Here is a 230,686-nt window from a genome sequence, read left to right as displayed (position 1 = left end):
AACTTACTTTTAAAAAGTTTCGGGAAATAGTAAATGAATCTGTCAATATTACTGCGATGATTTACCTTATTATCGCTGCGGCTGTAGTTTTCGGGATGTTTTTGACGATTGCACAGGTACCACAAGACTTAGCTACATGGATGAATGCCAATGTTGCTAACAAATGGATTTTCCTAATTGGTATCAACTTACTAATCTTTATTATGGGTATGTTTTTAGAATCCGCGGCAATTATTCTTATTACAGTTCCAATCTTCTTGCCAATGCTGGTGTTGTTTGGAATTAGCCCTATTCACTTTGCGATTATATTGACTATTAACCTTGAACTGGCAATGATTACACCACCTGTTGGATTGAATTTATTTGTAGTCAGTGGGATTTCACGGGAAAAAGTCGGCGAAGTGGTAAGAGGTGTTGTCCCATTCTTCTTTTTAATGGTTGCTGTTCTAGCTTTTATTGTGGTATTTCCAGAACTGTCATTATTTTTTCTGGACTGATTTATATTTGAAGCAAGTTTAATAAGATAACTAAAGGGAGTAATGATTTATGAGTGTTTGTCGATCGTACTTGTTCGTACCTGCAAAGGAATTATCAATAATAAATAAGGCTATTAACTCCGAGGCAGATAGTGTGATTATCGATTTAGAGGATGCTGTTGCCTATTCAGAAAAAAATAATGCAAGAGAATTAGTTAAGGAATCCTTGCAGAAATTGAATAATCAAAAACCGGTTTATGTAAGAATCAATGATATTGGCACACCATTTTGGGAAGAAGACTTGGCTTATTCCGTTCAATACGGTGCACATGGTGTTATTGTTCCCAAAAGTGAGAACCCGGAAGATATTTCTTATATCTGCAAGAGGATAAGGGAAATGACACAAAACAAAAATGGAACTGTTTTAAGGGAAACTAATGATAGTAATTCTTTTGAAGTGATTCCTCTGCTTGAAACAGCTAAGGGTATACAATTCGCGTACGAAATTGCTAAATCTGATTCTCTCGTTTCGAAGCTGGCTTTTGGGTCGATTGATTATTCTCTGGATATTGGATGTCAATTATCCTCGAGTGGTGATGAACTATTATATGCACGTTCCAGGATAGTAGTAGGTTCCCGGGCTGCCGATAGGGAGGGGCCTATTGACGCAGTATTTCCGTCATTAAATAATCCGGGAGGTTTGGAATATGAAGCAACTCAGGCCAAAAAGTTAGGTTTTAAGGGCAAGCTGACAATTCATCCAAAACAGGTTGATATTGTAAATAACCTATTTATGCCGGGGGATGAAGAACTGAGGGAAGCCCGAGAAATTGTTGAGCAATTTGAAAAGGCAGAACAAGAAGGTTTAGCGTCAATTTCCGTTAATGGCAATCTAGTTGATTACCCGGTTTATAAAAAGGCAAAAGAAGTTTTAAATTTTGTCATTGCCTAGCGCTCTGACAAAGCAGATATTAGGTTCAATTGTATAAAGGAATTTCTAAAAGGAGATAAAGTTTATGAAAAATAGAATTGAACACGATACCTTAGGGGAAATAAGTGTACCTGCTGATAAACTTTGGGGAGCACAAACGCAGCGAAGTAGTGAAAATTTTAAAATCGGCACGGAGAAAATGCCGGATAGTATTATAAGAGGATTTGCTATTTTAAAGAAAAGTGCTGCACTTGCTAACCAGGATATGGGTCATTTAAGTGAAGAAAAAGCCCAAGCGATTGCACAGGCTGCTGATGAAATTATTGAAGGGATATTGAATGAACATTTTCCATTACTGGTTTGGCAAACAGGGAGCGGTACACAATCGCATATGAATATAAATGAGGTTCTTGCTAATAAAGGTAATCAGATCTTGGAGGAAAAAGGTAGAGAGATACGAATTCATCCCAACGATGATGTAAATTTGTCGCAAAGCTCAAATTGTAATATGCCTACAGCAATTCACATTGCCGCAGTAACAGCAATAGAAGATGAAGTGTTACCTGCTCTGGTCAAATTAAAAAATACTTTCTATGAAAAGTCTCAGGAGTTTAATCATGTTATCAAAGTCGGTCGAACGCACTTGCAAGACGCAGTCCCTTTAACGATGGGACAGGAAATTAGTGGCTGGCATCGTATGTTGGAAAAAACCGAGATGATGATTCGTGAAAGTTACCAAAAAATGCAAGAGTTGGCCTTTGCGGGGACTGCTGTGGGGACAGGGCTCAATACTTATGCAGGATTTGCTGAGAATGCAGTTGAAAAAATCAGTTCTTTTACAGGTAAAACTTTTATCCCTGCCCGAAATAAATTCCATGCACTAACAAGTTATGACGGAATCGTTTATACCCATGGTGCTTTAAAAGCCTTGTCTGCTGATTTAATGAAAATTGCTAATGATGTTCGCTGGCTTGCAAGTGGTCCCAGAAGTGGAATTGGCGAGATCATCATTCCATCCAATGAACCAGGTAGTTCCATGATGCCAGGGAAAGTTAACCCAACTCAGTGTGAAGCTTTAACGATGGTGACAACACAGGTTATGGGGAACGATTTAACAATTGGTCTAGCTGCTAGTCAAGGTAACTTTCAGGTGAACGTATTTAAACCGGTAATTGCATATAATTTTATACAATCAGCAAGATTATTAGCAGATGGTATGACTTCTTTTAATGATAATTGTGCTGTTGGGATAAAGCCGAATCATGAAGTGATTGAAAAGAATTTGGAAAATTCATTAATGTTAGTGACGGCGCTTAATCCTCACATTGGGTATGAGAATGCAGCCAAGATCGCAAAAAAGGCACACGAAGAAGACTTGACATTAAAAAGATCCGCCTTGGAGATGGGTCTATTAACAGAGGAGGAATTTAACGAAATCGTTAATCCAGCGAAAATGACACAACCAAAAACAAACTGAAAAAGTCACTTATATTTATAAAAATAGAATGAACACCACTAAGATGGACACTACGGTATTTTTAGGCAGTTAAGAAAGTATAAATACTTTCTTACTGCATAAGTGCAACTATGATATTCGCCATAAAGTCTTGGCGAATGCCAAGTTTTCTAATGTATGGAGACGGCTTATATGAATAATATTTCACCGGAAAATAACGAAAAGATAGATGAGGGGAATAATAGAAAAAGCGGAAGACGTGTAATTAATGAGCGACGATTGATAGGTATAACCCTGGCAACGATTTTGTTTATTTCGATATACGCGGGGTTGCCATCTTCCTTCGATGATCCATCAAGAAAAATGATTGCTATCGTAACCATGGGTGTTGTGCTTTGGGTGTTTGAGGCACTTCCTTTAGGATTAACCGCTGCTTTGATTATCTCCTTAATGCTGTTTCTTAAACCAGTTCCGATTGAAGTAATATACAGTGGTTTTTCTTCCCCTGCGGTTTTCTTGATCATTGGGGGGATGATGCTGGCTCGAGCAGTGAATGAAACAAGACTGGCCAAAAGAATTACCTACCATATTTTAGCTAGGTGGGGAGGAAGTTCAAGGGGATTGCTCGCAAGTATTCTGGTTATCCCCCAAGTTCAGTCTTTTTTTATCCCGGCTTCAGCAGTACGAACTGCTTTGTTGTTACCTGTTGCACTAAATGTATTAGACACAATTGGTGCCCGAAGCAATAGTGGTTTACGAAGAATGATTTTGCTGGCTGTTGCCTTTGGATCAACAATAAGTGGTACTGCAGTAATGACAGCGGCAATTGGAAATATTTTAACCGTGGCTATGTTGAAGCAGTTCGTTGGTATTAACATCACATATTTTGAATGGTTTCTTTATGCATTGCCTTTATGGTTAATTTTAATCCCGGGTGCATGGTTTGTGTTATTAAAATGTTTTCCTTTGAAAAGAGAAGAGCAGTTTTTCCCACAGGTTAAACAAGAAATGCAAGAACAGTTAGAAGAATTTGGCCCCTTAAATATACGGGAAAAGAAGTGTTTAGTAATTTTAACGTTGACTGTTTTCCTTTGGATGACAGAACCATTGCATGGATTAGACCCAAGTATTCCCGCCATAATGGGAGTTGTATTAATGACACTTCCTGGAATTGGCTGTGCAAAGTGGGTAAATGTAGTAAAAATTAATTTTGATACGATTTTTTTACTTGGAGCTACACTTTCAATGGGCTATGCCCTCACTGATTCGGGTGCAGCGGACAAAATTGGAGGTGTGCTGGCTACTGATTGGATTTTGTCTTTACTTCAGGATCCAATATCCGCTGTTATTTTTATTTTGTTGGCAACTCAAATTTTTCATTTGTTGATGTCTAATGTGTCAACTGCGGTAGTAACGCTTATTCCTATATATATCGGAATTTCTGCACAAGCAGGAGTAAGCCCAGTATTTATTTGCTTTACGGCTGCGGTGACATGCTTACATGGTTATATTCTTGTTGTTGAAACGATGCCTAATGTCATTGTTTACAGCTCCGGGCAAATATCGCAACGCGAATATTTAAAACCAGGCTTATACATGACGCTGCTTATGATAGTATTAACCACTATTGTTGCGCTTACTTGGTGGAAATGGCTCGGGCTGTTACCATAAAAATTCTTTATAAAGTGGGGAGAACATGGGAAAAGTACTTGAAAACTCTAGTAAACAATTACTTCGACAAAATGGTGTAAAGACCCCTTATAACTGGGTTGTTAGAACGGGAAGTGAAGCTGAGCAAATTGCCGTAGAAAAAGATGTTGTTTTAAAAGCACTGGTTCCGGTGGGTAAAAGGGGAAAAGCAGGAGCTATCAAATTTCCGGCTACACCACTGGAAGCCAACAAGCAAACAGAAGAACTTTTAAACATGACAGTACGACATTTCCCGGTTAATGAGGTTTTGGTTGAGGAAAAAGTTGAAATTCAAGAAGAATGGTATGTGTCGATAGCTTTCGATACGCAGAAACAATTACCGGTAATCATTGCAACAACAGAAGGTGGGATCGAAGTTGAGTCATTGATTAAAAATCACCCTGAAAAGGTTGTTTTATATTATGTCAATCCATTCGGGAAGATTGAACCGTATCAGGCAAAACAAATATGGAGTTCGCTTGGTGTTACTGGAAAGCCGCTTGTTCAGGCGACTTCTGTGCTTTGTAAACTATACGATTCTTTTGTTAAATACGACTGCTATATATTGGAAATTAACCCGCTTGTTTTAACGAAGGAAAATAACGTAGTGGCTGCGGATTCTGTAATGGGAGTCGACGATTCTGCAATGTTTCGTCATCCAGAATTAACTGACATTGTGGAAGAGGGGAGTGAAAGAACATGGCGGCCTTTAACCGAGCTGGAGAAAGAAATGGTAAAAGTAAATAGTGCCGACTACCGGGGCACAGCTCGTTATACCGAAATGGAAGGCGGAGATATAGGGTTTATGTGTGGAGGTGGAGGAGGAAGTCTTGTTAGTTTCGATGCGATCACCCGATTCGGAGGGAGACCAGCAAATTATACAGAGACAGGTGGCAACCCACCAGTGGAAAAAGTCTACAAGTTAACAAAAGGTATTTTGTCAAAAAACGGTGTGAAGGGACTTTTTGTTTCTCAAAATATCACTAATAATACACAGATTGATGTCATGGCAGAGGGAATTGTCAAGGCATTGAATGATATGCAAATAGATGTTCGGACATTTCCTGTTGTTGTAAGGCAGGCAGGAGTAAACGATAAACTTGGGAAAAAAATCTTTGAAGAGGCAGGAATCACTTATTATGGAGAGGATATAACAATAGAGCAGGCCGCAAAAGAAATGGTGTGCAGTATGAAGGAGGTTTAGTAGTGGCAATTCTAATCGGAAAAGAATCGAAAATAGTTGTTCAGGGTATCACTGGCAGGGAAGCAAGGATGATTGTGGATCACTCCGTTAATTATGGTACAAAAATACTTGCTGGTGTCACTCCGGGAAAAAAAGGAGAACGTGTCTCGGAGGTTCCTGTCTACGATACTGTGAAAGAGGCCATTGAACACCATGGAGTTGATACGAGTTTAATAGTTGTTCCGCCTGCATTTACATTAGATGCAGCCCTTGAAGCTATTGATAATGGAATTAAAAAAATTGTAGTTACAACAGAAAATGTACCGCAAATGGATACGGTGAAAATAATAGCTGCCGCTCGGGAACGTGGAGTTTATATCATCGGCCCCAACACTGCTGGAATGGTAAATCCCGGGGAACGAATTAAGCTCGGATCAATTGGTGGTGATCATCCGGAACGGTGCTTTGTTCCCGGGAATGTTGGTGTCATTTCCAGAAGTGGGGGCATGGCTGCTGAAACTTCCTGGATGATCAAAAGAGCGGGTTATGGGGTATCGACAACAATTGGAATTGGTGGTGATGGCCTAATAGGGACAAATATTAAGGAATTGTTGGGTTTGTTTGAACAGGACCCAGATACAAAAGCTGTTGTTACTTTTTCAGAACCAGGTACTTCATTTGAGGAAGAAGCGGCCAAATTTATTAAGAAGGGTGGATTCACAAAACCGCTGATTTCACATGTTGCCGGTCGTTTTACGGAATCCATGCCGGAGGGAACGGTGTTTGGGCACGCGGGGGCAATGATTTCTGGCCATGTTGGACGACCTTCTATAAAAGCAAAAAAGTTAAATGAAGCCGGGGCAATTGTTCTGGAGAACTTCGATGATTTAATAGAAACGCTTCAAAATGTACTTGGAAAAGATAAGTCAAAGGATAATCCAAGCCCTACATCTATATAACTTATCAAAGGGGTTTTTGCTATGAAAATAATAGATATTAAAGAAACAGCTGTACCAATTAAATCCAGTATAAGCAACGCTTACATTAATTTCAGCAACATGAATGTATCAGTTGTTGCAATTGTCACTGATGTTATTCGAAATGGGAAAAGAGTAGTCGGATACGGTTTTAATTCAAATGGACGCTATGCCCCATCGGGTTTATTACGGGAGAGATTTATTCCGAGACTTCTCGAATTTTCGGATTCAAGTAAGATTTTGAATGAAAGTGAATCGAATTTGGATCCTCATCGTATCTGGGAAATATTAATGACAGGTGAAAAACCCGGGGGACACGGCGAACGTTCAGTAGCAGTCGGCACACTCGATATGGCGGTTTGGGATGCTGTTGCTAAAATTGAAGAAATGCCTTTATACCAATTGCTTGCGGATCGTTATGGAGAAGGGAAACCGGATGAGTCGGTTTTCGTTTATGCAGCAGGTGGGTATTATCAGCCCGGTAAGGGAATTGCCGAACTTCAGGATGAAATGCGGGGGTATCTCAATCTCGGCTATTCAGTCGTGAAAATGAAAATTGGCGGTACTTCTTTGGAAGACGACCTTCGTCGGATTGAAGCTGTATTGGAAATTGTCCCTTCCGGACGGTCGCTTGCAGTTGATGTAAATGGACGTTTCAACCTTGAAACAGCAATCAAATATGCGGAAAAACTGGAACCATATGATTTGTTTTGGTATGAGGAAGTTGGTGATCCGCTGGACTATGAACTTCAGGCAGAACTGTCGAAATATTATCAAAAACCTATGGCTACTGGTGAAAACTTATTCTCAGTACAGGATGCTCGCAATTTAATTCGTTATGGAGGGATGAGATCTGATCGAGATTTTCTACAATTCGATTGTGCGTTAAGTTATGGTCTTGTGGAATATATGCGAATTTTGGATATGTTGAAAGAGTACGGATGGTCATCAAGACGATGCATTCCCCACGGCGGTCATCAAATGTCACTTAACATTGCTGCCGGATTGGGATTGGGTGGAAATGAGTCATATCCCGGAGTCTTTGAGCCATTCGGTGGTTTTGCGGATGATATACCGATTGAAGACGGTTATGTTCGCTTGCCGAATGCTCCAGGAATTGGTTTTGAGACAAAAAAGGAATTGCGCAAGTTACTACATTCAATAGCTGTATAAAAAACTGTGATCATTAAATAAAAAATTAATATTGGAGGAGAGCTATTATGAGTAATAGTAGGTTTGAGGAAGGTTTAGAGATTCGTCGTGATGTTCTTGGGGCAAATTATGTTGATAAATCCATTGAAAATGCCAATGAATTCAATCGGCCTATGCAGGAATTGGTAACTGAATATTGCTGGGGTGAAGTTTGGTCTAGAGAAGGGCTTCCAAAAAAAACCAGGAGTATGATTAACCTTGCTATGTTAACGGCATTAAACCGACCGCATGAGATTAAACTTCACCTAAGGGGAGCTTTAAATAATGGAGTAACCAAAGAAGAAATTCAGGAAGTTTTACTTCAATCTGCTATATATTGCGGGGTCCCAGCTGCTATTGATAGTTTTAAGCTTGCAAAAGAAGTTTTTGAAGAGGAAGAATAAATTTGGACACTTTATAACATTTGCCCCAGAAGAGACTTAGAAAGAAGAGATTGGGGCATAAGTATTTTTCTAAAAACTCCGTCGCTAGCGTAAAGAGACTCAACAGTCGCCAAGGATGAAGTATTTGTTTGATCCCAGCATCTTGGGCAATTTTAAACGACGGTTAATTGGAAGGATGTCAACTATGAAAATAGGTTTGATTGGCTTAGGGAATATGGGGGGACGCATTGCAAAGCATTTAATGAAACAAGGGAATGAACTCCATTTATATGATGTAAATACAGAGTTATTGGAACATTTTGAGTCAATTGGTGCAAAAATAGCAAATTCACCAAAAGCATTAGCATCTGAAAATAAGTATGTGATAACAGTGCTGCCAAATGCTGAAATTGTGAAACAAGTTGTCAGTGGAGAAGAAGGGCTTATTACTGGGTTTAAACCCGGCAGCATATTAATAGATATGACAAGTTCTATTCCAGAAGTGACTAAAAATATCAGTAAAGAACTGGAGGAACAGTCTGTAAGGATGCTGGATGCACCGGTAAGTGGGGGAGTCAAAAGAGCTGAAAAAGGCACCTTAACTATTATGGTCGGGGGAAATGAAGAAGCTTTTTCTGAGGCGTTTCCTATATTTGATATGATTGGATCTAACACTATGCATGTGGGTGATAGTGGGGCTGGTCATACTATTAAGGCTTTAAATAATATGATTTCTGCAACTACATTGTCTGTTACATTGGAAGCTCTTGCAGCAGGCATTAAATTAGGTCTCGATCCTTACAAAATGCTCAAGGTTATCAATAGCAGTACAGGTAAAAGTAATTCCAGTGAAAATAAAGTCGCGCAACAGGTATTATCGGGCAAGTATGAAGGTGGATTTACTTTAGATCTCATGTATAAGGATTTGACAACAGCCATGGAAATCACGGATCATGCAAAAGTACCTGCTGCTGTTTCCAATTCTGTATACCAGTTGTGGGAATATGCTTCATCACAAGAACATGGAAATAAAGTTGATCATACTGTTATTGCAAAGATTATCGAAAAAATTGCCGATGTGAAATTTTGATTCTGATATCGATTTTCTTTTGCGAAAATATAGCACTTTTCTATAAAATTGAAGGGGATGGTTTTCATGAACTTAAGCGAAAAACTGGCAAATTATATTATAGATACGAATTACGAACAGTTGCCTGAGGAAGTAGTACGCTTTACAAAGTTATGCATACTGGATTACTTCGGATCAGCTATTGCAGGGTCCACTATGGATCCAATACGCAAAATAGATGAGTTTATTAAGGAAATGGGTGGAGACCCGCAGGCAAATCTGATAACAGGTGGACATTCATCTGTCACTCAGGCTGCATTACTTAATGGGGCATCAGGTCATATTGTTGAACAGGATGATATTCATAAAGGGTCAATTATACATGCAGCGACAGTTGTGATTCCTGCAGCATTAGCCATTGCAGACTGGAAACAACTTTCGGGGGAAAAGTTGATTAATGCAATTGCTGTCGGTTATGAAGTTTGTTATCGAATTGGTGAAGCGGTATCACCGTCACATTATTATTATTGGCATAATACGGCAACTTGCGGTACGTTTGGGGCTGCTGCAGCTGTCGCGAAATTATTGCACTTAAATAATGAACAAACTGTTTATGCTTTAGGGAGTGCCGGGACACAGGCTGCAGGTTTGTGGGAGTTTATTGAAGACGGTGCGATGTCAAAACAACTTCATCCTGGAAAAGCTGCGATGAACGGAGTCATTAGTGCTCTATTAGCCGAGAAGGATTTTACTGCAGCACAAAAAATATTGGAAGGAAAACGTGGATTTTTTGAAGCAATGAGCAATGAATACGACATCTTCAAAATCACCAAGAATTTGGGTGAAGAATATAAAATCTTGGAGAACTCTTTTAAAGTTCATGCTTCCTGCAGACATACGCATCATGCTATGGACTTGATGATTGAATTGTCGGAAGAAAAGAAAATCAGTTTAGATCAAATTGATCGAATTAACGTAAAAACATATCAGTCAGCACTTGATATTACGGATAATAAAGCACCAACCACCCAATATGCGTCGAAATTTAGCATGCAATTTTGTACAGCATTAGCTTTATTGAAGGGACAAGGGAGTTTGGAAGATTTTAATGAAAAAAGTTTATGGGATGACGACGTCCGCAATTTAATGGATTATGTAAATGTAATCGTTGACCCGGAGATTAATAATCAGTATCCGGAAAAGTGGGGAGCAATTGTTGAAATACAAATGAAATCTGGAGAGGTTATTAGTAAAAAAACAGATTTTCCAAAAGGGGATCCGGATAATCCTGTCTCGGAATATAAGCTGCTTGAGAAATTTATGGGGCTTGCTAAAATGTGGGACGAGAAGGATAGGAAGATTTTATCTAAAATGATTCTTAATCTGGAACAGGTGGATGATACAAGAAGTCTTTTGAGTTTTAAAAAGGGGAGTATGGTGTAAAATGAGAGGTATAACAATGGAGAGAGGTAAAAGATTATCTTCATTGTCTGAAAATGCTTAAGCATATACAATATCAAGTTAATGAAATGGAGATTTTATTATGTCCGAGAAAGTTGATTTACGAATTGGTGATCGGGAAATGCTGCATAATCAGGTTTGTAGTGTATTGAGAAGAGCAATCTTGAAAGGTGATTTTAAACCTGGGGAAAGGTTGGTACAATCAGAACTTGCCGAGCAAATAGGTGTTAGTCGAATGCCTATTCGGGAGGCTCTAAGAACACTTGAAACCGATGGACTGGTTACACTGGAACCGCATAAAGGGGCGGTTGTTCGTTCACTAAAGAAGGAAGATATTAAGGAAATTTATGAACTCCGATCAGTATTGGAGCCATTAGCCTTAAAGAAGGGCATGGGATATTTTAGTAATTGGGATTTGAAAACATTGCAATCCCATCATGAAGCTATGAAACAAGCAAAAAGCGGGGAGGAATATGTAGAATGGAATGTAAGTTTTCATCAATTACTTTTCAGCCGCTGTCAGAGCCCGAGACTTCTCAGTTTTATTGAATCTATTTCACGTGGATTTGCCCAGGACACACCACAGCTGATTCCCGGACAAATCCAGAAATCCAATAAAGAGCATGAGTCTATACTAAAAGCTATATTGGATGATGAAACGGAAAAAGCCGGGGAATACCTGAAGCAACACATTAAAAGAACCGGAGAAGAATTACTTGAATCCCTTGAAAAAAGAAATTTTATATAATTATACAAAGTTGGAGCTAAAGGGATTTTTAATTAGAGAGTTATCAGTAAATTATATTCAAACTGGAAATTAAATCACGATCAAATGTCGGAAAAATGTTAAAATTGGGTTTACAATAAATAAGGTATACATTAAACTTAAATTGTATCCAATCTACAATATCCAATTTTAATAATTTATCTATGAATATACTTTCTGCTGATTTCTTTTTCAGAGGGTGTAAACATACCAAACATACATAAGGAGGAATTGAATGCTACCTTTAGAAGGTGTTACTGTAATTGCTCTGGAACAGGCGATAGCTGTTCCGTTTGCTACGCGCCAATTAGCTGATTTGGGTGCAAGAGTTATCAAAGTAGAAAGACCTGGTTCAGGTGATTTTGCAAGAAACTACGATACGACGGTTAATGGTATGTCGAGTCATTTTGTCTGGTGTAACCGCTCTAAAGAGTCTATAACACTTGATTTGAAGTCGGATGGAGGTAAAGAAGCACTGAGTCGTTTGCTTGAAGATGCTGATGTTCTGATTCAAAATCTTGCTCCAGGTGCATTGGAACGAATGGGTTTTGACCCGCAGGAACTTACAAACAAATATAAGAAATTAATTGTATGCAGCTTGTCAGGTTATGGAAAGGGTGGACCTTACGAGCATAAAAAGGCTTACGATTTGCTGGTACAATGTGAAGCGGGACTTGTTTCCATCACAGGAAGTCAAGATTCACCTTCAAAAGCAGGTATTTCCATTGCAGATATTGCTGCAGGTATGTATGCGTATACAGGAATTTTAACAGCATTACTGAACCGTTTTAGAACAGGCAAGGGAACTGTTATGGAAGTATCGATGCTGGAAGCACTTGGGGAATGGATGGGATATCCAGCCTACTATGCAGCGTATGGTGGAACTGAACCGAAAAGAAGCGGGGCTAGCCACTCCACAATCTATCCATATGGCCCGTTCCAATGTGGAGACAATAAGACGGTGTTTATAGGTCTTCAAAATGAACGTGAATGGAAAAGCTTTTGTGAGCTTGTGCTGGGCGATGTAAGTTTTGAAAAAGATGAAAGGTTTAACAGCAATTCCAAAAGATCTGCTAACCGGGAAGAGTTAAAGTCATTAATTGAAGATAGTTTTAAAGACTTAACCTCTGATGAAGTTATTGAAAGGGTGGAAGCGGCCAAGATTGCCAATGCCCGTCTGAATAATATGAAGGACTTTTTTGAACATCCACAACTGGCTGCACGTAACCGTTGGGAGTCGGTACAAACACCTGTAGGAGAGATCGGAGCTTTAAAATCACCGGTTACGTCGAATGGAATTGATTCTGTTATGAAACCTGTACCTGCACTTGGTGAACATACAGATTTAATTTTGGAAGAAATTGGGATGCACAAAGATATGGCAAGGAAATAATGGAAAAAGGAGTGAAAAAGGAAATGAGTATTCAAGAAGGTTGGAAGGGACGCTTTTATGAAGATTTTAAAATAGGAGATATTTACGCGCATCCGTTAGGAAGAACAGTTACTAAAACAGATAATATATATATGACTTTACTTACTCAAAATACAAATCCTATTCACTTTGATGATCATTATTCTGAACAGACTGAATTTGGAAAACCGTTGGTGGATTCAACATTCACAGTAGCTTTGGTAACGGGCCAGTCCGTTACAGATCTTTCACAGAACGCCATGGCAAACCTGGGATGGGACGAAATCCGTTTGCCAAGCCCGGTTTTTGAGGATGATACCATTTATTCTTTTTCGGAAGTGCTTGAGAAGCGGGAATCTAAATCACGGCCTAATGTGGGGATTGTAAACGTAAAAACCAGTGGCTATAACCAAAGGGGCGAAATTGTCATTACGTTTAAACGAACGTTTATGATCTATAAAAAAGACTATGCACCAAAAAAGGAAAATAAATTATTGGCGGAAGTTCTTGAGAAAGCAAGCCCGAAGACTGAATAATACAGGAGGATGGTTTTAGTGAAAGAGATTCATTACAGCGATATTGTTCAGAATGTGGCACGATTATGTGAAGAGGCGAATTATGATCTCGGTGAAGATGTTGTCACAGCATTCCAACAGGCTGTTCAAACGGAAACTTCCGGCGCCGGTAAAGAAGTGCTGAATCAGCTGATTGAAAATGCTAATATCGCAACAAATAATCGTGTTCCTATGTGTCAGGATACAGGGGTTTCTGTTTTTATTGTAAAACTCGGCCAGGAGTGTCATATAACTGGCGGCAATTTATATGAAGCAATAAATGAAGGGGTTCGTACAGGATACGAAGAAGGATATTTACGTTATTCTATTGTAGATAATCCAATCAATCGCAGGAATACAGGCGATAATACTCCCTCTGTTATCCATACGGAAATTGTACCAGGTAACAATTTGGAAATTTACATGACCGCCAAGGGCGGGGGAGCAGAAAATATGAGCGCTCTAAAGATGCTTACACCAAGCGATGGGCTTGAAGGAATTAAAAAATTTATATTGGACACAGTCCGTGAAGCAGGGCCCAATGCATGCCCACCCCTTGTAGTTGGCGTTGGAATAGGTGGTAATTTTGAGTCGTGTGCTTATCTAGCCAAAAAGTCTCTCTTTAAGCCAGTCGGAGAGAGGAATTCCAATCAGGATACTGCTGAACTAGAAGAAGAATTAATACGAGATATTAATAGCTTAGGGATTGGACCACAAGGGATGGGGGGAAAGACTACCGCGCTTGATATAAAGATAGAAACAGCACCGTGTCACATAGCTGCTCTCCCTGTCGCTGTTAATTTAAACTGCCATGCTAGCCGGCATAAACATGTCGTTCTTTGATCAGATGTTTGGAGGGATTAGATGACACAAGTAAGGATACAGGTTCCGTTTGATAGTGAGGAGGTTGTTAAATCATTAAAAGCGGGAGATCAGGTTTTAATGACAGGCACTCTTTATACAGCTAGAGATGCAGCGCATAAAAGAATGGTGGAGCAAATTGAAAATGGTGAAGAACTTCCTTTTGAATTAAAAAATCAGGTTATATATTATGTAGGACCAACTCCTCCCAAACCCGGGGAGGTTATAGGTTCTGCGGGTCCAACGACTAGCATTAGAATGGATAAATACTCACCCATTTTACTTGAACAAGGCTTAAAAGGAATGATTGGTAAGGGTTACAGAGGTAGTGAAGTTATTAATTCAGTTGCCAAGAATAATGCTGTATATTTTGCAGCGATAGGTGGATCAGGTGCACTTTTGGCAAAAAGAATTAAATCGGTTGAATTGGTGGCCTATGAGGATTTAGGGACAGAAGCAATACGGAAAATTTATGTTGAAGATTTCCCGTGTATGGTAATTAATGATATTTATGGAAGGGATTGGTACAAAGAATCGCAAGAGAAATATAAACAACGGTGATAAGAAAGATGTATGACATATTTAAGAATGAGGAGGGTGATAATATGGTCAAAATAACTGAAACAAACGCACCAGTTAAATTAAGTGATCAAGAAAGAGCAGAACTTCGTAAAGAGGTTCGAGATTTATGTCATTCATTCGGAAATGAATATTGGAGAAAGTTGGATGTGCCGAGAGAATACCCTCATGAATTTGTAGATGCGCTGACTGAAGCAGGTTTACTGTCTGTCTTAATTCCACAGGAGTATGGCGGCAGAGGTTATGGACTGACAGAAGCAACTATCATTCTTGAGGAAATTCATCGTGCAGGTGGTCATGCCGCTGCATGTCATGCTCAAATGTATACGATGGGATCTGTGCTGCGCCATGGTACTGAAGAACAAAAAAATAAATACTTACCTGAAATTGCTAAGGGTAAACTCCGGCTTCAGGCTTTTTCCATTACGGAACCTGAAGCAGGCTCGAACACCACTTCAATCGAAACATTTGCTGAAAAAGTGGAAGATGGCTATGTTATAAACGGTCATAAAAACTGGACAAGTCGTATTTTGCAATCTGATTTACTTTTGTTATTAGCAAGAACCAAGCCGTTGCAAGAAGTGGAAAAGAAATCAGACGGAATCAGTTTGTTTTTAGTAGATTTAAGGGAAATTCGGAAAAACCAACCCGATACATTGGAAGTTGAACCAGTTCGTACCATGTTTAACTATGCAACGAATAAAGTGTGGTACAAGGATATGAAAATACCACTTGATAGTGTGATTGGAAAAGAGAATAAAGGATTCAAGTATGTCCTAGATGGCATGAATGCGGAAAGGATTCTGCTCGCATCTGAAACAATTGGGGATGGCTACTTTTTCATTGATAAGGCAACAGAATATGCAAGTGAGCGAGAGGTTTTTAACCGTAAAATCGGGCAAAATCAAGGTGTCCAGTTTCCGATTGCTCATGCCTATGCATCGATTAAAGCTGCAGATTTGATGCGTTCTGAAGCTGCGGAAAAATTTGATGCCAATGAAAAATGCGGTGAAGAAGCAAATACGGCAAAACTTTTATCCAGCGAGGCTAGTTGGGAAGCCGGGAATGTTTGTATAAACACTTATGGGGGCAATGGATTTGTGGATGAATACGATGTCGAGCGTAAATTCAGGGAAACGCGGATGTATCAGGTGGCTCCAGTGAATAATAATATGATTTTAGCGTACATTGGGCAACATGTTTTAGGGATGCCTAGATCCTATTAATAGTTTTAAATGAGGATTGTGGCAGGTAAGTGCAGAGGATAGTTAGATAAATTTGCATACTTAATTGACGGAACTTTCAAAGTTTGGTATATTATTCTCCATAATAAAATATCAGAACGGCTGCTAAATCCAGTTGACTCTTCTGGGCAAGGGGAGCATTCCTAGGGTGTAAACCAGTTGTATGAAGGCAGGAATGAAATGTGTTTCATTCCGTTCATAGTGCTGGTTTATTTTTATTTCAGGAAAGGGGTGAAATTTTTTGTAAGGGATTACATAAAAGGTGTACATGTTCAGTTTGGTACTAATTAGCAGTGACACACAATACATCAGAGAGGATGAGAAAATGTTTACTGATCAGGAGCGAATGATACTTGGGGTTATTGTAGTGATTTATTTTATATTATTAATTGGTTTTTCGTATTATATTAACAACCGAAAAATAAAGAACTATGAAGATTACAATGTTGCCGGACGGTCTGTCTCCATTTTCCCCTTGGTATTAACATTTGTTGGAACAGCAGTTGGCGGGTCGATTTTACTGGGGTTTATGGAAAGTGCTTATCGTTTTGGGATGGGACAGCACTGGCTGAATATCAGTATCTTAATTACTGGTATTATTACAGCGTCCTTTCTGGTTAAGCGGATTCGTCTTATTGGTGAAAAATATAATATGGTTACTCTGGGGGATTTTACTGCACTCAGATATGGCGAAGGTGCCAGGCTTCCAACGGTAATCAGTGTGCTTCTTGCTTATTGTGCGGTTACCGGAATGCAGTTCGTTGCGATTGCGACTATATTAAACTTGACGATCGGCCTCAGCATGACTGCCGGAATTATCATCAGCTGGATCCTACTGACGGTAAAAACATTTTTTGGCGGACTGAAGTCGGTTGTCTGGCAGGATGCAATTCATGGTTCGGTACAGACGATTGGTGTCTTTCTATTATTTGTGGCTGTGCTCTGGGCTGGCAGTGACTGGGGAGAAATGAAGGCATTCGCCGATTCAATTGGTGATTCCGGGGCATTAAGTATTACCAGCATTTCCACGAGTGAAGTGCTTGTCTACTTCTTTACGATTGGCGGATACCAGTTTGTCAGACAGGATTTATGGCAGCGTTTTTGGGCTGCGAAAGATTATAAAACTGCTTTATCAGGTTATTGGATAGCTATCGTTCTTGCTTTTTTGATAGGCGTTGCGATTATTTCGACAGGAGCTTTTCTGAAATACGGCATGCAGATGACGGAAATTGATCCCAACCTGGTCTACTATGAGGCAATCGGAGCTGTGTTTAATTTTCCAATCGTAGTCATTATGGTGATTGCGCTTATGGCAACGGTCATTTCATGTGCGGATTCCTTTTTTATGGCGGGTTCGTCTTCCATTATTAACGATATTATAAAGCCAAGAATGAAACATGCAACTGAAAAAAAGATGCTTCGTTACAGCAGATATTCGGTTATTGCTGTTTCGGTAATTTCGGTTCTGCTTGCATTGTACATGCCTGAATTGGTTGTATTATGGGTGATTGGCACAGCAATGCTCGTTTCGGGACTTTTAGCACCATCTATTTTCGGACTCTTCTGGAAGGGAGCTACCAAAGCAGGCGGTATCTCAGCGATGTGGCTTGGATTGTCGGTTGCGGTAATTTGGCAATTGGCAGGACATCCATTTGGGATTCACCCTGTATTTATCGGGCTGCCGCTCTCCACGTTGACATTAATTATTGTTTCGCTGGCAACGAAAAAAGAACAAACGGATGCGGAAGATATCTGGTTACAAGTGAACTAATAAATGGAGATGTTAGAATGAAACCACTTACGATAAACTTTGCACGAATGAAAGAAACGATTGAATACAGTGCCAAAGTCGGAGAGATTCCCAATAATGGACTCTGCCGTCTCGCTTTATCAAAAGAAGATAAGGCAATGCGGGAACAGTTTCAAGAATGGATGATTGAGGCAGGTCTGGAAGTAAGAGTTGATGATTTTGGCAACATGTATGGCAGACGAAAAGGACAGACAAATCTTGATCCGCTGGTAGTGGGCTCGCATTTGGATACACAGCCAAATGGCGGAAGATTTGATGGTGTGTTGGGAGTGTTGAGTGCTTTGGAAGCGATTCGTACCCTGAATGATTATGAGATCGAAACGTATCGGTCCATTGAAATTGTAAATTTTGCAAATGAGGAAGGGGCGCGGTTTGAACCGCCGTTACTGGGTTCAGGTGGTCTGGCAGGTGTATTCTCAAAAGAATATGTGTATAACAGGCAGGACCGGGACAGGAAAGTTTTCAAAAATGAATTGGCGGAAATTGGTTTTAAAAGTGATGAAAAAAATCGCCTGCAGCGAGCGCACGCATTCTTGGAATTGCATATTGAACAAGGGCCGATATTGGAAAATGAAAGGATAACGATTGGTGCAGTAGAAGGGATTAAAGGAATGTCCTGGCTGGAGGTTAAAGTGACAGGTGAAGGCGGTCATGCCGGACCAACCCCGATGCCGCTTCGAAAAGATGCAATGATGGCGGCAACAAGCATGATTGCACATATTGAACGAAAATGTGCTGATGCTGACGGGGATTTAACCGTAACTGTCGGACGGCTCGATGTAAAGCCAGGTGCAGTAAATTGTATTCCGGAAAAGGTTGTGTTTTCCGTGGATGTTCGGCATTTGGATGATGAAATCCGTGAAAAATTTATTGCTGAAGAAAAGGCGGTTCTGCATGAAATGGCTGCCGATAGAAAAGTGGACTTGGAAACGGAAATGCTATGGGAAGTGGACACATCAACATTTCATGAGGACATCATTTTTCAAGTTTCCAAAAGTGCCGAGCGCCTTGGTTATTCGAACAGACGATTGTACAGTGGTGCAGGACATGATGCAAAATATATGAATGATTTTACTGCAACCGGGATGATTTTTTTGTCGAGTGTGGATGGTAAAAGTCATGTCGAGTCGGAGTTAACCTTGGATGATGATATTTATAAAGGTGCAAATGTTTTACTGGACGCAATGATTCATTTGGCAGACAACAAGGAATAGCGATGCAAGCAGAGGAGGAATTTCCATGGAAAAGAGCACAGGAGTCATTTGGGATGAAAGCTATTTCTGGCATCAAACCGGAAACGGCGCATTAAACATTGATTCCGGTGGATGGATACAGGCAGACACCCATGCCGAAAATCCGGAAACCAAACGCCGGGTTAAAAACTTGCTGGATCGGTCCAAATTTATGAAAGAACTGCAGCAAATCGAGCCGAGGGAAGCATTGCCAGAGGAAGTGGAAATGAATCATGGCCGGGATTATATTAAAAAAATAAAAAGACTTAGTGACAGTGGTGGCGGCGATGCAGGTGAGCATGCGATTGTTGGACCGGACTCGTATGAAATAGCACTCTTGTCAGCAGGCGGAGCGATTACAGCGATTGATGCTGTCATGCAGGAAAAGGTTAACAATGCATATGCATTGACCCGGCCGCCAGGTCATCATGCTGAGCAGGACGAGGGGATGGGTTTTTGCTTATTTAATAATATTGCAATTGCCGCCAAATATGCGAAGGAAAAATATGGACTGAAACGGATTGTGATTATCGACTGGGATGTGCATCACGGCAATGGAACCGAAAGCGCGTTTCGAAATGATCCGGATGTGCTGTTTATCTCGGTGCATCAGGAAAATATTTTTCCGAAAAGGCGCGGACAGATGTCTTATACCGGGGAGGGTGATGGGGAAGGATTTAACGTAAATATCGAATTGCCTGCAGGAACCGGTAATGAAGGGTATTTCTATACCTTTGATCAGGTAATCGAGCCAATCATAGATCAGTTTGAACCGGAGCTAATTATGGTTTCCGCGGGACAGGATCCAAGCAGGTTTGATCCGCTGGGACGAATGTTGATGACTTCGGATGGTTTTTACCAGCTGGCTATGAAGGTAAAGGCGCTGGCGGAAAAACATTGTGAAGGCCGGCTTGTTGCCTGTCATGAAGGTGGTTACAGCACAGCTTATGTACCATTTTGCACGATTCGGATTTTGGAAGCGTTAAGTGGAAAACAAAGTGGTGTTGATGATCCATTCGATCAAGGATATCATGAGGGACCGTTGTATCAGAATCAGATTGATGCGGTTGAGAAGGTTAAGGAGATTCAAGGTAAGTATTGGAGGTTGTAGGGTTTGTTACCATTACGGTTAAAAAATATAATTCAGGGAAAAGGTTGCCAGTCTTAGGGTTGGCAACTTTTTGATTGATATTTGTACGACAATGCATCTTGCTGAAATACATATATGTTTTTTGAATTTTTATATTTTTAGTATCTGTTACCATTCCTGTTATTTAAAATATGAAAAATATTATAAATATCTAAAAAAATTTGACTCCCCTCTTGTAAAACGCTTTCATATATATTAAACTTATACAAAACCGATTTAGTAAACCGTTTTAGTAATTTTGTGGGGAGATTAAAATGACAAAAAAGGTCACGATTACAGATGTAGCCAAGCAAGCTAATGTCTCAAAAAGTACTGTTTCTCAATATCTGAGTGGTCGCTTTGAATATATGGGGATTGAAACAAAAACCAGAATAAAAAATGCAATTTCGAATTTGGAATACCAGCCAAATATTGTAGCAAGAAGTCTTAAAAAGAAAAAAACATCCACTATAGGGGTAATAGTTGCAAATATATTACATTCATATTCAACACAAGTGCTTAGGTCAATAGAAAATGTGTGTAATAAAAATGGATATTCGACCATTATTTGTAATGCAGACGACAATTCAATTAAAGAGAAAAAGTACATTGAAACTTTATTGGCAAAACAAGTTGATGGATTGATTGTGCTACCGACCAGTGGGAACATGGAAATTTATGAAAAGTTACTTATGCAAAATTTTCCAATTGTATTTCTAGATCGTCTTGTTAATGGACTAAATGTTGATACAGTTTTATTGGATAATGAGAAGGCTTCAAAACTTGCAGTTGAACATTTGTTAGATAATGAATACAAAAATATTGCCATGGTCACAACTTCCTTGATTGATAATGTGACTCCCCGGGTTGAGCGAATAAATGGATATGTAAACAGCCTCGAAGAACATGGAATTCCTATTAACGATGAATATATAAAAGGTCTAGATTTGAATTCTTTACAAGGTGGGTTAGAAGAGCTTTTCTCTTTAGAAAAACCACCATCAGCAGTAATTTCAGGTAATGACTTTACGCTAATGGAAATATTAAAATATGCATTTTACCATGATATCAAAATAGGAGAGGACATTGGTTTGATAACAATAGACGAAGTTAGTTTCGGATCGATTCATTCACCCACCTTAACAACAATTGCGCAACCAACCTTTGAGATGGGTACAGAAGTAGCGAAAATATTATTGGATAAAATAAATAACAAAAAAACCAATAGTAAACCTAGAGTTCATAGACATGAACCATCTTTAATAATACGCAATTCATCTAAGAAAGTTGGTGTTGTAAATGAATGATGTAATTACAATTGGCGATGCTATGATAACATTCGATCCTTCTGCAACCGGACCTATGCGCTTTGTTAATTCCTTTTATAGAAAGGTAGGTGGTGCTGAGTTCAATTTAGCAATTGGTTGTGCCCGCCTTGGAATGAAGACAGGATGGATAAGTAGGTTAGGAAATGATGAATTTGGAAGGTACATTTATAATTTTGCCCGTGGAGAAGGAATTGATGTTTCTGAAGTAAAGAAAATTAGTGGTTATCCAACATCTTTAAATTTTAAGGAAATAAATGGAGACGGATCTTCCAAAACATTTTATTATCGTCATCAGTCACCGACTCTAACATTGAATCCTGATTCATTAAATAAAGCATTTTTTGAACAAGCTAAATTGTTGCACATAACCGGTGTGTTTCCAGCTGTAAATGATCAAAATATTGCAATAATAGATAAAGCAATTCATATAGCAAAGGAGCATGGTTTGAAAATTTCAATGGATCCCAATATCCGTTTGAAGCTTTGGTGTGAGGAAAAGGCGCGTGAAACACTATTAAATTGGATGGTAGATGTTGATTATTTAATGGCTGGTACAGATGAACTAAATTTATTATTTGAAACTGATAACAGCAAAAAATGGATAGATAAGGTTAAGGAATACTCTGTTTCACATTTATTTATAAAAAAAGGCGCAGACGGATCAATGCTTTGGACTGATAATAACATCTTTGAACAACCAGTCGAAAAAAATATAAATGTTATAGATACTGTTGGAGCAGGTGATGGTTTTGATGCAGGGGCTCTATATGGACTTTTAAATAATTGGGAGCCAAAAGAAACTTTAAAACTGGCTAATGTTATTGGATCAATGGTTGTAGAGGTTTTTGGTGATAATGAAGGACTTCCTTATTTTGAAGATGCGTTAAATAAACTACATAACAAAAAAATTGTTGAAAGGTAGTGTGGCTGTGATTCAACCAGCGCTTGTAGCAGGTGAAGGTCAATTGGGTCCGAAAATCATTCGTAATGTTAAAAAACACACAAATCTCGATTAAGGAGGCTGAGGGATGAGCGACACAATTCTAGAACCAATGAAATTAAAAACCTTAGTTATGGATAAACTTACTGAAGCAAGTGTACTTAAAGAACATGCAGAAATAGTAGCTGATGTATTAGTGCATGCTGATTTGCGGGGCGTAAGTTCCCATGGAGCTTTGAGAACTGAACATTATGTAAAAAGATTAAATAAAGGGGGGGTGAATCCCACCCCAAAAATTGAAATAAAAGAACGGGGTAAAAGTGCTGCTTTAGTCGATGGGGATAATGGTTTTGGACACGTCATTATGAAGGAGGCCATGGATAAAGCAATTCAACTTACAAAAGAAAATGGAATTGGAATGGTTGCAGTCACCAATAGTAGTCATTGTGGAGCACTTTCTTATTTTGCCGAACAAGCTGCAAAGAAAGAAGTTGTCAGCATGGTAATGACACAAACGGACAGTGCAGTTGTTCCTTTTGGGGGAGCAGAACCGTATTTTGGAACCAATCCCGTAGCTTATGGTTTTCCTGCAAGAAAGCATAAGCCCATTATACTTGATATGGCTACCAGTAATGTTGCACTAGGAAAGATACTTCATGCGAAAGAATCGGGGGAGTCAATTCCTGATTCATGGGGAGTGGATTCAAACGGTCAACCAGTAACAGATCCTAAATTAGTGAAATATCTTTTGCCTGTAGGTGGGCCAAAGGGATATGGATTAGCTTTAACAGTTGATGTACTTTCCGGTATTCTTACCGGATCTGAATTCGGAACAAGCATTTCGTCGATGTATGGTGATTACAAAAATTATCGAAGGTTGGGTCACGTCATACTTACAATTAATCCTGGGTTATTCATTAGTAAGGATGATTTTCTAAAAAATATTGACCTAATGATTGACGAGATTCACAAAGTTCAGCCTGCTGAAGGTCATAATCTTGTAATGGTACCCGGTGAACCCGAGCAAATAAAGGAAGAGGAGCTAATGAAGAAAGGGGTACCTGTAACAGAAAGTGTTTATAATTATTTAACTTCCTAAATCATATTAAGGGGGAATGCCGATGATATTTCTTTAGGATTTATAGGGTTCCACATAATTTTTATAAAAAATGGGGAGGTAAAAAAATCATGAAAAAAGTACTTGGGATGTTTTTGGGGTTAACAATTATTCTTCTGTTGGCAGCTTGTGGTGGAAGTGATTCTGCACAAGGTGAAGGTGATGGCGAAACAATAACATGGAAATTGGGTCATTTGGCAAACGAAGAGCATCAATGGCATAAAACTGCGGAAAAGTTTGCAGAATTGGTAAAAGAAAAGACAGATGGAAAATTGCAAATTGAAATTTATCCTAATGAGCAGTTAGGATCCGAAATCGAGGTATTAAATAGTATTGAAGCGGGTACCGTTGATATGACTATTTCGGGAGAGTCCATGCAGAACTGGGCTCCAGAAGCAGCTTTAATGGCTGTCCCTTATGCATTTAAAAATGAAGAGCACTTGAAGAAGGTTATTGAAGGGGAAATTGGTAAGGAGATTGAAAGTGCAATCAAAGAAAAAGTAGGTGTTACGCCACTTTATTATCATTTACGTGCACCTCGTAATTTAACATCCAAGAAACCAATAAAATCACCAGAAGATTTGGAAGGTTTTAAAATGAGGGTTCCAAATGTTCCGTTATTTATGGACGCTTGGGAAGCGGCAGGTGCAAGTCCCCAGGTTATGGCATTTAGTGAAGTGTTTACAGCAATTCAACAGGGAGTTATTGATGGTCAGGAGAATCCAGTCGACCTGATTCACAGTGCAAGTTTTTATGAAGTACAAAATTATGTTAATAAAACGCAACATGTGCGTAGCTGGATTTATGTAGTAGTGGGTAATGAACAATTAAATTCATTAAGTGAAGATATGCAGGCTGCTGTTAAAGAGGCAGCAAAAGAAGCTCAGGAATACGGCATGAAGCTTTATAAAGAAGAAACTGATAAATATATAAAAATGCTTAAAGATGAAGGTATGGAATTTGTTGAGGTTGATCAAGATGCTTTTGCAGAGGCTATGAAACCTGCAGTTGAAAAGAGCCTAAATGAAGAACAACTGAAGTTATATGAAAAAATTTTGAAGGCTGCAAAGTAAAACTTATGGGAACATCTTAAGCGATGTTCCCTGTTTTTAAGGGAGTGTTATCATGAAAGCGATTAGCGCATTAACGAGAATTCTAGAAACACTTACTGTAATTTTCTTTACGTTAATGATTTTTGTTGTATTATTACAGATTCTGGGTAGATATACGCCAATAAGTTATATCTGGACTGAAGAATTAACGAGGTATTTGTTTATTTATGCCATTGCATTTGGAGCACCTGTTGCTATGGAACGAAGAGCCTATATTACTGTTGATCTGTTAGTTGACTTTTTGCCTCAAAGGGTTAAAAAGGTTTACTCATCAATTATTTATTTAGTTTTGGGTCTGTTTTCCAGCATGTTAGTCTTTTACTCATATGACTTTGCTATGTTAGGACAAGGTCAAACATCTCCTACTCTCAGAATTGAAATGATATACATTTATTTTAGCATGATTATTGCATTTGTTTTTTTAGCATTGTACAGCTTTTTAAACATCTATTATATCTTTGCTGAAAATAATGAACAAATGGAAGAAGGTGTTGAAGAATGATGACAACGATTTTGTTTATATCATTTTTAGTTATGATATTCCTTGGAGTTCCGATTGCGTTTAGTCTAGGGCTATCGTCTTTCATATATCTTTTAACATCGGATATATCATTATCTGTAATACCTCAGAAAATGTTTGGAGGTATAAACTCATTTACATTATTGTGTATTCCCGGTTTTATTTTAGCAGGTAACCTAATGAATGCTGCTGGAATAACGAAGAGAATAATTGATTTTACTAATAATGTAATTGGGCATATTCGGGGTGGACTAGGACTGGCGAATGTTGGTGCATCTATGGGGTTTGCCGGTATTTCAGGTACCGCGCTTGCAGATACGGCGAGTCTTGGGTCTGTTCTAATACCAGCTATGAAGAAAGAAGGATACAGTGCGCCATTTTCTGTAGCGGTTACATCATCCTCTTCCACGATAGGACCAATCATTCCTCCGTCGTTACCAATGATCATTTTAGGTACTTTAGCTACCATTTCTATTGGTGATTTGTTTATTGCTGGTGTTATTCCCGGGGTTTTACTTGGTGTTGGATTAATGATTGTAACATATATTATATCAGTTAAAAGGCAATATCCTCGTGGAGAAAGGCAAAGTTTCGGTGTCATATTTAAATCCTTTTGGGGAGCGATTTGGGCCCTAGTTATGATTGTAGTTATTTTATACGGAATACTAGGGGGGCTATTTACTCCAACAGAGGCATCTATTGTTGCAGTTGTATATGCGATGATTGTGGGTTTGTTTATTTACAGAGATTTAAAATTTGGTCACATTCCAAAAATAATTTTAGATTCCGTTATTGAGGCTGCTCACATTATGATTTTGGTCGGATTTGCAAATTTATTCGCCTGGATTTTAATCAGTGAGCAAATTCCTCAATTAATTGCTGATTTGATTCTAACAATATCTGAAAATCCTATTATTGTCATCCTCTTAATAAACCTACTTTTGCTTTTTGTAGGTATGTTTATGGAAACAATTGCTGCTATTGTTATATTATTTCCGGTACTTTTACCCGTTGCAATGCAAATTGGAATGGAACCTATTCATTTTGGGGTTATGATGGTACTAAATTTGATGATTGGTTTGTCAACGCCTCCTTTGGGAGTCTGTTTATTTGTAGCATCGAGTATTGGAAAAGTTTCTATCGGACGTGCTTCAGTAGCTTTATTACCATTCATTGGGGTGATGTTACTCGTTTTACTTTTAGTAGCATTTATTCCTCAAATAACATTATTCTTACCAAATCTATTTGGTTAAAGGAAGTGATAATATGAAAGCAATACAAGTTTGGGAACCACATAATTTGAAAGTAGTTGATGTAGAAGAGCCTACAATAACAAAACATGATGAGGTTAAAGTTCGAATGAAAACAATGGGAATATGTGGTTCTGACATGCATATTTTGCATGGAAAAAATCCTTTTGCTTCCTATCCTAGGATTATTGGTCATGAAGTTGCAGGTGAGGTAATTGAGATTGGTGATTCTGTTTCAAATGTTAATCCTGGAGATAAAGTAGTTGTTGAACCAATGACTTCATGCGGAAAATGCTATGCATGTCAACAAAATAGACCGAACGTATGTGATTCGGTCGAAGTGTATGGAGTTCATTGTGAAGGTGGAGGTCGTGAGGTAATGGTAATGCCGGAAAAACTGGTACATGCCGTGAATCCCTCACTAGACTGGTCAGAAATTGCACTAATAGAACCTTTTACTATTGGTGCGCAAGCGGTATATCGTGGCGATGTTAAAAGAGATGACATGGTGTATATTATTGGAGCTGGTCCAATAGGTTTATGCTGCTTAAAAATGGCTCTTAATAAAGGGGCAAAGGTAGCGATTTCTGATTTCAATAAAGAAAGACTGGACTTTGCGCGTACATGGGGGGCAGACATTACCATTAATCCTCGGGAAGAAGAACCAGCTAAAAGAATAAATCACTGGACTAGTGGTATGGGTGCCAATGTCGTGATTGATGCCGTTGGTACTCCAAAAACCTTTGAGCAATCCGTGGAAGTTACCTCAACTGCAGCAAGAGTTGTTCTGCTTGGATTTCACTCGGAACCTTCAGAACTTTCACAAGTAAATATTACCAAAAAGGAATTAACAATATGTGGGTCAAGGTTGCAGACATACCGTTTTCCTAAAGTAGTTGATCTATTCAACACAATGGATTTTAATGTGAAAGAATTAGTTAGTCATGAATTTACAATTGATGAGGTTGAAAAAGGGTTTAAATTAATGGAAGATATGCCATCTGGAGTTCGAAAGGTTATCATCAAGATATAGAAGGTTAGAAAAATTCTTAATCAGGAGGCTTAATTAATGAACGAAATGTTTAATCTGGACGGTAAGTTGGCAGTGATTATGGGTGGGACGAGTACATTAGGATCCTCAATGGCCATTGGTTTAGCTAAGAGTGGTGCTGATATTATTCTTGTTGGTAGAAATGAAGAAAAGGCTGAGTCAATCCTAAATGATATAAGGGAACATAACGTAAAAAGTCATTTTGTTAAAGTTGATGTTAAAAAGATAGAATCAATCAGACATGCAGCAGAGGTAATAGATAAGGAACATGGAGGATGGGATATTTTAATTAATTCCGCCGGTGTAAATAGTTCCACCCCATTTTATGAAATTCAGGAAAATGAATGGAACGACATTATGGATGTGAATTTGAAAGCAACCATGTTTACTTGCCAGGAATTTGCAAATAATAACAGAAAAAGAAATCGTGGAGGAAGCATTATCAATATTTCTTCGGTGTCTTCCATAACACCGCTGACAAAAGTTGTAACTTATTCGGCATCCAAAGCAGCCATTAATAATATTACAGAATTTATGGCACAGGAATTGGCTAAAGATTCAATTAGAGTTAATGCTGTAATACCCGGCTTTTTTCCTGCTGAACAAAATCGAAAAATACTTACCGATGATCGTGTGAAATCTATTATGAATCATACACCTATGAAACGTTTTGGCACTCCCGAAGAATTGCAGGGTGCAGTTATTTGGCTTGCTTCTGAGAAGGCTTCCGGTTTTGTTACAGGGTCATTCGTTACAGTTGATGGAGGGTTCGGGGCAACGAAGATATAAAAAGGGGGATCGAATAAATGGTTAACACCTTAAAACAATTAATAGATTCAAAAATAGTAGCTGTAATTCGGGCTGATTCAAACAAAGAAGCATTAGATTACTCAAATGCATGCATAAGGGGAGGAATAAAAAGTATAGAATTAACTTATACCATTCCTAAGGCTGGAGCAACGATAGAAAAATTATCGAATCAATTTCCCGATTTACTTATTGGCGCAGGAACAGTTCTGGATGTTACAACGGCCAGGTCTGCAATCTTAGCAGGAGCTAAATTTATTGTTAGTCCTGGATTTGATAAAGATACTTCAGAGCTTTGTAATCTTTATCAAGTTCCTTATTTACCCGGGTGTATGACGGTAACTGAAATGATGACTGCGTTGTCTTCTGGTTGCTCAATGGTGAAGTTATTTCCAGGTAGCATGTTTGGTCCCACAGCAATACAACAATTTCTAGCACCTTTGCCACAGTTATCAATTATGCCAACAGGTGGTGTTAATTTATACAACCTAAATGAATGGTTTAACAACGGTGCGGAAGTCGTTGGTATTGGCAGTTCATTGTTAAAAGGAAGCCTTAAAGAGGTTGAAAGTCGTTCTAAGGAATTTGTTTCTAAGGCTTCGGAATTTGAGAGCTAATTAGTATACTAAAATGAGGTGGTCTTTTAACATGCGGATGATAATGAGATGGTTCGGAGAGGACAACGATACGGTTACATTAGAACAAATTAAGCAGATTCCCGGGGTAGAGGGAGTAGCCTGGTCTCTTCATAAGGTACCAGCGGGTGAAGAATGGATGGAAGAAGAGATATTCAATACTAAAAGGAAAGTTGAGAAGTTTGGTTTGAATATTGATGTCGTTGAAAGCGTGAATGTTCACGAGGATATTAAGCTAGGGTTGTCATCCCGTGAAAAATATATTGTTAATTTTATTAAAACGATTGAGAAGCTGGCTAAGGCTGGAGTAAAAGTAATATGTTATAATTTTATGCCGGTTTTTGATTGGACTAGAACTGAATTGTTTAAGAAGCAGGAAGATGGTTCAACAGCATTATTCTTTGAGAATAGTAAAATAAAAGATATAGAACCAATGAAACTTGTTGAGATGATTTCAAAGGAATCTTCTTATACTATGCCCGGATGGGAACCGGAAAGACTTGACCATTTATCACGATTGTTTGAACAGTATAAATTAGTTACTGAAGAAGATTTATGGGACAATCTGCAGTACTTTCTTGAAAGGATTATTCCTGTAGCTAAAGAGAATGATGTTAAAATGGCAATACATCCGGACGATCCACCATGGTCAGTATTTGGATTACCACGAATAATTACTAATAGTAATAATTTACGAAGATTTTTAAGCCTAGTTGATGATCCTTATAATGGAATAACCTTATGTAGTGGATCTTTAGGATCCAATCCAAACAATAATGTAGAAAAAATGGTGAGGGAATTTTCAGGTCGTATTCATTTTGCGCACGTAAGAAATGTAAAGACTTATGAAAATGGTAACTTTATTGAAACATCACATCGTACTAAGGACGGGTCTGTTGATATTACGAATATTGTTAAGGCCTACCATGAAACAGGTTATTCGGGATATGTAAGACCGGACCATGGAAGACATATTTGGGATGAAACAAGTAGACCAGGATACGGATTATATGATCGTGCACTTGGTATAATGTATTTGTGGGGGCTTTGGGATTCGTTGGAAAGTCGTGTATAATATGTTTATCAGCATAGTTAAAAGGAGAGGTGACTGCCTCCCCTTTTGTTTTTCTACATCCACATATATAATGAATTTAAATAAAAATTGGTTAAATTATCAAATGTTCCATCAGTTTAGTTCCAGTATTAATCAGTACCTCACATAAACGTACCAAACCAATACCCCAGACCTGTTCCAATATAGTTTCCAACAATATAGCCAAGGGTTCCTACAAGCAGAATCGGCACTATAAGTTTATTCCATCCTTTTGCTATTGCCATTGCAGCGGCAGTAGTTGGACCGCCAAGATTTGCGTTACTGGCGAGCAGGACCTCCTCCAGATTGAATTTGAATAATTTACCCAGAACAAGTGAAAATAACAGATTCATTAGTACAATGATCAAAACAAATACAAGTAGTAAAGGCGATGTTGTAACCACCAGTGCAATGGATGCTGGTACACCAATCACAACGAAGAACAAATAAATCAGAAATGTTCCGATTTCCTGTGTACCCCTGATATTTTCAAAGTAATTTGGCATTAGGATCACGGCAAGAACTGTTAGTGTTGTCAGCATGAGGTAGCGATCACCAATGATTCCACTTAAAATTTGATAGAATATGTTTACATTTTCACCATCAGGAATAATTCCGGCAAAGAAATCGGCAAGATGAAATGATATGGTGACCAGTGCGAATGCAGACGCAACACTAAGTGCGATGTCTTTCAAGGAAATTTCATTTCGCTTCCAGAATGATGCTGCCTGTGTTTCATCTTCATCATCGGATGCTCCAGACTCGACTTCATCAATGTGTGGTGTCCTAAATTTGCTTCGAAAAAAGCTAAATGTCGGGATAGCCATTAACACAAAAAAGAACGTTGCCATCATCATATTGTCTGCAACTACCGTGGCGGATACCAGTTCACCCGGTGTTTTAAATTTGGCGGCCATTGCGGCAAAATTAACCCCGCCACCTGTATAGGATGCTGACATCATGGCGCCGATTTTATCCAGGTGTGGTATAAAATCCTTTAATAACATGAATGATAGAATCGTTCCAGCGACTGTTCCGGCAGCACTTAAAAAGAAAATTGTCAGCATCCGGCCGCTTTCCTGCCAGATTTTCTTAATGTTTGCCTGAAATAACAAAAGCGGGATCGCTAGCGGAACTACATAACTCCACACCGCGTCATAAACACTCGAATCAAGCGGTATCACATTTAAGTTGGCCAGAACCATTGCACCTATCAACGCAATAATGGCTCCTGAAATTTTGGATGCCCATGTAAATTTCTGTTCCAAATAAATACTCACTGCTGCCCATCCTGTCAGGAAAGTCCAGAGTGCCCATGTGTTGTCGGGAGAAATTAATGATGTTTCCATGATATTCACTCCTGTTTAGTTTTTTTCAATTCTACCAGAGACTTTTAACTTTTATAACCATTTAAAATAGTCTGTTATTCCCATTTAATTGAAAGCGATTTCATATTATAATACAACAAATTGGACCATCCACTTGTCCAATTTGTATGAAAGGATTGCACACTATGAAACTACTACCGGTAAAGAAAAAAAGGGTATACCACGTGATTGTGGAGCAGATTAAGTCAGCAATTGAAAGGGAGGAAATTGTTCATGGTGAAAAGATGCCTTCTGAAAGATACTTAGCGCATGAATTATCTGTTTCCAGAACATCGGTAAAAGAGGCATTCAGTGTTTTGGAATCTGCAGGTGTGGTTGAGATTAAGCATGGAAGTGGGGTATATCTCAGGAAAAATACGAAAGAGGACCTTATTTCCAAAATGAACGCGATTATCCGTGGTGTTACGGTGGATATCGTGGAGTTAATGGAACTGAGGCTGGCAATCGAACGGGATGCTGCCTACTATGCGGCGGTTCGTGGTTCAGAGATGGATATTCAAGCTATATATGTTGCATTACGTGAGTTGAAAAATGCTGTTTTGCAGGGACATGTTGCAGCTGAAGAGGACTTAAGTTTTCATATGGCTGTTGCCAAGGCGGCCGGTAACTCGGTTATTGAGAAAGTGATGTATATGCTGTCGGATCAAGTTTTGGAAGGATTAAAAGAAAGCCGCTCCAATACGCTGATCCATCCGAAAAACAGTCAAGTGATACTGGAGGAGCACCGGAAAATTTATGAAGCGATCGAGGCAGGTGATGCGCTGGAAGCACAGGAATCCATGAGTAACCATCTGCATAATGTCAAGGAGCGGTATTTGTAACCATACCAAAAAGGGAGGCGTACGTTTATGAGTTCAGAACAAGGGGTTCGTTATCAACAAACAACTACTCCGGAGGCACCAACGCCACCGGAAACATTTAAGGCAAAGTTAAAAGCAGTTGGGCCGGGTTTTGTCACTGCTGCTACCGGTGTCGGGACCGGTGATTTAATAGCTGCACTTGTAGCTGGGGCAGGTTTGGGTATGACACTTATGTGGGCTATTATAGTTGGAGCTATTTTTAAGTATTTTTTCACGGAAGGTATGGGGAGATGGCAGCTGGCAACAGGAAGGACGATTCTGGAAGGTTGGCACTCACTTGGTAAGTGGGCGACAGGATATTTTGGTGTTTATTCTATATTGTGGGGATTCAGTTATGGTGCGGCAGCCATGTCGACGAGTGCAATTATGATGGTGACGATGTTCCCAATCATGCCATTATGGGCCTGGGCAATTATTCATGGTCTTGCAGGTATGACGCTTGTTTTGACAGGGAAGTATAAACTGTTTGAAAATGTCATGACGGTAATGATTGGCATCATGTTTGTAACGATTGTGGGATCAGCACTCATTATCATGCCGGAAATTGGAAATGTTTTAAGCGGTTTGGTACCCCGTACCGGCGACGGTTCACTGCTATTAGTGATGGGCTTGCTTGGCGGAGTCGGCGGGACGATTACGATGGCTTCCTATGGTTACTGGGTTCGTGAAAAAAAATGGGAAGGCAAGCAGTGGATCCCGATGATGAAATTGGACACCGCGACAGGTTATATCATTACAGCAATTTTTACAGTATCTTTATTAATTGTTGGTGCGGAATTTCTGTATGGAACCGGAATTGAAATAAATGGCGAAGAAGGATTAGTAACACTGTCAAATTTGTTTGAAGCGGAATTCGGAACGGTTGCACGCTGGATGTTCCTTATTGGTGCTTGGTCTGCAGCATTTTCATCCTTATTGGGGGTCTGGAATGGTGTTCCGTATTTGTTTGCAGACTTCGTTCGGATTTTGAAGGCGAAAGGGAAGCGTCCTGATAAACCGGTATCGGAAAAAGATCCGGCTTATCGTGCGTATTTGCTGTGGTTGACGTTCCCGCCAATGCTGATTTTGTTCTTTGGCAAACCGGTGTTTATCGTTATTTTGTATGGTGCGCTTGGGGCATTGTTCATGCCGTTTTTGGCAATTTCACTGATGTGGCTGCTGAATTCAAACGCAGTGGATAAGGATTTCAAAAACGGTTGGCTGGCTAATACCGTATTGACTGCCTGTGTGCTTTTATTTGGGTATCTGGGAATTATTGAACTGATTAATATGTTTTAATTAGGAGTGAGCAAGCTTTGACGTATGATTATGCAATTATTGGCGGGGGGATTATCGGGCTGTCTGTAGGTATGGAACTAACAAAAAAACACCCGGAGGCGTCCGTTGTTATTTTGGAAAAAGAATCCGCAATATCCCTTCACCAGACCGGGAGAAACAGTGGTGTTATTCATTCAGGAATATACTATAAACCTGGCAGTTTAAAGGCGGAACTGGCACGAAAGGGAAATAAACAATTGGTAGACTTTTGCAAAGAACATCAAATAGACTATAAGGTGTCGGGAAAAGTCATTGTTGCGACGAGTGAAGAAGAAGTGCCTTTATTGGAGGATTTGTATCAGCGTGGGCTGGAAAACCAGCTCGCCGTTGAGAAAATATCAACAGAAGAATTGCGACGAGCTGAACCACATGTCAATGGAATCACCGCCATTAAAGTTCCAAGTACAGGGATTGTCGATTACAGGCAAGTTTCGAAACAATTCAGTGCTGCCATTACGGAAAATGGCGGTGATATTTCATTGGATACTGAGGTTAAGGATATTACATTTGAACAGGGAAATGTTGAACTTTCAACAAATAAGGGTACTGTTGAAAGTCGCTTTCTCATTAATTGTGCCGGGTTATTCAGTGACCGGATTGCTCAAATGGCAAATGTTATGCCGGATCTGAAAATTGTCCCTTTCCGCGGCGAGTATTATGAATTGAAACCTGAGAAGCAGCACCTTGTAAAAAATTTGATTTATCCGGTTCCGAATCCTGATTTTCCGTTTCTCGGTGTGCATTTCACCAGAATGATAGATGGTAGGATACTTGTTGGCCCGAATGCGGTTTTCAGCTTTAAACGCGAAGGCTATAAAAAATCTGACTTTCAATTAAAAGATTTTTTTGAAGGGCTCACATATCCGGGATTTCTTAAATTGGCGGGCGGAAATCTGTCTGAAGGCTTGAAGGAAATGGTCCGGTCATACAACAAGAAAGCTTTCATTAAAGAGGTGCAGCGATTTATTCCGGAGATAGGCATTGACGACTTGATTCCTGCAAAAGCCGGTGTGCGTGCACAGGCTCTGGATCAGGAAGGGAATTTATTGGACGATTTCGCGATTATTCATGACAGACGTGCGTTACATGTTTGCAATGCCCCATCCCCGGCGGCAACTGCCAGTATAAAAATAGGGGAGAAGGTTGTTCAAATGATGGATCAGGAAAAATAACACAAACAGGGGGAGTTGCTAATATGACTTTTACAAATCAGGCTCATCCCGCATCATCTTGCACAAAGCCTTGCGGATATGGGGCATGACGTTCAGATTCAAATCGAGCCAAACAGCTTTGGGCGCGGACAGATTATTTTAAGGGACTCGAAAACTGGTGTGCTGATTGGTGGTACTGAGTCAAGAACGGATGGGGCGATTGCAAGCTGGTAAGACAGGTGGTGAACGTATGAAAACACAATGGAATCTATTTATCGCCTTTTTTCGGGTGGGCATGCTCGGATACGGCGGTGGACCGGGATCGATTCCGCTGATTCATGTTGAAACAGTGAAAAAATATAAATGGGTAACGGATGAAGAATTTGGTGATATTTTGGCCCTGTGCAATACGTTGCCGGGCCCGATTATTACGAAGATGGCTGGTTATATCGGACATCGGAATTCAGGGATTTTGGGGATGCTGAATGCAGTGTTCGCATCCATTCTGCCGACGATTTTTTTGATGATATTATTGTTGACCACTTTGTCCTCATTTAAAGACTTTGATTGGGTGAAAGGTATGACAGCTGCTGTCATACCTGTTGTCGGTGTGATGCTGGCAGTTCTTACCTGGCAGTTTCTGAGTAAAGCGGGCAAGGGACTTGGCTGGTTGAAAACAATTGTTATGTCCGTCATTATTCTGATAACCCTGCAGTTAGGGGTACACCCGGGAATTGTCATTGGTGCACTTTTAATCCTGGCTTTAGTGCAGAAAGATAAAAGCCGTAATGATGATAAAACAAGGAAAGGGGCAGAGTCATGATAGTGTACTGGCATATTTTTTTAGCCTTTTTCATTCCGGGAATTCTTGGCTATGGCGGCGGTCCTGCCTCGATTCCATTGGTGGAAAATGAAGTGGTGGACCGGTATGAATGGATGTCCATTCAGGAATTCAGTGAAGTGCTTGCGTTGGGTAATGCACTGCCCGGTCCGATTTCAACTAAAATGGCGGGATACATAGGGTATGAAGTTGGTGGCATTCCTGGTGCGATTATCGGTGTGTTCGCAACAGTTGCCCCATCACTGATTCTGATGATTGCACTATTAGGTGTACTATATAAATACAAAGATTCGCCCAAAGTACAACGATTGACGATGTATGTACGCCCGGTTATCGCTCTCCTGCTCGGTCTTATGGCATGGGATTTTTTTGTGGAATCATATGATGGAATCGGTATCTGGCAAACAGCTCTGTTGATTGCAGGAAGTTACATTCTGCTTGAACAGGTCAAACTCCATCCGGCATTTGTCATTGCTGGTGCGCTTGTGTATGGGGGATTCTTTTTGTAAGGTTGTTCAACAAGTGTTTGTACCATCCCAATTCTATCGAATAATCTGCAAGTTTCTGATAATTTACAACTGTGATAGAATAATAGCAACTATCTGATAATACTTTGGGGGAGAATTGTGTGGGAACAGCGGTAAAGTTTTTTAGGGAAGAGGTTGTCAAAAGCTTTTTTGAAAGTGTTTATGATGGGGTCGTTGTGGTTGATTGCGATGGTTTTATTCAATATATGAGCAGTAAATATTGTGAGTTTCTTCATGTAAAAAAGAAAGATGTTGTAGGTACACATGTGGAAATGGTTATTGAAAACACTAGAATGCACATTGTGGCCAAGACCGGGAAAGAAGAAATTAATGATCTGCAGTATCTGCAGGGGGACTATGTAGTAGCCAACCGGATTCCGATTCACGACAATGGGAATTTAATTGGCGCTATCGGAACCGTAATTTTCGACGACCTTGAAAAATGGCAGCAAATGAATGTACACATTAAGAAATTGCTGGCTGAACTGGATTTTTACCGAAAAGAATGGCATGAAACAAATGGTGCCAATTATTCACTACAGGATTTGGTCGGAATTTCAACGGAAATCGGCCGGCTTAAAGAACAGGTTGTGAAGCTTGCCAGTGGTGACATTTCAGTATTGATCCTCGGAGAAAGCGGTACCGGCAAAGAATTAATATCGCATAGCATCCATCAGTTAAGCGAGCGCAGCCGTAAGCAATTTGTTAAAGTTAATTGCAGCTCAATACCTGAGCATTTGCTGGAATCGGAGCTGTTTGGTTATGTGGAAGGGGCGTTTACCGGAGCTAAAAAAGGCGGGAAGATGGGAAAATTTAAATATGCTGATGGCGGAACGATTTTTCTTGATGAAATCGGTGATATGCCCGAATATATGCAGGTTAAGCTGCTCCGGGTGCTTCAAGAGAAAGAATATGAACCTGTGGGGGCGCTCTATTCTGAAAAGGTTGATGTACGGGTAATTACCGCAACAAATCGCCCTATAGAAAAAATGATTGATTGTGGTGATTTTCGGGAGGACTTGTTTTACCGGATAAATGCTGCCCAGTTATTTTTGCCCCCTTTACGCGAACGAAGCGAAGACCTGAGCATACTTGCCCGCCATTTTTTGAAAAAGGTCACGGCAAGGATGAATAAGCGGGTTAAAGCTATTGACGAAGATGCCATGACATTAATCAAGAGCTACCATTGGCCGGGAAATATCCGTGAACTGGAAAATGCTATTGAAGTGGCGATTCACTTGTGTGAAGGAGAATCGATTGATGTACAGTCGCTGCCAGCTTATCTTAAAAAAGATGAAGCACATACCGAAAAAAGAACCCTGAAACAGCAGCTGGAAGACAGGGAGAAACAGATTATTGAAGAGACGCTGAAAAAGCATCAGTATGACAAAATAAGGTGTGCCGAAATACTTGGAATTGGTAAGTCCAGTTTGTATGAAAAGATTAATCGGTATAATATTGGTTATTAGTCTGCAGTTTATTCCGGATTTCTGGAAAGCCTTCCAGGATTCCGGAATTATTTTTGTGTGGAGCTTTGAGAGTCTGTTTTGTACATGTTTACACTGTGCAAGTCCGAAATACTGGAAAAGGTCAGGACTACATCAGTTGTTGAATGGCTCTGTATTAGTTGGCATATTTTTTGCTTATATAAATAATGAGAACTTATAAGAAGTTCTAAAAATGTATGCGCTTACTTACGAAGGAGGTCATTATTTTGGATATCGGTTATATGACAAGAGGCATCATGAAGCATGGCAGTCAGCTGCAGCGGCAAAAAGATGCTATTCAGCTGGAAAACGGCCAGAAATGGACTTACGAAGAACTGGATCGGATTTCAAATCGGTATGCAAACAAACTGAAAGAACTTGGGGTGGAAAAAGGGAATCGGGTTGGTATATTGCTTTTTAATTGTTTGGAGTATTTTGGTCTTTATTTTGCTGCCGCCAAGTTGGGTGCAATTGCTGTCAGGTTGAATTTTCGACTGACTAGTCATGAATTTGAATATGCGTTAAACGATTCCGGAGTGAAAATTTTATGCTTTCACTCCGAACTTGCGGATACTCTGGGTGAAATCAAAGATAAAGTGAATGTTGAAGAATATGTTTGTCTTTCAAACGTTAATCAGCATCCACCGGAATGGTCCTTAGGCTGGGAAACTTTGAGAAATGGATCAGTTGCGGAAGTTGAATCAAAAACAATTCAGATGGATGATCCGGTCATGCTGATGTATACCTCCGGCACAACAGGCAGGCCAAAAGGTGCGGTGTGGACCCATGCTAATACATACTGGTTTTCGGTGATGCAGATTATGAAATGGAATTTTACCGGCAATGAAATTGGTATGACAACCGGTCCGTTATATCATGTAGGCGCAATGGAAGATACTGCCTTGCCGGTTTTAATGGCTGGAGGGACTGTAGTTATAACGAGGAGTGGAGGGTTTGATATAAATCGAGTGATGCAGGTTATGGAAGAACAGCATGTTACCGATTGCTTTATGTACCCGTTTATGATTTATGAAATGCTTCATGCGGAAAACGAATCGATAAAACTTAAGAATCTCAAACATATCTATACGGGAGGTGATTCGCTTATTCCTTGGGCAGTCGAACAGATGGATGAGCAGTTTCCGCATATTGGAATCAGCCAAGTATACGGCCTCACGGAAGGAACACCAATTGCAGCTTCTCTGGATGCCGGGGATATTTTTAAAAAAGGTCATACAGTTGGAAAGCCGCTTCCGATGACTGATATTAAAATTGTTGATAACGATAAAAACGTTCTTGGGGTTGGAGAGATTGGTGAAATTGCTGTGAAGAGCCCGGTTGTATCCAATATTTACTGGCGAAAACCGGAAGCAACAGCCGAAACATTCATTGATGGCTGGTGTTTTACCGGGGATTTGGGAAGTTTTGATGAGGATGGGTATCTTTCCATTGCAGGAAGGAAAAAAGATATGATTCGCAGTGGCGGTGAAAATATTTATGCTGCTGAAATTGAAGACGTCCTGATGCGGCATGACAAAATAGTTGATGCATCCATTATCGGCGTTCCTGATCCTAAGTTCATTGAGACGGTTTGCGCCGTTATTGTAAAAAAGGAAGGCGAAAAAATAACGGAGCAGGAAGTGGTTGATCATTGTAAACATTATGTCGCCAGTTACAAAAAGCCGCGTAAAGTAATTTTTGTTGAACAATTGCCCCGGACACCATCCGGAAAAGTTCAGAAATTTATTTTGCGGAATCAGTATGGAGATGGGGCAGGAGTTAACTCGTAATGTGTTCAATGGATTGCTGAGATTTTTAAACAAAGGGGAGGTTCTTTCATGTTTGGTTTATCACCATTAATGACATTTATGCTGTTCATCTTCTGGCCGGCATCGGTTGTGGCAGCAGGATTATGGGGGATACTGGCATTCAGGGATGAGAAGGAGGAGGAGAACTGATGGACGGGGATATAATAATTTTACTGATTGGTGTCGCATACCTGTTATTAGTCCTGGTTATTGGATTGTACTCCATGAAACATCAGAAAGATATGGATACATATTATACCGGTGGGAAACGGTTTGGTCCTTGGCTTGTAGCACTTGGTGTTTCATCAACCACTATGTCCGGGTACGGATTTATCGGCTTGACTGGCCTTGTTTATCAAAATGGTTATCCGATATTCATGATTGGAATATTTGCGACAGCAGGGATTTTTGTCAGTTTTTTAATTTTAGCAAAACCGATGCGAAAGATTGCGGAAAAATTCGGTTCGATGACCATTCCGGATATTCTGGAGGCCCGGTATAACAGTAAGGCAGTACGGGCAATTACTGCTTTGGCAATACTGGGAGGTGCAATTGGTTACCAGATGGCGCAATATAAAGCACTGGGTAATATGCTGCAAACAGTTTTGGGTGTTGATTACCAGATTGCGTTATTTATTGGGGTAGCAATTCTTACTATTTATGTTGTAGCCGGGGGGATGATCAGCGCTCTTTGGACAGACTTTATGCAGATGATTGTGATGGTTGTCGGTTCACTGATTGTCTTCATTGGCGGGATGAATCTGGTTGGTGGTATGACACAGTTAAATAATGAAATTTCATCGATCAATCCAGATATGGTCAATGCATTCCATACCGCGGGTCCAATCGGAATATTTGCGTTTATTTCCTACTTTTTTATATACGTAATCGGTCACCAGGGACAGCCGCATGTTGTTTCAAAGTTTTATATGATCCGCAAGGTTTCCATGCTGAAGTGGGCTTGTGTCATTGCCGCCTCCACGTATGCAATTACTGCTCTGTTATGGTTTGTTGGATTGTATACAAAAGTTATGGTACAGCGTGGTGAAATGGCGGCACCGCCTTCACCCGATCTTGTGGCACCACTGTTTATCGAGAATTTCTTTCATCCGGCAATTGCAGGAATCATTTTTGCGGCGGTAATGGCTGCAATTATGTCAACCAGTGAAGCGTTCCTGCTGGTCGCAAGTTCTTCAATTGTCCGGGATATCTATCAGCAGATTATAAAGAAGGGCGAAAAGTTACCTCAAAAGAAAGAACTTGCCCTATCAAGATGGATTACATTAGCCGTTATTGCATTGACATTCCTGTTGTCACTAAATCCGCCGGATCTAGTCGGCTGGCTCGGTAACGCTTCCTGGGGAATTTTTGTCGCGTCGCTGGTACCCGTGTTAAGTATTGGTCTGTATTGGAAGCGGGCTACAAAAACTGCTGCAATCTGGTCATCATCCTTGGGCCTGGTATTCAGTATCGGACTTTATATTTTGAAAGTAAAAGAAATCTATGTTCCAGCTTTGGATACCGGTGCTATAGCCTTTATTATCTCAACAGCAGCATTCATTGGTATCTCGCTTGTTACGAAGCAAGAGTCCAGTGAAGTGTTTGAGCAAATTTCGAAAAAGAATGTGTCCTAGTTGGATAGATAAAAAGTTGACGAAGCTTGTCGACTTTTGGTTCTCGCAGAATTTATTAAGCTTTGAGTCTCCTGTTAAACAACTGGAGGCTCTTTTTATGTAATGATATGTATACTTTTACAAGTTTAGTCAGCAACACAAGCAGGATTGTTTATCGCTATGTCGAATTAAGCAGTATTGGATTATATATTACTAAAAGGAGAGATAATTTCAATGAAACTAGTAACCATACGAAAAGACGAAGGGAATTACCCTGCGGTAAAAACCGAAAGCGGGATATTGGACTTATCCACATACATGCCCGATGCATCCAGTGTACCGGAGCTTATTGAAAAATATTCGACTCAAGACATACGTAAAGTGGTTCAACAAGCAAAGGATTTTATAAAGGAAGATTCACTTAGCATAGGCCCTTCTATTGACGATCCCGAAAAAATCATCTGCATCGGTAAAAATTATGGCAAGCATGCAGCGGAAACGGGCTCGGATATTCCTGAATTTCCGATCTTGTTTAATAAATTTAAAAATGCACTGTCAGGAGATGGCGATACAATCAAACTGTCGGATGTTGCAAAAAAAATAGATTATGAGGCTGAATTGGCTATTGTTATTGGCAAGGAAGCAAAAGATGTGTCAGAACAGGATGCACTTGATTATGTCTTTGGTTACACGGCCGCAAATGATTTGAGCGCGAGGGATTTGCAGTTCAGGACGAACCAATGGCTTCTGGGAAAAAGTCTGGATGGATTTTGTCCAATTGGACCTCACTTGGTAACGGCAGATGAAATTGAGGATCCAAATGCTTTGGAAATCAGCTGTACCGTTAACGGGGAAGTACGACAAAAATCTAACACTGGGGATATGATATTTTCGTGCAAAAAACTGATCAGTTACATTTCACAGTACATGACATTGAAACCGGGTGATGTCATTTTGACCGGGACCCCTGAAGGCGTTATTTTGGGATACGATGAGTCTGAACAAGTTTGGTTGCGGGATGGCGATCAAGTAGCAGTTGAAATAGAAGGGATTGGCGAACTTCGTAATACGATGAAGGGTTAAGCGCCGAGCCAGGCACCTGTCCAACAGGTGCCTATCAATACCGGATCAATCGGCGGTATCTTGCTGGGACAGAGGAGCCTGTCCCTCTGTCCCTGACATCTCAATAAATTGACGAACTGCAAACGGCTGGTATTTATTCTTTTTCCAGATCATGCCTAATTCCAGGTTAACGACAGGCTTGTTAAATGGAATGGCAATGATTTGTTCATTGTTAATGCGTTCATAAATTTTACTAGGCAATAAGGCAATGCCCAGTTTTGCTTCAACCATTTCGACCATAAAGTCTTTCTGTGAGCTTTCACAAACGACATTCGGATAGAAGCCTTGTTTATCGCATGCCTGGATAATCTTATCATGAAGGGAGAAATCATTTCGATATAAAATAAACGGCTCATTTTCAATATCAGAGAACTCGATTGTCTTATTACGAGCCAACGGATTATCTTTGTGCACAATAAGCATTAACGGGTCTTTTAATAGTTGAATGGTTTCAAAATTTTCTTTTTGAACAGGTAAATTACATATTAAACCAATATCCAGTTCTCCTTCGCTAACACCGGTTTTTATTTTGTTCGTACCTACTTCCGTTAATAGAATATTAATGGAAGGATAGGCTTCTTTGTATCTGCTGATCAGTTTAGAAAAAAACACAGCACCTATAATCGGCGGAATTCCAATTTTAATTTCCCCTCTTTTTAAATCAATGACATCATTTAACTCCGTTGTTAAATTCTCAAAAGCATCCAAAACATTTTTCGCATTGACTAAAAAAGCTTGTCCGGCATCCGTTAGCTCCAATCGCTTAATTCCTCTGTAAAAAAGGGTAACACCGAGCTCATCCTCCAGGTTTTTCATCGTTTTGCTTAATGAGGGCTGGGAAATATGGAGAATTGAGGCTGCTCGTGTGAAATTTAATTGTCTTGCAACCTCAGCAAAATATTGAATCTGCCTTATGTCCATTACAAGCACCCTTTCCAAACCGTAATATGTACTTGTTCTTCATTATACTAAAAGGTATAGCTAAAAGTAATAGGGTTTATGCAAAACATATATTTCTGTTACTGACTTGAGTCGAGTAAAATAATAAGTAGATGATGGAAGGGGAGGAATAGGAATGTCAGATTACGTTAAGGCAGGCAATCTACAAGTTGCAAAAGAGCTTTATGATTTTGTTAATTCGGAAGCGCTCCCGGGAACAGGTCTTGACAATGAAAAGTTTTGGATGGATTTTGGAAAACTTGTTGCTGATTTGGCTCCGAAAAATAAAGTATTGTTAGAAAAACGTGCTGATCTTCAAAAGCAAATTGATACATGGCATGAAGAAAATAATGTGTTTGATTTTGATGCGTATAAGTCATTTCTGGAACAAATCGGTTATTTAGAGTCTGAAGTGAAAGATTTTAATATAACGACAGAAAATGTCGACGATGTTATTACACGTCAAGCGGGGCCGCAGCTTGTTGTGCCGATCGACAATTCACGATATGCTCTCAACGCTGCCAACGCACGCTGGGGTTCACTTTATGATGCATTATATGGAACGGATGTTATCAGTGAAGAAGGTGGTGCGGAGAAAAAAGGTTCCTACAATCCTGTGCGTGGTGAAAAAGTTATTGCTTACGCTAAAAAATTCCTTGATGAACATATACCACTTCGAACATCTTCACATACACAAGCAACAAAATATGCAATCGTGAACGGTGAATTGGCAATAACCTTGAAAAATGGTGAAACAACAGGATTGAAGGATGCAGCAAAACTTGCCGGCTACCAAGGGAATACAGAGGAACCAAGCGCTGTCCTGCTGAAAAATAATGGGTTGCACATTGAAATTCAAATCGACCGTAATCATTCGATTGGAAAAACGGATGAAGCAGGTGTGAAAGATGTTTACCTGGAGTCCGCAACCTCAAGTATCATGGACTGTGAAGATTCAGTTGCAGCTGTGGATGCTGAGGACAAAACACTCGTTTACCGTAATTGGCTTGGTCTGAACAAGGGCGACTTAATATCGGTATTCACGAAGGGCGGCAAAGAAGTTACGCGTACGTTAAATCCTGATCGCAAATACACAGGACCAAACGGTGAAGAAGTCGCACTATCCGGCCGTGTGCTCATGTTTGTCCGAAATGTTGGTCACTTAATGACAAACAATGCCATTTTGGATACAAAAGGGCAGGAAATTCCTGAGGGGATTATGGATGCTGTGATGACAAGTTTGATGGCTAAACACGGTCTTTTAGGCAATGGCCCATACCAAAATTCTCAAAAAGGTTCGGTCTATATTGTTAAGCCGAAAATGCATGGCTCAGTAGAAGCTGCATTTACAAATGAATTGTTTGATCGTGTAGAAGATATGCTTGATATGAAGCGTAATACACTTAAAGTCGGGTTAATGGATGAAGAGCGCCGCACAAGTCTGAACCTGAAAAATTGTATTTATGAAGTAAAGGAGCGAATTGTTTTTATTAATACCGGCTTTTTGGATCGAACAGGCGATGAGATTCACACATCAATGGAAGCGGGTCCGATGATCCGTAAAGGTGAAATGAAAGCATCCACCTGGTTGGATGGTTATGAAAAAAATAATGTACGTGTTGGTCTGGATGCCGGTTTGAAAGGAAAAGCCCAGATCGGTAAAGGTATGTGGGCAATGCCGGATTTGATGGCGGATATGCTGGACAAAAAAGCAGGTCACTTAAAAGCGGGCGGGAACACGGCCTGGGTTCCTTCGCCAACAGCCGCAACGCTGCATGCACTTCACTACCATCAAGTTGATGTCAGAAAGGTACAAACGGAACTCGCTAAAGAGCAAAAGACTTACCGGGAATATATTTTACAAATACCAATTGCGGAAGATACGGACCGGACCGCTGATGAAATTCAGGAGGAGCTTGATAACAGTGCACAAACCTTGCTTGGTTATGTGGTTCGCTGGGTAGAGCAAGGTGTCGGCTGTTCAAAAGTTCCTGATATCAACGATGTAGCACTTATGGAAGACAGGGCAACACTTCGTATTTCTAGTCAAATGCTGACAAACTGGCTGTACCATGGAATTTGTACAGAAGAACAAATGATGGATACACTGAAACGCATGGCAAAAATAGTTGATGGGCAAAATGCTGGAGATGACTTATACCGTCCAATGGCGCCTGACTTCGATGACTCCGTTGCATTTCAGGCAGCTTGTGATCTTGTATTCAAAGGAAAAGAGCAGCCAAGCGGTTACACGGAACCAATCCTTCACCGACGCCGTTTGGAAGCGAAAGAAAAATATGGCGCAGTGAAACCAGGTTAACGGGACAGGGAGGAGAGATTCCTTGTCCCTCCTCTCTCATTTTTTCAACTTCTACTCTTATTTTCATTTTTACGGTTTTATTAATCTTACCGGGACAAATCGAATAAAGTATTATGTAATAAATTTTCGCATTATTGGAAATGTTGTATTGACTTTATCATAGCGCAGTGCTTAAATGTAGACAAAGTTATCGATTGACTAATGGAAGAATAGAACCATTTTGGTGCAGGTGCAAGAAAAATTATTAAGTATAATGATAGCGTTTTCATATTTTTTAAAAGGCGTAAAAAAGCTGTAAAAATCATTTGAACAAAATCAAGGGGGAAGATGTCATGAATTCCCAGGATTTATCGGAAGTTTTACCTGCAGAACAGGATATGGAAGGACATCCGCTCGGAAACGGCGGGGTTGAATTCATTGAAGCCCATTCTGAGGAAGATATTTCGAATGTTCTTGCCCGTGCATATAAAGACGATAAAACTGTCAATGTTATTTCAGGCGGAACAAAGCGCGGGTTTGGCGGTGCAATTGAACAGGCGGATATTTTATTATCACTTGCCAAGTACAAAGGCATTATCGAGCATTCGGTTGGAGATCTGACCATGACGGTAAGACCGGGTACGACGTTAAAGGAAATCACTGATAAATTAGCTGACAAAGGGCAGCGTGTTTCGCTGGATACCCCTTGGCCGGAGATGGCAACAATTGGCGGTATTGTCTCAAGCAATGACAGTGGACCGAAACGACTTTCTTACGGATTTGCAAGAGATTTGGTTATTGGTACCAGAATTGTTTATGCGGATGGCAGGGTTATCCGTACAGGAGGTAAAGTTGTTAAAAATGTTGCGGGTTATGATATGAACAAACTTTTTATCGGTGCAATGGGTACGCTTGGTGTCATTAGTGAAATCACGATTAAGCTGCAACCACTGCCAAAATATGAGGGACTGTTACTGCTGCATTTTCCTGAAGGCAGTGAACAGGTTATTCGTGACTTTTCAGTGTCCATTCTTGATTCCATGATGGAACCTGTCTCACTTGAAATTTTAAATCCTTCTATCTCAGAAAAAATGACCGGCAAAAGGCAATACACACTAGCGATTGCATTTGAAGACAGGGAAAATGCTGTTTTTGATCAGGAAAAACGGGTGTACGAACACTTGCCGAATGGTGTGACGTATACTGTCCTGCATGAAGAAGAGGCAAGACAGTGGTGGGAAAAATTCCGGCATTTTGGGCCTAATGGCTCCAATGACAGCGGGAACGATGCACTAACACAAGCAGCACTGAAAATCGGCAGCAATAATCTGGATGTGCTTGCAAACTTGGCTGCTGCTGACAGCCTTGCCGAGGAGCATCATGTTGCGATCGAAGCGCACGGGGGCATTGGCCATGGTATTTCAAGAGTATATATAGAAGGTTACCCGGAAGATATCGTTCCCTATATGAAAGCGTTGAGAACAAAGGTGGAAGAAAGAAAGGGGTATGCCGTTTGTACACATTTGCCGTTGATGCTTAGAGAGACGGTCAGTGTTTGGGGTGATAAGCCGGGATACTTTGCTTTGTTAGAAGGCATTAAGCGGACGAATGACCCCAAGGAAATTTTAAACCGCGGACGCTTTGTAGGAGGGATATAAATGAATGGGTCTGAAAACAGGCTGGCAACAATGCTCACGGAAGGTCAAGCTGACGTGCCCTGTCAATCGAAAACACTAGGAAATTATTTGTGGGATGATCTTCCTGATGAAAATAAATGGGCGGACTGTGTTCATTGTGGTATGTGTCTTGAAGCTTGTCCGACTTATCAGGAAACCGGTGAAGAACACAATTCGCCTAGAGGCCGTGTATATTTAATTAAAGCTGTTGCGGAAGGCAAAATCGATATTAATGAAGCTTTTTCGAAACCAGTATTTGATTGTCTCGATTGCCGTGCCTGTGAAACAGCATGTCCAGCTGATGTCCAGGTAGGTGGTCTGATTGAGGAAGCGCGCGGACAAATTCGCCAGGCGATGCCGTTAACTGGTATTTCCGGTGCATTCAGCCGTACGGTTTTGAAAGGTCTTTTTCCATATCAGAATCGGCTTAATGCGGTTGGCAGCTTAATGCGTTTTTACCAAAAAAGCGGCATTCAATCTGCAGTGCGGAAAATTGGCCTGCTGAATGTTATGCCAAACCACCTGAAAGATATGGAATCCATCCTCCGAAAGGTTGAAAAACCTGTACTTGGCAGATATCCGGAGGTCGTTCTGGCTGAAGGTGATACAAAACAGAGGGTAGGCATGTTAACCGGCTGCATAATGGACGTTATGTTCAATGATGTGAATGAATCGACCATTCGAGTACTCACACATAATGGGTTTGAAGTTGGACTGCCGGAAAGTCAGAGTTGCTGTGGTGCGCTTCATATTCACGCCGGCGAACGAGAGGCAGGGAAAAAGCTGGCGAAACAGAATATCGAGGCGTTTAAGGACTATGATAAGGTGCTTGTTAATGCTGCCGGCTGCGGGTGTGCACTCCAGGAGTATGATGAACTGTTCCGCAATGACCCTGAAATGCTCCCTTTAGCCGAGGAATTTTCCGCAAAAGTTGAGGATGTCTCTAAGTTTTTGTATGACAATGACTTTGAACGGCCCAAATCGGAAATCAATACAAAAATAACCTATCACGATGCGTGCCATCTGGCGCATGGTCAAGGTGTCCGTTTTGAACCGCGGCAGCTTTTAAACGAAATACCTGGCGTGGAAATGGTCGATTTACCTAATGCGGACAGGTGCTGCGGAAGTGCTGGAATATACAATCTTACACATCCTGATATGGCGGGTGCTCTTCTTGATCGCAAAATGGATGATGTTCCGGATAACGTGGAAATGATTTCGATGGGTAATCCCGGCTGCATGCTGCAAATTGCGATGGGTGTTAAAAAGTATGGCAGGAAAGAAAAAGTTGTTCATACCGTTCAACTGCTTGATTTGGCTTATGAAAAAGATAAAAAAGCAGCCAACAAATTGGTAGAATCCTAGAGGAAGGTGAATGCTTTGTTTAGGAAAAAGCGTGTGAAGCAGAAACCGGATGCAGTTGTTCAGCAATTAATCCATATTGTCGGTGAAAATGAAGTGCTTTATTTAAAAGAAGATCTCATTTCCTACGAATGTGACGGCTATACAATGTCAAAAGGAATACCGAAAGCGGTAGTTTTTGTTCGAAATACCAAACAGGTTTCGGATATTGTGAAATGCTTAAACAAAGAAAACGTTCCATATATTGCACGTGGGGCAGGAACAGGTTTAAGCGGAGGGGCAACGCCGTTTGGTGGTGAAGTAATCATCAGCCTGGTTCGGATGAAAAAGTTGCTCCATCTGGATTTGGAAAACAGAAAAGCAGTTGTCGAGCCTGGCTATATTAACCTGAAGCTGACCCAATCCGTTTCAGATAAAGGCTATTATTACGCACCAGACCCATCCAGTCAATATGCATGTACGATTGGCGGCAACGTTGCTGAAAATTCGGGTGGGGCCCACTGTTTGAAATACGGCGTAACAACGAATCATATTTTAGGGCTTGAAATTGTTCTTCCCAATGGTGAAATCGTTGAGATTGGTGAAGATGGCGTTCCTGACCGCCCTGGTTACGATTTGCTCGGTCTTTTGACTGGTTCTGAGGGTACCCTTGGGATTGTGACCAAAATAACGGTAAAGGTATTAAAAAATCCTGAAGGGAAGAAAACCGTTCTTGCTTATTATGATGATATAAATGACGCCAGCCAGGCCGTTTCCGATATTATAGCAGCCGGCATCATTCCGGCAGCACTGGAAATGATGGATTCGATCGCAATTGAAGGGGTGGAATCAGCCGCATATCCAGTTGGGCACCCAAGTGATATTGCTGCGTTTTTGTTGATTGAAGTTGATGGCATTGCAGCCGGAATAGAAGATCAGATCGATGAAATTCTTACCGTATGTAAAAATAACAACGTGCGAGAGGTCAAAGTGGCAAAAGATGAAGCAGAGCGCGGACTTTGGTGGGCAAACCGGAAAATGGGTTTTGGTGCAATGGGGGCGATATCTCCTGACTACCTTGTTCAGGATGGCGTTATTCCAAGAACTCGCCTGCCTGAAGTGCTTTCCAGAATTGCAGAAATCAGTGCGAAATATGAGCTTCGTATTGCGAACATTTTCCATGCGGGCGATGGAAATCTCCATCCGCTTATATTGTTCGACGCCAGTTTACCTGGCGAAAGTGAGCGGGCATCAAAAGCAGGGTCCGAGTGCTTGAAGGTTTGTGCTGATGTTGGCGGATCCATTACAGGTGAACATGGTGTGGGGATTGAAAAGTCAGCGGAAATGCGCTTCGTTTTCAGTGAAGAGGAAATGGCCGCCCAGACCGACATCCGAGCAGTGTTTAATCCGGAAGATCTGTTAAATCCGGGAAAACTCTTTCCGCAACCGGGCCGATGTGTTGAGGTCAAGGGAACTGGATAAGCAGTTTCCATGTACCAGGAAAGAAATATAAAACGGTACGTTAGACCTGTCTGAGAGAAAGTATCAACCGTACGCGAGGAACATCAACCGTACGGGGAAAACATCAACCGTACGGAGAGAACATCAACCGTACGAGGGAAACATCAACCGTACGGAGAGAACATCAACCGTACGAGGGAAACATCAACCGTACGGAGAGAACATCAACCGTACGTGTGAAACATCAACCATACGCGAGGAACATCAACCGTTTTAACAAATTTCGGGGGCCGATTTATCGATGTTACTGCAATAGGAGCGTTTTGCTCCTAAATGATTAACCTACGATAAGCATATTTTATCAACAGGCTGGACCTGTCCCCTGTTCCATAGTACAAGGCTAACGACTTAAATGTTCAACAAGAGGAAGAATGGGCTGATTATTTTTGTCTAATTGTTATTCGACAATATCAATTATGGAGGAGTTGATATTGTTGATTAATATAATAAAACCTTTATAAGGAGGATTTTAAAATGGGCACTGGAATATTAGCTATTCTGGCTTTACTTCCGATTATAGTTGTTGCTGTATTTTTAGTCGGGCTTAAATGGCCAGCAAGTAAGGCAATGCCACTTTCTTACGTCGCTGCTGTATTACTGGCACTTTTCGTCTGGGATATATCATTCCCAAAGGTTGCTGCTGCATCTGTTCATGGTCTCATCGTTGCTATTACACTTTTATTTATTATCTTTGGTGCGATATTACTGTTGAACACTTTACAGGAAAGCGGGGGGCTGCACACGATTCGTCGCGGGTTTACAGATATTACACCGGACCGCCGCATTCAGGTGATTATCATTGCGTGGCTTTTCGGATCATTTATTGAAGGTTCAGCTGGATTTGGAACACCTGCAGCTATTGCAGTACCATTACTGGTTGGACTGGGCTTCCCTCCGATGGCGGCTGTCGTCTCCGGAATGATTATTCAAAGTACACCTGTATCATTTGGGGCAGTCGGAACGCCAATGATTGTGGGGGTTGGTACAGGTGTTGAGCCACTTTCCCAGGTTACGGATGTTTCAAGTTTCGTATTTGGTGTTGCCGGTAAAGTAGCTTTACTCCATGCAATCGCTGGATTATTGATCCCGTTATTTTTGGTTGCCATGATGACCCGGTTTTTTGGAAAGAACAAATCATTCAGCGAAGGAATGAAGATCTGGAAATTTGCGATATTTGCCTCCTTGGCAATGACAGTACCATATGTGCTTGTTGCAAATTTTTTAGGACCGGAATTTCCTTCTTTGCTTGGCGGTTTAATAGGGTTGGCAATTGTCATACCTGCAGCTAAAAAAGGCTTTCTCATGCCAAAAGAAGATGAAATTTGGGATTTTGAATCAAAGGACCGCTGGGATCCAACTTGGACTGGCCGTGTAGAACTTAAGCAAAGCGATATTTATGCAGGCAAAATCAGCATGTGGCGTGCATGGGCCCCGTATGTATTAATCGCTGTTCTATTACTCATTTCACGGTTAACTGTTCTTCAGGAATGGCTGCAATCGGTCAAAATCTCGGTTCCAAATATATTCGGTACGGAAATATCATCTGGTTGGGAAATTCTTTATTCACCAGGATTTATTTTCGTTGTTGTTTCTGTAATCACTTACTTTATGCACAGTATGAAAGCATCTGAATATGCCCGTGCATGGAAGGATTCCGGTAAAACAATGATTGCAGCCGGTTCTGCTTTGGTTTTTACAGTTCCAATGGTTCAGGTGTTCCTTAATTCAGGCGGCGGGGCTGCCGGTTATGAAAAAATGCCTCTGGTTTTGGCAGAAGGCGTTGCCAATCTGACAGGTTCAATCTATCCGATTTTAGCAACGTTCATTGGTGGTCTTGGAGCGTTTGTTGCCGGCAGTAATACCGTAAGTAATATGATGTTTTCCCTTTTCCAATATGGCGTTGGTGAAAATATTGGAGCGAGTCCGACTTGGATGGTTGCGCTTCAAGCCGTTGGCGGTGCCGCCGGGAACATGATTTGTGTGCATAATGTTGTTGCTGCCACGGCTGTTGTTGGTCTGGTAGGAAAAGAAGGGCATGTTATTCGTAAAACCCTGCTTCCATTCTTCTATTATGCGTTGTTGTTGGGTGCGATCGGGTATTCGATTATGTGGACGGCGGAAAAAGGTATATTTAATATTGGATCGGTTATTGCGGTAATTATTTGGCTGACTGTCATTTACTTTATAGCGACTAACAATAAGCGATTAAATGACATTCAACGTAATATCGCTTCATAATAACTATAAGATAAATGAAACTCCTTCACTCTGAGGGAGTTTTTTTATGTGTTGTTACCAATGGTGGTACCACCCGAGTTTTGTCGAATACGAATCGGGCATGTTTTATTTTAAAAAACCGTCAGTTTGGTGTCAGCATTGGCAAATAAAGGTGTTGATAAATTTTTAATATAAGAAGGACATACTGCCTCTCTTGTCGAATATAATATAGTGAATATTGTTTTAATTATGACTTTAGAATTACATAGTCATAAAATAGGAGAGGGGTGTTTTGGATGGAGTTTGGTATTCTATCACTGTTACCGCCGCTGCTAGCAATTGTACTGGCAATTGTAACCCGCAATGTTATTCCTGCATTATTTGCGGGTGTATGGCTTGGGGCAACCATGATGCATGGCTGGAACCCGCTCATGGGGATTTATGCGAGTTTTAATGAATTCATTATTCCGAGTCTTGGAGACCCATGGGCGATGACGGTATTGGCATACTGTGGAATTTTTGGCGTGTTGATTATGGCGCTGCAAAAAACAGGTGGTGCGCATGCCATTGCCCATGCCATTTCCAAAAAGGTTAAAACCGACAGAGGTGCGCAGGGGTCAACAATGCTGTTTGGTATTATCATTTTTTTCGAGGATTATTTTAATGCGCTGACAGTTGGAAGTGTCATGCGCTCGGTTACGGATAAAATGCGTGTGTCGCGTGAGAAACTGGCGTATGTTGTTGATTCAACCTCCGCACCGATGTGTCTGTTAGGTCCTGTATCGACTTGGGTCGTTTTTGTAATGGGACTGATTGGGGTGGAATTTTCCAAGCTGGGAATCTCAGAGTCGGAGTATGTTACCTATTTGACGACGATACCATTTAATTATTATGCGATTTTGGCCATTCTGATGGTTGGTATCATAGCATTTAAAAAATGGGATTTCGGACCTATGGCTGAAGCCGAATATCGGGCCAGGACGACCGGGAAGGTTATTCGGGATGGTGCACAACCACCATCTGATGATGCACTGGAAGATGCAAAAATTGCGGAAGGTTATACACCAAAAATGCGGAATATGGTTGTACCGCTGGTGGTGCTTGTAGGGATGATTCCGCCGTTATTCTTATGGACCGGCGGCTATCCGGAAAATGACTTTATGACGGCAATCAGCGAATCCAAAGGTGGCATGTCCATTCTAATTGCTGCGTTTACAGCTACTATTGTTGCACTGGCAAGGGGGATGCAGCAAAAATTGTTCAGTTTCAAAGAATCGATGGATATGATTGTGAAAGGGTTCAAGAGCATGACGATTGTATATATTATTTTGGCTTTGGCCTGGTCAATCGGAAGTATCACCGACAAGATTGGTACCGCTTCCTTTGTTGTCGAAGGATTGACGAATGCGAATGTTTCACCGGTTTTTATTCCTGTTTTTATCTTTTTGATTGGTGCGTTAATTGCATTTACGACTGGGACTTCTTACGGTACATTCGCAATTTTGATGCCAATCGCGATTCCACTCGCTGCATCGATGGATATTTCGATGGCGATGATAATTGCGGCAGTATTCAGCGGCGGAATCTTTGGGGATCACTGTTCACCGATTTCGGATACGACCATTCTGTCCTCAGCCGGTTCAGCCAGTGACCATATAGACCATGTCAATACACAAATACCGTTTGCTATCACAGCAGGTATAAGCGGGCTACTCTCATTCATTGTAGCAGGTATAACAGGGTCATGGTGGGCAGGCCTGATAGCAGGTGTAGTAATCCTTGTATCACTCGCATTTCTTGGCAATAAGCTCTGGGGAAAACCGATACCGGATGAGGCAACAGATCCTCACAGCACACCAAGCAACTTCTAAGAGGTTTTCCTTTCTACCATATAAATCGTATCTGAAAAGGGAAAAGTGGCATCTTCCGCATATTTTTTTGCTGGAGGTGCCACTTTTTTGTGCGTAGCTTCGATTGTAGTATAAAGAAGTCTTTGTTTTAAAAAAACAGTGACGTTTTCAACCTATTATATGATATCCTCATCTAGAGGGGATAAAATGCGCGAAGTTTTCAAAGTTTCACTACAAACGAAAATACTGGTATTAATTATAACGTTAATCTCTTTTCTGATTATATTGCTGACGGGCATTTTTGCGTTTATTGAAGCAAATTCAACGGAAAACCAAATGAAACGGATGGCATTACAAACTGCAAAGACTGTTTCATTTATGCCTGCTGTAAGGAATGCTATGACTTCCGGCAAACCGGGGGAACAGCTGCAGCTGATTGCTGAACAGGTTCGTGAGCAATCGGATGCGGCGTCAGTGATTATTACCAATAAAAAAGGTGTTATATATTCACATCCTGAGCCTGCAATAGTGGGGGAGAATAAGCTGGGGAATGACAGTTACATGGCTGTTGTGTTCGGCGGATACTATAATTCAGAAGCGGATGGGCGTATTGGTGAGGTGATACGGGGGACGGCCCCGATCTATAAGGATTTTGGAGATTACAGTAAGATAGTGGGAATTGTAACAGTAGGGTACCTGAAAAGTAAGATCCATTCGACTGTACAAGCCAATGTCGTAAAAACAAGTTTTTTTGCACTGGTTGTTATGACAATCGGGATCGGTGGAGGCGTTTTGTTGGCTAAAAATATAAAAAAAGAAACGCTGGGACTGGAACCTTCTGAGATTGCCTCTTTGTACCGGGAACGAAATGCTACATTGCAATCAATCCGCGAGGGCGTGCTGGCTATTGATGGGAAAGGAAACATAACAACGTTGAATAGAACGGCAAAAGAACTGCTGCATTTAACAGATGAAGCAATTCATCAGCCGGTCGATAAGTTTCTGCCAAACACTGGAATGCTGCAGGTGTTAAAAACGGGTAAAGCTGATATTGATCAGGAAATGACCACAGCTGACAGGGTTCTGATTGTTAACCGGATTCCTGCGTTTAATAAGAATAAAATTGTTGGCGTCGTATCCAGCTTTCGGGATAAAACCGAGCTTCAGGGAATGATCAATACGCTTTCGGAGGTAAGAAAATATTCAGAGGAACTCCGCGCGCAGACTCATGAATTCAGTAACAAACTTTATGTCATATCCGGTATGCTTCAACTTGGTAAATATAATGAAGCGATTGATATGATTCAGGCTGAATCCGAAGTGAATACTGTTCAAAATAAGATTGTATTTGAGCAGATACGTGATACAAAAATACAGGCAATTTTGCTGGGGAAAATCAGTAAAGCTTCCGAAAAGAAAATTGATTTTACCGTTGAGCCTGACAGCAGTCTTCAAATGCTGCCGGAACATATTAAGATTTCGCAGCTGGTTATTATTGTTGGAAATATTATTGACAATGCTTTTGAGGCTGTGGAAGCGAAACAGCGGACTGAAGGGATGCACGTATCGTTTTTTGCACTCGATATGGGTAATGATATAATTTTTGAAATAAGTGATAACGGCATTGGGATTCCCGAAAATCAACTTGGCAAAGTCTTTGATACCGGATATTCCAAGAAGAAAGGAAATAAACGGGGGTTTGGCCTTGCAAATGTTAAGCGTACTGCACAATCAATTAATGCCACTATAGAAATTAATCAGCGGGAAGGTGGCGGAACAATATTTACGGTATACATTCCGAAAGTAAGGGAGGGTGATCAATGATAAACGCAGCAATTGCTGAAGATGATTTCCGCGTTGCTACCGTACACGAGGGTTTTCTTACAAAAATAGATGGAGTGAAGCTAGTCGGAAAAGCCCTGAATGCAGAGGAGACAATTGAATTACTGCAAAATAAACCAGTTGATTTACTGTTGCTTGATGTGTACATGCCTGATGAACTTGGGACCGATCTTCTGCCTGAAATTCGGAAAAAATTCCCCTATGTTGATGTCATTATGATAACGGCGGCAACGGAAATGACTTTACTTGAGCAGTCAATCCGAAACGGAATTTATAATTACCTGATCAAACCGGTAACCCTGGATAAGTTCACCGAAGTAATCGAACATTATAAGCAACATAGAGAAATGCTTGAAAGCTACAGTGAAGTTGACCAGTCGGTGGTTGATGATCTGCTTGGCAAAAAAACGGCAATAAAGCAAAGTCAGGAATCTTTCTTACCAAAAGGAATTGACAAGCTTACATTGGATAAGGTCAAAGAAATGCTGAAAACTTTTACTGAGGGAACAACTGCTGAAGAAATCGGCAAAAAAATGGGGGCATCCCGAACGACTGCACGACGCTATTTGGAGTATTTAATCTCAGTTGGCAAGGCAAGAGCGGAACTTAATTACGGTGTCGTGGGCAGACCGGAAAGAAAATACTATTCAGAAGAGTAACCATCCTCATTCAGGGGATGGTTTTTCAAATAAGAAGGTAGTTGCCAATTCGTGAACAAAATGAACAAAACATCTTTTATGCAGTTAATTTTTATTATTTTGAAAACGGTTACAGGTTTGAAAAAATGTTTTAGAATACAAACAGAATTATACAATTAATAAAAATATTCAGGAGGGGAAAATTTTGAAGAAATTTGTTTTTATTTTGACAGTATTAATGCTTATGTTTGTTACAGCCTGTTCCTCTGGTTCCGGAGCGGAAGGTGGAAAAGAATTTCCAACGAAAAACATGGAAATGGTTGCTCCTGCAACACCAGGTGGTGGCTGGGATACAACAGCCAGATCAATGAAAAAGGTCTTGTCGGAAAAGGAGCTTATTAAGAAGCCAATCAGTGTTGTTAACAAGCCCGGTGGAAATGGGGAAGTTGGCTGGAAATATCTGAAAACTAAAGACGGCCATACAACTTCCATTAATTCAAGTCTGGTTATTACGAACAATTTGTTAGGCCACAGTGAATTGACATATAAGGAATTCACCCCGCTTGCAATTCTGACAACAGAGTGGATTGCTCTAGCTGTTCCGGCAGATTCCAAATTTGACAGCGCAAAAGAGTTATTTAATCAGCTGAAGAAGAAACCTAAATCTGCAAAAGTTGCAGTCGCACCTGGTTTAGGAAACGATGCCCATTTATCATTTGTTCAGGCGTCTCTCGAATCCGGGGTGGATGTTTCCAAAATTGAATTCATGATTTATGGAAGTGGCGGTGATCAGATTTCCGCACTTGTAGGCGGTCATGTGGATGCAGCAGTTATGTCAGTATCTGAGGTTGCACAGCAGCATAAAGCCGGAAAGGCCAAAATTCTTGCTGTAACTTCTGAAAAACGTCTGGATAGTCTCAAAGATGTTCCGACCTATAAGGAACAGGGCATTGACATGGTGTTCCCGCACTGGAGAGGAATTATGGGGCCACCTGATATGTCTGAGGAAGCAATTGCGTACTGGGATAAAAAGCTCAGTAAGATGGTCAAAACAGACGAGTGGAAAAAAGTACTCGAAAATAATCAATGGGAGTCGTTTTATAAAAACAGTGAGGAAACAAAGAAATATTTGAAAGAAGAAGTTAAAAAGTACTCTGAATTGCTTAAGAGTGCCGGTTTGACTGAATAATTGGAAATGAAGCATATAAATGGGTCGGCAGCGATCCATTTATATGTTTCAAAGGAAGGAGCATTATCAGATGGTATTTGCAAAGTATATAATGCCACTGTTTTTTATAGCAGTAGGAGTCGTTTATTTTGTATTGTCGATTAATCTTCCGGAAGCAAAGCTTGGGAACCCGAATGCCCCATCTTATTTTCCGATTATGATCAGTGTTTTGATTACTGTATCGAGCGTTATCTATTTGTTTAACGTGTGGCGGAAAGGAGAAACGGAAACCTCCGACATTCCCGCACTGTTTGAGAGGCGAACACTGATAATTATCGCAGCTACATTGGTTTTATCCATTTTTTATACACTGCTATTTAATGTCATCGGATTTTTATATTCCACATTATTATTTTTGGGTGCATTGTTGTTTGTTATCAACGGTATCAAAAAATGGAAATCTAACATCATCGTTACGGTTATTTTCACATATGCAGCATGGTATGTGTTCAGTGAATTATTAAACGTAAGTTTGCCGTAGTCTGGAGGGAAGAACATGGATATCGATCAAATATTACAAGGATTTGCAACCGCGCTTCAGCCTGAGAATATAATGTATGTCGTTTTTGGCGGATTTCTAGGAACAATCGTCGGGATGCTCCCCGGGCTGGGTCCAGCTACTGCAATCGCTGTCTTAATCCCGCTTACATTCGGGATGGATCCAACCAGTGCCATTATTTTGATGGCAACCATTTATTATGGGGCGATGTATGGAGGCTCCTTAAGCTCCATTCTTCTTAATACGCCAGGGGATGGATCAGCCATTGCGGCAACGTTCGACGGAAATGTCATGGCTAAAAACGGGAAGGCAGGACAGGCGATTGCTATCTGTGCAATCGGATCTTTGATTGCAGGTATTATTGCAGTAATAGGATTTATGCTTTTAGCAGAACCGCTGGCCAATTTTGCATTGAAATTCGGACCCGCGGAGTACTTCCTCTTATACCTGATGACACTTTCCATGGTTGTGTCATTGTCGATGGGTAATATGACAAAGGGGTTTATCTCGATGGGACTTGGATTAATGCTTAGTACCATCGGAGTTGATTTACAGACCGGAGTGTACCGGTTTACGTTTGATATTCCGCAGCTAAGCGGAGGGATAGATTTTCTGGTTATCATCATCGGTGTTTATGCAGTTGGGGAAGTTCTGTATAATATGATTGGAATCTATAAACCAAAGGATAAAAAGAATAAGTATGATAAGATTTGGATTTCAAAAGAGGAATGGAAGCGGTCAAGAGGGCCGATTTTCCGCAGTGCGCCGCTTGGTTTTCTGGTTGGGATACTGCCGGGATCAGGTGGAACGCTGGCATCGATGCTTGGTTATTCAACCGAAAAACAGCTTTCCAAAAATCCTGAAAAATTTGGAAAAGGGGCAATTGAAGGTGTTGCGGCACCGGAAGCGGCAAACAACTCGGCATCTATTGGGGCTATGGTTCCGCTTTTGACCATGGGGATTCCCGGGTCCGGTACAACAGCTGTGATGCTTGGTGTCATCATTATGCTCGGTGTTCAGCCAGGTCCGCTATTGTTTCAAAACGATCCTGAGCTGGTCTGGGGTTTGATTGATAGTATGTTTTTGGGAAATATCTTTTTATTTATCATCAATATTATGATGGTCGGTATGTTTGTGAAGATATTGGATATTCCGCCAAAAGTATTGTATCCCGTTATTTTGGTACTGGCTTTCATTGGTACGTATACGTTAAGTTACAATATTATTGACTTTTATATCTTACTGATTTTCGGTGTAATTGGATTGTTTATGAAAATACTTGATTTTCCAATGGCACCACTGATTTTAGCATTAATTGTCGGGGCCGGCATGGAGCAGAATTTTCGGAAAAGCCTAGTCGCATCTGACGGAGGCATCGGGATATTCTTCGGATCGCCTATCGCCATAACACTGGTCATCTTAACAGTGTTATCACTGGCATATCCATTAATTATGAATCTAATTAAAAAGAAGAAACAGGCACAATCTTAATCAAGGCGGAGATCGTTTATGTCCAAATCAAATATTCTTGTTATTCTGGCAGTGGCAATTTATGTCATCGTTGTTTCTCCGCTGCTGTTCGAGTGGAATGTTATCGTGCAGACATTTGGAGTGCTGGTTATCGCGCAAATACTGTGGATTGGGGGAGCACTCCCTTCCCCGGTTACAGCACTTATCTTAATGCTGATGATATCACTCCACTTTTTTTCATTTGAGGAAACGCTTTCGTTCCTGGGATCTGATGTTGTCTGGCTACTGTTCTCAACCTTTCTGATTGCCGGCGCTTTTCTGGAATCCGGGCTTGCCTATCGGATGTCATTGTATGTGCTGCGGTTTTCGAGGGGGAGCGGGAGGCTGCTCCTGTTATTATTGATGTTTCTGATTCTGATGCTGTCTGTCCTTGTCCCAACAAATATCGGAAGAGGCAATCTGATTGTATCTGTTATTGATAAAATCTCAGGCAGCTTGAAGGAATTTGGCAAAGCAGATAATATTGCAAAAACGCTGTTTATTGGCGGCTGTTTTGTTGTCACCCTTAGTGGTGCAGCTGTTATTACTGGTGCAAATTCCACGTTGTACGCATTCAGTATGTTTAATCGGAATGGCAGTATAGAATTGAATTATCTTACGTGGATGCTGCTGTTTATACCGCCAATCATGCTATTCATCGTTATTTTATGGATTACGCTTCTTAAATTGTATCCACCGGAGAAGATCCGGAAAAATGATGTGATTCGTTTCATTCATATGGAGATTGTCAGGCTGGGTAAAATGCAAGCCTCCGAGATTAAAATGATCATTATAATCAGTGTGACAGTTGTGTTGTGGATTATCCAGCCGGTGCACGGTTATTCGATTTCAATGGTCGGGATGTTCGGCGCCGTTCTAACATTGCTCCCGGTGATTGGTATCTGGGATTGGAGTAAAGCGCAGAAGGAAATTGACTGGGGCATGTTTCTGTTTTTCGGATCGACACTTATTCTTTCTCATCTATTGATAGAAACAGGTTCATTAAACATTATTGCAAACGGATTTGTCGAGATTATTCCATCCAACGCGACCATTGTTATTTTAGGGCTGGTTATTGTTGGTACAATGCTGTTGCGTACGCTTTTTGTAAGTGTGCTCGGTTTCATGACAATAATGATTCCGCTTGGTCTTGAAATCGGCAAACAGTTGGGCACCATCTCACCGGTACTGATTGCCATGGTTGTTTTTCTTGCCGGCGTACCTGGATTTTTCCTGGTTACACAGTCACCGGTTAATATGATTTACTATACATATGGTGCGTTTAACAAAAAGGATATCCTGCGGGTTGGTGGAGTTGCAGGTGTTTTATGGATTGCTATTGTTCTGATTTCGGCTGAGTTTTATTGGCAATTAATTATGTAAGAGCAATGTTCTCAAACTATATGGCACTTTTTTCGGCCGTATGGAAACCCATACGGCCGTCTCTGTTCCCGTTATTCCCATTTTGTTTGATCGTTTGGCTCTTCGTTAAATCTTGATTTATCATCAGCTTTTTCAACCGTATTGTGTTCCTCTTCAAGCCGTTCCAAGGTGCGGTTTCTCGAATCTTCCATTTCGCCGTTTGGTTTTAACAGCTTGCTGGTGTGACTGTCAGAGCTAGCCACGGCCTGGTTACTGTGTTTTTGGTGCGTTTCTTCGGCCTCAACGGTACGTTTTGTATAGGGTACTGCTTTTAGACGTTCAAATGGAATTTCCTTTCCTGTGTCTAAACATATTCCGTATGTTCCTTCATCGATTCGTTGAAGTGCTTCATTCACCTCAGTCAGGCGTTCTTCCTGTAAATTATTTTCAGCCATCTGCTGTTGACGATCAACAAACTCGCTTGCGGAATCAGCGAGGTGGTTATCAGCTACATTCAACTCATCTGGATCATTGTCGATTGACCGTTCTGCAGTTTCCTGTGCTTCAAGGTTTCTTTTCATATTTAAAAGATCTGCTTTCAACTCATTTAACTGCTTATCAGTCAGTGTCACAGAATCAACTCCTTCAGTTTGCTTTTCCTTAAATTGAAGGAGTTTAAACTTGAGTGATTTATCTTTAAAAGTGGTGCCGGGTCCAATTAAAAAAGTTTATTTAAGTAGCACTTATATAATCTATGTTTTTTAACGTGGTCCCCTGTAATGTATCTTTTACCGGACAAACCTTTTCCACGTGTTCAATTAATGCCTTTACATTTTCATTCGGGGAAGGGGAATCAATGCTAATTTGATAGCGTATTTCCTGATAGCCGGGCCGCACGTTGGGATTTTTCCCTTGAAAACCATCAGGATCCAAGTCACCCTCAATGTGTACATTAACGTCCTTTACATCAACGGAGAATTGCTCCGCAAATGTTGTGACGAGTACATTAATGCACCCTCCAAGTGCTCCAAGCAAATATTCCACCGGGTTCGGTGCTGCGTCATTTCCTCCCAATGCAACTGGTTCATCAATATCAAATTTCTTTCCCTGTACATCTGCAGTAGAAAGTACCCCGCTACCGCTCCATGCTACTTCTGATTTAAACGTTACGTTAGCCATTAAAAATTCCTCCTTGGATTTTGTTTTGGGTAAACTAATCGTTATACCCGGGTTTAATTAAATACTCCTGCGACCGTAACTTCTCAATATTTGAAATTAAAAAAACACCTCCTTCTATAAGAATAAGAAGAGGTGCGAAAGTTTATATGGATTCCTCTTCTTATCTTTAAGACAAATCTGTCTTTTGGATTTGGCACAGTATCCCGATGGATCCGCTGCCGAGGCTTCGAAGGGCCAATTCCCTCCACCTCTCTTGATAAGAATTTCATGAATCTTTATGAAATTGTTATATATATTACGTTACTTTTTCCGGGAAGTCAAGAGTGGATTTTGAAAATGATTACTTCGGTTTTTGTCGAATCTTGTAAAATAGGCGGTTCTTTTTGCTTAAATTTTTCCAAAATGGGTCAAAGTACGTTATTGCTCTGCTTTTAAATTGCTTCTGATTAACTATGGGAATTTTTTGATATATTTGATATTTTTAAGACAGGCATGGCAGAAACTGACAAGAAGGTGCTCAATTTCCGAGTTTATATGGCTAGATGATTCAATATGATACACATTTTACAGCATGATTTAACATGGTGATAACTAGAGACTTTTGTTCCAATCACCATATTTTTTTGGCTTCATAAAGAATAATATTACGTGGACAGTTTCTAATGGTTGATAGTGAAGTAAAAAATTTTGAGGGAGGAGAAAGATGAAGAGAATAAGTTACTGGAAAAGCGTGTTGTTTACCTCTTTCGCTCTACTGTTATGTGCATTTCTTGTCAATGGTATGAATCAGGTTTCAGCGGCGGAGAAAGGGGATTTGAAAATTAATCCAAAGCCGCAGGAAGTTAAGGTAATTGGTGAAGGTTTTCCATTAACGCCTGTTGTCGGAATTGTAGTTGGTGATGACACCGACAGCCATGCAGTCAATGAAGTCGTTGATACACTGCAGGCGGCGGATGTGAAGCGGATTGTCCGTATGCAACCTGGTGATGAAGTAGATACTCCGGTGACTATTTGGATTGGTGGCCCCGGAGAAAATCCGTCATCTGCATCTGTATTAAATCAGCTTGGTGTCGAAGGACCTGAATCATTGAAAGAAGAGGGCTATGTACTTGCTTCAAAAAATGTGGATAACAAGACAATCGTTCTTGCAGGTAAAGACAAAACGGGTACTTATTACGCAGCAAAGACGTTTAAGCAAATCATCAAGGATCGAAAAGGCAGGGACTGGATTCCAGAAGTGGAAATTCGCGATTGGCCGAAAATGCCGATTCGCGGGTCTATCGAAGGATTTTATGGACCACCATGGACACATGAAGACAGACTAAGCCAAATTGAATTTTATGGTGAGAATAAGCTCAATACGTACATTTATGCACCAAAAGATGATCCGTATCATCGGGAAAAATGGCGCGAACCATACCCTAAGGACGAATTAAAAAAATTGGAGGAGTTGATTAATAAAGCCAGAAATAATCATGTTCAGTTCACTTTCTCACTTTCACCGGGGAATACGGTTTGCTATTCAGGGGACGAGGATTTCAATTCGTTAAAGAACAAGATGCAGGCGATGTGGGATCTTGGTGTTCGTTCCTACGCAATCTTTCTGGATGACATAAGTAAAAGCTTGCATTGCGAGCAGGATATAAACAAATTTGGGGATGATCCCACCCCGGTTGCTGCAGCACATGCGTATCTTTTAAATCGGTTCAGTGAAGAATTTTTACAGCAACACGATGGTGCGGAGCGACTGATTACTGTTCCGACAGATTACGCTGGTAATGGTACTACCGCTTATCGCGAAAGGTTTGCAGAGTTGCTGAATGACGACATTATCGTAATGTGGACAGGCCCTAAAGTAGTTTCTGAGAAAATAACATCGGAAGGCACAGAAACGGTTTCGAACATTTTTAAGCATGATTTACTATTATGGGATAACTATCCAGTGAATGATTATAATCGTAATCGTTTATTCCTGGGTCCGCTGGTAAATAGGGATCCCGATCTGACTGAGCATGGCATGATTGGATTAACCGCCAACCCGATGAATGAGGCAGAGGCATCAAAAATTCCGTTGTTCACGATTGCTGATTATAGTTGGAATCCAGGTGACTACGATCCAAGAGATTCGTGGGAACGCAGCATTCAATCATTTGGCGGGGATGCAGCGGAGTTATTGAAAACGTTCGCTGAGAATTCGTATTCCTCTCCAATCAACGATAGAGAATCTTTGACAATAGAGCCATTAATTAAGCAGTTTTGGGAAGCTTATCAATCAAACAATGCTGAGCATGCTAAGAAAGAATTGCTAGCAGAATTTGAAAAACTGCAGCAGTTGCCTGATGATTTACGGAGAAAAATGGGAAATGAAAGTTTCTTAGAGGAAATCCATCCATATTTAAAGAAGCTTAGTCTTTATGGCGAGGCTGGGGAATACGCCGTTCAATATCTGATGGCAGAAAAAGCCGGGAATGATGATAAAGCTAGTGAATATAAACAAAAACTGCTTGATGCTTTTAGTCGCGCGGAAGAAATCCCTCAACAAATTGGCGTAGGGGTGTTGCGACCATTTCTCGTGGAAAGTGTGTTAAAACTGGCTCCTTTGGAATTCACGCTAAAACCATCGATTGAAGAATTTTGGAAAGCCTATCAGTCGAATAATGCAGATCAGGCTGCAGAAAAATTAATTGCTGAATTTGAAGCAATGAATCAGATTCCTGAAAATTTGCGGAAACAATTGGAAAACGATGATTTCCTGAAGGCCATTGAGCCGTACTTACAGAATCTCAATGTATATGGTGAGGCTGGTGAAGTTGCTGTTCAATATTTAATGGCAAAAGCAGAAGATAATAGGGAAAGGGCTGAGGAATATCATGATCAACTGCGGGATTTAATGATACAGGCTAATGAGATGCCACAGAAGATAGGTCAGCCAATCATGAAACCGTTTCTAATGAAAAGTATGTGGGAATTAAGTGTTGTTAATTACAGGGAATTGAATGGCGTAAATACCTTCCGTGGCGCAGGTGAGTTAATAAAATATACGCCTGAACAAGGTGAGCGCACCGGGACTAATCAGTGGGGATATGAAGTCACCATTGTCGATGGGAGTGTCGTAAAAAGAGGTGGAAATAATTCCGTAATCCCTGATAATGGATATGTGCTAAGTATACACGCCAACGATTGGCTCAGAGACAATGCACAAATTGGCACCCGGATCCAAATTAAAGATGGCATCGTTTTGATAGTGGAGTAGATCGAATTTCTATTATCATTTGGTATTGTCGAATATGTTTTAAATAGTTGCCAGCTTAATAGGCTGGCAACTATTTAAGTTATGACAGATCTTATAAAAAACTTCGGCATTCGCTATAAGCTGTCGCGAATACCATAGTTTTTATACTCAGATTTGGTTTGATTGATTTGGTGTATACAGGCCCTCTTTTGCAGGGGGTCTATTAATCTTTGGCTCTAAAATATTCTTTCAGGCCACTATAAATACCTCTCGCGACTTTTTCCCGGTATTCGTCTGTTTTGATTGCTTTAATTTCATTTGGATTTGTGATGAATCCAAGTTCGACTAAAACTGCGGCATTGCTGTTTTCCCGAAGGACGAAGTAATCTGCTTGTTTTGCCCCGCGGTTATTCAGATTAATCGTGTTCATTAACGATCCTTGAATGGACTTGGCCAGATCACTGCTGTTTTCACCTGCTTTGTAATATGTGCTGACTCCTCCCACTGCAGATTTTTGAAATGCATTGTAATGAATGCTTATAAATGCATCAGCTTCATGGGAGGCACTGATTTGCACCCGTTTTTTTAATGATAGATACGTGTCGTTTTTTCTCGTTATGGTTATGGTTGCACCTTTATCCTTAAGTTTATCTGCCACTGTCTTCGCTGTTGCCAGTGTAAGCTGTTTCTCCTTGGAATGGCTTATGCCGATTGCACCCGGATCTTTTCCGCCGTGCCCGGGATCAATGACAATGTGGTGTCCACTTAATGGACCGTGAGCATTGATTGACAGGGCGGTTGTCAGCACCTGTTCAGGTGTGAATTGTTTGGTTTCTTCCTTTATAGTGGTTGATTTATCCTGTTCGGATTTTGAGTAAGCAGATGAGTCCTGCTTCTTGGAATCTTTTATCATTGGAATCAGATACTGTGATGCTACCCACGCCTCCTTACCATTATAATAGGTTTGCACCCAGCCGTATTTTTCCTGGAAAATTGTCACTTGGTCACCTCTGACAAGGTGTCCGATCACTTCTGCTCCTTGAGCTGGGGCATTTTTTACCTCGAGCACTTCTGTTTGAACTGAGTATGTTTCTCCATTGTCAGCATGTGTGACAGGGATGAAAATAAACAGAGTCACTATACTTCCTATTATTATCGTTAATAATTGTTTTCCTAACATAAAACTCACTCCTGTAATAGATTGCTATTTTACAAGAGTGTCCAGAAAAGAAAGAGTTTATACAGTTATCCCTTCGACAAGTCCTGTCACTGCGCGGATTTTGTCGGAAAAAGTTATGGGATAATTCGACTATATTTCTATGATTTCTATACTTGCTTGTTATGGAAATTTGTGTTTCAATGAATAGATAATTTGATAATTTGAAGAAGGTTTGATTGTAATGATGAATAAAATGATGAATCAGAATAAATCAATATCAAAATGGGGATTCTTCTTTATTGCAGTAGGTCTGCTTTGGATAAAATCCTATTTGACATACATTTATGAATTTAATCTTGATATCCAAAATGCTATGCAGCAATTTCTGTTGTTCTTTAATCCACTCAGTTCAGCACTAATCTTTCTTGGTATCGCGTTATTTGCAAAGGGGAAACGTGCGGGGATCTGGATTATTATCATCGATTTCCTGATGAGTTTCTTGTTATATGCCAATGTCGTGTATTACCGGTCGGCAACAGATTATATAACATTGCCAACCCTTACCCAGACGGATAACTTTGGCAGTCTGGGCGGAAGTATTGTTAATCTGGTTGCCTGGCATGACCTGTTTTATGCAGTGGATATCATTGTGTTAATTACCCTATATGTACGAAACAGAAAAAACTGGTCAGACAGCCGTATGAAATTGCGGAAACCTGTACTTGTTCTTGCCGCAGGTGTTATGGCATTCGCTGTCAATCTCGGTTTGGCTGAAACGGATCGTCCGGAATTGTTAACCAGAACGTTCGACCGCAACTATATTGTAAAGTATTTGGGCTCGTACAATTTTGCAATCTATGATACTATTCAAACGATAAAATCGTCCAGACAGCGTGTGCTGGCCGACAGCAATGATATTACGGTGGTTGAAAATTATACTGCAAATAAATACGCAGCTCCTAATAAAGAACTTTTTGGGGCGGTAAAGGGAAAAAATATTATTAAAATTCACCTTGAGTCGTTTCAGTCATTTTTAATAGACTACAAGCTTCATGGTAAAGAAGTAACACCATTTTTAAACTCACTTGTGCACGATGAAAATAAGAATTTCACGTATTTTGATAACTTCTTTCATCAGGTGGCACAGGGGAAAACTGCGGATGCGGAATTAACCATGGATACGTCGCTATATCCTTTGCCACAGGGAGCGGCATTTGTGACAAAAGGAAATAACACGTATCAGGCACTGCCGGCAATTCTGGGGCAAAGGCAGGATTATACGTCAGCTATTTTTCACGGCGACAACAAGAGTTTCTGGAACCGAGATGAGGTTTATAAACAATTTGGGATAGATAAGTATTTTCATGCAAAGTATTATGACATGAACCAGAAAAATACTGTTAACTACGGCTTAAAGGATAAACCATTCTTTAAACAATCCATACCAATGCTCAAGTCGCTGAAGGAACCGTTTTATGCTCACCTGATGACGTTAACGCACCACCATCCGTATAAGATAAGTGATGAGGAAGCATCCATCAAGCCGGCGAATACTGGAGATCCATCAGTGGACCGTTATTTTCAGACAGCAAGATATCTGGATGAGGCATTGAAGCAGTTTTTCAAGGATCTGAAGGAAGCAGGATTGTATAAGGATTCGGTTATTATGATTTACGGTGACCATTACGGTATTTCGGAAAATCATAAAGAAGCCATGAAACAGATTACCGGAGAAAAGATTACCGACTTCAAGCATACGCAATTGCAGCGTGTTCCGTTTATGATTAAAATTCCTGGTGTTGATGGAAAAGGAACTGTTCATGAATATACCAGTCAGATTGATGTAATGCCGACAATGCTGCATTTGATGGGAATAAAGGCCAACAAGTACATTATGTTTGGCACGGATATGTTTTCTAAACAGCATAAAGAATATGTGGTGTTCCGTGACGGTGATTTTGTCACTCCGGAGTATACCATGGCTGACGGTAAGTTTTATGACAATGATACAGGTAAGCCTATTCAAGAACCGACAAAGGAAATGAAGGAAATGGCTGAAAAAGTTCGTCATGAACTGGAACTGTCTGATAATGTTCTCTACGGTGATCTCTTACGATTTTATGAACCGAGTAAATCGTGGGAGCCAGTAGATGCATCTGAGTATTCGTATATTAAGCAGGAAAACAAACAGAAATAGGTTATAGAGAAAAAGCAGACTCTTTTGGGTCTGCTTTTCAACTTTTCGGTGAGGCACCACCCGAACTTTTCTATTAGTCTTCAGTATCGAATGTAAAGGTTGTTCTGGATCGATACTCTTTTTCGGGTGTGAGCAGAATGGGCGGGAAGTTGCTGTGTGATAATGTGGCGGGGTGTCTTTGTGTTTCGAGACACAGTCCCATATAGTTTCTGGATGTGCCGCTCTTCAGTTTCAAATTTTCGTCGAGGTTATTGGATGTGTACATAACCATTCCGGGTTCATCTGTTGTTACTGTCAGGGTACGACCGCTTTCCGGTTCACAGACCTTTACATCCGGTTTAACCCTATTGACAAAAAGAAAATAATGATCATACCCGCTGCCGACGATTTTATTTTGTGGATGATCCGATTCGATGCTACCTTTTATATGTCGTCCGTTTGTAAAATCAAACGGGGTGCCCGCCGCATCGAGGATGTTGCCTGTCGGTATGAAGTTGCTGTCCAATTCCGCAAAACGTTTGCTTGGCATGGTAATGCTGTGGTTTTCAACGGTATGCTTTCCGTTCCCGCTCAAATTGAAATAAGAATGGTTGGTGAGTGCGAGCGGGGTCGTTTTATCTGTTTTAGCATGATAGGTTATGGTAAAGCGGTTCTGGTTGTCTAATTCATAGGTTACATCAACATCCAGAGTGCCAGGATACCCTCCGTCATTATCAGGACTTCGATGTGTAAGTGTGACTCCCACACTATGATCAGTTCTGAAGGATTCCGCTTCCCACAGCACGCTATGAAAACCATTCGGGCCGCCATGCAGATGGTTAATCCCTTCGTTTGCCGACAGCTGATACGTCTGATTGTTTATCGGTAATGAAGCATTTGGGATTCTGCCGGCAACACGGCCGATAATGGCGCCGAAAAAGGCCGGATTTGCCGTATAATCTCTATAGTCTTCAAACCCGAGAACGATATTTTCCACATTTCCATCCTGATCAGGGGTTTTAATTTCAGTGATGATTCCGCCATAATTAAGAAAACTCACTTCGGTTTGATTATCATTTACTAACGTAAATTCCTGCCACGTTGGTTCAATCTCTGTTAAGTGTTGCTCGATTATTTTCATTCAGCTTCATTCCTTCTTATTCAGTTTATCAATGAAATCCTTAAATGCTGTTTCTCCGGTTGGTGTTCGTTTGAAAACACCTGCATATTCCAATATCTGCACAAATTTTTTGCCCAGTTCCGTTTCAATAATTCTATCAGCTTCACGCTCATCAGTCTGGACGCCATACTCCGTTCGCATTTGTTCTGCCCATGACCTATGGGAGTCGGTTATACCGTTTTTCTCATCAAGCAGAAATTGTTTAACGTCATCGAGTTCATTTTTTAATCTGGCCGGCAAAACCGCCAGTCCCATTACTTCAATCAGTCCGATATTCTCTTTCTTAATATGATGAACGTCAGCATGCGGGTGGAAGATTCCCAGTGGATACTCATCCGTTGTCCGATTGTTTCTCAAGACAAGGTCAAGTTCATATAACCCGTCACGTATGCGGGCAATTGGTGTAATCGTATTATGCGGTATATTGCCGGTGAGTGCTTCAATGTCCGCAGCCGGGTCTGAGTATCCCTTCCAGGTGTTTAAAATGTGAGTTGCAGCATCAAGCAGCTCTCCTTTGTCGCTGCACTTCAAGCGAATAACGGAAAGCGGCCATTTGAGGACAGACGCAGAAACTTTATTCCAGCGATCAAGCTGAAAAAAGAATTCCTCCTGTGCATCTGTCATCGCAAAACGATCCCGTCCGCCCTGATAGTGATCGTGTGCCAGGATGGACCCGCCTACAACCGGTAAATCTGCATTGGATCCCATAAAATAATGCGGGAATTTGTCGGTGAATTCCAGCAACTGCTCAAATGCTTGCCGGTCAATCCGCATGTCACGGTGTTCCTCTGCAAACAGGATGCTGTGCTCATTGTAATAAACGTATGGGGAGTATTGCAGACACCAATTCTCTTCGGACAAGGGAACCCTTATAACACGGTGATTGGCTCTTGGCGGATGCCCGGTCCTTCCTGCATACCCTTCATTTTCAATGCAAAGAACACATTTCGGGTAGTTGACACTTTGTTTGTTTGCCCGTTCCCGTCGAAGTTGTTCCGGGTCTTTTTCCGGTTTTGACAAATTAATCGTAATGTCCATTTCGCCGTACTCGGTTTTCGTTTTGAAATGAATATTTTTTTCGATTCGTTTCGTCTGAATGTAGTTGCTGTTCTTGCTCAGCTGATAAAAATAATCCGTTGCAGCCTGTGGTGACATATCGTATTTTTGCCAAAAGGCGTCATTGACGGCTGATGGCAGTGGCATCAGACAGTTCATTATGTCGGCGTTGAGTTGTTCTTTTTCATCCAAAACATCGTCGATAACCTGATTCTTGACAGCGTAGTCAACTATCTTATCCAGCAGGTCCGGAATCGTTTCATTAGGATAAGGCACGGTGTTTTCCGGAAAAGAATCGAGCCGAAGTTTGTGCATGATTTGGTTCCGTACATATATACGATCTATTTTTTTAATTAAACCGATCCTGATTGCGCGATGTATCAACCCTTCAATATGCTCATAAATCATATGATTACTCCTCCGTCATTTTTGCACCGTCACTGATAGAGGCGGTGTAGAACGTCGCTTCATATCCCACCGTCTGTTGATAGGCTTTATTGACATTTCTTTTAAACGTATCTATTTTATCGTTTTCCACAATTGCGATGGCACATCCGCCGAACCCGGCACCGGTCATCCGTGCGCCGATAACCCCTTTCTGACGCCAGGCAGATTCCGCAATCGTGTCCAGTTCCAGTCCGGTCACTTCATAATCATCCCTTAAGGATTGGTGGGAAGCATTCATTAATTCGCCAAAGCTGTACAAATTCCCTTTGCGTAATTCACGCATGGCTTCAAGGGTGCGGGCATTTTCCGTGACAGCATGCTTTGCACGTCTGCGGTGAACCGGGTTTTTAATTATATTTTGATACGCCTCAAACTTTTCCACCGATAATTCTCCGAAACTACTGATAGGGAGTTCGGTCTGTAAATCAGCAAGTGCCTGCTCACATTCTTGCCTTCGCTCGTTGTATTTTGAGCCAGCAAGCGTGCGCTGTTTATTTGTATTAATGATAATAATGGAGTAATCCTCCAGTTTAATCGGTGCGTAACTATAGTCAAGTGATTGACAGTTTAACAGAATGGCATTGTCTTTTTTGCCCATTCCGATAGCAAACTGGTCCATTATTCCACTGTTTACTCCGAGGTAATCATTTTCCACCTTTTGACCGATTTTTACCATGTTAACCCGGTCAATCCGCAGCTCAAATATTTTTTCCAAAAAAACCCCGGTAACCATTTCAATCGAAGCCGATGAAGAGAGGCCGGCGCTGTTTGGGATATCCCCATAGAAGAGAATGTCGGCTCCATAAGGGATTGAAAACCCAGCTTCCCGAATATATTGAATCATACCTTTTGGATAATTAGCCCAACTGTGCTGGTCGTTATACCTAAGGTCGTTAAGGTCACATTCAATGATACCTGTTTCCGGAAAGTTCATGGAGTAAAAACGAAATAATGTGTCATTCCGCTTTTTTCCGACTGCATACGTACCAAATGAAATCGCTGCGGGAAAAACGTGACCGCCATTATAGTCAGTATGTTCGCCGATCAGATTAATTCTGCCGGGGGCGAAAAACGTATGTACGTTATCATGGGGCTCAAATACTTTTTGGAATTCGTTGGTAAGATTTTTCATGGGGCGATCCTCCTCACTAGTTTAACCGCTTACATCTACGAATTAGTTTACTATAAGAGCAAGTAAAATACAATAAAATATTGTAGTTATTTTAGTAAAAAATATAAATTTTTTACTGTGATACCTGTGGTACCTTTTTAAAGTTATGTTTGTTCTTTACATATACATTGTGAAAGCGTATACTAATTCATGAATTTATACATTGGAGGTTATGGCATGTTGGGTAGTAAAAACATAGGTAAAAAAATGATATTTTTTCTTGGCGCTCTGGGAGGACTCTTGTACGGATATGATATGGGAGTTATTTCGGGTGCACTATTGTTTATAAAAGATGACATACCGTTGACAAGTTTTACGGAAGGGTTGGTCGTCAGCTCCATGCTGGTCGGGGCGATATTCGGCTCCGGCTTCAGTGGACCGTTATCGGATAAGTTCGGACGACGCAAGCTTGTGTTTATGATATCTATCGTATTTATTATAGGTGCGCTGACATTGGCACTCGCACCGACGATGGTTATGCTGGTAGTGGGGCGATTGATTATCGGACTTGCTGTTGGTGGTTCAACTGCAATTGTACCGGTTTATTTATCCGAAATGGCACCGACGGAATCGCGTGGTTCGTTAAGTTCATTGAACCAGCTGATGATCACAATCGGTATTCTGTCTTCGTATCTGGTAAACTATGCCTTCGCCGACATGGAAGCGTGGCGCTGGATGGTGGGACTTGCCGTAGTACCGTCACTTATTTTAATGATTGGTGTTCTGTTTATGCCGGAAAGTCCAAGATGGCTGCTTGAACATCATAGTGAAAAAGCCGCACGAAGCGTGATGAAGTTGACACGCAAGCCGGATGAAATTGACAAAGAAATTGAGGAAATGAATGAAATTAATCGCATTTCGGAAAGTACCTGGAATGTGCTGAAATCTTCCTGGCTCCGTCCGACACTGATCATTGGGTGTGCATTTGCGTTATTCCAGCAAATTATTGGGATCAATGCGATAATCTATTATGCACCAACCATTTTCAGTGAAGCCGGACTTGGTGATGTGACATCCATTCTTGGTACAGTCGGGATTGGTACAGTTAACGTGATTATGACCATTGTAGCAATCATGATTATTGATAAGATTGATCGGAAAAAGCTGCTTGTGTCCGGTAATGCTGGGATGGTTGCTTCGCTATTGATTATGGCAGGTTTGATTTGGACGATAGGGCTTGATTCAACTGCCGGAGCTTGGATCATTGTTGCATGTCTAACCTTGTTCATTATTTTCTTCGCGATTACCTGGGGACCGGTTTTATGGGTTATGCTGCCGGAATTGTTCCCAATGCGTGCCCGCGGTGCTGCAACAGGTATTTCTGCACTGGCACTGTCAATCGGAAGCCTGCTCGTTGCGCAATTTTTCCCGTTGCTGACAGAGGTAATGGGCATTGAACAGGTATTCCTGATTTTTGCTGCAATTGGAATTGGGGCGATGATTTTCGTTATCAAATATTTGCCTGAAACACGTGGCCGCAGTCTTGAGGAAATTGAAGCAGACCTAAGAAAACGGACTTCGGGTGCTGATTCAGGTAATATGTAAGGTGATGATCCTGCATTTTCAGGAACGGAGTGGAAGAAATGGCTACCATAAAAGATATTGCTCAAAAAGCGAATGTATCAATAGCTACTGTTTCCCGTGTTCTCAACAGTGACCCAAGTCTGTCCGTGGGAGCCGATACGAAACAACAGATTATGGATGCTGCCCGACAGCTTGGGTACACAAAACATCTTGATAAGAAAAATAAGCATCTACGGATTGCAATTGTTCATTGGTATACGGAAAAAGAAGAGCTGAACGACATGTACTATTATTCCATCAGACTTGGCGTGGAGAAAAAACTGGATCGGGCAGGTTATGCGTACATTCGTTTATTTCAAAATACCGAGAAAAAGCCCGACGTCGACGGCATCATTGCAATCGGGAAATTTTCCGTCCGGCAGAAGAAACAGCTGGAAAAATGGAGTACTGCCATTTGTTTTGTGGATGATATCCATGCCGGAAAATCAGCTGACTCGGTGGTTGTGGATTTTCATCAAGCAACAGCGGATATTCTAAACCGATTTTTGGATCACGGACATTCTAAAATCGGTATGCTGGCTGGCGAAGAAAAGTTTTTCGGATCAACAGAAGTACTGGATGATCCGCGATTCACAAGCTACTGTAGTATTTTGCAGGAAAAAGGCTGTTTTAATAAGGCGTACAGCTTTAAAGGAACTTTTACGGTTGAATCCGGATATCAAATGATGGAAAAAGCAGTCCATACATTGGGGGATGACCTTCCCGGTGCATTCTTCTGTGCAAATGACTCAATCGCTATCGGTGCAATGCGCGCTTTAAACGATCTTGATGTAAAAATACCCGAGCGTGTAAGCATCGTTGGATTTAACGACTCCAGTGTTGCAAAGTACGTTTCACCATCGTTGAGCACTGTCAAAGTATATACCGAATTGATGGGTGAGACGGCGGTCTCCCTGCTGGAAGAGCGTATTTTGAATGGACGCACCGTGGCGAAGAAGGTAGTCCTTGCTACAGAGTTGATTGAGCGGGAGAGTTGAAGTGGACGGCTTAATGGTGAACCGGTTTGTTATTGACACTGTTGTTATTCCACCGTATACTAAAGCGAGTATATCAGATGTCATTTATCCATTAAATAATGGAAGAGGTTCTTAGCTTAAACCCTCTTAAAAAAACTAAGGACAGATGAAATGTTTTTCAAAAACCATGTGCCTTGGGCAGTGGTTTTTTCTTTTGATAGGAGGTTTTGATAATGACAGGGAGACAGGATGATGAATTAACCGATTTGTCTTTACTGGGAAACCAGGGGACGACCTATGCTTTTGACTACACACCGGAAGTGCTGGAAACATTTGATAATAAGCACATTGGGCGGGATTATTTTGTAAAATTTAATTGTCCCGAGTTTACGACACTGTGTCCGATGACGGGACAACCCGATTTTGGAACGGTCTATATTAGTTATATTCCTGATGTGAAAATGGTGGAGAGCAAATCATTAAAGCTGTATCTGTTCAGTTTTCGCAATCATGGCGATTTTCATGAGGATTGCATGAACATCATCATGAATGATCTGATTGAATTGATGGATCCACGGTATATTGAAGTGTGGGGAAAGTTCACACCGCGTGGAGGAATTTCCATTGATCCATATTGCAACTATGGGAAATCCGGAACTAAATTTGAGAAAATGGCCGACCACCGTTTGATGAATCATGACATGTATACGGAAAAAATTGATAACCGGTAGCGTATGCGTTAGTTCTGCTGTTTTTCGTATGAGAGTGAAAAGCTGGGTATGCATTGTTTGCAGTGTATTTAAAGATACGCAGCCGAATAAAAAAGGTCACTTCCGATGGGGAAGTGTCATTTTTTAATTAGATTGAGGCTTGAGAAGGGTGAAAGCTGTTGAAGTGGGAGTGAACGGTCCCCAAACGGGAGAGACAGTCTCCAAATGGGAGAATGCAGTCTCCAAACGGGAGAGAACAGTCTCCAAATGGGGGAAACACAGCTCCCAAGTGGAACAATAAGCACCTTGCCCCGATCCCTCAAAAGTTAATTTATCGAGTAAGTATTAGCCGTTCCCCGTAATCGTCACCAAACTCAACTGACTCTGATTTAAAAAACGCACCGGAATTCTGCTGGTGCCAAGCCCGCTGTCGATATAAAGATACTGGTCAGGACCGATCTCAAAAACACCTTTGTCCAGCTTAGGAAGAAGTCCCTGATCAGGTGCAACCAATGCCCCGATAAACGGAGCCCGTATCTGGCCGCCATGTGTATGTCCGCTTAGAATAAGGTCAGCTTTGAGCAAAGGATATGTTTTAATAATATCCGGTGCATGCGATAACAGTACGGTATAATTATTAAAGTCAATGTCTTTAAATGCTTCTACTATGTTTTCATGTTTTTTAGAAGGATCATCGACACCAACCAGGTTGAGTGTTTTTTCACCGATTATAATCTGCGTGTTTCGATTGTTCAGGATGGTTACATTCCGGTCGTGTAAACCGTTCAGCAATTCAGCTTTGCGGCCGTTTGCCCAATCGTGGTTTCCCGAGACGAAATAAACATGATTATGATTGGCTGTTAATCGCTCGACAAGGGAAAAAACACTGCCAAGCGCCTTCGTATCATCATCCAGTAAATCACCGGTCAGAACAATGATGTTGGGGTTGGCTTTTTTTGCAATGTCAACCAACTGTTCATTATTAAAGCCAAATACTTTATTATGCAAGTCAGTCATCTGCAAAATGCTAAAGCTTGTTTCAGCCGGTATCTTATCCGTTTTAGATGCAACTTTTTTCAACTTGAAATTATCAGTTTCAAAATGAACTCGACGTATAAGCGAATAAACAGATGCAAGCAATGTGAAAACAATGAACAGTCTTTTCATGTGGCACCCCAATTAAAAGGAATTTTGTGGATATAAGTTTAGCATAGCGTGAATTGTATGTCATTATATACAATATTTTTAGTTTGTAAAAAAACTGTTAAGGCAGGGGTAAGGCCATGAGAGAAGGGAAATTCGAATGATGAAAGCGTAGAATCCAGAAAATTATATTGTAAATTTGACAATGATTCAAGCTGTTGTCTGGTTTTCATGAAAAGCTGGAGCGGATTGAGAAGGTCAATCAAATAAAAATCACGCGACACCGGAAGCAAAGTGCCGCGCGATTGCCATTAACTACTCATCTTTATTTTTCCGGTCAGTATCCGTTATTTCTTCGCTGAATTCAGTCTGCAGCTTACCTTGTTGTACATCTCTGTCCTCATCTGTTACAAAGTGGTCACGATCGTCGAGCACTTCACGTGCCATATATTTATGGAAGAAATATTCACCAACTGCAATGATGATGGCCGTAATGATCGCTGCAGTGCCAACTTGAAGATTTTCCTCAAACAGGAGCGGCCCAAGAAACCAAATTCCTACGAATGTAATCCCCAAATCCGCCAATGTTGCACCCCAGTTTTCGAAGCGGGGGAGGAGAAAAAGATCTCCAACGATATACGAAATTGCTGTTAGCAGTACACTGAGCATGAGAATATTTCCAAATTCAACCCCGTAAAAAGCGCCGAGTATCAACCACAAAACGGCCGTGCACATAATGAACTTAATAATTAATGCCTTTACATGATCCATTTTTTACTACCACCTTTCTGATTTTGCATTTAGCATGCCCTAAAGGTCAATTTTTTATCAGGAAAGATTAGTGGTAGAAGAGCCGGTGCGCAACAATAAAAGTAGTTAGTAAAAAGCAGGAAGTGATTTTTTAATACGAACACTTGTTTTAATCCAGGATTATGGTAATATAAAATCACCCCCTGTAAGAAAGGGGGGATGATATGGAGATGGTACTTGTTTTGGTAACGTCGTTCATTAATTTAACGGTTGCGATTATAAATTTCGTAATTGTTATGTTAAAAAGACGTGAAAAACAAAAAGACCCTCGCTCGGGAAAGCGAAAGTCTTAAACCTAATGCGGGAAAAGAGGAATATTTCTCTTTTCCCCACTCCATATTCTATTCATAGTATATAACAAATATACTAACTAAACAAGAGAAGAGGCTGATTTTAATGATCTGGATTGCTTTCATTATATCGCTTATCGCCCTAATTATATCTATTTACACATTAAGAATTACACTGAAAAAATAAGACCGCTGTTTAAATTATCTGTGCCTAATTAAATCATATACCCTTCATAATAGAAGGAATCAGATTTTTAATGATCCTAAATACTTAATTACAGCAAAGCAAAAAGTGAGGCCATCATAAAATGACGGCCTTACCCTATAATTCCACTTACTTCACCTTCAGCACAATCTTACCTTTCGCATGATGTGTCTCGCTCAATTCATGTGCTTTTTTAATATCTTTCAAATCCATAACAGTTCCAACGACTGGACGGATTGTTTCATTTTCCAGTTTCTCACCAATTTTAGCAAGCTGTTCGCCGTCGGGTTCAAGAAACACGTATCCTGCTTTAATATTATACTCCTCAGCAACGTCCTGATCCGGCGGCATTGCAATCGAGACGAGGCAGCCTTTTTCTTTTAAAACGTTATAGCTTTGCTGCTGAATGTCGCCGCCAAGTGTGTCAAAGACAATGTCCATATCCTGGAGAGTCTCGCTAAAGTTTTCACTGCGATAGTCAATAACTTTATCCGCTCCCAGTGATTGAACGAATTCAACATTGTCCGTACTGCATGTTGTGGCAACCCATGCACCGAATGACTTTGCGAGCTGGATGGCGAAGCTTCCAACACCGCCGGAGCCTGCATGCACCAGAACTTTGTCGCCTTCTTTGATTCCAGCAAAATCAACCAGGCATTGCCATGCCGTCAATCCGACCAGTGGAATAGACGCGGCCTCTTCCATCGAAAGGTTGTCCGGTTTTTTGACAACGAGACCTTCATCGACTGCAACATATTCAGCGTATGTCCCGTTACGTGTTATGTCTGGGCGGGTAAAAACTTTATCCCCGACCTGAAACTTTTGCACCTTTTTTCCGGTTTCTTTGATTGTTCCAGCTGCGTCCAGACCAAGGGTCACAGGGAAATCATATGGGATTTTTTCCTTCAGGTAGCCTTCACGAATTTTCCAGTCGACTGGATTCACGGAAGTTGCCTCAATTTCAATTAATACATCATTATCCTTCAAAACAGGCATGTTCCTGTCAGTGTACTGTAATTGCTCTTTTCCGCCATAACCTTCAATAATTACTGCTTTCATCGTAACTGCTCCTTTCCTAAAGCTTTATTCTTCCGGTACTTTAACCAATTGTTTTCCAATATTGTCACCTGTAAATAAACCGAGAAATGCATTGGGAACATTTTCAAATCCTTCTATAATGTTCTCCCTGTAGTTGAGTTTTCCCTTTGCCAGCCATGTTGAAAGATCACGCAATCCTTCATCAAAACGCTCGCTGTAATCGCCGACGATAAATCCTTTGATCATGGAGCGGGATTTAATCAGTTTTGGCTGGATTCGTGTTCCGAGGTCATCATCTGTCCGGTTATAGGATGAAATGGCACCACATAGTGGAATACGCGCAAAATCGTTAAGATGGTTCATAACTGCATCTGACACGGGTCCGCCGACATTGTCAAAGTAAATATCAACACCTTCCGGGCATGATGCGGCAATTGCTTTGGATATGTCGTCTGTTGTCTTATAGTTAATCGCTTCATCAAACCTAAGTTCATTTTTCAAAAAGTCTGTTTTAGCATCAGTCCCGGCAATACCGACAACGCGCGTTCCTTTAAGTTTTGCGATTTGACCAGCAATCATACCGACCGCACCGGCAGCACCTGAAACGACAACTGTTTCGCCTGCTTTTGGCTGGCCAATGTCGAGCAATCCGAAATAGGCTGTGAGTCCGTTAATTCCAAGCACACTTAAGTAGGCTGGCAGCGGTGCACCGGTTTCTTCAATTTTACGTACACTATCAGCATCTACGGTATTGTATTTTTGCCAGTCCAGCATACCGACAACTTTATCGCCGGCACGCAGTTGATTCGATTCTGATTGCAGCACTTTCCCCACAATCCGACCGTTAATCGGCTCGTTCAGTTTTAACGGTGCCACATATGATTTTCCTTTATTCATTCTCCCCCGCATATACGGGTCGACCGAGATATAAAGGGATTGAATCTGAATTTGTCCATCTTCAGGTTGCAATAGTGGTGCGTCCTGAATTGAAAAATGTTCCGTTGTTGGCATGCCGGCTGGGCGTTCAGCAAGGGTAATCCGCTGGTTTTGCAAGTCGTCTGTCATAATAACCACCTTTCTTACAATGTATTTACCACCATTTTATTCGCAGTGAAACATGACAGTCAAAAGCAGCAATTTTAAAAAACTTGAAGTCGGATTCCCAAAAGCTGTTCCAATAACGTATACCCCCGAATAATGATAGAATTTGACGAAAAACAATGGTATACTGTAAAAGTATGAAAACAGATTTTGGAGGTAATACAATGGCTAATGAACCACATGGCGGTACTTTGATTAACCGCGAATTGGAAGGACAAGCAAAAGAAGAAGCAATAAAAAAAGCAGAATCACTCCCATCATTGACGGTGAATCCGTGGGTCGTTTCCGATATTGAACTGATTGGTATTGGAGGGTTCAGCCCGCTGAAAGGATTCATGGGTCAGGCTGACTATGAAAGTGTTGTTAATAATTACCGTTTGTCGGATGGAACGGTTTGGACAATTCCGATTACATTGCCGGTAACAAAAGAACAGGCAGAAGCATTAAATATTGGTGATGAAGTAGCGCTTAAAGGTGAAGACGGAATTATTTACGGAACGATTGAAGTAGAAGAAAAGTTTACATATGACAGTAAACTTGAAGCACAGAATGTATATGGAACTACGGAGGATAAGCACCCTGGCGTTAAAAAGCTATATGAGCGCGGTGCTGTTTATCTGGGCGGACCTATTACGCTGCTGCAGCGTCCGGATCACGGTGAATTTAATGAATTTTATATGGATCCGACAGAAACACGCAAAATGTTTGATGATCTAGGATGGAAAACAATTGTCGGCTTCCAGACACGCAATCCGGTACACCGTGCCCATGAGTACATTCAAAAGTGTGCCCTGGAAGCAGTTGATGGTCTCTTGTTGAATCCGCTAGTTGGTGAAACGAAAGCAGATGATATTCCTGCTGATGTCCGGATGGAAAGTTATCAGACAATCTTGAAGCATTATTATCCGGAAGATCGCACCCGTCTGGCAATTTATCCTGCTGCAATGCGCTATGCCGGACCTAAAGAATCCGTTCTGCATGCAATCGTACGGAAAAATTTCGGCTGCACACACTTCATTGTTGGCCGCGACCATGCCGGTGTGGGTGATTATTACGGCACTTATGAAGCACAGGAATTTATTTCTCAGTTTGAAGAAGAACTGGGCATTCAAGTTTTCAAATTTGAACATGCATTTTTCTGCACGGTTTGCGGAAACATGGCCACTGCAAAAACATGCCCGCATGATAAAGAAAACCATGTGCATTTGAGCGGTACAAAAGTTCGTGGACTACTTCGTGATGGAGAGCGTCCTCCAAAAGAATTTTCACGTCCGGAAGTTGCCGACATTCTGATTAAAGGAATGAAGCAAAACTAAAAGGGGAAAACTCCCATGACTTTTCAAATGATTTTTGTTTTGATTTTAATAATAGGTATGCTGGGCGCGCTGCTATTGGATGTAGCGCGTCCTGATATGATCGTGTTTTCAGTACTGGTTATTTTGCTTGTTTCGGGAATTTTGAGTCCGGAACAAGCGTTGAGTGGTTTCTCCAATGAGGGGATGCTGACGATTGCACTGCTGTTTATTGTCGCAGGTGCGGTTCAAAAGAGCGGACTCATTGATCAGATGATGACAAAATGGCTAAAGAACAGTAAAACACAAGCAGGTTCGATGGTACGTTTTTTTGTACCTGTATCTGCTTTTTCCGCTTTTTTAAACAATACTCCAATCGTTGTCACGTTCACACCTGTTATTAAAAAATGGTGTGAAGACCGGGGGATTGCGCCTTCCAAGTTCCTGATTCCACTATCGTATGTAACGATTTTGGGTGGCACGATTACACTGATTGGTACGTCCACCAACCTGGTTGTGCATGGTATGCTGACCGGTTCGTATGATATGGAAGGCTTCTCTCTGTTTACGCTGTCGGTTGTAGGTATTCCGATTGCAATAGTCGGGATGATTTACCTGTTTACAATTGGTCACAGGCTTCTCCCGGATCATAAAGGGTTCAGTCAGCGCGTAAAAGAGGACTCCAAGGAATATATTGCGGAAATGCATGTATCCAATTCATTTCAGCAAATCGGTAAATCAGTTAAAGACGCAGGACTCCGTGATTTGAAAGGGTTGTACCTGGTGGAAATCATTCGCGGGGTAGATCATATTTCTCCGGTTAAATCAACGACGGTTATTGAAGAAGGAGATCGGCTGATTTTTACCGGATTGATTTCTACGATTGCCGATTTGGAGGAAATAAAGGGACTTGAGCTTGAGACGGGTACCAACATTGGATTAAACGACTTGAAAAATGGAACATCAAATCTGGTGGAAGTGGTTGTTTCGCATGACTCGGCACTGACAACGAAGACGATTAAACAGTCCCGTTTCCGGTCAAAGTTTGATGCCGGGGTTATTGCTGTCCATCGTAATAATGAACGTATCAAGAGCAAAGTCGGTGACATTGTGCTCAGGCCAGGTGATACGCTGTTGTTACTTGCGGGAACCGACTTTCTTGAAAAAAATCAGCAATCGAATGATTTTTATGTGGTATCGTCATTGGATACGCCGGAAAAACTGAAAAAAAATCCGGTCAAAGGCTGGTTTTCCATCGGATTGCTGCTTGTAATGATTGCTCTTGTTACGGCTGGAGTTTTCAGTATGTTCAAGGCGATGGCATTGGCGGTGCTCATTTTATTAATTACAAAAATTGTCACACCGCAGGAAGCAAAACGGTATATCCAATTCGATGTGCTGCTTTTAATTGCCAGTGCACTTGGTATTGGTGTTGCGATGCGGGAGACTGGACTTGCTGAATGGATTGCAACAGGATTGGTCAGTTTCGGAAAACCATTCGGAATTCTGGCGATTATTTTTATGATTTATTTTTTAACCAATTTGTTTACCGAACTCATTACAAATACAGCAGCGGCTGTGCTGATGGTGCCGATTGGGATGTCACTTGCGGAGCAGCTTACAGTGGATCCGATGGGCTTCGCGGTGACAATTGCCATTGCTGCATCTGCAAGCTTCATTACACCGATTGGCTATCAGACGAACCTGATCGTTTATGGTCCGGGTGGCTATACGTTCAAGGATTATATTAAAGTGGGGACACCCTTAAGTATTCTGGTTATGATTACATCGGTTTCAATCATTTATAATGTGTGGTTTTAGGAGGAAAAAAGATGGCAAAATCTGATAATATCGTATGGCACGATTCAAAAGTTACAAAAAAAGACAGACAGAAATTGAACAACCATAAAAGTGCGGTTATCTGGTTTACTGGTTTATCCGGTTCCGGAAAATCGACCGTATCTGTAGAACTGGAAAAAGAACTGCATGCACAGGGTGTACGCACTTATCGCCTGGATGGCGACAATGTCCGTCATGGTTTAAACAAGAATCTCGGCTTCAGTCCGGAAGACCGTAAAGAAAATATTCGCCGCATCGGGGAAGTATCCAAGCTGATGGTGGATGCGGGCTTGTTCACCCTGACTGCGTTTATTTCACCATATCGTGAGGACCGTGATGATGTGCGTGAACTAATGAAAGATGGCGAGTTCATTGAAGTATTTGTAAATGCAAGTGTGGAAACGTGTGAATCCCGTGATCCAAAAGGCTTGTACAAAAAAGCACGCGCAGGTGAGATTAAAGGCTTCACCGGAATCGATGCCCCATATGAAGCGCCGAAAAATCCGGAAGTGACCGTTGATACGGATAAGCAGAGCCTGGAAGAGTCCGTTCAGCAAATTGTTGCTTATCTGAAAGAGAAAGGATATGTAAAATAATGGCTGAGGTAAGTCTGAAAAAGCTGTTGGACATTTCCTTGCAGGCAGGACACGAGATTCTTGATGTTTACAAAAAAGACATCGAGGTTGAGGTTAAAGAAGATGATTCACCATTGACCCAGGCTGACCAGCGTTCACACAAGGCAATTATGAACGGACTCCAGGATGCATACGCCGGAATCCCTGTTCTAAGTGAGGAAGGCCGTGATATTTCGTATGAAGAGCGAAAAGACTGGAAGCAGTTCTTTTTGGTGGACCCCCTCGACGGCACAAAAGAGTTCATCAAGAAAAATGGCGAGTTTACTGTGAATATTGCCTTAATTGACGAAAAATACCCGGCTATGGGCGTTATCTACGCACCGGTTCTTGATACGTTTTATTTTGGACGTGAAGGTTTGGGTGCATTCAAACTGGAAGGCGCATCAAAAGCGGATGTTGCTGATGAAGATGATTTGGTTGAGAAAAGTGTTCAACTGCCTGAAGTAACAGAAGGCAGTGTTGTCAATGTGGTGGCCAGCCGCTCCCACATGTCAGCTGAAACCGAAGAATTTATTGACGGTTTGCGTGCAAATAAGGAAGTCGATGTCGTTTCTGCCGGGAGTTCACTGAAGTTTTGTCTTGTTGCAGAAGGAAAAGCTGACTTCTATCCGCGCTATGCCCCAACAATGGAATGGGACACCGGGGCCGGACAAGCAATTGTAGAAGCTGCCGGCGGACAGGTGTTGCGTCATGAGGATGAGGAGCGATTTTATTATAATCGTGAGAATTTGAAAAATGGATGGTTTTTGGTTAAAGGGAAAGCATAATTAAAATAATGATTGCATCTCGTCTCCGGAATTTTTTATACATGTTAATCCTCGGCGTTACTATGGAAAACATCAACCGCACGCGGGGAACATCAACCGCATGAGGAAAACATCGATCGTACGGGAAGAACATCAACCGTATGAGGAAAACATCGACCCTACGCGGGGAACATCAACCGTACGGGAGGAATATCAACCGCACGAGGAGAACATCGACCGTACGAGAAGAACATCAACCTTATGAGTTGAAATATTAACTGATGCGAGCTCAATTATCCGGTTTCGATAAATGTAACAAGCTCAATTGGAAGGTATAGAAAAACCTGCACATTCCTAATAGTTGTGCAGGTTTTTTTCATATTAAAAGTCTTGTCGGAAGATACTCATCAAAACCGCATCATGATAGCTGCCATCGACAAAAAAGTGCTCTTTTAAGTCTCCTTCAATTTGAAAGCCAGCTTTTTCATAAATGTGGACGGCTTTTTCATTTTTTTTAGCGACGTATAAAATGATTTTGTTCAGATTCAACTGGTTAAACCCGTATTCCAGTGCGAGATTTGTTGATTTTCCAGCATATCCGTTTCCCTGATAAGATGGATCAATCATGATGCCAAACTCGGCATGTCGATGTCTACTCTCAATTCCAAACAGTCCCACATAGCCGATTTTTTCGTTATCCAAAGCTAGGATAAACTGCCGATGCTGTGTGCTGTTCTGACTTTTTTCATACGCTTCTTTCAGTTTTTCCATTGACATGTATGGTTCTTCAAACCAGAATTTCATCACATCGGGGTCATTATTAAGTTTGTGCAAAAATTCCAGATCGGTCTTTTCAATTGTTCGCAGACGTAAATTCGGTTCCATTTTTCTCGCTCCCTGTTCGTATTCCTTATTAAGTTTATCGTATCAGAAGACAGGAAGCGAGTCATAAATTATTATCTGGGCGGGCGGTTTTGATGTGCCTTATTGTCCTCGCGCATTGCATTCAGTTCCTTTTTGCTCTTGTTCTTTTTCTTCTTTCCTTTATCCTGGCTCATATGAAATACCTCCTTTTTCATTAGCATGAGCAAATTGCGCCAAATAATTATGCCGAAACGTGGCAAAATAAATTAGAAAACCTTGTTATCACCAAACTTTTAGGTGACAGCTATAGCTGCACTTATGCAGTAAGAAAGAATTTTCTTCTTTCTTAACAGCTAAAAAAGGAGGCTATTCCAAATGTCAGAGCAAAATAAAAATCGCAATAAGGATAAGGGAAAACAACGTAACGTCATTAAATATGATACAAGTCCCAAGCAGCATAAAGAGGAATTTGCTGAGGATAAGGAATTTTTGAACCTGGATAATAAGCGGAATAAACGAAAGCGGTAATGTTAAAAGCTGCACATTGAAAGACATGTGCAGCTTTTTCTCAATCCACTTTTAAAATAATCTTCCCAATGTTTTTGTTGCCTTCCATATGTTCATGTGCCTGCTGGATTTCTTCGAATGGAAATACCTGATCCACGATAGGACGGATTTTTTCGTTCTTGCAGAGTGGCAGTGCTGTTGACACAAATTCTGCAGTGAGGTCAGCTTTATACTGGTTATCTCTTGGGGTAAGAAGTGTGCCGGTCAACTGAATCCGTTTGGACATTAACTCCCACAGGTTAACTTTTTCCAGTTGTGCACCGCCGAGCAGGCCAATCAAGACCCAACGGCCATCCACTGCAATGCTGTTCATGTTTTTCCGCCAGTACGATGCTCCGATAAAATCGAGAATTACATCTGTACCACGGTCTTCGGTTGCCTGTGAAATTTTTTCGTCAAACTCCAGCTTTTTATAATTTATGCACACGTCTGCTCCCAATGATTCGGCAAAATCAAGTTTTTCCTGTGAGCCGGCTGTTGTCAGGACCTGTGCATTGCTGATTTGTTTTGCCAATTGAATGGCTGCTGTGCCAACGCCACTTCCCCCGGCATGAACCAAAACTTTTTCACCTTCAGCCAGTCTGCCGTGCCAGAACAACGTTTGATAGGCCGTCAAAAATACTTCTGGAATGGCTGCTGCCTGCTCAAATGACAGGTTTTCCGGAATCTCCATCGCACGGTTTGCCGGCATCACAGCATATTCCGCATATCCTCCGCCATTAACAAGCCCCATAACCCTTGTGCCCGGTTGAATGTTGGTATCGGGCCCAGCCTGTTCGACTGTTCCGGCAACTTCAACACCCAGAATAGGGATATCCAGGTAGCCGGATTCGCTTTGTCGATTGATAATGTCTGTCCGGTTAATTGCTGCTGCTTCTACCTTGATCAGCAGTTCATACTCATTTGGCTCAGGTTTCGGCTTCTCCGTGACGGTTAATTGTTCCGTGCCGCCAGGTTTTTTTGCAATAATTGCTTTCATGTTTTGCCTCCTTATTATTTTTGCGATTGAATTGCCTTTCGTGCCAGTTTGTCTGCTTGACCATTCTGCTTTTCCGGAATCCATTTTATAAAAAAGTAAGGGAAATCGTCTGATGCTGCACGTATTTTCTCCAAAAGAGGAAGAAAGCGCTCGTTTTTTGTGAAATCTTTTTCAATTGTATCGACCGCAAGTTTGGAGTCGGACCGGAATGACAAAATTTCATCCGGGAACTGTATCAGGCAGATTTCCAAAGCGTTTACTATTGCAAGAAATTCCGCCTCATGATTGGACATCTTGCCCAAAGGAATTGAATATTCATATGTCTGTCCGGCAGCTTTTATATAAATACCCGCTCCACTGATTCCGGGATCACCGCTTGAAGCACCATCTGTATATACTTCAATCAATACGTGATTCATCCTTTCCATCCAGATGCTCATAACGTTGGTATACATCAATTGTAATAAAAATCATTGTTGAATACGAGAATCTGTTCTCAACGGTAAAGCGAAATTGTTGCAACCCTATTTTATCAATAGTTTAAAGAGATGGAAAAATTTTTAATTAATCCCGTAAAAGGTATTTTTGCCGGATAAAATTAAGTTATTATTAAATTTTTTCCAATGACAAGCCTGTTTTAGAGCGGTATAAAGAAATAAAATGAATTTTTATCTATTAGCCTTGAAAGACGTTTCGGGGTATAATGAAGTTAGTAAAAAGAACGGACGACATGAATATAATTGATGTGAATGGACTGCAAGGTGTTAAACAAGCGGGTTTTCAGGGTGGAAAGACAAATTGAAGTTCTAAATAAAAAGTAGGGATATTAAAGGTCGGGCAGGCTGGGGAGGTGCTTGTTTTATGGACAACAAAGAGGTTTTGGAAACAATACTGCAACAGCAAAAAGATTTCCAGCAAGAGTTCAGAACTGCAATGAAAAACCAGGACAACCGTTTCGAGAAACTGACAGGTGAGATGAACGGGCGTTTTGAAGCCCAAGATGATCGTATAGATAAACTAACATTAGAAATGAATGAGCGATTTGAGGCGCAGGATAACCGTTTTGACAAACTGACAAGCGAGATGAACTGTCGTTTTGAAGCGCAGGATGATCGTTTCAACAGGTTTGCTGAAGATGTGGATAAGCGATTTGAAAAACAAGAGAAAAGGTCAGACGAATTGGATAAGAAGATTGAATTGCTGACAACACAGACAGCACACGCCTTTGCTGACATTACAGATAAATTAATTGATATGGACAAAAAAGCTTGATGATACGATTGTCGCAAGGTATGAGATCAATTTTGTGAATGACAAAGTTAATCACCTGGAAAAAGAAATATTCCGGCTGAAAAATAATCAGTAAAATCTTTTAAATAATCCTTCATTGAACAAAATAAGGTAAAGAATGGAGGTTATATAATGGAAAATGAAAATCAACGTGCAAGGAAACAAGAAATTTTGGATCAAAGCAGACGCTCCGGAATGTCATATAATGAGGCAAAAGAATTTATAGCTCGAACAACCGGTGGACATGGTACGGAAATATACAGTGATACCGATGTTGAACAAGTCAAAAGGAAAAATCGGGAGTCCATGAACAATCGAAATTCGTAAACAAAGGAGCCTTTCTGAGGAAGGGCTCTTTTGTTTGGCAGTTGAGAAAGTATAAAATTCTTTCTTACTGCATAAGTACAACTATGGCTGTCACCCAAAGGCTTGGTGACAACCAAGTTTTCTAATGAATATGATTCGGCTCCGTCATTATACCCGAAACAAAATCCTCTTAATCATCAGTACAGATGACGCCAACCCAATAAAGCGGACAATACATAATTTTTGATAAAAGCTTTTGATCAAGCAAGCGCTTTTGTACTAACTAGAATGTACGCTATACTGAAGGGAATAGTTAGAAAAATTGGTAAAGGTGGGAGACAACGTGGTAACAAAAAGTTCAACGATAGGGATGATCGGTACAGGTGTGATGGGGAAAAGCATGGCGCGGAATCTGCAGCAGGCGGGATATTCAATCAATGTGTATACCCGAACAAAGCAGAAAGCCGAGGAACTGCTGGATGCTGGTGCCGGCTGGAAGGAATCAGTGACTGATTTAGCGGCTGAATCTGATATTATCATTACCATGTTAGGCTATCCGGCAGACGTGGAACGAGTTTATTTTGGTTCTGACGGATTGATTGAAAATGCCAAATCAGGTGCATATGTAATTGATATGACCACATCAAAACCTGCGCTGGCTCAGGAAATTTACCGGAAAGCAAAGAAGCGTGGCATTTATGCAATCGATGCACCTGTATCCGGTGGGGATGTTGGTGCAAGAAACGGGGCGCTGGCCATTATGGCCGGTGGTGATCAAAAAGTATTTGATGACATATATCCTATTTTTGATGTGCTTGGTGAAAATATCATTTTACAGGGGGAAGCAGGTGCCGGGCAGCACACTAAACTGGCAAACCAGATCGCAATCGCCACTAACATGATTGGGGTTTGTGAAGCGATTGTTTATGCGAAAAAAGCGGGGCTGAGTCCATCTCGGGTTCTTGACAGTATATCAACCGGAGCGGCAGGAAGTTTTTCATTATCCAAACTTGCACCGCGAATGTTGGAAGGAGACTATGCACCGGGATTTTATGTAAAACACTTTATTAAAGATATGACAATCGCATTAGAATCCGCGCAGAATATGGGCTTTTCAACACCAGGACTTGAGCTCTCCCTTGAACTGTATAAAAAACTTGCGGAAAAAGGTGAGGAAGACAGTGGAACACAGGCATTAATTAAATTGTTTGAAGCATAAATGATCAGTGGGATTGTCTGTAAAAAAACAGTCAATCCCACTGATGGTAAATTAATTATAACGCTTCCTCCGTTTTATCGCCGGAAAGTTTTTGTTCTTTGTCAGGCATCAGCAGGCTGAAAATAATCCCGAAAAATGCAGCGATGAAAAATGTCGTGAATTTGGAAGTGATGATACTTTCAAGCGGCGTGCTGATCCAAACGACAGTGGAAATCAGTCCTGCCAAAATGGTTGCGATTACACCGGCACCGGAGTATCGTTTCCAGAAAAACGCCATTAGAATTGCCGGGGAAAGAGTACAGCCGACACCTGCCCATGCCCAGCTTACTACCAGGTAGAGCAGTGATTCCGATACAAGCGCGATCGTCATCCCAATCAGTCCGAAAAAAATGACGGAAATCCGGGAAACCCAAATCAATTGTTTTTCAGTTAAATCAATTCCCATCGATTTGTTAATGATGTCTTCGCTCACCGAGCTTGTCACAACCATCAGCTGTGAATCGGCAGTAGTGATAATAGCGGCAAGGACCCCTGCCAGCAATATACCGGCTATCCAAGGCGGCATCAGCTCCAGAATCATCGTAGGAAGTATAATTTCAACATCTGCAAAAGAACCTTGACTGTACATTGTTATTGCACAAATACCAATCATGAATGCACCGCTATAGGCAAGGACTGTCCAAATTATTGCGACTATACTGCCCTGCTTCGCTTCTTTGTCATTTTTAAGTGCCATGAATCGGGCACTCAACTGTGGTTGTCCACCCAAAAATCCGAAAAACCATGAAAAATTGTTAAAGAATAAAACACCAATTGCGAAACCGGTTAATCCGCCAAACCAGGAATTAAACGAACTGCCCGCATCAGCAAGGGATTGACTAATCGACAAATCATTCGTGTTAATGTAGATTAGTGCAACAATCGGTAATACCACCAGTGTTATCAGCATCATGACACTTTGAATCATGTCTGTCCAGACGACTGAAATGAATCCTCCTGCAAAGGCAATTGCAATGATGACGATGGTTGAAAGGACTACACCAGTTACAGGCGGCATATCAAAGGTAGTAAAAAGCATCTTACCGGCACCTGCCATTTGGGCACCGACATAAAACATTAAAAATCCGGCAATTAGAAGTGTTGACAACCATCTGATCGTGTTGGCCTTCTCACTGAAACGGGCTGCCAAGTAATCAGGAAGAGTCAGGACACCGTATTTGTCAGTTTCACGCATGAACTTTTTTGCGAGAAACAGCCAAGCAAATATAATTCCTGTGGCAATCCCTGCTGCTACCCAAATCCCGGACAATCCCGACATAAATACAAAACCGGTATATCCCAATAACAGCCAAGCGGATTCACCTGTTGCACGTTCGGAAAATGCGAGAGCCCAGCCGGGAAGTTTCTTCCCGCCCAACAGGAAATCTGAGTGTGTTTCGCTTTTCCTGCTGAAAAAATAACCAATTCCCATAATTGCCACACAGTACACTACGAACTCAATAATGATAATACTCATTGTTTTCCTCCTAAAAAATGGATGTATTATGCTAATATTGTCCCTATACGTTTTTCAATGGCCCGCTTGTAAATAAGGTTGGCGGTTACCGTGTCGAATAAGGCCATACCTGTTGACTTGAAGATAATTGTTGAGTCGTGTTGAGAGACTGTCGATTCATTGGAGGTTATTAAATGTGCCATCGTTTTAATAGATGACCGGGAAATCCAATTCTCAGCAAGCGGTGTTGCGATGTCACCGGATTCCGTGATGGCATCTTCTGTGTCGATAAAAATATCGTCAGTTAGCTGGTAGAGTGAACGGGGAAATTCGCGCATTCCGGGCTGAAAAGACCCGATGCCAATAATTAATTTTCCTTTAAATAAACTCTGATCATCCGGAAGGACAGGTGTTTTGGCAGTAGTGGCGGTAATAATAATCTCGGCATTTTCAGCGGCCGCAGCTGCAGAATCCATTGCATGTATCTGTATGGCATTGTCAATCCATTGCTGCAATAATTCTTTATAGGAAGGAATTTTTGCAGCTGTCCGGTTAAATACATAAATGTCAGTTACCTGTCGTTCGGTGCAGGCTGCGACTGCCTGGTATAAACCCTGCACCCCAGTTCCGATAACAGCTATGGATGAGACATCCTGTTTAGCCAGGTGTCGGATTGCGGATCCGCCAATTGCACCGGTTCTGAATCCTGTTATAAATGAACCGTCCATCAACGCTTTTATTTCTCCGTTTTCCTGGTTGTTTAAAATGACAAGACCATGCAGAACCGGGCTTGTGGTATTGTTCGGAAATGATGATACTAACTTGGTTCCGATTGCATCATCTATGATACATGGCATAAGCAGCAGTGTGTTATCACCATCCGGAACCTGTATCCGTGTTGGCATCGTAAATTTCTTAGCTTGACAGATTTCATATGAATCATCGATGGCGTCAATCATGTCCTTCATGGAAACAGCGTCCCGGATATCATGTTCATTTAAAAATAACATCATATCTTCCTTTCTGTATAAATTGATCGATTAAACAATCGCACCTTCAATAAGCAGGTCTTTTTCAATAAATCGTTCAAACCGGAGCGGAGACAAATCAAGTGTCTGATATGTTCCGGTCATGATAAGTTCAGCCAATCCTTTGCCGACGGCCGGTGCCTGCTGCATGCCATGTCCACTGAAGCCGCATGCCATGTAATATCCGGCTAAATCCGGATGCTCCCCGATAATCGCATTTTGATCTTCGGTGTTATGGCTGTACATGCCAGCCCAGCCGCTGACAATTTTTGCCCGCATAAAATTGTCAATTCTGTTCCCGAGTATCGGCCAAAGCTCTTTCATGAAAAAATCACGCGACCATCTGAAATCTATGCCTGGTTTTACGTTTTCCGAGAAACCGGTAATCAGACTCTTTCCTTCATGACGAAAATAGACACCGGTAGGGTCAACGGTTAACGGCAAATCGTGTGTTAGCGGGTCGCCAATATCGAATTGAATAATTTGCCGCTTGAGCGGAATAATCGGTACCGGACAATTGATTTTTTCACTTAATGCTGGTGCCCATGGGCCTGCACAGTTAATAACAATTGGTGCATGGTATGTTTCTCCATTTGGCAGCTGTACCCCTGAGATCCCATTCCTATCGTATAAGATGGTCTCGACATTTTCGGAATGGTACACTGCGCCAAGTTTTTTTGCTTTTTTGGCATAGCCCTGCATGACGGAATATGGATCAAGATAGCCATCTTCCGGACTGTATAACCCTCCCTGAAGATCATGTATGTTCAGTTCCGGGGTGATTGTCAGTAATTCCTCGGGGGAGAGGAGGTTGGAATCAACGCCATATTGCCGCTGTAATTCAGACTGGTTTTCCAATTGAGTCATATTCTCATTTTTTGCTAAAAACAAATATCCCCGTTGTCTGAAGTCAATTTCTGCTTTTTCACCATCAATCGCCATATCATCCGGGAAGGTTTTATACTTCTGCAGGCTGTATCTGCTGATCTGTATGTTGATTGCTGTCGTGAAAAGCTGTCTTATTCCGCCAGCACTTCTTGGCGTTGAGGAAAATTCATAAATGGGGTCTTTTTCAAAAACGGTAACTTCACCGGTATATCCATCATTTAAAAGATTGTAGGCAATACTTGAGCCAATAACGCTTCCACCTACGATTATGATATCAGCAGACTTTTTCATGTAATCACCTCATCCAACAGTTTATCGATAATTCCTAAGATTTTATTTATTTATAACGCAAATTTATTAGCTGCGTCTATGGGCAGCTTATACAAAAATAATGTCTGGAAAGCGTATTATCGAAACTAAGTTTCTTATGTTACTATTAATCTAGCTGCAAAAGATGGGAGGGCACGCCGTGTGGAGGGATTTGTTCAATTTGCACAAAAGACTGTGAAAGCGGTTTCAGAAATTATTCCATTTTCCATAAGTGTAAGTAATGATGAGGGGTATATTATCGGGGACACAGATTCTTCACGAATCGGAACCATGCACAGTCCGTCTGTGGAGGTTATCGAAGAGAATAAAGTTATCCGGTTTACAGAAGAAAAAGCTGCATCGATGGAAAATGTATTACCCGGTGTTGCAGTTCCGCTAAACTTTGATAATAAGCCAGTGGGGGTATTGGGAATTATCGGAGACCCGGATGAAGTGGAATCATATGCAAACCTGGTTAAACGTTACGTGGAAATGATGTGGCAGGAGACTTTTCATGTTCAACTGGAGAATTTGAATGCGATGACACTTGAATCATTCGTTCAGTATGTACTGTTAAATGAATCAGTCAACCAGGAGCAGGTGGATCATTATTGCAGACTGCTCCGTATTGAACAAGATTGTATGCGGTTATGTATTGTAACGGATATTGGGAATCATTTATTGAAGCAAATGGATACGAGTCAAAAAATTCCATCTTCTGAAAGTCTGAAACAAACATTATTAAAATGTGTGGTTCGGGCGTATGACGGGAGCAGGGATAGTGTCTGTGCATTTTTAAATGCACAGCAAATTGTTTATTTGAAGCCACTTAAAAATGAGGGTACCTACCGTCATTTTATGGGGGAATTTCGTAACCGGGGTCACCGTCTTCAGGAAATGCTTCAGGTATACGGTATTGATGATGTAACGATTGCCGCCGGAAATTGTTGCACATCTCTTGAATGTGTTTTTCAATCTTACCGGGAAGCAGCGCTCTTGATGCAATATGGACGGAAGCAATCCATTACACCCGGGATTTACAATTATTATGATTGGGATGTGCTAATGGACATGCTGCCACATCACATTGATGCAAATTTGAAAAAAATTTTATTAAAGCGCTTAAAGCCCTTGATCAATGATGAATCATTCCCGCAGCTGAAACATGATTTTTTAACGTACTGCAGCTGTAACATGAATGTCAGCAGAACCGCAGAAGCATTGTTTGTTCATCGGAATACATTAATCTATCGTTTGAAAAAAATCAATGCTGCCACAGGCCTTGATACAGGCAGTTTTGAGCATTGTACACTTTTATATTTTGTTTTAAAAGAGTAGATGTACAGATTTGGAGGGAAGTTCCATGACATATCCAATCATAGCGGAAGAATACAGAGGCGGGATACTTGAAAATGCGCATCAGGGTATCATTTGTGCAGTTAATGGTGATAAAGATGTACTCTTTGAAAAGGGAGATGTCAGCCAGCAGGTATATTATCGGTCGTCGATGAAACCAATTCAGGCGATACCAGTATTTACAACTGATATCATGGAAAAATTTCAGCTTACCAATGAGGAGGCTGCTTTGTTTACGGCTTCACAACGCGGTGAGCGGTATCAGGAGGAGACACTGGAGCGTCTGATGGGAAAGCTTAACCTGTCAGAGGACATGCTGATCTGTAATCAAAGTTATCCGCTGAATGAAACGCCTAAGGAATCCTATATTCGGAATCAAAAGCCACGACGGAGATTATTACATAATTGTGCCGGCAAACATTTAGGATTTTTGGCATATGCACGGGAGAAAGGCTATGATTTGGATGGATATGGTGAGTTGGAGCATCCAATCCAGCAGAAGATTCTTCAGTATATAACTGAACTGTCGGAAACACCACTTGATGAAATTCATTCAGCGATTGATGGCTGTGGTGTCCCGGTACATGCTGTTTCACTGAAAAACATGGCGATTTCGTACTTGAAGATTGGTAATCCTATGCTGATTGAAAATTTTGAGGTGAGACGTTCGATTGAGAAGGTTGATAAGGTTATGCATGAAGCACCGGAAATAGTGGCGTCCCACCAATTTATCTGTACGGAACTTTTGACGGATTCAAATATTGTCGCAAAAGGCGGGGCACAAGGTGTTTATTGTTTGGCACTGAAAAAAGAAAAAATTGGTATTGCCTTAAAAGTGTTAAGCGGATCAGAACTTATCTGGCCGGTACTTGTTGCTGAACTGCTAAAGAAATTAGATTATAGTAACAAAGCGACAATTGATCGGTTGTTGAAGCTGCGGTCACATGAAATCGTTAATGATAATGGAAAAGCTGTTGGTCAAACAAAGATTATATTGTAGGGAGTGAGATAATCGTGCTGGAAGTTATCGTTCAGAACAGACAGGAAGCGATTGAAGCAGAAAAATTGGGAGCCGACAGGGTTGAACTGGTGTCAGCCATTCAGGAAGGAGGGTTGACCCCTAGTTTTGGCACGTTAAAACAGGTGCTTGGAAGTGTTAGTATACCGGTTCAAGTGATGATTCGCCCGCATAGTTATGGCTTTCATTATTCGGCGGAAGATATGGAGGTTATTAGGGGAGATGTCCAGGCGATATTGGACCTGGGTGGCAATGGAATTGTGTTTGGGGGATTAAATAGTGATAATACGATAAATGAACAGGCGCTTTCTGAAATTATAAAGATGGCACCGCGATTGGATATTACCTTTCACCGGGCGTTTGATGAAGTGGAATCACAGGAAACGGCGTATCGGTTACTTGCAAAATACAGGTCACATGTTAAACGTATTTTGACTTCCGGCGGCGCGAAAGATTGTGAACGCGGTAAAGAACAACTTAGCAGACTTGTTCGTTTGTCCAAGCAATTGGTTGGCCCTGTTATCATGGCGGGATCGGGCTTGTCGTCCGGAAATATTCTGGATGTTCATGAATCTGTTGGAGCTTGTGACTATCATTTTGGAAAGGCTGTTCGGATTGACAGGTCTTTTCGAAATGGCTTTGATTTTACAGTTTTTAATCAAATCAAAGGTTTAATCGATGGCTGAAATATTTTTCCCTGAAACAAATCTGCACCCAGAGTTTGGGCTAAGTTACTTGTTAACTAAACGATGAATTATCGTAGTGATTTTTTCAACTTGTTTAAATTGGTATATTTAGGGAACAGTTAAATAGACTAATTAATAGTGAGTTTCGTTGTAAAAGGAGTTGAAGAAATATGTCTGCAGAAACGATAAAATTACTTAAGAAAGAAGAGGTTGCAAACGATACAATGGCCTTTCATTGGGAAATGCCTGATGGTTTTGAATTCAGGGCCGGACAGTTTGGTGAATTTACCCTGATTAATCCAAGTGAAACAGATGAGGATGGAAACACAAGGCCATTTTCGTTTGTATATGCACCGTCGGAAAATGAGCTTGTTACGGCTACACGTATACGGGATTCTGCGTATAAGCGTGTGCTCAAGGATATGACAGAAGGAACTGAGGTGAAATTTGACGGACCGCACGGAAATTTCACTTTGCATAAAACGGAATCGACACCGGCAGTTTTTCTAATCGGCGGGATTGGTATCACTCCAATCAGGAGCATGATTGCTGAGGCAACAAAAAATAAGACATCACATGAGATGACACTGCTTTATTCCAACCATACTCCTGATGATGCGCCGTTTATGTCTGATTTGGAAAAGTTTGAGAAGCAAAATTCGAATTTTGAGTTTGTTCCGGTTATGACGCAGACTGATTCGGATGAATGGAACGGTGAAAACGGCCATATTGATGAGGAGATGTTGAAGCGCTACGTATCAGACGTGAGCAAACCGATATATTATCTTGCCGGTCCGCCGGATATGGTGAAAGCCATGTATAAGCTGCTTGTTGATGCCGGTGCAAACGAAGATAATATTCGTGCTGAAGAGTTTTCCGGATATTAAAATTAAACTGAATATGGAACAATCGAAATGTCATGGCGATTGCTGCCATGATATTTTTTTATTTCGAGAGGAGAGGACCGTCGAATTGCCGTGCCTCCCTCAATCGGGAAAAGTATTTGATACCGGTAAAATGACGATATGTTGTATAATGGATAGATTAGAAAGGAGGCAGTGAATATGAATCGAAAAGCATTTATTATGGCTTTTATTACCATCATTATCTGGGGCTCGACGTTCGCTGCCATCCGTGCTAGTCTGCACGGGGGATATAGCTCCGGTCATCTAGTACTGACGAGGTTTTTGATTGCTTCGGCAGTTTTTATTTTGTATGCTGTTTGGCCGGGAACGAAATTCCGGCTGCCTGCAAAGAAGGATCTGCTGAAAATTTTGCTGCTTGGCTGGATTGGTATCAGCGTCTATCATAGCGGGATTACTTTCGGTGAACAGACAGTGCCTGCCGGAACGACAGCAATGTTTGTCGCTTCAGCACCGATTTTTACGGCAATCATCGCCGCGATAGTTTTGAAAGAACGCCCGAGTCTTTATGGATGGACTGGGCTTGGCGTAGGTTTTTTCGGGATCTTTTTGATTACACTTGGTACACCTGGTTCGTCGTTCGGTGTTTCAGCAGGTGCGCTATTGATTATTATTGCGTCCATTGCTACATCAATCTTTTTTGTGTTTCAGAAACCTTTGCTTACGAAATATAGACCGGTTGAATTGACAGCGTATTTTACGTGGGCAGGAACTTTTCCTTTTTTTGTTTTCTCCCCGGGTTTGTTTGAAAGCATTCAGGGAGCCACATTGGAGGCAAATCTGTCGGCAATCTACGTCGGGATTTTCCCGGCGGCAATAGCTTATGTTACGTGGGCGATTGCCCTGTCCGCTGGTGAAGCAGGAGCCGTTACAAGTATGATGTATATCGAACCGGCATTTGCGATCTTAGTCGCCTGGGTTTGGCTGCATGAACTGCCGAGTCTTCTCTCTGTTGCCGGAGGGATAATCGCCATTGCAAGTGTCATTCTGGTCAATGCGTTTGAACGAAGGCGGCGTTTGAAAGAAAAGAAACTTTCGCATTGATACGTCTATATTATTTCGACGTGCATAGAGTAGTAAATGTGTATTTTATCAGAATGAGGAGGGTGGTTTATGGCGCATGGCAAGCATAATCTGGCAGTGGATGTGCCGATTCGGAATGTCTGGACGTTTGTATCGGATATGAATAACCTGGCGCCGTTAATTCCCGGATATGTTGAGCATGAAATTCACAGCAGTTCGCGATCTGTCTGGATTGCAAAAGGTGAAATCGGGCTTATTGAGAAATCTGTGCGTATGCAGCTTGATATTACTGATGTTAAGGAACCGGGGCTGATTGCATTTACGTTGAAAGGGTTAAATGAGAATTTTTCCGGTGATGGATATTTCAGCGCGGAAAAAATACATGATCAAAAGACGGTTATCACGGGTTGTCTGCGGATAAAAGCAAATGGATTAGCTGCACCAATGATGAATTCTGTGCTCAAAAAAATTGTACCTAAGGCGGCAAAGCGTTTCACAAGAACGGTAGCAAAAGGTATTGTCGAACGGGAACCGGCTATAATATCATAACATGTTTAACGGAAAGGAATTTGTGATAAATCCTTAATTAGGTATGCATTTAAGTTTTTCTGCCTAATAAAAGGAGGGTTTCACGTGGTAGTGTCTTATAAACACGAACCATTTACAAATTTTGCAGAGCAGGAAAATCGTCAGGAATATGAAGATGCACTGAGCAGAATGCGCCGGATGGATTTGGGAAAAGAATATCCGCTTGTTATTGGCGGACAGCGAATTTTTACCGATGATAAGCTGGAGTCATACAATCCATCCAATACATCCCAGCTGATCGGGTCTGTTTCCAAAGCGAAAAAAGCCCACATCGATCAGGCGATGGATGCTGCATATGAAGCATTTCAGGAATGGCGTGAATTTTCAGCTGAGGAACGTGCGGATGTCATGTTTAAAGCGGCTGCGATTGCACGCCGGCGTAAGCATGAAATTTCTTCCATGATGTCGTATGAAGCTGGTAAACCATGGGGGCAGGCTGACGCAGATACAGCGGAAGCGATTGACTTCATGGAATATTACGGGAGACAGATGATTGAGCTTGGTAAAGGAAAAGAGATCAATGATCGGCCGTTTGAGAATAATTCTTATTTTTATCAGCCGATAGGACCTGGCGTGGCAATTCCGCCATGGAACTTTGCGTTTGCCATCGTTTGCGGTACAACCGTTGGACCGATTGTTGCGGGAAATCCGGTACTGTTGAAGCCATCCGAAAACACACCGGTAATTGCGTATAAACTTATTGAAGTGCTGGAAGAAGCCGGATTGCCTGCCGGCGTTGTTAACTTCCTGCCAGGCGACCCGGAAGAACTCGGGGATTATATGGTCGATCATCCTAGAACACACTTTATTAATTTCACCGGTTCGAGGCAGACTGGTACCCGAATTATGAAACGCGCTGCTGAAGTGCAGGAAGGCCAAAACTTCCTGAAGCGTGTGGTCGCTGAAATGGGCGGTAAAGATACCATTATCGTGGACAATGAAGCAGATCTCGATCTGGCAGCTGAAGCGATTGCCCAGTCAGCGTTTGGGTTCCAGGGACAGAAGTGTTCCGCGTGTTCACGAGCTGTCATTCATGAAGATGTCTATGATGAAGTTCTGGAAAAAACCATCGAATACACAAAGGATATTTCGGTAGGAGACCCCGGTGCAGACAATCCGTATATGGGCGGAGTTATTAACCGGAAACAGTTTGATAAAATCAAAAATTATATCGAAATCGGCAAAAATGAAGCCAGTCTTGTATATGGCGGTGAGTCAGATGATTCCAAAGGGTATTACATTTATCCGACGATTTTCGCCGATGCAGCACCGAATGCAACCATCATGCAGGAAGAAATTTTCGGACCGGTTGTTGCGTTCGCAAAGGCAAAAGATTTTGATGAATTACTCGAAATTGCCAACAATACCGATTACGGCTTGACGGGTGCAGTTATTTCCAACAACCGCAAACATCTGAACCGTGCGCGGTATGATTTCCATGTCGGAAATTTATATTTCAATCGTGGCTGTACAGCATCGATTGTCGGTTATCATCCGTTCGGCGGGTTCAAAATGTCCGGAACAGACGCCAAGGCAGGTGGTCCGGATTATCTGCTGAACTTCCTTGAAGCAAAAACGGTTTCAGAAACACTATAAAGCTAAGTAAGGGGTCATTTCATTTGGCCCTTTTTTCATGAAAACTTTTTTTCTGGTAACCCTAACATTACATATCAATTCGTTTACATGAAGCATAGAATACTTTATAATCAATTAGGCATTAATCCGATAAATTTACTGGGGGTAATCAAATGAAAAAAGTTTTATATATCGTTTTGCTGGCGGGACTTATGCTTGTTCTTGCTGCATGCGGCGGATCCAATGAGGGAAACAAGCAGTCTGACAGTGCGAACAATTCTTCTGGAAGTCTGTTAGATCATGTAAAAGAAACCGGTGTGCTGACAGTTGGAACGGAAGGAACTTATGCACCATTCACATTCCACAATTCACAGGACAAATTGACCGGCTATGATGTGGAAGTCATCCGGGAAGTTGCCGATCGAATGGGTGTTGAAGTAGAGTTTATGGAAACGAAATGGGATGCCATGTTTGCTGGACTAAATTCGAAGCGATTTGATGTCATCGCAAACCAGGTGGGAATCAATAAGGAACGAAAAGCAAACTATGACTTCTCCATTCCGTATACGTATACATCCGCAGTGGTTGTCACTCCCAAAGAAAACAATAATGTCGACTCATTTGATGACATAAAAGGGAAGAAGTCTGCACAGTCGCTTACAAGTAATTTTGAAAAGATTGCTGAAGAACATGGAGCGGAAATTGTTAATGTGAAAGGTTTGGCTCAATCGATTGAATTGATCAAACAGGGCAGAGTGGATTTAACGGTAAATGATAGACTCGCTGTCCTTGACTATATTCAGAAACAGGGTGGAGAGCAAATTAAAATTGCTGCCAAACAAGATGACGCAACTAAAACGGCATTTACCTTTAACAAAGGAAACGAAAAACTGGTGAAAGCAGTCAATAAACAACTGAAAGCGATGAAAGAAGACGGCACATTGGCGAAAATAGGAAAAGAATGGTTTGGTGAAGATGTTTCTACCAAATAGTACGTTATTGACAATTGATGCAACGATGGGGGGCTGGGAGTTATTTAAAAACTCATTGCTGCCGATGATCATGGGCGGGATTCAATATACTATTCCGCTCACCTTAATAGCGTTCACGATTGGTCTTGCACTGGCATTGTTACTTGCAATCATGCGTCTTTCCAAGACACCGATTGTGCGTGCACCGTCCGTGGCGATTGTATCGGCTGTGCGCGGGACACCATTGCTTGTGCAGCTGTTTATTGTGTTTTACGGGCTGCCGAGTCTTGGTCTAACGATTGATCCATTTCCGAGCGCTGTCATTGCGTTTTCCATCAATGTTGGTGCCTATGCATCCGAAATTATTCGTGCATCGATTTTATCCATTTCAAAAGGGCAGTGGGAAGCGGCATACACCATCGGAATGACTCAGAACACAGCATTGCGGCGGATTATTATTCCACAGGCGGCAAGGGTTTCTGTGCCGCCATTGTCCAATACATTTATCAGTCTGGTGAAAGATACGTCGCTGGCATCACTGATTCTCGTAACGGAACTTTTCCGGAAAGCGCAGGAAATTGCTGCGGTTACGTATGATTTTATGCTGATTTATATTGAAGCGGCTCTTCTTTACTGGGTGGTTTGTTTTCTGTTGTCCCTTGTACAGCAGGCGATTGAGTCACGTCTCGAACGTCATATCTCGGCCTAGGAGGTGAGAAACCAGTGTATTTAAATGTTGAAGGTCTATCCAAGTCATTTGGCGACCTGGAAGTGTTGAAAAATATTGATTTAAACATCGAAAAAGGGAAAGTTCTGTCTATTATCGGCCCATCCGGTTCCGGGAAAACAACTTTACTGCGCTGCTTAAATGCCCTTGAACTGCCAAACAGGGGAAAGTTTACGTTTCATGATAATTTTAAGCTCGATTTTTCTGGGAAAATTTCTAAAAAAGAAGTTTTGAAGCTGCGCCGAAAATCCGGTATGGTGTTCCAATCATATAATCTGTTTCCGCACAAAACAGCGCTGGAAAATGTGACAGAGGGCCCGGTAATAGTACAAAAACGCAACAAAGAAAAGGAAAAGAAGTATGCGCTCGAACTCCTGACAAAAGTAGGCTTGCAGGATAAGGCAAATTTGTATCCGCATCAACTCTCCGGTGGTCAGCAGCAGCGGGTTGGCATTGCGCGGGCACTGGCGATTGAACCGGAACTGATGCTGTTTGATGAACCAACCTCTGCGCTTGATCCTGAACTGATCGGTGAAGTTTTAGCGGTTATGAAAGATCTGGCGAGAGAAAATTGGACTATGGCGGTCGTAACCCATGAATTGCAATTTGCTGAACAGGTTTCTGATGAGGTGATTTTCATGGACGGTGGTTATATTGTCGAGCAAGGTTTGCCTGAAAAGGTTTTGAAGGCACCAAAAGAAGAACGAACCCAGCAATTTTTGCAGCGGATTCTAAATCCGTCCTAATGCAAAAAACACCTTTCCTGCTTTGGCTGATGGAAAGGTGTTTTTTGATAATAAAAACGCTGACCCTTCGCAGGACAAGCGTTGTGAGTATGGAGCATATCGGGCTCGAACCGATGACCTCATCGCTGCCAGCGATGCGCTCTCCCAGCTGAGCTAATGCCCCGTTAAGTCCGATATTAATTATATGCTTTTTGAGCAGATTTTTCAAGGACTTTTTTAAAAAATAGGATAGCACTAACATAAAGGTTGATCGTTGATAGTCGATTGAGTCAAACATCAACCGTACGGGGCAAACATCAACCGCAAGCCGGAAACATCGACCATACGAGTACAAAGCGGAGAACATCGACCGTACGGTACAAACATCAACCGTAAGCGGAGAACATCGACCGTACGGTACAAACATCAACCGTAAGCCGGAAACATCAACGATACGAGTACAAACATCAACCGTAAGCCGGAAACATCAACCATACGGGTCAAACATCAACCGCAAGCCGGAAACATCAACCGTAAACAAGGAAACGTCACCGAAACATCTGTTTATCGAAAAATAAATTTCCCGGTAATACTGTAATCGGTAACGCTTCCAATAAAAATAATAAAAAAATGGTTGACCTTATGCTGAAAACAGTATATGATAGTCCGCAATATAATTTTTTTGTAACGTCATTAAATATAATTATATAAAAAAATCCCAGCACTTACTTTTAACGTGGTGAATGCTGGATTTTTAAGGAAATCGATGAAGAGAACGAGAGGCAACGTTTATATTCACAGAGATTCGGGGAGGCTGGAATCCCGAAAGTATATGTTGCTTCAACACCATCTCTGAGTGCCGGACCGAACGGCGGGGATCCCCCTACCAAGGAGTCCTCCAGTAAGTCCGGCCGGGTGCAGGACATGTGCACCTGTTATCAAAAACCTGACTGTAATTCATTGCAGTCATACGAGGTAGCATTTGCGAGAATGCTATAAAACCGGGTGGAACCGCGAAAAGTGGACCCTTTTCGTCCCGATAATTCTGATTTGAGCAGAATTATGGGGCGTAAAGGGTCTTTTTATATTCTATAAATGGGGTGAAAAACATGGATAAAGAAATTTCTGTCGGACTAATGGGTTTTGGAACAGTTGGCATTGGGGTTTATCGGTTAATCGAAAATCATAAAGAAAAGTTACAGCATCAGCTTGGCTGCCATATTTCAGTTAAACGGATTTTGGTTGTGGATCCGGATAAAGACCGGGATATTCGTGTGGCTCCCGATTTAATGACGGTCCATGCTGCAGATATATTGGAGGACCCTGAAATTGATATTGTAATTGAAGTGATGGGTGGTATTGAAAGGACGCGGGAACTACTGAACAGGGCATTTCAGAATAAAAAGCACGTTGTCACTGCCAACAAGGATTTGATGGCATTGCATGGAAACGAACTTGAGGATGCTGCCTCCCGCAACAACTGCGATTTATTTTATGAAGCAAGTGTTGCTGGCGGGATTCCGATTATCCGTGCGGTGAAGGATGGCCTTGTGGCTGATGAAATTAATAAAATTATGGGAATTGTCAACGGTACTACCAACTATATTTTAACACGGATGGATGATGAAGGTCTGTCCTATGAAGATGCACTGCACGAAGCGAAGGAACTTGGGTTTGCTGAAGCAGATCCATCAGGTGATGTGGAAGGACTCGATGCAGCCAGAAAAATGGCTATTCTTGCCAGACTTGCCTTCTCAGTGCCTGTGGAGTTATCCGATGTGGAAGTAAAAGGGATCAGGGACTTTCCGGTTGATGACTTGAAATTCGGCAAGCAGCTCGGTCTGACAATGAAGTTGATCGGGTTTACACATGTCCGTGATCATGAAGTTGAAGTGAGTGTGGAACCGGCATTTTTACCGGAAAATCATCCGCTCGCTGCCGTGAAAAATGAGAACAATGCTGTATTTGTAAACAGTGCAGCGGTTGGAGAAACGATGTATTACGGACCTGGTGCCGGTAGTCTGCCGACTGCAGCAGCTGTTATGTCGGACGTTGCTGCGGTGGTAAATAATATTTTATCCGGTATTCCTGGCCAAAGTTATTTGGAACCTTGTTATGAAAAGAAAATTCTCGCCTCCAATCAGCGCTTTGGCAGTTATTATGTGAGGTTGCACGTGAAGGATGTTTGCGGCACATTCACGGTCATTTCGTCGATTTTTAATGAACTTGATGTAAGCTTTGAACGAATTTTGCAGGTGCCAAAGAAGAAGGATAATGGTACTGCAGAAGTAATTATCGTAACACATGAAACAACAAAGGATAATATGGGGCAAGCACTCAGCAATCTGCAAAAATCAGATGTTGTGGAAGAAGTAAAAAGTTCCTATCGAATTGAAGGAGGAGTAGAACGATGAACTGGCGTGGCATCATTGATCACTATCAAGAATTTTTACCTGTATCAGAAGCAACTCCTGGATTGACGCTTCATGAAGGAAATACACCGCTTATTTATTTTGAAAATTTATCAGCGGATCTGGGTATCACACTGTATGGAAAAGTGGAAGGTGCCAATCCGACAGGTTCGTTTAAAGACCGTGGCATGGTGCTTGCGGTTGCCAAGGCAGCAGAGGAAGGCAGCAAATCGGTGATCTGTGCATCGACCGGCAATACGTCTGCGTCAGCCGCAGCATATGCCGCAAGGGCTGGCATGCACGCACTGATTATTATCCCTAAAGGAAAAATTGCGCTCGGAAAACTGGCTCAGGCAAAAATGTACGGAGCGGAGATAATTGAGATTGAAGGTAATTTTGATGATGCGCTAAGGATGGTCCGGAAAATAACCGAGCAGACTCCGGTTACTTTAGTCAATTCGGTTAATCCATATCGGCTGGAAGGACAGAAGACAGCGGCATTTGAAGTGTGTGATTATCTTGGAGCAGCACCGGATATTTTAGCGATCCCGGTCGGAAATGCCGGAAACATCAGTGCCTACTGGAGAGGGTTTAAAGAATACAACAAAGCGAAAGGAGTGGGACTGCCACGAATGTTCGGGTTTGAAGCAGAGGGTGCCGCAGCCATTGTGAATAATCAGGTGATTGACGATCCGGAAACAGTGGCAACCGCTATCCGCATCGGTAATCCGGCGAGCTGGGAACTGGCCGTTGCAGCACAGGATGAATCAGGCGGTAAAATTGACGCCGTAACGGATGCAGAAATTTTGGAGGCATTCCAGTTGTTGACGCGAAAAGAGGGGATTTTTGCTGAGCCTGGATCATGTGCATCCATTGCCGGTCTTATAAAACAATGCCGGGCAGGAGCCATTGAACCAGGAAGTACGGCTACAGCGGTATTGACAGGGAACGGATTAAAGGACCCGCAAACTGCAATGGATCAGGTGCATGTTGACCCGGTTTCACTGCCAAACGATGAAGAAGCCGTCGTCGATTATGTGCTTGGGAAGGTGCGGTCATGAAAAAATTCAGCATTTCCATTCCGGCCTCCTCCGGTAACCTGGGGCCCGGATTTGACTCCGCCGGTATGGCGTTGAACCTTTATTTAACACTGCATGTGGAGGAGCGGGGGCAATGGGAAATTTTGCATGAGTCTCCATATTTGCCATCAGTCACTGATTATACAGAGCATCTTATTTATCAGACTGCGGAAAAAGTTGCAATACGTTATCAGAAGCAGCTTCCGGGTTGTAAAGTGACGATCGAAAGTGATATCCCGCTGGCACGTGGGCTTGGAAGCAGCGCGTCAGCTGTTCTGGCGGGCATTGAGCTGGCTAATCAGCTTTGTGACTTGAATCTGACCAGCGAGCAAAAATTGCAGTACGGCACAGAAATTGAAGGGCATCCAGATAATGTTGCACCAGCATTATACGGTGGGATTGTTTTCAGCGCAGAGACTGCTGATGGAATTATTGAACACTTGAAAACCGGGCCTGGTGGACTTGAGCTTGTTATTTATATCCCGGATACCGAGTTGAAAACAGAGAAGGCCCGCCGCTTGGTTCCTGACACGTTTTCCAGAAATCATGCTTCGTCTGCCAGCGCGATAAGCAATGTGATGGTCGCAGCAATGCTGTCAGGAGATTATGCGCTTGCTGGCAGAATGATGGAGCGGGATATGTTTCATGAACCATACCGCGCAGAGGTCATTCCGAATTATGAACTGATCCGCCGCAATGCTAAAAAGAAAGGTGCCTTTGGAACGGTTATCAGCGGTGCGGGACCGTCAATGATTTCGTTTGTGCCGGATGGTGAAGGAAAGCGAGTTTGCAGGGATATGAAGGAAGTACTTTCTGATTATGACGTAGCGGTGTTAAAAATTGATGAAATGGGATTAAAGGTTGAAAAATAGTCTGGGCTGAAGATGGCGCCCAGGCTATTTTTTTGCCAGAAAAGAAATATCAAACTTTCTAATCTGCAAAAGTGCAACTAAGGCATTCCATAAAACTTGGATGTTGTTGATTGCTGCTTTTTATACATTTGGCACCAGCCTCTTATAAACAGGGTAATTTTCCCAAAAATCGCTGCTTCCAAATCATCACCATTGACAAAATATGAAAATTCATTATATACTTTATTCAACAATGTTGAATAAAAAGAAACTAAAATAGAATATATTTGTCGAATGTTGAACAAAAATATGTAAGCGTATTCAAATGGAGGGATTGATGTGACGTCACGTTTGTCGGGATTCTATAAAATGACGCCCAAACAGCGGCTGGATAAAGTAGCTGAACATCTTGACGGCGGGCTTACCGAAGACGAGAAAAAGGTTTTGAGCGGCAAGCGTGGATTCACCACTGAAGATGCAGATCATATGGTGGAAAATGTGATTGGCTATTTACCGATCCCACTTGGTGTCGCGGTGAACTTTAAAGTGAATGGTGAGGATGTAATCGTTCCTATGGCGACAGAAGAGCCGTCAGTGATTGCTGCTGCGAGTCATGCCGCTAAATTCTCGTATGATGCAGGTGGTTTTACGACGTCATACTCCGGGTCGATTATGCGTGGTCAGGTTCAGGTAACGAAGCTGAAAAATCCTTACACGAAGATGGCCAAAATTTATGAAAACAAAGAGAAGATTATTAGGTTATGCAATGAACAGGACCGGACACTGGTATCGTTTGGCGGTGGAGCGAAGGATCTTGATGTCCGTATCATTCCGGCAAATGGTGAAGAAGTGCTTGTTATCCACCTGCTGATTGATACGAAAGATGCCATGGGTGCTAATGCGGTAAATACGATGGCTGAAGCTGTAACACCTTTAGTCGAAAAAATAACCGGCGGTGAGGTTGTCCTGCGCATTTTGTCCAACCTAGCTGATAAGCGCGTTGTTCGGGCACGTGCAACGTTCCAAAATCCATTTGACGGAGATGAAGCGAAAATGGATAAATTTTTAAGTGCCCACCAACTCGCGGTTGCTGATCCGTACCGTGCTGCGACACATAACAAGGGGATTATGAATGGCATCTCTGCAGTTGTGCTGGCAACCGGTAATGATACAAGAGCAATTGAGGCAGGTGCGCATGCCTATGCAGCCGTATCCGGAAGGTATCAATCACTGACACAATTTGAGCGGAACGGCGACTCGATAACAGGAATGATTGAGATTCCATTGGCTGTGGGTTTGGTTGGCGGTGCTACACAATCGCATCAAGTCGCAAAACTTGCAGCAAAAATTTTGCAGGCAACAACTGCCGAACGACTGGCGGGTATCATTGCATCAGTCGGGCTGGCACAGAACTTTGCCGCGCTGAAAGCATTGGCTGGAGACGGTATTCAAAAGGGACACATGAAACTGCACGTGCGTAATATGGCAATGACGGCAGGTGCAAATGATAACCAGCTTGATGAAGTTGTTCGCATTGCATCAGAGCAAGGGAAATTTGGTTTTGATGAGATAAACGGAATTATTCAGTCACTTAACCAAAATGAGGAGGAATAAGTATGTTACAATGGCCAAAATATGTTCAGCTGAAAGAAGTTGGTCCGCGTGACGGACTGCAGAATGAAAAAATTTGGGTGCCAACAGAGGATAAGATTGCTTGGATTAACAAGTTGTCTGAGTCAGGCGTAAGGGAAATTGAGTTTTCATCGTTTGTTAACCCGAAATGGATTCCAGCGTTAGCTGATGCGCGTGAGGTTGGCATGCGGATTAAAAGAAATCCGGATACATCCTATTCCGCACTTGTTCCCAACATGAAAGGTCTAGAATATGCTCTGGAAGCAGAAGTTGATGGTGCATCCGTATTTATGTCGGCAAGTGAAACGCATAACCGGAAGAATATCAACAAATCAATTGACGACACATATCCGGTGCTGGGTGAAGTTATACAAGAGGCGAAAAACGCCGGAAAACAGGTAACCGGTTATGTGTCAACTGTATTTGACTGTCCGTATGAAGGGAAAATAAATCCGGATCAGGTATTGCGCGTGTGTGATAAGCTGTTTGAAAGTGGTGCAGACAATCTTTCACTGGGCGATACAATAGGTTCGGCGGTTCCTTCACAGGTGGAAGCGTTGCTGGAGGCAGTATTGGCCCGTTTTCCGGAAGATAAAATTATCATGCATTTTCATAACACACGAGGTATGGCTATTGCAAACATCATGACATCGCTCCGCTATGGTATCACCCGGTTTGACAGTGCTGTCGGAGGACTTGGCGGCTGTCCATATGCGCCAGGTGCAGCAGGAAATGTGGCAACAAATGATGTGTTATATTTATTACACGGACTTGGAATTGAAACTGGCATCGATGACAGTAAAATAGAGGAGGCAGCATTTTTTATCCAGGATAAATTGGAAAAAAAACTTCCAAGTAAATCACTTGCATATGCTGCAAGCGCCAAATGAAAGTCCCGTAATAATTCAAGCGAAGGTCTGCCACATTCTAAATCAGTTTTTTCGAATGAAGGGATTTTGCAAATGGGGGAAGAGAATAAAAACTACGTGGATATATGGGGGGACAATGTCAAAATTAAAGATCTCGGTATCTCCATGTTCCTTTGTATTGCTTTTGCGCTTGGCGGCTATCTTTTGGCACCAAATGAGCCGCCACAGCCGCTTATTTATGGTCTTATCGGCGGAGCGGCAGGGTTTATCATCAGCAGCATTATCATAAAACCGAAGCGCAGGATCACCACAATGGAAGGGGAAGAGGAATAACGATGGATATGATGCTGATTTTGCAGATGGTGTTGGCAAGTATCGGCGGGGCTGCTTTGTACACAATCATCGGGATAGCGCCGGGAACTGATGAAACGGCTGTTCTGGCTCCGGTTACGATTGCACTGGCACTGCTGGAAGTATCCCCTTATATAATACTTGCATTTTTCATTTCCGCAATTGTTGCAAAAAAATTAACCGACTCCATACCTGTGGCGGTAGCAGGGATTCCAGGCGGAGTTATGGCTGCACCAATGGTCGAGCATGCGATGGTGCTGAAAAGGCATGGTCTGCCGGAAGTCAGTATCAAAAAAATGGCATCGGGCTCGGTTGTTGGGACATTTGTTTCCATTCCGGTCAGTTTTTTAATTGCCAGCCTGATTATTCCATATGCGGATGAAATCAGTAAGTATGCCGGGCTTATCTTTTTCCTTGGAGCAGTGTTTCTGGCACTGATGACCCGCAATAAATTATTATCGTTAGCAATCATTGTTCCGTTTGCCCTGATGATTCAGGGGTTGCGCCATCTGTACTGGGGATTGGACATTGTTCCTGAAGACACCACCGTCTTTGTGTCGTTTTTTCTCGGGATTACGATTGGTCCGATTGCTTTTACCTTATTTGAGCTGTTAAGCAAGAAGAAACGTAAAAAATTATCCGGACTTGGCGACAAAGAGATTGCCTTAAAAAAATCGGTGAAGGAAAAGGGGATTCCGAACCCGTTTAAAATTTTGACAGGCAGGGAAACCGGCTCAGCAGCGTTCGGGAGTTTTATTGGGTCCGTAACGTTTTTTCTTTCGCCTGTAGGAATGACCGTATTTCTTGGGGAAGTACTTTCCAGACATATTAAGGATCCTGTTAAACGTGCGTCCAGAGCGATTTCGACGATGGATGGCCTGACGAACGCATCGTATATTTCTGGGACACTCATTCCGCTGATTGCGATTGGATTGCCGTTGTCACCGATGGCAATTGGCCCTGCAGCAGGTTTGTTCAATGCACCACCTGTTTTTACCCCTGAACATAATATTCATCACATCCTTTCGAAGGGTGAAATCATGACAGCAACGATTATTGGAGCAGTATGCGCGCTTGTCATCACGTATTTTGTTACAATAAAATATGCAAGCCAGATTTGTGCATTCGTATTCAGGTTCGTTCCACACGAAGCGTTGATTGGACTGTTCGCTGGTCTAGTTGTTATGCTTGCATTCATGGACGCTGGCGTGCTGAATATCTTCGGGACGATTTTAATCGCGCTCGTTGCCGGTTTGCTGCACAGAAAAGGGGTCAACTATGGTGTGATGTTTATGATTTTATATGCAGCACCATGGATGCTTGGCTTGTTCAGCTGAGGAAATGAACTGCAGGTACATAATTGAGCGGAATAGGAGAGGATTGCAATCAAGCTGGATTATATCGGAAAAAAAATTAAACAATTACGGTTAAAGCAAAAAAAGACGCAGCAGCAGGTAGCAGATGAATGTGCTATATCCAAAAGCTTATTGTCAAAAATCGAAAATGGACAAACCTCTTCTGCCATTGCAACACTATCCAAAATCAGTGACTCATTAAATGTTCCGCTCACCTGGATTCTTGACAATCAGGAAGAGCAGGACCTTGTGCTGCTTCATAAACAGGAACGGGAAGCAAGGGTGGGCGATGAAAATATGGGTTACTCCTATGAACTGCTGGCAAACCGTTCGCAGTTTACAGGGATTGAACCGACGATTGTTTATGTCACTCCAAAGGATTCGAATGTGCGGCATGAAGCGTATACCCATACACAGGATGAATTTATTTTTATATTGGAAGGATCGATATATCTTTTCTATGATGGGACCAGACACTTTATGGAAAAAGGTGACAGCGCCCATTTCAAGGGTGAAAAACAGCACCTGTTCATTCCTGTTGATAACAAGCCGGCCAAAGTGCTGACTGTTTTTATCGACTGACTATGAGTACTTGTGATTCAACAATTGACAGCAGGCATAATCCTAGTTTTGTCGAAAAATATTAGCGTGGAAGGGGATTTGGATGAAATACAGTATTTGTCAGATGGAAGTGATTCCGGGAAACCCTGATGCGAACAGGGAAAAAGTAGCTGCTTGGCTGGAGAAAACAGTTGCTCATGAAAATCCGGATATTGCTGTGCTGCCGGAAATGTGGACAACAGGGTATACCCTGCCTGATTTGCCGCAATATGCTGATTCGGATGGAGAACCGACGAGTACCTTTTTGTGCGATTTGGCAAAAAAACATGATGTGAACATCATTGGCGGCTCATTTGCGAATAAAAAGAACGAAAAGATTTATAATTCCAGTATTGCAATCGATCGAAGCGGAACGGTTGTGTATCGTTATGACAAAATTCATCTCGTCCCGATGCTTGATGAACCAACATACTTGGCTGGTGGAGAAAACCATGCGGAAGTTTTTGAACTGGCCGGTGTGAAGATGGGGCTTATTATTTGTTACGATCTTCGCTTTCCGGAATTGATGCGAAAACTCGCACTTGGTGGAGCACAAGTTGTTCATGTTGTGGCAGAATGGCCGGCAGCACGTAAAGAGCACTGGCGGATATTGCAACAGGCACGAGCAATTGAAAATCAGATGTTCGTCGTATCAAGTAACAGTATTGGTTCATATAACGATGTCGAATACGCCGGAAATTCGATGGTGATTGATCCGTGGGGAACGGTTCAGGCTGAAGGAGATGGCGTTAGTGAACAAACCATTAATTCCACCATTTCACTGGACATTGCCAAAAAAGTCAGGAAGGAAGTGCCTGTCTTTTCGAGCAGAGTTCCGGAATTTTATTAAAAATAATGTAAGTTCTGTTGTGAATGCAGATGCAGTCGGTTTACCCGGCTCATCTGTATATTTTTTTGAAAAAAATAGCTTTTCAAGTTTACATGAAAGTGGTAGAATTTTATATTAAATTATTCGAATATTGGTAGTTTAATATACTTACAAGGGAGGCGACATCATGAAAACGCTTGAGAAAGTTAGTACATTTGCTGGAAATACGTTTGCTTTTTGGGTGATTCTGTTTGGGGTACTCAGTTTCATTTTCCCGGGAGGATTTACCTGGATTGCGCCATATATCGCATTGCTGCTTGGCGTGATTATGTTTGGAATGGGGCTTACGTTGTCCCTTGATGACTTCAAACGTGTATTTAAAGCACCGAAAGTCGTTATTGCGGGGGTTGCAATGCAATATACCGTAATGCCGCTGCTGGCATATGGGCTTGCAACTGTCTTTCAACTACCGCCGCAAGTGGCTGTCGGGGTAATCCTTGTCGGATGCTGTCCGGGTGGCACGGCTTCAAATGTGATGACATTCTTAGCGAAAGGAAATACTGCGTTATCTGTATCGGTTACGGCTGTGTCCACTGTGTTGGCACCGATACTAACGCCGGCACTAATGCTTCTGTTTGCAAGTCAGTGGCTGCCGGTATCTGCTGGGGATATGTTCCTGTCGATTGTAAAAATAGTGCTGGTACCAATTGTGCTCGGCATCGTGGTTCGACTTTTATTCCGGAAACAGGTGGAGAAAAGTGTTAAGGCACTTCCGCTTGTATCGGTTGTCGGGATTGTTGCTGTGGCATCCGCTGTCGTTGCACTCAACACGGAAAATATTGCAACCTCGGGGATATTCATTTTCACGGTTGTTGTGCTGCATAATCTATTTGGATTACTTATCGGGTTTCTGGGAGCAAGGCTGCTTAAACTTGATTTTTCCGACCAAAAGGCATTGTCGATTGAGGTCGGCATGCAGAATTCCGGACTTGGTTCCACCTTGGCTGTGATGTATTTTGCCCCGATTGCTGCAGTGCCAAGTGCATTGTTCAGTGTCTGGCATAATATTTCCGGACCGATTTTGGCTACTTGGTGGGGAAAAAGAAGTGTTGATGTTTCAGAAAAAGCGGAAGACAAGAATAAAAAAGTTGTTTGATAAAAACAGAAGGGTGTGGTCAACGATGACAAAAGATTTGCGGATTAAAAGCAGTGTATTCAGTGAGAGTTCTTTAAGAGCGCCAAACCGGGCTATGTTGCGTGCGGTTGGTGTGACGGATGAAGATTTTCAAAAGCCGATGATTGGTGTAGCCAGCACATGGAGTGAGGTGACCCCGTGCAACATCCACCTGAATGATTTGGCGGCAAGTTCCAAAAAGGGTGCTAAGGATGCTGGCGGCGTACCGTTTATGTTCAATACGATTACTGTTTCCGATGGTATTTCGATGGGAACGCAGGGGATGCGCTATTCTTTACCAAGCCGGGATTTGATTGGTGATTCCATCGAAACGGTCGTTGGTGCGGAAAGCCTCGATAGTCTTGTTGCAATCGGTGCCTGTGATAAAAACATTCCCGGCTGTATGATTGCCATCGCTAACAGCGAAGTGCCGGCTATATTTGTTTATGGCGGGACCATCTCCCCCGGTTCATATCGCGGAAAAGACATAGATCTTGTGTCGGTGTTTGAAGGTGTCGGCAAGCATAACAATGGTGATATTGATGACCAGGAATTAAAAGGGATTGAGTGTAATGCATGTCCGGGTGCAGGTGCATGTGGTGGTATGTATACCGCGAACACAATGGCGTCCGCAATGGAAGCAATGGGGATGAGCCTGCCCGGGAGCTCCTCCAATCCGGCCGAGTCAAAAGCCAAGGCCGCGGATTGTGAAGCAGCTGGTGAGGCTGTATACCACTTGCTTGAGCGTGGTATCTATCCGAAAGATATTATGACGAAAGAGGCGTTTGAAAATGCGATTACCGTCGTGATGGCACTTGGCGGGTCAACAAACGCTATTCTTCATCTGCTGGCGATTGCCCATGCAGCTGATGTGGACTTGACGATTGACGACTTTAACCGGCTGCAGCCAAAAGTTCCGCACTTGGCTGACATGAAGCCAAGCGGCCGGTACGTCATGCAGGATCTGCACAATGCAGGCGGTGTACAGGCTGTCATGAAGCTGCTCTATGAGGAAGGCTATCTTCATGGTGATTGTCTGACGGTAACCGGTAAAACGGTAGCTGAAAATTTGGCGGAGGCACCTGCACTGCACGAAGATCAAAAAGTTATTATGCCATTCAGTGATCCGAAACGTGCAGATGGTCCACTGATAGTGTTGAAAGGGAATCTTGCTCCGCGTGGTGCAGTGGCAAAGGTTTCTGGTGTGAAAGTCAGCCGACATACCGGTCCGGCACGCGTGTTCGATACGGAAAATGAAGCGGCTAAGGCTGTTGGTGAGAACAAAATCAACGAAGGCGATGTGCTGGTAATCCGTTATGTCGGACCGAAAGGCGGTCCGGGAATGCCGGAGATGCTGTCGATTTCCAGCCTGCTTGTTGGGAAAGGGCTTGGTGAAAAAGTCGCGCTGCTAACAGATGGACGCTTTTCAGGAGGTACCCATGGATTGGTCGTTGGTCATATGGCACCGGAGGCACAGGACGGAGGTCCGGTCGCCTATCTGCAGGAAGGGGATATTGTCACCATCGATTCAGACAAAAAAGAAATTTCGATGGAAGTGTCAGTTGACGAACTGGAACGCAGAAAATCTGACTGGACAGCACCGGCATTGTACAAAAAAGGTGTACTGGGAAAATATGCACATATGGTTTCCTGTTCATCTAAAGGCGCAGTAACAGATTTTAAATAAATTTATCGAATGAGCCCCGGTATCTCTTGCCGGGGCTCATTTGTTTTTCGGTATCAGCTGTATGTTGTTTACGAACTTCATCATTTATATATTGTTCAAAAATAATTTTGAGTTAATTAGGCTGCAGACCGGACAGTCGGCCGTCTTTGTAACAGAAATGTAATATGAACATATATTTATTCACACAACAACATTGTAAACGCATTCAATATTTTCCACTTATCAAAAGTATCAAAAAACTTTTCAAAAACTGTTGACTCTTTAGCCAAAACATTATAACATTGTCGGCAATATTAAATTTTCAGACTCTTGATTATCAATTATAAAAGTTTAACTCGATGACGGGAATAAAGGAGCATATCACATGCATTCACAGAGAGCCGGGGTTGCTGGAAGCCCGGAAGTGCATGATGTTCCGACATCTTCCCTGAGTGCCGGATTGAACGGGGATTGTCCCTACTAGGTCCGGCCGGGTGTTCACTGGAATACCTGTTATCAAATGGGCTGGCTGACAGCCTGGCGAGGCAGTGTTCGCGAGGATGCTGTAAATGTGGGTGGTACCGTGAAAAGAGACTCTTTTCTCCCCTGACATTCTGCCTTATAGGCGGATGTGTGTGGAGAGAAGGGTCTTTTTTTCGTAGGAAGCATAATAGGATCAAAGCAATGTGCTGCATGCTGACCAGCCGGCAATGATTCTGTAATTTAGCATAAGGAGGCATGTTGAAGTGAAAGTGGAGGCGAAACCTGAAATGGAATTTGTAACTGAACAGAAGACAGGGGCAGATGTATTGATTGATGCCCTCGTGGAAGCGGGTGCCGATACTATTTTCGGTTATCCGGGCGGAGCGGTTCTGCCAATCTATGATGCTTTGTACCGCAGCAATGCATCGTTTGAACATGTTCTGTGCAGGCATGAACAGGGCATGATTCATGCGGCAGAAGGATATGCACGGGTCACAGGAAAGCCCGGCGTTGTGCTGGCAACATCCGGACCGGGGGCGACAAATTTAGTCACCGGAATCACCGACGCGATGATGGACTCATTGCCACTCGTCATTTTTACCGGTCAGGTGGCAACCGGCGTGATTGGAACCGATGCATTTCAGGAATCGGATGTGCTTGGAATCACAACACCGATCACCAAGTATAATTACCAGGTTAAGGAGCTGGCATCGCTCCCCCGGATAGTTAACGAGGCATTTCATATCGCGTCTACAGGACGTCCGGGACCAGTAGTTGTCGATATTCCAAAAGATATTTCCGCCAACGTATCAACAAAAGAATTATCCAGTGAATTCCATTTACCGGGATATAAACCGACAAAGCGTCCAAATCCGCTCCAGGTCGAAAAACTGTCAGATGCGTTGAAACGTGCGGAAAAACCGGTAGTAATCGCCGGAGCAGGTGTTCAGTTTTCCGGTGCATCAGCTGAATTAAGAGAGTTTGCCGAAAAATGGCAGCTGCCGGTAGCAACAACATTGCTCGGCCTTGGAACGTTTCCCGGAACAGCACCCCTTTCACTTGGAATGGCGGGCATGCACGGGTCATACGCTGCCAATACGGCAATCTACGAGAGTGACTTACTGATTAACATCGGGGCCAGATTTGATGACCGGCTAACCGGAAATTTGAAGCATTTTGCACCGGAGGCGAAAGTTGCTCATATCGATATCGATCCCGCTGAAATAGGCAAAAATGTTGCAACGGAAATTCCGGTAGTTGCCGATGCGATCGAAGCGTTGAAGGTTTTGCTGGGGAAACAGGTTACCAAGACCAATCGTGAAAGCTGGCTTGAGCGGATTGAAAAAAATAAAAAGGAGTTTCCGCTTTGGTATGATCGTTCGAATAAAGCAATTTCTCCGCAGTGGCTGACGGAGCAGATTTACCAGCAGACGGACGGGAAGGCCATCGTAACAACCGACGTTGGGCAGCATCAGATGTGGGCAGCACAGTACTACACGATGGAAAAACCGAATCGCTGGGTAACGTCAGGCGGACTTGGAACAATGGGATTTGGATTTCCTGCAGCAGTCGGGGCACAACTCGGAGCACCGGATGATCTGGTTGTAGCAATCGTCGGTGATGGCGGGTTTCAAATGACAAGTCAGGAATTGGCTGTTGTTAGCGAACGGAATTTACCGGTAAAAGTCATCATTGTCAACAACCAGGCGCTAGGCATGGTGAAACAGTGGCAGGACAGCTTTTATAACAAACGCTATTCGGAATCGATTTTCCCGTCGAATCCTGATTTTGTTAAATTGGCTGAATGCTACGGTATCCATGGAGTAAGGGCTGAAACGGAATCAGAAGCGCCGGAAGTGTTGCAGGAAGTTTTTTCACATGACGGACCTGTAGTTGCCGACTTTCGGGTTCTCCCGGATGAACTGGTTTATCCGATGATTGCACCAGGCAAAGGAATTCATGAAATGATAGGGGTGACAAGATGAGACGGATTATAAGTGCTACTGTTCAAAATCGCGGAGGAGTATTAAACCGGATTACCGGGATGCTCCACAAGCGGCAGTTTAACATCGAGAGTATCTCGGTTGGCACTTCGGAAACAGAAGGTGTATCAAAAATGACTTTCGTCGTGGATGTCGGTGATCATCAAAAACTGGAACAGCTGACGAAACAGCTTCACAAACAAATTGATGTACTGAAGGTTTCGGATATTACTGATAAAGCAATTGTTGCCAGGGAATTGGCGCTCATTAAAGTGAAAGGAAGCGGACAGTTGCGGTCAGAAGTTCAGGGCATCATTAATCCGTTTCGCGCTTCCATCATTGATGTATCCAAAGACAGCCTGACCATTCAGGTAACCGGGAAACCGGATAAGGTGGAGGCGCTCATTGCACTGCTTCGGCCGTACGGGATTAAAGAGTTATCACGAACCGGCGTTACCGCATTTTTACGCGGACAGCAGCCACAGCAGATTGCGGAAATGAACAGTTTTCCAGTTTAGAATTAATGAGTTGCCGATAGAAGTGGGATTTTCGCCGATAGAGCAGCCGAATTCGCTGATAGAATACAAGAATTCGCCGATAGAACAACGAAACTGCTGATAGAAGCTCAAAACCTGAGTGATCAACACACAGGAGAGGCTACCAAATAAAAATTTCAAACCAAAATTAGGAGGATGATTCAAATGGCAAAAGTACTTTATGATCAGGATATTAACAAAGAGGTATTGCAGGGTAAGAAAGTCGCAGTGGTCGGATATGGGTCACAGGGGCATGCACATGCACAGAACCTAAGGGACAGCGGCAATGATGTTGTTGTTGGACTGAGACCTGGTAAATCACAGCAAAAAGCGGAAAATGATGGATTTGACGTAAAATCCGTGGCAGATGCGGTCAAAGAGGCAGAGGTAGTCATGGTGCTGCTTCCGGATGAGCATCAGCCGACGGTTTACGAAGAAAGTATCAAACCGAACCTTAAATCAGGAAGTGCAATGGCATTCGCCCACGGGTTTAACGTTCATTTCAACCAGGTTGTACCACCGTCTGATGTTGACGTGTTTCTGGTAGCACCAAAAGGACCGGGACATCTGGTGCGACGCACATATGCAGAGGGTGCCGGGGTACCCGCATTGTATGGTGTATTCCAGGACGTTACGGGAAATGCGAAGGAATTGTCACTGGCTTATGCACAGGGAATTGGTGCAGCACGGGCCGGCGTACTGGAAACTACTTTTCAGGAAGAGACGGAAACTGATTTGTTCGGTGAGCAGACAATACTTTGCGGCGGACTTACCAATCTGATCAAATCAGGTTTTGAAACATTGACCGAAGCAGGATATCAGCCGGAAGTTGCCTATTTTGAATGTATGCATGAAGTGAAACTGATTGTTGATCTGCTATATGAAGGCGGGCTTGAAAACATGCGGTATTCCGTTTCCGACACAGCACAGTGGGGTGATTTCGTTTCCGGCCCGCGTGTAGTAAATGACGAAACGAGAGCAAGAATGAAAGAAGTCCTTTCCGAAATTCAATCAGGTGAATTTGCCAAAGGATGGATTTTGGAAAACCAGGCAAATCGCCCGCAATTTAACGCAACCAATGCAAAAGAAAACGCGCATCCGATCGAAAAAGTTGGAAAGGAGCTCCGTGCCTTAATGCCTTTTGTCAAACAGCCACTGCAAGCTAACGAAGAAAAACAAAAGGATGTGAAAGTTCATGCCTCAAATTAAGATTTTTGACACAACGTTGAGAGACGGGGAACAGTCGCCTGGAGTCAACCTGAATAAATTGGAGAAACTGGAAATTGCCAAACAGCTGGAACGTTTGGGGGTTGACCGGTTGGAAGCTGGGTTTCCAGCTTCCTCCAATGGTGACTTTGAAGCAGTGAAGGCAATTGCGGATACGGTAAAAGGAACTTCTGTAACAGGATTGGCGAGAGCAGTGAAATCAGATGTTGATACAGCGTGGGAAGCATTGAAAAATTCCGAAGAACCGTGCATTCATATTTTCCTTGCTACATCACCGATTCATATGACCCACAAGCTCAAACAGACACCGGAGCAGGTTATTGAAACGGCAACCGGGATTGTCCGGTATGCCCGCCAAAGATTTCCGCAGGTGGAATGGTCAGCAGAGGATGCATCCCGTTCCGATTGGGACTTTTTGGCACAAATCATTGAACAAGTGATTGATGCCGGTGCTACCGTCATTAACCTGCCGGATACAGTTGGCTATACGACACCAAAAGAATACGGTGAATTGTTCAAATTTATCAAGGACACCGTGCCGAACATTGATCAGGTGGACCTGTCCTGTCATTGCCACGATGACTTGGGAATGGCGGTTGCGAACTCGATTGCCGCCGTGGAAAATGGAGCCACACAAGTGGAAGGGGCAATCAACGGGATTGGCGAACGGGCCGGTAATGCGTCATTGGAAGAGGTTGCCGTCGCATTGAAAATTCGTTCTGATTTCTATCCGTACACCACTGGACTCAAGCTGAATGAGATCAAACGGACGAGTGATTTGATTGCAAAATTAACTGGCATGTATGTGCAGGCGAACAAAGCGGTTGTCGGACGTAACGCGTTCTCACACGAAGCAGGTATTCACCAGGATGGTGTTTTGAAAAACAAAGAAACGTACGAAATTATTACACCGGAAATGGTCGGTGTTCAGCCAGATACTTTGTTCCTTGGCAAACATTCCGGCCGTCATGCATTTCAGGATAAAGTGAAGACCTTAGGGTTTGAACTTACGGAAGAAAATCTGAAAAAGGCATTTAAACAGTTCAAATTGCTTACGGATCGGAAGAAAGAAGTGACCGATGATGATATTTTTACGATTCTGATGGAAATCAGGACCGATCAGTCTGGAGTTGCAAAATATCGTCTTGACATGTTCCAGGTCCAGTACGGAACAACAAACATTCCAACAGCAACCGTTGCGCTGACGACACCAGCCGGCAACCAGATGCAGGAAGCGCGTACCGGTCAGGGCAGTGTGGAAGCTTTGTACAATACACTTGATAGTTTGATAGAAGAGGAATTGAAATTGACCAATTACCAGCTGAACTCCGTTGGAAGTGGCAAGGATGCACTTGCTGAGTCACATGTTCAGCTTAATGTAAACGGCGAATCGATGAATGGCCGGGGTACAGCACAGGATGTTGTCGAGGCATCGGCAAATGCATTCTTAAATGCGGTAAACCGCTACATGATTCAGTTTCATCAATCAAAGCCGAAAGAAACGGCTGCTAAAGGAGGATTTTAAATGAATAAACAGGTTGTTCTGCTGCCAGGGGATGGAGTCGGCAAGGAAGTGATGGAGTCAGCTAAATTTGTATTAAATACAATCGCCACTGAATTTGGACATTGTTTCGCGTTTCATGAACACGCAATCGGAGGCGACGCGCTTGACCGTTATGATACACCGCTTCCGGAAGAAACGCTGAATGCCTGTCAGCAGGCCGAAGCAGTGTTGCTGGGCGCAGTTGGCGGCAAAAAGTGGGATAATCTTCCGGCATCCAAGCGTCCTGAGAAAGGATTGCTGGGGATTCGCAAGCAGCTGGGGTTGTTTGCGAATCTGCGGCCAATCAAAAGTTTTCCGGCACTGGCACACGTTTCCCCGCTAAAAGAAGAAGTAATTAGTGGCAGCGATATTTTGATTATGCGGGAATTGACCGGTGGACTTTATTTTGGCAAGCCGAGCGAACGACGCAAAAATGGTGACGCCGCCGTTGACACATTGTCCTATGAGCGATGGGAAATTGAACGAATCGCTGATAAAGCGTTTCAAAGTGCCCTGAACCGCAAAGGTAAAGTGACCTCCGTTGATAAGGCCAATGTGCTTGAGTCAAGCAGACTGTGGCGTGAAGTAATTGAGTCGAAAAAGGAACAATATCCTGATGTAACGGTTGAACACATGCTTGTCGATGCAGCAGCAATGAAACTGGTGACAAACCCGGATCATTTCGATGTCATTGTAACTGGAAATCTGTTCGGTGATATTTTAAGTGATGAAGCATCGGTTTTGACTGGGTCACTTGGTATGCTGCCATCAGCAAGTCTCCGCTCGGACGGTGTCGGATTGTATGAACCTGTCCACGGATCAGCACCGGATATTGCCGGAAAAGGCATGGCTAATCCGGTCGGCATGATTTTGTCAGCAGCCTTAATGCTTCGTCACACGTTCGGTATGGAAGAAGAGGCTGCGGAAATCGAAGCAGCAGTCAACCGGACACTGAACGATGGCTATCATACAGCCGATTTGAACCAGGCAGGCGGAAAGCTGGTCGGAACGAAGGAAATGACGGAACTGGTTGTTGATAATCTGACGACGAAGAGTGTTTCTGACAGTATTTGCAGTTCATATTTCTAAAACAGAAAGGAGGAGATTAATGTGAGCCAACCGAAAACAATTGTTGAGAAAATATGGAATAAGCACATGGTGCATCAGGAAAAGGGCAAACCGGATCTTATGTATATTGATTTGCATTTGATTCATGAAGTCACCTCACCACAGGCGTTCGAAGGGTTGCGCCTAAATGGAAGGGATGTGCGCCGGCCGGATCTGACATACGCGACGATGGATCATAATGTACCGACGAGAAACCGGGAATCCATCAAAGATGAAATATCGGTCAAACAAATGGAAACCTTGAAAAGGAATTGTAAGGATTTTGGTATCACACTTGCCGATATGTATCATCCGGAGCAGGGTATCGTGCATGTTATCGGACCGGAACTCGGCTTGACACAACCGGGCAAAACAATTGTTTGTGGTGACAGTCACACATCGACACACGGAGCCTTTGGTGCACTGGCGTTCGGGATTGGCACAAGTGAGGTTGAACATGTGCTGGCAACGCAATCGCTGTGGCAGGAAAAACCGAAAACATTGAATGTCCATGTTGATGGCGATCTTGGTCCAGGGGTAACTGCCAAGGATCTGATTCTGGCAATTATTTCGAAGTTCGGCGTGAGGTTCGGTACAGGGTATGTAATCGAGTATACCGGGGAAGCGGTTCGTAACCTGTCAATGGAAGGACGGATGACGGTCTGTAATATGTCAATCGAAGCCGGCGCACGTGCCGGACTGATCAGTCCGGATAAAAAAACGGTTGAATTTCTGCGCGGCCGGGCGAATGTGCCTGAGGGTAAACAGTTTGATGTGCTTGCCGATGAGTGGCTTGATCTTCGGACAGATGAAGGGGCTGTTTACGATCACACGGTTACCATAAAAGGTTCTGAAGTAGAGCCGCAGGTATCTTGGGGAACCAACCCTGGAATGTGTGTACCTGTAAGCGGTTCGACGCCGTCACTTGCGGAAGTGGATCATAAGGAAGATGTAGAGCGGGCACTTGATTACATGGGACTGGAAGAAAATCAGCCGATCACATCGATTGAAATTGATCATGTGTTTATCGGGTCATGCACCAATTCGCGGCTTGGTGACTTACAAAAGGCCGCTGAAGTTGTGCGCGGTAAAAAAGTAAATTCGAATGTGCGCGCCATCGTTGTACCTGGATCATTTCTGGTCAAATTGAATGCAGAAGAAGAAGGACTGGATCAAATTTTCAAAGAAGCAGGATTTGAATGGCGGGAAGCCGGCTGCAGCATGTGCCTGGCAATGAATGATGACGTTGTTCCACCAGGCGGCAGATGTGCATCAACATCGAACCGTAATTTTGAAGGACGCCAGGGAAATGGTGCCCGAACGCATCTGGTTAGTCCGGAAATGGCTGCTGCAGCGGCAGTTGAAGGACATTTTGTCGATGTTCGCAAATATACTGGAGTTCTGCAATAGGAGGTGGCTAGTCATGGAAGCAATTCAGGAGCATACAGGAAGTGTGTTGCCGTTAAACCGGTCCAACATTGATACAGATCAAATTATTCCGAAACAGTTTTTGAAACGGGTGGAACGTACCGGGTTTGGACAGTTTCTGTTTTATAACTGGCGGTATGATGAGGACGGTAACGAGCGGGAGGATTTTAATTTGAACAAAGCGCAATTTGCCGGTTCCTCCATTCTGTTGGCAGGCGAAAATTTTGGCTGCGGCTCGTCACGCGAGCATGCACCATGGTCGCTGCTGGATTATGGTTTCAAAGTCATCATTGCGCCAAGTTTTGCCGATATTTTTTACAACAATGCATTAAAAAATGGGATCATTCCAGTGAAAATGGATGAAGCACAGGTCAATGAGTGGCTGGAACGGGCTGAAACATCCGGTCTGACATTGGATGTCAATCTGGCCACGGAACAGATTATGGATGAAGGGCAGGTTATTCCTTTTTCCATCGATCCTTATCATAAGGAAAAGCTGATGAATGGCTGGGATGATATTGCCCTGACATTGAAATTGGAAGAAAAAATAAGTCAATTTGAAACAAAAGGAGTGTAAAATCTTGGGAATTGCTTAACAGGAGAGACGGTGCATATGGCATGGAAAAAATTGGAGCCATTTGTGCACCGTACTCCATTACTTTCATCAACGACAACAAATAATCGGGTAGGAAAAAAAGTACATTTTAAAATGGAAAACCAGCAAAAAACGGGTGCTTTTAAGTTCCGGGGTGCAACGTACAAATTGATGCAGCTTCCAAAGGAACAATTGGTGAACGGCGTGATCACCGCATCAGCCGGCAATCATGCACAGGGGGTTGCCTATGCGGCCGCCAAACTGGGCACCCAGGCAACCATTTTTATGGCGGAAGCAACACCAACCACTAAAGTCAATGCAACAAAGTCCTATGGAGCAGAAGTCGTGCTTGTAGGTGAGTCGTTCCAGGAAGCGTATGAGGCATCACTTGAACGGCAGAAAGAAACCGGTGCAGCGTATATTCATCCATTTGATGATGAGGATATTATGGCCGGGCAGGGAACGATTGCCATGGAAATGCTGCGGCAGGAAGACCGCCTGGATACAATAATTGTACCGATTGGCGGTGGCGGACTGATCAGCGGGATTGCAACTGCGGCCAAACATGTCAATCGTTCCATCAGGGTGATTGGCGTACAGGCCGCCGGTGCAGCTGCCATGTATTCCAGCTATCTACGGGATACGGTGGAAAAACTGAACACGGTAAGTACAATCGCTGAAGGCATTGCGGTCAAACAGCCGGGCAGCCACACACTGCCGATTATCCGTAATGTAGTGGATGATATTGTGACAGTGAGCGACGAGGAAATAGCTGCGGCGATTGTTTATATGCTGGAACGAAATAAGACACTGCTGGAAGGTGCTGGTGCAGCATCTTTGGCGGCATTGTTCAAATACCATGATACTATTTCCTCCCGTCATTGCGGTGTGGTGGTAAGCGGTGGAAATCTGGATATCAGCACGCTTCCAAAAATTCAGAAGCTGGCTGCAGCCAAAAGTGTGTTAGCTTCCTGAAATCCTTTACAATGGGGCAAATCATCGATATGATAACACCAACCAGGGGGGAGCAGCATGCGAAACTTTGAACAATCCGAAATGCTGAAACGATTGCCGGAACAATTTTTTGCCAAATTGGTAAAAAAAACACAGGAAAAAATAAGCCAGGGATATGATGTTATTAATCTTGGACAAGGGAATCCTGATTTGCCGACACCTGATAATATTGTCAGGGCCGCGCAGGATGCCGCAGCCAAACCGAAGAATCATAAATACACTCCATTTCGCGGGTTTCCATACCTGAAAAAAGCGATTGCCGACTTTTATAAACGGGAGTATGATGTATGGATTGACCCGGAAACTGAAGTGGCTGTTTTATTTGGAGCAAAAGCCGGCTTGGTGGAAGTTAGTCAATGTTTGTTGAACCCGGGTGACCTGGCACTGTTGCCGGACCCGGGCTATCCGGATTATCTGTCAGGAACGTCAATGGCGGATGCTGAAACAGCGTTTATGCCATTGCTTTCAGAAAACGATTTTCTGCCTGATTATGACGCATTGTCAGCAGAGGATCTGGAGCGGGCTAAGCTGATGATGCTGAACTATCCGAATAATCCGACTGCGGCCACAGCGAGCCGGGAATTTTTTGATGAAACTGTTTCCGTTGCCAAAAAACATGATATCTGCGCTGTCCATGATTTTGCCTATGCGACCATTGGATTTGACGGACAAAAGCCGGTAAGTTTTTTGCAGTCGGAAGGAGCGAAAGATATTGGTATTGAAGTTTATACCTTATCAAAGGCATACAGTATGGCGGGATGGCGAGTTGCATTCGCAGTTGGTAACCAGTCTGTGATTGAAAGTATTAATCTCATTCAGGATCACATGTACTGCAGCCTGTTTGGCGGTGTTCAGGAAGCATCAGCTGAGGCCTTGCTTGGGGATCAATCCGGTGCCATGGAGTTAGTGGATACATATGCAATGAGACGACAACGTTTTGTTAAGGCACTGGAGCGGATCGGCTGGGAAGCAGAAGCCCCAAAAGGCACCTTTTTTGCTTGGCTTCCGGTTCCAAATGGATATACATCCGAGGAATTTGCTGATCTGCTGCTCGAAGAAACACATGTAGTCGTTGCTCCCGGCAATGGTTTCGGTTCAAGAGGAGAAGGCTACGTCCGTGTCGGACTGCTTGATAATGAGGAGCGTCTGGAAGAGGCAGTTGAACGGATTGGGAAGTTGGGAATGTTTAATAAAGAAAGCAGCCAGGCATGATTGCCGGCTGTTTTCTTTATCAGTGGAATTATTTACTTCAAATTCACAGTTGAACTTGTGTGAAAATCCGAAATTATCCTCATACGATTGAAAGAATCCTATTTCCACGTATCACGCAATACACGCACCCAATTTTGATGGGTGATTTTGTGAAGTTCCTCATCATTAAAACCATGTGCCTTCATCCGTTCAATCAATTTTGGCAGACCGGCTGCATTCTGTAACTCGTCCGGGACATGTGTGCCGTCAAAGTCTGATCCAAGTGCAACATGGTCAACGCCGAATTTTTCAGCAATGTATGCAACATGCCGAACGATTTCATCAAGCGAAATGTCCGTGCCGAGTCCACCATCTTCCCTGAGCATATTCACCGCATAGTTTATACCGACAACTCCATTGGATTCCTTAATCGCTCTCAACTGTTTATCAGTCAGATTACGTGAAATCGGGCAGAGTGCATGGGCATTCGAATGGGTGGCAACAATCGGAGCGTCTGTAATGCTGGCGACATCCCAGAATCCTTTTTCATTCAAATGGGTATTATCAATCATAATTCCAAGCTGATTGCATTCCTGTACGAGTTGTTTTCCTGCGGCTGTCAGACCGCCGCCAATGTCCGGTGACGCCGGATAGCGAAATGGAACGCCTTCCCCGAACATATTTTGGCGGCTCCAGACGATGCCGAGTGACCGAAGCCCCGCCTGATGCAAAACATGTAACGCGTCAAAGTCCGTATCAATCGCTTCTGCACCTTCAATATGAAAAACAGCTGCAACAATGTTATTTTCCAGACAATATGCCAATTCACCGGCTGTTTGCACGACTTTAAATTGCCCGTTTGATTCCATTTCCGTTTTAAACAGTTTTGCTGCCAAAGCATTTGTGTGTCTGATGGCGTATGATTGATCAATTTGCGGTGGAAGCGGGACATCATAGCCGTTTTTCGTCAAAAATTGTTCAGGCTCCACTGCATAGTTTTCATTCGGGGTATATACCGCGAAAAAACCACCGCCAAAATTGCCTTGTTGCGCTTTTGGCATGTCAATATGGAAATGGCTTTCGTCAAAAAAGGACTGGTTTTTGTCCGCTTCTGAATAAAGCCGCAAAATTGTATCATTATGTCCGTCAAAAACTGGAAAGTTGACCATATAATTTTCCTCCCTGTTCATTTAATGTTTTTCACCTTTGTAACCCTTTCTGAAAATCTCTTGTACACTGTGAACTGTGACGTAGGCATCCGGATCAATATCTTCAATAATCTTTTTCAGCTGAACGATTTCGTGCTTGTTGATAACAAGGTAAAGCACTTCCCTGTCGATTTGGGAATAACCGCCGCGGCCTTCAAGAATGGTGATTCCGCGGGCCATTTTTGTTGTGACCTGATTAAGTACTTCATCCGGCTGACGCGATATAATTAATACGGATGTCCGTTCATTTGCGCCCTCGACAATAACATCGATTACTTTTGCCCCCAAATAAACGGATACAAGTGTATACATTGCTTTTTCCTGGCCAATGATAAAAGCGGAACCGGCTATGACAAGAATATCAATGACAAGCATGCCTTTTCCGATGCTCCAGCCAAGCAGCTGATTGGCCATTCGTGCTAAAATAGCCGAACCTCCGGAAGTCCCGCCGGCACGGAAAATGAAGCCCAGCCCGATTCCAACGGTCAGTCCGGCGAACAAAGCTGCCAGGAGCGTGTCATCATTTATTTCTTTTCCCCAGTCCACTGTAATGTGAAGAAAAAGGGATGAGAACAGAATGGAGATAATCGTATATATGATAACGCGTTTCGTGAAAAACTTGTACCCGATAGCAAGTAACAGACTGTTAAGTACAAAATTGACAATACCGGGCGACCATTCAAACAGGTAATAGGTCACAATGGTAATACCAATGACACCACCTTCTGACAAACGGTTCGGAATGGCGAAATAATTGACTCCAAAGGCAAAAATAAACGAGCCAATCACAATGAGAAGCACATCTTTAGTTGTCCTGTTTACCATTTCAACACTCCCCTTTTCATCATGATGCAGATGTGGACAATATATAGAAAAATTCGTTTTTTGGCAACCATTTCACTATAAGAAATTTACCCGAATGAGCCCTGATAAAACAGGGTGTAAACGTCTGCGGATTTTCTTATAAAAAATCTCAAAAAGGTATTGCTATTTTTATATATCCGTATTAAACTAAATCTTGTCATTGAACAAAAACTGATTTTTAGACAGGGGGTATTTCTTTATGAAAGGTAAAGGAAATACAGCTAAGCGGAGATCAGTGGATATACTGTGGTATATACCCCTCGTAGCATTTGTGCTCGCCACCTTAGCTTTGAACTTATATTAATAAATCCGCAATCAATAGCCCGGAAGCAGGATGTGCTGCCGGGCTTTCGAATACATAAAAGCCGTCTAATAAAGGAAAGCAGACACGATTGCGTAAATCAGGCAAGATTGGATGTAAAGAACACTAAAATGGGAGACAGCGCCTCAAACTCGGGAGAGAACGGCAAGAAGTCGGGAGACAGCACCCAAAACTCGGGAGACAAATGTCCCAACCTGGTAGACATTAGCACACTTCACATAAAAAAGCCGGGCATCCAGCCATGCCCGGCTTCCATATACAAGATGCAATACTATTCTATTATTCGCCATCATAGGTGATGACGCGGCCCCACAGGTCATTAGTGCCCCAAATACCGCGGCGCAATGTTTCCAATTGTACGATCTGGCTGTGGTCGACGAAGACGTTAACGTCAGGGCCGTAGTTTTTAATATACCAGGAAAAGACATCCGGATCGGCTGCTTCAAACATAATGTTTTCGGTGCCGAGCTCGCGGGCGAATTGTGTGGCGATTCCGGTGCGCCATTCATGGACGCTCTCGGTGATGCCTTCTGATTCGATCATGAGCATATAGGCGCCGGCATCCAGGCAGCGTTTCCCGATTTGAATTGCTTGTGACGGATCGGTAGTGCCCAATGCTTCGTTTTGCTCAACAGAGTTGGTGCCGCCGGAACCGAATTGTACGCCGATTTCCGGTTTGGCGAGTAATCCTGCTTTTTGCACTTTCTCAACGAGCCGGACGATATCATCGGTTGGCATCGTGATAAAGCCGGTTGAAATCTCAATGATATCAAAGCCGACCCGTTTGCATTCACTGATATAGTGATCAACCGCTTCAGGCCCTTGCGTCAGTACAGTTTCAATGAATCCGCCTGTCGATACTTTAACATCATATTGATGCGCCAAATCCAGCAGTTCTTTGAGTTGCTCTTCACGATACAGGGTGAACGCTCCGCCTGAAAATTTCAGAATGTCAACATAGTCCCCCATCGTTTCCAGTATATCCTGCAAATAGCGTTTGCCCATTACCGCATAGTATGGCCCGCGAATTTCAGTAATACCCCGTTTACGTGGTTTTTCCTGACGTTTATTCATACGGATTTGTTGAAAAGCTCTTTCGTTACTCATATTATTCAGCCTCCCTGATTTTTACTTGACCGAGCAGTTCAGTCAGTTCACTGATTTTCACATTTTCCAGGTTTCTGATTGTGTCGGCAATTTCAGCTGCTAAATCACTGTCAATTTTTTTGGTTAAACCGTTATATTTCTCCATTAATACATCCCAGCTCGCAGGTTGTGTCTTGAATCCTTGATAATCATATTTTTCAACTGTGAAAATTTGTCCATCGTTTGTCTCGAGTTCAATCCGGCATGCCATTTCGTCCGGAAAACGATTGCTATAGTCATCACTTGGTTTTACGTCCACTTTTTGCAGTAATTCCTGGACATCGGCGCGAGTAATCCTTTCAGGTTCATATTGTTCCGGCATGACCTGACCATCCAGGTAAGCTGCGGCAAGCATATATGGCAGTGAATGGTCTGCTTCTTCTTTATAACGGATCAATTTTTTACCGCCTTCTTCACCGCCGCCGATAATGTTGTAGGCGACATCAAAAGTTGTCAGTCTGATTTCCTTAATATCTTCCGGTTTAATTTGTTCGCGGCCGCGCAGTTCCAGCAATCCTTCAATGGATGACTGGGAATGGATTTCTGCATTAAATCGTTTAATGATCGTTTCGGTCACGCGTTCAAGATCTTCTTTAGACCAATCCAGTTCAAAATTTCCGGCGATGGTGTCCATAAACCCTTTATTGCCTTCAAAGACTTCACGAGGGCCTGTTATGCCATATTTAGCGAGCATTGCAGCATGAACTGCTCCCATCGCTGTATTCGGATAGGCAAGCCCTTTCCAGTTGGATAATTCACCGGTTCGTGTCACACGCAGTGAATTGTAGCCTGTTCCGGCGATAGACGCTGCATTGGCAATTTTACTGCTGTCAAGCCTCATTGCCCGTGCTGCTCCAACTGCGGCACCATATTCACCCTGTACAGTATGGTCAAATCCATTGTCTCTGACCGGTGCGACATCTGATAAGCGGCACTGTACCTGATAGGCAAGGGCAAGTGCCAGCAGGAAATCGCGTCCATCTGCGTCTGCATATTCAGCCGCTGACAGAACCGGCGCTATATTGTCGGACGGATGTCCTGTTTCGTTTTTTGCGAGATAGGAATCGTTAAAATCTAGATATCGTACTGCAGCACCATTATAGAGTGTTGCATAATCAGGTGTTGTTTTTCCGCCGCCTATTAACGTGACAAGCGGTTCTCCTCCAAGATCTTCAGTCATTCGGCGAATATTTTCGACCGGTTTTCCTTCCAATGCTCCGATTGCACAGCCAATTGAATCAAGCATCCGGCCTTTCAGTGCCTGCATCGCTTCCCCGGAAAGATCTTCCCAGCGGACATCATGTGCCCAATCTGCAAGCTGTTCCACCATCGTGCGTTGATTTGACATGTGAATCACCTCCAAGTAATTTCCCTTTGGCCAATTGGGAACTGAAAACAAGATCTCTTGCTTTCTTCACTTATTATGATACGTGCTTTAGTGATAAAAATAAATTATTTAATACTAAAAAAGTGATATTAAATAGTTATATACTTTGATAAGAAAAATTTTTGGCTAAAAAAATAGCCTGCAGACCGTCATGGTCATGCAGGCTATTATTAAGTATGAACAATTTGTCAGACAGACTCACGCAACCGGATTTTTTGAATTTTGCCGCTTGGCGTTTTTGGCAATTCGTCCATTATTGTGATTGTTTTTGGACAATTAGCTGGTTCCAATTTACCTTCTGCATAATCGAGCAGTTCCTGTTCGGATGCGGATTTACCATCATGCAGTACGACAATTGCATGCAGCACTTCACCGAGTTTTTTATCCGGACGGGCGAGAACCGCTACTTCCCGAACGGCTGGATGTTCGTAAAAAACGCCTTCCACTTCAACAGTAGATGCATGCTTATCCGTATCCGGCGATTCTTTTTTATTAACAATACGGATGCTGCCATGTTCATCAATGGTGCCTCTGTCACCGGTGTGGAGCCAGCCGTTCACAATGGTTTGATCCGCTTTTTCACTGCTGTTGACAACACTTGGGCTTTTGACAATAACTTCTCCGATTTCCTGACCATCGCGGGCGACATCCTGCCCAAATTCATTGACTACACGTACTTCTGTCTCACTCATATCCTAACTCCCCTTTGCTTACTATCATTATAGCATAATGCTGAAAGCGTTTTAATAGTTAAAAAACTGAAAAACTCCCGGTACAATTTGCGGCCGGGAGTTTTCCTCATTGTGCTTTAGAATAGACTTGGGATTTGATGGGAACACCCCAGTTAAATGGATCTTCAACTCTTCCGTATTGAATACCGGTGAGTGTGTCGTACAGTTTTTTGGCTACCGGTCCGGTTTCAAAGTTATTCACCTGCATATCTTCGCCTTCCCAGGTCAACTGGCCGATAGGGGAGATGACAGCAGCTGTTCCGGATCCGAATGCTTCTTCAAGTACTCCGTCTTCATGTGCCTGACGCAGTTCTTCCATGGAAATCCGCCGTTCATTAACCGGGATATTCCAATGGTTTAACAGAGCGATTACCGAGTTTCGTGTTACGCCTTCTAGAATGCTTCCGTTCAATGCAGGGGTAACGATTTCACCGTCAATCTTGAAAAATACATTCATGCTGCCGACTTCTTCGATATATTTCTTTTCAACGCCATCCAGCCATAAAACCTGAGCAAATCCGCTGTCTGCAACAAGTTCCTGCGCCTTCAGACTGGCTGCGTAGTTTCCGCCGGTTTTCGCCTCTCCGGTGCCGCCTTTAACCGTGCGGACGTAGTGATTTTCCACAGCAATTTTAACTGGATTGATTCCTTCTTTGTAATATTGACCCACTGGTGAAAGAATGATAATAAATTTATAATGTCGTGATGGTGCTACACCGATATATGGCTCGGTGGAAATAATGAATGGGCGAATATACAATGATGTGCCTTTTGCTTCAGGAACCCAATCCTTTTCCAGTCCAACTAGCTGCTGGATTGCACTTAAGGCAAATTCCTCATCAATTCGGGGAATGCAAAGCCTGTCATTGGAGTGATTGATACGCTCCAGGTTTTTTTCAGGGCGGAACAGCTGTGGTTCGCCTTCCGATGTCTTATAAGCTTTTAATCCTTCAAACACGGATTGACCGTAATGGAATACCATGGCCGACGGATCAATTTCCAGTTTTTGATATGGTACAATACGCGGAGCGTGCCACCCTTTCGGCTCTGAATAATCCATGATAAACATATGGTCGGTAAATGTCCTTCCAAACTGCAATTCATCTGATTTCGGTTTTTCTTTTCGTGATGTGCAAAGATTGACTTGAATGGACCGATCTTCCATGTTGTTAGCCCCCTTGGTGTAAAAATTTAATAACAATGATAATTCATATTTCCACTTAATGCAATAGATAAACATCAAAAGTTTCAAATTAATTGAAAATTGTGCTTCTGCCTATCCAAAAGATGTCAGCACGTCCTTGAATTATGCTGACAAAAATGAAAAAGTGTGTCCACAGATACTTCTGTGAACACATGTGGTTAAATGACATTCAAGCTTGCTTCTCCTATCTTATCAAACTTAACCTGATACATACCCTTTTGCAGTTTTTTGGGCAGAATAAAGGTACCGGCAGAAATAATCATTCCTTTTTCAATTGTGCGGCCGTTTTCAGCCAGCTTCTTGACCAGCCATTCCACTGCATGAACAGGATTGCCCAGTACTTCTGTTGCTTGTCCTTCAACAAGCAGTTCGTCATGAAGGGTCAGTTTGGCGTTGATGCTGCCAAGCTGTTCGTACGTCAGACCATTCACCGGTTCACCGGCAATAATCTTCCCGGCAACTGCGCTGTCAGCAATAACCTGTCCCATACTTGTTTTCGGAAACCAGTCGGTAAAACGGGAATCGGGAATTTCCAAGCCTGGTGCGATACTCGTTTTTTGTAAGATAGAATGATAGCTGTCAGCTGTTGACAGCTCATCATTTGCGATAAACATCAGCTCGATCTCAAGGAGCGGTGACAGCATATTTTCCAGTTTAATGGTTCCTTTTGAAATGTTGGAATCTGTCAACGCACCGTATAGTGGTGTGGTGGCATTGAATAATCGCTGGGTTTCCTCACTGGTTAAGCTGATTTTATAGCCGGCCAGCTTGTCCTCGTTCTGTAAAATTTTCATTTCGGTCAACCGGTGCTGTACTTCATATGCATCTGCTGTGCTGATGTCAGCTGGAATATTCTCTTTGGAAAGCGGCTGTTGATTATTGCAGGCATCGAATAGGGTTTCAGCCAGTTTCGTTGTATTAACCATCATTTCTCCTCCCATTTATGGTGTTTTTCAATTATTATATCAGATAATTAATTTACCTGGGCAAAAAGAAAAGTTGTTGTACCCGGCATGAATAATGCGGATATGATAGAATATTTTTATCAGATTAATAATTTATGGACGATATGATTGATGCAACTATAAATTCGCCATAAAGTCGCCAAGTTTTCTAAAAAGTTAAGAGGAATGGAGGATTAGCATGTCTGATTCGTTTAAGGTCATGGAGGGAGCAGAAGATTTTTATTTTCAGGGAAACAATGTCGGAGTGCTTGTGATTCACGGCTTTACCGGTTCCACCCAAAGCATGCGCTTTCTTGGTGAAAAACTGGCTGAAGAAGGTTTTACCGTGTATGGACCACGTCTTAAAGGTCATGGAACGGCGCCGGAAGATATGGAGCAGTCGGGCTATCGGGAATGGATCAAATCGGTTGGTGAAGGGCTGGAAGTGCTGAACAAAACATGTGACCAAATTTTTGTGACCGGACTTTCCATGGGTGGCACGCTGACACTGTATGTAGCTGAGCATGCCAACGCTGGCAGGATTAAAGGAATCATGCCGATTAATGCAGCGGTCCATATGCCTGAACTGATTGAATCCTATGAATCACTTAAAGATACAGATACACAGTTTGTTGAGGGAATTGGTTCCGATATTAAAAAAGAAGGCATTGAAGAGCTCGCATATGATCAGACACCGGTGAAATCAATGAAGGAAATAATTGCACTGTCGATGATTGTTCGCGGAAACCTGGAAAAAATTACGGCACCGGCATTGGTTTTTTCGTCAACAACCGATCATGTTGTGCCGCCGGAAAATTCCCGGGAAATTTATGACTCGATTTCGTCTGAGGACTGTGAACTGGTCAAGCTGGATAACAGTTATCACGTGGCGACACTGGACAATGATAAAGAACTGATTGCGGAAAAATGTGCCGCGTTTGTGCATCGGCTGCGAACAAAATAAAGAGGCTAGGACAAAAAGTGATTTAACAAAAGAAAAAACGAATTAAATGGTGGGCTCAGCCGCTCCGGAAATATACTTCGCTTTCCGCGGGCGGCTGTTGAGCCCTCCTCGTGCTTACGCACTTCGGGGTCTCATCTAGGCCTGTCCTCCCGCAGGAGTCTACGTATATTTCCTCCGCTAGTCTCTAGAATTGTTCGTTTTTTGAACTACACTTTTTGATTTGTCCCAGCCTCATTGTTTTAAAAAGGAGGAAGTGGGATTCGAACCCACGCGACGCTTACACGCCCTAACGCATTTCGAGTGCGTCCCCTTCAGCCGGACTTGGGTATTCCTCCATGTATGGGTGGTGCTGGTGAGAGGATTCGAACCTCCGACCTCTTCATTACGAGTGAAGCGCACTGCCAACTGTGCTACACCAGCGTAAAAGCTCCATAGAAAATAATACGCTTTTTTAGAAGTTTCATCAAGGGGCATGCTTAGAAAAATTTTTTCCAGTGAGTTGAGACAATCCCCAAGTTTGGTATACGATAATTATAATGTGTCAGATATATTTTTTCGACAAAATTCGAGTGATGTCTTACCTGTCGAAAAACAGGCATCTAAACAGGAGGTAGTATTTTTGATCAATAATTTGCAGGATACAGTTATATTGAATAATGGCGTAAAAATGCCGGGCTTTGGACTTGGTGTTTACAAGGTGGAAGATGGCGATACTGTCGTCCATTCGGTAAAAACAGCGATTAAACATGGGTACCGGAGTATTGATACGGCTTCGTTTTATGATAATGAGCGTGGGGTTGGACAGGGGATCCGTGAATCGGGTGTATCCCGGGAAGAACTTTTCATAACATCGAAGGTCTGGAATGACCAGCAGGGCTATGACAGCACATTACAGGCATTTGAACAAAGTCTGGAAAAATTGGGACTAGACTATTTGGATTTGTATTTGATTCATTGGCCGGTAAGCGGAAAGTATCATGAAACGTGGAAAGCGCTCGAAAAGCTTTATCAGGATGGTCAAGTCCGCGCAATTGGTGTCAGTAATTTTCATGTCCATCATCTGAAGAGTTTAATAGAAAATAGTAGTGTCACGCCTGTCATCGATCAGGTGGAATACCATCCGCATCTCACCCAGGAGAAATTAAAAGATTTCTGTACCCGGGAAAACATCCAACTGGAAGCATGGTCGCCATTGAAACGGGGTCGTCTCCTGAATGAACCGGTGATAACGGAAATTGCCCAAAAATATCAAAAGTCGGCTGCACAGGTAATACTAAGATGGGATGTGCAGAATGATGTGGTGACTATTCCAAAATCGATTCATGAACACCGTATAAACGAAAACGCGGATATTTTCGATTTTTCCCTGACTGGCGAGGAAATGTTACGCATAAGCGAATTAAATCTCAATGATCGGAGCGGTTCAAACCCGGATGATTTTTAAGGAAACATTCTGAAAAAGTCGTTGACCAATCGTTCTGATTTTGGTAAATTTAAAATAATTTAATAATAGTAACTGCAAAATCCAATTGACCTTGTTGACGAAACAAGGCAAATGCTTGGGTATAAACCAGTTATATGGGCGCGGGGCAAAAATGGAATTTGTCTGTTCATATTGCTGGTTTTTTTATTACATTCAACAGGAGGGGTTAAAGTATGGAAGATTTAAAAGAACTGGATAAACGGCATTTTATTCATCCAACTTCATCGATTCAGCAGCAACAGGAAAATGGACCGAAAGTGATTATGGAAAAAGGCAGAGGCATTTATTTATATGACAATAATGGAAACGCATACATCGATGCAATGTCCTCCTTATGGAATGTCAATATCGGACATGGGCGGGAGGAGCTTACTGATGCAGCCGCGAAGCAAATGAAAAAACTGGCTTTCAGTTCTGCGTTCTCAACATTCAGTCATGAACCTGCCATCAAATTGGCTGAAAAAATTGCTTCCATTTCACCTGAAAAATTAAATGCAGTCTTTTTTGCTTCGGGTGGGTCGGAAGCGAACGACTCGGCAATCAAACTTGTCAGGCATTACTGGAACATTCAGGAGCAGCCGGAACGCCGGAAAATTATAGCATTAAAACGCGGCTACCATGGGGTTGCTGCCGCATCTACAAGTGCAACCGGAATTCCTCAGTTTTGGAAGATGGCCGGACACATGATGACAGATTTTACACATGCGGACACACCGTATGGCTGCAACACTGACAAAGCAATTGCTTCCTTACGCAATACGATTGAACAAGAGGGACCTGAAACGGTTGCAGCTTTTTTAGTTGAACCTGTGCAAGGGGCCGGCGGTGTTCTAATTCCGCCGGATGATTATTTGAAAAAAGTGCGGCAAGTTTGCGATGAATATGGCATTTTGTTCATTGCCGATGAAATTATTACCGGATTTGGCCGAACAGGGAAAATGTTCGCAGTGGAAAATTGGGGGGTTCAACCTGACCTGCTGACATTTGCCAAAGGGGTTACGAGCGGTTACATGCCGCTTGGCGGTGTCATGGTTTCTGACCAAGTTCACGATGTGTTGAAAGAAAAATCGGAGGGGACGTTGTTTCATGGATTTACGTACAGTGGTCATCCGACAGCAGCTGCCGTAGCGTTGAAAAATATTGAAATTCTGGAGCAGGAGAAGCTGGTGGAAAACTCACGGAAAATGGGTGAAGCTATACTGCTCGGCTTCCGGGCTATGAAAGGAGCGCTCGATATTGTTGGCGATGTTCGTACAAAGGGACTGCTTGGTGCAATAGAACTCGTACGTGATCCGGCAACAAATGAACGCTTCACTACCGATTTAAAAGTAGCGCCAAAGGTAATCGAGGCACTGCATAAGCGAGGTGTTATTTGTCGACCGGTAACATATGACAATACAGACATCATTTGCTTTGCGCCGCCGCTTATCATCAATCAGGAACAAGTTAATACACTAGTGGAAAAACTGCATGATGCGATAGAGGCTGTTCAGAAAGAGCTCGGGCAGTTCTTAACTGCATAAGTGCAACTAAGGTCGTCACCTAAAAGCTTGGTGACAACTAATTTTTCTTATAAATAAATCAATATGCAAGAACATAAAATTTAAACAGACATCCATTCATACGAACGACAGGAGGAGATGAAATTGGAAAATGAACAAAAGCTGCTGAAAATTCTGGGGAACAAAGATGTGCTTGCACTTGCTTTTGGAGCAATGATTGGCTGGGGCTGGGTTGTGACAACCGGCCTGTGGATTACTGAGGCGGGTTCACTTGGTGCGATATTGGCCTTTGCAATTGGTGGAACCGTTGTATTGTTCGTCGGGTTAACCTATGCAGAACTGTCGTCAGCGCTGCCGCTGGCGGGAGGAGAGCATGTTTACAGTTTTAAAGCAATGGGTAGAGTTGCTTCATTTATTACAACGTGGGCAATAATCCTGGGTTATGTATCGGTAGTGGCGTTTGAAGCAGTGGCACTCCCGACCGTTTTTGATTACTTGATTCCCGGGTACAGTATGGGGCATTTGTATACGATTGCCGGGTGGGATGTCACCATCACCTGGGCTGGTGTCGGCATCATCGGGTCAATTCTAATAACTTGGATTAATTATCGCGGAATAAAACTGACTACTGCCATATCTTTTATTCTAACATTGCTGATTCTGATTGCCGGGCTGCTCCTGATTACCGGAAGCACTGCCAGTGGTAATGCGCAGAATATGCAGCCACTGTTTGAAGAAGGAATAGCCGGACTTTTGACTGTAATCATTATGACACCATTTATGTTTGTAGGGTTTGATGTTATTCCGCAGGCTGCCGAGGAAATCAACCTGAAACAAAAGCGGATCGGGCAGTTACTCATTTTTTCCGTTATTCTGGCAATTGTTTGGTATGTCGCGGTTATTTTCGGTGTTTCACGTATTATGAACCCTGCTGAACTGGCCGAGTCCAACCTGGTAACGGCAGATGCCATGGCTCAGGCCTTTGGGGACAGCCGACTGATGGGGAACATTCTGGTGCTTGGTGGAATCGGTGGTATTTTAACAAGCTGGATCGGCTTCTATGTTGGCGGAAGCAGGGCGATTTATGCACTTGCAAATGCCGGAATGCTTCCAAAGAGTCTGGGTGAGCTTCATCCGAAATATAAAACACCGCATAAGGCAATTTTGCTGATTGGATTCTTCTCTGTTATCGCTCCATTGTTTGGGCGTCCTGCACTTGTTTGGCTTGTCAACGCTGGCGGACTTGGCCTTGTGGTTGCTTGGATGATGGTAGCAGTTTCATTTGTTATCTTACGGAAAAAAGCACCTGAGATGAAACGTCCTTTCAAACTTCCGGGTGGAACCTCAATCGGCTGGATCGCCATTATCATGACAATTGGAATAGCCATACTTTATATGCCTGGGATGCCATCAGCACTTGCCTGGCCGTACGAATGGCTGATCATTGGATTATGGGCAGTATTGGGGCTGATTTTGTATAAGTACTCCGTTGCGAAATATGGAAAAGATTATGCAAATGAACATATGAAAAAGGAGATCGATCGAATCGCATAATGGAATCGATCATTACCATGTGAGCAGTGATTGTTAGGCACTGCTCACAATTTTATCAATAATTTAAAATAATACAATTTTTATTGACAATTTATCGTTTAACAGAGTACTATAGAGTAAAGGCAATGTCGACAATCGACAAGCTTTATTTCATGTACCAATTTTATATATGACACATTTACTATAATATGAGGTTTATTTTTAGGTGAAGTTGTCAAATACAACACCAGGGTGCCCTCCTTGGAAAGTGCGTAACCGCTTTCACTAAATCGCTTGAGAATGCACGAAGGAAGTGATAATTATGTTGACTTTTTCTGTTTCGGAGTTTAAGGAGAGGATGGCGCGAACGAAACAGCGCATGTTGGATGCTGGGGTTGATATGCTGATGATTACCGATCCCGCGAACATGAACTATTTGACCGGATATGACGCCTGGTCCTTCTATGTTCACCAGATGTTGATTGTTATGCTGAATGAGGAACAGCCGATCTGGGTAGGCCGTGGTCAGGATGCAAGTGCCGCCGAGTATACGACGTGGCTTGATGGTGACCATATCATACCTTATGGGGATCACTATGTACAATCCGCAGTAAGGCATCCAATGGATTTCGTCTGTGACTTATTAAAAGGGAGGAAACGCGATAAACAGACAATCGCGGTGGAGCTTGATGCATATTATTTTACCGCCAGATCCTATATGCAGCTGACTCAGGGTCTTCCGGATGCGAAATTTAAAGATGGCACAAACATGGTAAATTGGGTGCGGATTATTAAGTCAGATCAGGAAATAACATATATAAAAAAAGCAGCTGAAATTTCCGAAAAGGCTATGCATGTGGCTTTTGAAACAATCGACGAAGGAGTCCGCGAGTGTGATGTCGTAGCAGCAATTTCACATGCGCAAATTCGGGGGACTGAAGATTTCGGGGGCGATTATCCTTCTATTGTCCCATTACTGCCTACCGGTGAAAAAACGTCAGCTGCACACCTGACATGGACAGATGACAGGTTTAAACATGGTGATCCTGCTATTATTGAGCTTGCCGGCTGTTACAGGCGTTACCATTCGCCATTGGCACGGACGGTGGTGATCGGACAGCCGTCTGATGATATGAAGTATGTATCGGATGTGGTGGTTGAGGGTATCAACACTGTACTTGATGCGGTTAAGCCGGGGATTTCATGTGAGGAGCTGGAAATCATTTGGCGTCGGGTTATTGAACGACGTGGCATTAAGAAGGAATCACGTATGGGTTATTCAATGGGACTCAATTATCCGCCGGATTGGGGGGAGCATACAGCGAGTCTTCGTCCGGGTGACCGAACCATTCTGGAACCGAATATGACCTTTCATCTGATTCCGGGTATCTGGATGGATAACATGGGTGTTGAAATCAGTGAATCATTCCTCGTAACTGAGTCCGGATGCACGATTCTTGCTGATTTTCCACGTGAGTTGTATGTGAAACCGAATATCCGACTTGCCTGATTACGAGAATATTAGATTCAATTAAAGCCGTATCACAAATCGATGTGATACGGCTTTTAATTTTTGTTTTAAAAACCTTATTTATCTTCCCAAACACGCTCATCAACCAGATTGGCAGGTTTCTTTCCACTCAATCCGGCTTCCAAATTATCTGCCGCCAGCTCCGACATTTTCAGTTCAGTTTCCACTGTGGACGAGCCGACGTGCGGGGTGGTTACAACATTTGTCATCTTTAAGAGCGGGTTGTCGGAATTGATTGGCTCCTGTTCGAATACATCAAGGGCAGCTGCAGCAATTTCGCCTTGTTCAAGTGCATCAATAAGATCCGCTTCGACAACCGTTTTTCCTCGTGAGCTGTTAACAAATATGGCTGATTTTTTCATGTGCTGGAATTCTTTTTTGCCGATCATTCCTTCCGTTTGCTTTGTTAATGGTGTAATCATGCAGACGAAATCGGATTCCTTCAGCAAATCGTCCAGGTCACAATATTTCGCCCCAAATTGTTCTTCGGCATCCGGTTTGCTGGAGCGGCTGTGATACAGGATTTCCATGTCAAAGCCGAAGTGAGCCCGTTGAGCGATGGCATTGCCAATCCGGCCCATACCGATAATCCCTAATGTTTTATGGTGGACATTTGTGCCAAACAGTTCCGGTCCGATTGCTTCGGAGGTCCAGTTTCCGTTCTTAACATAGTTATCCAACTCGGGAATTCGTCTTGCCGCAGCAATTAAAATTCCAAATGCGGTATCGGCAACAGTATCTGTTAATACGCCAGGTGTGTTGGTTGCCATTACGTTCATTTCTTTAAGTGCATCCAGGTCAAGGTTGTTGTAGCCGACTGAGACATTACTGATGATTTTCAAGTTCGGGGCACGCTGCAGCAGTTCACGATCAACCGGCAGTTCCAACCCGATAATCCCTTCTGCATCATGAAGAAAATTGAGAAATTCTGTGTCATTTCTTGTGTCCACATTTTTGAAAAATTGTACATCGTATTTGTCCTTGAGTTCCTCCAGGACGGGTTTTTCAACTCTATTATACGCTAAAACCTTTTTTTTCATTGTTTTCCTCCTCACCAAAATAATTGATAGCTTTTAATCCAAACGTAGCTGTATAAAAGCGGAAAGTCAACTAAGAAATATAATTTTTAAAATAATTGGAATTGTAATTGACAATACGAATAGTCTGAATTATGATGGAGGTATAGACTAATGTCGACAATCGACATAATACATTTGCAGAAAAAATGCAGAAGGGGAGTCCGCTAATGGGCGATGATAATATTATCGTGCAAAAACCACTTAGTGAATTGATTGCTGATCAGTTGAAAAAGGAAATCTGGAATGAGTCAATCAAGTTTGGTGACCGTCTGCTTGAAACAGATTTATCGGAGCGTTTTGATGTCAGCAGGAGTACGATAAGGGAAGCATTTAAAATTCTGGAAACAGAGGAGCTGATCGTCAGTAAAGCCCGAAAAGGAACGTATGTAACTGATTTTACCGAACAGGATTTAAATGAAATTATCGAATTGCGAACACTTATCGAATCGCAGGCATTTAAAAAGGCCATGCCAAAACTTGATGAACAACAACTTGAAAAACTGAAAAAAATTACCGAACAGATGAAACGGAAGGCAGATGAACATGACTGGAACGGATTATTTGATTTGGATATGGAGTTTCACAGTTTTGTAGTGAACTTATGTGGGAATGCAAGAATTGTAAGGATATATAATTCACTTCAGGTACAGATCCGAACGGTTCTTATGCATTTGGATCAATATTATTCGAGTCCGCAGTCATTTTACCGGGAACATGAGGAATTGCTGCAGACTCTGATGTCAAAAGATAAGCATGCTCTGGAGCAAAGGGTCAGCAACCATATTGAATATGTGGAGGAGAAATTACTCGGGGTAAATGACGAAAATCGTGCGAAGGTTAATTAGATTCCGTTATATTTGCCGGAATTTAAAACTATAAATATATCAGGGAGGCTGATCGAGATGAGTAGAAAATTTGCAGATGTAAAAACCGAATTGCCGGGACCAAAGGCGAAAGAACTGCTTGATCGCAGGCATGATATCGTTCCGCAAGGGGTAGGTTATGGAATTCCGACATTCGTGGAATCTGCCAAAGGTGCATTATTAAATGATGTTGATGGTAATAAGTTTATCGACTTTGCCGGGGCAATTGGCTGTATTAACGTCGGACACAGTCATGATACGGTAACGGAAGCACTGCATGATCAAGTTGACCGTTATATTCACACCGGTTTTAACGTCATGATGTATGATCCATACATTGAATTTGCGGAGAAATTGGCAGCGCTTGCGCCAGGAAGTTTTGATAAGAAGGTAATGTTTCTGAACAGTGGTGCAGAAGCGAATGAAAACGCGGTTAAAATTGCCCGCAAGTATACGAATCGTCAGGCGGTTGTCTCCTTTTCCGGCGGTTTCCATGGACGGACATTAATGACCATGTCGCTGACCGGAAAAGTAAAGCCTTATAAGTATGAATATGGACCATTCGCACCGGAAGTTTACCATGCGCCATATCCATATCATTATCGCCGGCCTGAATCGATGGATGAAACGGATTATTCGGAGTTTATGCTGCAGCAGGTGGAAGACTTCTTTGTTAAAGAAGTTGATCCAACGCAGGTGGCGGCATTCATTATGGAACCGGTTCAAGGTGAAAGCGGCTTTATTGTTCCGGATAAGAAGTTCGTACAGGGTGTTTATGAACTTTGCAAAAAACATGGCATTTTATTCATTGCCGATGAAATTCAGACAGGGTTTGGACGTACGGGAAAATATTTCGCAATGGAACACTTTGATGTGGAACCTGATTTGATTGCTATTTCCAAATCGATGGCTGCTGGTCTGCCAATCAGTGGCATTATCGGCCGAAAAGAGGTTATGGATGGAGCAAATCCAGGTGAATTGGGAGGCACATATTGCGGAAGTCCACTTGGCTGCCGTGCTGGTATAGCAGTACTGGATGTCATGGAAAAAGAAAAACTTCCGGAACGCGGCGGAAAAATCGGTAAGCGCGTGATGGCAAAGTTTAAGGAAATGTATGATAAATATGATGTTATCGGTGATTACCGCGGTCTTGGTGCGATGTGTGCACTGGAGCTGGTGAAAGACCGTGAAACGAAAGAACCAGCCAAAGAACAGACGGCACAGGTTTTACAGGAGGCTCACAAACGCGGTTTAATCGTGCTGAAAGCAGGTGTTTATGACAATGTTGTTCGCTTGTTGATGCCTTTAGTGATCACGGACGAACAGCTTGAAGAAGGACTTGAATTGTTGGAAGAATCAGTTGAAGCAGTAATGGCTGCAGCGACGAAATAATCGAGATTGGAGTGTTGTAAAAATGGCTGACGTAAAAAACTATTTAATGCATATAAATGGAGAATGGGTCGGTAGTGAACTGGAAACAAAAGATGTTACTAACCCTGCAGACGGAAACGTAATCGGTACGGTGCCAAATGGCGGTGAGGCTGAGGGTGCCAAGGCTGTGGAAGCAGCACATAATGCATTTGATTCCTGGTCAAAACTGACTGCTTATGAACGGTCCGGTTACTTGAAAAAGCTCAATCATCTAATGCTTGAACATGAAGATGAGCTTGCCCGGATGATGACACTGGAAATGGGAAAGCCGATAAAGGAATCACGCGGTGAGGTGAAATATGCTGCCTCATTTCTCGAGTGGTTTGCTGAAGAAGCAAAACGTATTTATGGTGAAACCATTCCATCACATGCGGGGGATAAACGATTGCAGGTATGGAAAAAGCCTGTTGGCGTAGCCGCGGCGATTACGCCATGGAATTTTCCGGCAGCCATGCTGACCCGTAAGATGGGTCCGGCGCTTGCAGCAGGCTGTACATTCATCATGAAGCCATCCGGAGAAAGCCCGCTTACGGCAGTGAAGTTAATGGAACTCTGTGAGGAAGCCGGAATTCCAAAAGGTGTGGTCAATCTGGTTACAGGTTCATCATCCAGAATTACAAAAGCATTCATGGACGATGAACGTGTCCGCAAGATAACGTTTACCGGTTCAACGGAAGTCGGTAAAACACTGATCAAACAAAGTGCAGACTACGTAAAAAACGTGTCACTGGAACTCGGCGGTCATGCACCATTGCTCGTTCTGGATGATGCTGATGTCGACGTTGCAGTCAAAGGATTGATGGCATCGAAATTCCGTAATGCCGGGCAGACTTGTATTTGTGCCAATCGGATTTACGTACAGGATAGCATTTATGACCAGTTTGTCGAAAAAATCTCAGAAGCTGTCAAAGGCCTGAAAGTGGGTAATCCGGAAGAAGACTCTACTGACATTGGTCCACTGATCAATCAGGATGGGCTGGATAAAGTGAAAAACCATGTTAAAGATGCGATTGAAAAAGGTGCTGAAGTCCATGTCGGTGGAGAGGCCGAGGATAACGGGTTATACTTTGAACCGACAGTATTGTCAAATGCAGACGCATCCATGGTAATGATGCAGGAGGAAACATTCGGCCCTGTTATTCCAATTCAGAAAGTAAGTTCCGAAGAGGAAGCTATTAAACAGGCAAATGATACACCATTTGGCCTTGCAGCATATGTCTTCACGGAAAATGCAGCACGAGGCACAAGGGTAATCGAACAGCTTGATTATGGCATTGTCGGCTGGAATAATGGCGCGCCATCTGCTGCTCAGGCGCCATTCGGCGGTATGAAAGAAAGCGGACTCGGCCGGGAAGGCGGACATGAAGGAATGGATGCCTTTGTTGAGTCACAATATGTTTCCATGGGTATGGAATAATACCCGGTAAATAACCGGAGCGGCACAATTTGTGAATTCAGAGAGGGTGGATTCCAATGAAGGAAGTAATTGAAAGCAGGAATGCGCCGCAGCCAAGCGGAGCATATTCACAAGGAATAAAGTCCGGCAATTTTATCTTCGTTTCCGGTCAGGATGGTGCCTCAGGCGGGGATACTATTGCTGGTCAGACTGCTGCCAGTCTTGAGCAAATTAATCAGATTCTGGCTGAAAAAGGATCCGGATTGGAGAACATTGTCCACATGACGTGCCATATTTCCGGATTGAATGAATCGACTGCCAAGGAGTTTAATCGTGTTTATGCAGCGTATTTTAATGAGGTGAAAAAGAAACCAGCTCGAATTACGACAGGCAGTCAACTGCTGAGTGATGCGAAAGTGGAAATTACTGCAATCGCAGAATTGAGCTGATTTGGGCAGGAGGCAGTCTATACAGCCTCCTGTCTTTTTCAACCCGATTTCACATAACTTATGGAAAGGGGGGCTTCCGATGAACATTAGAGAACGAGCGGAACAATTAATATCAAAGCTTTCTGAATGGCGACGGCATATTCATATGAACCCGGAATTGAGTTTTGAAGAAGTGGAGACCTCCCGCTTTGTTGCACAACAATTGCAAGAGATTCCCGGAATGAAGGTGGAGTCTGGTGTTGGCTTTCCAACTGCAGTGGTTGGCACACTTTCATCCGGCAGCGGCCGCACAATCGCCATCCGTGCTGATATGGATGCTTTACCGGTCCAAGAGGAAAATGAGCATGATTTTAAGTCTCAAAAAAAGGACGTCATGCACGCATGCGGACATGATGCACATACAGCTATAGGTCTTGGTGCAGCGACGTTACTTGGTGAACTTTTTCAAAATGGCCAAATGGAAGGAACGGTGAAATTCCTGTTTCAACCTGCAGAGGAACGTGCCGATGATCTTGGATCAACAGGGGCTCCATACCTGATTCAGGCAGGGGTGCTGGAAGATGTCGATCGGATTATGGCATTGCATATGAGTCCTGAAGATCGGTTTGGTGAAGTAAAAGTGCATGACGGATACAGCATGGCAAGCGGTGATGTGTTTGAAGCTAAAATCCACGGGTCAGGCGGACATGGAGCTTATCCTCATCTGGCACTGGATCCGATGTGGCTGCTTAGTCCGGTATTTTCGGCAATACATGGGATTGTTTCGCGCAGGATATCGCCGTTGGATGCAGGTGTAATTAGTATCGGCAGTATTCAAAGCGGCTTTGCCAGTAATGTTATTCCATCAGACCTAACAATAAAGGGTACGATTCGCAGTTACCGCCCCGAAGTACGGAATGTGCTGCATAACGAATTGGAAAAGGCGTTTTCATTGGTAGAACCACTCGGCGGCGATTATGACTTGTCGATTCGGGCGGAGGACCCCGCATTGTCAAATGATCCGGCGGTTAATCAGGGAATCCGCAAAGTATTCAACGAACTTTATCCGGATTATACGATTAAAAACATGCCATTTGGACTTGGCGGTGAAGATTTTGCGCATATGACCAAAACCGTTCCAGGTGCGATGTTCTTTCTTGGATGCAGTCTGGACGATGGAGAAAGCCGTAACTTGCATACGCCGAATTTTGATATTGATGAACGGGTATTATCAGTTGGTGCAGCAGTTTTCACTGAAGCTGCCAGACAGTTTTTGACCGATCCGGCATGAATGGTGATTGTCGTTTGAAAGGCTGAAATGGGAGAGAGTCGTATCTTAATGGGAGAAACGGCACCCAAATGGGAGAGATTGCCTCCAATCGGGAGAGCTCCCATAGATTATCATCCTTTGCAAAGGAGGGAGAGAATGGCAGGCAAAGAGCTTTCATTAAAAGATATCTGGCTGGCGAAAAAGCGGATTTCACCATATGTACCGAAATCACCACTGGTTTATTCATCAGGACTTTCTGATGTGTCTGGTGCGTCCGTTTACTTGAAACTGGAAAATATGAATCCGAGCGGCTCATTTAAAATCAGGGGAGCGGCGAATAAGATTCTTAGTTTAACAGAGAAGGAACGGGATAGAGGAATTACCACTTTTTCGACCGGGAATTTCGGCTTGAGCGTTGCCTATATGGCCAAAAAACTTGGAATCAAGGCAGTCATTTGTATTTCCGAAAGGGTTCCAAATGGAAAAGTGGAGGCGCTTCAGAAATCCGGTGCAACAGTTGAAATTTACGGTGAATCCCAGGATGACGCTGAAGCGCGCAGCTATGAACTGGAAAGAGAAGAAGGGCTTACTGTCATTCACCCTTTTGATGATCCGCACATTATCGCAGGGCAAGGTACAATTGGACTGGAACTGTTTGAAGAGTTGCCGGAAGTTAATACCGTTCTTGCCGGATTGTCCGGCGGAGGACTGCATTCCGGTTTGGGTGTTGCCTTGAAGGAAACAAATCCGCGCATCTGGCTCGTTGGTCTATCAACAGCAAACGGTCCTGCAATGCATGCCAGCATTCAGGCGGGAAAACCGATACAGATTGACGAAAACGATACACTTGCCGACAGTCTGCTTGGCGGAATTGGTCTGCAAAATCAATACACGTTTCAATTGGTCCAAAAATATGTCGATGAGCTTTTATTAATGGATGAACAGGAATTCGCTGATGGGATGACTTTTATGCTTGATCAACACAAAATGATTATCGAAGGGGCGGCAGCTTCCGGAATTGGTGCACTGTTGCATCAAAAGGTTAAGCCGGGTTCACAGGTTGCCGTCATCGTCACGGGAAGCAGTGTTGACACCTCTGTTGTTCAGAAGCTGATGAAGGAATCCAAAAAAATGTAAGGAGGTTTTTTCATGAGTAAAATATTATTCAATAATGAGATAATCGAGCGGGAAAATATTGTGGATATTGAAGACCGCGCCTATCAGTTTGGTGACGGGATCTATGAGGTTATCGGTGTTTACAATGGTAAGCCATTAATGCTTGATGAGCATATGGAGCGGTTGGAAAGAAGTGCCCGCGAAATCCGGCTGGATCTGCCTGAATCGACCGCACAGCTGAAACAGAAGCTGGAAGAACTTGTGTCTGTCAACAAATTGGAAGAGGGCATTATTTATATGCAGATATCCAGGGGAATTGCATCACGGGAACATTATTTCCCGGGTGATGATGTATCATCAGTAACTGTTGCATATACGCGGGAAGAAGACAGGATGACCGATGTGGAGGATCAGGGTGCAAAAGCTGTGCTTGTTGATGATATCCGCTGGCTGCGTTGTGACATAAAGACATTGAATCTATTGCCAAATGCAATGGCCAAACAGGAAGCAGTGGAAAATGATGCAGTTGAAGCAATCCTGCACAGAGGTGAAACGGTAACGGAAGCAAGTGCATCGAATGTATTTATGGTAAAAAATGGTGAATTGTATACACATCCGGCTGATAACTATATTTTAAATGGGATTACTCGAAAAAAATTACTGCAATTGGCTGCCGAACTGGGAATAAAAACTAATGAGGAAACGTTTACCGTTGATGAATTGCTTGCAGCTGATGAAGTGTTTGTTTCGGCGACAAAACTGGATGTCATCCCAATTTTACAGGTGGATAATCACACGATTGGCGATGGTTCGCCGGGAAATGTCACCAAAAAACTGGTAAAAGCATTCCGTTCGCTTTATGAGGAAAATGCTGAAAGCAAAGCGTAGGCAGGGCTCTAGTCCGAGAATGCTGAAGCTGGAAGTAATGGAAAAAAATCCATTTTAAATGAGGGGGGAATGGTGTATGCGGCAGACAGCAAGGATAACATCCCATAATCCGACGGTGGCGGAAGTCGACCTTGGTGCCTTTCATGAAAACGTCCGGAATATAAAAAAACGGATACATGATGACAGTATGCTAATGGCGGTAATTAAGACGAATGCATATGGTCATGGAGTTGTGCCGATCGGCAAGGAAGCTGTCAAAGCCGGGGCTGACCGCCTCGGGGTTACGGCAGTAGAGGAAGGTGCAGCGCTTCGCGAAAGTGGTGTCGATGTACCGATTCATTTGCTGGGTTCCATCACATTTGAACAGGCCGGTGATGTGATTGAATATGAATTGACCCCATTTGTTGCATCCACTGAACTGGCAAAAACGATAAGTGCGGAAGCGATAAAGCGAAATGTAACGTTGCCTCTGCATGTCAAAATGGACACGGGGCTGCACCGGTTTGGAATGGAGCCGGGCGAGGTGCTGTCCTTTTGTGAAACCTGCTATGATCTTCCTGGCATAAGCTGGGAAGGCATTTATACACACTTTTCCAGTGCCGACGAAGGTGAATGGGAAAAAACGGAACAGGAATATCAACTGTTTCATGATACTGTGGCGGAATTGGAAAGTAATGGGTTTCATTTTCCAATCAAGCATGTAGCAGCATCGACCATTACACTTGAGCGTCAGGATATGCACCTTGGTATGGTACGCCCCGGTATTGCGTTGTTTGGCTATGCTCCTGCACCACGCCAACGGAAAATGGTCCGGTTAAAACCGGTTATGCGCCTGCGGTCAAAGCTTGTCAGGGTGCGGGAATTGCCGCCTGAAACCCCTGTCGGTTACGGCGGCAGTTATGTCACCAAAAAAAAGGAAAAAATTGCAGTTGTTCCAATCGGCCTTGGTGATGGGTACCATCTCGCGCTATCCAACAAGGGTCAGATGCTTGTCAGGGGACAACGAGCTGGAATTGTCGGTTCTATCTCATTGGATCAGACGCTGATTGATGTCACCAATATTGATGGAGTCTCAGAAGGCGACGAAGTCATTGTCATGGGCAGACAGGGTGATAATGAAATTCTTGCTCCACAAATTGCTGACTGGATGGGCAGTAATGTTGATGAAGTTTTAGCAAGTTTGATGATGCGGGTCCAGCGAGAATATATTTAAAATATACGAAGGGGAGAAAGTTTCAGATGGACTTTTTATCTATTGTACCACCGCTTGCTGCTGTCGCTTTGGCAATTGTCACGAAACGGGTACTAATGTCATTGTTTATCAGTATCTGGATTGGAGGGATGATTGCAGCAGGCGGTGATCCGTTTGCGGGTGTCGGGATAACGTTTACCTGGATGAAAGACGTGATGACGGATCCGTGGAATGCGCGCTTCCTGGTAATGACAGCGTTACTTGGGACTGGGGCCGCATTCATGTTTAAAACTGGTGGGTCCGCCGGGCTGATCAAAATGCTGGAAAAAAAACTGACATCAGCTAAACGTGTCCAATTTTTAGCATACATTTTAGGGATCGTGATTTTTTTCAATGATTATGTCAATACCGTTATTGTTGGGAATGCTTCTAAAGATATTACCGCGAAGCATAAAGTTTCAAGGGAAAAACTGTCGTACATATTGGATTCAACAGCAGCACCAATGGCAACACTTGGACCTGTCTCGGACTGGATTGGTTTTCAGGTCTCGTTGATTGCCGCTGCTTTTGCTGGTTTAAGTATCACCGGGGCTGAGCCATATTTTGTCTTCCTGCAGTCGATTCCTTGGAATTTTTATGCGATACTATGTTTGTTGGCTGTTCCAATGATTATTGCCATGAAGGATTTTGGACCGATGGCAAAAGCGGAGCACCGGGCGAAAACGACAGGTAAATTAATTCCGGAGGATTCAACCCCATTATCATCAGTGGACCAGGATTTGGGTGAGCCTTTTAAAAAAGAAGGAAGTGTATGGAACTTTATTTTACCGCTTGCAACACTTATTGGCGTAAGTGTCTGGGCATTGTGGTTCACGGGTGGCGGCGCTGAAGGAAAGTCCATCATGGATGCGTTGGCTGATACAAAGGTTGCAGTATCCCTGACATGGGGTGCATTTTCGATGACGTTAGTGGGTATGATTATTGCACTTTTTCAGGGGATGGATTTGAAAACATGCGAAGACACACTCCTGGGCGGGATACGGACGATGCTGCCGGCACTGATTATTATTGTGTTGGCATGGTCGATTGGTACCGTCACTTCGGAATTGGGAACTGCTGAATATGTTGTCAGTGTGACGGAAAGCTGGATGACAGCAGCACTTATTCCGTTTCTGATATTTATTATTGGCATGTTCATCTCGTTTGCTACAGGCACATCATGGGGGACGATGTCTATTCTGACACCGATTGCCATTCCGCTTGCCTATAGTTTTGGCGGTATAGAGCTAGTGCAAATTATAATAGGTGCCGTATTTGCCGGGGCAATCTTCGGTGACCATGTTTCCCCAATTTCGGATACTACCGTTATGTCATCGATATTTGCTGAATCAGATCATATCGCACACGTCAATACACAAATCCCATATGCATTGGTGCCTGCAGGAATTGCTGCAGTATTATTCCTTTCCTATTCTATAGTTGGAAATGGTTTTGTGCTTCTGATTGCGGGGATTATTATTCAGTTCTTCCTGATTCGGTATCTGGGCAACCGGCAACAACAAAAAACAAAGAATGAGGAAAGACTGCACGCCTGATTGAAACATATCGTAGCTAATGAGGAGGTAATGTATGAAGCATATCAATATAGCGTTGATTCCGGGTGATGGAATTGGACCGGAAGTCGTAGCAGAAGGAGTTAAAGTATTAAAAGCAATTGAAAATTTAGATGATAATCTTTCTTTCTCATTTACCGAATTTCCGTGGGGGTGTGAGTATTATCTGCAGGAAGGCAGAATGATGGCTGATGATGGAATCGAGCAGTTGAAAACATTTGATGCCATCTACCTGGGTGCTGTCGGCTATCCTGGTGTACCGGATCACATTTCACTTTGGGATTTGCTGTTGAAAATCCGGAAAGAATTTGATCAATATGTAAATCTTCGTCCAGTAACACTTTTGGATGAATCGTTAACACCATTGAAATCCCGAACCGATAAAGATATTGATTTTCTTGTGATCCGTGAAAACAGTGAAGGTGAGTACGCGGGTGCCGGTGACCGGTTATATAAAGGAAAGCCGGAAGAAGTCGTTTTGCAGACTGGAGTGTTTTCCCGCAAAGGTACAGAGCGGATTATCCGTTATGCCTATGAGGAAGCAAAACGTACCGGAAAAACTCTCACAAGCATCAGCAAAGGCAATGCTTTGAACCATTCAATGGTTTTCTGGGATGAGGTTTTTGAAGAGATTGGCAAAGAGTATCCGGATGTTGAAACCTCCTCCTATCTTGTCGATGCCGCAAGTCTGTATTTCGTCAATGATCCTGGCAGGTTTGAAGTTGTTGTCACATCCAATCTTTTCGGCGATATTTTAACAGACCTTGGTGCTGCATTGACAGGCGGGCTGGGACTGGCAACCGGAGCAAACGTGAATCCTGAAAAAGAATTCCCATCCATGTTCGAGCCTGTACATGGATCAGCACCGGATATTGCCGGAAAAGGACTTGCCAATCCGCTTGCTGCAATCTGGTCGGTCAGTCAGATGCTCGATTTTTTTGATGAGGAACGATGGGGCGCGATAGTCCTTGAGGTCATCCGGGAAATTATTAAGGAAAAAGACAACTTGACCCCGGATCTTGGCGGAAAAGCATCGACTGCAGATGTTGGCGGCAGAATTGTCAGTTTGCTGGAGAACAGAAAACAATAGGTATTTTAAAAGGATAGCCTATATTTACCAGGCTATCCTTTCGTTTATTTTATCCTGTTTAAGGCATGACCACCTAGTTGCGAGATTACCATGTCATCCATTGGCGGGTTATGGATTCCGGCACGGACGTCGCGGTAGTAGCGTTGGAGCGGGTTTTTTGCCGATAAACTGCGTGCTCCGGCCACCCTCATTGCGAGGTCAACAATTTCCACTGCCTGGTTGACCACCGACACTTTAACCGCTCCCAGTTCTGGCTGCATGTTTGCCCTTACCATCTCACTGCTTGCATCCCATTTTGCAGCGACACTGTACAGAAAACTGGAACTTTGCATGATGCGCAGTTCCATCTGACCCAGTTTTTCTTTCACATTCGGCAATTCCGAAATCGTTCCTTGAATGCTGTTTGGTGAGTATTCCGAAGCAAAAATGGTTGCGTACTCCTGTGCGGCACGGGCAATGCCAAGGTAACATGCCGGGATATGCAGCAGCCATCCGGCAGCAGCCTTCTTGCCTGGAGTCAGATAGCCAATCAAATCGTCCTCGCCAATATGAACGTTTTCAAGAACAAGGTCATGACTTCCGCTTGCCTTCATAGCGGTAGAATCCCACGTTTCATCAACGCTTACACCTTCGCGTTCGCGCCTGATTAAAAAATTCCCCACTTTATCTGAGTTTTCAATGGAGGCACTCACAACCGCGTACGAGAGAATTGGCGCCATCGTTGTAAAAGTCTTTCGGCCAGTAATTACCCAGCCATTGCCGGATTTTTTGGCGGTCGTTTGAGGTTTTCCGCCACGCGTAGGGCTTCCCGTGGCAGGTTCAGTAGCTGCATTATTCAACAGTGCTCCGGTTTCCTTGACATCATCGGCAAATGCCTGGAATTTTTTCCGGTCCCAGCTTTCATTTTCACCTGTATGTTTCGTAATACCCATATGCCAGCCAATCGAAAGAGCTGTTGAACCGTCTGCCTTCGCAATGATTTCCTGATGCTTAAGCATTTCGCACAGAGAAATTCCTAATCCACCGAATTTTTCGGGAATGGTCAAGGCCGGATACCCGATATCTTTCAGGTCATTAAAGTTATCAAAGGGGAATGTTCCTTCCCGATCGTGTATTTCGCCACGCTGTTTAAAAGGCTTCACTGTCTCTTTCATTAGATCGAGACGTTCTTCCATCGTATTTAAATCGGCTAATCTTTTCATTATATCATCACTCACTTTTATTCCAATTAATGATGTCGGATTTGTATTTCTATTATTCCATTTAGTATTTTTAAGTTCAAGAAAAGAAACTGGCTCGAACAGCTGATTTAAAATCGAGCATATATAATGAGCAGGAATTACGTATATCGCACCTGAAACCGAGCATAAAAGGTGTAAAATCGCGCATAAAATCAATCGTCTTTATTTAAGTCAAAAAGCGGAACCTGAATTAATCAGGTTCCACTTTATATAAGTATATTTTCCATGGGGACCCCGAACCTGCAGCTGTGAAGCTGCGTTCAAATGACAAACCATTTTCCTGATAATTTTCAATCGGCAGTGCTGAAAAAACGTAATCACCACCAAGCTTCCGTAGTGCTGATGTGTTTATTTCCAGGTTATCAATTACTTCATCACTCTGCTTCGTGAACAGATAATGCTTGCCGAGTTCTGCAACATACATATAAAGTCGGCTTCCCCATGTGTCATAGTAATTTTTGAGTGTTTTATTTTTTTCCAGTTCCGGGGCGATGATTTTCCGGAATTTTTGCTTATAGGAGAGCGGAAAGCTATTATTATACGTATCAAGCGTAAAAAATCCGTTGTACTGGGCAATCGTCGGATGCATGGCAATGCTGACAACCCGATATTCAGATTGATCCTTCCCGATGTATTCCTGTATATCATCGAACAAATCGACCGAATAAAATTCAGCAAACGTTGGGGTGTCAATGCTACTGTATTTGATTTCTTCATTCAGCCCAATAAGAATCCCCAGCTGTACCACCATCAATACGGAAACAAGCACTTTCCCAAACGGCAGGTGTCTCCACAAAATCCACAATGCCAGGGCAAAACAAATATACCAAATCATCGGGTCAAGAAAATGGATTCGGCTGAAATTAAACGTGTTGGCAATCATGAAGTTCTCTTTGACAATGCGCCAGCCTTCCCAGTACCAGAAAGCATACCAGAGGGAAAGAAATGCATTGAACAAAAACAGCGCAGTGAGCAGCCTCGGTTTGATATTATGCCGGGCAGCAACCAGAAATGCCAGACCAATAACCGGAATGATAATATACGTTTGGACAGCCATGTCATGTGTATGTCCGTTAATAAAATTGTCTGCAAACAATTCAAACGTATCAGTTAAATTGTTATGGCCTAGATTAAGATTCTCCCGGTGCGACGTGAATCCATCACTGAAAAACATGCCATAAATCAGAATATAGTTTTTGGCAAGATACAGTACCGTCATGCCTGCGATGGCTGTAAAAAACGGCCAATTAAACTTGTGAAGACGAAACCGGTCTATCAGCCAGAGCAGCCCAATCAAACCAAGGAAAAATACAAAGGTTAAGATAAAACTTGAAAAAAACGGAAGCAAAAATAGAATTACCCAATTATACTTTCGAACATTCCAGCCGTGCTTTCGGATATTTAGAAAAATATGCAGGGCGAGTGGCAATCCCGCAATTGACAGAAGTCCTGATGGCCAATAAGGGAGCAGGGCGAACCCTAAAGCTGTTCCTACTGTTATCCAAGGCTGGCGGATCCATCGCCGCAACAAAAGATACATGCCAAAAAACGCAGCAAACCGCATTACCGCCTGACCGATTGTATATGCAGTTATCGGCTCAAAAAGTACATAAAGCCAGACCACTATATCAAAAGGGGAAGCAAGTGTGCTTCGCGGCAGCCCGTTAATGACATTCGGCAACGTTCCCGTTGAAAAAAACTGGCCGCTTTCAACAAGAAGTTTATACCAGACAATGTTTGAATCAAGATTGTCGTGGACACGAATATGTGTATCCTCGCCAAGGATCAAATAAGGCATCAAATATGCGGCAATAATCAGGCAGGCAAGCAGAATGAGTTTATGACCTGAAATAGCTTTTGACATGGCTCGCCACATAATCGACAGTCTCTTCTCCCATTCCGTAATATAATGGCAGTCGCACAATTCGTTCACTTTCCCTGGTTGTATGTTGATCCCTGCCTGCCATTTCACCGTATATTTGTCCGGCATATGAAGAATGAAGCGGTACATAATGGGTAACGGCCATAATATCGTTCTTGGCCAGAAAGTCAATCAGTCCATGCGCCTCATCCGTTTTGATATAAAACATATGGGCATTATGTGTGCAACTGTCCGGAATAAAGGGAATGCCGATTTCATCTAAGTCACAAAGAGCGTTAAAATATTTATCCCAGGAATACATCCGGTCGGACAAAATATGTTTGGCGTTGTGCAGTTGTACAGATAAATAGGCTGCATTGATGTCGCTTAGGAGATAGGAGGATCCGATATCCCGCCAGGAGTACTTGTCGACCATTCCCCGAAAAAACTGCTGACGGTTTGTTCCTTTTTCCTGTAATATTTCGGCCCGTTCGATCATATCGATATCATTGATAATTAAAGCACCACCTTCACCACATGTGTAGTTTTTTGTTTCATGAAAACTGATGGTGCCGAAATGGCCGATAGTGCCGAGCGGTTTTCCCCTAAACGAACTCATTAACCCTTGTGCTGCATCTTCTATCACCCATAGATTGTCACGCTGGGCAATATCCATTACAGTGTCCATATCACAGGATACACCAGCATAATGGACGACAACGATTGCTTTTGTTTTGCTGGTAATTGCCTCTTTAATTGCTGAAGGAGAGATATTCATTGTCGCCGGATCCACATCAACAAACCGGATCGACGCTCCTCTTAGCGCAAATGCATTTGCAGTAGATACAAAAGTATAGGACGGCATAATAATTTCATCACCTTGCCCTGCATCAATGAGCAGTGCGGTCATTTCCAGTGCCGCTGTGCATGATGGTGTAAGCAGTGCTTTTTCACAATTCAGCTGATTCTCCAGCCAGTCGGTACATATTTTTCCAAAAGAACCGTTTCCGGAAAGTTTATTATGCTGCAGTGCTTTGCTGATTGTTTTGTCCTCGTCCCCCACATAACATGGCTTGTTAAACGGAATCATATTTTCACCTCACAAAGATTGGCTCGTTACGATAATGCCCGCTACAATCAGGGCCAAACCGAGTACTTTTTTTCCTGTCACCGGATCCCCAAATAAAAATACCGACAACAGAAAAACCAGAACAAATGACAAACTCATAAACGGGTAAGCATAACTGATATTAAATTTGGTCATGGCTGCCATCCAGAACAATGATGCGACAAATGCCGACATAAAACCTGACAAAATCCACGGATTAAGCAAAAGCTGCAGCAGGAACAGCAGCTTTTCCATCCATTCCTGGGGAAGACTGCCGGCTTGATCAATTTTCCATTTCAGCACCAGTTGTCCGTAGACGGTAAAAAAAATCGTTCCGAAAATATAGAGGTATCCCATGGTCACACGCCCGGACCGGATAGTTTATGGTACACATCAACAGTATCTGACAGCCTGAATCCCAGTGCATAAAAAAGATTCAAGGATGCAACATTAGCCGCTGAGATTGATGTGCGGAGCTGGTCATAACCCAGGTTGAATTGCTCCAGGCACCCCTGACTGGTGAACGCTTTGGCGAGTCCTAGTTTGCGGAAGTCTTTTTTAATCCCAAGAAGCAGGACTTTGTCATGAACATACCCATAGAATCCTACTGTTTGGCCGTTGTATTTCAATGCAAAAATATTGTCTTGCTTCTGCAGATCTTTTACCCAGTTCGCATAACGCAGATCAGCCAAGTGATTGGGGATGTGAAAATCCCGATGGAATCGCCCGTGCATGAATGCTTCATCGGCAATATGAGCAATTTGCTCCCAGTCATATTCGCGTGAGATAGATGTTCCATTTTTTTGGTAGATTGTTAAATTTTTTCGCTGGCAAACTGGTTCGATTAATGTATCCATGTAATAAAATCCATGTTTTAAAAGCAGTTCCGGATTTTCCAGCGGATTGACCTTAATGGTGAAGTGTCCATTAAGCGTGTCTGTTTTTTCGAGTGTTTCTTCTGAATAGTCGAGTATTTCATAAGTGTCAATATTGAAATTTCGTTTATCCCACGGTGTTTCACGTATTGTTTCCATATCATCATCTCCGTTCTTTCAGGTCTTTGGTCGTTTCCCGTATGAGGTAGAGTGGACGGGCTTTTGCTTCATTGAAGACTTTACCGAGATAAAGTCCCAGTACACCGAAATTGAAAAAAACCAATCCGCCGATAAAGTAAATGGAGACCATGACACTGGTCCAGCCCTGTACTGGCTGTGCCAGGAAAAAATACCGGATAAATAAATACAATCCGTATAAAAAGGACGCGAGGGCAATTAAAAATCCAAACTGAATCGACAGGCGCAATGGTTTATTGGACTGAGAAATGATGGCGTCCGTTGCAAGGGATACCAGTTTCTTGATATTATAAGAAGATTTTCCTTCCATCCGTGCACAATGTTCTATCTTTACAGTGTCGGTTTTGTATCCCATCCATTGAATAAACAAAGGAAAGAAGCGGTTTTGCTCCCGCATTCTTCTGAACCCATCGATAACTTTTTTGGAACTGATGCTGAAATTGGCAATGGTATGGTCAGAAGTGCGCCCCGTAAAATAATCATATACCCGGTAAAACATTTGTGACGTTTTGCGTTTGAACCAGTTATCCTGTCTTACTGCCCTGTTGCCGAAAACAACTTCAAACCCTTCCTGTGTCTTATCGTACAATGTTTTTATTTCTTCCGGTTTATCCTGCAGATCACAATCCATGACGACAATCCAGTCACCTGCAGTATAGTCTAGGCCGGCGGTTATGGCATGATGCTGTCCAAAGTTTCTGGCCAGATCAATTCCTTTAATCCGATCATCATTGGCCGCAAGCTGTACGATGGTTTGCCATGCATTGTCGGGGCTGGCATCATTGACAAAGATGATTTCAAAATGGGCTGGTATTTGTTTCATCGTTTCTGTAATTCGCTTGCTAAGCTCTTCTAAGCAGGTTTCACATCCGTAAACCGGGATAACTACGGAAATTAAAGGGTGGCCTGTTCCCATTTGCTAACATACCATTCCACAGTTCCCTGCATCCCCGTCTGCAGGTCCGTTTTTGGTTTCCAGCCCAGTGTGCTCCATAATTTAAATTGTACGCGATGAAGGTTAGATCCGATAAAAACGGAACTACCTGTAACGAGCAGTGTGTTATTCATTTTCCACCATTCCTAACATTGGGTTTCGGTCAATTTCTTCCCAGTATTGCTGTGTGTGTTTACGTGTGGCGATTTCCAGCAAATATTGACCGTAATCGGTTTTTTCCATTGCTTTACCTTTTTTAAATAATTCATGCTGGCTTATATAACCCATGTAGTAACTGATTTCTTCAAGGCAGGCAAGCTTAAACCCTTGTCGTTGCTGCGTTATTTTTACAAATTCGGCAGCATCAAACAATGATTCGTGTGTTCCGGTATCCATCCAGGCAAACCCTCTGCCCAGCAGCTGCACGTCAAGCCGGCCGCTTTTCAGGTATTGATTGTTCAGATCGGTAATTTCCAGCTCCCCCCGATTGGAAGGTGTCAGTCGTTTGGCAATGTTAACTGCCTGCGAATCATATATATACAATCCGGTAACCGCAAAATCTGATTTTGGATCAGCTGGTTTTTCTTCCAGTGAGACCGCCTTCTGTCTGTGATCAAACTCGACTACCCCAAATCGCTCGGGATCCTTTACACGATAACCGAATACTGTTGCATGCCGGTGGTTATCCAGTGCACGCCGGAACAGAGTCGTAAATCCCTGACCGTAAAAAATATTATCACCCAGAATCAGCGTTACATCATCATTACCGATAAAGTCTTCAGCAAGGACAAAAGCTTCCGGAATACCATTTGGTTCGGACTGTTCCATGTGTGTAAGCTTAATGCCAAATGCTGATCCATCGCCAAGGAGATTTTTGAACCGCGGCTTATCTTCCGGAGTACTGATAATCAGAATGTCTTTAATACCACCCAGCATCAGAACCGAAAGCGGGTAATAAATCATCGGTTTGTCAAATACAGCAAGAAGGTGCTTGTTGATGCTGGTCGTGCTTGGTGATAATCTGGTACCGTTTCCACCTGCAAGTATGATACCTTTCATATGAATCATCCTTTACAATTGGTTATATAACGCAATATACCTTTCTATATATTCTATTACCGCATTTCAGGCAAATAATCTTACAATTCGATTGCAATTTAATTACTTACTTTATTTTACATTTTGCTATGATGGGGTATAGGGATATTAATAATGCTGTTTTATTAATTTGCAATATTGATTTCGGAATTAATCACCAGTCGAATCCCCTCTGTGGTATTAATTCTGGTTCAATTGCAAAAGTCCTTCAAAAAAAAACAGCAAAAATGAAAAGTTTGCAATCTTATCGGAATATGCTAGAACAGAATCATAGAAATGGAGGGTGTGTATGAGGCAAAAAGTTGGTGTGCTTATTTTGCATGGTGCAGGAACCCCAGATCGTAATTTTGCTAAAAAAATGATAAAGCGGATTTCGGATTCTTTCTTGAAAAAATGCAAGCTGGACGAAGTGGATCTGGAGTTTGAACCGGTGTTCTGGTCGGCTGTATTTGAAAAGGAGCAACATGAACTCTGGCATAATATGCAGCAGGATGCAGATCTTGATTTCGGTCGATTGCGACGGTTTGTCATTGAATTTTTGTCGGATGCAGTTGCTTACCAGCCGACAATTGCAGGCGGACAAAATTATGATAAAGTGCATACGCTGGTCGCAAAATCCATCCGCCAACTCAAAGAACGTGTGGGAGCAAAGGCACCACTCTGCGTGATTTGTCACAGTCTGGGGACGATAGTCGCAAGTAATTTTTTCTATGATTTGCAGTACAGAAGAAGTAATATCCGGGCATTAACGAAGCAGAGTTCCGACGATACCCCAATTGAAAAATGTGAAACGATGGCATTATTTTATTCACTTGGCAGTCCAATGGCACTCTGGTCGCTTCGTTATATTGATTTTGGTTCGCCGATTACAGTGCCGTCGCCCAATATTACGAATCACTATCCCGGGCTAACAGGTGAATGGCTGAACTTCTATGATAAAGATGATATTCTGGCATATCCGCTCAAAGGTCTGAACGATGCGTACAATCAGGCAGTGACAGCTGATATAGAGGTGAATGCCGGCGGCCTGCTGACAAGCTGGAACCCGCTATCCCATGCCAAGTACGATACGGATGATGAAGTAGTTGACAGGATTACGGATGGTTTATTCAATGTTTGGAAAACCGTTAATGTCCAGTAACGTAAACAGTAATGTTCCCATGTTTAAGCAGGAATTTTTTCAGTAGTTGCCGAATTTATATATAGTAGTGGCTGATTAAACATGGGGGGATTCTGATGGAGATAATAGAGAATGAATCAGTAGAACCGGTAAAAAAACGAAATTGGAAAAAAATCATGCTGATTGCGCTTGGAATACTGTTGGTGATAAGCAGTATTCTTTTCTTTACAGTAAACGCCTTTATGAACCGGTCATTGGCAGAGACAGAAGGTACGATTGAATTGCCGGGTCTGCATGAAGAGGTCACTGTAATAACGGATGAAAATGGGGTTCCGCATATAAAAGCTGAAAACGCCCATGATTTGTACCTGGCACAAGGGTTTATTCAAGCACAAAACAGAATGTTCCAAATGGAGTTATCACGCAGACAGGCATCTGGAACGTTAAGTGAAGTTGTCGGGGAGGCAGTTGTTGATCAGGATAAATATTTCCGAACACTTGGATTAAGACGGGCAGCAAAGAAGTCATATGCAGTGTACTCAGATAAGGATAAACAGATACTCAAGTGGTTTAGTGACGGTGTTAATGCCTATATCAGACGGGCTAAAGAAAATAACAGTTTGCCGGTGGAATTTACGCTGATGGGGACCGAGCCGGATAAATGGACGCCGATCGACTCGTTAACGATAGGAAAATATATGGCGTTTGACCTTGGCGGGCATTGGGAAAGACAGGCGTTCAACTATTATGTATTAAACAATTTTACAAGAGAAAAGGCGTATGAGCTGTTTCCAGGCTATCCGGAAAATAAACCGACGATAATTGATGAAACAAAAGTAGATATTGCCGAAAGCTTCGCAAAAGCAGTCATTCCCCATACATTTAACGGCAGCAATAACTGGGTTGTCAGCGGGGAAAAGTCCAAGTCTGGAATGCCGCTCCTTGCAAATGATCCGCATCTGGGGCTTGCGACACCGTCGATCTGGTATCAGATGCATCTGGAGTCACCGGAAGTAAATGTCAGCGGAGTTATTTTTGCCGGCGTACCCGGAATTATTTTGGGGCATAACGAAAATATTGCCTGGGGCGTCACAAATACTGGTCCAGACGTACAGCAGCTTTACATGGAAAAACGCAATCCGGAAAATCCACATGAGTTTTTATATGAGGGTGAGTGGGAAAAGGCCAAAGTTATTGAAGAACCAATACATGTGAAAGGTGGCAAGACAATCGATTACGAGGTTGTCATAACCCGCCATGGACCGGTAATTTCCGAATTTGCCAATAAAAGTACACAGGATATGGTGTTGTCACTAAGGTGGACGGCACTTGAAGCAACAACCGAGCTTGCTGCAATACTGGATATCAACCAGGCATCCAACTGGTCAGAATTTGAAAAAGCACTGGAAAAATTTCTTGTGCCGGCGCAAAATTTTGTGTTTGCATCAAAAAATGGCACAATCGCCTATAAAGCAAATGGAAAAATTCCAATTTATGAGGATGGCGACAATGCACTGCTCCCCTTAAAAGGGTGGGAGAAAGAAAATAATTGGAACGGGTTTATCCCGTTTGATGAGCTGCCGACTGTCGTGAACCCGGAAAAGGGCTTCATAGCGACGGCAAACAATAAAATCATCGGTGATGACTATCCATATCATATCAGTAATGTCTGGGCACAGCCGTACCGGTACCAACGTATTGCCGAAGTGCTTGAAGCAGGTGGCAATTTTACGGTGAAAGACATGATGGCACTGCAGATGGATCAGATGAATTTGCAGGCACGCGAATTTGTACCGGTCTTTCTTAAGGCGCTGGAAGGTGCGGAATTGTCCAAAACAGCCGAACAGGCAATAAAGCTTTTAAAAAACTGGAACTATAAGGATAGTGTGGATGCCCCGCAACCATTAATATTTCATCGCTGGATGGAGGAAATAGAGCTGATTTTATTTGAAGATGCTATCCCGGATGATGTGATGGAACTTTTTGGCGGCAAAGGACAAACGACAGATAAAATTCTCCGGAAGGGTAATAAATCAGTGTGGATTCAAGATAAGGGCGGCATGCAAAACGTATTGCATCAGGCATTACAACATGCATTGAAGCCGCTGACGGAAACATATGGGAATGATTTGAAAACCTGGGAATGGGGCGACTATCATAAAGTACAGTTTTATCACCCGCTTTCAGCCATTAGCCCGGTACTGGAATACTTTTTCAATCGTGAAGATCCGATTCCTGTCGGCGGAAGCAGTGTAACGCCGATGGCGGCCAGTTACGCCCCGGAAACCGGTATTGTCGATCATGGCGCATCATGGCGGTTTGTTATTGACACAGCTGACATGAACAAAGGTTACCATATTGTTGGACCAGGTCAGGCCGGCCATTTTAAAAGTAAATGGTACCATGACCAGATGGATGATTGGGTGGAGGGGAATTATCATATGACGGTGACAGATGATATTAAAGGAGAAAAACTCCGACTGGTTCCATAGTGTTCTCCTGGCATAAATACTTTCAAACTGCATAAGTGTATTTAAGGTCGTCACCTAAGGGCTTAGAGACATTCAAGTTTTCTAAACAGTGCGATGGATAAATTCCTGTCTTAAGATACATCCTAGTGATATAACATGTTAAAGGGTGGTATCGAATGGATGTAGTAAGTATCCTGATTGTGATTGGGTTTGTTGTGATAGCACTGATTTTACTTATATTGCTTGCGGTCGGTATACGGTTGTTTTTCGAAGACCGGAGTCAGAGGCAGCATCCGGTATTACGCAATTATCCGGTGCTGGGACGGGTCCGGTACTTTTTGGAGAATATAGGTGCGGAACTGCGCCAGTACCTTTTTAACAACGATAGAGAGGGAAAGCCTTTTTCGCGAAATGATTATGCACATATTGTAAAAAAAGCCAAATATAAGCGGGATGTCATGGGGTTTGGTTCGCAGCGGGATTTTGAGGAAGCAGGATATTATGTTCGCAATTCCATGTTTCCGAAACTATCGGAAGAGCTGAAAATGGACCGTAAAACCAAGCAGACTACAGGACGTTATTTATTGATCAAAGAGCCTTTATTTTCACAGCGGGAGGAAGAATGGGAACAAGATGAATCTCCTGTTTACCTGCTTGATGAAGAAGATACAATCGTAATCGGGGAAAATTGCCGGTATCCTTTTAAAGCAAGAGGGCAGATCGGCATGTCCGCGATGAGCTACGGTTCATTGGGGGATCGTGCCATAACTGCACTTTCCGAGGGACTTGGCATTGCGAAAGGTACTTGGATGAATACCGGTGAGGGTGGTCTTTCTGATTACCATTTAAAAGGCGGTTGTGATCTTATTATGCAAATTGGTCCGGGGATGTTCGGTGTAAGGGACAAGGAAGGAAATTTCAACTGGGATGAATTACTGGAAAAAAGTAAAATACCGCAATTGAAAGCTTTCGAGGTTAAGTTGGCACAGGGAGCTAAAACACGCGGGGGACACGTTGATGGGGAAAAAGTAACCGAAGAAATTGCCCGGATTCGAATGGTTGAACCTTATGAATCAATTGACAGTCCGAACCGTTTCCCGGAATTTGCTGATATACCGTCATTATTTGATTTTATCAGCAAAATCCGTGAACATACCGGTAAGCCAGTTGGGATGAAAATTGTTGTCGGCAGCCATTTTGAGGCGGAAGATCTGGCAAAACATATGAAGGAACTTAATACCGGACCTGATTTCATTACGATTGATGGAAGTGAAGGCGGAACCGGTGCATCGTATCAGGAACTGGCAGACAGTGTTGGACTTCCAATACGGTCGGCACTTCCGCTTGTTGACTACGAACTGAAAAAATATGGTGTACGGGACAAGGTGAAAATTTTTGCTGCAGGAAAGTTATTTTCCCCTGACCGGGTTGCCATTGCGCTTTCCATGGGGGCGGATCTTGTCAACGTAGCCCGCGGTTTCATGATTACTGTTGGTTGTATCCAAACGCTGCAGTGTCATGCAAACTCATGTCCAGTCGGTGTGGCCACAACAGACCCGGACTTGCAAAGAGCCCTTGTTGTGGATGAAAAAAAATACCGAACCGCTAATTATGTTATCACGATGCGCAAAGGACTTTTCCGAATTGCAGCTGCGGCCGGTCTTGATTCCCCCGTTCATTTCGGTAAAGAAAATATTGTCTATAAGGACGATAAAGGCAAGACATGGTCACTTGATGATATTTATGAATCCATGATACAACATGATGGCAAAGGTTCCGCAAATGCCTAATTCAGGAAATGACTTCAGTTAAAAAAACTGGGGTCTTTTTTCGGTTCGTTGATTTGATGCGGCAGCAAATATTTGGTTAAAATGCATCGAATCTGCCGATGTACTGATTTTGAACAGACAAAGCAACTGATACGACTTATCAAGAAACTTGGAAAATAACGGTTCAGAATAATTGCTATTCAGACATTTCAATCTTATAATGAAACAAACATCCGAGAAAAAAGGGGGAGTGGGGTTGCCGATCAATGTTCCAAAAGAGTTGCCAGCAAGTGATGCTTTAAAAAAAGAAAAGATATTTGTTATGGATGAAGTTCGTGCCAAGACGCAGGATATTCGTCCCCTTAATATACTGATTTTAAATTTAATGCCTGAAAAGGAAAAAACGGAGTTGCAGTTATTACGGCTGCTGGGTAATACGCCGCTGCAGGTTAATATCAGTTTTCTCAGAACCGAAACACATCGGTCAAAACATGTTAGCCGTCATCATTTGGAAAATTTCTATACAACGTTCGAAAATGTTAAAAACCGCCGCTATGATGGGCTGATCATTACCGGTGCTCCAATCGAACATCTTGAGTTTGAGGATGTGAACTACTGGGATGAGCTGATGGAAATAATGAATTGGGCCAGTGACAATGTGACATCAACACTGCATATTTGCTGGGGGGCGCAAGCGGCTCTGTATCATCATTACGGAATCGAAAAATTTGCAATGCCGAAGAAAAGCTTTGGCATTTTTAAACATCAAATTTCTGATCCAACCGTAAAAATTGTGCGTGGATTTGATGAAATTTTTCATGCCCCGCATTCAAGATATACAAATATTTCTAAAGAAGCAGTCGAAAATAATCCTGCGTTAACATTGTTGTCTGTTTCTGAAGAAGGTGCGCCGTTTATTATTATGTCCAATGATGCCAAAAACATCATGGTAACCGGTCATCTGGAATATGACGCGACGACACTTGCCGAGGAATACAGACGTGATATCGATAAAGGGCTTGAAATCGATATCCCGGTTAATTATTTCCCGAATAACGATGTGAATCAACGTCCTCCTAATATATGGCGGTCACACAGTCATTTGTTGTTCTCCAACTGGCTGAACTATTATGTCTATCAGCAAACACCGTTTGAGTGGGAGTAGCTTCCAGGCAGATATTTTTTAAAAAAGCAGTCCTAATAAAGGCTGCTTTTTAATTTTATAACCCCAGCTTTTTAAGCCCATTGGCAATGCCATCGTCTGTTACGGAGGTTGTTCGGTGTTTGGCATGTTGAAAAAGATCCGGATGCGAGTTGTCCATTGCAAAACTTTCCCCAACAGAAGCAAGCATTTCCTTATCATTCATCCCGTCGCCAAAAGCGATTGCTTCTTCCGGTTTAATTTCAAGCAGCTTTAAGACCTGTTCGACAGCTTTTCCCTTATTAACATTTTTACGAATCACATCGTAGCAATCTTCCACACCTGCTGCCTGGACCGGTGACAGGTGTACCGCCGGATCAATATCATACAGCGTCTCTTCGGAGGGTCTTACATTTAATAAGGTGGCGCCGAGAATCTGATCGGTTTTGTCGCCGGTGAATAATTTATTTTGCTTTAACTTAAATGCGTCGATGAATTGGTTTACATGGGTTTTGGACAGGGTTGTGAAATAGTTGGCATCTCCTGTGTACAAGACCGCATCATGGCCGTGTTTATAGCCGATGTCCAGAAACTGTTGAATTATGTCCCGGCTGATTGGTTCATTTAAAACGGTTTTTCCTTTATGTACAGCATATGCACCGTTATATCCGATATAGGAATGGACATCCAGTTCACCGGCAAGCTGATCCAATTCATGAATTGGACGTCCGGTCGCAAAAAACACTTGAACTCCTTGTTCCGTCACATTTTTGATTGATTGTTTTGTTTGATCCGAAATGGTGTGGTCAGGTTTTAAAATAGTCCCATCAATATCAAGAAATAAAATTTTATATGTCATCATGTATCACTCCTGTCGTAAAATTCTCTTTGCATTGTAGCATATTCACTATGCGATGTATGCAAACATGTATTATTTGACAAGTGTAGATTTGCTGATTTTATCCGAAAATAAAAGGGAAGCAGGATTGAATTCTGTTTCAAAACCATGGGGAGTGATCAGCGATGGCCGATAACAATAACAATGATTTGCTGGTACCCGGAGCAAAGGGCTCAGTAGAGAATTTAAAAGAGGAGATTGCCAACGAACTCGGTGTTCAGCCCGGTGCTGACACAACTGCACGTGAAAACGGAGCAGTTGGTGGTGAGATGGTAAAACGCATGATCAGAATCGCTGAATCAAGTATGTCCAATAAAAATAAATAGACGAGGTATGAAGTTATGGCATAAGATTTCGCTATGCATGGCCACCGCTGAATATTGCGATGGCCAATTTTTTTCAGATAGTTCTACTTACCATTTTTCATTTTCTGACTCCAGCCATTCTTCAATTGTGCGGACAACTGATTCAACAGTCCCATCCTCGAATGGTGACTGAAGGTTAGCTGCTTCAACCAGACCGAGGAATGACTTGGATCCGCCAAGCTTACATAAATTCAAATAGTCGTCCCATGCTTTGGATCCTTCCTCGCGTGACCGTTTCCAGAACTGAAATGCACAAATTTGAGCCAGCGTATAGTCAATATAATAAAATGGCACATCATAAATATGGCCCTGCCGCTGCCAAAAACCACCAGTTTCCAGGTATGGGTGTCCATCATAATCCCGGTGCGGCAGATAGGTCTCCTCAAGCTGCTTCCATGCTTGCTTTCGTTCAGCAGGTGTCCAGTCCGGATTTTCGTAAACAAGATGTTGAAATTCGTCAACCGCAACACCGTACGGCAAAAATTGCAGTCCGTCCGCCAGATGGGAATACTTATATTTGTCCGTATCCTCTTTGAAAAACAGCTCCATCCACGGCCATGTAAAAAACTCCATGCTCATCGAATGGATTTCCGCTGCTTCATATGTAGGCATCAGATATTCCGGAATGCCGATGTTGCGGCTGGAATAAAATTGGAAAGCATGTCCAGCTTCATGGGTCAGTACATCAATATCAGCTGACGTTCCATTGAAATTGGAAAAAATAAATGGTGACTGATAATCTTCAATGAATGTGCAGTAGCCACCTGCTTCTTTCCCTTTTTTCGCTTCCAGATCCATCAGATGATGATCCAGCATAAATTGAAAAAATTCGTTTGTCTCATCGGAAAGTTCCCGGTACATCTTTTTCCCGTTATCAATTATCCACTCCGCGCTTCCTTTGGGGGTTGCATTTCCGGTTGGAAATTCAAAAGCTTCATCATAATATTTCAATTTTTCCACACCAATCCGTTTCGATTGTTTTTTGTACAATCGAGTAACGAGCGGGACAATTGATTCACGAACCTGTTTGCGAAAAACTTCCACCATGTCAGCATTATAATCAATTCGCAGCATGCGGACATAACCAAGCTCCACAAAATTTTTGTATCCCAGTGATGTTGCAATCGTGTGACGGGTTTTGACGAGCTGATCATAGATATCATCAAATTTGTCTGCATGATCCGCAAAAAAATCAGCACTTGTTTCGATGGCCTTTTTGCGGATGGACCGGTCTTTATGCTGGGCAAAAGGACTAAGTTGAGCGAGTGTGTAGGTTTCACCTTGAAATTCCACCTGTGCAGATGCCACCAGCTTTGCGTATTCGGATGATAACTTGTTCTCTTTTTGCAGCAATTCCATCACTTCAGGTGAGAATGCTTTAATTTCATGTTCCGCTATCTGAAATAATTGGGGGCCCCAGTGTTCTTCCAGTTTATCACGGAAAGGTGATTGGAGAAGTTCTTTGTAGAATATGGTATTCATTTCCGTAATTTCCGGGTCGACTTCATCAAAAAAGTCACGTTCGTTTTGGTAAAATGAATCATTTGTATCGATTGATGCACGGATGTACACCAGGTTGGAAAGGGTGGACAGCGTGTTTCTGAAGTTATTTATCGCTTTAATGGACTCATTTTGTTCATCAATGTTTGCCGCATTCGATAATGCTGTCAAAAGGCTGTTGAACTCTTCTCTGGTTTCTTTCATGTCCGGCCTTTTGTATGGATAATCTTCAAAAGTTTTCATGATATTCCTCCTCCGTTATATGTAATTTTCGACATATTATTGAAAAATCCTTTTCCGAATGCAAAATATATTATAAGGTGAAGTCGAACAACATAATTTTTTGGGAAGTTGCAAAAACTGTTGAAGGAGGAGAAATATATGAAATCAAAGTTCGACATACCAATGGAAAAGAAAGACGATATGGCTGAGGCAATCAGGGGATACTTTGAAACGGAACGCGGGGAAGATATCGGTAATCTTGCAGCTATGCTGCTGCTGGATTTTATCATGGAGGAAATTGCTCCTGCATTCTATAATCTTGGGGTGGAGGAGAGTCAAACATATATAAGTGAGAAACTCGATGATATGTACGGTATCATGAAGTAAAAGCAGACATGAATTAAATTGACTTTATAATTGTTACTAGGTAAACTGGAAGTAAATTTGATATAGAAAGATGAGGTGATTTTGATGTTTGGTACTGCCCTTCTTATTGGACTGGTGGCGTTAATTGTTTTAATGGTTTTAAACATCATCATCAGCAAGGCTTCATCCTACAGTAAATATACAATATACATACCAGCAATTATTGTATTTGCTATTGGATTGATTTTGATATTTATTTCAGTAACTCAAAATATTGTAGTATCAGGGTTAGGTCTTGGCGGATGGGGAATTGCATTTTTGTTCGCTGCAGCAGTAACAGCAATCGCCACTTCCATTGTGGACTCGGGTCAGCACTCGTAAACGAAAGCAACCACTTCATTCGGTGTGGTTGCTTGTTTTATGTTGACTTTCAAGATTGCTTGGTTGTACTGCTATTTTATAAGAAACGTATTTCCATCCCGCTGCTCAACTTTTTGCTCTTTCATCAGTTTGCCGAGGGCACGTTTGAATGCGGCTTTACTGATGTTGAATGTCCCGCGGATATCCTCCGGGTCGCTCTTATCATTGAATGGAATGATCCCGCCATTTTGTTCTAAGTGAATTAAGATATTGTCGGCATCTTCAATTCGGCTTTCTTTTTTTAGTGGTCTGAGCGAGATGTTAATGGATCCGTCCTCTTTCACATCAATGACTCTTCCCTTAACCAATTCACCGAGCCGCGGTTCTGTTTTCCGTTCGGTATGGTGAATAAAGCCACGGTGATTATCATCAGTGATGACAGTCGCTCCTTCTTTACTGGTTCGGTACACACGGCCAGTAACTGCCTCGCTTAAAATACCTTCAGGCGCAGCTTCCCATACATGTTCAAATGCGTTTTCCGAAGCAGGAATGGCAAGCAGTCTTCCTTTCCGGTCCTTTCCCAGTGTAACAAATAGTTTGTCTCCTTCCGAGGGCCAAACATCTTCAAACAGTGGCAGGTCATCCACGGAGACAAGTATTTCCTTTGTAGTTCCGATATCAACAAACACACCTAACCCCGGAATTTTTTCAACAACTTCTGTCCATCCAAATGTATCCATGTAAACAAATGGAATTTTCCCGGTTGCAACAGTTTGTCCTTTTTTATCGGTATATAAAAAAACTTCGACATGCTGCCCGGGCTCCAGCTCATTATCTGTTTCGTTATGGTGCAAAAGCACATCGCTATGCAGTACGTATCCAGTGTCGATTTTGCGTATCACTTCAAGTGTCTGAATTGTTCCTGGTTTCATTGAAAATCCGTCCTTTTGATTTTAAATTGGAAAAGGGGCACCCTCACTACAAGAGTACCCCTTTGATTGACAAAGTAACACATAAGTTTTATATTCATGTTTATTTTCCGACTGTATCCAGTCGGATTGGAAATCGATTATTTCAGTTGATTTCATTTGCCGCGGTAAAGTTCCACTGGTGTTTTCTAACTTAAGCAACGTCAGCCCTACCTGCTCTGACGTCCTTGCGACCCCGAAGCCGCGCCAGTGTGAGTAAGCATCTACAAAAATCACGAGCAGAATGCCAAAAATTACCACTTACTTGCTACTTTTAAAATGTACCAAATATAATAGTCTCATAAACAGCGAAGAATGTCAAGTATTGGGAATGTGGTCAGCTCCAACTCGATCGGGAAAATACTCAAGACGATCGGGGAAAACTGGCTCATGACAAATAGTTTTCCAACTGAACAAAATGCTTATTGCCAGCGTAATAATTATTAACAGAACAACTTACTCGAGCGCTGGCAGGCTGTATGATAGACTAATATAAGATAATATTTAACGTTTAGCGTCCCATTACCGGAACTATATTTTTGTATCTGCTAAAATGCATCGAAGCTTTCACCCAGAAACTTGGTGACAACCAGAATAATGGAGAGAGAATTATGGAATTGTTTTTTCAGGTTGTGCTGCCGATTATGGCAGTATTTGGTTCAGGTTATTTGCTGCAGCGAATTCGAATTTTGGATGTGAAGTCCCTTGCGACAACATCCATTTATATTTTTTTACCTGCACTTGTTTTTACATCATTTTATGAATCAAACTTCAGTCAGGGATATACTGTCATCATTGCGTTTGCATTATTTTTACTCGTAATGATGGTTGTAATTAATAAATTGCTTGCACACTTCTTCAAATGGGAGGAATCTGTGGAAAGTGGAGCAATCTTGACAACTGCATTCATGAACGGAGGGAATTATGGTGTACCGGTAATGCTTTTCAGTTTGGGGGAAAAGGCATTGCCTTATGCGGTGTTCTTTATGGTATTTCAATCGCTTGTCATGAATGTCATCGGTGTTTATTACGCCTCACGCGGTACGAGTGGAGTTGAGCGTGCGTTCAAAACAGTGTTCAAAATGCCTGCCACCTATGCAGCCATTTTAGCATTTGTATTTCAGGCAATCTCATGGGAAATACCGGAACCGGTTTTTTCAACCATTTCAATGCTTGGGGATGCTGCTATACCACTCATGATGGTTATGTTGGGGATGCAGCTTGCTTCAATCACATCACTGAAGTTTAATTGGCAGGTTATTACTTCATCGGTTATTGTACGCATGCTCGTTTCACCGCTGCTGGCATTTTTGTTTATTTGGGTTGCCGAGCCGGATCCATTGATTGCTTCCATCCTTGTGATTGTCGCCGCTATGCCAAGTGCCGCAACAACGACTATGTTTGCGATTGAATTTGATACAGAGCCTGATCTTGTTTCCAGCATTACGCTTGTTACAACGTTGGTTAGCATTGTATCGGTAACGGTACTCTTGAATCTGATTGCCTGATGTTTGTTTTTCCATGCGAGGGGGAACCTTAATGGAAAGTACAATGGAAGGGTGAAAGAATGATACGCACAATTTTAATGATCATTGGTGCCATTGTAGTAATAGGCTGGATCATTTCCATTTTATAAGCAATAATATCGCTGACAGGAGATCCCTTGTCAGCGATTTTAGTTTTGGAGTTAAATTGACATCGTATATTATTTTATATATTCTTAGCATATTATGAAAAAAGAAACGAAGCAGCAAAAAGTGTATAAAGGTTTGAAAAAAAGAATTATTGAACGGATTTATGTCCCGGGGCAACGGATCGTCATCGATCAGATTGCCAAAGAAATGGACACAAGCACGATTCCAGTCCGGGAAGCAATCCGTCAGCTTGAATCGGAGCGGCTTGTGGTATACAGGCAAAATGTGGGTCCGGTTGTTTCCGAGGTGAATGAAAATGATTACTCGGATACATTACGGGTGCTCGCGTTGCTGGAAGGGTATGCGACCGCATTAAGTGCGAAAAGATTCCCGCGGGAAAAACTGCCAGTGCTGAAGGATTTAAACCAACAGATGAAGGAGGCTCTGGATAATATTGATATTCTGCATTTCGGAAAATTGAATGCTGAATTTCATCGGGTGATATGTGAAGAATGTAACAATCAGTATCTGCTGGAATCAGTCAGGGATACATGGAACAGGCTTGATTCGATCCGGGGATTGGGGTCAATGTTATACTCGCTTCGAGTGAAAGAATCCATTAAGGAGCATACAGAAATCATACGGTATTTTGAATATGGCGGATCTTTTTCCGAAATCGAACAACATTCACGCATGCACAAAATTAGAACGGCGGAGGATTTTGAACGACGTCGATTAAATCAGATGGAGACAGATAACCCTGTCGGATAACTTCACGAAAAAGTTATCTTGCAGGGTTAATTTTATGGAGAGTTGTTGATAGGAGATGGAAAGTTCTTGGTTGAAACCGGTAGTTGCCGGTTTCCTGTCCTGCACGGTGTAACGAATTATATGAATAATACACGTTGACATTATATACTAAATCATATACGATTTAATTGTTCAGAAAATTTATAGAAATCCGACTGTAAAGGTCTGCTTTAATGAAACGAAACGGAGGGAAAAACGGATGGCGTACGAGGAAGTAAAACGGCGTTTTAGAGGCTCAATATCACCTGTTATTACACCGTTTCATGAAGATGAGCGCATTGATTTTGACAAATTCAAAGAGCTAATTAACTGGCATATTGAAAGCGGCAGTCATGGAATTTCCGTTACCGGGACATCCGGTGAACCGAGCTCCATGTCGGTTGAGGAACGGATAACCGTGATGGAAACAGCGTGTAAAACAGTAAGTGATCGTGTTCCATTTATCCCCGGAACAGGTTCCACAAATCACCAGGAAACGTTAAGTATGACGAAAGCAGCTCAGGAAATGGGAGCAGACGGGGCATTGGTGATTGTTCCATACTACAACAAGCCCAATCAGCATGCATTGTATAAACATTTTAAAGCGGTTGCAGATTCGGTAGACATTCCGATTATTTTATACAACATTCCCGGTCGAACAGCGGTAAATTTGAAAGCGGATACAATTGCTGCGTTGGCAAAAGATTGTTCGAATATTATCGGGGTAAAGGAAGCGAACAAGGACTTTGAACATGTTAATAAAGTCCTCTTGAAAGCCGGACGCGATTTCAATTTGTATTCAGGGATTGAAGTGCTTTGCTATCCGATGCTGGCAATCGGCGGTGCCGGTCATATAAGTGCGACCGCGAATGTAGCACCAACTGAGGTAGCCGATCTTTACAATAAATGGGAGGCGGGGGATGTGAAAGGTGCGCAAGAATTGCACTACCACTTAATGCCGCTCAATGATGTGCTGTTCCGCGACACGAATCCGGCTCCGGCCAAAACGGCACTCGGTATGATGGGTAAAATAAAACCTGTGCTTCGAAAGCCGCTTGATGTGCCGTCTGAGGAAGTACAGGAGGAAGTTCGCTCAACCTTAAAAACCTATAATCTACTATAAAAGAAGGTGAGTTGTTTGGAACATAGAAAAGTGGATGATGTGCAGTTATACATCAATGGTGCTTTTACAGAAGCAATAGGTTCAGAACACTTTGATAATTATAATCCGTTTACAAATGAAATTACAAACAAGGTAGCAAAAGGTGACAAGGCGGATATCGAAAAAGCGGTTCAGGCAGCTGATCACGCATTTTACCATGGTCCGTGGGGCCCCCCCGGCCCCGGTCCTGGTATGAAGCAGAAGGAACGGATGGCATACATCGAAAAAGTTGCTGACTTGATTGCGGATGAAGCAGAAGAGATTGCTGTTCTGGAGTCGCTTGATACGGGACTTCCTATCAGTCAGACACGCAAGATGACCGCACGTGCAGCAGAAAATTTCCGGTTTTATTCGCGGATGGTTCAGTCGCGTATGCATGGAGACGCGTACCAGGTGGACGATGAATTCATCAATTATACTGTTTATCAACCGCTCGGTGCTGTTGGTTTAATCACTCCATGGAATGCACCATTTATGTTGACAACGTGGAAAGTTGCACCAGCGCTGGCAGCAGGCAACACGGTTATTTTGAAGGCTGCAGAGCTATCCCCGCTCAGCGCAAACCGTCTGGCAGATATCATCGATCGAGCAGGATTACCTGATGGGGTGTTTAACGTGATTCACGGATACGGGGAAACGGCTGGTGATGCCCTTGTTAAAAGCGAAAAAGTGAAAGCGATTTCATTTACAGGTGAAACAGTGACAGGTAAAACGATTATCAAAAATGCTGCTGATTCATTGAAGAAAACATCGATGGAACTTGGGGGAAAGTCACCGCTTATTGTGTTTGATGATGCTGACTTTGAACGTGCATTGGATGCGGCGGTATGGGGGATATTTTCCTTCAATGGCGAGCGTTGCACAGCGAATTCACGTGTGTTTCTCCATACAAATATCAAAGATAAATTTATTGAAGCATTACGGCAGCGGGTGGAGAAAGTAAAATTGGGGGATCCAATGGACCCGGCAACACAACTCGGACCGTTGATTGATAAAGGTCATTATAACAAAGTGTCAGGTTACATTGATCTGGCAAAGAAAGAAGGCTGTGAAGTTGTTCAGGGAACGGTGCCACCGGAAGTGAAAGCAGGGAACTTTGTGCCGCCAACATTGTTTCTGAACGCCACCAATGACATGCGTGTCAGTCAGGAGGAAATTTTCGGACCAATTATGTCGGTCATCGAATTTGAAACAGAAGAAGAGGTAATTGAGATGGCAAACGGCACTGAATACGGTTTGGCGGGTTATGTCTGGACAAATGATATAAAACGGGGGCATCGGGTTGCGCAAGCGGTAGACTCCGGCATGCTTTGGGTCAATGCACAAAATGTCCGTGACTTAAGAATACCGTTCGGCGGGATGAAGGGAAGCGGCATAGGGCGTGAAGGCGGACACTTTGCCATCATGGAATTTTATACAGAGCCAAAAGCAATCCATGTATCAATAGGTGACCACCGGATACCGGAATTCGGAAAATAATACGAGGAGGAGAAATTATGCCGGCAAAAACGGGCGAGGAATATATTCAGGGGTTAAAGAAAGCAAACAATAACGTGTTCATTCATGGAGAGCGTGTGGATGATGTCACCACACATCCGGCATTCAAAAATGTGATCCAATCAATGGCAAACTTGTATGACCTGCAATACGAAAAACCGGACAAAATGCTGTATACATCACCAACAAGTGGTGACCGGGTAGGAATGACTTTCCTGCAGCCTAAATCCGTGGAAGATCTGATTAAAAGACGAGAGGCAATGCAGGAATGGGCGATGACGAGCGGAGGCATGATGGGACGTTCGCCGGATTATTTAAATGCTGAAGTGATGGCAATGGGAATGAATAATGAATTGTTTGCTGAAGCGGATCCATATTTTGCGGAAAATGCCCGAAATTTTTATGAGTACACCCGGGAAAATGATATCAGTCTGACACATACGCTGATCCATCCTCAGGTAAACCGGGCCAAAATGCAACACGAACAAAAGGATGCCAATGTCGCGCTGCATCTGGTTGAAAAGCGTGATGACGGGATTATCGTTGATGGAATTCGTCTTTTGGCGACCCAGGGAGGCATTACCGATGAAATTCTTGTGTTCCCGTCAACCGTAAAAAAAGCAGGAGAACATGATGATCCATATTCATTAGCATTTGCCGTACCAAACAATACACCTGGCTTGAAATTTATCAGCCGTGAAGCGTTTGACTACGGAAAAAATGACTGGGATCATCCATTAGGCTCCAGATTTGAAGAAGGAGATGCAATCGTTTCATTTGAAAATGTGTTTGTACCGTGGGAGCGCGTGTTTGTCTGCGGCAATTCATCTGTCTGTAACCGTACATTCCGTGAAACAAATGCTGTTGTTCATATGTCCCATCAGGTTGTTGCCAAAAATGTGATCAAGACCGAGTTTTTGCTTGGTGTTGTGTTGAATGTGATGGATGCGATTGGCATTGACCAGTTCCAGCATGTAAAAGATAAAGGGACCGAAATCATGCTGCATCTTGAGACGATTAAATCGCATCTGTACCGGGCGGAACACAACGCAAAACTTGATAAATCAGGAACGATGACACCGGATTTTGATGCCTTGAATGCTGCCCGTAACTGGTATCCGAGGATTTATCCAAGGATGACAGAAATTGTCAGGATTCTTGGTGCATCGGGATTGATGGGGATTCCAACTAAAGCAGATTTTCGTCACGAAGAGATTGGGCCGATTATCCATCGTGGATTACAGGGCAAAAACCTGGAGGGAGAAGAGAGAGTGCATTTATTCCGGCTCGCATGGGATATGACGCTGAGTGCATTCGGCTCCCGGCAGACTCATTATGAATACTATTTCTTTGGGGACCCGATCAAAATGGGAATGGCGTATTTTGACGGGTACGAAAAAGATTCCTATAAAAAATATGTCCAGGATTTCTTGACGAAGAGCCGCGGTGTGAATGTGTAAAGCAGATGTCGCACTTATGCTGGAAGGGAAAGCGAAGTGTATTTCCGCAGCGGTGGTACTACTATTTTTTGCTATCCGTCGCAGTTTAGTTCAAATAATTAACGAAAAAACAAAGGGGGGGGAGTATGATGAATGCAAATATTATCCGGTGTGCACGGGCCATTCTGCATGTGACCGATCTTGACGCATCACGGCATTTTTACGTGGACGTTCTTGGCTTCATTGAAACAGAAGCAGATGATAATCATATATATTTACGTGGACTTGAGGAGCATACACATCACAGCCTTGTCCTGAAAAAAGCTGATGAGCCGTGTGTGGAAGCGCTGGGATACAAAGTTAACTCAAACGATGATTTGAAAGCGCTGTCAGAAATGTTTGTGCAAAAGGGGTTCACAACAAAATGGCTGAATAAAGGTGAGCAGCATGCGATTGGCGATGCGCTTCGAGTGCAGGATGTCAATGGAATGCCGCTTGAGTTTTTTGCCGAAATCGATCCTGCAGAACGGATGCTGCAGCGATATGATATGTACAAAGGAGCCCGGATGCAGCGGATCGATCACGTTAATTACATGGTTTCGGATGTGGAGAAAGGATTTGACTTTTATCAAAATGAACTAGGATTTGCCTGCTCTGAATATACCGAAACAGAAAGCGGCAATATCTGGGCGGCGTGGCTGCACCGCAAGCAAACCGTTCATGATCTGGCGCTTATGAATGGAAAGGGTCCGAGACTCCATCATATTGGGTTCTGGCTCCCTGATCCGCTAGCGATTATTCATGCGTGTGACGTGCTTGCTGCAAGCGGGTATGGTGATAAAATCGAACGCGGCCCGGGGCGGCATGGGTTATCAAATGCATTTTTCCTGTATTTACGAGACCCGGATGGCCACCGGATTGAATTGTACAATGGGGACTACTTAACGAGTGACCCTGATTTCAAGCCGATTCGATGGGATATCAATGACCCAATGCGACAGACGTTTTGGGGACATGAAGCACCGGACTGCTGGTTCAATGAAGCTTCTCCGGTATTGGACGTATTGACTGGTGAAAAAGTCGAACAAAGATCCGCTAAATTGAAGCAGCACAAGCCGACATTTGTGATCTAAAAAATGAAAATGGATCTGGCTGCTTAAGCAGCCAGCAAGATTTTAAATTTCAGAGATTCATAAGAGAGGGTGTTTAACAGCAGATGGATGATCGTACATTCAGAACTGCAATGGGAAAGTTTGCGACAGGGGTTACCGTGATTACCACGGAAGTGAATGATGAGCCATACGGAATGACGGCAAATGCTTTTATGTCGGTATCTGTTGATCCAAAACTGGTTCTCATATCAATCGATGAAAAGGCACGTATGAACAATTATGTTCGAAAGGCCGGAAAATTCGCTGTCAGTATACTGAATGAAGATCAGCAGGATATGTCTGCATACTTTGCCGGACAGATGAAAGAGCATCGGTCGGTTTCCTTTGATCAGTTCAATAGTATGCCGGCGATACCGGGAGCGCTGGTCCACCTCACCTGTAATGTGCATGATTCGGTTATGGCCGGTGATCATACATTGTACATTGGCGAAGTAACCGATATCTGTATTACCGATGGTGAACCATTAACGTTTTTTTCCGGAAAATATAAGCAGATAAACGGCCCAGTGGGAGTAAAGGGAGTATAGCTGTGAGCTGTTTTATTCCAGGGGGAGGTACGGATAAAAGTGAAGCAGCTTGAAAAAACAATGACAATTGAACATGATTTGTTTCAAAAAATAGCCGGGCATGAACAGGTGATTTTTTGCAATGACCCGGCAACGGGACTGCAGGCAATCATTGCGATACATAACACCACATTAGGTCCTGCCTTAGGCGGAACACGAATGCTGCCATACGGTTCAGTGGAAGATGCTTTGGATGATGTACTGAGGCTATCTGAAGGGATGACGTATAAATGTGCAGCTGCCGACCTTGATTTTGGCGGTGGTAAAGCCGTTATCATCGGTGATCCGGCTAAGGATAAATCACCTGCAATGTTCCGGGCATTTGGTCAGTATGTGGAGTCACTGAACGGGCGTTTTTACACTGGTACAGACATGGGAACAACGATGGATGATTTCGTACATGCGATGAAAGAAACCAATTTTATCAATGGTGTCCCGGAGGCTTTTGGAGGCAGCGGGGACTCATCCATCCCAACTGCCCAGGGCGTTATGTACGGACTGAAAGCGACGAATTTTTTTCTTGATGGAACCAGCGAACTGGCTGGTAAAACGTATGCAATTCAGGGCCTCGGTAAAGTTGGTTTTAAAGTTGCCGAACAGCTGCTCCAGGCAGGCGCGGATATTTATGTTACGGATATAAACAGTAACTTACTGCTGAAAATGGAAAGAAGGGCTGCTGAACTGAAGGGAATGCTAAAAATAGTCGGACACGATGCAATTTATAGTGTGGATGCCGATGTTTTCGTACCGTGTGCCCTTGGTGGAATTCTAAATGACAGCGCGGTTGATCAGCTTCAGGTAAATGCTGTTGTCGGATCAGCGAATAATCAATTGCACAGGGCTGAACACGCTGAAAAATTAAGGAATAAAGGAATTTTATATGCACCTGACTATATCGTGAATTCAGGCGGACTTATTCAAGTGGCCGATGAACTGTATGGCCCGAACAAAGCACGGGTTCTAGTTAAGACGAAAGCAATTTATCATTCTTTACTCGAGGTATATGAGACAGCAGATAATGCATATATGACAACTGTGGAGGCTGCTGACCGTAAATGTAAAAAACGACTGAAAGTGCAGCGTCACCGCAGTAATTTTTTTACACGTGGGATAAGTCCGAAATGGAACATACGTCATTAGCAAAAAAACGAAACGCCTATCTGGACGGCAGCAAATTATTTATTAAATCAAGAAACCGATACAGGCATATGGTGTTTTTTGGGAAAATCGTGCTGTGTTTATCATGGGGGTCAAGAACGGTAAAATTCAGGGAGGTGTTACTGTGGCTGATGTTAAGTTTCATGATATTGGTGAAGGAATGAATGAGGGTGAAATCACAACCTATTTTGTGAAAATCGGTGATGAAGTTGCGGTTGATCAACCGCTCGTTGAATTGCAGACCGATAAAATGGTCGCGGAAATCCCTTCACCAGCCGCAGGAAAAATTACAGCCATTCATTTTAAGAAAGGAGAAGTAGTGACGGTCGGGACGGCGTTGATCGAAATTGATGATGGGACTGGTAAGGTGTCAGATGAAACTCCTTCTGCTCCGAAAAAAAAGAAAGCTGCGCAACAGAAAAGAACTAAACCTGATCAGAACAAGGATAAACTTGTGTCCAGCAGCTATAATCGGATTTTAGCGGCACCGTACACACGAAAAGTTGCCCGTGATCACGATATCGATATTGAAGAAATCAAGGGAACCGGCCCAGGGGGAAGAGTAACTGAGGAAGATGTTCATAACGCCATTGAGGGTGGGACTGAATCCGTTTCAAGGACGGTAAAGGAACCGGAAACAGATACAATTCCGTACACAGGTATACGGAAACAGATTGGTGATAATCTTACCAAATCAATCACAACTATTCCGCATGTCACGCATTTTGATGAAGTGGATTTAACGGATTTACTTGAATTCCGCCGGCAATTAAAGCAGGAAGGTGAATCGGTTTCCGTTGTTGCATTTTTTCTGAAGGCGGTAACGATTGCTTTAAAAGAACATCGGATTTTCAATGCGCATCTGGATGAGGAAAACAATGTTATCAGGCTTTCGAAAAGCTGTCATATCGGACTGGCAACAAACACAGATAAGGGGTTGCTAGTGCCGGTATTAAGGGATGTTGATCAAAAAAATATTCGTCAGATTAACATGGAAATGAAGGAACTGACGCAACAAGCTTTGGATGGGAAACTGAATGCAGGTGATATGAAGGATGGCACTTTCACAATCAGCAATGTTGGACCAATTGGGGGTACAGGGGCTACACCAATCATTAATCAACAGCAAACTGCAATTATGGCACTTCATAAAACAAAAAAGACACCGGTTGTGTTGGAAAATGATGAGATCGCGGTTCGACAAATGATGAACATGTCTCTTTCCTTTGATCACCGGGTGGCAGATGGCGTTGCTTCGGTTGAATTTACTAACCGTTTTATTGAATTACTTGAAAAACCGAATAAAATGTTATTGGAGCTGGTATAAATGGTTGTCGGCGAATTCGCGGAACAACGTGACCTCGTCATTGTCGGAGGCGGCCCGGGTGGTTACCAGGCTGCTATTCGCGCCGCCCAGCTGGGGAAATCGGTCACGTTAATTGAAAAAGATAAAGTTGGCGGGGTATGTTTGAACCAGGGGTGTATTCCCTCCAAAGTTTTCACACATGCCGCTGCAAAACTGGCTTCGGTACCAGTTATGGACGAAATGGGAATTGAAACAGGTGAAATGAAAGTAAATTTTGCCAGATTGCAGCAATATAAAACAATGGTTGTTGACCGACTGAATAACGGTGTGGAAGCGCTGATGAAATCGAATGAAATCGAAGTATTAACCGGCAATGCAAACTTTATCAATGATCATAAAATCGGTGTGGAAAATGGCCATCAATTTGATCTGTATGAATTTACCAATGCGATCATTGCTACGGGGAGCCATTCTGATTGGTCAGGGCCGGAGCATGAACGTGTGCTGCTGCCGGAATCAGCATACCAGTTGGAAGAAATACCGGGTTCATTAGTTATTTACGGAAATGACTACCGGGCACTGGAAGCAGCATTCAGCTTTGCACAACTGGGCACAAAGGTAAAACTTTTCCATGACGCTGATTTTCCATTTGATGATTCCATTAATCGGGAACTGGCGCGAATGCTGAAGAAGGCTAAAATTAAAGTGAAGCATGGTTATAAACTGCAAAGTGTCCATCCAGACAAGGAGAAAGTTTCCATAAACTTTTCCAAAGATGTTGAAAAAGTGGATGAAGAAGCTTCGTATTTACTTGTTTGTACAGGACAAAAGCCTAACCTGGAAAATTTGGGGGTCGAACGAACTGGTATGGACATAACGGCAGAAGGGTTCATTCAAACGGATAATAAGGCACAAACTTCCCTTCCTCATGTGTTTGCTGCTGGTGATGTGACAGGTGCCGGGTTTACAGCCGTGAAAGCCATTAAACAGGGGAAGGTCGCTGTGGAAACCATTGCCGGATTGAAAAGTGAAATTGATTTAACGCTTATGCCATCTGTTGTACATACGATACCGCCAATCGCTGCGGTTGGTCTTACTGAGAAACAAGCTGTCGAAGCCGGATACGAAACGAAGGTAAGCAGTTCATCGATGAACGGAAACAGTTATGGGGCAATAGCGAATGCAAGAGGGGGTCTTATAAAGATCGTGAAAGAGAATGAGACAGATATATTGCTCGGTGTTCATATGATTGGCTCCGGTGCTATTGAATTGATAGGTACAGCTGTAACTGCATTGGAAATGGCGGCACGTGAAGAAGATTTGAGGTTTCCGTCGTATCCGCATCCAAGTAATAATGAAGGATTGCTGGAGGCAGTCGAAGGTTTGTCAGGACTGGCCATTCATACACCAAAGAAACGCTGAACATTTTTTACAGTCGATACTATTGAAGCATAAGGAGGGATAGGTTGAACAGTATATTACCCGAAACAGGGACGGTTTATGGTGTTTTGTTTAATTTTCAGGGAGAATTGGAAGCTATGGCTGATGCATTACAGGAAAAACCGTACAAACAACCGCCGAAACGCCCAATACTCTATATTAAACCGAAAAATACCTATAATCATCATCAGGGGGAAGTGGAGATGCCGGAAGGTAAGTCGGTGCTTCAGGCTGGTGCAGCACTTGGCATTGTTTTTGGCAGGAAGACGGTAAATGTTCCGGCGGAAAAGGCGATGGATAATGTAATAGGATTTACCGTTGTTAATGACATCAGTATTCCGCATGACAGTTATTTTCGACCAAATATAAAAAATAAAGTCAGAGATGGGTCATGTCCAATTGGTCCTGTTGTTGCAAAAGAGTCCATTCATGATGCGGCGATGCTTCCAATTAGGGTATTTGTTAATAATGAAGTGGTTCAGGAAAATAATACTACTAATCTTGTACGTCCGGTGGAACAGCTCATTTCAGATATCAGCACGTTCATGACGTTTTCCAAAGGGGATATTTTGCTTGCCGGGGTTCCGGAAAATGCACCACTTGTTAAGGCGGGAGATATTGTCCGAATTGACATCAGTACTGTCGGTTCCCTGGAAAATAAAATCGTTTCCGTGAAAGATGGTGATTCATAATGCGGCATGCACGTGTGGCCTGTTTTGGTGGAATCCATGATGCGGTTGAAGTTGATGGAAAGCTGCATCTTGATGATGGCAGAGTTGTGGAGCAGACTGATGTTACTTGGCTGCCTCCGGTAGAGGCTGAAACGACCTTTGCATTGGGTCTGAACTATGCCGACCATGCCAGTGAGATCAGTTTTAATGCACCTGATGAACCACTTGTTTTTTTAAAGGGACCAAATGCACTTGTCGGACATAATGGACAATCACGTCGACCAAAGAATGCTGTCCACATGCATTATGAATGTGAACTTGCGGTTGTAATCGGGAAAACTGGCCGCAAAGTGAACCGTGTTGAAGCATATGATTATGTGGCAGGATATACCGTTGCCAATGATTATGTCATCCGGGACTACTTGGAAAATTATTACCGGCCTAATCTCGCTGCCAAAAACCGCGATAACCTGACACCAATTGGGCCATGGTTCGTGGATAAGCTGGATGTGGCAGATCCGATGCAACTTACTCTCCGGACGTATGTGAACGGCGAAAAGACGCAGGAAGGATCAACACGTGACATGGTTTTTGACATTCCATACCTGATTGAGTATTTAAGCGGTTTTATGACGCTTCATGAGAATGATGTTATTTTAACCGGTACACCAAAAGGAACAGTACATGTTTATGAAGGGGACGAGGTCATTACGGAAATTGAAGGTATCGGCTCGCTTAAAAATACAATAATCGGTGATAAGGAATTCAACAGATAAGGAGGGTTTTAGTGCCGCACATTATCGTCGAGTATACAGACAATATTGCCAACGATTCGGAAATACCCGCCCTGCTGAAAAAAATAAACGAAACACTGATTGCCCAGGACGGGGTTTTTCCAACCGGCGGGATTCGCGCCCGTGCCATCATGCTGACTGATTACTACATTGCCGATGGATCAGCAGATGATGCATTCGTCCATGCAACATTGAAAATTGCCCCTGGACGGTCGGATGAAGTGAAAAAGAAAACCTGCGACAATCTATTTCAGATGATGGAAGAACATTTTGTGGAGCTTTTCGAAACATGGTACATCGCGCTGTCGATGGAACTCGTTGAGTTTGGTAAGTTGGGAACGTACAAAAAGAATAATATACATGAACGGTTCAGATAGTTTAGGGCCTGGAACGCTTGTTGAGGTTCCGGGCATTTTTTGGCAGTTAAGAAAGTATAAAATCCACATGCTGAACAAAAACTTGAAAGCCCAAACAACATAAATTTTTGCCAATAGAAGGTGCCCCCGCCATAAATTCATAAGTGGCAGTTACTGCCATAGCTGCTCAAACTATGCTAAACTGACAGGAGAGCGAAACGAGAAAGGATTTTTTAAATGAGCAAAACTGTAGTATTAGCTGAAAAACCTTCCGTTGGCCGGGATATTGCACGGGTACTGAACTGCAATAAAAAAGGGAACGGCTTTTTGGAAGGATCGAAATATATTGTTACCTGGGCACTCGGCCATTTGGTGACACTGGCTGACCCGGAAGTATATGATGACAAACTGAAGACATGGCGGATGGAAGATTTGCCGATGCTGCCGAAAAGTCTCAAGTTGGTTGTCATTAAAAAAACCGGCAAGCAGTTCAGCAGTGTGAAAACCCAACTGAACCGAAATGATGTTCAGGACATTGTGATTGCAACCGACGCCGGACGGGAAGGAGAGCTGGTGGCACGTTGGATCATTGAAAAGTCCCGAACCAAAAAACCGGTAAAACGGCTGTGGATTTCATCGGTAACGGATAAAGCAATTCGGGATGGGTTTAAACATCTGAAGCCGGGGAAACAGTATGAAAACCTGTATCATGCAGCAGTGGCACGTTCGGAGGCGGATTGGTATGTCGGGTTGAATGCAACACGTGCCCTGACAACCAAGTTCAATGCCCAGCTTTCCAGTGGACGTGTTCAAACGCCGACCCTTGCTATGATCGCCTCGAGAGATAAGGAAATCAAAGAGTTCACGCCGAAGCAGTTTTATGGAATAGAAGCAAAAATGGATAAAGGGTTAAAACTAACCTGGCAGGATGCAAAAAACAACAGCCGGATTTTTTCAAAAGAAAAGGCCGATGCATTGCTGAAACAGTTAAAAAATCAGCCTGCCAAAGTTGTCAATGTTAATAAAGCACAAAAGAAAAAGCATGCCCCGCAACTTTATGATCTGACCGAATTGCAACGTGATGCGAACCGTATTTTCGGGTTTTCCGGAAAGCAGACATTGTCACTGATGCAAAAATTGTATGAACAGCATAAAGTACTCACATATCCACGAACCGATTCAAGGGTTATTTCAACCGATATTGTTCCAACACTGAAAGAGCGTGTGAAAGCGTGCGGGGTTGATCAGTACAGCCGTTTCGCCGGGAAAGTGCTCAAGCATGACTGGAAACTGCCAAAATCAGTCGTCGATAACAGCAAGGTTTCGGACCACCATGCGATTATTCCGACTGAGCAGCCGGTAATTCTAACAGAGCTGAATGATAAAGAACGGAAAATCTATGACCTGGTTGTTAAGCGGTTTTTGGCAGTACTGGCTGAGCCATACGAATATGAGCAGACAACAATAGAAGCCCAAATTGAAAATGAGCGTTTCAGTACGAAAGGCACAACTGTCAAAAAAATGGGCTGGAAAGAAATCTACAATGATTCCGAAAATGATCAGGGATTGCCGGATGTTCAAAAGGGAGATACATTCAAGCATTTGAAGCTTACAATCACAGATGGAGAAACGAAGCCGCCCGAGCGATTTACAGAGGGGGGCCTGCTGCAGGCAATGGAGAATCCAGTCCGATATTTGGGATCGGATAATAAGCAACTGGCTAAAACCATTAACCAGACTGGCGGACTTGGCACCGTTGCAACACGTGCGGATATTATTGAGAAGCTGTTCAACAGCCAGTACATGGAAATGCGCGGTAAACATATTTTCATTACCTCAAAAGGGAGACAATTGCTTGAACTTGTTCCCCAAGATTTAAAATCACCGGCACTCACTGCTGAATGGGAAACAAAACTTGGGCAGATCGCAGAAGGTAAGTTGAATAAAAACCAATTTATCAAAGAAATGAAGGATTATGCCCGGCAGGTTGTCCAGCAGATTAAGGCCAGTGATGAAACATTCAAGCACGATAATATGACTGGAACCAAATGCCCGGACTGTGGGAAATTAATGCTGGAGATTAAAAATAAACATGGACGTATGCTTGTTTGTCAGGATCGTTCGTGCGGACATAAAAAGAATATAGCTAAGCATACCAATGCCAGATGTCCGAACTGTCATAAACGGATGGAAATGCGCGGTGAAGGGGAAGGCAAAATGTTCACTTGCAAATGCGGGCATCGTGAAAAACTTTCCACCTTTAACAAACGTATGAAGCAGGAGAAAAAACAAAAAGTTTCCAAAAAAGATGTCAACAAATACTTGAAGAAACAGGATGATGGATTCACAAACAATGCACTTGCTGAACAGCTTGCCAAGTTGAAAAAAGATTGAAATTGGGGAGAAACCGCCGGGAAAGGTGGTTTCTTTATTCCTAATTGCTTTCTTACTGTATATAGTTCAACTGGTACTTTCGAATCAAATCGTTTCGATAAGACAGATTTTGGAGATTTTTGTAAACGATTACTAGTTAGAAAGGTTTAAATATTGTATAGTTTACTACAATTCTATGAGTAATTGTGATAAGCTTTAATAGAAATTGAATATTTGGGGGAAATACGATGTCAAACAATGAAGAATTGGAAAGAGCAACAGGAGAGAAATCGATCGACTCACTGCAATTCAGATTTGGCGCTTTTGGTGCAGCTGTACCGCTATTATTTTTTGTTGTTTTTGCAATAACAATCAGTGTTCTCCAGCTTGCCTCCCAAGTGGCGTTGGTGATGGGAGCCATAATTGGATTGACTTTGGGGTTGCTTCTCTGTAAAAGTAAATGGGAAGATTATGCACAAGGTTTATTCGATGGACTGGCACAGCCTGTTGGTGTTATCGCAATGGTTGCCTGGTTTTATGCGGGTATGTTTGCCCAGGTTCTGCAGGTAGGCGGACTCGTGGAAGGTCTTGTCTGGATTGGTGCCATTACCGGTGTTACAGGCGGTCTTTTTGTAGCATTGACATTTTTATTGGCAGCCACTTTTTCGACTGCAGTTGGTACAGGGTATGGAACAACCGTTGCATTCTGTACATTGATGTATCCTGCAGGTGTCGCTGTTGGAGGAGATCCGGTATTTATGTTTGCCGCTATTTTGGCTGGCGCTGTGTTTGGTGATAACCTGGCACCGGTTTCAGATACGACAATCGTCTCGGCAACAACACAGGATGCCGATGTCCCGGGGGTTGTACGCAGTCGTTTTAAATACGCAGTTGTTGCGGCAATTCCGGCTGTTATTTTATTTGCCATCTTTGGCGGCGGCGGGAATGCCGGTACTAATCAGGGCTCAATTGAGTCTATGATGGAATCTGTTAATCCAAGTGGACTCATTATGCTGATTCCGTTTTTGATTGTATTAATTCTGGCGCTGTCAGGACACCATTTGCTTACTTCTCTTACATGGGGTATTCTTTCAACGATTCCTTTAATATTCCTTATGCACCAATTTGGAATAAGCGGTAAGGAATTGGGTGACTTATTAAGTTTCAATCCTGATTCAGACACTGTAATTCAAGGTGCGTTGATAGAGGGGCTTACCGGATACTTCAATATGGCCATTCTTATTTTGTTAATTGTAGCTGCGGCTCATTTATTAAAATTAGGTGGGACAATGGATGCCATTACAACAGGTTTGATCAAATGGATTAAAAATTCTGTCCGCAGAGCCGAGCTTGCCATCTGGGGAATTGTTGCGCTATTAAACAGCTCCATTACGATCAATACTGCTGCTGAAATTGCGGCAGCGCCATTTGTAAAAGAAATCGGATCAAAATACCGCATTCACCGTTATCGTCTGGCTAACATGCTTGATGCGGTAACCTCATCACTAGGGTATATTTTTCCTTGGGGTGCACCTGTTTTGCTCGGCTGGTCAACAATTCAAACGATGAAGGAAACGTATAATTGGCTGCCGGTTGTTGAACCGACAGCAGTGTGGCCATTCGTTTTCCACGGCTGGTTCCTGTTTATCGTGATGCTGATTGCGGCACTAACCGGTTGGGGGCTGCGCTACCAAGGCAAAAATAATGAAGAATTGAAAGAGCGTCCGAAAGATTAATAATCGTAAATAGAATGGAAGGGCGGAGAACTTTATTAAGGTTCTCTGCTCTTTTTAGCAGTTAAGAATGTATAATTACTTTCTTACTACATAAGTGCAACTAAGGTTGTCATCTAAAGGCATGGTGACAACCAATTTTTCTAATACTCCACTAATTTAAGCAGCCATTTTTGCGTTTTCTCCGCTTTATACTATACTGATAGATAGAAATGGGGGCGGCGTATGAAAGTGACGGGCGCGATCGACAAAGAGACAAGATGCAGTCATTATTATGAAAATAATGACATCATTGCTATAAAATTTTATTGTTGCAAGGAATATTTTCCATGTTATCAATGCCATGCTGAATACGGATGTGGCCATAATAAAGTATGGCCAAAAGTTAAATTTGACGAAAAGGCGATTCTTTGTGGAAACTGTAAGAATGAACTGACCATAAATGAATATTTGAACGGCGGATACAGCTGTCCAAACTGTTATGCTTCATTTAATCCCGGCTGTTCCATCCATTATCATTTGTATTTTCAAAAATAAAAATGGCTTGTATGAGCTGTTTACTTGCATTGAACGCAGGATGTATCATTTAATTGTATTGATGTGAATAAAGGAGGGTACGATAGATGGCTTTTGTAATATTGGACCCCTGCCGCCAGGAGAAATCAGCAGAGTGCTTAACAGTTTGTCCGGTAGACTGTATTGAAGAGGGGACGGAACAATTTTACATAGATCCGGATGTCTGTATTGACTGTGGTGCCTGTAAAGCAGTATGTCCGGTAGATGCAATCGTTGAAGAATACGACCTGAGTCCTGATCAGGAAACTTATCTGGAACAGGCTGAAGAGTTCTTTAAAAATAGATAGCCAAATAAAAACCCTTGTACAAATCCGGGTTAAGGATGTACAAGGGTTTTTGGGTACAGTATGGCATTATTCATCTTCGGCCTGGACTGCTATTTTGCTGGCAACCCAGCGTTTGGCAGTTTCCTCATCAATTTCATAGATTTTGCCCGCGCGAAGCAAATCACCATGATAGGCGGTCTGTACATTCATTTTAATTCTCATCAAAAGTCTCCCCAATCAATAGCCTACGTTATAATTATAGCACATCAATGACCGACTGATTAATTTTCCCTGATTAGCTGCCAGGCTTTGTCAATATCAGTTACAGGTTGATGGCATGTAAAGTTTTCGCAAATATAGATGCTTGTCCTGTTGCCAATTTTACGGTATTCCGACGCGAAAGCAGCTGTATCAGATAAAGTATCCGGATTTTCGGTAACCAGCAGGCTAATGTCAGGGTTGAAATCCACCTGTAACTGGTTCGTAAATTCATTTTCGTCCCCAATCACGACAACTTCTTTCGACGGGTATTCCATAAACAGCACACTTTGAATAAAATGAGTGCTGGCGGCGACAGCTGATGAAACATCATTATGGAAAGCGTACGACATTTCTTCCATGTTATTAAAATAGTTGGTTTCGCCCGTTAAATGTCCAAGGCGCACCAAACAATTGGCAGCAACACTGTTTCCGGAAGGCAATGCGCCATCATATATTTCTTTTTCCCTAGTCAGAAGTTGTTCGCTGTCTTCTCCATTGAAAAAGAATCCGCCATGCGTATTGTCCCAGAAAAGATTCAGCATTCCGTCAACAGTTTCTTTGGCTTTTTGAAGATATTCAGTCGAAAAATCAGCTTCATATAATTCAATGTATGCCCATGTCAGATATGCATAATCGTCAAGATAACCGTTGAATTTCACCTCGCCATCCCGGTATCGTGCTTTAATTCGGCCATCTTGAATCAGGTTATCTTGAATAAATCGGACCGATTCTGCTGCGGTTTCAACATATTCCGGTGTATGAAAGGTCTTTCCTGCTTTTGCAAGTGCAGCAATCATCATGGCATTCCATGATGTTAATACTTTATCATCGACATGCGGATAAACTCGCTGTTCGCGGGCGTGAAGGAGCTTACTCCGTGAGTCGTCCAGCGATTCTTTCAGTTGCTCCAGCGTCAGATTGTTTTCATCTGCAATGGCTGGAAGTGATACTTCAGACAGGTTCGGAACATTTTTTCCTTCAAAATTCCCTTCCGGCGTAATGTCATAAGCTGCAGTAAACAGCTTCCCCGCATCTTCACCCAAAATATCCATGACTTCATTGAACTCCCACACGTAATACTTTCCTTCCACACCTTCTGAATCAGCATCAATTGCCGAGTGGAAAGCACCTTCCGAATTACGCATCTCACGCATGACAAACTCGATGATTTGCTTACTAACTTTTTTATAAAAAGGATTTTTCGTAACTTGGTAGCACTCGGTATATGCGATTAAAAGCAATGCATTGTCGTACAGCATTTTTTCAAAATGAGGAACAAGCCACTTTTCATCTGTTGAATACCGGGCAAAGCCAAAACCGATATGATCATAAATCCCGCCTGCTGCCATATTTTGCAAGGTGTTTTCAACCATTTTAAGTGCTGCAGTTTTTCCAGTGAAATGATGGTACCGCAATAAAAACAGCAAATTTTGCGGAGCGGGGAATTTTGGTGCCGCCCCGAATCCGCCATTTGAAAAATCAAACCGTTTGCCAAGCTGTCTGGCTGCTTCATCCGTGATTTCTTTCGTCAGCCGATTTTCACTTCTTTCAGAGACTGCTTTTTCCAGCGCATCTGTTACGCTTTTGGTAACCTTGTCAATTTGCTCCGGATCCTGTTTGAATTTTTGATACAGTTGTGTCAAAACATCCATGATGCCTGGCATTCCATATTTGCTTTCACGGGGAAAATAAGTACCGGCATAAAACGGTATTTTGTCAGGAGTCATGAAAATTGATAGCGGCCATCCGCCTTGTCCGGTCATCATCTGGCAGACTTTCATATAAACGGAGTCAACATCCGGCCGTTCTTCCCGGTCAACTTTAATGGCGATATAATGTTCATTCAGAAAGCTGGCAACTTCCTTATCCTCAAATGATTCATGGGCGAGGACATGACACCAATGGCATGTTGAGTAACCGATGGAAAGAAAGATCGGTTTGTCCTCAGCTTCAGCTTTTGCGAATGCCTCCTCTCCCCATGGATACCAATTGACAGGGTTATAAGCATGTTGGAGCAGGTAAGGACTTTTTTCATTGATTAACCTGTTTGGATTACTATGCATGGTGGTATCAGCTTCTTTCGTTTAGTGATTTTGAACCTAGTTTAACTGATAATTCCAGATTAATACAAACGGATAGGTGTGATTCAGGAACAAGTATGTGATACATATCACAGCTGATCTTTGGGGATACATAAAGTAACATTCATAATTAATTGGAGGGAGCAAGAGTGGCACCTGATGAAAAAAATATAAAGCTGACCTCGGCAGAAATCACACAACTTTGGACAGCATACATGAAAGAAACTTCAAACGTATGTCAATTGCAATATTTTTTGGCTAAGGTAGAAGATGAAGAAATCAGACCTATTATTCAACATGTTTTAGAGTTGGCTCAGTCACATGTAAATAAAATCACTGCGATCTTTAACGCGGAAAATTACCCGATACCATATGGCTTTAAAGTCGAGGAAGATGTTGATATAACTGCCCCCAGGCTCTTTTCAGACAACTTTATTCTGAACTACCTGCATACAATGGGGGGGATTGTTTTACAGTCTTTTGCAACGGGGGTACAGTTGGCTGTCAGAGCGGATGTTTATAGTTATTTCACTGAATGCCTGCAGGAAGCCACGGAAACGCTAAGAGAAATAAGGGAGTTATTGCTATCTAAAGGATTATTTATACGGACACCGAACCTTCCGATACCAGAGAGTTATGATTTTGTAAAAAATAAAAGTTTCCTTACCGGTTATTTTGGAGAGAGGAGACCATTAACAGGTGCAGAAATAACAAATATAAACATGAATTATCAACGAAATGCATTGGGAACGGCAGTTATGATTGGGTTTAGTCAAGGGGCACAATCCAAAGAAGTAAGACAGTTTCTTGTCAAAGGAAAAGAAATCGCTCAAAAGCATTGTGATGTCTTTAGTTCTATCTTAACAGAAGATGATATACCAGTACCTATGACATGGAATACAGAAATAACCGACTCCACTACATCTGTTTTTTCTGATAAGTATGTGATGTTTGTAACAACTGCTCTAATTGCTTTAAGTGTTGGATTTTATGGTACAAGTATGTCGATGTCACCCAGAAGGGATTTAGGCGCGAAATATGGTAAGCTGTCAGGTGAAATACTTAAATATGCTGATGACGGAGCAAAGATTATGATTAAAAATGGTTGGATGGAAGAACCGCCAAGGGCTTTGGACAGGGATGAATTAGCAAAGAAAAAATAAACGCAAGCCATTTTCGATCTGAATTGGATTGGAGAGTTATTTTTCATTGGATGCTCATCAGTTGGGAGCATCCTTTTTAAAAATTTTAATGTGAATATTTTATGTTAGTATTGATAAGGTTGTCGCTTACTTCTCCGGTTGTCCTCTTCGGTGAATTTTTGGTTTGCAATCCATTTCAGAAGGTTATCTTCTTCCTCAGTAAGATCTCTATTCAGTTTGTTTTCAAACTCATGAGATATTTTTTTATACAGGATGACCGGGTTCATCAAGCTCCCTCCTATAGTAATAATAACCTAATTATAACAATATTTCTGAAAATATTAAATATAAACAATTAGTTTGTAATGTAATTGTAAAATAAATAGCAATATTAACCAGAGATAAAGCAAAATAATAAAGGGAAGGAACGTTAAATGTGATACGAAATACCCTCTATAAAGGAAAATAGAGGGTAAGGTATCTGTACAATATAATCTTCTTCAGGAGTTTCAAGGTTCTTTTGATAGGTAAAAAGACCAAAAAATACTGACAATGATTGTATTATGCCATGTTCGAATATTAAAACGGGCAGGTATAATGAAGCTCGGTTAGTTTTGGGATGGTGCTGTATAACCTTTTACTACATGTGTGTGCCCATCATTTTCCGTTGTCGTCAATTCGGCATAATGCGTATGGTAGCCATTACCGAGTGGAATCGGTGGGCTCGTATATGCCTTGTAACGATGAATATGTTCATCATCATATGTCGTATTGCCATAGATAATATGAACATGACCGTCTTCAGATTCAATCGGTGTACTGGTTACACCAGGGTGGAGGTGAGTGTGTCCGTCATCACAGGTGGTTGAACCGTAATGAGCGTGTGTATGCCCTTCCTGACGATCACCGCTTCTATTCAATTGTTGCGATCCTTCTTCCGGACGATTAAAATTATACGGGTGCTGCATCCAGTGTTGGCCGGCGGGGGGATATGCGCTATAAGGGACTGGGATTATACCATAATACATATAAACATTCCTCCTGTATATTTTCATCGCTATAAGTGTATGCATCAGATGCCCAGATGGTACTGATGAATTTCAAATGTATGTCAGAATATACTAATAATCCCCGTAAAATTGAGCGAAAAATATTACCCCAAACAATTAGAACGTAAAAAGGTGATGCTTTACTTCAGCTTGGTTCCATTACATCTTTGCTGACAAATTTTTTGGACATCATTTTGTTCATCAATTATTATCTATTGTCATCACGCTCAATCTTAATTACTGAAAAGTCATATGCTCCCGTATCTATGAATGATGAGTTTTTCATAACCTCTCCCGTCCATAGATTAACCGCATTGTCAGTATGAAATGGTCTTCTAAGAGAACGATTTGATGGATTAATAATAAAAACTATTTTTTCATCGCCAAATCTCTTTTCATAGACGATAGAGTTGGATTCATTGTCCGATTCAGTAAAGCGAAAACTTCCATTGCTGCCAAACGCAGGCTCTGATTTACGCAATTGAATCAGTTTTTTAATAAACTCCCGCAACTCCAGGTCCTGCTCATCTGTATTCCAGACCATGCATTTACGACATCCGGGATCCTGTCCCCCTGTCATTCCAATTTCATCACCATAATAGATACAAGGCGTTCCCTTGAAGGAAAACTGCATTACGAAAAGCAGTTTGGCTCGCTGTTTGTCATTGTCGCAGAGGGTTAGCAGCCGCTCCGTATCATGACTGTCGAGCAGATTAAAAGCTGCTTCATTAACATTTTCCGGATACGATGTGAGAACGCTGGAAATTTGATTGGCAAATTGTTCAGCATTTAGCGTTCTTTTTCCTAAATAGTCGAGCGCAGCAAGCGTGAATGGATAGTTCATGACTGCATCGAACTGGTCTCCCTGCAGCCAGGGCATAGAGTCATGCCAGATTTCTCCTAGAATATATACGTCCGGTTTAACTGCTTTAACCTCTTTCCGGAAATCCCGCCAAAATTGGTGGTCGACTTCGTTCGCCACATCTAGGCGCCAGCCATCAATATCAAATTCTTTGATCCAGTATGTCGCAACATCAAGCAGGTATTGTTTTACGTCAGGGTTTTCGGTATTGAGTTTGGGCATGTGTGGTGTGAAAGCGAATGAATAAAAGGTTGGCTGCGGTTCGGTCTTAACAGGGAACTCCTTGATATGAAACCAATTTTTATACAGTGATTCAGCCCCATTTTCAAGCACATCCTGAAACTGCGGGAAGTAATACCCACTGTGATTAAATACTGCATCAAGCATAACTCGAATTCCCTTTTCATGGCAGCGCTGTACAAGCTCACGGAACTTTTCTTTCGTGCCGAATTGCGGGTCGATTTCCATGTAGTCAATCGTGTCATATTTATGATTGGAGTATGCTTTAAAGATTGGTGTGAAATAAATTCCGGTAATACCCAGATCCTCAAGATAATCAAGATGGTCAATTACACCTTGAAAGTCTCCCCCGAAGAAATTCTCCTGAGCCGGCTCTGCACTTCCCCATGGCAACGTACCCTCAGGATCATTGGAGAAGTCACCATTTCCAAACCGTTCGGGGAAAATCTGATACCAAATTGTGTCCTTCACCCAGTCAGGCGTATGAAAAACGTCAGCCTGGTTCAGGAAAGGGAAACAGAAGTAATAGGCGACATCATCAAAAGGTGCGTCATGGTAAAACCCTTTTTCAGTGTATACAAGTTTTTCATTGCTGCTGTTCAGTTCAAATCCATACCGCAACCGGCGGAATGGAGGTTTAATTTCAACCAGCCAGTAATCAAAAAGATCGTTGCTTGCCTGCAAAGACATCTCACTCCGGTGAACCTTCCAGCCTTCCTCAGTCCAGTCGTAGGGATCCCCGTGAATCAGTATGACATTATCGACATCATCTCGTTTGGTCCGAAGCCGAATGTGCAATGTTTCGGCATCATAAGCATAGGCAAAATTATTTTTCGGTCGGTGATAAACTGCTTCTTTCATCATAAAAATACCCCTTTCTATTAGAAAACCCCTTCTCCATCTGCCGGAAAAACGGGGTTGTTGTGCAAGACAATGCATTGCCCTCAAAATATGATTACTTTTAGTAAATAGAATTTGCCTGCAAATGTCAATAAAAGATTAAAATTTTAAAAACTTTTGCGAAAACGGTTGCACAATTTAAAGAATGCGTTTACAATAAAAATCAGAATTTGTGCAAACGATTTCGTGAAACTGGTTTTGCATTTACTAAATCCTAAAGGGGGAAAATTTGTAATGAAGAAATCTTCATATCTATTAATCGCGGCATTTATGTTTGCCATTCTAGTATTGGCAGCATGTGCTCCGGAACGTTCAGAAAGTACAGGTGAGGGAAGTGACAGTGAGAGTTCCAAGGAAACTGCTGAAAAACCCGAATCTCTGTCCATCTGGGCAAACGATGAGGAAAAACAGCTGGAAGCAATTAAGGATATTGTAGCTGACTATGAAAAAGAAACAGGAATTAAGGTTAAGGTTGAAAAGAAATCTATGCTCGATCAGATGGAACAATTGGCGTTAGCCGGTCCTGAAGGAAATGGCCCGGACTTATTTTTCCAGCCGCATGACCGGATTGGTAACATTGTGGCACAAGGACTTGCTGAACCAATTGATATGGCAGATGATGTGAAAAGCACATACAGTGACGCAGCAGTCGAAGCGGTAACATATCAGTACAATGGTAAAACTGCTCAGTATGGTTACCCGGCAGTTATTGAAACATACGGTGTATTTTACAATACGGATATCGTAAAAGAAGCACCGGAAACGATCAACGATTTAAAAGCACTTCTTGAAAACAAGACGAATCCATCAAAAGATCAGTATGGATTTATGATGAAACCGAATGATTTATATTTCTCCATTCCATTCTTCTATAACTTTGGCGGTTATATTTTCGGAGGAGAAGAAGGGGAATATAATACTGATGATATCGGTCTGAATAACGAAGGTTCCGTAAAGGGCGGAAAGTTATTTCAATCTTTTTTTGGTGAAGGTAAAATCCCCCCATCAACAACAACTGATGTTATTGATGGATTGTTCAATGATGGAAAAGTTGGTGCAGTCATCAATGGTCCATGGGCAATTGTAGGTTATAAAGAGGCATTAGGTGACAAACTTGCTTTTACGCCATTCCCAAAAATTAACGGTGAACAAGGTCAAACTTTTGTCGGGGTGAAATCATGGATGGTTTCCTACTATTCCGAGAAAAAACATTGGGCTAAAGATCTGGCAGCATTTATGACAAATCAGGAAAATTCCAAGCATTATTTTGAAGTTGCAGGAGAGCTTGCTCCAAACAAAGAGGCACTTTCATCCATTGAAGATCCAATTTATGCAGCTTTTGCGGAACAGATTAAACACGGTGTGCCAATGCCAAGTACACCGGCAATGCAGCAAGTTTGGGAACCATTCAACAATGCATTGCAGTTTATTGCTGAAGGTGAAGATGTGAAGCCTGTACTGGATGAAGCGGTTAAGCAAATAAAAACGAATATCCAGGCAAGTGGCGCAGAGTAAGTATTATTTTGATGGGAGGGGTCAGCTCTTCCCATCATTCTATTTTATTTATGGAGCTAATAGTCTGCTTGATTTTAAAGGGGGTACCAACATTGTCTGCACCCGACAATAATCGAAATACCGGTAAAAAGCATAGTCCCAAAGCAGCAATGGTTTTATCTTTATTGTTTGCGGGTCTTGGGCAGCTTTACAACCGCAGATATATAAAAGGGATCATATTTATCATTATTGAAGCAGCATTTCTGATTACTTCGTTACAAGCGATCAATTTTGGGTTGTGGGGACTCCGGACACTAGGAACTATTCCCGGAACAGACCATTCAATCCGCCTGCTCGTATTCGGAGTGCTATCTTTAATTGCAGTTGCCATTATTGGAACATTATATGTATTTAATGTCATGGAGGCCTATAAACAGGCGAAAAAACTAAACGAAGGATGGAAACCGCTGCCGCTCCGAGAGACACTTAGGGTAGCATATGACAATTCTTTTCCATACTTGATGACATTGCCAGGACTTATGCTGATGGTGATTGTAGTTGTTTTTCCGTTGATTTTCTCCGTTTTACTTGCATTTACGAACTATGATCTATTTCATTCGCCACCACGTAATCTCGTGGATTGGGTCGGCTTGGAAAACTTCAAACAATTGCTGACAGTACCAATCTGGAAGGATACGTTTATTAGTGTGTTGTCATGGACGATAGTCTGGACAGTTGTAGCTACCACGATGCAGATTGCAGTCGGATTATTTTTAGCCGTATTGGTCAACGATCCTAGAGTGAAATTCAAAAAACTGATTCGGACTATATTAATTCTTCCATGGGCAGTACCGGCGTTCGTAACGATTTTAATTTTTGCAGCGATGTTTAACGATGAATTCGGCGCAATTAATCGGGATATTATCATTCCATTGATTGGTGGGGATGGGTTACCGTGGCTGAGTGATCCGCTCTATTCACGCATTGCCATTATTCTCATCCAGACCTGGCTCGGATTTCCATTTGTATTCGCACTATTTACCGGTGTACTGCAGAGCATTTCCAAAGACTGGTATGAAGCAGCGGATGTTGACGGTGGATCACGCTGGCAAAAATTTCGTGAAATCACCTTTCCGCACGTTATGTTTGCAACTGCACCATTGTTAATTATGCAGTACGCGCAAAACTTCAATAACTTTAATATTATTTATTTGTTTAATGAAGGTGGGCCGCCAGTAAGAGGTCAAAATGCAGGTGGTACAGATATTTTAATCTCATGGGTGTATAAACTGACATTTGACACGAACAATTACGCGATGGCAGCAGCAATTTCAATTATAATGGGACTATTGGTCTCAGGGTTCGCATTCTTTCAGTTCAGACGTACACGATCATTTAAGGAAGAGGGTGAAATATAATGAATCAGAAATTGAAATCGAAGCTGGAAGTAACGGGTATTTACGTTATTATCGCAATTGTCTCCGTTATTATATTTTACCCTCTTATCTGGACAGTAGGCATGTCACTGAACCAGGGAACAAGTCTGTATTCTTCATCGATTATCCCGGAAAACTTTTCACTTGAACATTATAAATGGCTGTTTAGTGAAAACAGTGATTATTTAATCTGGTATAAAAATTCACTAATTGTATCAACGGTTGTTGCAGGTGGCAGTGTTATTCTTACGTCACTTGTTGCGTACGCATTTTCCAGGTACCAGTTTGTTGGCCGGAAAAATGGATTGTACGTATTTTTGCTTTTGCAAATGTTTCCGGTCATGATGGCAATGGTAGCTTTATATATTTTCCTGAATATGATCGGACTACTGGATACATTGACAGGGTTGATTTTCATTTATCTGGGTGGACAGATTCCATTCAATGCATGGCTGGTAAAGGGTTACTTTGATACGATACCGCGTGAATTGGATCAGGCTGCAAGAATAGATGGTGCAGGGCATTTGCGTGTGTTCTGGAGTATTATGCTTCCATTGGCAAAACCAATTTTGGCAGTTGTTGCCTTGTTTAATTTTATGATGCCGATGTTTGACTTCCTGCTTCCGTCGATTGTTTTGACCAGCGAGGAAAACTACACACTGGCAGTTGGTTTGTTTAATTTTATTAATGATCAGTTCTCTAATAATTTTACGAGATTCGCAGCAGGTTCTATTTTGGTTGCCTTGCCAATCGCAACAATTTATTTGTTCCTGCAGCGGTATTTGATTTCGGGTTTGACAGCCGGTGGATCAAAAGGATAGAAGTAGTAATTTGATAGGCAGGAGGATATGAAGAAATGCTTGAAGATACGAGTTTTGCTATACATCCTGGACAGGAAAAGAAAACAAATGCAGTAATATACCGTGATATTGGGGATTTGAGATCCTATAAACATACAAACAACAGCTATTTTTTTGCTTGTGAAAATGGGTTTGCAGCTATCCAGTTTTTTGCGGATTCGATCATCAGAATTGTGATGAATCAATATCATGAGCCGGTTTTGAATGGTTCGTATGCAGTTGTTGCTGAAAAGGAGCATGTGAGTGTTGAATCGATTGAACAAGATAATTTGCTGATGTTGAAAACGGAAGCATTGATAGTTGAAGTCAAAAAAGTCCCTTTTCGTATTACGATTTTTGATCAAAATGGCGTGGTATTACTCGATGAAGGTAATCGCGGCATGGCATATCGGGAGAATGGTGAGGTTACGGCATTCAAAAAAATGCATGCAGATGATCATTTTTACGGATTTGGTGAAAAATCGGGACATCTTGATAAGCGCGGTGAAAAGTATGAGATGTGGAACACGGATGTTTATGCACCGCATAACCCTGAGACAGACCCGCTCTATCAGTCCATCCCCTATTTTATGACCATGCGCAACGGTCATGCACATGGCGTGTTTTTTGACAATACGTTCAGGACTAAATTTAATATGAAGGAAAAGGATGGGTATTTTTCGTTCAGTGCAGAAGGTGGACAGCTGGACTATTACGTGATGGCCGGTCCTGGTCCTAAGGACGTCCTGATGCAGTATACACATCTGACAGGGAGAATGCCACTTCCGCCAAAATGGGCACTGGGTTATCAGCAGTCGCGTTACAGCTATGAATCTGAGAAAGAAGTAAGGGAGCTTGCAAAAAACTTCATCGAGCGTGGTATTCCGGTTGACGTCATACACCTGGATATCCATTATATGAACGGTTACCGGGTTTTTTCATTTGATAAGGAAAAATTCCCGTATCCGGAAAAACTGATAAGCGACTTGCGTGAGATGGGCATCAGGATTGTACCTATCGTTGACCCTGGTGTGAAGAAAGATGTGGAATATTCCATTTATCAGGAAGGCATTACAAATGATTTGTTCTGCAAGTATTTGGAAGGTGATGTTTATTTTGGGGATGTATGGCCTGGAAGGAGTGCCTTTCCCGACTTTACTGATTCAAACGTTCGTAAATGGTGGGGCAATAAACACAAAGTTTATTCGAAAATCGGTATTGAAGGTATCTGGAATGACATGAACGAACCAGCGGTTTTTAACGAAACAAAGACGATGGATACGTCTGTCATGCACCGAAATGACGGAAGACCTGCAACACATCGTGAGCTGCACAATATATATGGATTGAAAATGGCAGAAGCAACATATGATGGAATGAAAGAGCAACTCAACGGTAAACGGCCATTTTTACTGACCCGCGCCGGGTTTGCCGGAATTCAGCGCTATGGCTCAGTCTGGACTGGTGACAACCGAAGCTTCTGGGAGCATTTGCAAATGACGCTGCCGATGGTAATGAACCTGGGAATCTCGGGTGTTCCGTTCGCAGGACCGGACGTTGGCGGATTTGCTCATGATACCAATGCGGAACTGCTTGTTCGCTGGATGCAGGTCGGTGCATTCACCCCATATTTCAGGAATCATGCAGCGATAGGGACTGTATATCAGGAACCATGGCAGTTCGGATCAGAAAATGAATTCATTATGAAAAAATACATCCAAATGCGCTATAAATGGATGCCACAATTGTACACTTTATTTCATGATGCCAGCGTAAAAGGTCTCCCGGTAATGCGCCCATTGTTTATGGAGTATCCGGAAGATGTGAAAACCTATAATCTGAACGATCAATTCATGGTTGGAGACAACGTAATCATTGCACCGATTTTAGCGCCGTCTGTTACTGACAGGTCCGTTTATCTCCCCAGAGGTTATTGGACAGACTTTGAAACTGGCGAAGTGTATACGGGGGGTAAAGTCCATTTAATTCACGTCGAACTTGATCAGTTACCGATTTTTGTAAAAAACGGAACTGCCATCATGCAGGGTGATTGGACATCGAATAAGGAGAAAAATCCAAAACAAATCAGCATGCATGTATTTGCCGGTATTGATGATGAAACGTATAATTGTACTTTTTATGATGATGACGGCGAAACTTTTGAATATGAAATAGGTTCTTTTTTGCAGCTCACTATTGGAATTAAATCATCGAAGGATGCTGTGAAGGTAGAGATTCGCGACCGACAGGGGAAATACGTGCCAGCGTATGATAAAATACAAGTTAACGTACACGGATTAAGTGAAAATCAGCGTGTAGTACTGGATAATGATGACAATTCAATGGTATCTTTGTATAAATGAAAAGTAGAGGGTGAGTATTTTGGTGACAATTAGAGATGTAGCAAAAGCAACGGGTGTAGCGCCCTCTACCGTATCACGTGTTATCGCGGATAATCCGAGAATCAGCGAGGAAACGAAAACTAAAGTTCGTAACGCAATGAAAGAACTCGGCTATCATCCAAATATAAATGCACGGAATCTAGCTGTGAAATCGACGAAAGCAATTGGTGTGATCATGCCGTCATCTGCTGACAAAGCGCTTCAGAATCCGTTTTTTCCGGAAATTTTACGAGGAATAGGGTCAGTAACCCACGGGATGGGATATTCCATTACATTGTCAAGTGGTATTACGGATGACGAAATTTTTGATGAAGTGGAACGAATGGTATACGGCAGTTATGTCGATGGTGTCATTTTGTTATATTCACGAATGAATGATCGAGTCATGAATTTTTTACACGAAAAGAACTTCCCATTTGTAATTGTCGGTAAGCCATATGAGCATGTTGGTGAAATAACCCATGTGGATAATGACAACTTCACTGCGGGCAAGGAAATAACCAATCATCTGATTGATATGGGACATGAGAAAATCGCTTTTATTGGAGGTTCGAAAAAATTATTTGTCACCATGGATCGTGAAGCAGGTTATGAAGCAGCCTTAATGGATGCATACCTGGAACACAGTGAGTCTTACAGGATGCATACGGAATTTTTGAAGTCTGGTGGTCGTGAGGCAGTGGCACGCCTGCTGTCACAGGATACCCCGCCAACCGGCATTGTTGTTAGTGATGACCTGATGAGCCTTGGGGTCCTGAGCACACTGGAAGAAGTGGGTTATACTGTGCCGGATGATATTTCTTTGGTCAGTTTCAACAATGTGTATTTGTCGGAGATTACAAAACCGGCACTGACAACGGTGGATATTCAAATTCATGAACTTGGCGCAGAATCCGCCCGTGCACTGATTGAAAGAACATTAGATAAAACAGTTGCGGCTAGAAGAGTCACTGTACCACATAAAATTGTATATCGGAATTCAGTTGGTCGGATAGAAGCCTTGTAATGGCTTCTTCTTTTAATGATAGAATAGAATGAGAAAACGGTAGGGTAACACAAACTCGTTTGGCAACGCCCCTCAAACACCGTAAATGTCTTAACTAATCAATTGAAAACTGTTCTCAATTAACATATAATGAAATAAATTGAACGGGAATCGGGGTGGCTTGAGATGGGAAAAGTACTGATGTTGTTTGCCAGCATGACTGGTAACACGGAAATGATGGCTGAGATTATCACAGATGTCATTGAAGCCAGGGAACATGAGGTGGAAACGAAAACGTTTGATCTTGATGCAATAGATGTGGAAGAATTATTGAGTTATGATGGTATTCTTGTCGGAACATATTCGTGGGATGACGGTGAACTCCCGTACGAGGTTGAAGATTTTTATGATGAACTGGATGATGTGGATATTACCGGAAAAATTATCGGTGTTTTCGGGTCAGGGGACTCCTTTTATGACTCATTTGGAGGTGCGGCCAATCTTATGGGCGACCGGTTTGAGGCTAAGGGAGCGAAACTTTTACCGGAGCGTATGATTGTCGATATGGAACCCGATCAGGATGATGTTGCACGTTGTCAGAAATTTGCTGACAAGTTTTGTGACATGATTGAAAATGTAAATGAGGGAGGAGTATAGGTTTCGCCTGAAGCCGTCATTAGCCAAGATTATTACAGAAAAAATTTTTATTATAAATGAAATTTTATTTCAAAAGTTCTTGTTAAAATATTTCAACTTTTATAAAATAAAGATAACAAAAATGGAAAGGTGAGAAGATGGAATATGTAGCAGGAATTGATGGTGGCGGAACAAAAACAGTGGCCATTCTCGCTGATCTGGATGGCACGATTGTGGCGCAGACGTCCGGCGGCCCGACTAATCCGAATGTTATATCAGGAAACAAACTTTTTGATACGCTTAAAACATTGTTGGATGAATTGGAACAAATGCTTCCAAATGCGTTGTGGAATGTAAGCGTTTTATTTGCCGGGATTGCCGGCACAGGCAACAATGCTTCCAGGATTACTGTTGAACAGGTTCTTAAACAGTTGCTTTTCAACAAAACCCGTATCCGGGTGGAACCGGATACGATTAATGCGCTTTACTCGGGGACATATGGGAAACATGGCATTGTTCATATCTCCGGTACAGGCTCCATCACATATGGAATAAACGCACATGGAGTACACGGTCGTGTTGGCGGATGGGGTTATTTGTTTGGTGATGAGGGAAGTGGTTACGATATTGGCAGGAAGGGAATAATGCGTGCATTGAAGGCGCATGACGGGCGTGGACCTGATACTGTTTTGCTAAAAAGAATTTCTTCCGATTTTGAAGTTTCAAATCCATATGATCTGGTTAGAAAAATCTACACTTCGGAATCACCTAAAAATAAAATTTCTCCTGTTGCGAAATTAGTTTTTCAAGCTTATAAACAAAATGATATAGTTGCACAGCAAATTATTTCCGACACGTCCCAGGAGATTAAAGAAAGCATCGGTACGTTGTATATGAAGCTGTTTGAAAAAGGTCAAAATGTCAAAGTTGTTTTATGTGGTGGTGTGTTTCAGGAAAAAGAAATACTTCCACGGCTGCTAAAGGAAGAGTTGAAACATGACAGCAATATTGAGCTCATAATGCCGAATATTTCGCCTGCGGGTGGAGCAATTATCGGGGCATTTTTAATGAGAAATGGTCAACTGAATCATTCTGTTATTAAAAAATTACAGGAAAGTGGGTAATGCTATGTCAGACGTGAAAGGCGGTTTGGTGATGTTAAAGGAAATGGTAAACGTCCTGCCGCCGTCCGAGCAAAAAATCGCAAATTACATTTTGGAAAAGCCGGAAGAATCGATTATGCTGACAGCCTTAATGCTTGGTGAAAAAAGTAACACGTCAAGCGCAGCAGTGATACGGCTATGTAAATCGCTCGGCTTTAATGGATTTCAGGAGCTGAAAATCCGTGTTGCGGGAGACCTTCAGGAGCAGTCAGTCAAGGGATACCGGGATATTGAACCAAATGATGAATACCGTAATATCATTGATAAGGTAACTTCAAATACAATACAAACACTTAAAGAAACAGTGGATATTATGAGTGAACAAAATATCAAGGCGGCCGTTTCGGCGTTATCAAAAGCCAGATCGGTAATACTGCTTGGTTTTGGAGCCTCCTTCATAGCCGCAAAGGATGCGGAGCAGAAATTTATCCGGATTAACAAAAATGCTCAGGCATTTTCTGATGTACATATGGCGGCAACATCGATTGCCAATAAGGGTCCTGATGATATCGTGGTTGGAATATCTTTTTCCGGAAAAACCAAAGAAGTTGCCAGGCTGTTGGAGCTTGCGAAAAAGAAGAACGTCAAAACAATTGGCATAACAAAATACGGTAAGTCGCCCGTCAGCAATTGTTCCGATATAAAACTGCATACTTCAGCCGCAAGGGAAGCGACCTTTCGAAGCGGGGCAACTTCGTCCCGGATGGCTCAATTACACATTATCGATATTTTGTTTATGTGTCTCGCATCCGAGGAGTATGAAGAAACAGTTAAACACCTTGATGAAACAAGGGATGCGATAGCTTTTTTAAAGGAACAATAAAAAATTTTATACACAATAAAATAAAATTACACAACTTTTTACATTTTATTGACAAAATAGTTCAACCGGACTATAATTATAGCAACTTAGTATTATGAAAGCGTTTTATATATTTTCAGGGCAAGGGGATACTGAAATCTATGGAATTATCTAAACTGACTACTGAACAGCGGAATAATAGCAGTATAACAATGGATGAGATGTCCACGATGGAAATTTTAGAGACAATAAATAATGAGGATAAAAAGGTAGCATATGCCGTAGAAAAGGTTCTTCCGCAGGTGGGTCTGGCAATTGAAAAGATAAGTAATGCACTAAAGCAGGGTGGAAGGTTGTTTTACGCTGGTGCGGGTACGAGCGGCAGACTTGGCATAATTGATGCCTCTGAATGTCCGCCGACTTTTATGACCCCGCCTGACATGGTGCAGACGGTGATGGCTGGAGGAACAGAAGCTTTTTTTCAGGCTATTGAGGGTTCTGAGGATAATGAATCTCAGGGTAAAAAGGATATGAAGATAAAAATGCTTACCAGTAAGGATGCTGTTGTCGGTATCACGGCAAGCGGACGTACGCCTTATCCAATTGGTGCATTGAAATATGCACAGGAGGTTGGTGCTTATACAGTTTCCCTTTCCTGCAATCCGCAATCAGTAATCAGCCGGAACGCGGACACAGCGATTGAGGTGGTTGTTGGTCCGGAAGTGTTAACAGGCTCTACCAGAATGAAGGCAGCAACCGCACATAAAATGATTCTCAATATGATCAGTACAACAACGATGGTTAAGCTTGGCAAAGTACACGAAAATCTGATGGTTGATGTACATGCGAGCAATTACAAATTGCTGGAACGTGCAAAGCGGACACTGATGGAAATTACTGGTGTATCGTACGATGAAGCAGAAAAGACACTGGCTTTGACCAAACATGAAGTGAAACCTGCAATTGTGATGATTAAGGGTGGTGTTACATACGAGGATGCCAGAAATGCAATTGATCACAGCAATGGTTTTGTCCGTGATGCCATCGACTATGTTTTGAAGCATAACGTCTGAAATTGCATTGATAGTATGAACTATTAATGTATTTCATATAAATTAATTAAAATCAAAGGGGGAGAAAAGTTGAAAAAGTTGTTAAAAAGTCCGGCGGGGTTTGTTCTGATGATCTTGTTTATTCTTGTGCTGGCCGCAGGCTGTTCATCTGATGGAGGCTCTGAAGAAGGCTCATCAGACAGTAAAACAGCAAATGACGGCAAAGTAAACGGAACACTGGAAATTCAGTATTTTGTAGGGGGGTATGGTGATTCATGGTGGAAAGAAGTAATTGGGGACTTTGAAGAAAAGTATCCTGATGTCAAAGTTGTTCAGCATGCCGGTCCGAATATTAATGAAGAGATGAGGTCGCGCTGGGTATCCGGAGATCCGCCTGATGTTGTTTATATTGATGGAGCGGGATCTAGCGAAACACAGATGGTTGAAGATGGACAGCTTATGAATCTATCAGACTGGGTTAAAGAACTCAAGTTAGAAGATGGAACACCGCTGATGGAAAGTTTCATCGTGGAACCAGCGACGTATGACGGGGAAATTTACAGTCTTCCATTAGTCTTTGATACATGGGGTACATGGTATGACAAAGCATGGTTTGAAAAGAATGGCTGGGAAGTACCGAGCGATTTCGAAAGCTTTATGAGTACAATGGGAGAAATTAAAGAATCGGAAGGAATAGCACCGTTTGTTACGACGGGGAAATATCCGTACTATTTCCTTCGCGGTATGCTTTATCCTGCGTTTGGTGCAGCTGGTGGCAATGAATTGCTGAATGATGTTATTAAGGGTAAGGAAAGTGCATGGACCAGTGACAAAGTTCTGGAGGTCATGAAAAAAGTCGAAAAAATGGCGGAGAAAGGGTATATTGATTCTGGCTTTGGTGCTTTAAACCATACACAATCACAAATGAACTTCCTGCTTCACAAAAACGCATTCATTCCAGTCGGATTCTGGCTGCCGAATGAAATGGAAAAGAGTACACCAGAAGGATTTGAATATGGATTTATTCCATCACCAATGAATGAATCCGGTGAACCAATGGCGATTGTTCCGGATTTGCGTCCGCTCGCAATTGCGGAAGAAGCTGAAAATCCTGAAGCGGCAAAAGCTTTTGTAGAATTTGTGTTCACGAAAGAGTATGCCAAATTGTTCTCCGAGCACACAGGTGCGATCATGAACCTTAAAGGTGTCGATCTTGCATCAAATGATAAGGTACCGCAATATCTGATTGAGGCTAATGAAATGATTAACAATCCGGATAAGGTACAAATTTATCATAAACCACATCCGATGAGTGCTGATTTGGAAACACCAATCAGTAATGCACTGGTATCACTGATGCTTGGAAATATTTCCGCGGAGGAATTTACACAGAAAGCTGAAGAGGCTGCTGCTGAATATCGGGAGAGTAATAAGTAACTTGAAATTTTAGGTGTATGGAATGTAAGGGCGGGCTCTTGGTCTTTATGTTCCATACTCTTTATTTCATCGTCTTTTGATCTATACAAAATTTGAAAGAGTGATTGGATGGTACAGTCTAAGAAGCAAAAATATCTTTTTTTAGCCTTTTGTCTTGTACCCACATTCATTATGTTTAGTATTTTTACGCTGTATCCATTATTCAGCGGATTATATTATTCTTTTTTTGAATGGTCAGGGTCTTCACAGGTTAAAGAATTTGTTGGATTTGAAAACTACATAACACTGTTCCAGGACGAGATAATACCTGCAACCATCTGGCATGACTATTTTCTTGTTATTACAAAAGTCATCGGTATTATGATTATGGCCATGTTCATTGCCGTTGCTTTGACACAATTGAAAATAAAAGAAGCGCCATTTTACCGGATCATATTTTTCTTCCCGAATATCATGTCGGTCGTTGTAATCGGTATTTTATGGACATTTATTTACAATCCAAGTCTTGGTTTGATCAATTCCGGACTGGAGTTCATCGGTCTGGAAAGTTGGGCAAAGCCTTGGCTTGGAAGTGAAGATTGGGCTTTGACAAGTCTTGTTCTGCCATCCATCTGGGCAGGTATTGGTTTATTCATGCTGCTTTTAATGGGTGGTATTGCGAATATCTCGAAAAGCTATTATGAGGCGGCGGAAATTGATGGAGCAAGTGAATGGCAGCAATTTTGGAAAGTAACATTACCGCTTGTATGGCCGCAGATTAAAATCTCCATTTTGTATATCGTGATTACAACATTGAATGGCTCCTTTATCATTGTACAGATTATGACGGAAGGCGGGCCGAATAATGCAACACATGTTATGGGCTCATATCTCTATGAACAGGCTTTTGTACAATACAATTTCGGTTACGGGGCAACAATTGGTGTCATGATTTTAATTCTTTCACTTATTACAGTTTTAATTCTGCAGTTCCTGCTGCGACGGGATAAGGTAGAATATTAGAAAACTTGGCATGCGTTAAAGGAATTCATAGTATTTATACTTTCTTACAGCATAAGAAAAGGAGAGGTTATCTTGAAACGAAGTGTTGGTCAAATAATTGCGCGAACAGGCATAAGAATACCGTTAATATTATGGTCAATCGCCGTGTTATATCCGATTATCTGGATGTTTATCGGTGCTTTTAAATCAAATGCTGAAATTTATGCAAATCCATGGGGCTTTCCGGACACATGGAAGTTTCAGAATTTCGCTACGGCGTGGACTGAATATAACATTGATACGAGTGTTTTTAACAGTTTGATTGTAACAGCAGTCGGTGCAATTTTGACGCTGGTGATGGCAATTCCAACTGCCTACGCCCTGGAACGTATTCGGTTTAAAGGGAGTAATCTATTGTTTACGTTATATATATCAGCGATGATGATTCCGATGGTACTTGGTTGGATTCCATTATTCTTCCTGCTGGACCAGTTTAATCTGCTTGATAATATTTTTGGACTGGCCATGGTTTACGCTGTCAGTCAGCTGCCATTTTCCATCTTTGTACTGACCAGTTTCATGAGCACGATTCCGAAGTCATTGGAAGAATCAGCGGCAATGGACGGGATGTCACCGTACCGGATTTTGTGGAAAATCATAACGCCGCTGTCCATGTCCGGTATTATTACAGTTACGATTATGAATGCAATCCAGTTTTGGAATGAGTATTTCATGGCTTTGATTTTTCTGCAGTCGGAATCAAATTACACACTGGCACTTGCAATTGACTATATCAGCAGTGAAGCGCAGTATACGAATGCATGGGGAACATTGTTTGCGGGACTGGTTATTGCGATTGTTCCGGTTATCATCTTATACGCGATCTTCCAACAGCGGATTGCGAAAGGGATGACGGAGGGTGCGATAAAAGGTTAACAGATGAAATACCATTTGAACACTGCGGAAGCAAAAAAATCGGGTGTCCCGGCAATGCCGGGGCACCCTTTAATATTTTGGGGGGTCAATAAAAACTCTTAATATAGTAAATACCCTTCTCGGATATTACTAAACTCATTTAAGTCATTTTGCCAGCGATTTTTCATATATTCCACTGATTTTCCTTGTTCAATCGCTTCTCTGATCCAGCCGTTACCGACCAGATAGTCAAAGAATGATATGCCTTGACTGTTTTCAGCCCGGAATTCAAAGTCTTCCGGATATAAATCATGAATCGTTTTTACTATATGCAAACCGGTTGTAACCGGATTGAACGATGGTTTGTGTTTGACATGGATTTGTATTCCATGACTTAGTGTTCCGCTGTGTTTTGAAAATTGCGGTGTAAACGATGCTGCCCGGAATTGGACGCCTGGCAGGTTCAAGTCATTTAATGTGTCAGCGAGTTCCTTGCTGTTTATAAATGGCGCACCAATCAATTCGAATGGCTTCGTTGTACCACGGCCTTCCGATACGTTTGTACCTTCAATAAGTGCTGCTCCCGGATATACCAAAGCAGTGTCAGTTGTTGGCATATTTGGTGAAGGCATCACAAATTCAAGCGGTGTTTCTTCATAGTACATGTTTCGCTTCCATCCTTGCATTTCCACGACTGTTAAATCTGCTCCAATACCATATTCATTATTGAATAGTTTTGCCAATTCACCGACAGTCATGCCGTGGCGGAGCGGTATCGGATATTTCCCGACAAATGAGGAGTAATCCGGATCAAGCACAGGCCCCTGTACTTTCGTTCCGCCTAATGGATTTGGACGGTCAAGCACGATGAACTGGATATCATTTTCGGCTGCCGCTTCCATGGCAAGTGCCATCGTGTAAATATACGTGTAAAATCTTGTTCCTACATCCTGAATGTCAAACAGGAGCACATCCACATTTTCAAGCATCTCTGGTGTTGGCTTCCGGGTTTCACCGTACAGGCTGTATACCGGAAGTCCAGTCGCTTCATCAATATAAAACTCGACATATTCACCAGCTTGCGCACTGCCCCGGACCCCATGTTCCGGGCCGTACAGTGTTGTCAGATTCACATTCGGATGATTGTGTAACACGTCAACTACACTGTTCAATTCTTTGTCAACACCAGTTGGATTTGTAATTAAGCCAACCCGTTTATCCTCAATTAAATGTAGTTTTTCGTCAAGTAACACTTCTACACCCAGTTTGAATTTTTTATGTTTTCCCTTATGTTTCCCATTGTCACCATTGTGTGCAAAAACAGCTGTAATCGACCCGAATATGAAAAGCAGAGCCAATACGGCAACAACATATTTTTTCATACATAAACAGCTCCTTTTAGGAAGTTATGATAATCTGAAAATCAGGTCTGCAAAATATGTTAATAAGAAAGTCCGTGACCAAATTCATATAACACATCTCCGTCATTATCCGGAATGGTTACTGGTAAAAGTCCGGTTGGATTGTTTTCGCCAAATATGGTATTGGCTGAAGCCTCAAAACTCGCATTCCTGAAACCGTATTGTGCCAGGTATCCATCTATTTCCGGATAAGCCATAATGTCGTACGGATTTCTGATGCCAACCCCAATTACTGGAGTTTCAAGTTCTTCTATCAGCTGATTTACCATCTGCATCTGCGGGCTGTCCGGTGATCGGCCGCTCACACTGTACGTATATGTTCCTGCTATAACCGCACTTGCGTTTTCGAGTTTGGCAAGCTGTTCGGCAGATAGTGACCCCGATGCTTCGATAAGCATGGTGTTATCATGATGTGCTTTAATTGAATTGTATAGTCTGTCGGCAAATGAGCTGCTGACAACAGCTATTTTGTCGTCTGCTGATGGATCAAGTGGAAGCACATTGTCATTTTTGACGAGTGTGATGGATTTTTTAGCTGCTTCAGCCTCAGTTTGTTGGTGCGCTTCTGATCCTACCACCTCTTGTGCGTTCGCTATGATTTCCTCGGGTGGAGGGGTGGATTCTGCTTTAATGATATTTCGTTCAATTTTTAACGTTAATATCCGTTTAACAGATGCTTCAATTCGATCAACGGAAATTTCACCGCTTTGAATGGCATGGTAAAGACCATCCGCTACTTCCTCAAGTCCGACCGGCATCAGAACAATGTCTGTTCCGGCTTTAACGGCACGGATAGCCGCATCAACAGAGCCAAAATGATCTGTAATTGCGCCCATATTCAGGGCGTCGGTTATGATGACACCATCAAAGCCCATTTGTTCCCGCATTAGTCCGGTTAAAACCTTGTGAGAAAGGGTTGCTGGAAGCAGTACTTCTTCACCCGTTTTCTTGGAAATGACTTTGGTATCATCAATTTTTGGAAATGTAACATGTGCTGTCATGATAGCATCGATATCTGCTTCCATTGCTTTTTGGAATGGGTAAAGTTCTACTTCCTTGAGCCGTTCCATACCATATGGAACCTCAGGCAGCCCAAGGTGAGAATCAACAGAAGTATCGCCGTGTCCCGGAAAATGTTTTGCAGTGGCTGCCACACCCGTACTCTGCAGTCCTTTAGTATAAGCAATCCCGAGTTCCGCCACCAGTTCCGGTGAACCACCGAATGAACGGACACCGATAACCGGGTTATCCGGGTTATTGTTCACATCAAGAACAGGTGCCAGGTTCATATTGATACCAAGCGCCTGCAATTCCTCGCCAATTGCTTTTCCGACATCATAGGAAAGTTCAGCAGAGCGTGTCGCCCCCAGCGCCATATTTCCTGGGAAATCGGTGCCAGACTGCAATCGTGTGACAATTCCACCTTCCTGGTCGATCGTCACCAGCATGCCATACTTTTCGGAAGCTTTCTGATACGCATGCACGAGTCGTGCAGTTTGTTCAGTTGTGACTACGTTCTCCCGGAACAGGATGACACCACCCAGATGGTATTCTTTTACAAGCTGCTTGATTTCCGGCAGCATTTCGGTAACATCTTCACCTTCCCATGTGCGGAAATCGGGCATCAGCATCTGTCCGAGTTTTTCTTTCAGTGTCATGCCTTCAATTGCTCTTCCAATGATGTTGTAGCGGTCGCCATCCTGTTTTATAACTTTTCCGGAAAAGGAAGCGGGTCCCTGTTTATCCGGTTTATAGTGAACGGCAATTCGATCGTTAAAGGTGCCATCTGTTACTTTAATGAATGAACGTCCCGGCTGCCCGGTGAATGTAACTACACCTTGATCATTTACTGTTGCAACATTTTGATTGGTGGAGTGCCAAGCCAGGTTGTTAGTGGTGGATTTAAAATGTCCACCTTCGTAAAGGTGCAATGCGGTCAAATCCACCTCGTTATTTGTTACGTCGACAGTCGCCTGTGGAACATTTTCCAGAAGAACTAGATCTGTCACCGTTTCATCAACTGCGTGAACTGTATCGGTTGAAATCGTGATCGGACTACAAACTAGAACGACGATGGCCGTGATGATAAAGGAAATTCTGAAAGGCATTTTCATTAATTTTCCTCCTCGTTTAATACGTTCGTTTTACCCAGTCCTCACTTGTGAATTCCAATGATTCTCCACTATCTAACCTATAGTTTGCCACATACCAGCCTCTGCCATTCGTGTTGGTATCGGTCTGGTAGCGGAATCGAATATAGTTTGTCCCTTCCGGAATGTGGACACTTTGTGTTTTCCAACCGCTGCTGAATCCAGTGAAATTGTCACTCGCTTTGGTCCAGTTTTTCCCGTCGGTTGAAATTTCAACATACCCAACATCATAACCGTTCTCGAGTCTGTACCACGTATCAAATGATAGGTTAGTGTCATGGTTCATATCCACTTCAGCGGTCAGCATTTTATCCATATTGTTTCCGTAACCAGCAAACCATGCCCCGTCATTGGAATCGATGGAAACAGGAATACTGTCTGCTACCTTACGAGCAAACTGCCGTCGTGCAGGGTTTGTCGATACGGTGTCCCTTGTCGGATGTACCCGGTTTGTTAACAAAATGGCGATAGTTTCATTGTTTTGATCGATGACAATAGATGTGCCGGTAAATCCGGTATGCCCAATTGTTGAAACGCCAGATAGGGCATCCATGTACCAGCCTTGTGCAATTTCCCAGCCAAGTCCGTGCTCATTACCCGGGAATTCGGGTATCTGATTTTGTACGAGCAGTTCCACTGTTTCCGGTTGAAGAATCCGTTCGCCTGCATAACGTCCGTCATTCAGAATCATCTGGCCCAGGATTGCCAGGTCTTTCGCTGTAGAAAAAACACCGGCATGCCCCGCAACACCACCTAGTGACCAGGCATTCTCATCATGTACCTCGCCCCACACAAGTCCCCGGTCTGTCCAAGGCTGATATTCGGTTGCCGCAATCTGATTTTTAAGTGTTTCCGGTGGGTTATACATCGTATTATTCATATCCAGCGGTTCTGTTATATATTCTTTTACAAATTCATCTAATCGCTTACCGGAAATCCGTTCAACCAGAGCACCTAACGTTATCATATTTAAATCACTGTAGGTATAGGTTGTGCCAGGTTCGTTTTCGAGCGGATACTGGAAAACATACTCCAAGCGGTCCTGCCTTGAGTCACCAATTGTATACAGCGGCACCCATGGTTTGAACCCGGATGTGTGTGTCATCAATTGCTGAATCGTGACATCTTCTTTACCGTTTTGTGCAAATTCAGGAATGTATTTTGCAACCGGGTCATCCAGTTCAAAATGTCCCTCTTCATACAATTGCATAGCGGCAATAGTCGTGAAAATTTTACTGAGCGAAGCAATATCAAAAATAGTGTTTTTGCTCATACGAATCGGGTTTTCCAGTGTGTTACCGTTATCATTCTTGTAAATAGCAGAATATCCATATCCTTCTTGCTGAACGATATGTCCGCGTCGGGCCACGAACGTAACAGCACCGGGCATGACATCATTTTCTATCATTCTATTCATAACAGTGTCAATTTCTATTAATGGTTCTGCAACCATACCAGCACCTCGAATCGATCCAGGATGTAATACAGGGGATGAAGGTCCGGGATTTCCCCACGAAAAATTGGGGTGAGCTTGTTCGTGTATAAGTTTATTTGCAGGTTTTTCCATTGCAGGTTTAGGAAGTTCATTTGCTTCGACGGAAATATTATTTACTGAGAATAGTGGTGTTAATACTAGAAGTGACAGTGTAATATACGACAATTTTTTCACTGTAATGCACCTCCTTTCAGCCATGTATGTAAAGGCTTATATCCAAAATAAGGGAATAAATGAAAAACGTCCATGCCCCGTTAGACGCATAAATATTGGGAAAGTTTGCAAAAATATGTAAAATGGTCTGGGTAAAAAGATGTAGCAACCTGTCGTATTTGCCAGTTTAATAGGAAATTATTATACTGGCACTATTATGTTTATAAAAGAGGTTTGTCGAAATGAAGGATTTTGTTTTGAAACATAAATGGATGGTATGGATGCTTATTCTGCTGATTACCATTATTTGGGGTTATGCATGGGTCTATATGAAAGCATCGCTTCAGTTTATGGGTCCCTTCACATTTTCTGCCTTTCGCTTTGGGACGGGCACCATCACATTACTGCTGTTTGTCCTGTTTCTGAAAGTTAGAAGGCCGCCAAGAGAAATGTGGAAACACCTGATTGTGGTCGGAATTTTGCAGACATCAATTGTATTTTTGCTTGTCATGTATGGAATGCAGTTTGTCAACGCTGGTAAATCATCGGTTTTACTTTATTCCATGCCGTTATGGAGTAGTATTTTTGCAGCAAAGATATTAGGTGAAAAAGTTACGCCAGGAAAAATGCTCGGGTTAATTTCGGGTATGCTCGGTCTGGTGACAATACTCGGATGGGATATATTTTTTGTTCAGGACCTGCAAATCATTTTCGGTGAATTGCTGATTGTGATTGCAGCAGTATCATGGGCGGGTGCCAATGTTTATTACCGTCTGAATCTGCAGGGTATGACACAGTTGCAGGTATCTGCGTATCAAATGTTGTTCGGAACGCTTGGTATCATTATTGCGACATTGTTTGCTGAGTGGGGGGAACCGGTTGTTTTGACAGGCGAAAGCATTTTCTACATATTATTTACGGGTGTCCTGGCCTCAGCGCTTTGCTTTACTGTTTGGTTTGTCATATTGAGTGTCATCGATATGGTCAGTGCAACGTTGTCAACATTGCTCGTTCCGGTATTCGGACTGTTTCTCGGCTGGTGGCTGCTGGATGAAAATTTGACCACCGGTGTAATTGCCGGATCTTTGCTCATCATCGTGGGAATTTCTGTAGCACAATTGTCGAAAGGAAAACAAACAACTGAAGGACCTGAAGCCGGCAATACTTATTCTGGAGATAGCAGCTCCTAAATGGGAGAGAACAGCATGTAATTCGGAAAGAACATCATAAGCGATTTGGACAAAACCCAATAAAATTTAAGGTTATCCCTGACAAAATAAGTGGCTGGGACAAAAAGTGATTTATCAAAAGAAAAAACGAATTAAATGGTGGGGTCAGCCGCTCCGGAAATATACTTCGCTTTCCGCGGGCGGCTGTTGAGCCTTCCTCTTGCTTACGCACTGCGGGGTCTCATCTAGGCCTGTCCTCCCGCAGGAGTCTACGTATATTTCCTCCGCTAGTCTCTAAAATTGTTCGCTTTTTTAATTACTTTTTTTGATTTGTCCCAACCTCTTTCATTGTTAGAAAAACAGTAGCCCGATTGCAATCGGAAAAAAGCTGTATATCAGAATCATTACACAAAAGCCCATAATGTCTCGTACTTTCAGACCTGCGATTGCAAGGAGAGGTAATGCCCAAAATGGCTGAATCATGTTTGTCCAGGCATCTCCCCAAGCAACTGCCATGGCTGTTTTTGCCGTGTCAGCACCAATCTCCAACGCGGCTGGAATCATAATTGGTCCCTGTACCGCCCATTGTCCGCCACCGGATGGAACGAAGAAGTTAACGAGCCCGGCACTGATAAACGTCCATAATGGAAGTGTAAACTCAGTGGAAATGCTGACAAACCACATCGACATTTCCTCGGAAAGTCCGGAAGCAACCATCATCCCCATAATTCCGGCATAGAACGGAAACTGAATGATAATTCCGCCCACATTTTTCACTGCATTTGTAACACTGTTGAGAAAACGCTGTGGTGTCCGATGAAAAATAATTCCTAGGAAAAGGAAGATAAAGTTGACGATGTTGATGTTCAAATCAAAGCCGTTTGTTGTAAAATGGTAAAGGATAAATCCAAGCCCCATGATGCCAATCAGTAACGAAATAATCTGGCTGTTTTCCAGGTGTTCAGCCGGTGTCATAGAACTTTTAACAGGAATTCCTTCATTGACACTTTCATCATCGGTTTTCCAAGTGGAAGCATCCGTATTGCTTAATGTGTCTCGTGATTTCATTAAAAATCGGTTCAGGAAAGGCAGTGTCACTAATAACACAACAACAATGAAAATATTAAAACTGCTAAAAAGTGTTTCCGTAACTGGGATCGTCCCCATCGTATCTTCCAGAAAATGACCCGGAGTTGCAATTAGTAATGGAATCGACCCGGAAAGCCCGCCATGTCATAATAGGAATCCGCTGTAGGCACTGGCCATGAGCAGACGATAGTCAACAGTTGGTACACGCCTTGCTACATGAATCGCCAGCAGTGCCCCGACTACAAGCCCGAATCCGTAGTTAATCAGACATGCAATTCCTGCGACGAATGTGACCAAAATAATTGCTTGCCCCGGTGTATTGGCAAGGGTACTAATTTTCGTAAGTATTTTTCGGACAACCGGTGTACTTGCCAGGATATAACCGGTCACAACGATGAGCGACATCTGCATGGCAAAGGCAAGCAAATCCCAGAAACCATCACCCCAGTACTGAACCATCTCAACCGGTGAACTGCCCATAATGGCAATTCCTAACACGAAAACGACCAATGTTAAAATTATGGCAAACAGAAACGCGTCAGGTAAGTAACGCTGCACCATCCGGTCAAAAAATCTGGTTAATGCTTTCAAGTTAATTCCCCCTTTTATATAGTGTATTATCCTATTCTTACAAAATATCGGAAAATTTATCAAATGGCAATGCCAGTGTAATGTGGTCGGGTGGACTAATTTAACAAATTGAAATCGCACATAAATGGAGCAAAACCGCACATATAAGGCGGTTCCAGACATATCCATTCAATTTCCTTATAATAATACTTTCTTAGGCAGATTTGCATTATCATTTTTAAAATTGCAGATCATTGTTATGCAGACACCTTTTGAGAAAATTAAAGAACCATCATATTTGACCGCAGATAAAGCGTGGTGTTTTCAGCCGATTTTTGTGTTGTTTTTTATTCAATATGAGTGGATGCGTGAATTAAATTGTCCCCACAGGCTGCATTCTTCATTGTAAAAAGGCTCAGTATAGAGAAGTCAACTCCTATAACTGAACCATTTTTCAATCCTAATAATGCAGATATTTAATAAACATCCTGGGTACGATTTAACACCAGGTCCTAAGTATGCTACATTATAATGAGAAACTTATTCAATAAATCGGAGGTACATATATGAACGCATTGTTGCAAAACAAAAATATTGTTGTTATGGGTGTGGCAAATAATCGCAGTATTGCCTGGGGAATAACGAAATCACTTCAAGATGCAGGAGCTAATCTAATTTTTACATATCGGCAGGAGCGATCTAAAAAGAAGCTGGAAAAACTGCTTGCCGACAATGAAATGGATGCCAAGTTAATTGTTTCTTGTGATGTTGAAAGTGATGAAAGCATTCAACATGCATTCCAGGAAATTGGTGAGAAAATCGGAACCATCCATGGCCTAGTTCATTCCGTTGCATTTGCCAATCGTGACGAACTGGTTGGTGAATATGCCGATACATCCCGTGATGGATATCTGATGGCCCAGAACATCAGTGCATATTCGCTTGTGGCAGTTACCCGCGCAGCGAAAAAGTTAATGAATGAAGGCGGGGGAATTGTCACTCAAACCTATCTCGGTGCTGAACGGGTTGTACCGAATTACAATGTGATGGGTGTTGCAAAAGCTGCGCTTGAAGCCAGTGTGCGATATCTGGCTGAAGATGTTGGCCAATATGGTATTCGCGTGAATGCTGTTTCAGCAGGACCAATCCGTACACTGTCAGCCAAAGGTGTTTCTGGTTTTAATGAAAAAATGTCAGTCATTGAAGAAAAGGCTCCGCTCCGTCGGCAAATTGACCAGGATCAGGTAGGAGATGCTACAGCATTTCTGCTGAGTGAAATGGCACGTGGCGTTACCGGTGAAGTGCTCCATGTTGATTCTGGTTTCCATATTATCGCAGGTTCGTAAAAAATGTGGGCATTCTGATCAGGATGCCCACATTTTTTCTTCCTGTAACCATCCAAGTTGTCAAAAAACCACACATATTCATTACGAATCGCAGAACAACGCTGCATATACTAAAGTATACAAGCACACGATGAAGCTCCTTCTATCTACACTATCGAATATTACTGCCATCAAGTGGCATATTCAGCAAAAAATACTGTGAAATACTTCTACTGACACTACAAAAATATGCAGTTCTATAACTAAACCAAACATTTGTTCGTATTTTTATTGAAAATTGTGCTATACTATGTAGTAGATAATGTTCTTTCAGGGATTGGTCAGCTAACCCGATTTACAAGGGGGGTGGGGCTATTGAGTTTTTTCGAAGCTATTATGATGCTTCTGGCGTTTGGTACGCTGCTGATTGCCTTGCTGAGGCTTATTGTTGAAATGAACAATAAAAAATAGACCTCCCTATTAACCCTCGAAGTTGAAGGGAGAGGCCTATTCTGTGATAGCTTATCCCCTGGGGGAACCGCTTATCTGAAGACCACAGTTGCAGCTGTGGTCTTTTATTATATGCTTAATTGTACCTATAGTATACCATAATCTGCAGTAATGGAAAGAATAAAACGGTTTAAAAGCACATTTTCTTGTATTAAACAACTTTAGATTGCATGAAATTAGGAATAATTTCCTATAAATGTCACAAAAAATTCACAATTTACTGTTAGGAGACCTAGAATGAGTTGCAGGTACAGTTCTTGAGCTAAAAATAGACAAATCATTACATAGTTCGACATATTTTTGCAGGTTTAGGCACGTTGCAGCAGTGTTTTCGACATAAGGGCTATATTTTTCCAATATTTTACATAGTGTATAATAAAAGAGAAGTTGCTATTTTAAAAATACGCATAGAAAGCAGGGGGGAGCTTGGGGAAGAATAGGATACGTGACAATTCCTTCATGGATATTGTCAATCAGTTTGCAAGTCGTATTGAATGGATGCTTCATGATGTTCAGGAGAATGATGATCACGGTGAACTGATTCAGGAAAGTTTGTTTACATTGTGGAAAGCATATCGTTCTTATGGAGGGGCACCAGCGGGATTTGACAGGTATGCATTATTAGAAATCAGGCAGGTGCTGAATAAGGTTCTGAATGGGGAGGCAGGCACCAAAAGAACTGGATTCGAAATATATTTGCATAGCGAAAACTGCGGTTCAACTCAATATGAGGCGGACACAATGAACCAAATTTTGAGTAAGATGACGGTCAACCAGTGGAAATGGCTTCATGGTAATGTTTTGTGGGAGCGAGCAAAAATGAAACCTGATATGAAACTTCCAATGGATTTTGACGTAAAACTGGAAGGTATAATTGAGGAGGAAGATGACTTTCCGGATGAACAGTTAGAGGAATGAGTTTATTGTTCGTAAGGGGCGGCAGGTATTCTGTCGCTTTTTTTTTGATTGTGAAAATTATGTTACGGCTAACCGCATGGATGGTTATAATCAATCTTCGGACGGTTTATTTCCTGCATGGACGACAATGATTTGAGTGTTTCAGGATGACATTTTTGTGCTTGTGATTTTCTTCTCAAAAGAATGAATCGTATTAATTAAATATCGACATGAACTTATGCTATATTAGATTGAGTTACCTTCGAGAGGATAAATGTTTCATGTCAAATCAGAATCGAACGAAATCATACTATGCATTGTTTGTTATTGGAATCATTCTCGTTGCATTCAATTTGAGGCCGGCCATTACATCGGTCGGTCCGCTAATCGGAATCATTCGTGATGATATCGGCTTATCCAACTGGAGTGCGGGTATTCTTACGAGCCTTCCATTAATTGCATTTGCTGTGATGTCACCAGTGGCTCCTAAAATCAGTAACCGGTATTCGAACGAGCGCACGTTGTTATTCGGTCTTCTGCTATTATTCATTGGTATTTCCATTCGCTCGATATCACTGGTGATTCTGCTGTTTTTGGGCACCCTGTTTGTCGGATTGGGCATTGCGATCTTAAATGTCCTGCTGCCTGGTGTCATCAAGGAAAAATTTCCGGCAAAAGTTGCGTTAATGACAAGTGTTTACTCCACCGCCATGGGCATTTTTGCGGCCACAGCATCCGGATTAAGTATCCCGTTTGCCCGCGGAATGGAGTGGGGCTGGCAATTGGCGTTATTTATTTGGACGGTCCCCGCAGTGATTGCGATTGGGTTATGGATTTATTTGTCCATATCAACCGGAAAGCAGCGCGACCTGGAAATGAAATATGTTCCTGTCAGTGATAATCAAATGTGGAAATCCCCGCTTGCATGGCAGGTCGCATGTTTTATGGGGCTTCAATCGTTTTTGTTTTACGTAACCATTTCATGGCTTCCGGAAATTTTGTATGCTTATGGTGTCAGTATGGCAACAGCTGGTTGGATGCTGTCATTTACACAGTTTATCGGTCTTCCGGCCAGTTTTCTGGTTCCGGTAATAGCGGGTAAATTCAAGTCGCAGCGAGGTATTGTGCTGACCTTGGCTGTTTTTGGGATTTTCGGATATGGTGGACTGCTGCTCGGTGAGTCTACTACCGTAATGGTAATCAGCACCATTTTAATTGGGATCACTCTCAGTGGAAGCTTTGCCCTTGCACTTGCTTTCCTCGGAATGAGGGCACGTACCGCCCGGAATGCCGCGGAATTATCCGGGATGGCGCAGTCGCTCGGTTATTGTCTGGCTGCAGTAGGCCCGATGTTGATTGGGTTGTTATATGATATAACATTCTCCTGGAACCTCCCGCTGATAATGCTGATGTGTGTAACAGTTCTGGTAATGCTGTTTGGCATGGGTGCGGGTCGTGACAAATATGTGCTTGACTAAATCAGTAATGGGTGTGAGTTAAATGCAGAACAGATCATACACGATGCATGATTTATATTTTTGGCGGATTACACTCAGTCTGGCTTTAGCATCGTTTTTTGTGTTTGCCAGTATGTATGCAGTTCAGCCACTTTTGCCGGTATTTGTAAAAGAATTCGGTGTGACTGTATCGGGGTCCAGTCTGGCGCTCTCACTTACGATTATCGGGTTGATTATTGGTTTGATTGTACTTGGCTTTTTGTCGGATCGTAATGGACGGACGATGTTTATCAAACTTTCACTGGTAGGATCAGTTATTCCATTTTTCCTTATACCATTATCGGATACTTTCTTCCTGCTACTGGTATTAAGGTTTGTACAAGGATTTGCACTGGCTGGGCTTCCTGCAGCTTCACTTGCTTATTTGAGTGAGGAAATCGATCGGCGGAGTGTTCAAGTGGCAACTGCGCTTTATATTTCCAGCAATGCGCTTGGTGGTATGGCGGGCCGGGTGCTGACCGGTTATTTAACCGATCATTATTCATGGGAAATGTCTTTTTATGTGTTGGCTGTAATGGGTGCGGTTATTCTTGCGGCAGTACTTTTTATGTTGCCGCGCTCCCGGTTTTTTGAACCAAGTGAATTAACATTTTCAAATGATATTAAGGCATTTTTGTTTCATTTGAAAAATCCGGTGCTTTTATTGATCTTTGGCCTTGGCGTTATACTTCAGTTTTCCTTTACCGGGATGTGGACGTATTTGCCCTTCTATTTGGAAGGACCGCCTTTTTCACTCTCCCTGAAGACGATATCATACATGTTTTTTGCATATGGACTTGGTGTTATTGGATCACCTGCTGCCGGATGGCTTGCGTCCAGAATCGGCTTGCGAAAGGTCCGGCTCGCCGGCATTATTGTTTTATCATGCGGGATCTTAATGACGTTGAGCGGAGTGCTGTGGCTGTTAATCACCGGTCTGTGTGTAGCGTGTCTTGGCTTTTTTACTGCACATTCGCTGACAGCAGCATCTGTCAGTGATCAGGTCTCCCATCATAAAGGAAGTGCCTCAAGCTTGTATCTTGTTTCGTATTATGTGGGCGTTTCATTGGGAAGTACCGCAATGGGACCGGCCTGGAGTCTCTTCGGCTGGACCGGACTCGTATTATTGGCAGCAATCCTTCCAGTTATTTTTATAATCTTAGTGCAAAAACAAAGGAAAGTCTCTAATTCATGAGCCCATTAGGGGAAACATCAACCGTATGAGGGAAACATCAACCGCACAGGGAAAACATCAACCGTACGAGGGAAACATCGACCGCACAGGGAAAACATCAACCGTACGAGGAAAACATCAACCGCACGTGGTGAACAAATCAATAGTAACAACAAAACCCGAACACTTCATAAGTGCTCGGGTTTGTCTTCTCACTATTTTTTCAGCATTTCCGGTACTTCGGTAAGGTCAATTCCCCATACAATAGGTATAAGGAGGTACACGGCAGCAGTGACTAATACAATACCGAGTATATTCAATGCAAAACCTGCTTTGGCCATATCCGGTATCCGCAAGTAGCCTGAACCGAAAACCACTGCATTTGGCGGGGTGGCAACCGGCAGCATGAATGCACATGATGCTGCAACCCCGGCGGCAATTATGAGAGCAAACGGGTGAACACCAAGTGCCACGGAAAGCGATGCCATAATTGGATACATCATCGAGGCCGTTGCTGTGTTCGATGTTATTTCAGTCAGGAAGATAACCAGTGCTGTTACGGCGAGCAGAATAATTATGATATTGATGCCTTCCAGTACACTTAGCTGCTTACCAAGCCACTCGGAAAGCCCGGAATCCTGAAAACCTGCCGCAATTGCCAAGCCACCGCCAAACAGTAACAGAATACCCCATGGCAGTTTGACTGCTGTATCCCAATCCAGCAAACGATCTCCCTGCTTATTTTTAGCAGGAATAGCAAACAGAATAACTGCAGCTGTCATTGCAATAACCGCATCATTAATATTTTCATTAATTTCAGCCAATATGAATGAGCGGCTTATCCAGGACAGTGCCGCCGCAATGAAAATGACGAAAACAGCTTTTTCTTCAAACGAAGGATTACCAAGTTTTTTCTTTTCGGATTGGATAACTTCCCGTCCACCAGGCAGTTGTTTCAATTTCATCGGGTAAGCAACTTTCACAAGGTAAAACCAGGTAATGAAAATAAATACCCAGGCAAACGGTACCCCAAACAGCATCCACTTGGCAAAAGATAATTCGATACCGTAGAGGTTGCTGATGGCCCCCGCTAGTATAGTGTTTGGTGGTGTTCCAATCAGCGTACCAATACCTCCGAGTGATGCAGAATAAGCAATGCTGAGCATCAATGCTTTGCCGAATCCGAAATTTTCTCTCGATGTATCAATCGAATCATCATCTTTCAGTGCTTCGGAAACCTGATAAATTATTGCCAAACCAATCGGTACCATCATCATGGCTGTTGCGGTATTGGAAATCCACATCGATAAAAAGCCGGTTGCGACCATAAAACCAAGAATGATTCGTTCAGTATTTGTACCGATAATCGAAATAATAGTCAGTGCTATCCGCTTGTGCAGATTCCATTTTTCCATGGCGAGTGCAATCATGAACCCACCCATAAATAAAAAGATCGTATCATCGCCATAGGATGATGTAGTTGCGCCGATATCTAAGCCGCCTGTAAGCGGAAACAGAATAATCGGCAGAAGTGACGTAACGGGTATCGGCAATGCTTCCGTTATCCACCAGACTGCAATCCAGATTGTACTGGCCAAAATCGCCTGAGCGGGATCGCTGAGTCCTTCAGGCTGGAAAAATAATAACGTAAGTATGAAAAGTGCCGGGCCTAAGATGAGTCCAATCAGCTGTGCAGGTTTGTATGAACGGTTATTACCCCCGCCGTTATTATCGGCAGATCCGCCTGATTCTTTATTCCCTGCCGAACCAATTTGTGAATCGTTTGGCTTAACAAAAAAACGGATCAAATCTTTCGCCTGGTCATGTTTGTCCCATAACCAGCTCCATGTAGCAGTTATCATTTTACATACCTCCTTATTTTATTTTTGTTTAAAAATATTGACGAAAAATGAATACTGCATGCGCTTTGTTATTATAGCATGATATTGTATGCTATCATTTTAGTATCTAAAATTCCAGTTGAATACCAAATGGTAAATGGGGGAGAAATAGATGAATCTGAGCAATCCTAAGGTAAAAGTCCCTGCGACCAAGTGGGAGCTGTTGTTTCATTTTTTGTCCTTAGTGGTTATGTTATCAACGATTGTATATGCGATTTATCAGTATGAGAGTTTGCCGGATAGGATTCCAACATACTTTAATGCTCAGGGGGAAGCAGATGGATGGGGCAGTAAATCATCCATTTTTATTTTACCGGTCATAACGGCATTGACATTTATCCTGCTTTATTTTTTAACAAAAGCTCCGCATATTTTTAATCTGCCTGTTACCATAACTGAAGATAATGCGCCGCGAATCTATTCGCTGGCAAGAACAATGATGGCTGTTTTTAATTTTGAAATTGTGTTGATTCTCTCTTATGCAACCTGGTCCACCATCCAGGCAACACGCGGAGAATCGACATTAGGTGTAGGTTTTATATTGTTTACCATTTTCGTTCCGCTAATCACAATGATTTTATTTATTATTAAAATGAACAGATCGGGCTAGTGCCGCACAGCATATATTTAAATGAGTGCAATGAAGATAAAAGACGGGATGATAAGGATATCCTGATTGTCTGAATGTAATCGGAACGATCATACAGCGCGCTCATTCGGAATATTGACATACCACTTGAATGATACCGTACATAATGATTTCCTTATCGTTATCAGCCAGTCTCTGGTAGAATGGTAACGATAAAAGTAATGTTGATGCTGATTCATTTCTGATAACATGCCGTTATATATAGGAATAGAGAAGACGAGGAGAGTATAAATGGATAAAATAAAACTAATTGCACTTGATATGGATGGTACCTTATTAAACAGCAATGATGAAATTTCAGATTATACACAAAAAGTAATAAAAAATGCGCTCGAAGCAAATATCCATGTCGTGCTGAGTACAGGGCGCTGGCTGCAATCATGCCTGCCATATGCAAAACAACTTGAATTGCCTTCATATTTAATTACTGCAAATGGCGGCGAAATCTGGACGGTAAATGAGGACTTGCTTGAGCAGCATTTGCTTGATCCAAAAATGGTGCAGCTTATGTTTGAGCTTGGAGAGCAGACGGACGTTAACAGCTGGATGATTTCAACTGATCGGGTTTGGCGGGGAGAAGCCCCTGAAAATTTTTATGACCATGAATGGCTGAAATATGGCTGTGACTCACTCGATACAACGAAACTTGACCATATTGTAAAAGAACTTTCCCATTATGATGAATTGGAATTAACCAACTCATTGCCGACCAATATTGAGGTGAATCCTAAAGGCGTCAATAAAGCAAGCGCGTTGAGAAAAGTTTGTGAAAAACTCGATGTTACGATGAATAATGTGCTGGCAATTGGTGACAGTTTGAATGATATTAAAATGGTTCAGCAGGCCGGCATGGGTGTCGCGATGGGAAACGCCCAGGAAGCAATCCAGAAAGTGGCTGATTTTGTGACTGATGCCAATGACCGGGACGGAGTTGCCAAAGCAATTAAAAAGTTTGTCTTGGACCAGGACTGATTCATGTATAAAATTATCTTTCTTTGTCTAAAATGAACGGATAAGTGGTGTTTCCTTTCTTTGTAATCAAGAAAAGAGTATAATGGATACAGTACCATGAAAGGGGTTGCTGTTATGTCATTTTCCCGCGGGCCAAAAGAGCCGGTGAAGGAAGTTGAAACCAATGTATGGTCTTGTACTAGTGGAGACTGTTCAGGTTGGATGCGAGAGTCATACAGTTTTGAGGAAGAACCAGTATGCCCGCTCTGTAAATCTTCAATGAAACAGGAAGTGCGCGTACTTCCCGAATTGAAGTAGTTAATGGTATAGCAGGAAGTTGGATTAAGAAAAGTAATTTATTTTTATATTATAATGTGAAGATGTCTGATTGGCATCTTTTTATAATTCTATGGTATTGGCGCTGGCAAACGGCGTCTTTTCCTATATGATAAATTCCAGCTTCCAGTAAAAGCAGTTCTCCGGGAACAGAGAACTGCTTTTTGTATGACGAAATTCACCAGTTGCCTGCAACTTTTCTAAGTTCCATTCCAATCAAATTGTTATCATAATATTACATAAACTGCTATAATTTAAATTAGATTATCAAACTAGATTTTTCATCAGATTATTTGTAAGCGATTACAGAGTAAATAGAGGAGGAATGGTTGGATGAGGTATGAAAATCCTAATACGGATGGGGCGAAAGTGTCGTTTCAGGAAAGGTATGACAATTTTATCGGCGGGGGAA

The 230,686-nt window shown here is 42.5% G+C and carries 202 protein-coding genes, 3 tRNA genes, 2 pseudogenes and 2 riboswitches (2 of these 209 only partly in view); of the genes and pseudogenes, 158 read left to right on the top strand and 49 right to left on the bottom strand.

Annotated features, from left to right (window positions below; genetic code table 11):
• From HUX68_RS08825 to uxuA, 29 genes are all read left to right on the top strand, one after another.
• Positions 1-497, top strand: partial view of a TRAP transporter large permease gene (locus tag HUX68_RS08825; RefSeq protein ID WP_174614478.1) — the final stretch only. 772 nt of this gene lie to the left of the window's left edge; the window shows 497 of its 1,269 coding nt (coding positions 773-1,269); the start codon falls outside the window, past its left edge; it ends in the stop codon at positions 495-497.
• A 49-nt stretch (positions 498-546) separates the two neighbouring features.
• On the top strand, positions 547-1,428 hold the full coding sequence (locus HUX68_RS08820; RefSeq protein ID WP_174614477.1) for an HpcH/HpaI aldolase/citrate lyase family protein: 882 nt from the start codon (positions 547-549) through the stop codon (positions 1,426-1,428).
• Between the two features lie 64 nt (positions 1,429-1,492).
• Positions 1,493-2,884, top strand: a complete 1,392-nt coding sequence (gene fumC, locus HUX68_RS08815; protein ID WP_174614476.1) for a class II fumarate hydratase — start codon at positions 1,493-1,495, stop codon at positions 2,882-2,884.
• Positions 2,885-3,055: 171 nt separating this feature from the next.
• Entirely contained in the window at positions 3,056-4,534 is a 1,479-nt protein-coding gene (locus tag HUX68_RS08810; RefSeq protein ID WP_174614475.1) for an SLC13 family permease, read from the top strand.
• Between the two features lie 25 nt (positions 4,535-4,559).
• The gene (locus tag HUX68_RS08805) at positions 4,560-5,756 is read left to right on the top strand and encodes an ATP-grasp domain-containing protein (protein ID WP_174614474.1); all 1,197 of its coding nucleotides are present in this window, start codon (positions 4,560-4,562) and stop codon (positions 5,754-5,756) included.
• Positions 5,757-5,758: 2 nt separating this feature from the next.
• On the top strand, positions 5,759-6,694 hold the full coding sequence (locus tag HUX68_RS08800; protein ID WP_174614473.1) for a succinate--CoA ligase subunit alpha: 936 nt from the start codon (positions 5,759-5,761) through the stop codon (positions 6,692-6,694).
• 21 nt (positions 6,695-6,715) lie between these two features.
• Positions 6,716-7,885, top strand: coding sequence for a mandelate racemase/muconate lactonizing enzyme family protein (locus HUX68_RS08795; protein WP_174614472.1), 1,170 nt, complete (start codon positions 6,716-6,718; stop codon positions 7,883-7,885).
• Between the two features lie 47 nt (positions 7,886-7,932).
• Positions 7,933-8,307 carry a 4-carboxymuconolactone decarboxylase gene (pcaC, locus tag HUX68_RS08790; protein WP_174614471.1) on the top strand — a complete coding sequence of 125 codons (375 nt, stop codon included), beginning with the start codon at positions 7,933-7,935 and terminating at the stop codon, positions 8,305-8,307.
• A gap of 115 nt (positions 8,308-8,422) precedes the next feature.
• Positions 8,423-9,376, top strand: coding sequence for an NAD(P)-dependent oxidoreductase (locus HUX68_RS08785; RefSeq protein WP_281355714.1), 954 nt, complete (start codon positions 8,423-8,425; stop codon positions 9,374-9,376).
• Positions 9,377-9,442: 66 nt separating this feature from the next.
• Complete coding sequence (locus HUX68_RS08780; RefSeq protein WP_174614469.1) at positions 9,443-10,798, top strand: MmgE/PrpD family protein; 1,356 nt, start codon at positions 9,443-9,445, stop codon at positions 10,796-10,798.
• 100 nt (positions 10,799-10,898) lie between these two features.
• Positions 10,899-11,564 (top strand): GntR family transcriptional regulator, encoded by a 666-nt coding sequence (locus HUX68_RS08775; protein ID WP_174614468.1) that lies wholly within the window; start codon positions 10,899-10,901, stop codon positions 11,562-11,564.
• A 253-nt stretch (positions 11,565-11,817) separates the two neighbouring features.
• Positions 11,818-12,975 (top strand): CaiB/BaiF CoA transferase family protein, encoded by a 1,158-nt coding sequence (locus HUX68_RS08770; RefSeq protein WP_174614467.1) that lies wholly within the window; start codon positions 11,818-11,820, stop codon positions 12,973-12,975.
• 11 nt (positions 12,976-12,986) lie between these two features.
• The gene (locus HUX68_RS08765) at positions 12,987-13,529 is read left to right on the top strand and encodes a MaoC family dehydratase (RefSeq protein ID WP_246206638.1); all 543 of its coding nucleotides are present in this window, start codon (positions 12,987-12,989) and stop codon (positions 13,527-13,529) included.
• A gap of 9 nt (positions 13,530-13,538) precedes the next feature.
• The gene (locus HUX68_RS08760) at positions 13,539-14,390 is read left to right on the top strand and encodes a fumarate hydratase (protein ID WP_174614466.1); all 852 of its coding nucleotides are present in this window, start codon (positions 13,539-13,541) and stop codon (positions 14,388-14,390) included.
• A 21-nt stretch (positions 14,391-14,411) separates the two neighbouring features.
• Positions 14,412-14,969 (top strand): Fe-S-containing hydro-lyase, encoded by a 558-nt coding sequence (locus HUX68_RS08755; protein ID WP_174614465.1) that lies wholly within the window; start codon positions 14,412-14,414, stop codon positions 14,967-14,969.
• 44 nt (positions 14,970-15,013) lie between these two features.
• On the top strand, positions 15,014-16,213 hold the full coding sequence (locus HUX68_RS08750; RefSeq protein ID WP_174614464.1) for an acyl-CoA dehydrogenase family protein: 1,200 nt from the start codon (positions 15,014-15,016) through the stop codon (positions 16,211-16,213).
• A gap of 343 nt (positions 16,214-16,556) precedes the next feature.
• A complete protein-coding gene (locus tag HUX68_RS08745) occupies positions 16,557-18,002 on the top strand; it encodes a sodium:solute symporter family protein (RefSeq protein ID WP_174614463.1) in 1,446 nt (481 codons plus the stop codon).
• A gap of 17 nt (positions 18,003-18,019) precedes the next feature.
• The gene (locus HUX68_RS08740) at positions 18,020-19,255 is read left to right on the top strand and encodes a Zn-dependent hydrolase (protein ID WP_174614462.1); all 1,236 of its coding nucleotides are present in this window, start codon (positions 18,020-18,022) and stop codon (positions 19,253-19,255) included.
• 25 nt (positions 19,256-19,280) lie between these two features.
• Positions 19,281-20,384, top strand: coding sequence for a class II histone deacetylase (locus tag HUX68_RS08735; RefSeq protein ID WP_174614461.1), 1,104 nt, complete (start codon positions 19,281-19,283; stop codon positions 20,382-20,384).
• A 293-nt stretch (positions 20,385-20,677) separates the two neighbouring features.
• Complete coding sequence (locus HUX68_RS08730; RefSeq protein WP_174614460.1) at positions 20,678-21,709, top strand: LacI family DNA-binding transcriptional regulator; 1,032 nt, start codon at positions 20,678-20,680, stop codon at positions 21,707-21,709.
• Complete coding sequence (locus HUX68_RS08725; RefSeq protein WP_174614459.1) at positions 21,702-22,652, top strand: sugar kinase; 951 nt, start codon at positions 21,702-21,704, stop codon at positions 22,650-22,652. The genes HUX68_RS08730 and HUX68_RS08725 overlap by 8 nt, the downstream gene beginning before the upstream one ends.
• A gap of 106 nt (positions 22,653-22,758) precedes the next feature.
• A complete protein-coding gene (gene allD / locus HUX68_RS08720) occupies positions 22,759-23,769 on the top strand; it encodes an ureidoglycolate dehydrogenase (RefSeq protein WP_174614458.1) in 1,011 nt (336 codons plus the stop codon).
• Between the two features lie 89 nt (positions 23,770-23,858).
• Positions 23,859-24,860 (top strand): TRAP transporter substrate-binding protein, encoded by a 1,002-nt coding sequence (locus HUX68_RS08715; RefSeq protein WP_174614457.1) that lies wholly within the window; start codon positions 23,859-23,861, stop codon positions 24,858-24,860.
• Between the two features lie 52 nt (positions 24,861-24,912).
• Positions 24,913-25,401 (top strand): TRAP transporter small permease, encoded by a 489-nt coding sequence (locus HUX68_RS08710; RefSeq protein WP_174614456.1) that lies wholly within the window; start codon positions 24,913-24,915, stop codon positions 25,399-25,401.
• Positions 25,398-26,672: a TRAP transporter large permease gene (locus HUX68_RS08705; RefSeq protein WP_217424793.1), complete on the top strand. Its 1,275-nt coding sequence runs from the start codon at positions 25,398-25,400 to the stop codon at positions 26,670-26,672. Before HUX68_RS08710 ends, HUX68_RS08705 begins: the two co-directional genes overlap by 4 nt.
• 13 nt (positions 26,673-26,685) lie before the next feature.
• Complete coding sequence (locus HUX68_RS08700) at positions 26,686-27,702, top strand: zinc-binding alcohol dehydrogenase family protein (RefSeq protein WP_174614455.1); 1,017 nt, start codon at positions 26,686-26,688, stop codon at positions 27,700-27,702.
• 36 nt (positions 27,703-27,738) lie between these two features.
• Positions 27,739-28,509, top strand: coding sequence for an SDR family oxidoreductase (locus HUX68_RS08695; protein ID WP_174614454.1), 771 nt, complete (start codon positions 27,739-27,741; stop codon positions 28,507-28,509).
• Positions 28,510-28,526: 17 nt separating this feature from the next.
• Positions 28,527-29,144, top strand: coding sequence for a bifunctional 2-keto-4-hydroxyglutarate aldolase/2-keto-3-deoxy-6-phosphogluconate aldolase (locus HUX68_RS08690; protein ID WP_174614453.1), 618 nt, complete (start codon positions 28,527-28,529; stop codon positions 29,142-29,144).
• 31 nt (positions 29,145-29,175) lie between these two features.
• Positions 29,176-30,237: a mannonate dehydratase gene (gene uxuA / locus HUX68_RS08685; RefSeq protein ID WP_174614452.1), complete on the top strand. Its 1,062-nt coding sequence runs from the start codon at positions 29,176-29,178 to the stop codon at positions 30,235-30,237.
• 140 nt (positions 30,238-30,377) lie between these two features.
• Here uxuA and HUX68_RS08680 read toward each other — a convergent pair whose 3' ends face one another.
• Positions 30,378-31,604 carry a DUF819 family protein gene (locus HUX68_RS08680; protein WP_174614451.1) on the bottom strand — a complete coding sequence of 409 codons (1,227 nt, stop codon included), beginning with the start codon at positions 31,602-31,604 and terminating at the stop codon, positions 30,378-30,380.
• A 164-nt stretch (positions 31,605-31,768) separates the two neighbouring features.
• On the opposite strand from HUX68_RS08680, the gene HUX68_RS08675 reads away from it, so the two are divergent.
• The 10 genes and pseudogenes from HUX68_RS08675 to HUX68_RS08635 all read left to right on the top strand — a co-directional run bounded on the left by HUX68_RS08675 (position 31,769) and on the right by HUX68_RS08635 (position 42,330).
• Positions 31,769-32,464, top strand: coding sequence for a FadR/GntR family transcriptional regulator (locus HUX68_RS08675; protein WP_174614450.1), 696 nt, complete (start codon positions 31,769-31,771; stop codon positions 32,462-32,464).
• A gap of 27 nt (positions 32,465-32,491) precedes the next feature.
• A complete protein-coding gene (locus tag HUX68_RS08670) occupies positions 32,492-33,781 on the top strand; it encodes an Nramp family divalent metal transporter (protein WP_174614449.1) in 1,290 nt (429 codons plus the stop codon).
• 17 nt (positions 33,782-33,798) lie between these two features.
• Positions 33,799-34,992, top strand: a complete 1,194-nt coding sequence (lhgO, locus tag HUX68_RS08665) for an L-2-hydroxyglutarate oxidase (protein WP_174614448.1) — start codon at positions 33,799-33,801, stop codon at positions 34,990-34,992.
• 48 nt (positions 34,993-35,040) lie between these two features.
• Positions 35,041-35,205: pseudogene (locus tag HUX68_RS19300) on the top strand (gamma-glutamyltransferase); the annotation flags it as partial.
• A gap of 16 nt (positions 35,206-35,221) precedes the next feature.
• Positions 35,222-35,794 carry a chromate transporter gene (locus HUX68_RS08660; protein WP_174614447.1) on the top strand — a complete coding sequence of 191 codons (573 nt, stop codon included), beginning with the start codon at positions 35,222-35,224 and terminating at the stop codon, positions 35,792-35,794.
• Complete coding sequence (locus tag HUX68_RS08655) at positions 35,794-36,321, top strand: chromate transporter (RefSeq protein ID WP_174616399.1); 528 nt, start codon at positions 35,794-35,796, stop codon at positions 36,319-36,321. The genes HUX68_RS08660 and HUX68_RS08655 overlap by 1 nt, the downstream gene beginning before the upstream one ends.
• 119 nt (positions 36,322-36,440) lie before the next feature.
• Entirely contained in the window at positions 36,441-37,808 is a 1,368-nt protein-coding gene (locus HUX68_RS08650) for a sigma-54 interaction domain-containing protein (protein WP_246206637.1), read from the top strand.
• 245 nt (positions 37,809-38,053) lie between these two features.
• A complete protein-coding gene (locus HUX68_RS08645; protein WP_246206636.1) occupies positions 38,054-39,616 on the top strand; it encodes a class I adenylate-forming enzyme family protein in 1,563 nt (520 codons plus the stop codon).
• Between the two features lie 167 nt (positions 39,617-39,783).
• Positions 39,784-41,268, top strand: a complete 1,485-nt coding sequence (locus HUX68_RS08640; protein WP_246206635.1) for a sodium/proline symporter — start codon at positions 39,784-39,786, stop codon at positions 41,266-41,268.
• Between the two features lie 213 nt (positions 41,269-41,481).
• Positions 41,482-42,330, top strand: coding sequence for a fumarylacetoacetate hydrolase family protein (locus tag HUX68_RS08635; protein ID WP_174614446.1), 849 nt, complete (start codon positions 41,482-41,484; stop codon positions 42,328-42,330).
• Positions 42,331-42,375: 45 nt separating this feature from the next.
• Here HUX68_RS08635 and HUX68_RS08630 read toward each other — a convergent pair whose 3' ends face one another.
• The gene (locus tag HUX68_RS08630; RefSeq protein WP_174614445.1) at positions 42,376-43,290 is read right to left on the bottom strand and encodes a LysR family transcriptional regulator; all 915 of its coding nucleotides are present in this window, start codon (positions 43,288-43,290) and stop codon (positions 42,376-42,378) included.
• 154 nt (positions 43,291-43,444) lie between these two features.
• Between HUX68_RS08630 and HUX68_RS08625 the strand changes: the two genes are divergently transcribed.
• The 12 genes from HUX68_RS08625 to HUX68_RS08570 all read left to right on the top strand — a co-directional run bounded on the left by HUX68_RS08625 (position 43,445) and on the right by HUX68_RS08570 (position 61,311).
• On the top strand, positions 43,445-45,628 hold the full coding sequence (locus HUX68_RS08625) for a malate synthase G (RefSeq protein ID WP_174614444.1): 2,184 nt from the start codon (positions 43,445-43,447) through the stop codon (positions 45,626-45,628).
• Between the two features lie 332 nt (positions 45,629-45,960).
• On the top strand, positions 45,961-47,265 hold the full coding sequence (locus tag HUX68_RS08620; protein ID WP_174614443.1) for an FAD-binding oxidoreductase: 1,305 nt from the start codon (positions 45,961-45,963) through the stop codon (positions 47,263-47,265).
• Positions 47,266-48,648, top strand: coding sequence for a (Fe-S)-binding protein (locus tag HUX68_RS08615; RefSeq protein ID WP_174614442.1), 1,383 nt, complete (start codon positions 47,266-47,268; stop codon positions 48,646-48,648).
• A 15-nt stretch (positions 48,649-48,663) separates the two neighbouring features.
• Positions 48,664-50,106 (top strand): FAD-linked oxidase C-terminal domain-containing protein, encoded by a 1,443-nt coding sequence (locus tag HUX68_RS08610; protein WP_174614441.1) that lies wholly within the window; start codon positions 48,664-48,666, stop codon positions 50,104-50,106.
• Between the two features lie 513 nt (positions 50,107-50,619).
• Complete coding sequence (locus tag HUX68_RS08605; RefSeq protein ID WP_174614440.1) at positions 50,620-52,383, top strand: L-lactate permease; 1,764 nt, start codon at positions 50,620-50,622, stop codon at positions 52,381-52,383.
• 275 nt (positions 52,384-52,658) lie between these two features.
• Complete coding sequence (locus HUX68_RS08600; RefSeq protein ID WP_174614439.1) at positions 52,659-54,233, top strand: Na+/H+ antiporter NhaC family protein; 1,575 nt, start codon at positions 52,659-52,661, stop codon at positions 54,231-54,233.
• 186 nt (positions 54,234-54,419) lie between these two features.
• Positions 54,420-56,036, top strand: a complete 1,617-nt coding sequence (locus HUX68_RS08595; protein WP_174614438.1) for an ATP-binding protein — start codon at positions 54,420-54,422, stop codon at positions 56,034-56,036.
• The gene (locus HUX68_RS08590) at positions 56,033-56,713 is read left to right on the top strand and encodes a response regulator (RefSeq protein ID WP_174614437.1); all 681 of its coding nucleotides are present in this window, start codon (positions 56,033-56,035) and stop codon (positions 56,711-56,713) included. Before HUX68_RS08595 ends, HUX68_RS08590 begins: the two co-directional genes overlap by 4 nt.
• A gap of 184 nt (positions 56,714-56,897) precedes the next feature.
• A complete protein-coding gene (locus HUX68_RS08585) occupies positions 56,898-57,881 on the top strand; it encodes a tripartite tricarboxylate transporter substrate binding protein (protein WP_174614436.1) in 984 nt (327 codons plus the stop codon).
• A gap of 70 nt (positions 57,882-57,951) precedes the next feature.
• Entirely contained in the window at positions 57,952-58,401 is a 450-nt protein-coding gene (locus tag HUX68_RS08580) for a tripartite tricarboxylate transporter TctB family protein (protein ID WP_174614435.1), read from the top strand.
• 15 nt (positions 58,402-58,416) lie between these two features.
• Positions 58,417-59,910, top strand: a complete 1,494-nt coding sequence (locus tag HUX68_RS08575; protein WP_174614434.1) for a tripartite tricarboxylate transporter permease — start codon at positions 58,417-58,419, stop codon at positions 59,908-59,910.
• A gap of 18 nt (positions 59,911-59,928) precedes the next feature.
• Complete coding sequence (locus HUX68_RS08570; protein ID WP_174614433.1) at positions 59,929-61,311, top strand: SLC13 family permease; 1,383 nt, start codon at positions 59,929-59,931, stop codon at positions 61,309-61,311.
• A gap of 71 nt (positions 61,312-61,382) precedes the next feature.
• Here HUX68_RS08570 and HUX68_RS08565 read toward each other — a convergent pair whose 3' ends face one another.
• Together HUX68_RS08565 and HUX68_RS08560 are read right to left on the bottom strand one after the other, a co-directional pair.
• A complete protein-coding gene (locus tag HUX68_RS08565) occupies positions 61,383-61,922 on the bottom strand; it encodes a TraR/DksA family transcriptional regulator (RefSeq protein WP_217424792.1) in 540 nt (179 codons plus the stop codon).
• A 100-nt stretch (positions 61,923-62,022) separates the two neighbouring features.
• Entirely contained in the window at positions 62,023-62,469 is a 447-nt protein-coding gene (locus HUX68_RS08560; RefSeq protein WP_174614432.1) for an OsmC family protein, read from the bottom strand.
• Between the two features lie 157 nt (positions 62,470-62,626).
• Positions 62,627-62,732: riboswitch (SAM riboswitch) on the bottom strand.
• Positions 62,733-63,172: 440 nt separating this feature from the next.
• Here HUX68_RS08560 and HUX68_RS08555 point away from each other — a divergent pair.
• On the top strand, positions 63,173-65,722 hold the full coding sequence (locus tag HUX68_RS08555) for a glycoside hydrolase family 84 protein (RefSeq protein ID WP_174614431.1): 2,550 nt from the start codon (positions 63,173-63,175) through the stop codon (positions 65,720-65,722).
• A 202-nt stretch (positions 65,723-65,924) separates the two neighbouring features.
• Here HUX68_RS08555 and HUX68_RS08550 read toward each other — a convergent pair whose 3' ends face one another.
• On the bottom strand, positions 65,925-66,881 hold the full coding sequence (locus HUX68_RS08550) for an N-acetylmuramoyl-L-alanine amidase family protein (protein ID WP_174614430.1): 957 nt from the start codon (positions 66,879-66,881) through the stop codon (positions 65,925-65,927).
• Between the two features lie 220 nt (positions 66,882-67,101).
• Here HUX68_RS08550 and ltaS point away from each other — a divergent pair, with 220 nt between their 5' ends.
• Positions 67,102-69,057: a lipoteichoic acid synthase gene (gene ltaS, locus HUX68_RS08545; protein WP_425509510.1), complete on the top strand. Its 1,956-nt coding sequence runs from the start codon at positions 67,102-67,104 to the stop codon at positions 69,055-69,057.
• Between the two features lie 73 nt (positions 69,058-69,130).
• Here ltaS and HUX68_RS08540 read toward each other — a convergent pair whose 3' ends face one another.
• From HUX68_RS08540 to HUX68_RS08530, 3 genes are read right to left on the bottom strand one after another with little or no spacing between them, the layout of a single operon-like run.
• Positions 69,131-70,177: an aldose epimerase family protein gene (locus HUX68_RS08540; protein ID WP_174614429.1), complete on the bottom strand. Its 1,047-nt coding sequence runs from the start codon at positions 70,175-70,177 to the stop codon at positions 69,131-69,133.
• A 6-nt stretch (positions 70,178-70,183) separates the two neighbouring features.
• A complete protein-coding gene (gene galT / locus HUX68_RS08535) occupies positions 70,184-71,680 on the bottom strand; it encodes a UDP-glucose--hexose-1-phosphate uridylyltransferase (protein ID WP_174614428.1) in 1,497 nt (498 codons plus the stop codon).
• A 4-nt stretch (positions 71,681-71,684) separates the two neighbouring features.
• Positions 71,685-72,851 carry a galactokinase gene (locus HUX68_RS08530; protein WP_174614427.1) on the bottom strand — a complete coding sequence of 389 codons (1,167 nt, stop codon included), beginning with the start codon at positions 72,849-72,851 and terminating at the stop codon, positions 71,685-71,687.
• A 216-nt stretch (positions 72,852-73,067) separates the two neighbouring features.
• Here HUX68_RS08530 and glcP point away from each other — a divergent pair, with 216 nt between their 5' ends.
• From glcP to queF, 3 genes are all read left to right on the top strand, one after another.
• The gene (gene glcP / locus HUX68_RS08525; RefSeq protein ID WP_174614426.1) at positions 73,068-74,435 is read left to right on the top strand and encodes a glucose transporter GlcP; all 1,368 of its coding nucleotides are present in this window, start codon (positions 73,068-73,070) and stop codon (positions 74,433-74,435) included.
• A 38-nt stretch (positions 74,436-74,473) separates the two neighbouring features.
• Positions 74,474-75,451, top strand: a complete 978-nt coding sequence (locus HUX68_RS08520; RefSeq protein WP_174614425.1) for a LacI family DNA-binding transcriptional regulator — start codon at positions 74,474-74,476, stop codon at positions 75,449-75,451.
• A gap of 98 nt (positions 75,452-75,549) precedes the next feature.
• Positions 75,550-75,596: riboswitch (PreQ1 riboswitch) on the top strand.
• Positions 75,597-75,660: 64 nt separating this feature from the next.
• Complete coding sequence (gene queF / locus HUX68_RS08515) at positions 75,661-76,161, top strand: preQ(1) synthase (protein WP_174616394.1); 501 nt, start codon at positions 75,661-75,663, stop codon at positions 76,159-76,161.
• 324 nt (positions 76,162-76,485) lie between these two features.
• Here queF and HUX68_RS08510 read toward each other — a convergent pair whose 3' ends face one another.
• Both HUX68_RS08510 and HUX68_RS08505 read right to left on the bottom strand, forming a co-directional pair.
• Positions 76,486-77,307 (bottom strand): metallophosphoesterase, encoded by an 822-nt coding sequence (locus tag HUX68_RS08510; protein ID WP_174614424.1) that lies wholly within the window; start codon positions 77,305-77,307, stop codon positions 76,486-76,488.
• A gap of 291 nt (positions 77,308-77,598) precedes the next feature.
• The gene (locus tag HUX68_RS08505) at positions 77,599-78,054 is read right to left on the bottom strand and encodes a YndM family protein (protein WP_174614423.1); all 456 of its coding nucleotides are present in this window, start codon (positions 78,052-78,054) and stop codon (positions 77,599-77,601) included.
• Between the two features lie 203 nt (positions 78,055-78,257).
• Here HUX68_RS08505 and HUX68_RS19420 point away from each other — a divergent pair, with 203 nt between their 5' ends.
• Positions 78,258-78,386 (top strand): hypothetical protein, encoded by a 129-nt coding sequence (locus HUX68_RS19420; protein ID WP_281355711.1) that lies wholly within the window; start codon positions 78,258-78,260, stop codon positions 78,384-78,386.
• 331 nt (positions 78,387-78,717) lie between these two features.
• Here HUX68_RS19420 and HUX68_RS08500 read toward each other — a convergent pair whose 3' ends face one another.
• A complete protein-coding gene (locus tag HUX68_RS08500; RefSeq protein WP_174614422.1) occupies positions 78,718-79,647 on the bottom strand; it encodes an NADP-dependent oxidoreductase in 930 nt (309 codons plus the stop codon).
• Positions 79,648-79,671: 24 nt separating this feature from the next.
• Positions 79,672-80,691 (bottom strand): NADP-dependent oxidoreductase, encoded by a 1,020-nt coding sequence (locus HUX68_RS08495; RefSeq protein WP_174614421.1) that lies wholly within the window; start codon positions 80,689-80,691, stop codon positions 79,672-79,674.
• 200 nt (positions 80,692-80,891) lie between these two features.
• On the opposite strand from HUX68_RS08495, the gene sat reads away from it, so the two are divergent.
• From sat to HUX68_RS08470, 5 genes are all read left to right on the top strand, one after another.
• Positions 80,892-82,043 carry a sulfate adenylyltransferase gene (gene sat / locus HUX68_RS08490; RefSeq protein ID WP_174614420.1) on the top strand — a complete coding sequence of 384 codons (1,152 nt, stop codon included), beginning with the start codon at positions 80,892-80,894 and terminating at the stop codon, positions 82,041-82,043.
• A gap of 15 nt (positions 82,044-82,058) precedes the next feature.
• Positions 82,059-83,840: an SLC13 family permease gene (locus tag HUX68_RS08485; RefSeq protein WP_174614419.1), complete on the top strand. Its 1,782-nt coding sequence runs from the start codon at positions 82,059-82,061 to the stop codon at positions 83,838-83,840.
• A gap of 11 nt (positions 83,841-83,851) precedes the next feature.
• Entirely contained in the window at positions 83,852-84,454 is a 603-nt protein-coding gene (gene cysC, locus HUX68_RS08480; protein ID WP_174614418.1) for an adenylyl-sulfate kinase, read from the top strand.
• Entirely contained in the window at positions 84,454-85,260 is an 807-nt protein-coding gene (gene cysQ / locus HUX68_RS08475) for a 3'(2'),5'-bisphosphate nucleotidase CysQ (protein ID WP_174614417.1), read from the top strand. The genes cysC and cysQ overlap by 1 nt, the downstream gene beginning before the upstream one ends.
• 100 nt (positions 85,261-85,360) lie before the next feature.
• Positions 85,361-85,504: a hypothetical protein gene (locus HUX68_RS08470; RefSeq protein ID WP_174614416.1), complete on the top strand. Its 144-nt coding sequence runs from the start codon at positions 85,361-85,363 to the stop codon at positions 85,502-85,504.
• A gap of 116 nt (positions 85,505-85,620) precedes the next feature.
• On the opposite strand, the gene HUX68_RS08465 is transcribed toward HUX68_RS08470, so the two are convergent.
• The gene (locus HUX68_RS08465; RefSeq protein WP_174614415.1) at positions 85,621-86,124 is read right to left on the bottom strand and encodes a GNAT family N-acetyltransferase; all 504 of its coding nucleotides are present in this window, start codon (positions 86,122-86,124) and stop codon (positions 85,621-85,623) included.
• A 354-nt stretch (positions 86,125-86,478) separates the two neighbouring features.
• Between HUX68_RS08465 and HUX68_RS08460 the strand changes: the two genes are divergently transcribed.
• On the top strand, positions 86,479-86,631 hold the full coding sequence (locus tag HUX68_RS08460; protein ID WP_174614414.1) for a hypothetical protein: 153 nt from the start codon (positions 86,479-86,481) through the stop codon (positions 86,629-86,631).
• Between the two features lie 40 nt (positions 86,632-86,671).
• Here HUX68_RS08460 and HUX68_RS08455 read toward each other — a convergent pair whose 3' ends face one another.
• Both HUX68_RS08455 and HUX68_RS08450 read right to left on the bottom strand, forming a co-directional pair.
• Positions 86,672-87,649: an NAD(P)H-quinone oxidoreductase gene (locus HUX68_RS08455; RefSeq protein WP_174614413.1), complete on the bottom strand. Its 978-nt coding sequence runs from the start codon at positions 87,647-87,649 to the stop codon at positions 86,672-86,674.
• Between the two features lie 14 nt (positions 87,650-87,663).
• Positions 87,664-88,056 carry a reverse transcriptase-like protein gene (locus HUX68_RS08450; RefSeq protein ID WP_174616393.1) on the bottom strand — a complete coding sequence of 131 codons (393 nt, stop codon included), beginning with the start codon at positions 88,054-88,056 and terminating at the stop codon, positions 87,664-87,666.
• A gap of 454 nt (positions 88,057-88,510) precedes the next feature.
• Here HUX68_RS08450 and HUX68_RS08445 point away from each other — a divergent pair, with 454 nt between their 5' ends.
• The 3 genes from HUX68_RS08445 to HUX68_RS08435 all read left to right on the top strand — a co-directional run bounded on the left by HUX68_RS08445 (position 88,511) and on the right by HUX68_RS08435 (position 90,464).
• Positions 88,511-88,921: a hypothetical protein gene (locus HUX68_RS08445; RefSeq protein WP_174614412.1), complete on the top strand. Its 411-nt coding sequence runs from the start codon at positions 88,511-88,513 to the stop codon at positions 88,919-88,921.
• Between the two features lie 150 nt (positions 88,922-89,071).
• Positions 89,072-89,266 (top strand): hypothetical protein, encoded by a 195-nt coding sequence (locus HUX68_RS08440; RefSeq protein WP_174614411.1) that lies wholly within the window; start codon positions 89,072-89,074, stop codon positions 89,264-89,266.
• Between the two features lie 322 nt (positions 89,267-89,588).
• Positions 89,589-90,464 (top strand): NAD(P)-dependent oxidoreductase, encoded by an 876-nt coding sequence (locus HUX68_RS08435; protein ID WP_174614410.1) that lies wholly within the window; start codon positions 89,589-89,591, stop codon positions 90,462-90,464.
• Positions 90,465-90,519: 55 nt separating this feature from the next.
• Here the strand turns inward: HUX68_RS08435 and HUX68_RS08430 are convergent, their stop codons facing one another.
• The 3 genes from HUX68_RS08430 to HUX68_RS08420 are packed head-to-tail and all read right to left on the bottom strand — an operon-like array spanning position 90,520 to position 94,166.
• Positions 90,520-91,980 (bottom strand): sodium/proline symporter, encoded by a 1,461-nt coding sequence (locus HUX68_RS08430; protein ID WP_174614409.1) that lies wholly within the window; start codon positions 91,978-91,980, stop codon positions 90,520-90,522.
• A gap of 26 nt (positions 91,981-92,006) precedes the next feature.
• Positions 92,007-92,969: an ornithine cyclodeaminase family protein gene (locus HUX68_RS08425; RefSeq protein ID WP_174614408.1), complete on the bottom strand. Its 963-nt coding sequence runs from the start codon at positions 92,967-92,969 to the stop codon at positions 92,007-92,009.
• A gap of 30 nt (positions 92,970-92,999) precedes the next feature.
• A complete protein-coding gene (locus tag HUX68_RS08420) occupies positions 93,000-94,166 on the bottom strand; it encodes an NAD(P)/FAD-dependent oxidoreductase (RefSeq protein WP_174614407.1) in 1,167 nt (388 codons plus the stop codon).
• Positions 94,167-94,346: 180 nt separating this feature from the next.
• On the opposite strand from HUX68_RS08420, the gene HUX68_RS08415 reads away from it, so the two are divergent.
• From HUX68_RS08415 to HUX68_RS08370, 10 genes are all read left to right on the top strand, one after another.
• A complete protein-coding gene (locus tag HUX68_RS08415; RefSeq protein ID WP_174614406.1) occupies positions 94,347-95,522 on the top strand; it encodes a CdaR family transcriptional regulator in 1,176 nt (391 codons plus the stop codon).
• Between the two features lie 25 nt (positions 95,523-95,547).
• Positions 95,548-96,540, top strand: a complete 993-nt coding sequence (locus tag HUX68_RS08410; RefSeq protein WP_174614405.1) for an asparaginase — start codon at positions 95,548-95,550, stop codon at positions 96,538-96,540.
• Between the two features lie 14 nt (positions 96,541-96,554).
• A complete protein-coding gene (locus tag HUX68_RS08405; RefSeq protein ID WP_246206633.1) occupies positions 96,555-97,244 on the top strand; it encodes a copper homeostasis protein CutC in 690 nt (229 codons plus the stop codon).
• A 170-nt stretch (positions 97,245-97,414) separates the two neighbouring features.
• Positions 97,415-98,131, top strand: a complete 717-nt coding sequence (locus tag HUX68_RS08400; protein WP_174614404.1) for an FAD-dependent oxidoreductase — start codon at positions 97,415-97,417, stop codon at positions 98,129-98,131.
• A gap of 177 nt (positions 98,132-98,308) precedes the next feature.
• Entirely contained in the window at positions 98,309-99,211 is a 903-nt protein-coding gene (locus HUX68_RS08395; RefSeq protein WP_174614403.1) for a DMT family transporter, read from the top strand.
• Between the two features lie 69 nt (positions 99,212-99,280).
• Entirely contained in the window at positions 99,281-99,739 is a 459-nt protein-coding gene (locus tag HUX68_RS08390; RefSeq protein WP_174614402.1) for an SRPBCC family protein, read from the top strand.
• Between the two features lie 84 nt (positions 99,740-99,823).
• On the top strand, positions 99,824-101,374 hold the full coding sequence (gene pruA, locus HUX68_RS08385) for an L-glutamate gamma-semialdehyde dehydrogenase (RefSeq protein ID WP_174614401.1): 1,551 nt from the start codon (positions 99,824-99,826) through the stop codon (positions 101,372-101,374).
• 152 nt (positions 101,375-101,526) lie between these two features.
• The gene (locus HUX68_RS08380; RefSeq protein ID WP_174614400.1) at positions 101,527-102,345 is read left to right on the top strand and encodes an amino acid ABC transporter substrate-binding protein; all 819 of its coding nucleotides are present in this window, start codon (positions 101,527-101,529) and stop codon (positions 102,343-102,345) included.
• Positions 102,329-103,033, top strand: a complete 705-nt coding sequence (locus HUX68_RS08375) for an amino acid ABC transporter permease (RefSeq protein ID WP_174616391.1) — start codon at positions 102,329-102,331, stop codon at positions 103,031-103,033. Before HUX68_RS08380 ends, HUX68_RS08375 begins: the two co-directional genes overlap by 17 nt.
• 14 nt (positions 103,034-103,047) lie before the next feature.
• On the top strand, positions 103,048-103,797 hold the full coding sequence (locus HUX68_RS08370) for an amino acid ABC transporter ATP-binding protein (RefSeq protein WP_174614399.1): 750 nt from the start codon (positions 103,048-103,050) through the stop codon (positions 103,795-103,797).
• A 90-nt stretch (positions 103,798-103,887) separates the two neighbouring features.
• On the opposite strand, the gene HUX68_RS08365 is transcribed toward HUX68_RS08370, so the two are convergent.
• A tRNA-Ala gene (locus tag HUX68_RS08365) sits at positions 103,888-103,960 on the bottom strand.
• A gap of 925 nt (positions 103,961-104,885) precedes the next feature.
• On the opposite strand from HUX68_RS08365, the gene HUX68_RS08360 reads away from it, so the two are divergent.
• The 20 genes from HUX68_RS08360 (at position 104,886) to HUX68_RS08265 (ending at position 127,720) form a co-directional block, all read left to right on the top strand.
• Complete coding sequence (locus HUX68_RS08360; protein ID WP_174614398.1) at positions 104,886-106,190, top strand: homoserine dehydrogenase; 1,305 nt, start codon at positions 104,886-104,888, stop codon at positions 106,188-106,190.
• A complete protein-coding gene (gene thrC, locus HUX68_RS08355) occupies positions 106,187-107,248 on the top strand; it encodes a threonine synthase (RefSeq protein ID WP_174614397.1) in 1,062 nt (353 codons plus the stop codon). Before HUX68_RS08360 ends, thrC begins: the two co-directional genes overlap by 4 nt.
• Positions 107,245-108,138, top strand: coding sequence for a homoserine kinase (thrB, locus tag HUX68_RS08350; protein ID WP_174614396.1), 894 nt, complete (start codon positions 107,245-107,247; stop codon positions 108,136-108,138). Before thrC ends, thrB begins: the two co-directional genes overlap by 4 nt.
• A 318-nt stretch (positions 108,139-108,456) precedes the next feature.
• Entirely contained in the window at positions 108,457-109,731 is a 1,275-nt protein-coding gene (locus HUX68_RS08345) for a hydroxymethylglutaryl-CoA reductase, degradative (RefSeq protein WP_174614395.1), read from the top strand.
• A gap of 2 nt (positions 109,732-109,733) precedes the next feature.
• Positions 109,734-110,639 (top strand): hydroxymethylglutaryl-CoA lyase, encoded by a 906-nt coding sequence (locus tag HUX68_RS08340; RefSeq protein WP_174614394.1) that lies wholly within the window; start codon positions 109,734-109,736, stop codon positions 110,637-110,639.
• A gap of 72 nt (positions 110,640-110,711) precedes the next feature.
• Positions 110,712-110,951 (top strand): hypothetical protein, encoded by a 240-nt coding sequence (locus tag HUX68_RS08335; protein ID WP_174614393.1) that lies wholly within the window; start codon positions 110,712-110,714, stop codon positions 110,949-110,951.
• A 2-nt stretch (positions 110,952-110,953) separates the two neighbouring features.
• Positions 110,954-112,306, top strand: coding sequence for a tripartite tricarboxylate transporter permease (locus tag HUX68_RS08330; RefSeq protein ID WP_174614392.1), 1,353 nt, complete (start codon positions 110,954-110,956; stop codon positions 112,304-112,306).
• 42 nt (positions 112,307-112,348) lie between these two features.
• Entirely contained in the window at positions 112,349-112,906 is a 558-nt protein-coding gene (locus HUX68_RS08325) for a helix-turn-helix domain-containing protein (protein WP_174616390.1), read from the top strand.
• Between the two features lie 82 nt (positions 112,907-112,988).
• Positions 112,989-113,774, top strand: a complete 786-nt coding sequence (locus tag HUX68_RS08320; protein ID WP_174614391.1) for a carbon-nitrogen family hydrolase — start codon at positions 112,989-112,991, stop codon at positions 113,772-113,774.
• 166 nt (positions 113,775-113,940) lie between these two features.
• Entirely contained in the window at positions 113,941-114,909 is a 969-nt protein-coding gene (locus HUX68_RS08315) for a bile acid:sodium symporter family protein (protein ID WP_174614390.1), read from the top strand.
• Between the two features lie 25 nt (positions 114,910-114,934).
• Positions 114,935-116,614 carry a dihydroxy-acid dehydratase gene (gene ilvD, locus HUX68_RS08310; RefSeq protein WP_174614389.1) on the top strand — a complete coding sequence of 560 codons (1,680 nt, stop codon included), beginning with the start codon at positions 114,935-114,937 and terminating at the stop codon, positions 116,612-116,614.
• 725 nt (positions 116,615-117,339) lie between these two features.
• Complete coding sequence (ilvB, locus tag HUX68_RS08305) at positions 117,340-119,061, top strand: biosynthetic-type acetolactate synthase large subunit (protein ID WP_174614388.1); 1,722 nt, start codon at positions 117,340-117,342, stop codon at positions 119,059-119,061.
• Entirely contained in the window at positions 119,058-119,576 is a 519-nt protein-coding gene (gene ilvN / locus HUX68_RS08300) for an acetolactate synthase small subunit (protein ID WP_174614387.1), read from the top strand. Before ilvB ends, ilvN begins: the two co-directional genes overlap by 4 nt.
• Positions 119,577-119,759: 183 nt before the next feature.
• Positions 119,760-120,803 (top strand): ketol-acid reductoisomerase, encoded by a 1,044-nt coding sequence (gene ilvC, locus HUX68_RS08295; RefSeq protein ID WP_174614386.1) that lies wholly within the window; start codon positions 119,760-119,762, stop codon positions 120,801-120,803.
• Positions 120,790-122,346 (top strand): 2-isopropylmalate synthase, encoded by a 1,557-nt coding sequence (locus tag HUX68_RS08290; RefSeq protein ID WP_174614385.1) that lies wholly within the window; start codon positions 120,790-120,792, stop codon positions 122,344-122,346. The genes ilvC and HUX68_RS08290 overlap by 14 nt, the downstream gene beginning before the upstream one ends.
• Positions 122,347-123,453 carry a 3-isopropylmalate dehydrogenase gene (gene leuB, locus HUX68_RS08285; RefSeq protein ID WP_174614384.1) on the top strand — a complete coding sequence of 369 codons (1,107 nt, stop codon included), beginning with the start codon at positions 122,347-122,349 and terminating at the stop codon, positions 123,451-123,453. It abuts the gene before it with no gap.
• Positions 123,454-123,474: 21 nt separating this feature from the next.
• Positions 123,475-124,881: a 3-isopropylmalate dehydratase large subunit gene (gene leuC / locus HUX68_RS08280; RefSeq protein WP_174614383.1), complete on the top strand. Its 1,407-nt coding sequence runs from the start codon at positions 123,475-123,477 to the stop codon at positions 124,879-124,881.
• A gap of 13 nt (positions 124,882-124,894) precedes the next feature.
• Positions 124,895-125,476, top strand: coding sequence for a 3-isopropylmalate dehydratase small subunit (gene leuD / locus HUX68_RS08275; RefSeq protein ID WP_174614382.1), 582 nt, complete (start codon positions 124,895-124,897; stop codon positions 125,474-125,476).
• Between the two features lie 36 nt (positions 125,477-125,512).
• Positions 125,513-126,469, top strand: a complete 957-nt coding sequence (ilvA, locus tag HUX68_RS08270) for a threonine ammonia-lyase (protein WP_174614381.1) — start codon at positions 125,513-125,515, stop codon at positions 126,467-126,469.
• A 57-nt stretch (positions 126,470-126,526) separates the two neighbouring features.
• Positions 126,527-127,720 (top strand): pyridoxal phosphate-dependent aminotransferase, encoded by a 1,194-nt coding sequence (locus HUX68_RS08265; RefSeq protein WP_174614380.1) that lies wholly within the window; start codon positions 126,527-126,529, stop codon positions 127,718-127,720.
• 98 nt (positions 127,721-127,818) lie between these two features.
• On the opposite strand, the gene HUX68_RS08260 is transcribed toward HUX68_RS08265, so the two are convergent.
• The 7 genes from HUX68_RS08260 to HUX68_RS08230 all read right to left on the bottom strand — a co-directional run bounded on the left by HUX68_RS08260 (position 127,819) and on the right by HUX68_RS08230 (position 135,487).
• Positions 127,819-128,868: a dipeptidase gene (locus HUX68_RS08260; protein WP_174614379.1), complete on the bottom strand. Its 1,050-nt coding sequence runs from the start codon at positions 128,866-128,868 to the stop codon at positions 127,819-127,821.
• 21 nt (positions 128,869-128,889) lie between these two features.
• Complete coding sequence (locus tag HUX68_RS08255) at positions 128,890-129,732, bottom strand: YitT family protein (protein WP_174614378.1); 843 nt, start codon at positions 129,730-129,732, stop codon at positions 128,890-128,892.
• 640 nt (positions 129,733-130,372) lie between these two features.
• The gene (locus HUX68_RS08250) at positions 130,373-131,200 is read right to left on the bottom strand and encodes a phosphosulfolactate synthase (protein ID WP_174614377.1); all 828 of its coding nucleotides are present in this window, start codon (positions 131,198-131,200) and stop codon (positions 130,373-130,375) included.
• 1 nt (position 131,201) lies between these two features.
• Positions 131,202-132,587: an MmgE/PrpD family protein gene (locus HUX68_RS08245; RefSeq protein ID WP_174614376.1), complete on the bottom strand. Its 1,386-nt coding sequence runs from the start codon at positions 132,585-132,587 to the stop codon at positions 131,202-131,204.
• A gap of 227 nt (positions 132,588-132,814) precedes the next feature.
• A complete protein-coding gene (locus tag HUX68_RS08240) occupies positions 132,815-133,318 on the bottom strand; it encodes an AMP-binding enzyme (protein WP_174614375.1) in 504 nt (167 codons plus the stop codon).
• 106 nt (positions 133,319-133,424) lie between these two features.
• Entirely contained in the window at positions 133,425-134,522 is a 1,098-nt protein-coding gene (locus HUX68_RS08235) for a branched-chain amino acid aminotransferase (protein WP_174614374.1), read from the bottom strand.
• 197 nt (positions 134,523-134,719) lie between these two features.
• On the bottom strand, positions 134,720-135,487 hold the full coding sequence (locus HUX68_RS08230) for a 2-keto-4-pentenoate hydratase (protein WP_174614373.1): 768 nt from the start codon (positions 135,485-135,487) through the stop codon (positions 134,720-134,722).
• A 217-nt stretch (positions 135,488-135,704) separates the two neighbouring features.
• Here HUX68_RS08230 and HUX68_RS08225 point away from each other — a divergent pair, with 217 nt between their 5' ends.
• Positions 135,705-136,469 (top strand): alpha/beta hydrolase, encoded by a 765-nt coding sequence (locus HUX68_RS08225; protein WP_174614372.1) that lies wholly within the window; start codon positions 135,705-135,707, stop codon positions 136,467-136,469.
• A 245-nt stretch (positions 136,470-136,714) separates the two neighbouring features.
• Here the strand turns inward: HUX68_RS08225 and HUX68_RS08220 are convergent.
• A tRNA-Ser gene (locus HUX68_RS08220) sits at positions 136,715-136,804 on the bottom strand.
• Positions 136,805-136,813: 9 nt separating this feature from the next.
• Positions 136,814-136,889 (bottom strand) — tRNA-Thr (locus HUX68_RS08215).
• Positions 136,890-137,088: 199 nt separating this feature from the next.
• Here HUX68_RS08215 and HUX68_RS08210 point away from each other — a divergent pair.
• From HUX68_RS08210 to HUX68_RS08195, 4 genes are all read left to right on the top strand, one after another.
• On the top strand, positions 137,089-137,913 hold the full coding sequence (locus HUX68_RS08210) for an aldo/keto reductase (RefSeq protein ID WP_174614371.1): 825 nt from the start codon (positions 137,089-137,091) through the stop codon (positions 137,911-137,913).
• Positions 137,914-138,125: 212 nt separating this feature from the next.
• Positions 138,126-139,475, top strand: a complete 1,350-nt coding sequence (locus HUX68_RS08205) for an aminotransferase family protein (RefSeq protein WP_174614370.1) — start codon at positions 138,126-138,128, stop codon at positions 139,473-139,475.
• Positions 139,476-139,598: 123 nt separating this feature from the next.
• Positions 139,599-141,008 carry an APC family permease gene (locus HUX68_RS08200; RefSeq protein WP_246206632.1) on the top strand — a complete coding sequence of 470 codons (1,410 nt, stop codon included), beginning with the start codon at positions 139,599-139,601 and terminating at the stop codon, positions 141,006-141,008.
• Positions 141,009-141,309: 301 nt separating this feature from the next.
• Complete coding sequence (locus HUX68_RS08195; RefSeq protein WP_174614368.1) at positions 141,310-142,497, top strand: M24 family metallopeptidase; 1,188 nt, start codon at positions 141,310-141,312, stop codon at positions 142,495-142,497.
• A gap of 77 nt (positions 142,498-142,574) precedes the next feature.
• On the opposite strand, the gene HUX68_RS08190 is transcribed toward HUX68_RS08195, so the two are convergent.
• Entirely contained in the window at positions 142,575-143,558 is a 984-nt protein-coding gene (locus HUX68_RS08190; protein ID WP_174614367.1) for a 2-hydroxyacid dehydrogenase, read from the bottom strand.
• A gap of 206 nt (positions 143,559-143,764) precedes the next feature.
• On the opposite strand from HUX68_RS08190, the gene HUX68_RS08185 reads away from it, so the two are divergent.
• The 10 genes from HUX68_RS08185 to HUX68_RS08140 all read left to right on the top strand — a co-directional run bounded on the left by HUX68_RS08185 (position 143,765) and on the right by HUX68_RS08140 (position 154,884).
• The gene (locus tag HUX68_RS08185) at positions 143,765-144,442 is read left to right on the top strand and encodes a GntR family transcriptional regulator (protein WP_174614366.1); all 678 of its coding nucleotides are present in this window, start codon (positions 143,765-143,767) and stop codon (positions 144,440-144,442) included.
• Between the two features lie 57 nt (positions 144,443-144,499).
• Positions 144,500-145,852, top strand: coding sequence for a 4-aminobutyrate--2-oxoglutarate transaminase (gabT, locus tag HUX68_RS08180; protein WP_174614365.1), 1,353 nt, complete (start codon positions 144,500-144,502; stop codon positions 145,850-145,852).
• Positions 145,853-145,874: 22 nt separating this feature from the next.
• Positions 145,875-147,308: an NAD-dependent succinate-semialdehyde dehydrogenase gene (locus HUX68_RS08175; RefSeq protein WP_174614364.1), complete on the top strand. Its 1,434-nt coding sequence runs from the start codon at positions 145,875-145,877 to the stop codon at positions 147,306-147,308.
• A 56-nt stretch (positions 147,309-147,364) separates the two neighbouring features.
• A complete protein-coding gene (locus HUX68_RS08170; protein ID WP_174614363.1) occupies positions 147,365-147,736 on the top strand; it encodes a RidA family protein in 372 nt (123 codons plus the stop codon).
• Positions 147,737-147,815: 79 nt separating this feature from the next.
• On the top strand, positions 147,816-149,006 hold the full coding sequence (locus HUX68_RS08165; protein ID WP_174614362.1) for a M20 metallopeptidase family protein: 1,191 nt from the start codon (positions 147,816-147,818) through the stop codon (positions 149,004-149,006).
• A 135-nt stretch (positions 149,007-149,141) separates the two neighbouring features.
• The gene (gene eutB / locus HUX68_RS08160) at positions 149,142-150,122 is read left to right on the top strand and encodes a hydroxyectoine utilization dehydratase EutB (protein ID WP_174614361.1); all 981 of its coding nucleotides are present in this window, start codon (positions 149,142-149,144) and stop codon (positions 150,120-150,122) included.
• 12 nt (positions 150,123-150,134) lie between these two features.
• Positions 150,135-150,989 (top strand): D-amino-acid transaminase, encoded by an 855-nt coding sequence (gene dat / locus HUX68_RS08155; RefSeq protein ID WP_174614360.1) that lies wholly within the window; start codon positions 150,135-150,137, stop codon positions 150,987-150,989.
• Between the two features lie 76 nt (positions 150,990-151,065).
• Entirely contained in the window at positions 151,066-152,202 is a 1,137-nt protein-coding gene (alr, locus tag HUX68_RS08150; protein ID WP_174614359.1) for an alanine racemase, read from the top strand.
• A 26-nt stretch (positions 152,203-152,228) separates the two neighbouring features.
• A complete protein-coding gene (locus tag HUX68_RS08145; protein ID WP_174614358.1) occupies positions 152,229-153,776 on the top strand; it encodes a Na+/H+ antiporter NhaC family protein in 1,548 nt (515 codons plus the stop codon).
• A 34-nt stretch (positions 153,777-153,810) separates the two neighbouring features.
• Positions 153,811-154,884, top strand: a complete 1,074-nt coding sequence (locus HUX68_RS08140) for a tartrate dehydrogenase (protein ID WP_174614357.1) — start codon at positions 153,811-153,813, stop codon at positions 154,882-154,884.
• Between the two features lie 44 nt (positions 154,885-154,928).
• On the opposite strand, the gene HUX68_RS08135 is transcribed toward HUX68_RS08140, so the two are convergent.
• The 7 genes from HUX68_RS08135 to rfbA form a co-directional block, all read right to left on the bottom strand.
• Complete coding sequence (locus HUX68_RS08135) at positions 154,929-156,086, bottom strand: acyl-CoA dehydrogenase family protein (RefSeq protein WP_174614356.1); 1,158 nt, start codon at positions 156,084-156,086, stop codon at positions 154,929-154,931.
• 229 nt (positions 156,087-156,315) lie between these two features.
• Positions 156,316-157,989 (bottom strand): DUF6044 family protein, encoded by a 1,674-nt coding sequence (locus HUX68_RS08130; protein WP_246206631.1) that lies wholly within the window; start codon positions 157,987-157,989, stop codon positions 156,316-156,318.
• The gene (gene rffA, locus HUX68_RS08125) at positions 157,964-159,076 is read right to left on the bottom strand and encodes a dTDP-4-amino-4,6-dideoxygalactose transaminase (protein ID WP_174614354.1); all 1,113 of its coding nucleotides are present in this window, start codon (positions 159,074-159,076) and stop codon (positions 157,964-157,966) included. The genes HUX68_RS08130 and rffA overlap by 26 nt, the downstream gene beginning before the upstream one ends.
• A gap of 9 nt (positions 159,077-159,085) precedes the next feature.
• Positions 159,086-159,451: an EamA family transporter gene (locus HUX68_RS08120; RefSeq protein WP_174614353.1), complete on the bottom strand. Its 366-nt coding sequence runs from the start codon at positions 159,449-159,451 to the stop codon at positions 159,086-159,088.
• 2 nt (positions 159,452-159,453) lie between these two features.
• Entirely contained in the window at positions 159,454-160,128 is a 675-nt protein-coding gene (locus tag HUX68_RS08115; protein ID WP_174614352.1) for a GNAT family N-acetyltransferase, read from the bottom strand.
• Positions 160,129-160,132: 4 nt separating this feature from the next.
• Positions 160,133-161,083 (bottom strand): glycosyltransferase family 2 protein, encoded by a 951-nt coding sequence (locus HUX68_RS08110; protein WP_174614351.1) that lies wholly within the window; start codon positions 161,081-161,083, stop codon positions 160,133-160,135.
• Between the two features lie 144 nt (positions 161,084-161,227).
• Positions 161,228-162,160: a glucose-1-phosphate thymidylyltransferase RfbA gene (gene rfbA, locus HUX68_RS08105; RefSeq protein WP_174614350.1), complete on the bottom strand. Its 933-nt coding sequence runs from the start codon at positions 162,158-162,160 to the stop codon at positions 161,228-161,230.
• 328 nt (positions 162,161-162,488) lie between these two features.
• Between rfbA and HUX68_RS08100 the strand changes: the two genes are divergently transcribed.
• From HUX68_RS08100 to metA, 4 genes are all read left to right on the top strand, one after another.
• Positions 162,489-163,340, top strand: coding sequence for a chemotaxis protein (locus HUX68_RS08100; protein ID WP_174614349.1), 852 nt, complete (start codon positions 162,489-162,491; stop codon positions 163,338-163,340).
• Between the two features lie 95 nt (positions 163,341-163,435).
• Entirely contained in the window at positions 163,436-165,811 is a 2,376-nt protein-coding gene (locus HUX68_RS08095) for a penicillin acylase family protein (RefSeq protein WP_174614348.1), read from the top strand.
• Positions 165,812-165,966: 155 nt separating this feature from the next.
• The gene (locus HUX68_RS08090) at positions 165,967-167,580 is read left to right on the top strand and encodes an FMN-binding glutamate synthase family protein (RefSeq protein WP_174614347.1); all 1,614 of its coding nucleotides are present in this window, start codon (positions 165,967-165,969) and stop codon (positions 167,578-167,580) included.
• 235 nt (positions 167,581-167,815) lie between these two features.
• Positions 167,816-168,724, top strand: a complete 909-nt coding sequence (metA, locus tag HUX68_RS08085) for a homoserine O-acetyltransferase MetA (protein WP_174614346.1) — start codon at positions 167,816-167,818, stop codon at positions 168,722-168,724.
• A 55-nt stretch (positions 168,725-168,779) separates the two neighbouring features.
• On the opposite strand, the gene HUX68_RS08080 is transcribed toward metA, so the two are convergent.
• Entirely contained in the window at positions 168,780-169,562 is a 783-nt protein-coding gene (locus HUX68_RS08080) for an HAD family hydrolase (protein WP_174614345.1), read from the bottom strand.
• Positions 169,563-169,723: 161 nt separating this feature from the next.
• Here HUX68_RS08080 and HUX68_RS08075 point away from each other — a divergent pair, with 161 nt between their 5' ends.
• Positions 169,724-169,924, top strand: a complete 201-nt coding sequence (locus HUX68_RS08075; RefSeq protein ID WP_174614344.1) for an alpha/beta-type small acid-soluble spore protein — start codon at positions 169,724-169,726, stop codon at positions 169,922-169,924.
• A gap of 87 nt (positions 169,925-170,011) precedes the next feature.
• On the opposite strand, the gene HUX68_RS08070 is transcribed toward HUX68_RS08075, so the two are convergent.
• Positions 170,012-171,706 carry a M3 family oligoendopeptidase gene (locus HUX68_RS08070; protein ID WP_174614343.1) on the bottom strand — a complete coding sequence of 565 codons (1,695 nt, stop codon included), beginning with the start codon at positions 171,704-171,706 and terminating at the stop codon, positions 170,012-170,014.
• Positions 171,707-171,844: 138 nt separating this feature from the next.
• Between HUX68_RS08070 and HUX68_RS08065 the strand changes: the two genes are divergently transcribed.
• Together HUX68_RS08065 and HUX68_RS08060 are read left to right on the top strand one after the other, a co-directional pair.
• Positions 171,845-172,072, top strand: a complete 228-nt coding sequence (locus HUX68_RS08065; RefSeq protein ID WP_174614342.1) for a DUF2164 domain-containing protein — start codon at positions 171,845-171,847, stop codon at positions 172,070-172,072.
• 84 nt (positions 172,073-172,156) lie between these two features.
• Entirely contained in the window at positions 172,157-172,432 is a 276-nt protein-coding gene (locus tag HUX68_RS08060) for a hypothetical protein (protein ID WP_174614341.1), read from the top strand.
• 71 nt (positions 172,433-172,503) lie between these two features.
• Here the strand turns inward: HUX68_RS08060 and HUX68_RS08055 are convergent, their stop codons facing one another.
• Positions 172,504-173,343, bottom strand: coding sequence for a CvfB family protein (locus tag HUX68_RS08055; RefSeq protein WP_174614340.1), 840 nt, complete (start codon positions 173,341-173,343; stop codon positions 172,504-172,506).
• A 647-nt stretch (positions 173,344-173,990) separates the two neighbouring features.
• On the opposite strand from HUX68_RS08055, the gene HUX68_RS08050 reads away from it, so the two are divergent.
• The 17 genes from HUX68_RS08050 (at position 173,991) to HUX68_RS07970 (ending at position 192,332) form a co-directional block, all read left to right on the top strand.
• Entirely contained in the window at positions 173,991-174,887 is an 897-nt protein-coding gene (locus tag HUX68_RS08050; RefSeq protein ID WP_174614339.1) for an AEC family transporter, read from the top strand.
• 222 nt (positions 174,888-175,109) lie between these two features.
• On the top strand, positions 175,110-175,784 hold the full coding sequence (locus HUX68_RS08045) for a GntR family transcriptional regulator (protein WP_174614338.1): 675 nt from the start codon (positions 175,110-175,112) through the stop codon (positions 175,782-175,784).
• A gap of 238 nt (positions 175,785-176,022) precedes the next feature.
• Positions 176,023-176,925, top strand: a complete 903-nt coding sequence (gene hpaI / locus HUX68_RS08040; RefSeq protein ID WP_174614337.1) for a 2,4-dihydroxyhept-2-ene-1,7-dioic acid aldolase — start codon at positions 176,023-176,025, stop codon at positions 176,923-176,925.
• 15 nt (positions 176,926-176,940) lie between these two features.
• Entirely contained in the window at positions 176,941-178,443 is a 1,503-nt protein-coding gene (gene hpaE, locus HUX68_RS08035) for a 5-carboxymethyl-2-hydroxymuconate semialdehyde dehydrogenase (RefSeq protein WP_425509508.1), read from the top strand.
• Between the two features lie 17 nt (positions 178,444-178,460).
• A complete protein-coding gene (gene hpaB / locus HUX68_RS08030; RefSeq protein WP_174614335.1) occupies positions 178,461-179,921 on the top strand; it encodes a 4-hydroxyphenylacetate 3-monooxygenase, oxygenase component in 1,461 nt (486 codons plus the stop codon).
• Between the two features lie 128 nt (positions 179,922-180,049).
• Entirely contained in the window at positions 180,050-181,033 is a 984-nt protein-coding gene (hpaD, locus tag HUX68_RS08025) for a 3,4-dihydroxyphenylacetate 2,3-dioxygenase (protein WP_174616389.1), read from the top strand.
• An 83-nt stretch (positions 181,034-181,116) separates the two neighbouring features.
• Entirely contained in the window at positions 181,117-181,599 is a 483-nt protein-coding gene (locus tag HUX68_RS08020; RefSeq protein WP_174614334.1) for a flavin reductase family protein, read from the top strand.
• A 39-nt stretch (positions 181,600-181,638) separates the two neighbouring features.
• Complete coding sequence (locus HUX68_RS08015) at positions 181,639-182,778, top strand: Leu/Phe/Val dehydrogenase (protein ID WP_246206629.1); 1,140 nt, start codon at positions 181,639-181,641, stop codon at positions 182,776-182,778.
• A 142-nt stretch (positions 182,779-182,920) separates the two neighbouring features.
• The gene (locus tag HUX68_RS08010; RefSeq protein ID WP_174614333.1) at positions 182,921-184,123 is read left to right on the top strand and encodes a dihydrolipoamide acetyltransferase family protein; all 1,203 of its coding nucleotides are present in this window, start codon (positions 182,921-182,923) and stop codon (positions 184,121-184,123) included.
• Positions 184,124-185,524, top strand: a complete 1,401-nt coding sequence (locus HUX68_RS08005) for a dihydrolipoyl dehydrogenase family protein (protein WP_174614332.1) — start codon at positions 184,124-184,126, stop codon at positions 185,522-185,524.
• Between the two features lie 44 nt (positions 185,525-185,568).
• Entirely contained in the window at positions 185,569-186,234 is a 666-nt protein-coding gene (locus HUX68_RS08000; protein WP_174614331.1) for a fumarylacetoacetate hydrolase family protein, read from the top strand.
• Positions 186,234-186,989: a fumarylacetoacetate hydrolase family protein gene (locus HUX68_RS07995; protein WP_174614330.1), complete on the top strand. Its 756-nt coding sequence runs from the start codon at positions 186,234-186,236 to the stop codon at positions 186,987-186,989. Before HUX68_RS08000 ends, HUX68_RS07995 begins: the two co-directional genes overlap by 1 nt.
• Before the next feature lie 11 nt (positions 186,990-187,000).
• Entirely contained in the window at positions 187,001-187,384 is a 384-nt protein-coding gene (locus HUX68_RS07990; RefSeq protein WP_174614329.1) for a 5-carboxymethyl-2-hydroxymuconate Delta-isomerase, read from the top strand.
• 216 nt (positions 187,385-187,600) lie between these two features.
• Positions 187,601-189,757 carry a DNA topoisomerase III gene (locus tag HUX68_RS07985; protein WP_174614328.1) on the top strand — a complete coding sequence of 719 codons (2,157 nt, stop codon included), beginning with the start codon at positions 187,601-187,603 and terminating at the stop codon, positions 189,755-189,757.
• Positions 189,758-189,984: 227 nt separating this feature from the next.
• Positions 189,985-191,472 carry a Na+/H+ antiporter NhaC family protein gene (locus HUX68_RS07980; RefSeq protein ID WP_174614327.1) on the top strand — a complete coding sequence of 496 codons (1,488 nt, stop codon included), beginning with the start codon at positions 189,985-189,987 and terminating at the stop codon, positions 191,470-191,472.
• A gap of 222 nt (positions 191,473-191,694) precedes the next feature.
• Positions 191,695-192,006: a CHY zinc finger protein gene (locus tag HUX68_RS07975; RefSeq protein ID WP_174614326.1), complete on the top strand. Its 312-nt coding sequence runs from the start codon at positions 191,695-191,697 to the stop codon at positions 192,004-192,006.
• An 86-nt stretch (positions 192,007-192,092) separates the two neighbouring features.
• Positions 192,093-192,332 carry a ferredoxin family protein gene (locus HUX68_RS07970; protein ID WP_174614325.1) on the top strand — a complete coding sequence of 80 codons (240 nt, stop codon included), beginning with the start codon at positions 192,093-192,095 and terminating at the stop codon, positions 192,330-192,332.
• Positions 192,333-192,398: 66 nt separating this feature from the next.
• Here HUX68_RS07970 and HUX68_RS19415 read toward each other — a convergent pair whose 3' ends face one another.
• Together HUX68_RS19415 and HUX68_RS07965 are read right to left on the bottom strand one after the other, a co-directional pair.
• Entirely contained in the window at positions 192,399-192,533 is a 135-nt protein-coding gene (locus tag HUX68_RS19415; protein ID WP_281355708.1) for a hypothetical protein, read from the bottom strand.
• 59 nt (positions 192,534-192,592) lie between these two features.
• Positions 192,593-194,635 (bottom strand): thioredoxin domain-containing protein, encoded by a 2,043-nt coding sequence (locus tag HUX68_RS07965; RefSeq protein WP_174614324.1) that lies wholly within the window; start codon positions 194,633-194,635, stop codon positions 192,593-192,595.
• A 167-nt stretch (positions 194,636-194,802) separates the two neighbouring features.
• Here HUX68_RS07965 and HUX68_RS07960 point away from each other — a divergent pair, with 167 nt between their 5' ends.
• Positions 194,803-195,816, top strand: a complete 1,014-nt coding sequence (locus HUX68_RS07960; RefSeq protein WP_281355707.1) for a DUF3231 family protein — start codon at positions 194,803-194,805, stop codon at positions 195,814-195,816.
• Positions 195,817-195,920: 104 nt separating this feature from the next.
• Here the strand turns inward: HUX68_RS07960 and HUX68_RS07955 are convergent, their stop codons facing one another.
• The 3 genes from HUX68_RS07955 to HUX68_RS07945 all read right to left on the bottom strand — a co-directional run bounded on the left by HUX68_RS07955 (position 195,921) and on the right by HUX68_RS07945 (position 198,810).
• Complete coding sequence (locus HUX68_RS07955) at positions 195,921-196,082, bottom strand: hypothetical protein (protein ID WP_174614323.1); 162 nt, start codon at positions 196,080-196,082, stop codon at positions 195,921-195,923.
• A 321-nt stretch (positions 196,083-196,403) separates the two neighbouring features.
• Positions 196,404-196,823, bottom strand: coding sequence for a YmaF family protein (locus HUX68_RS07950; RefSeq protein WP_174614322.1), 420 nt, complete (start codon positions 196,821-196,823; stop codon positions 196,404-196,406).
• Positions 196,824-197,052: 229 nt separating this feature from the next.
• Positions 197,053-198,810 (bottom strand): glycoside hydrolase family 13 protein, encoded by a 1,758-nt coding sequence (locus HUX68_RS07945; RefSeq protein ID WP_174614321.1) that lies wholly within the window; start codon positions 198,808-198,810, stop codon positions 197,053-197,055.
• A 270-nt stretch (positions 198,811-199,080) separates the two neighbouring features.
• On the opposite strand from HUX68_RS07945, the gene HUX68_RS07940 reads away from it, so the two are divergent.
• From HUX68_RS07940 to HUX68_RS07885, 12 genes are all read left to right on the top strand, one after another.
• Positions 199,081-200,361: a sugar ABC transporter substrate-binding protein gene (locus tag HUX68_RS07940; RefSeq protein ID WP_174614320.1), complete on the top strand. Its 1,281-nt coding sequence runs from the start codon at positions 199,081-199,083 to the stop codon at positions 200,359-200,361.
• Between the two features lie 149 nt (positions 200,362-200,510).
• The gene (locus tag HUX68_RS07935) at positions 200,511-201,758 is read left to right on the top strand and encodes a carbohydrate ABC transporter permease (protein WP_246206751.1); all 1,248 of its coding nucleotides are present in this window, start codon (positions 200,511-200,513) and stop codon (positions 201,756-201,758) included.
• Entirely contained in the window at positions 201,758-202,597 is an 840-nt protein-coding gene (locus tag HUX68_RS07930; protein ID WP_174614319.1) for a sugar ABC transporter permease, read from the top strand. Before HUX68_RS07935 ends, HUX68_RS07930 begins: the two co-directional genes overlap by 1 nt.
• Positions 202,598-202,632: 35 nt before the next feature.
• Positions 202,633-204,978: a glycoside hydrolase family 31 protein gene (locus tag HUX68_RS07925; protein ID WP_174614318.1), complete on the top strand. Its 2,346-nt coding sequence runs from the start codon at positions 202,633-202,635 to the stop codon at positions 204,976-204,978.
• A 16-nt stretch (positions 204,979-204,994) separates the two neighbouring features.
• A complete protein-coding gene (locus HUX68_RS07920) occupies positions 204,995-206,023 on the top strand; it encodes a LacI family DNA-binding transcriptional regulator (protein ID WP_174616386.1) in 1,029 nt (342 codons plus the stop codon).
• Between the two features lie 165 nt (positions 206,024-206,188).
• Positions 206,189-206,659: a flavodoxin gene (locus HUX68_RS07915; protein WP_174614317.1), complete on the top strand. Its 471-nt coding sequence runs from the start codon at positions 206,189-206,191 to the stop codon at positions 206,657-206,659.
• Positions 206,660-206,796: 137 nt separating this feature from the next.
• Positions 206,797-207,762 carry an N-acetylglucosamine kinase gene (locus HUX68_RS07910; RefSeq protein WP_174614316.1) on the top strand — a complete coding sequence of 322 codons (966 nt, stop codon included), beginning with the start codon at positions 206,797-206,799 and terminating at the stop codon, positions 207,760-207,762.
• Positions 207,763-207,766: 4 nt separating this feature from the next.
• Positions 207,767-208,624 (top strand): MurR/RpiR family transcriptional regulator, encoded by an 858-nt coding sequence (locus HUX68_RS07905; protein ID WP_174614315.1) that lies wholly within the window; start codon positions 207,767-207,769, stop codon positions 208,622-208,624.
• A gap of 140 nt (positions 208,625-208,764) precedes the next feature.
• The gene (gene murQ / locus HUX68_RS07900) at positions 208,765-209,676 is read left to right on the top strand and encodes an N-acetylmuramic acid 6-phosphate etherase (RefSeq protein ID WP_174614314.1); all 912 of its coding nucleotides are present in this window, start codon (positions 208,765-208,767) and stop codon (positions 209,674-209,676) included.
• A 69-nt stretch (positions 209,677-209,745) separates the two neighbouring features.
• Complete coding sequence (locus tag HUX68_RS07895) at positions 209,746-211,092, top strand: extracellular solute-binding protein (protein WP_425509507.1); 1,347 nt, start codon at positions 209,746-209,748, stop codon at positions 211,090-211,092.
• A gap of 108 nt (positions 211,093-211,200) precedes the next feature.
• Positions 211,201-212,094 carry a carbohydrate ABC transporter permease gene (locus HUX68_RS07890; RefSeq protein WP_174614313.1) on the top strand — a complete coding sequence of 298 codons (894 nt, stop codon included), beginning with the start codon at positions 211,201-211,203 and terminating at the stop codon, positions 212,092-212,094.
• A gap of 72 nt (positions 212,095-212,166) precedes the next feature.
• A complete protein-coding gene (locus HUX68_RS07885; RefSeq protein ID WP_174614312.1) occupies positions 212,167-213,009 on the top strand; it encodes a carbohydrate ABC transporter permease in 843 nt (280 codons plus the stop codon).
• A 98-nt stretch (positions 213,010-213,107) separates the two neighbouring features.
• Here the strand turns inward: HUX68_RS07885 and HUX68_RS07880 are convergent, their stop codons facing one another.
• The 3 genes from HUX68_RS07880 to HUX68_RS07870 are packed head-to-tail and all read right to left on the bottom strand — an operon-like array spanning position 213,108 to position 218,252.
• Positions 213,108-214,370, bottom strand: a complete 1,263-nt coding sequence (locus tag HUX68_RS07880; RefSeq protein WP_174614311.1) for an exo-beta-N-acetylmuramidase NamZ family protein — start codon at positions 214,368-214,370, stop codon at positions 213,108-213,110.
• A gap of 59 nt (positions 214,371-214,429) precedes the next feature.
• On the bottom strand, positions 214,430-216,523 hold the full coding sequence (locus HUX68_RS07875) for a glycoside hydrolase family 3 protein (protein ID WP_174614310.1): 2,094 nt from the start codon (positions 216,521-216,523) through the stop codon (positions 214,430-214,432).
• Between the two features lie 16 nt (positions 216,524-216,539).
• Positions 216,540-218,252: a serine hydrolase domain-containing protein gene (locus HUX68_RS07870; protein WP_174614309.1), complete on the bottom strand. Its 1,713-nt coding sequence runs from the start codon at positions 218,250-218,252 to the stop codon at positions 216,540-216,542.
• A gap of 197 nt (positions 218,253-218,449) precedes the next feature.
• Here HUX68_RS07870 and HUX68_RS07865 point away from each other — a divergent pair, with 197 nt between their 5' ends.
• Complete coding sequence (locus HUX68_RS07865) at positions 218,450-219,397, top strand: DMT family transporter (RefSeq protein ID WP_174614308.1); 948 nt, start codon at positions 218,450-218,452, stop codon at positions 219,395-219,397.
• Between the two features lie 330 nt (positions 219,398-219,727).
• Here HUX68_RS07865 and HUX68_RS07860 read toward each other — a convergent pair.
• Positions 219,728-221,056: pseudogene (locus HUX68_RS07860) on the bottom strand (short-chain fatty acid transporter).
• Positions 221,057-221,601: 545 nt separating this feature from the next.
• Here HUX68_RS07860 and fabI point away from each other — a divergent pair.
• From fabI to HUX68_RS07835, 5 genes are all read left to right on the top strand, one after another.
• Complete coding sequence (gene fabI / locus HUX68_RS07855) at positions 221,602-222,381, top strand: enoyl-ACP reductase FabI (protein ID WP_174614307.1); 780 nt, start codon at positions 221,602-221,604, stop codon at positions 222,379-222,381.
• Between the two features lie 354 nt (positions 222,382-222,735).
• Positions 222,736-222,831 carry a putative holin-like toxin gene (locus HUX68_RS07850; protein ID WP_174614306.1) on the top strand — a complete coding sequence of 32 codons (96 nt, stop codon included), beginning with the start codon at positions 222,736-222,738 and terminating at the stop codon, positions 222,829-222,831.
• Between the two features lie 465 nt (positions 222,832-223,296).
• Complete coding sequence (locus tag HUX68_RS07845) at positions 223,297-223,788, top strand: hypothetical protein (RefSeq protein WP_174614305.1); 492 nt, start codon at positions 223,297-223,299, stop codon at positions 223,786-223,788.
• 260 nt (positions 223,789-224,048) lie between these two features.
• Positions 224,049-225,245 carry a CynX/NimT family MFS transporter gene (locus tag HUX68_RS07840; protein ID WP_174614304.1) on the top strand — a complete coding sequence of 399 codons (1,197 nt, stop codon included), beginning with the start codon at positions 224,049-224,051 and terminating at the stop codon, positions 225,243-225,245.
• A gap of 22 nt (positions 225,246-225,267) precedes the next feature.
• Complete coding sequence (locus tag HUX68_RS07835; RefSeq protein ID WP_174614303.1) at positions 225,268-226,458, top strand: MFS transporter; 1,191 nt, start codon at positions 225,268-225,270, stop codon at positions 226,456-226,458.
• Positions 226,459-226,652: 194 nt separating this feature from the next.
• On the opposite strand, the gene HUX68_RS07830 is transcribed toward HUX68_RS07835, so the two are convergent.
• Positions 226,653-228,299, bottom strand: a complete 1,647-nt coding sequence (locus HUX68_RS07830) for an SLC13 family permease (protein WP_174614302.1) — start codon at positions 228,297-228,299, stop codon at positions 226,653-226,655.
• A gap of 151 nt (positions 228,300-228,450) precedes the next feature.
• Here HUX68_RS07830 and HUX68_RS07825 point away from each other — a divergent pair, with 151 nt between their 5' ends.
• The 4 genes from HUX68_RS07825 to adh form a co-directional block, all read left to right on the top strand.
• A complete protein-coding gene (locus tag HUX68_RS07825) occupies positions 228,451-228,948 on the top strand; it encodes a DUF1648 domain-containing protein (RefSeq protein WP_174614301.1) in 498 nt (165 codons plus the stop codon).
• Between the two features lie 270 nt (positions 228,949-229,218).
• Positions 229,219-229,959: a Cof-type HAD-IIB family hydrolase gene (locus tag HUX68_RS07820; protein WP_174614300.1), complete on the top strand. Its 741-nt coding sequence runs from the start codon at positions 229,219-229,221 to the stop codon at positions 229,957-229,959.
• A gap of 114 nt (positions 229,960-230,073) precedes the next feature.
• On the top strand, positions 230,074-230,256 hold the full coding sequence (locus HUX68_RS07815) for a cold-shock protein (protein ID WP_174614299.1): 183 nt from the start codon (positions 230,074-230,076) through the stop codon (positions 230,254-230,256).
• A 351-nt stretch (positions 230,257-230,607) separates the two neighbouring features.
• Positions 230,608-230,686 carry the start of an aldehyde dehydrogenase gene (gene adh / locus HUX68_RS07810; protein WP_174614298.1) on the top strand. Its footprint extends 1,442 nt past the window's final position, so 79 of the gene's 1,521 nt are visible here — the first part of the coding sequence; its start codon is at positions 230,608-230,610; its stop codon lies off the right edge, out of view.

The sequence above is a fragment of the Virgibacillus ihumii genome, from assembly GCF_902726655.1.
Classification (GTDB): Bacteria; Bacillota; Bacilli; order Bacillales; family Amphibacillaceae; genus Lentibacillus; species Lentibacillus ihumii.
This window is presented reverse-complemented; position numbering and strand designations above follow the sequence as displayed.

Excerpts from the sequence above, each read along its gene's own strand:
- HUX68_RS08820 (WP_174614477.1), top strand. The coding sequence starts at position 547 with ATGAGTGTTTGTCGATCGTACTTGTTCGTACCTGCAAAGGAATTATCA.
- fumC (WP_174614476.1), top strand. The coding sequence starts at position 1,493 with ATGAAAAATAGAATTGAACACGATACCTTAGGGGAAATAAGTGTACCT.
- HUX68_RS08810 (WP_174614475.1), top strand. The coding sequence starts at position 3,056 with ATGAATAATATTTCACCGGAAAATAACGAAAAGATAGATGAGGGGAAT.
- HUX68_RS08805 (WP_174614474.1), top strand. The coding sequence starts at position 4,560 with ATGGGAAAAGTACTTGAAAACTCTAGTAAACAATTACTTCGACAAAAT.
- HUX68_RS08795 (WP_174614472.1), top strand. The coding sequence starts at position 6,716 with ATGAAAATAATAGATATTAAAGAAACAGCTGTACCAATTAAATCCAGT.
- pcaC (WP_174614471.1), top strand. The coding sequence starts at position 7,933 with ATGAGTAATAGTAGGTTTGAGGAAGGTTTAGAGATTCGTCGTGATGTT.
- HUX68_RS08785 (WP_281355714.1), top strand. The coding sequence starts at position 8,423 with ATGAAGTATTTGTTTGATCCCAGCATCTTGGGCAATTTTAAACGACGG.
- HUX68_RS08780 (WP_174614469.1), top strand. The coding sequence starts at position 9,443 with ATGAACTTAAGCGAAAAACTGGCAAATTATATTATAGATACGAATTAC.
- HUX68_RS08775 (WP_174614468.1), top strand. The coding sequence starts at position 10,899 with ATGTCCGAGAAAGTTGATTTACGAATTGGTGATCGGGAAATGCTGCAT.
- HUX68_RS08770 (WP_174614467.1), top strand. The coding sequence starts at position 11,818 with ATGCTACCTTTAGAAGGTGTTACTGTAATTGCTCTGGAACAGGCGATA.
- HUX68_RS08760 (WP_174614466.1), top strand. The coding sequence starts at position 13,539 with ATGGTTTTAGTGAAAGAGATTCATTACAGCGATATTGTTCAGAATGTG.
- HUX68_RS08755 (WP_174614465.1), top strand. The coding sequence starts at position 14,412 with ATGACACAAGTAAGGATACAGGTTCCGTTTGATAGTGAGGAGGTTGTT.
- HUX68_RS08750 (WP_174614464.1), top strand. The coding sequence starts at position 15,014 with ATGGTCAAAATAACTGAAACAAACGCACCAGTTAAATTAAGTGATCAA.
- HUX68_RS08745 (WP_174614463.1), top strand. The coding sequence starts at position 16,557 with ATGTTTACTGATCAGGAGCGAATGATACTTGGGGTTATTGTAGTGATT.
- HUX68_RS08740 (WP_174614462.1), top strand. The coding sequence starts at position 18,020 with ATGAAACCACTTACGATAAACTTTGCACGAATGAAAGAAACGATTGAA.
- HUX68_RS08735 (WP_174614461.1), top strand. The coding sequence starts at position 19,281 with ATGGAAAAGAGCACAGGAGTCATTTGGGATGAAAGCTATTTCTGGCAT.
- HUX68_RS08730 (WP_174614460.1), top strand. The coding sequence starts at position 20,678 with ATGACAAAAAAGGTCACGATTACAGATGTAGCCAAGCAAGCTAATGTC.
- HUX68_RS08725 (WP_174614459.1), top strand. The coding sequence starts at position 21,702 with ATGAATGATGTAATTACAATTGGCGATGCTATGATAACATTCGATCCT.
- allD (WP_174614458.1), top strand. The coding sequence starts at position 22,759 with ATGAGCGACACAATTCTAGAACCAATGAAATTAAAAACCTTAGTTATG.
- HUX68_RS08715 (WP_174614457.1), top strand. The coding sequence starts at position 23,859 with ATGAAAAAAGTACTTGGGATGTTTTTGGGGTTAACAATTATTCTTCTG.
- HUX68_RS08710 (WP_174614456.1), top strand. The coding sequence starts at position 24,913 with ATGAAAGCGATTAGCGCATTAACGAGAATTCTAGAAACACTTACTGTA.
- HUX68_RS08705 (WP_217424793.1), top strand. The coding sequence starts at position 25,398 with ATGATGACAACGATTTTGTTTATATCATTTTTAGTTATGATATTCCTT.
- HUX68_RS08700 (WP_174614455.1), top strand. The coding sequence starts at position 26,686 with ATGAAAGCAATACAAGTTTGGGAACCACATAATTTGAAAGTAGTTGAT.
- HUX68_RS08695 (WP_174614454.1), top strand. The coding sequence starts at position 27,739 with ATGAACGAAATGTTTAATCTGGACGGTAAGTTGGCAGTGATTATGGGT.
- HUX68_RS08690 (WP_174614453.1), top strand. The coding sequence starts at position 28,527 with ATGGTTAACACCTTAAAACAATTAATAGATTCAAAAATAGTAGCTGTA.
- uxuA (WP_174614452.1), top strand. The coding sequence starts at position 29,176 with ATGCGGATGATAATGAGATGGTTCGGAGAGGACAACGATACGGTTACA.
- HUX68_RS08680 (WP_174614451.1), bottom strand. The coding sequence starts at position 31,604 with ATGGAAACATCATTAATTTCTCCCGACAACACATGGGCACTCTGGACT.
- HUX68_RS08675 (WP_174614450.1), top strand. The coding sequence starts at position 31,769 with ATGAAACTACTACCGGTAAAGAAAAAAAGGGTATACCACGTGATTGTG.
- HUX68_RS08670 (WP_174614449.1), top strand. The coding sequence starts at position 32,492 with ATGAGTTCAGAACAAGGGGTTCGTTATCAACAAACAACTACTCCGGAG.
- HUX68_RS08660 (WP_174614447.1), top strand. The coding sequence starts at position 35,222 with ATGAAAACACAATGGAATCTATTTATCGCCTTTTTTCGGGTGGGCATG.
- HUX68_RS08640 (WP_246206635.1), top strand. The coding sequence starts at position 39,784 with ATGGACGGGGATATAATAATTTTACTGATTGGTGTCGCATACCTGTTA.
- HUX68_RS08635 (WP_174614446.1), top strand. The coding sequence starts at position 41,482 with ATGAAACTAGTAACCATACGAAAAGACGAAGGGAATTACCCTGCGGTA.
- HUX68_RS08630 (WP_174614445.1), bottom strand. The coding sequence starts at position 43,290 with ATGGACATAAGGCAGATTCAATATTTTGCTGAGGTTGCAAGACAATTA.
- HUX68_RS08625 (WP_174614444.1), top strand. The coding sequence starts at position 43,445 with ATGTCAGATTACGTTAAGGCAGGCAATCTACAAGTTGCAAAAGAGCTT.
- HUX68_RS08620 (WP_174614443.1), top strand. The coding sequence starts at position 45,961 with ATGAATTCCCAGGATTTATCGGAAGTTTTACCTGCAGAACAGGATATG.
- HUX68_RS08615 (WP_174614442.1), top strand. The coding sequence starts at position 47,266 with ATGAATGGGTCTGAAAACAGGCTGGCAACAATGCTCACGGAAGGTCAA.
- HUX68_RS08605 (WP_174614440.1), top strand. The coding sequence starts at position 50,620 with ATGGGCACTGGAATATTAGCTATTCTGGCTTTACTTCCGATTATAGTT.
- HUX68_RS08600 (WP_174614439.1), top strand. The coding sequence starts at position 52,659 with ATGGAGTTTGGTATTCTATCACTGTTACCGCCGCTGCTAGCAATTGTA.
- HUX68_RS08595 (WP_174614438.1), top strand. The coding sequence starts at position 54,420 with ATGCGCGAAGTTTTCAAAGTTTCACTACAAACGAAAATACTGGTATTA.
- HUX68_RS08590 (WP_174614437.1), top strand. The coding sequence starts at position 56,033 with ATGATAAACGCAGCAATTGCTGAAGATGATTTCCGCGTTGCTACCGTA.
- HUX68_RS08580 (WP_174614435.1), top strand. The coding sequence starts at position 57,952 with ATGGTATTTGCAAAGTATATAATGCCACTGTTTTTTATAGCAGTAGGA.
- HUX68_RS08575 (WP_174614434.1), top strand. The coding sequence starts at position 58,417 with ATGGATATCGATCAAATATTACAAGGATTTGCAACCGCGCTTCAGCCT.
- HUX68_RS08570 (WP_174614433.1), top strand. The coding sequence starts at position 59,929 with ATGTCCAAATCAAATATTCTTGTTATTCTGGCAGTGGCAATTTATGTC.
- HUX68_RS08560 (WP_174614432.1), bottom strand. The coding sequence starts at position 62,469 with ATGGCTAACGTAACGTTTAAATCAGAAGTAGCATGGAGCGGTAGCGGG.
- HUX68_RS08555 (WP_174614431.1), top strand. The coding sequence starts at position 63,173 with ATGAAGAGAATAAGTTACTGGAAAAGCGTGTTGTTTACCTCTTTCGCT.
- HUX68_RS08550 (WP_174614430.1), bottom strand. The coding sequence starts at position 66,881 with ATGTTAGGAAAACAATTATTAACGATAATAATAGGAAGTATAGTGACT.
- ltaS (WP_425509510.1), top strand. The coding sequence starts at position 67,102 with ATGATGAATAAAATGATGAATCAGAATAAATCAATATCAAAATGGGGA.
- HUX68_RS08540 (WP_174614429.1), bottom strand. The coding sequence starts at position 70,177 with ATGAAAATAATCGAGCAACACTTAACAGAGATTGAACCAACGTGGCAG.
- galT (WP_174614428.1), bottom strand. The coding sequence starts at position 71,680 with ATGATTTATGAGCATATTGAAGGGTTGATACATCGCGCAATCAGGATC.
- HUX68_RS08530 (WP_174614427.1), bottom strand. The coding sequence starts at position 72,851 with ATGAAAAATCTTACCAACGAATTCCAAAAAGTATTTGAGCCCCATGAT.
- glcP (WP_174614426.1), top strand. The coding sequence starts at position 73,068 with ATGTTGGGTAGTAAAAACATAGGTAAAAAAATGATATTTTTTCTTGGC.
- HUX68_RS08520 (WP_174614425.1), top strand. The coding sequence starts at position 74,474 with ATGGCTACCATAAAAGATATTGCTCAAAAAGCGAATGTATCAATAGCT.
- HUX68_RS08510 (WP_174614424.1), bottom strand. The coding sequence starts at position 77,307 with ATGAAAAGACTGTTCATTGTTTTCACATTGCTTGCATCTGTTTATTCG.
- HUX68_RS08505 (WP_174614423.1), bottom strand. The coding sequence starts at position 78,054 with ATGGATCATGTAAAGGCATTAATTATTAAGTTCATTATGTGCACGGCC.
- HUX68_RS19420 (WP_281355711.1), top strand. The coding sequence starts at position 78,258 with ATGGAGATGGTACTTGTTTTGGTAACGTCGTTCATTAATTTAACGGTT.
- HUX68_RS08500 (WP_174614422.1), bottom strand. The coding sequence starts at position 79,647 with ATGAAAGCAGTAATTATTGAAGGTTATGGCGGAAAAGAGCAATTACAG.
- HUX68_RS08495 (WP_174614421.1), bottom strand. The coding sequence starts at position 80,691 with ATGACAGACGACTTGCAAAACCAGCGGATTACCCTTGCTGAACGCCCA.
- sat (WP_174614420.1), top strand. The coding sequence starts at position 80,892 with ATGGCTAATGAACCACATGGCGGTACTTTGATTAACCGCGAATTGGAA.
- HUX68_RS08485 (WP_174614419.1), top strand. The coding sequence starts at position 82,059 with ATGACTTTTCAAATGATTTTTGTTTTGATTTTAATAATAGGTATGCTG.
- cysC (WP_174614418.1), top strand. The coding sequence starts at position 83,852 with ATGGCAAAATCTGATAATATCGTATGGCACGATTCAAAAGTTACAAAA.
- cysQ (WP_174614417.1), top strand. The coding sequence starts at position 84,454 with ATGGCTGAGGTAAGTCTGAAAAAGCTGTTGGACATTTCCTTGCAGGCA.
- HUX68_RS08470 (WP_174614416.1), top strand. The coding sequence starts at position 85,361 with ATGAGGAAAACATCGATCGTACGGGAAGAACATCAACCGTATGAGGAA.
- HUX68_RS08465 (WP_174614415.1), bottom strand. The coding sequence starts at position 86,124 with ATGGAACCGAATTTACGTCTGCGAACAATTGAAAAGACCGATCTGGAA.
- HUX68_RS08460 (WP_174614414.1), top strand. The coding sequence starts at position 86,479 with ATGTCAGAGCAAAATAAAAATCGCAATAAGGATAAGGGAAAACAACGT.
- HUX68_RS08455 (WP_174614413.1), bottom strand. The coding sequence starts at position 87,649 with ATGAAAGCAATTATTGCAAAAAAACCTGGCGGCACGGAACAATTAACC.
- HUX68_RS08445 (WP_174614412.1), top strand. The coding sequence starts at position 88,511 with ATGGACAACAAAGAGGTTTTGGAAACAATACTGCAACAGCAAAAAGAT.
- HUX68_RS08440 (WP_174614411.1), top strand. The coding sequence starts at position 89,072 with ATGGAAAATGAAAATCAACGTGCAAGGAAACAAGAAATTTTGGATCAA.
- HUX68_RS08430 (WP_174614409.1), bottom strand. The coding sequence starts at position 91,980 with ATGAGTATTATCATTATTGAGTTCGTAGTGTACTGTGTGGCAATTATG.
- HUX68_RS08425 (WP_174614408.1), bottom strand. The coding sequence starts at position 92,969 with ATGTTATTTTTAAATGAACATGATATCCGGGACGCTGTTTCCATGAAG.
- HUX68_RS08420 (WP_174614407.1), bottom strand. The coding sequence starts at position 94,166 with ATGAAAAAGTCTGCTGATATCATAATCGTAGGTGGAAGCGTTATTGGC.
- HUX68_RS08410 (WP_174614405.1), top strand. The coding sequence starts at position 95,548 with ATGACATATCCAATCATAGCGGAAGAATACAGAGGCGGGATACTTGAA.
- HUX68_RS08400 (WP_174614404.1), top strand. The coding sequence starts at position 97,415 with ATGTCTGCAGAAACGATAAAATTACTTAAGAAAGAAGAGGTTGCAAAC.
- HUX68_RS08395 (WP_174614403.1), top strand. The coding sequence starts at position 98,309 with ATGAATCGAAAAGCATTTATTATGGCTTTTATTACCATCATTATCTGG.
- HUX68_RS08390 (WP_174614402.1), top strand. The coding sequence starts at position 99,281 with ATGGCGCATGGCAAGCATAATCTGGCAGTGGATGTGCCGATTCGGAAT.
- HUX68_RS08380 (WP_174614400.1), top strand. The coding sequence starts at position 101,527 with ATGAAAAAAGTTTTATATATCGTTTTGCTGGCGGGACTTATGCTTGTT.
- HUX68_RS08375 (WP_174616391.1), top strand. The coding sequence starts at position 102,329 with ATGTTTCTACCAAATAGTACGTTATTGACAATTGATGCAACGATGGGG.
- HUX68_RS08360 (WP_174614398.1), top strand. The coding sequence starts at position 104,886 with ATGGATAAAGAAATTTCTGTCGGACTAATGGGTTTTGGAACAGTTGGC.
- thrC (WP_174614397.1), top strand. The coding sequence starts at position 106,187 with ATGAACTGGCGTGGCATCATTGATCACTATCAAGAATTTTTACCTGTA.
- thrB (WP_174614396.1), top strand. The coding sequence starts at position 107,245 with ATGAAAAAATTCAGCATTTCCATTCCGGCCTCCTCCGGTAACCTGGGG.
- HUX68_RS08340 (WP_174614394.1), top strand. The coding sequence starts at position 109,734 with ATGTTACAATGGCCAAAATATGTTCAGCTGAAAGAAGTTGGTCCGCGT.
- HUX68_RS08335 (WP_174614393.1), top strand. The coding sequence starts at position 110,712 with ATGGGGGAAGAGAATAAAAACTACGTGGATATATGGGGGGACAATGTC.
- HUX68_RS08330 (WP_174614392.1), top strand. The coding sequence starts at position 110,954 with ATGGATATGATGCTGATTTTGCAGATGGTGTTGGCAAGTATCGGCGGG.
- HUX68_RS08320 (WP_174614391.1), top strand. The coding sequence starts at position 112,989 with ATGAAATACAGTATTTGTCAGATGGAAGTGATTCCGGGAAACCCTGAT.
- HUX68_RS08315 (WP_174614390.1), top strand. The coding sequence starts at position 113,941 with ATGAAAACGCTTGAGAAAGTTAGTACATTTGCTGGAAATACGTTTGCT.
- ilvD (WP_174614389.1), top strand. The coding sequence starts at position 114,935 with ATGACAAAAGATTTGCGGATTAAAAGCAGTGTATTCAGTGAGAGTTCT.
- ilvN (WP_174614387.1), top strand. The coding sequence starts at position 119,058 with ATGAGACGGATTATAAGTGCTACTGTTCAAAATCGCGGAGGAGTATTA.
- ilvC (WP_174614386.1), top strand. The coding sequence starts at position 119,760 with ATGGCAAAAGTACTTTATGATCAGGATATTAACAAAGAGGTATTGCAG.
- HUX68_RS08290 (WP_174614385.1), top strand. The coding sequence starts at position 120,790 with ATGCCTCAAATTAAGATTTTTGACACAACGTTGAGAGACGGGGAACAG.
- leuB (WP_174614384.1), top strand. The coding sequence starts at position 122,347 with ATGAATAAACAGGTTGTTCTGCTGCCAGGGGATGGAGTCGGCAAGGAA.
- leuD (WP_174614382.1), top strand. The coding sequence starts at position 124,895 with ATGGAAGCAATTCAGGAGCATACAGGAAGTGTGTTGCCGTTAAACCGG.
- ilvA (WP_174614381.1), top strand. The coding sequence starts at position 125,513 with ATGGCATGGAAAAAATTGGAGCCATTTGTGCACCGTACTCCATTACTT.
- HUX68_RS08265 (WP_174614380.1), top strand. The coding sequence starts at position 126,527 with ATGCGAAACTTTGAACAATCCGAAATGCTGAAACGATTGCCGGAACAA.
- HUX68_RS08260 (WP_174614379.1), bottom strand. The coding sequence starts at position 128,868 with ATGGTCAACTTTCCAGTTTTTGACGGACATAATGATACAATTTTGCGG.
- HUX68_RS08255 (WP_174614378.1), bottom strand. The coding sequence starts at position 129,732 with ATGGTAAACAGGACAACTAAAGATGTGCTTCTCATTGTGATTGGCTCG.
- HUX68_RS08250 (WP_174614377.1), bottom strand. The coding sequence starts at position 131,200 with ATGAGTAACGAAAGAGCTTTTCAACAAATCCGTATGAATAAACGTCAG.
- HUX68_RS08245 (WP_174614376.1), bottom strand. The coding sequence starts at position 132,587 with ATGTCAAATCAACGCACGATGGTGGAACAGCTTGCAGATTGGGCACAT.
- HUX68_RS08240 (WP_174614375.1), bottom strand. The coding sequence starts at position 133,318 with ATGAGTGAGACAGAAGTACGTGTAGTCAATGAATTTGGGCAGGATGTC.
- HUX68_RS08235 (WP_174614374.1), bottom strand. The coding sequence starts at position 134,522 with ATGGAAGATCGGTCCATTCAAGTCAATCTTTGCACATCACGAAAAGAA.
- HUX68_RS08230 (WP_174614373.1), bottom strand. The coding sequence starts at position 135,487 with ATGGTTAATACAACGAAACTGGCTGAAACCCTATTCGATGCCTGCAAT.
- HUX68_RS08225 (WP_174614372.1), top strand. The coding sequence starts at position 135,705 with ATGTCTGATTCGTTTAAGGTCATGGAGGGAGCAGAAGATTTTTATTTT.
- HUX68_RS08205 (WP_174614370.1), top strand. The coding sequence starts at position 138,126 with ATGGAAGATTTAAAAGAACTGGATAAACGGCATTTTATTCATCCAACT.
- HUX68_RS08195 (WP_174614368.1), top strand. The coding sequence starts at position 141,310 with ATGTTGACTTTTTCTGTTTCGGAGTTTAAGGAGAGGATGGCGCGAACG.
- HUX68_RS08190 (WP_174614367.1), bottom strand. The coding sequence starts at position 143,558 with ATGAAAAAAAAGGTTTTAGCGTATAATAGAGTTGAAAAACCCGTCCTG.
- HUX68_RS08185 (WP_174614366.1), top strand. The coding sequence starts at position 143,765 with ATGGGCGATGATAATATTATCGTGCAAAAACCACTTAGTGAATTGATT.
- gabT (WP_174614365.1), top strand. The coding sequence starts at position 144,500 with ATGAGTAGAAAATTTGCAGATGTAAAAACCGAATTGCCGGGACCAAAG.
- HUX68_RS08175 (WP_174614364.1), top strand. The coding sequence starts at position 145,875 with ATGGCTGACGTAAAAAACTATTTAATGCATATAAATGGAGAATGGGTC.
- HUX68_RS08170 (WP_174614363.1), top strand. The coding sequence starts at position 147,365 with ATGAAGGAAGTAATTGAAAGCAGGAATGCGCCGCAGCCAAGCGGAGCA.
- HUX68_RS08165 (WP_174614362.1), top strand. The coding sequence starts at position 147,816 with ATGAACATTAGAGAACGAGCGGAACAATTAATATCAAAGCTTTCTGAA.
- eutB (WP_174614361.1), top strand. The coding sequence starts at position 149,142 with ATGGCAGGCAAAGAGCTTTCATTAAAAGATATCTGGCTGGCGAAAAAG.
- dat (WP_174614360.1), top strand. The coding sequence starts at position 150,135 with ATGAGTAAAATATTATTCAATAATGAGATAATCGAGCGGGAAAATATT.
- alr (WP_174614359.1), top strand. The coding sequence starts at position 151,066 with ATGCGGCAGACAGCAAGGATAACATCCCATAATCCGACGGTGGCGGAA.
- HUX68_RS08145 (WP_174614358.1), top strand. The coding sequence starts at position 152,229 with ATGGACTTTTTATCTATTGTACCACCGCTTGCTGCTGTCGCTTTGGCA.
- HUX68_RS08140 (WP_174614357.1), top strand. The coding sequence starts at position 153,811 with ATGAAGCATATCAATATAGCGTTGATTCCGGGTGATGGAATTGGACCG.
- HUX68_RS08135 (WP_174614356.1), bottom strand. The coding sequence starts at position 156,086 with ATGAAAAGATTAGCCGATTTAAATACGATGGAAGAACGTCTCGATCTA.
- HUX68_RS08130 (WP_246206631.1), bottom strand. The coding sequence starts at position 157,989 with ATGTCAAAAGCTATTTCAGGTCATAAACTCATTCTGCTTGCCTGCCTG.
- rffA (WP_174614354.1), bottom strand. The coding sequence starts at position 159,076 with ATGATTCCGTTTAACAAGCCATGTTATGTGGGGGACGAGGACAAAACA.
- HUX68_RS08120 (WP_174614353.1), bottom strand. The coding sequence starts at position 159,451 with ATGGGATACCTCTATATTTTCGGAACGATTTTTTTTACCGTCTACGGA.
- HUX68_RS08115 (WP_174614352.1), bottom strand. The coding sequence starts at position 160,128 with ATGGAAACAATACGTGAAACACCGTGGGATAAACGAAATTTCAATATT.
- HUX68_RS08110 (WP_174614351.1), bottom strand. The coding sequence starts at position 161,083 with ATGGGAACAGGCCACCCTTTAATTTCCGTAGTTATCCCGGTTTACGGA.
- rfbA (WP_174614350.1), bottom strand. The coding sequence starts at position 162,160 with ATGAAAGGTATCATACTTGCAGGTGGAAACGGTACCAGATTATCACCA.
- HUX68_RS08100 (WP_174614349.1), top strand. The coding sequence starts at position 162,489 with ATGAGGCAAAAAGTTGGTGTGCTTATTTTGCATGGTGCAGGAACCCCA.
- HUX68_RS08095 (WP_174614348.1), top strand. The coding sequence starts at position 163,436 with ATGGAGATAATAGAGAATGAATCAGTAGAACCGGTAAAAAAACGAAAT.
- HUX68_RS08090 (WP_174614347.1), top strand. The coding sequence starts at position 165,967 with ATGGATGTAGTAAGTATCCTGATTGTGATTGGGTTTGTTGTGATAGCA.
- HUX68_RS08080 (WP_174614345.1), bottom strand. The coding sequence starts at position 169,562 with ATGATGACATATAAAATTTTATTTCTTGATATTGATGGGACTATTTTA.
- HUX68_RS08075 (WP_174614344.1), top strand. The coding sequence starts at position 169,724 with ATGGCCGATAACAATAACAATGATTTGCTGGTACCCGGAGCAAAGGGC.
- HUX68_RS08070 (WP_174614343.1), bottom strand. The coding sequence starts at position 171,706 with ATGAAAACTTTTGAAGATTATCCATACAAAAGGCCGGACATGAAAGAA.
- HUX68_RS08065 (WP_174614342.1), top strand. The coding sequence starts at position 171,845 with ATGAAATCAAAGTTCGACATACCAATGGAAAAGAAAGACGATATGGCT.
- HUX68_RS08060 (WP_174614341.1), top strand. The coding sequence starts at position 172,157 with ATGTTTGGTACTGCCCTTCTTATTGGACTGGTGGCGTTAATTGTTTTA.
- HUX68_RS08055 (WP_174614340.1), bottom strand. The coding sequence starts at position 173,343 with ATGAAACCAGGAACAATTCAGACACTTGAAGTGATACGCAAAATCGAC.
- HUX68_RS08050 (WP_174614339.1), top strand. The coding sequence starts at position 173,991 with ATGGAATTGTTTTTTCAGGTTGTGCTGCCGATTATGGCAGTATTTGGT.
- HUX68_RS08045 (WP_174614338.1), top strand. The coding sequence starts at position 175,110 with ATGAAAAAAGAAACGAAGCAGCAAAAAGTGTATAAAGGTTTGAAAAAA.
- hpaI (WP_174614337.1), top strand. The coding sequence starts at position 176,023 with ATGGCGTACGAGGAAGTAAAACGGCGTTTTAGAGGCTCAATATCACCT.
- hpaB (WP_174614335.1), top strand. The coding sequence starts at position 178,461 with ATGCCGGCAAAAACGGGCGAGGAATATATTCAGGGGTTAAAGAAAGCA.
- hpaD (WP_174616389.1), top strand. The coding sequence starts at position 180,050 with ATGAATGCAAATATTATCCGGTGTGCACGGGCCATTCTGCATGTGACC.
- HUX68_RS08020 (WP_174614334.1), top strand. The coding sequence starts at position 181,117 with ATGGATGATCGTACATTCAGAACTGCAATGGGAAAGTTTGCGACAGGG.
- HUX68_RS08005 (WP_174614332.1), top strand. The coding sequence starts at position 184,124 with ATGGTTGTCGGCGAATTCGCGGAACAACGTGACCTCGTCATTGTCGGA.
- HUX68_RS07995 (WP_174614330.1), top strand. The coding sequence starts at position 186,234 with ATGCGGCATGCACGTGTGGCCTGTTTTGGTGGAATCCATGATGCGGTT.
- HUX68_RS07985 (WP_174614328.1), top strand. The coding sequence starts at position 187,601 with ATGAGCAAAACTGTAGTATTAGCTGAAAAACCTTCCGTTGGCCGGGAT.
- HUX68_RS07980 (WP_174614327.1), top strand. The coding sequence starts at position 189,985 with ATGTCAAACAATGAAGAATTGGAAAGAGCAACAGGAGAGAAATCGATC.
- HUX68_RS07975 (WP_174614326.1), top strand. The coding sequence starts at position 191,695 with ATGAAAGTGACGGGCGCGATCGACAAAGAGACAAGATGCAGTCATTAT.
- HUX68_RS07970 (WP_174614325.1), top strand. The coding sequence starts at position 192,093 with ATGGCTTTTGTAATATTGGACCCCTGCCGCCAGGAGAAATCAGCAGAG.
- HUX68_RS19415 (WP_281355708.1), bottom strand. The coding sequence starts at position 192,533 with ATGAGAATTAAAATGAATGTACAGACCGCCTATCATGGTGATTTGCTT.
- HUX68_RS07965 (WP_174614324.1), bottom strand. The coding sequence starts at position 194,635 with ATGCATAGTAATCCAAACAGGTTAATCAATGAAAAAAGTCCTTACCTG.
- HUX68_RS07955 (WP_174614323.1), bottom strand. The coding sequence starts at position 196,082 with ATGAACCCGGTCATCCTGTATAAAAAAATATCTCATGAGTTTGAAAAC.
- HUX68_RS07950 (WP_174614322.1), bottom strand. The coding sequence starts at position 196,823 with ATGTATTATGGTATAATCCCAGTCCCTTATAGCGCATATCCCCCCGCC.
- HUX68_RS07945 (WP_174614321.1), bottom strand. The coding sequence starts at position 198,810 with ATGATGAAAGAAGCAGTTTATCACCGACCGAAAAATAATTTTGCCTAT.
- HUX68_RS07940 (WP_174614320.1), top strand. The coding sequence starts at position 199,081 with ATGAAGAAATCTTCATATCTATTAATCGCGGCATTTATGTTTGCCATT.
- HUX68_RS07935 (WP_246206751.1), top strand. The coding sequence starts at position 200,511 with ATGGTTTTATCTTTATTGTTTGCGGGTCTTGGGCAGCTTTACAACCGC.
- HUX68_RS07930 (WP_174614319.1), top strand. The coding sequence starts at position 201,758 with ATGAATCAGAAATTGAAATCGAAGCTGGAAGTAACGGGTATTTACGTT.
- HUX68_RS07925 (WP_174614318.1), top strand. The coding sequence starts at position 202,633 with ATGCTTGAAGATACGAGTTTTGCTATACATCCTGGACAGGAAAAGAAA.
- HUX68_RS07915 (WP_174614317.1), top strand. The coding sequence starts at position 206,189 with ATGGGAAAAGTACTGATGTTGTTTGCCAGCATGACTGGTAACACGGAA.
- HUX68_RS07910 (WP_174614316.1), top strand. The coding sequence starts at position 206,797 with ATGGAATATGTAGCAGGAATTGATGGTGGCGGAACAAAAACAGTGGCC.
- HUX68_RS07905 (WP_174614315.1), top strand. The coding sequence starts at position 207,767 with ATGTCAGACGTGAAAGGCGGTTTGGTGATGTTAAAGGAAATGGTAAAC.
- murQ (WP_174614314.1), top strand. The coding sequence starts at position 208,765 with ATGGAATTATCTAAACTGACTACTGAACAGCGGAATAATAGCAGTATA.
- HUX68_RS07890 (WP_174614313.1), top strand. The coding sequence starts at position 211,201 with ATGGTACAGTCTAAGAAGCAAAAATATCTTTTTTTAGCCTTTTGTCTT.
- HUX68_RS07880 (WP_174614311.1), bottom strand. The coding sequence starts at position 214,370 with ATGAAAAAATATGTTGTTGCCGTATTGGCTCTGCTTTTCATATTCGGG.
- HUX68_RS07875 (WP_174614310.1), bottom strand. The coding sequence starts at position 216,523 with ATGAAAATGCCTTTCAGAATTTCCTTTATCATCACGGCCATCGTCGTT.
- HUX68_RS07870 (WP_174614309.1), bottom strand. The coding sequence starts at position 218,252 with ATGGCTGAAAGGAGGTGCATTACAGTGAAAAAATTGTCGTATATTACA.
- HUX68_RS07865 (WP_174614308.1), top strand. The coding sequence starts at position 218,450 with ATGAAGGATTTTGTTTTGAAACATAAATGGATGGTATGGATGCTTATT.
- fabI (WP_174614307.1), top strand. The coding sequence starts at position 221,602 with ATGAACGCATTGTTGCAAAACAAAAATATTGTTGTTATGGGTGTGGCA.
- HUX68_RS07840 (WP_174614304.1), top strand. The coding sequence starts at position 224,049 with ATGTCAAATCAGAATCGAACGAAATCATACTATGCATTGTTTGTTATT.
- HUX68_RS07835 (WP_174614303.1), top strand. The coding sequence starts at position 225,268 with ATGCAGAACAGATCATACACGATGCATGATTTATATTTTTGGCGGATT.
- HUX68_RS07830 (WP_174614302.1), bottom strand. The coding sequence starts at position 228,299 with ATGATAACTGCTACATGGAGCTGGTTATGGGACAAACATGACCAGGCG.
- HUX68_RS07825 (WP_174614301.1), top strand. The coding sequence starts at position 228,451 with ATGAATCTGAGCAATCCTAAGGTAAAAGTCCCTGCGACCAAGTGGGAG.
- HUX68_RS07820 (WP_174614300.1), top strand. The coding sequence starts at position 229,219 with ATGGATAAAATAAAACTAATTGCACTTGATATGGATGGTACCTTATTA.
- HUX68_RS07815 (WP_174614299.1), top strand. The coding sequence starts at position 230,074 with ATGTCATTTTCCCGCGGGCCAAAAGAGCCGGTGAAGGAAGTTGAAACC.